The following is a 221,387-nucleotide window of genomic DNA, read 5'->3' as shown; positions in this document are numbered from 1 at the left end:
TCCGCAAGCATGGGGTGTCAGCCCGCCTCGGCAAGGCGATCAATTTGTGCCGTCGCCAGTCGCCCGCCATAAGCTGCCTCCAGAGCCTCTGTGGTAAAGGCCTCCGCTACCGGACCTTCCGCAATCTTCCGGACGTTCAGCATCAGAACCTCGTCGAAATACTCTCTGACCGTCGAAAGATCGTGATGAACGGCGACAACCGTGCGCCCCTCGGCCTTCAGAGCTTTCAGAACATCGATAATCGCGCGCTCGGTCGCCGCATCGACACCGGCAAAAGGCTCATCCAGCAAATAGAGGTCTGCATCCTGAGCCAAGGCGCGCGCGAGGAAGACCCTCTGCTGCTGGCCTCCGGATAGTTGCCCGATCTGTCGGTCGGCGAAATCTTCCATTCCGACACGGACCAGACAGTCATGAATGCGCGCCCGGTGTGTGCCGCGGAACCGGCCCAACAAGCCCAGTTGCCGGTACAGCCCCATTGCAACGACGTCCGACACACGGGTCGGAAAATCCCAGTCCACGCTGGCGCGCTGCGGAACATAGGCGATCCGGTGACGCATCTCGGAAAGCGGTGCGCCGAATACCGTCGTCAATCCCGACAGCGGTGCAACCAGACCAAGCGCCGCCTTCAGCAAGGTCGATTTGCCGGCTCCGTTCGGACCGATAATTGCAGTCATGGCGCCGGGACGGAACGTTGCATCCACCGAGAAGACGGCGGGTTTCTGGTCGTAGGACACGGTCAGCCCCCGGATCGCCAGAGGGCTCCGGCGCAGTTCGGCGACACGCGCCGCCTCGGCCTCGGGACCTGTGAGATGGAGTTCCGGAACCATGTCAGCTTCCCGCGCTCAGCTTGCCGGTCATCCCGCGCTCGGGCGCTTCGCCACCAAGCGCTGTGGCGATGACAGTCGCATTGTGATCGATCATGCCGACATAGGTGCCTTCGTAGGTTCCCGGACTACCCATGGCATCCGAATACAGTTCACCGCCGATACGAACTTCGTGTCCCTCGGCAGCGGCGCCTTCGATCAAAGCACGGATCGAGCGGTCGGATACCGAGCTTTCAACGAACACGGCCGCAATGCCGCGATCTACAAGCAGGTTCACCAATTCGGTGATCCGGTTAAGTCCGGCCTCACTTTCCGTCGAAATACCCTGAATACCGATCACTTCGTAACCATAGGCCCGACCGAAATAGTTGAAGGCATCGTGAGCGGTCAGAAGTACGCGGCGCTCTTCCGGGACAGAGCCAAGTACGTCGTTCGCATAGGATGCCAACACATCCAGCTCTGCTGTATAGGCCTCAGCATTGGCTGTGAAAGCCGCAGCGTCATGGGGTGCGGTCTCCGACATCGCGTCACGGATCGCAAATGCCACCTCTCGCCACAAAGCCGGGTCCATCCAGACATGGGGATCGAAACGGTCCGCATAGTCATCATGCGCGATGCGCTGCTCGGCAGGGATGGTCTCTGCCACGGCGCGAACCGGCACGAGACCCGAAAGGTCACCCAGAACCTCTTCCATCTGGGCTTCCAGGTACAATCCGTTCCAAAGGATCAGGTCCGCCCGGCGCATCGCAAGGATATCGGTCCGGGTCTGCCGGTATGCATGCGGGTCCACCCCCGGCCCCATCAGCGCCTTGACCTCCACCAGTTCGCCACCGATCGCGCGGGCAGTGTCCGCGATCATGCCGGTCGTTGCCACGATCGACAGTCTGCCTTCAGCGGCAATAGCGGCCCTTGGAGCGAAGGCCGCACCCAATGCGGCAGCTCCAATCGACCTGAGGACACTCCGTCGAGACGCGATCATTTTCTCCACCTTTAATGAGAATAATTCTCAATCTCACCTAAAGATGCGATTTATTCGCAGTAAGTCAAGAGATCGGCAACCTCCAAAGCAAACCACGAGACGAATCCGCCTGCGGCGCGCACCAGACACTTGCCATACGTTTTGCCGACGTTTGGCATACACCTTGCCGACCCGATTTCCATTGGCATTTCAGATGCCTGCGCTTTAGGGGCTCTGAGGACTCACAAAAGTCGGGCTTTGCAGCAACATCCCGTTAACTCTGGAGCGAACGCGCACGACACTTGACTCGGCACACGCCTGGTTCCATCACGGTTCTGCTTCGGTTCCGTTCCCCATGAACGGATAAAAGGGAACGCGGTCAGGGTCATTCCCAATTCCGCGACTGCCCCCGCAACTGTAGGCGGTGAGCAAGGCCGACTGACGCCACTGGGGCTCCAGAACCCCGGGAAGGCCGGCCAAGCCAGGACCCGCGAGTCAGGAGACCTGCCGAGGCGCTCACCCAGTCCGGGGCGCGGGGCGCGCGTACGGGCTACGGACATTCCGGTGTGGTGACTTGAAATTCACCGTTCGGAATCAGGACCTTCCGAACACACACGCGAGAGTGACCGGGATGGCGATGGCCGGCACCGAGAATAATCGGATTGCAACCGGGAGGCCCCCGGTCCTTTACCCCGTTCTGATCAGTCTTTGCTGTATCGGCTTTATTGCGTCGCTTATCACCGGACCTGCCGAGATTTCCCCTCTGGATGCGCTTTCGTCGCTATTCAGTGACACCGACGGGCCCGAGAGCGACATAATGCGCAACATCCGCCTGCCCCGCGCCGTTCTGGGCGCAATGGTCGGCGCCAGCCTCGGCCTCACGGGTGCCGCGATGCAGGGACTCCTTCGCAACCCTCTTGCCGAACCAGGACTGATCGGCGTCTCCTCCTTTGCGGCCCTTGGGGCGGTCATCTCCCTCCAAACCGGCCTCGCCGCCAGCTTCGCTCTCGCACTGCCGCTTGCCGCCTTGGCCGGAGCAGGCCTGTCCGTGGCGCTCCTGGTGCTGCTTGCTGGGCCGCGTGGCTCTTCGTTGACGCTCATCCTTGCCGGCATCGCAATCAGCGCGCTCGGCGGAGCACTGACGACACTGGTGCTGAACCTCTCTCCAAACCCATTCGCTGCCAGCGAGATCGTCTTCTGGATGATGGGATCACTGTCCGATCGGTCTTGGACCCATGTCTGGCTGGCACTGCCTCTTATGGCCGCCGGCTGGGTGGCACTCATGGCGAGCGGTAGGGGCCTCGATGCCCTGACCCTTGGCGAAGACGCTGCCACGGCACTCGGCATCCGTATGTCCCACCTGCGGACCCTGGTTGTCGCTGGGACAGCAGCGGCAATCGGAGCGGCAACGGCCGTGACTGGTGCTGTAGGTTTCGTTGGTTTGGTGGTGCCGCATGTTCTCAGACCATTCGTGGGCGGCGCACCGGGGCGACTTTTGCCTGCGTCAGCCCTTGGAGGTACGGCCATGGTCTTGCTGGCAGACGCCGCCGTCGAGACGATTCTTCCGGACCGGAACCTCAAGCTTGGCGTACTTACCGCCCTTGTGGGTGCACCCGTGTTCCTGCACCTCGTTTTCCGCACCCGGAGGGCAGGTCTGTGAACGGAATAAGGATCGAAAACCTGTCGGTGCGCCGCGGTCAGACTGCAGTTCTGGAGCAGATAACACTGGCTTTAGAACCGGGAGAACTGGTTGGCCTTATCGGACCAAACGGTGCCGGAAAGACAACTCTCATGCGTGCGGCGCTAGGCCTATTGCCTTTTGAAGGCCGCTCGTCACTCGCATTGCTTCCCGAGCGCGACAGGGCACGAATGGCGGCATGGCTTCCGCAGGAGCGTGATATCGCTTGGCCAGTTGATGTCGAAACGCTCGTTGCGCTGGGGCGGACACCTTATCTGGCAGCTGGACGAAAACTATCCGAAACAGACCGCTCGGCCATTGCACGGGCCATATCGAAAATGGGCCTCCAGGGTTTGGCCCGGAGACAGGCAAACGAGCTTTCGGGTGGTGAAAGAGCACGGGCTTTGATCGCCCGGGTTCTCGCGCAAGAAACACCCGTTGTGTTTGCCGACGAACCGATCGCAGGCCTCGACCCGGCCCATCAAATCGCCGCAATGAAGGTGTTCCAGTCTCTGGCCGCTGAATCTAAGACCGTGGCTGTCTCATTGCACGATCTGGGACTTGCATCGCGCTACTGTGACAGACTGGTTCTTTTGGACCGCGGGCGTGTCGTGGCGGATGGATCACCGGACAAAGTGCTGACCGACATGCGCATGCGTTCTGTTTTTTCCGTCGGGGGCCATTGGGCCGACACGCCGAACGGGCCGGTCTTTCACCCCGTGGAAGCGGTGGAACCATGAGCGGGCGAGGCGATCTCTTCTTTGCTTTTTGTGCCGCAGCCGCGGTTCACGCCGGTATCCTCGCGGTTGGCCCAGGTCAAAGCGGCGGTGGCGCTGGGGATGACGGGAGAAACAGGATAAGCGTCGCTGCCGCATCGCCATCCGTGGCCGCCGTTGTCCGGTCGTGGGACACTTCACCGTCGACCTACGAAGCGCAGGTGCTTTCCAGCCCGAACCCGGCCGTGGAAGACTATTCGGGTATTTCGCGCGAAATACCGCCCAAGCGGGTCACACAACCCGAAACAATGCCGCCCGCCCTCGATGCGCGTGACACCCCTGTCGTCGCTTGGACTGCTCCAACCGGCCTGCAAATCCCGGACCCAGCAACCTCTCTGCCAAATGAGCCGTCACTCGAAACCGATACTGCCAGCATACCAGCACCTCCTCTAGAGAGCGCGCCGGTCGCGGACGCCTTACCTGCAATCGGCAAGTCTCGGCCCGCGTCTGACGATGCGCCGAGAATTGCGGAGCGACCCTCCCCTAGACCCACCGCGTCCGACTCTGAAGCCGTAGCACGCAGGACCGCGGCAGGAACAGGTGGCGCGGGAAGCCGTGGCTCTTCGATACCGGCATCGCTTCCGAAGATGTCCGAGGCTGAGCGACAAGCGGCGACATCGGCTTGGGCCGCTGTAATCCAGAGAAGGATCGCGCATCATCACGTCTATCCCCGTGGAACACGAGACGAGGGCCGGGTTCGTGTGGCCATGGTCGTGCTTCCGAACGGCAAGCTCGCAGAAGTATCCGTCGCACGGTCGTCTGGAAGCCCTGCCCTCGACAAGGCGGCGGTCCTCGCTGTTCGGCGCGCCGCGCCCTTCCCACCGGCTCCGAAATCCCTTACCGATCAGTGGTACGACATCGGCCAATGGATCGCGTTCGAGAGGCGCTGAAGCTCTCGCGTTCTTGACCCGAAGGCTCTCCGGCACACATCCCTACCAGCTATCCAGGGAGTTCTCTATGAAAAGACGGTCTTTCCTGTCCGGCTCCGCGGCCCTGTCCCTTTTGCCAGCGCCTGTTTTGGCGTCACAACCCAGAAACATGTCTGCGCGTGCCTCGTCGGTGCGGATCGCGCCATCGGATTATCCTGAAACCAATGTCTGGTCTTTCGATGGCATCACACCGGGACCGGAATTGCGCATCTCTCAGGGTTCCCGACTGTACTTGAGATTGTTCAATGAACTGGACGTGGCAACGAGCGTGCACTGGCATGGGATACGGATTGATAATGCGATGGATGGGGTTCCTGGCGTAACCCAACCGCCGATCGGGCCGGGCGAAAGCTTTGACTATTCTTTTGTTTGCCCCGACGCTGGAACTTACTGGTACCATTCACACCTTCAATCCGTCGAGCAGGTCGAACGAGGACTTTATGGGCCGTTGATTGTCGAAGAACCGGAACCGATCGACGTAGATGCCGAGCACGTGCTGGTTCTGGACGACTGGCGGCTTGATCCGGAAGCGCAGGTCATGGGCGGTTTCGACAACGGGCATGACCTGAGCCACGGCGGACGACTGGGCAATGTCGTCACGACAAATGGCGCGATGGAACTCGTTCTGGCTGCCCGGAAAGGTGACCGACTGCGCCTGCGACTGATCAATGCAGCGAACGCGCGCATCTTCACTCTGGGACTGGCCGGCATGCGCGGCTGGATCATGGCAACCGACGGCATGCCAATTGCAGATCCGCGCGCCATAGAAGGCCCCTTCCTGTTGGCGCCGGCTCAGCGGTTGGATTTGATCGTCGACATCGAAGCCGGAGACTCCGAAGAAGCCGTATTGCTGGACATCGTCGGCGAGGAGCGGTTTGCGCAAGTATCATTCGAGGTGTCCGGCGCCGGCAAGACTAGAAATGCGCCTCCCAGCCCACTGCCTCTCAATCCGCACTCTGCAATCCCCGATGCATCTTCCGCCCAAGAAGTGACGGTACTCATTCAGGGCGGAGCCATGCGCTGGCTGGCAGAAGCTGAAAGCATGACGGGGAGGAAAACGGGACGCGAACTGGCAAGCGAGGGCTTGTTCTGGGCGTTAAATGGGTACGCAGGTCGGCCCGAAGAGCCTCTTGCGAAAATCGGTAAAAACGAGCCGGTTCGTATCAGGTTCGTGAATGAAACCATGTGGCCTCATGCCATGCACCTGCACGGGCACCATTTCTACGAAATCGATGACACCGGCCGGCCCGGGGATTTCCGGGACACAACATTAATCCAGCCAGGTCAATCGAAGGCGGTTCTCTTTGCGGCGCACAATCCAGGCGACTGGCTATTGCATTGCCACATGCTCGGCCACCATGCCGCCGGAATGGGAACCTGGTTAAAAGTTAGTTAGGGCCTTGACCTTCCAGTTACTGGAAGGACTATCTCTTGCCCATCAAGGCTGGAGATCGAAAATGACCGCTACATTCCGCGCTGAAATTGAGGGCATGAGTTGCGCGTCGTGCGTCAGGAGAGTCGAGACCGCGTTGCAGGCACTACCTGGTGTCGTGGCCGCTCGGGCAAACCTCGCGACGAATACGGTCGAGGCCGACTATGATGGAGAGGTCAAGCCTGCCCAGTTGATGGCAGCTCTGGATAGCGCAGGGTATCCCGCCATAACGGAGAAGCATAGGTTCTCGGTTGAGGGGCTATCGTGCGCTTCTTGTGTCCGCAGGCTCGAAACGGCACTGGCCGAAGTCCCCGGAGTGGCCGAAGTTAGCGTGAACCTAGCCGACCAGACGGCACGCATCACGACTGCAGGGCGCATCGACCTAGCGGCGCTGCGCTCTACAGCCGAAAAAGCAGGCTACCCGATCGCTCCTATGGACAGCGATGCACCCTCGCAATCGGACAGGCAGGCGGAAGAAGCCAATGACTTGCGCCGCGCGACCTGGATTGCCGGAGCGCTTGTTTTGCCTGTTTTCCTCGTCGAAATGGGTGGCCACGTCATCCCGGGAATGCATGCTCTTGTCGAACAGACAATAGGACATCACACAGCGCGTGTTCTTTCATTCTTCCTCGTCGGCGCGGCACTCGTGGGTCCAGGACGACGGTTTTACACAAAGGGCTTTCCATCACTGCTCAGAGGTGCGCCGGACATGAATGCTCTGGTCGCTCTGGGCACCTTCGCGGCATTCGCATATTCCACTATTGCAACCTTCGCACCAGGTATCCTCCCGGCGGGCACCCGCAACGTGTACTTTGAAGCTGCCGGAGTGATCGTGGTGCTGATCCTTCTTGGCCGTTTTCTCGAAGCAAGAGCAAAGGGACGAACCGGGGCCGCTATCCGCGCGCTTGTCGGCCTGCGCCCGGAAACAGCGTGGGTCGTAACGGACGGCCATGTTGAGGAACGCCCGATCGCTAGCCTTTCGGTAGGAGATCTTGTGCGGGTGAAGCCCGGCGAGCGCATCGCTACCGATGGCGTGGTTACCGAGGGCACGAGTTACGTCGACGAGGCGATGATAACTGGCGAACCGGTTCCTGTCGCGAAGGCCCCCGACGCGAAAGTTACCGGAGGGACCGTGAATGGAACAGGCACTTTCACCTTTCGTGTGACAGGGATAGGCGCGGATACCGTTCTGGCGCGTATCGTTCAAATGGTTGAGGACGCACAGGGCGCCAAACTGCCAATTCAAAGCCTCGTCGATCGCATCACGAGTGTCTTTGTCCCGGCAGTTCTCGCGGTTGCGGCGGTTACCGTTGGAACTTGGCTGGTTTTGGGGGGCATGGGTGTTTTGGGGTTGGCGCTGGTGGCCGCAGTATCGGTGCTGATCATCGCCTGCCCCTGTGCGATGGGATTGGCGACGCCCACCTCAATCATGGTTGGTGTCGGCAGGGCTGCTTCACTTGGAATTCTGTTCCGAAAAGGCGATGCACTGCAATCGCTGAGCGAAGTCCAAGTGGTCGCTTTCGACAAGACAGGCACGCTGACAGAAGGACGACCAGAAGTCACCGAAGTAATCACGGTACAAGGTTGGGAACGGACACCTCTGTTGAGACTGGCCGCAGGCGCCGAAGCGAATTCTGAGCATCCGATTGCGCGCGCGATCCTGAGGGCGTCCGAGACCGTACCTGCCGCGCAAGAATTCAACAGCGTGACCGGGGAGGGGATCAGTGCCACCGTCGAAGGCCGCAAGGTTTCGGTTGGAACTGCGCGACTGATGCGCCGGAACGGGATCGATACCGCTGAATTGACGACAGAGTCAGAACGTCTCGCGGCAGAAGGTAAGACGGCGTTCTATGTGGGTGTCGATGGCCAGGTGGCCGGAGTCATCGCAGTCTCGGATCCAATCAAGCCAGGAGCGATAGAAACAATTTCCGACCTTCACGCACTCGGGCTCCGCGTCGCCATGATCACGGGTGATGCAAGATCGACAGGCGAAGCGATCGCAAAAAGGCTCGGGATAGATACAGTCATCGCCGAGGCCTTACCTGAGACCAAGGTTCAAACGATCAAATCACTGACGTCTCAAGGTGCAGTCGCGTTTGTCGGAGATGGGATCAATGATGCGCCTGCCCTGGCGGCAGCTGACGTTGGAATTGCAATCGGAACAGGAACCGATGTGGCGATCGAAACTGCTGACGTCGTCCTGATGTCGGGCGACGCCGAAGGCGTTGTCCGCGCGATCAAGCTGTCGCGCGCCACAATGCGAAACATTCGCCAGAACCTTGGTTGGGCCTTCGGTTACAACGTCCTTCTTATTCCAGTAGCGGCCGGGATCCTGTTCCCGATGTGGGGCATTCTTCTGTCGCCGATGCTTGCAGCCGGAGCTATGGCATTTTCCAGCGTCGCCGTAGTGACCAATGCCTTGCGTTTGCGAAATTTCGGCAGCGAAAGGACTGCAGGGCAGAGACCACCAGAAGGCATGGGTCAACCAGCGCGGGCATGAACCGCTTGCGACTTTCCTTAGCGAAAGCCATGCTTCGAGAATGAACGCTGAACTGGCTTCCCTGGCTGAACAGTTGTTAAGCCTTTGGACACGCGCCTTGTCGGAGGCGCGTCTAATGCTGCTTCCGTCCCGCCTATACCAGATAGGTATCCTTTTCCTTTGCATCTTTCTGGCATGGGCCCTGAACCGGTGGATCAACCCGAGAATTCGCGAATGGATGCATGGGCTGGAAGGTAAGCCAAAATGGCAGCTTCGGACCCTGATCCTACTGCACCGGCGCCTGGGGCTCATGATATTCACTTTGTTGATCTGGATTGCCGCCTGGTTGATGGCAGAGATCACTCCCTTTATTTCGCGCAGGTTCTTGCTGGAGTTGGTCGGTACGATCGCGCTGGCAGTTTTGTTGGTCGGATTTGCCGCACGACTTGTCCGCAATCAGCTGCTACGGCGGATCGTGACATGGTCGCTTTGGATATACGTCACGCTCTACTACATCGGCCTCGCTGATGAACTCACACGATTCCTGGACGCGCTGGCCATCGACATCGGCGAATTCCATCTCTCGCTATTGCGCATTCTTCAGGCGCTAATCGTCATCGGAACTCTTTTTACGTTGGCGCGGCTGGTCACGCATTCGGCGGCAACCCGAATACAAAATAACGAGAATATCTCGCCGTCCATGCAGGTTCTGACCGTCAAGTTCCTGCAAGTCTTACTGTTCGGAGCGGCATTCTTCATTGGGCTGAAAGTGGTTGGAGTAGATCTGACTGGTCTCGCAGTCTTGTCCGGTGCGATCGGTGTCGGCCTAGGTTTTGGCCTGCAAAAGGTCGTGTCCAATCTGGTCTCGGGCGTGATCATACTTCTCGACAAATCTATCAAGCCGGGAGACGTGATCTCCATCGGAGACACTTTCGGGTGGATCAACTCACTCGGCGCCCGCTACGTCTCGATCACCACTCGTGACGGCAAGGAGTACCTTATTCCGAACGAGGACCTGATCACGGGGCAGGTGGTCAACTGGTCTCATTCCGACGACTTCGTCAGGCTCGACATCCATTTCGGCACATCTTACGGCGATGATCCGCATCTCGTCCGCAGGCTTGCGATCGAAGCCGCCACCCGCGTCGACCGTGTTCTTGCAACCCGTCCGCCAGTTTGTCACATCACAGGCTTCGGAGACAGCTCGGTGGACTACATCCTGCGCTTCTGGATCACCGACCCGTCCGGAGGACTGACCAACATCCGCGGTAACGTTTATCTGGCTCTTTGGGATGCGTTTCAGGAAAACGGAGTCTCGATCCCTTTCCCGCAGCGCGAGGTACGAATGCTTGGGCCACAGATCGCGGCACCGTAATTTACAGGCTGAACCCCTGTTGCCCATTTGCGAAGCACGCTATCATGACCATCATGTCCTTTGGGGAAGACATGTTTCGACGACTTCTAAGCTGTCTGATATTCGGTATCTGGGTTGCTGCCGGATCTTCCGCGCATTCACAGTCGGAGATTCGTATCCTGACGCCCGGAGCAACAGGCGATTTGCGCGACTCGCTGCTGGGTTCATCCCTGTTATTCCAGGCTGCCCAGAACAACACGACGGACACCGAAGAACTTCTGGCGGCGGCACAGGCGGACTACGCACGCTTGCTTGGGGTGCTCTACGCAAATGCTCATTACGGCGGAATAATCAACATCACCGTCGATGGGCGCGAAGCAGCGGCGATACCTCCTCTCTCTCCACCCGACCAGGTATCGACAATAGAAGTCAGGGTCGTGCCAGGACCGCGTTATATGTTCTCCGAAGCGACTGCTGCCCCTCTCGCCTCAGGCACCGAATTGCCAAGCGAATTTGCCCCCGGTCAGCCAGCAAGTGCGGATACAATCAGAGAAACCGCAACCGCGGTGGTCGATGGCTGGCGAAACGCGGGACATGCCAAAGCAAGCATCGCCGAACAGCAGTTGGTCGCGAACCACCTCGACAGGCAGTTCAGGGCGCGAATTGAAGTCGATCCAGGTCCGAAACTCTCCTTTGGAGAAGTCACAGTAAGCGGCAACGTGGACGTGCGCACGCGCCGCATTCTGACCATCTCGGGCTTGGAGGAAGGCCGCGACTATGATCCGAAGGAGATCGAACGTGCCGTGCGGCGATTGCGACGCACAGGCAGCTTTCGGGCAGTCACCGTGGAGGAAGCGGATCAGATTGGCCCGGGCGATACCCTCCCCCTGACAATTGATGTGGTTGAACAAACGCCAAGGCGTTTCGGTTTCGGCGCGGAGTACTCAACTGTTGAAGGTGTTCGGCTGTCAGGATTCTGGCTCCACCGAAATCTCCTTGGCGGCGCCGAGAGATTTCGGGTGGATGGGGAAATTGCGGGCCTCGGTGGCGAGACTGGCGGCACAGACTACACGTTCGGTGTCCGCTACGAACGACCCGCGACACCCAGGGCCGACGTTGACCTCTATTCGACGATCGAATTGGAGAAGCTGGACGAGCCAGATTTCGAATCCCAGTCATTCGAGTTTGCGCTGGGTTTCACGCGCTATGCCACTGATAATCTAGTCGTCGACTTCGGCCTTGGGTATCATTTCTCGGATGTCATCGACAATTTCGGGCGAGAAACCTACAGCTTGGTTACTTTGCCCTTGGGCGCGACCTACGAGCGGCGTGACAATCCGTTGAACCCGCAAGACGGCTATTTCGTGGACCTAGAGATCACGCCGTTTCACGGATTGTCTGGCACCACCGACGGCGCCCGGTTCGTGCTGGACGCCAGAGGTTATGAAAGTTTTGGAGCGGAGGACCGGACAACAGTTGCCGCCCGGGTGCAATGGGGATCGCTCTTTGGACCGGCTCTTCTGGAAAGCCCTCCAATATACAGATTCTTTTCAGGTGGCGGCGGAACTGTAAGAGGACAGGATTACCAGTCTCTTGCCGTTGAACTGGGCGGCGGCCAGCGAAGTGGCGGGCGCAGCTTTCTTGGCCTCTCTGCGGAACTGCGCCAGCACGTAACCGAGAGTATCGAAGTCGTCGGCTTTGCCGACTGGGGCTACATCGGTTCAGAGGAATTTCCCGATCTTTCAGGAGACAGCCATGCGGGCGCAGGTTTAGGCTTGCGATATGACACCGGGATCGGACCCATTCGTCTCGATGTGGCGACGCCGATCTCCGGCAGCACGCCAGCGTCAAGCTACTACATTTATCTTGGTATCGGGCAGGCGTTCTGATGCGTCGGTTTTTGCCGCTAACACTGGTTCTACTCACCGCCTTGCCTGCTGAAGCGCAGGAAACGCCAGGTTTCTTCGACAGGCTCTTCGGAACCGATGAGTCCTCCAGCGACGAGGAACAAGGCGGGCTTCTTGAAAGATTCATTGAAGACAATCTTTCCGGAGAAGGCCGAGAGGTATCGATCAGAGGCTTTGCGGGCGCACTTTCGGGACGCGCTACTCTCGACAACCTGACGGTCAAGGATGATCAGGGCGAGTGGCTGATCCTGAACGATGTCGTTCTGGACTGGAGCCGACTGGCATTGTTTCGCGGCCGACTTGAAGTCACCGAGCTTACTGCAGCCGAAATCATGATGCCGCGCCTTCCGGTGCCCAGCGAGACAGCGGAACCGCCTACTCCCGAGGCATCCGGCTTCAGCCTGCCCGAACTGCCAGTTTCTGTTGCCATCGACAGCGTTGCGGCCGAGCGGGTCGATATCGGCCAACCTGTTTTCGGCATCGAGACAGTGGTCTCGATTGGGGGAGCCCTAAACCTTGAAGGCGGGGAAGGTTCGGCCAGCCTGTCGCTGGATAAGCTGGACGGCTCTGGGACTATTGCGCTGGGTGCTGGCTTTTCAAACCAGAGCCGGGTTCTCAACGTTGATCTCATCGTCAAGGAAGACGAAGACGGTATCCTGGCGCAACTTCTTGATCTGCCAGGGCGCCCATCCGTCGAGTTCGAGATCAAGGGCGAAGCTCCTATCGACAACTATTCGGCGGACATTCGACTTTCGACCGATGGCGCGGAACGTTTGGCTGGTCAGGTAACGACAAGCATTCCCGAAGGCAGTGAACCGGGTACCTTGCAGACCATTGCGCATGTGTCCGGAGACATCGCTCCAATCTTCTATCCTGAATACCAACCTTTTTTCGGCCCTGATGTTCGTGTGGCGGCTTCCGTCCTATCTTTTCCCGACGGGCGACTTCACATCGAGGAACTTGATCTTTCGGCGGCGTCGCTGCGCCTCGGTGGGATCGTCCGCCTCGGGTCAGACGGGCTGCCATCGGAAATCGACCTGACAGGTGACATCGCACAGGACGGGACGCCAGTTCTGTTGCCTATTCCAGGTCCCGAAACGCGAGTGAACCGCGTCGACCTGAATGTACAGTTTGATGCTGCGGACAGTGACATGTGGCGCGGCGCATTCGTCATCGCCGAACTGGACCGCCCTGGATTTTCAACTGCTGAGCTTTCGCTTTCCGGCACGGGCCGGATTCGCTCGCAACCCGAGGCGTCAATCTCGGCATCCTTTGACTTCTCGGCGACGGAACTTGATCTGGGAAGCCCCGAAGCCGCAGAGGCGTTGGGTGAGGTAGTAACGGGACGAGCGGACCTTGACTGGACATCAGGCGGCCCACTGCGCCTTGAAGGCCTTTCAGTCAATGGCGAGACTTATGGGCTGGACGGAAATGCCGAGGTGGCCTTTGCCGGGAATGGCCCTGCGATTTCTGGGGAAGCCAACTTATTCGCCAATCAACTATCCGCGTTTTCCGGTATCGCTGGCCGCACCCTGGGCGGACGGGTCGCTCTGGAAACAGATTTTGACCTTCAGCCTCTAGCAGGCTTCTTTGATTTCTCCGCAAAGGGAACGAGTGGAGATCTCTTCGTCGACAACGAGCAGGCCGACCGGATTCTCGAAGGCGAGGCAAACCTGGATATTTCGGCGCGTCGCGACAAGACAGGAATTGCGGCAGAGATCCGGACGCTCGAGACCCCCAATGCCGAAATTACAGGCCGAATTTCGCTGAAATCCGGAGGCTCTGCGCTGGTTCTTTCAGGCTCATTGGATGATGCCTCTATTCTGCTACCGCAGGTTTCCGGCCCAGTTCGCTTGACGGGAGATGCACAGGAGGACGACGACAGGGTCTGGAGTTGGAATGTAGAGACCGCGCTCGAAGGTACGCGCCTCATCGGGCGAGGTAGCGCAGTAGACGTCTTTCATTTGCCTGTGATCTCCGGCAGCGGACGGTTCGAAGCCGATGACCTGAGCGATTTCGCGGCGCTGGCCGAGCGGCCAATCGCGGGCAGTATTTCCACCGATTTTGCTGGTGAACTGGCGACGGACCTCAGCCGCGTATCCCTCAAACTGACCGGATCGTCCAGCAACCTCAAAACCGGCATTGCCCAGGCAGACAGTCTGTTGGGCGGCGATGTCATCTTTGATTTGGATGGGGCAGTCGCAGGTAACGTCTATACCTTGCGGGACAGTTCCGCGGTGGGGCCCTGGATCGAGTTGCAAGGCAACGGAGAAATCGTTCCCGAGACCGGGCGGTTCGATATCACGGGAAGATTGCCCGACGCATCGAAGCTGCTGGTGGGTGCGCCAGCCGAATCCTTGGAGTTCTCCGCACGCGGACAGCAAGCCGGTCTCGACTGGCAAGTCGTAACTGAAGCCCGTGGTGCCGGGCTTTCGATCAAGCTGGATGGAACCGCCGCCGATCCCCTTGGCCAAGCCGCCGCATTCGACGGCAAGTTGCAAGCCAATGCGGACGATCTCTCAATTCTTGCCGACCTGTCAGGACTGCCCCTAGCAGGCAAGTTGGCGGGTGATGCATCGGGGCGTATCAGTGCTGATCTGGAGCATTTTGACCTGACCGGCTCGATCGCTGGCTCTAACCTCAGCATCGGACAAACGGAAGCGGATCGCCTGCTTACGGGCGATTTGTCCCTGGAATTCGCGGCCGTACGAGATGGCGCCGAGATCAGAATAGCGAGCATGGACCTGTCGACCGCGCTTCTGAGCGCGAACGCATCCGGCTCGCTTGCGGCTGACGGGAGTGAAATCGAGCTTCGCGCAAGACTGCAAGAAATCTCTTCGTTTGCGCCCGGGTTCGCAGGACCTGCCACGGTGACCGGCACGCTCGGTCAAAATCCCGATGGTCAATATGAACTGGATCTCGCAGCAAGCGGTCCAGGCGGATCGGAGGTCTCAGCATCTGGAACTGCAGAGGCCGATCTGAAGAACGTCGACATGGATATTCGTGGCAATGCCCCACTCGGATTTCTCAACAGTTTCATTGCTCCCAGGGCCGTATCCGGAACTGCCGGGTTTCGCTTGTCCATTCGGGGTGCTCCATCCCTGAACTCGCTCTCTGGCCAGATTACCAGCTCAGGTGCGCGCCTGATCGCACCTACGCTGAACGTGGTTCTGAATGACATATCAGCAACGGCGGCACTTTCGGGCGGGCGGGCTCAGATTTCCATGACAGCCGCCGTTGAAAGCGGCGGCGTCTTGTCGGCAAACGGTCCCGTCAGCCTAACAAGTCCGTTTCCGGCAGATCTGACAGTGGCGTTGAGACAGGTCGTACTTAAGGATCCACGAATTCTGGAAACCACTGTCGATGGTGACATCTCGATTTCGGGTCCGCTACTGGGAGGCGCACGCATCTCAGGAGATCTGGCTCTGGCGGAAACCAATATCCGTATCCCGTCTTCCGGGCTTGGCGGAGCGGGCGCCATACCCGAGATCACCCATCTCAACGAGCCGCCACCGGTTCGTGGCACCCGCCAGCGCGCCGGATTGCTGGGAGGTGGAACGTCGAATTCTCAGGCGACCGGTCCTGGGTATTCTCTCGACATTCGGGTTTCCGCGCCGAACCGACTTTTCATACGGGGTCGCGGCCTCGAGAGCGAATTCGGGGGCGATCTCCGAATTACGGGAACAACCAACAACACCATTCCTTTGGGAGCCTTCAACTTGATCCGGGGTCGTCTGGACATTCTTGGCCAGCGACTCGCTCTGGAGGAGGCAACGGTGACCATACAGGGGTCCTTCTTGCCAATCGTCCGAATTCGCGCGACGACACGGGCCGAGGAATACGCAATCAACGTCATCGTGGCGGGGCCGGTGATGGACCCTGAAATCTCGTTCACATCGGAACCTGAGTTGCCGCAAGAAGAGGTCTTGGCGCGGCTGATTTTCGGACGCGGGCTGGACACGCTTTCACCGATACAGGCCGCGCGACTTGCGCTGGCCGTACGCACACTTGCCGGGCGCGGAGGCGAGGGAATTGTTGGTAATATTCGTCAGGGCGCGGGTTTGGCAGACCTCGATATCACGGTGGACGAGGAGGGAAACACAGCCGTCACGGCTGGGGCCTATCTTGGGGAGAACCTCTACACGGATGTGACCATTGGTGCTGGTGGCGAAACCAAATTGAACCTCAACCTCGACGTTTCACCCTCGTTCACGCTCAAGGGATCGGTGACGAACGAAGGGGACAGCTCGATTGGCGTCTTCTTCGAACGTGACTATTGAGACACGTCCACTTGCGATGATCTTGGAATTGAACGTCTTCGATGCTACATTTTGTATATGGTGAGCGTGGATCGGGACGATCCGCGTGTGACGAAGGAGGTCAATGCCCTGTCTCAAGTCCATGACGCGGTCGCGAATTCGACCGCAAACGCATCCCGGTCAGCAATGACCGGAGACGCTGCGAAACTTACGAGCGATGAGTTGCTCGGACACATCCTGACATCGCTGGAAGACGACAAGGCCGAGGAGATCGTGAAGATCGATTTGCGCGGCAAGTCCGAAATGGCCGATTACATGGTGATCGCTTCCGGCCGGTCGTCGCGGCAGGTCGCGGCTATCGCCGAGCACCTGACGGACAAGCTGAAGCAGGAATTCGGACGGCTCTCGAAAGTCGAAGGCAAGGAAGCCGGCGACTGGGTTCTGATCGACACTGGCGATGTGATCGTCCATGTCTTCCGTCCCGAGGTTCGGGAATTCTATCAGCTTGAAAAGATGTGGCTTTCTCCCGCCGAGGCGGCTGCTGCGTCACGGAGCTAGACCAGCCCGATGAAGCTGAAGATCGCTGCAGTGGGCCGGCTGCGTTCCGGCCCGGAGGCCGATCTTGTCTCTGACTATCTCGACCGTTTCGACAAGACAGGGCGGGTCCTTGGGCTTGGGCCTGTGACCCTCCAGGAGGTCGAAGCGAAGAAGGGTGGAATCGCCTCAGAAGCCGCGCTTCTGGAGAAAGTGGTCAGCGGTTCAAATCCTGTTTGCATACTTGATGAGCGGGGAAAAACCCTGTCATCTCCGGCATTTGCCGACCTTCTGGCCAAGTGGCGCGACGAAGGACGCGCCGAGGCGGCCTTTGTCATCGGGGGCGCGGACGGGATAGATCCGTCATTGCGCGCCACTGCCGATTTTTCCCTGAGTTTCGGTCAGATGGTCTGGCCGCACATGCTGGTCCGCGTGATGCTGGCCGAGCAGTTGTACCGCGCGTCTTCGATCCTGGCCGGGGCGCCGTATCACCGCGTCTGAACTTTCCGAGCGTATTTTCCAACGCCTGGCACGCCCGACGTGAGTCGCGGCGCCATGGGCCTTTGCACACTGGGCAATTAACGGAAAATACCCGGTCGGCAAAGCGTCGGCATTGCGTATGCAAAGTGTATGGCACGGGCGCTCGACGCCCGAGCCATTAACGCAACGTGCGGTGACGGGATGCTAACTCTTTTCGCTGATCCCGATATGGTCACAGCTTGAGCGGCGCGTTCGTTACGTCTTCACGTCCGGCGCTTCGCGGCCGGTGCGTTCGCGGATACCCGCGATCTGGTCGGCCGTAGCGATGATGTCGGCAAGTGCGGTCTCGGCATCGGCGTCGAGTTTCGCCGGATCGTCTTCATAGGCTTCGAGATAGACCCGCAGCGTCGCGCCGACCGTTCCGGTGCCGGACAGGCGATAGACGATGCGGCTGCCGTTCTCGAAAACGACGCGGATCCCCTGCCCTTCGGACCGTGAGCCGTCCACTGGATCGTCGTAGGCGAATTCGTCGGCCATTGCGACGGTGCCTGCGGGGAAGGCCTGGCTGGGAAGATCGGCGAGTTGGCCGCGAAGCACGTCCATCATGGCGTTGGCGATGCCCGAGTCCACGGCTTCGTAGTCGTGGCGGGAATAGTAGTTCCGGCCATAGGTGCGCCAGTGGTCCGCCAGCATCTCTTTCACGGACTTGCCGCTTTCGGCGAGCATGTTCAGCCAGAGAAGCACGGCCCAAAGGCCGTCTTTCTCGCGGACGTGGTCGGAGCCGGTGCCTGCCGATTCCTCGCCGCAAAGCGTTGCCTTGCCCGCATCAAGGAGGTTTCCGAAGAACTTCCAGCCCGTGGGGGTCTCGTAGCAGCCGATCCCCTTGGCCTTGGCGACCAGATCGACCGCACCCGAAGTCGGCATTGAGCGCGCAACACCGGCGAGGCCCCTGGCATAGCCCGGTGCGAGATGTGCGTTGGCGGCCAGCACCGCAAGGCTGTCGGAGGGAGTGACGTAGACGCCGCGACCAAGGATCATGTTGCGGTCCCCGTCACCATCCGATGCGGCGGCGAAATCGGGTGCATCGGCCGACATCATGAGATCGACCAAGGGCTTGGCCCAGATCGGGTTCGGGTCCGGGTGGCCGCCGCCGAAATCGGGGCTGGGCGTTCCGTTGATCACCGTTCCCTTCGCTGCGCCAAGACTGTTTTCGAGGATCTCGGTGGCGTAGGGACCAGTCACGGCATGCATGGCATCGAAGCGCATGGTGAAGCCACCGGCAAAAAGCGAGCGGATCTTTCCGAAGTCGAAAAGCGACTCCATCAATTCCGCATAATCGGCGACGGAATCGACAACCTCGATCTCCATGCCCGCCAGTACGGTCGTACCCAGCGCCGAGAGGTCGATGTCCTGCGTCTCGATGATGTCGTAGGACGTGATCTCTTTCGTCGCCTCGAAGATGCGGTTCGTGACCTCTTCGGGGGCCGGACCGCCGTTGGGCGTGTTGAACTTGACGCCGAAGTCCTCGTCCGGTCCGCCGGGATTGTGGCTGGCCGACATGATGATGCCGCCATCGGTCTGGCGCTTGCGGATCAGGTTGGACGCCGCAGGCGTGGAGAGGAGCGCGTTCTTTCCGATGATGACCTTGCGGGCGCCGGAAGCGGCGGCCATGCGCAGGATGACCTGAGCGGCACGATCGTTGAAGTAGCGCCCGTCTCCCCCAAGAACGAAGGTCTTGCCCTCGGCGCCGCCGATGCCGTTCCAGATCGCCTGAATGAAGTTTTCGAGGTAGTGCGGCCCCATGAAGACATGGGTCTTCTTGCGCAGACCCGATGTGCCCGGCTTTTGCCCCTCGATCGGGGCCGTGTTTACCTTGATCCGTTCCATTGAGACCTCCCTCATTCAGTCTTCTGCACCAGCACCAGCGCCGACACGCTTTGCCCGGCGATCCCGATCGTCTTGTCCATGATTACACCAGCCGCGTGATCCGGCGTAGCGCTGTCGATTTCGTGGCACCAGAATTGACCCTCTGGCGCGGGCGGCAGGGTGAAGCGCAGGGCATCCCCCGCGTTGAAAATCAGCAGGATCGCGTATTCGAGCGCGGCATAGGCCGGTGTGCCTGCTGCCGTGCGCTTTTCGACGGCGACCAGCTTGCGCTCCGGATCGTGCCAGTCCCGCGCCTCCATGGGCTGGCCGTCTTCGCGCCACCAGAAAAGATCCTCCACGCCGTCGATCGCGCGTTCGCGCGAATGCAGGAACAGTTTCTGCCGCAGGATCGGGTGGTCGCGCCGAAAGGCGATAAGGCGGCGTGTGAAGGCCAGGAACTCTTCATCGACGTCCGACCAGTCGAGCCAGGACGTTTCATTGTCCTGGTTGTAGGCGTTGTTGTTGCCGCCCTGGGTGTGGCCGATCTCGTCACCGGCCAAAATCATCGGCGTGCCCTGGCTGAAGAGAAGCGTTGCCATCATCGCGCGTTTGCGCCGGGCCCGTGCGGCAGTGATGGCCGGGTCGCCGGTCGCGCCCTCGACCCCCATGTTGTCCGAATAGTCGTGGCTGTGGCCGTCCTTGCCGCCTTCGCCATTGGCCTCGTTGTGCTTGCGCGCATAGCTGACCGTGTCTTGCAGGGTCATGCCGTCATGGGCCGTGAGAAAGTTGACCGAGGAGGTGGCGGGACGGCCCGAGTGATCGAACTGCTCGGCCGAACCGGTCAGGCGATTGGCGAGATCAGGCGCCCGAAAGGCGTCGCCCCGCCAGAACTGGCGGACGCCGTCGCGGAACTTGTCGTTCCATTCCATGAAGGGCGGAGGAAAGGCGCCAAGCTGATAGCCGCCGGGCCCGATGTCCCACGGCTCGGCGATGAGCTTGACCTGGCTGAGCACCGGGTCCTGGCGGAGCGCGTCAAAGAAGGAGGCACCGCCGTCGAACCCGGCGGGCGTGCGGCCAAGCGCGGCGGCAAGATCGAAGCGGAACCCGTCTACGCCCATGACCTGAACCCAGTAGCGCAGCGAATCCATGACCATACGCAGGACCATCGGGTGGTCCATGTTCAGCGTGTTCCCGGTGCCGCTGTCGTTGACGTAATAGCGGCGGTTGGGTTCAAGCCGGTAATAGCTGGCATTGTCGAGACCCCGGAAGGCAAGGGTCGGACCCAGCTGGTCGCCTTCGCCGGTGTGGTTGTAGACCACGTCGAGGAGCACCTCGATCCCGGCCGAGTGGAACCCGTCGACCATGGTGCGGACCTCGGCGATCCGGCCTTGGGACAGGTAGCGGGGGTCCGGCGCGAAGAAGCCGATGGTCTGGTAGCCCCAGTAGTTGGTCAGCCCCTTGCGGACGAGGAAGTGGTCGTTGATGAAGGCCTGTACCGGCAGGAACTCCACCGCCGTGACACCGAGCTTTGTCAGGTGATCGAGAATAGGCGCACTGGCCGCCGCAAGGAAAGTGCCACCGTCGGGCACCGAGGGATGGCGGGCTGTCAGCCCTTTGACATGCGTCTCGTAGACAACCGTGTCGCCCAGTGGCCGGTCGGGATTGTTGGCGGGCGACGTCAGGATGTCCTCCACGATGCAGCGGGGCATCCAGCGCGCGCTGTCACGGGTGTCGAAGCTGAGGTCCTTGGCCTCGGCGGAGACGTCATAGCCATAGAGCGCGTCGTGCCAATGGGGATGGCCGGTGATGCGGCGGGCATACGGATCGAGCAGCAGCTTGTTCGCGTTGAATCGGTGGCCTTCGTCCGGACGGTAGGGACCCTGCGCGCGAAACCCATAGGCCTGCCCCGCACCGATGCCCCCAACACGGCCATGCCAGACGCCCCCGGTTCTCTCGGGAAGAGACAGACGCGTTTCTTCGCCCGTCTCGCTGTCGAAGAGACAGACAAACATGGCCGTCGCATGGTCCGAGAAAACCGCGAAATTTACCCCGTCACCATCAACGGTCGCCCCGAGGGGAGCGGACCTTCCGGCAGACATCGAATAATTCATCGGGACCGGGCAACCTCTTCGTAAAGTGCGGCATACTCCGCCGCAGAAGCCTCCCAACCGACCTCCTGCCGCATCGCGTTTCGCTGCAGCGCCTCCCAGGTCGGTTTGTCCTTAAAAAGTTCGACAGTCCGGATCAATGCCGAGGCCAGCGCATGAGCGGTAACCGGCTGAAACTGGACACCTGTCGCGACGCCGGAACGCAGAGCCATCGGACTGGCGTTGATCACGGTATCGGCAAGACCTCCGGTCATCGCCACGACGGGAATCGTGCCGTAACGCAACCCGTAGAGTTGGGTCAGGCCGCAGGGCTCGAAGCGCGATGGCACGAGAATGGCATCGGCACCGGCCATGATGCGGTGCGACATTCCCTCGTCGTAGCCGATGTGAACTGCCACGTTTGGATGCGAGGACGCATTCCGAAGCGCCGCCTCGAGCGCGGCATCACCGGACCCCAGGAGGACAAGCTGACCGCCGCGGTCCACGAGAGCCGGCAATGCTTCGAGCAGGACGTCCAGACCCTTCTGATGACTGAGACGCGAGATCACCGCACAGAGCGGACCATCCGTTGGTTGCAGTCCGAATTCCTTGAGAAGCTTCGTCTTTGCCCGCGCCTTTCCCTTCGCCGTCTTGTAGCTGGCGATCTCGGGGTCGGTCGCCGGGTTCCAGACATCGGTGTCGATCCCGTTCAGGATACCTTTCAGGTCAGCTTCCCGGCTGCGCAGGAGGCCTTCCATTCCCATGCCGAACTCAGGGGTCTGCAACTCGGCCGCATAGGTCGGGCTTACGGTCGTGATGCGATCGGACCAGATCAGTGCCGCTTTCATCGTGCTGACCTGGCCCCAGTACTCGAACCCACGCGCGGTGAAATCCGCACGGTCGAGTTTCAGTCTGCCAATGCGGTCGGCGGGCGCAACACCCTGGAAGGCGATGTTGTGGATCGTGAAAACGGTCGCCACTTCGCAACCGGCCTTGCGCGCGAAATAGGCTGCAAGCCCTGCCTGCCAGTCGTGACCGTGAAGTACTTTCGGAGTCCAGCCACCGATCCCTTCGCAGGCGATGCGGGCGGCAACCCAGGAGAGCGCCGCGAAACGCTCGGGGTTATCGGGGAAATCCCGCCCCTGCGGATCAAGGTACGGCGTGCCCTCCCGGTCGAAAAGATGCGGTGCGTCAAGCACATAGAGCTTCAGGCCATCGACTTTTGCCTGAAGCACCCGGACTGCCCCACCGAAGAGGTCGGGCAGGTCCATGACGCTTTTCGCCTTGCGGCATCGGGACATGACCTGCCGGTATCCGGGCAGAAGCGTCCGCATCTCCCACCCGAATGGCGAAAGCGCGCCGGGCAATGCCCCTGCCACGTCGGCGAGACCGCCCGTCTTTATGAGCGGCACGCATTCGGAGGTGACGGAGAGGACCGGTTTCATTTCGTTGCGGCGCGCTTATCCAACATTTTCTGGGTGATGAGCGTAATACCGTTATCGGTGACCCGGAACCACTTTGCGTCTTCTTCCGGATCTTCGCCCACGACGAGCCCCTCGGGAATGAAGACCCGGCGGTCCACGACGCAGTTCTTCAGACGGGCCGAGCGCGCGACTTCGACGTAGGGAAGTGCCACGACATGATCGAGGACGGCAAACGAGTTGGTGTGAACCTGTGTGAAGAGAAGCGAATTCCGGATCTCGGTACCGGAAACCACGCAGCCGCCCGAGACAAGCGAGGACACGGCAGATCCGCGACGGTCGGCCTGGTCGTGAATGAACTTGGCGGGAGGAGCGGCTTCGAAATAGGTCCAGATCGGCCAGTTCCGATCCCAGAGGTCCAGATCGGGATCGAAGTTCGTCAGGTCGATATTGGCTTTCCAGAAGGCATCGACGGTTCCCACGTCGCGCCAGTAGGATTCGGTTGCCGACTCGTGCCGGACGCAGCTGTGATCGAAACGGTGGGCCATTGCCTTGCCGTTCTTCACGATGTTGGGGATGATGTCGCCGCCGAAATCGTGGCTGGAATTCGCGTTGTCCGCGTCTTCGAGAAGAAGTTCGCGCAGGAAGCTCCACTTGAAGACATAGATACCCATGGACGCGAGCGCGTTGTCCTCGTCGCCGGGGATACCGGGAGGATCGGCAGGCTTTTCAAGGAATTGCGTGATGCGATCGGATGCATCGACATTCATGACGCCGAAAGCGGTGGCGTCCATGCGCGGCACGGTCAGGCAACCGACCGTCACGTCGGCATCCGCTTCGACATGCTGACGCAGCATGACCTCGTAATCCATCTTGTAGATGTGATCGCCCGCGAGGATCAGGATGTAATCGATGTCGTAGCTGTCCACGATGTCGATGTTCTGGCGCACGGCGTCGGCCGTTCCCTCGTACCACATCTTTTCGTCCACGCGCTGCGAGGCCGGCAGGATATCAAGGAATTCGTTGCGTTCGGCGCGGAAGAAGTTCCAGCCGCGCTGGCAATGCCGGATCAGGCTGTGCGCCTTGTACTGGGTTGCGACCGCCATTTTGCGGATGCCTGAGTTCATCGCATTCGACAAAGCGAAGTCGATGATCCTGGTCTTGCCGCCGAAATAGACGGCAGGTTTCACGCGGTTGTCGGTCAGTTCCTTCAGCCGCGAGCCCCGGCCACCGGCCAGAACGAAGGCCATTGAGCGCTGGGTCAATCTTGTGGTGTTGGTGGTCATCTTTACCTCCCCTTCGTTCCTTGCTGTGCTCAGCTTTCTTCCCAGGCCAGGAAGACCGCGCTGAGCGGTGGAATGGTCACATGTGCCGAGGCCGGCTGTCCGTGCCAACCCTCTTCGGTAGCCGGGACCTTGCCCATGTTTCCAGTGTTCGAGCCGCCGTAAACTCCGGCATCCGTATTCATGACCTCGCGCCATGTACCCGCGCGCGGCAGACCGCATCGCCAGCCCTCGCGCGTGACCGGCGTGAAGTTGCAGAGAACCACGACAGGCGCGTCACCCTCGTTGCCGTATCGAACCCAGGCATAGACGCTTTCATCCGCATCGCTGGCTTCGATCCATTGGAAGCCATCCGGGAAACAATCCTTGACATGCAGTGCCGGCATGTCGCGGTAAAGGGCGTTGAGATCGCGCACGAGGCGCTGCATGCCGGCGTGTTTCTCGTCGGCCAGCGCGGCCCAGTCGACTTCGGCGTTGTGGTTCCATTCGGAACGCTGGGCGATCTCCTGCCCCATGAACAGAAGCTTCTTGCCCGGATGGCCCCACATGAAACCGTAGTAGGCCCGCAGGTTCGCGAATTTCTGCCAGTCGTCGCCGGGCATCTTGGTCAGCATGCTGCCCTTGCCGTGAACGACCTCGTCGTGGCTGATCGGGAGGATGAAGTTCTCGCTGAACGCGTAGTGCATCCCGAATGTCATCTGGTGATGGTGGTGGCGACGATGGATCGGCTCTTTCTTCATGTACTCGAGCGTGTCGTTCATCCAGCCCATGTTCCACTTGTAGCCGAACCCCAGACCACCGGCGTCGACGGGGCGTGAGACACCCGGGAACGAGGTGGATTCCTCGGCAACGGTCATGATCCCGGGAACCTTGCCGTAGGTCGTGATGTTCATACGCTGCAGCATGGCAATCGCTTCGTAGTTCTCGCGCCCGCCGTCCTTATTGGGCACCCACTCACCTTCCTTGCGGCTGTAGTCACGGTACAGCATCGAGGCCACGGCATCCACGCGCAGGCCGTCGATGTGATATTCCTCCAGCCAGTAAAGGGCGTTCGATATCAGATAGTTGGCAACTTCGCGACGACCGTAGTTGAAGATGTAGGTATTCCAGTCCTGATGGAAACCTTCGCGCGGATCCGCGTGCTCGTAGAGGGCCGTACCGTCGAAACGGCCTAGGCCATGCGCATCCGTCGGAAAGTGACCCGGCACCCAGTCAAGGATGACGCCGAGCCCCTTCTGGTGCGCGGCATCCACGAGATCGCGGAACTCGTGCGGCGGACCGAAGCGGATCGTCGGAGCGAAAAGCCCGACCGGCTGGTAGCCCCAGGACCCGTCGAACGGGTACTCGCTGACCGGCAGCAACTCCAGATGGGTGAAGCCCATGTCGACGCAGTAGTCAACCAACTCGTCCGCCAGTTCCCGGTAGGAGAGCGACCGACCACCCTCGTTGTGCTTTCGCTTCCACGAACCGAGGTGAACCTCATAGACGCTGATCGCGGCCTCGCGCGCATTTCTCCCGGCGCGGCCCGACATCCAATCGGTGTCGTGCCAGCCATAGCCGCTTATATCGCGGACGACGCTGGCATTCTCGGGCGCATGCTGTGAGCCGAAGCCGACCGGGTCCGCTTTCAGTGGACAGGTCCGGCCGTCGACACCGAGAATCTCGTACTTGTAGACGGTACCCTCGCCCACGCCGGGCACGAAAACCTCCCAGACGCCGGTACTCCCACGGCGGCGCATCGCGTGACGACGGCCATCCCACGCGTTGAAATCTCCGACAACCGAAACCCTGCGCGCGTTTGGAGCCCAGACGGCGAAGTGAGTGCCTTCGGTACCTTCATGGGTGATCGCGTGCGCACCCAGTACCTGCCAGATCCGTTCGTGTGTCCCTTCGGCCAGAAGGTATTCGTCCATTTCCCCGATCACCGGACCAAAACGGTAGGCATCGTCATAATTCCATGACCCGCCAAATCCGTCTTCACCGTGGAGATGATAGGGCTTGGTTCCCGGAACCTTGCCGGAAAAAACACCCTGCGCGCCCTCGACGGGCGAAAGCGTATGCATCTTGCCGCCAACCACCGCGGACAGCTTGGCCGCTCCCGGATCAAAGGCAGTTACATAACGCGTACGACCGACATTGTGAGGCCCGAGAACGGCAAACGGATCATCATGCTGACCGACGGTGATTCTCCGGGCGTCTTCCAGCGAGATCGCGGCAGTCGGTTCATCTGACTTCGGCATATCTGTCCCCTCCCGTGCGTCCGATTGGACAGGAACCATTACTCGGCAGCAAGCGTATTCGCCGACATCTGAGACGCGGCATTCCAAATGTCCTTTGCGTAGCCCTGTATCGTCCGATCAGACGAGAACCACCCGGACCGCGCCGTGTTGAGCGCCGCCATGCGCCACCAGTGGCCCGAATCGCGGAAAGCCGAATCCACCTCGCGGCTGGCGCGCCAGTAGTCGGTGAAGTCGGAACAAACGAGGAAGTAGTCGGAAATCGCGAGATTGTCGGCGATACCACGAAACCGATCATGGTCCCCATCGGCGAACGTGCCGTTCCTGAGCGAGTCGATTGCGCGAGCCAGGCGCGGATCGGCCGCGATCGCCTCGGCCGCATGCCCCTCCACCGCACGGCGCTCCATGACTTCCTGCGCGGTCATCCCGAAGAGGAAGAAGTTCTCGGCCCCCACATGTTCGCGGATCTCGACATTTGCACCGTCCAGCGTGCCGATCGTGAGCGCGCCGTTCAGGGCGAATTTCATGTTGCCGGTCCCCGAGGCTTCCTTGCCAGCCGTGGAGATCTGTTCGGAGAGATCGGCCGCCGGGATAAGGCGTTCCGCGAGAGTCACGTTGTAGTTCGGCGGGTAAATTACCTTCAGCCATTTCGAGGTGACAGGGTCGTTGTTCACCACGCGCGCGACCGAATTGATCAGGTGAATGATTTGCTTGGCGAAATGGTAGCCGGGCGCAGCCTTGCCCCCGAAAACCTTGACGCGCGGGGTCCAGTCGGCATTCGGATGGTCCCGCATTTCCTGCCAGAGCGCGATGGTCTCAAGAATATTCAGGTGCTGGCGCTTGTATTCGTGGATACGCTTGATCTGGATGTCGAACATCGCGTCCGGGTCGAGTTTGACCCCGAGATTCCGGCCAACCCAGTTCGAAAGCTGCACCTTGTTGGTGTGCTTGGCAGCCGCAAAGCGGTCCAGGAATCCGGCATCACCGATATGAGGTTCGAGCTGCAGCAACTGCTCTGCATCGCGGACCCATCCTTCGCCGATCGTATCGGTGATCAGAGTGGACAGCGCCGGGTTACACGACCGAAGCCAGCGCCGCGGCGTGACCCCGTTTGTCTGGTTCACGATCCGCTCGGGGTGAAGGGTGTGCAGGTCCTTGAACACGGTTTCCTTCATCAGCTCCGTGTGAAGCGCCGAAACGCCGTTCACGCGGCTCGCCATGATGAAGCTGAGTTCTCCCATCTTCACTTCGCCGTGCTCGCGCGCGGTAACCGTGCGAGATGGGTACTGCCTCGCATGGAGCGCGTCGATCTGGTCGATGAGTTCCAAATGGCGCGGCAGCAGGTACCCCATGAGACCTTCCGACCAGCGCTCCAGGGCCTCGGGCAGAAGAGTATGGTTCGTGTAGTTCAGGCAACCGCGGGCGACGTCGACGGCGTCTTCGAACTCCATCCCGCGCTCGTCCGTCAGAAGCCGGACCAACTCGGGGCCCGCAATTGCTGGGTGAGTATCGTTCAGCTGAATGGCGACCTTCTTGGGCAGGTCGCGCCAGTCGGTATGGTCCTGTTCGAACCGGCGCAGGATGTCGCGCAGCGAGGCAGCGGTGAAGAAATACTCCTGCTTGAGCCGGAGCGCCTTGCCAGCGTCACTGGTGTCGTCGGGATACAGAACCCGGCTGATGGTGCGGGCCAGGGCCTCGACCTCGGCGGCACCGGAATAATCCCCGGCATTGAACCGACCGAGGTCCAATACCTTCTTGGGCAGCGCACCCCAGAGACGGAGCGTGTTGGCCCAGCGGCCCTGCCAGCCGATCACCGGTGTATCGAAAGCCTGCGCGATCACGGCTTCCTGCGGACGCCAGACGGCGCGCCCGCCGTTGTTGTGTACATTTCCGCCGAAGCCGATCTCGAACGAGGCCTCTGGGCGTTCGAACTCCCAGACATGCTCTTGCGTCAGCCAGTCCTCTGGCTCTTCGATCTGCCAGCCATTCTCGAAGCGCTGCCGGAACAGGCCGTGCTCGTAACGGATTCCATAGCCATAGGCCGGTATGCCAAGCGTCGAGAGACTTTCCAGGAAACACGCCGCCAGACGGCCGAGGCCACCGTTGCCAAGTGCGGCGTCAGGCTCGTTGTGAATCACGCGATCGAAAGGCAGTCCAAGTTCATCGAATACGGCCTTGGCCTCGTCCAGGACACCGGTGTTGACCATGGCGTCTTCCAAAAGCCGCCCGATCAGGAATTCCATCGAAAGATAGTAGACCCGCTTGGCGTCCGCGCGGTAAGCCGTCCGCGTCGCTTCGAACCAGGGATCAACGATCCGGTCCCTTACCGCCTGGCTGAGCGCAACACGCCAGTCATAAATCGTCGCGTGATCGGCGTCCTTACCCAACGTGTACTTGAGATGGGACAGGACAGCGCCCTTAAGGACTTCCTTGCTCATGACGACTCTCCGGGGCCGGTTGCCCGCTGAAGCAATATGTTAGCGTTAACGCAATTTCTCACGCCGCTTTATTTATCGATTTTTCCGTTCATGCAAGGATTCTGACGAGTTCAGACCGAGATTGTCGCCTCGACTGCCTTTTTCCAGAGAGAATACCGCTCATTGCGCTCTTTATCAGGCATCCGGGGTTCGAATCGTTTCTCCAGTCGCCAGTTCCTCGAAAACCCTTGCTGGTCTGGATAAATTCCAGCCTTCATACCTGCAAGCCAGGCCGCGCCAAGCGCGGTTGTTTCCTTGACTTCGGGACGGTCCACCTCGGCGCCGATGACGTCTGAAAGAAACTGCATCGTCCAGTCGCTGACCGACATTCCGCCGTCCACGCGCAGGATTCCGCCGGTCGAGTTGGGCGAATCCGCCGTCATCGCCTCCAGCAAGTCCCTTGTCTGGTACCCGACGCTCTCCAGCGCCGCGCGCGCGAATTCGGCTGGCCCGGAGTTGCGGGTCAGACCGTAGATCGCACCCCGGCAATCTGGCTTCCAGTAAGGAGCGCCCAAGCCGGTGAAGGCCGGAACGATGATCACCGACTGTTTTGGGTCGGACGCCTCGGCCAGCGGTTGGGTCTCGGACGCCTCGCGGATGATCTTCAGGCCGTCACGCAGCCACTGCACGACGGCGCCGGCGATGAAGATGGAGCCTTCCAGCGCGTAGGTCGGCTTGCCATCCAGTTGGTAGGCCACGGTCGTCAGAAGCCGGTTCTGCGAGCGCACCGGCGCATCGCCCGTGTTCATCAGCGCGAAGCAGCCGGTGCCGTAGGTCGATTTCATCATGCCGGGCTGAAAACAGGCCTGGCCCACCGTTGCGGCTTGCTGGTCGCCGGCGACGCCCAGGATCGGGATCTCGCGTCCGAAGAGATCGGAGCGTGTCACGCCGAAATCGGCCGCGCAATCCTTGACCTCGGGCAGCATCTCCATGGGAATGTCCAGCATCTTGCAGATGGTCGAGGACCATACGCCCTTGTGGATGTCGTACAGCATGGTGCGGCAGGCGTTCGTGGCATCGGTCGCATGCACCTTTCCACCCGTCAACCGCCAGATGATGTATGTGTCCACGGTTCCGAATAGGATTTCTCCGCGACGGGCCCGTTCACGTGATCCTTCGTTCTGATCTAGGATCCACTTGAGCTTGGTTGATGAGAAATACGGATCGAACAGAAGTCCGGTCTTGGCAGTGATCGTTTCCTCATGCCCCTCGGCCACCATGCGGGCGCAATAGTCGGCGGTGCGCCTGTCCTGCCAGACGATGGCGTTGTGAAGCGGTTTGCCAGTGTCCTTTTCCCAAACGACGGTCGTCTCGCGTTGGTTGGTGATACCGATGGCCGCGATGTCGGACGCCGAGGCGCCGGCCTTCTCGATTGCCGCGCGGCAGACGGCTGCCGTGGTGGACCAGAGATCGGATGGATCGTGTTCCACCCAACCGCTTGCAGGATAGTGCTGGGGGAATTCCTCTTGCGCGATGGTATGGATCTTCATCGCCTCGTCGAAAAGGATTGCCCTGCTCGACGTCGTGCCCTGATCGATGGCCATGACAAAGGTCATCTGCTTCCTCCCCTCCCTGTCGCTTTCGTTACGCTGCCGCTTGTCCAACCGGATTGGCCTGCATCCAGGCGTCCAGTGCCGCGATCTCTTCGGAGTTCATCCTAAGCCCCAACTTCGAACGCCGCCAGACCACGTCGTCGGCCCGGCGGGCGTATTCCCGTTCCATGAGCCAGCGCACTTCGGCTTCGGTCAGCGTTGCACCGAAGTCGACGCCCAGCGACCGGGCATCGGTCGCACCGGCCAGAAGATCGGAGGCCTCGGTGCCGTAGGCACGCACAAGGCGCCTTGCCCAGAAATCGGTCAGGAAGGGGTACGAGGCTTTCAGTTCTTCCACCAACCGGTCGACGTCGCCGACCGGAAAATCGCCGCCTGGCAAAGGGACGCCTGCAGTCCATTCCGACTTGAGGCCGGGAAAGAAGGGCTCAAGTTTCTTCATCGCCTGTTCGGCAAGCTTCCGGTAGGTCGTGATCTTGCCGCCGAACACCGAGAGGATCGGCGCACCCTTGTCGTCGAGCGAAAGCACGTAGTCGCGGGTTGCGGCCGTGGCGGACTTGGCGCCGTCGTCATACAGCGGGCGCACGCCGGAATACGTCCAGACGATATCTGCCCTTGAGATCGGGTTTTTCAGGTACTTGTTTATGAAGCCGACGAGGTATTCCGCCTCTTCATCCGAGCAGGCCGCCTCGGACGGATTGCCGTGATATTCGTGATCGGTGGTGCCAATCAGGGTAAAATCGGTTTCGTAAGGGATCGCGAATATGATCCGGCCGTCCTCGCCCTGGAAGAAATAGCACTTGTCGTGCTCGAAGAGTCTCCTGGTGACGATATGGCTGCCCTGAACCAGCCGGATACCTTCCGACGTGTTGAGCCGCGCGGTGTTGCGCACGACGTCTTCGACCCAGGGCCCGCCCGCGTTGACAATGACCCGGGCACGGTGAGTTTCCTCGGCCCCGGTATCCATGTTGCGCGTTACGATATGCCAGAACTCGCCATCGCGCTCGGCGCTGACCACCTTGGTCCGAACCATGATTTTCGCGCCCCTCTCTTCGGCGTCGCGCGCATTGAGCACGACAAGGCGCGCATCTTCGACCCAGCAATCCGAATATTCATAGGCCATCTCGAACTTGTCGTTCAGGGGGGCGCCTTCCGGTGCCTTTCGAAGATCAAGCCGCGTCGTCCCGGGCAGGATTTCACGGCCACCGAGATGGTCGTACATGAAGAGGCCCAACCGGATCATCCAGGCCGGGCGGCGACCTTTCATCCAGGGCATGAACAGGGAAAGAAGCCGGGATGCGGGAGTCGTGTTCTCGAACCGCATGTCAGGATGGTAAGGCAGAACGAAACGCATCGGCCAGGAAATGTGTGGCATGGCCCTGAGCAACGTCTCGCGTTCGATCAGGGCCTTCTTCACGAGGTCGATTTCGAAGTATTCCAGATAGCGCAGTCCCCCGTGAAACAGCTTCGTCGAGGCCGAGGAGGTGGCGGAGGCCAGATCGCCCATTTCGGCCAGCCGCACTTTCAGCCCCCTGCCCTGAGCGTCCCGCGCGATACCGGTGCCGTTGATTCCGCCGCCTATGACGAAGATGTCGCTGATCTGGTCTGACATTGTTCCATCCCCGAACGATGTTCGTTTCCGCTCGAAATGTTCTTTTCGTTTCGTTCCCGCAAGTTACGGCAATCGCCCTTTTGGATCACGTCCTAAGCGTTGATTTCCGAAAAATAAGCGAACACAAATAGGATGAAATTGCCGCTCATATGTTCGCTTTTTTCTCTGCGCGAACATTCCGAAGGAGACTGTGGGCATGTCCCAGAACATCCGGCTGAACGACATCCTCGATCTGGCGCGCCGGCAAGGCAAGGTGTCGACCGATTCTCTCTCGCGCGCCTTTGGCGTGACCGTTCAGACGGCGCGGCGCGATCTGAACACGCTTTGTGACGAGGGGCACCTGGTGCGGGTCTACGGAGGCGCCGTTCTGCCTTCCGGCACGCGAAACATCGGGCATGACGACCGCAAGGTTCTGCAATCGGAGGGCAAGGAGCGCATGGCCGCCGAGGTGGCCCGCCGCATTCCGAACGGCGCCTCGGTATTCCTGGATATCGGGACGACACTCGAGGCGGTGGCGCGGAGACTGACGGAACACCGCAACCTGATGGTTGTGACGAACAACCTGCACGCAGGGAACGCCTTGTCCGCTGCTCCCGGCGTGGACCTGATCCTGACCGGCGGCTTGCTGCGGAACTCGGACGGCGGCCTGGTGGGCGAAACGACCGCCGAGTTCGTGAGGCAATTTCGTCCCGACTATGCGCTTCTGGGCGCCTCCGCACTCTCGGAGGACGGCGATGCCCTGGATTATGATTTCCGTGAAGTCCGGGTGGCGCAGACTGTCATGGAACTGGCCCGCCGGTCATGGCTGATGGCGGATCACTCGAAGTTCGCGCGCTCGGCTCCGGTCAGGATCGGGCGGATCGCGAGCTTCGACGCTTTCGTCACGGATGAGCCTCCGCCGACGCCCGTGACCGAGGCCTGTCGGGAAGGCGGATGCGAGATCGTGATCACCGCCTGACTTGAGCGACACTTCAGGTGCGCTATCATCTGTGGAAACAGAGGTGCCCCATGCTGCGTCTTGTCACCGTTTTCCTTCTGGCCCTTGGAACTTCTGCGGCGTCCGCACAAGACCGTCGCCCATCGCATTGCTTTGCGATTGCCGATGCCTCGCCCGAGATGACCTATGTACGACAGGCGTCATGGCGGGACGCGGTCAAGGACGAGTTCAGCGTCAGGCTGAGCTACATCGATCATTCCATGTACATGATCCAGACCCATGGCGGCCTTACGGCCGTCACGGATTTCACGGGCTTCATCGGTGCGACCGGCATGATCCCCGATGTCGTCACCATGAACAACGCGCATGACAGTCACTGGACGGCCTTTCCGCACCCGGACATCAAGCATGTCCTGCCCGGCTGGCGTCAGGAAGGGGAACCAGCGGATTACTACCTTGACCTGGGAGAGATGCTGGTCCGGAACGTGACGACGGATATCCGCAGCCGCTTCGGCGAAGGGCGTGTAGAGGACAACAACTCGATCTTCGTGTTCGAGGTCGCCGGGCTTTGCATCGGGCATCTGGGCCATTTGCACCACGAGCCTTCGGATGAAACCTATGCGGCCATCGGCCGGCTGGACGTTGTCATGGCCGCGGTCGACGGCGGTCTGACCGTGGACACCCCGACGATGATCCGGATCGTGAACAGGCTGAGATCGTCGATCGTACTGCCGATGCACTGGTTTTCCCGCAATTCTCTGGATCGCTTCCTGGCCGGCATATCGAACGAATTCAACGTTCAGATGCCGGGGACATCGAGCCTTGAACTTTCGCTTCGCGATCTTCCGTCGAGGCCGACCGTGGTGGTTCTCGAGCCAAGATGGCTGAACGACAACGAATAATGCTTTCGAGCGTTTGACATCCCCGTAAGGCCTGCCCTAACTCGCGCCCATGCTCAACGACGCCGACTCCACTTTCGCCGAAAGGCTGTCTTCACTCCTGCCGGCCCTTTCGGTCCGGCCGGCCGCTCCGTCTTACCTTGAGGAACCGCGCGGGCTGTTCCATTCGCGGCCGAGTTTCGTTGCACGACCGTCGACGACCGAGGAAGTGGCTGCCGTCGTCAAGGCCTGCGCCGATGCCGGGGTCGGGATCGTGCCTTATGGTGGCGGAACCGGCCTTGTATCTGGCCAGATCAGCACCAGCGGCCCCGTTCCCTTGATCCTGTCGCTGGAAAGGATGGCAGCGATCCGCGAGGTCTTTCCCGCAGAGGACGTTCTGGTCGCCGAAGCGGGTGCGACAGTGGCGCAGGTTCAGGCCGCGGCCGAGAAGACAGGCCGCCTCTTTCCCCTGTCCTATGCCAGTCAGGACAGCGCCCGGATCGGCGGCGCTCTGGCGGTCAATTCCGGCGGGCTGAACGTGCTGCGCTATGGAATGGCACGGGATCTCTGTCTTGGGATCGAGGCCGTTCTGCCGGATGGGCAGATCTTCCGCGGGCTGAAGCGCCTGAAAAAGGACAACACCGGATACGACCTGCGCCATCTGCTGATCGGGTCCGAGGGCACGCTGGGGATCATCACGGCCGCCGCCCTGTCGCTGTCGCCCCGCCCGGCGCATCTTGCGACGGCGTTTCTGGCCGTCCCCGGACCTTCCGAAGCACTGGAGTTGCTGTCTCTGTTCCGGGACCATGCGGGAGAGTCCATTTCGGCATTCGAGATCATGTCCCGTGAAGGGTTCGAGTTCCTGGCCGAGGCGGGCATGAATGCGCGTCACCCGCTGGATGATGTGCCGGACTGGTCGGTTCTGGCCGAGATCGGAACCGGTCCCGGCGTCGATCCGGAGGCGATCCTTCTGACCATCTTCGAGACGGCGATGGATCGGGGCCTTGTGCTTGACGGCGCCATCGCCCAATCGGGTCAGCAGCGCAGCGACTTCTGGTCTCTGCGCGAGACGATACCGGTGGCGAACCGGCGGGTCGGAGCGATCGCAAGCCATGACATCTCGCTGCCCCTATCGGAATTGCCGGGGTTTCTGTCAGAGGCAGGCGAGGCCGTACGCGCCCTGGCCCCGGTGAGGATCAACACATTCGGTCACCTTGGCGATGGGAACCTACACTACAACATGTTCCCGCCGGCCGGAAAAAGCCGTGCGGACTACAACGACCGGGCATCCGGGATTTCGCGCCTTGTTCATGACATGGTCGTAGCTCGGGGCGGAAGTTTCAGCGCCGAGCACGGGCTTGGACGTCTGAAAGTCGCGGCCCTGGAGCGCTATGCCGATCCGGCCAAACTGTCGGCCATGCGCGCGATCAAGGCGGCGCTCGACCCCAAGGGCATCATGAACCCGGGCGCGGTTCTGGCGACGCACTAGGCGCGCGCCATGGCCCATTCGAGTTCCGTTGCGATCGCGGATGCGACGGACAGCATGTCCGCGTTGATATCGACGCAAACAATCCGCGCATCCTCGCCGAGCCTTTCGCCTGCCGTCCGTGCCACGATCCCTGTTCCGCGGGCGACGTCCGGAAAGGCCTCGCCACGGCGCAACACGGCGCGCTGCAGAAGATGCTTCGCCCACGGAACATAGATGAACGGCACAAGGGTCGCCTCGTCGCGTTGCGCTGCGCCGCCCGACACTTGCCATTCCTGATTTGCAGTCATGGCTTCCCTCCCTCCAAGGTTGCCCAGGAATTCGAGACTGCCACAGGATCGGCGTTCAAACCGTTGCAGCCCTGCCGCGCCTTCGGCATCGCGCGTTCAAGACACTTGAGCCAGACTGTGCTCCCTGCCACAGTGACACGAAACAACGGCCGCGCCTTCATGACGGCCAGGAAAACGAGGCAGAGATGAACGAGCAGGCAACCGCGATTGCCGAAGATGTGCGTATGCGCATCCTTCAGGATCCCGAAGTCATACTGGAAGACCCCGATGTCATGCGCGCGCTGGTCGCTGCCAACGAACGTGCGATGGGGCAGAATATCGTCGATCTTCGCGGCGTTGCTATGGAACGGCTCGAGTCACGGTTGAGCCGGCTGGAAGAGACCCACCGATCGGTGATCGCTGCGGCCTATGACAACCTGTCGGGAATGAACCAGGTGCATCGCGCCATTCTTGCCTTCCTTGAACCGCTGGAATTCGACGCCTTTCTCGCCTGCCTTGGCCGGGATGTCGCTGACATCCTGAATCTCGGCGCTGTCCGTCTTGTTCTGGAGAGCCATGAGGCGGGCCTGGTCGAGGGACCGGGCGCGGATGTGCTTGCGCTGGTCCGCCCGGGGTTCATCAACGACTATATCGGCCAGGGACGGCCCGTGCGGCATGTCACGCTGCGGCGCGCGACCGAGATGGCCGGGGCGGTCTTTTCGGACCCGGCTGACTGGGTCGGCTCGGAGGCCTGTATCCTTCTGAATTTCGGCGAGAACCGTCTGCCGGGGATGCTGGCGTTCGCTTCGGAGGATGCAGCGCATTTTGCGCCGCATCAGGGCACAGACCTTCTCAGTTTCATGGGCGGCGTCTTCGAACGTGCGATGCGCCGCTGGCTGGATTGATCTCTCCAGGCCTCAGCGACGCGCTCGCGCGCTGGCTGGCCGACCTGAAGGCCGTCGGCGGGCGCAGCCAGAAGACGATCGAAGCCTACAGGTCAGACCTGACGGGTTTCCTGTCGTTTCTTCAGATACACGAGGGCGACTCCCTGGGCGCGGCGCAACTTTCCCGTATCGATACCGGAACGATGCGGTCCTGGATGGCACACGAGAGGGCAAGAGGACTTGGTCCCCGGTCGCTGGCGCGTGCCCTTTCCGCGGTCAAGAACTTCATCGCCTGGCAGGCCGAGCGCGAAGGCTTCGATCCGACACCCGTGCTGATGACACGGAGTCCGCGCTTTCAGAAGAAGTTGCCGCGGCCCTTGGCCGAAAACGCCGCGCGCGCCATGATCGAAACAGTGGAAGTTCAGTCGGTCACCGATTGGATCTCTCGTCGAGACGCTGCGGTGGTCACGCTTCTCTACGGTTGCGGCCTTCGGATATCCGAGGCGCTTTCGCTGACCGGCCGTGACCTGCCGCTGGGTGAGACACTGCGGATCAGAGGCAAAGGCGGAAAGGAGCGGATCGTTCCCGTCATTCCGGTCGCGAGACGGGCGGTGAACAGCTATCTCGAGGCCTGTCCCCATGACCCGGAACCGGACGCCCCTCTGTTCCGGGGCGCGCGCGGCGGAGCGCTGAACGCACGCCTGATCCAGAAAGTGATGGAACAGGCCCGGGCCCAGCTTGGCCTGCCGGCAACCGCTACACCCCATGCCATGAGACACAGCTTCGCCACCCACCTGATGAACGCCGGAGGGGATCTGCGGACCATACAGGAACTGCTTGGGCATGCGTCCTTGTCGACGACACAGGCCTATACCGCCGTTGACACTGCTCGCCTCATGGAGGTCTACGAGGCCGCCCACCCGAGGGCGCGTTGATCCCCCCCGCCCTTCAGTGGTGCGTAAGACGAGTGGAAACTGTTTGCACATGAACATGCCCTGCTCCATGACGGTCCGATGACAGCAAAGACCAACGCCTATCTTGTCCACCTGCTGACCGCCTCGGGAGCGGTGTTCGCGATGCTTGCCATGCTGGAAGCGGCAAAGGGCGACTGGGCCGCGATGTTCTTCTGGCTCGTGGTGGCATTCGCCGTCGACGGGGTCGATGGACCCCTGGCGCGCAAGACGGACGTTCAGACCAATGCGCCACGCATCGATGGCGTTCTTCTGGACCTGATCATCGACTACCTGACCTATGTCTTCATCCCGGCCTTCGCGCTTTTCCACTCGGGTCTTTTGCCCGGTTGGACCGGATGGTTCGCGATCATAGTGATCACCTTCATGTCCGCGATCTATTTCGCCGATACGCGGATGAAGACCTCCGACTATTCCTTCAGCGGGTTCCCCGGATGCTGGAATATGGTGGTGCTCGTCCTTTTCGCGATCAAGCCACAGTTCGAGATCATTCTTGTCCTGGTCTCGGTCCTGGCCATCGCGATGCTTTTTCCGATTAAGTTCGTGCATCCCGTGCGCACCAAGCGCTGGCGTGCCGTCACTTTGCCGATGGCCTTCGCCTGGACGTTCTTCGCCGGCTGGGCGGCATGGGTGAACTTCCATCCCGAAAGCTGGGCGCACTGGGGGCTGATCATCTCGTCGCTCTGGCTGCTTGGAGCGGGCGCGGCGCAGCAACTCATCTACCGCGAAAAACTCTGATCGCCGAACGGTCGGCAAACCCGGTCCGCACTTTCCTCTTGGCCGAAATACTTCGGGGGTCCGGGGGCAGAGCCCCCGGTGGCGCACCGATTATCGCGCGTCCAGGGGCACCCAATCCCGGGGCTCCGGCCCATTGTAGACCGTCAGAGGGCGGATCAGGATATTGCCGCGTTTCTGCTCAAGGCACTGGATGACCCATCCGGGCATCCGGCCAATCGCGAAAATCGGTACGTAAAGGTCCATCGGAATGCCGTGCAACTGGTAGACGACGCCCGAGTAGAAATCGACGTTCACATTCAGACCGTGACGTGCGTAGGGCTTCATCGCCTCTACGACGCCCTGCAGAATCTCGTACCAGCGGGGCTCTCCCATCTCCTCGCCCAGCTTACGCACACCCTCGCGCATGTGACGGGCGCGCGGATCCTCGGCGCGGTAGACGCGGTGACCGAACCCGGTGACGGGTTCCCGGTTCTTGCGCTTTTCCTTCACATAGGCGGCAGCATTTTCAGGCGAGCCGATTTCCTCCACCATCTTCATCACATCTTCCGCAGCACCACCGTGAGCCGGGCCTGCCAGCGTCGCGATAGCGGTGGTGATCGCGCAATGCATATCGGCTTCGGTTCCGACGGTCACGCGCGCCGCGAAAGAGGACGCGTTGGAGCCGTGTTCGGCGTGCAGGATGAGATCGACATCGGCAAGCCGCGCGGCTTCTTCGGAGGGCTTCTCGCCTTTCAGCATCCAGAGCCAGTTGGCCGCGTGGCCCAGCGCGGGATCCGGCGCCACCGGGTCGCGCCCGTTTCGGATCGCCTCATGCGCGGCGATGATCATCGGCACCTGCGCCGTCAGGCGAATGCCGTTCTCCAGCATGCCGTGTTCGGACGAATCCGCAGAGCCGGGTTCGAGCGCAGCCAGGGCCGAAACAGCGGTCCGCAGCACGTTCATCGGATGGCCCGAGGCGGTTGCGCGGATGATGTCGTAGATCTCGCCGGGCAGGACCCGAGCGGCCTTGAGCCTCTGATCAAAGTCCGCCAGTTCGCTGGCGGTCGGCAGTTCCCCCATGATCAGCAGGTAGCAGACCTCCTCGAATGTCGCCCGGGTCGCGAGGTCATCAATCGAATAGCCTCGATAGAACAGGCGCCCACCGGCACCGTCGATATCGGACACGGCGGAACGGTCGAAGTAGACACCCATGAGTCCACGGTTGATCTTTGGGGCGTCGGTCATTTAGCTGCTCCTCAAAAAAACGGGGGAATAGATGGGTATCATCGAGACGGCAATCGAAGCGGCGCGCGCGCGAAAAGCCCGCGTTGTGCTGCCGGAGATGGAAGACGAACGCACCGCCGAGGCCGCCCGGCGGCTGGGCGCGCAGGGCTTGGCCGAACCAGTGCCGCTGGCCGAGCCGTCGGAAGCCTTGGCCCAGGTGCTGGTGGCGGCGCGCGGAGTGAAGCCCGCGATCGCCTCGCGGATGATCGCCAAGCCGCTGATCCGCGCCGCCGCCATGGTGGCCGCCGGCGAGGCTGACGCCATGGTGGCCGGGGCCGTCGCTCCGACGAGGCGCGTGATCGAGGCCGCATCGCTGGCCATCGGGCTGGCCGAAGGCGTTGACGCTCCCTCGTCCTTCTTCCTGATGGTGTTTCCCGACGGTCGCGAAATGATCTTCGCCGATTGCGCCGTGACCGTTGATCCGGATGCCGCCGGACTTGCCGCGATCGCCGTGGCATCGATGAGTTCCGGTGAGGCCCTGCTGGGCAGCGCGCGCATGGCGCTTCTGTCGTACTCCACCGGCACAAGCGGCACCGGTCCGTCGGTCGACAAGGTGGCCAGGGCAGCCGAGATGCTGCGCGAGCGCGGTTTCGGGCTGGAGGGCCCGGTACAGGCAGATGCGGCGTTGAACCCCGGCATTGCGTCGCGCAAGGGCGCGGGTTCCGGCGATGCGAACGTGCTGGTCTTCCCATCTCTGGACGCTGGCAACATCGCGTACAAGCTGGCGCAGGAATTGGCGGGCGCACAGGCTATCGGCCCATTTCTACAGGGGTTCCGCAAACCTGTCTGCGATCTCTCGCGCGGGGCCAGCGTTGACGACATCGTAGCGGCTACGGTCATCTCGCTGTCACTCGGCTGAGGCATCATGCTGCCTCCAGAAGGGTCAGGGCGTCGCGTGCGATCATCCATTCCTCGCGCGCCGGCACGATCCAGACACCGACCTTGCTGGTCTCGGCATGAAGCCGAGGCCCGTTGCGGTGGTTGGCGTCGGGGTCCATCCGCACGCCGATCCACTCAAGGCCGCGCAGGATCAGAGCGCGAACCGTCACCGCGTTCTCGCCGATGCCCCCGGTGAAGGCGATGGCGTCGAGGCCTTCCATCGCGGCGATCAGGCTGCCGGCATGGCGCAGCGTCCAATAGCAGAAATGCTCGACCGCAAAATTCGCGTCGGCCGAATGGTCGAGCATGAGGTTGCGCATGTCGGACTTGCCGCCCGAGAGGCCGAGTAGTCCGCTTTCGTGGTTGAGGATCGCCTTGGTCCGCTCCAGCCCGTGATCCTCGACCAGCCGCAACACCGCGTTGGCGTCGATCCCGCCCGAGCGCGTTCCCATCGTCAGACCGTCCAGCGGAGAGTAGCCCATGGTGGTGGCGATGGACTGGCCGTTCTTGATCGCGCAGAGCGATGCGCCATTGCCAAGGTGAAATCCCAAGAGGCGCGAGGGCAGTTTTTCGCCCGTTACATCGGGCCAGGTGGCGACCATCGAGGCATAGGACAGGCCGTGGAAGCCATAGCGCCGGATGCCCTTGGTTTCTTCCATCCGCGGAATGGCATAGCGGGTGGCCACGTCCGGGTTGGTTGTGTGAAATGCAGTATCGAAACTCGCAAATTGCGCCAATTCAGGAGCGATCTGCGCCAAAGTGTCGATTGCAGCCAGGTTATGAGGATTGTGGAGAGGTGCAAGCGGTGAACAGGCCGCGATCTCGGCCCGCACATCAGCGTTCAGCCGGACCGGCTGGGACAGGTTCCTGCCGCCGTGGACGACGCGGTGCGCCGCGGCGCGAAGCTTGTCCAGCCCGATGCCCTTGGACTTCAGCGCAGACAAGACCGCCTGCAGGGCTGCCTTGTGATCGATCAGTGGCTGGCGTTTGCGTTCGCCATCCACTTCCACGAAACCTCCGGCACCGATTTCTGCGGCGATGCCGGAGCATTTCGGGTTCAAGTCGCTGTCGAAGACCGCGAACTTGATCGAGGACGAGCCCGCGTTCAGGACGAGGATGTCGCCTGCGTCGCTCACTCGGCCGCCATGTCGGCGTCGCTGACACCCGCGACGGCGACCGGCTTTTTCATCGCGTCACGACGGAACGGCTCGCCCAGTTCCTGGTTGATCATCGCTTCGATCAAGGTCGTGGTTCCGTTTTCCATCTGGTCCTTGATGGCCTGCGCCAGCACGTCGGTCAGCTCGTCCATGGTACGCGCGACCACGCCCTTGAGACCGCAGGCCTCGGCGATCTTGGCATAGCTGACGCCTTCGTCCAGCTCGGTGCCTACGAAGTTGTCGTCGTACCACAAGGTAGAGTTCCGCTTTTCGGCGCCCCACTGGTAGTTGCGGAACACGATCTGGGTGATCGGCGGCCAGTCACCGCGGCCGATGGCAGTCAGTTCGTTCACCGCGATGCCAAAAGCGCCGTCACCGGCAAAGCCGACAACAGGAACATCAGGGCAGCCGATCTTGGCGCCGACAATCGACGGCAGACCATAGCCACAGGGTCCGAAGAGGCCCGGAGCAAGGTACTTGCGGCCTTCCTCGAACGAGGGATAGGCGTTTCCGATAGCGCAGTTGTTGCCGATGTCCGAGGAGATGATCGCCTCTTTCGGAAGACTGCGCTGAATGGCGCGCCATGCCATGCGGGGGCTCATCCAGTCGGGCTTGGCTGCACGGGCGCGCTGGTTCCATGTTGTGCCCGGATCGTCTTCTTCGTGATCCATCGACGACAGTTGCTGCGCCCAGGCGCTCTTGGCCTGTGCAATCCTGGCCTTTCGATCAGCGTTCGGATCCATTTCGGGAAGACGCGCCAGCAGGCCCTCGGCGACCTTCCTGGCATCCCCGACAATGCCTACCGTGACCTTCTTGGTCAGACCGATCCGGTCGGGGTTGATATCGACCTGGATGATCTTCGCATCGACCGGCCAGTAATCGATTCCGTAGCCCGGCAGGGTCGAGAACGGGTTCAGGCGCGTCCCAAGGCAAAGAACGACGTCGGCTTCCTTGATCAGTTCCATTCCTGCCTTTGACCCGTTGTAGCCCAACGGTCCTGCGAAAAGCGGATGGGAGCCGGGGAAAGCGTCGTTGTGCTGATAGCCAACGCAAACCGGCGCCGTCAGACGCTCGGCCAGTTCGATGGTCGACGGGATGGCCCCGCCCAGCACCACGCCAGCGCCGTTCAGGATCACCGGGTTCTTCGCATTTCTCAGAAGCGCAGCGGCGGCATCCAGGGCCTTTTCGCCACCGGCGGGTCGCTCGAATTCCACGATCTTCGGCAATTCGATATCGATTACCTGTGTCCAGTAATCGCGCGGCACGTTGATCTGTGCCGGTGCCGAGGCGCGATGCGCTTTCAGGATCACGCGGTTCAGTACCTCGGCGATACGGGTCGGATCACGCACCTCTTCCTGGTAGGCCACCATGTCCTCGAACAGTTTCATCTGCTCGACTTCCTGGAAGCCGCCCTGGCCGATCGTCTTGTTGGCCGCCTGCGGCGTGACCAGCAGCAGCGGCGTGTGGTTCCAGTAGGCGGTCTTCACGGGCGTGACGAAGTTTGTGATGCCCGGACCGTTCTGGGCGATCATCATGCTCATCTTGCCGGATGCGCGGGTATAGCCGTCGGCCATGAAACCACCGGAGCCTTCGTGCGCACAGTCCCAGAACTTGATGCCGGCCTTTGGGAATAGGTCGGAAATCGGCATGAAGGCCGAACCGATGATGCCGAAGGCATTGGTGATGCCATGCATCTGCAGGACTTTGACGAAGGCTTCTTCGGTTGTCATTTTCATTGGTGCTTCCTCCAAGAGTTGCGCGGAACTTATGCGCGCACCCGATTCCCGGTTAGGGCCAGTTACCAGCGCCGGCTAAGGCCAGACATTCTCGGCAGTCGATCAGAAGCCTGCGATCTCGTCAGCTATGATGGAAATGCCCTTGGCGATCCGATCTTCGGGGATCGAGCTGTATGCCAGGCGGAAATAGCAGCGGGGCGGGTCGGGTTGGGGAAAGAAGACTGCGCCCGGCTCGACCAACACGCTTTTTTCCCGAAGCCGTGCGGCCAGAATTTCCGTATCCACACCTGCCGGCGCCTTGATCCAGAAGCTGGAGCCGCCTTCGCCGCCGCCCACCATTTCCAGCCCGGCCTTCGCAATGGCAGCCGACATGATCTTCCGACGCTTCCCGAAGGCACGGGCCATGCGCTTGATCAGCGCGTCATAGTGGCCAAGCGACATGAAATAGGCTGCCGTGCGCTGCACATGGCCCGGCGGATGACGCAGCAAAAGCGCCCGGAGCGCGCGCGCCTCGCGGATGAACGCCGCCGGTCCGACAAGGTATCCCAGGCGCAGGCCCGGGAAGAGAGATTTGGAGAAAGACCCGACGTGAATCACACGCCCTTCCCGATCCAACGACTTGAGCGCCGGAGACGGCGGCGTCAGGAACGACATCTCGAACTCGTAATCATCCTCGACCACGATGAAATCGTCCCGGGACGCCCTGTCCAGAAGTCCCCGCCGGCGCTCCAGCGGCATTGTCACCGACGTGGGGCAATGATGGCTGGGTGTCGTAAAGACCACGTCGGCCTCGGCAGGCACACTGTCGGGCGGCAAACCGGAGTCGTCGATCGGAATGGCGACCATGGTGCACCCGGTTTCGGCGAGCACGCTGGACAGGCCCGGATAACAAGGGCTTTCGATGACCGCGGTACGACTGGAATTCAGCAGCACCTGGGCGGCGATCCAAAGCGCGTTCTGCGCGCCGAGTGTCACCAGGATTTCGTCCGGCCCCGCGACAATGCCCCGCCTAGGCAGCGAATGACGGGCGATGAACTCGACGAGTTTCGGGTCGTCCCGTTCGAAGTAGTCCGCCGTCATCGCGTTGAAATCGCGTTGCCCCAGCGCCTGCAGCGCGCAAAGCCGCCAGTTCGCATGGTCGAACAGGGTCGCGTCCGCCTGACCGTAGATGAACGGGTAACGGTAGCTTTGCCAGTTGTCGGGTTTACGCACCTGACGAAGCGCGGAGAACCGCGTGCCGACAACGCTGTTCCAGTCGACCGTATCTTCGCGAACAGAAACCGGTCCGGATAGCCTTGGTTGAGGCGCGGTATCGGACACGAAGTAGCCAGAACGGCCACGAGACACGATGTAGTCGTCGGCCTGAAGCTCGGTATAGGCCAGCGTCACGGTGATCCGGCTGATCCCAAGGTGGCGGGCAAGACCGCGGCTGGATGGCAGCTTCTCGCCCGGCCGGAAACGGCCGGACAGGATGCCCTCGGCAATCATCGACTGGATCTGTTTTTGCAGTGTTCCCTCGAACGCGGGATCGAGAAAGAACGTCTCTTCCGAGATTGCCATGAAATCTGGACCTATTTGGAAATCCAATCATAAGGCCAGACTCCCCGAGAGCAAGAGGCTCAAACGAAAACGGCCCCTTCGAAGAAGGAGCCGCTTTTCAAGAGATTCAGAGAGTTATTCGCCCGCGATGCGCCGATCGGGCTTGAAGCGCGAGGTGTCGGCTATCGTAAACTGGCCTCTCTCTAGCTTGCGGAACGTACCCTGGCGAAGAAGCTGGCCGAATGACCTTAACCCGTCTTCCCGGGAAAGCTTGAGCGCCGGATCGACGCGGGCCACACGCTTCATGATTTCTGGTCGGGTGAAAGATGATTGTCCTTCGACAAACGAGGCATAGGCAGCGGCGGCTTCAAGCAGCTCGGGCAGCTCTTTCGCGCCCATGTCCTTGGCGAAGCCGACGAAATCCTCACTCTCACCGGCAGTCTCCCTCGGCGCCGGACGAGCCGGCTGAGGCGAAGCCGAGCTGTCGATGCGCTGCGAGGACACCAGAACCAGAGGAGCGATCGACGGGCGGCGCTCCGGCTCTTTGCCCGGCAAGGGCCTCGACACATCGCGGACGACCTCGCTTAGGTCAACGCGGTAGCGCTCCTGTTCGGCCGCGATCTCTTCTTCGGGCGTGATCACCCGACGGGAAACAAGGCGATCGGCCTTGGTGGCAGCCACGGCGGCGCGCATCTGGGAAATCACCCGGCGGCGGCGAATGCCCTCGTCATCCTTCAGGTAGTTATCCGTTTCAGCCAGCAAACGTCCCACATCGCCATTCTCATCCGACAAGGGCGAGAGCGGCTTTGACGAACGGCGGGGGGCTGTCTCTGCCGTGCCGCCATCTTCATCCTTGGACGCCGCAGGACTCGGCACATCGCCAGAAGACGGTGCCTGATCCCGCTTCATGATATTCGAGATTATGTCCTTATCAGCAGCATCCCTCGCCGCAACGTCGTCCTCTTCGGCCGCGTCCTCGGCTGATGCCTCTGCCGGAGTCATTTCGTCTTCATCGAAATCCCAGCCATCTTCACTTTTGACTTCAGCGGCGGCGGTATCGTCCTCGAACAAATTCTGAGAACGATCTCCATCGTCTTCGGCCGAGAGATCAAAACCCGAGTCCTCTTCGGGCGAGTCGTCTTCCGCAAGATCTTCCGTGATCTGGCGAATTGTCTCCGTCAGGGCCCGACGCTTTGCGGGCGCCTCGCTTTGTTCTCCGGCTGGCAGAGCCTGTGAGTCGCTAAAAGACCGGTCGTCCTCGCGCACCTCCGGTTCAATCGAGCGTGATACAACGGCACGGATGCGCCGCAGCTTCTCCGCAACCGTCTCGGCAGGACCTTCCGCCGTCACCCGCGCATCCGGGTCGACCGCAAGCACATCTTCAGGCTCATCCGACAACAGGTATTCATCGTCATGGGCCAGAGGTCCGTGATCGAAGTCATCGTCAGCGTCAACGGAAGCCACCGGCTCCGCTTTTGGACGAGCCGTTTCACGTGGCGAGGTTGCTGCTTCCGGCTCATCAGTCTCGGCTTCCGGAACTGAATCTTCGGGAACCGCGGACACCTGAGTCAGCGCGACACCGCTGTCGCCCAGACGCGCCTCGACCCGTCGCTGGACTTCCTTTTCGGCAATGCGCTGCAACATCTCGACATCGGGTGTCGGAGGTTCGGCACCGAAATACCGGTCGTCGGCGGCGAGATCACGGAAATACTCCGCAATGCCACGCATCGTGCCGAACGGGTCGTCAAATCCCTCCAGCGTGCAGCTGAACGTGCCATAAGACACCGTCAGAATTTTCGTCGATCCGGTCATACCTCGATCGCTTTCTCCCCAAGCACAGCAACAATGTGTTTACCACCGGGGCGGTCGAAAATAGGAACAGACATGAGGAATTCACAAGAATTTTTCTGGTCATAAATATGGCGTCTGTTACGCCGGCGGGAGACAGTGGAGCATGCAGAGCGACAATGTTCAATCCTCTCAGGGGGTAACGCTGGTTGGCGCCGGTTTGCCTATGCGCGACGATATTGCCCAAGCTCTTAACATCGCACCAACGCTTGTCGCCGCCGATGGCGGCGCGAATTTCTGCCGGGATGCCGGATTTCTGCCCGCGGCCGTCATTGGCGATTTCGATTCGTTTGACGGCATCCACGCGGATGATTTTTCCGGGAGCCGTCTGATCCGGATCGCCGAGCAGGAAACCACCGACTTCGAAAAATGCCTTTCCCGCATAGTTGCGCCCTTCATCATAGCGACCGGGTTCACCGCGGGCCGCGTGGATCACACCATGGCGGTCTGGTCGGTCCTGGCTCGCCGGATCGGACCTCCGGTGCTGATCCTGGGGCAAAGCGACGTGGTGTTCGCCGCGCCAGAGAAACTTGAACTGAACCTTGAACCCGACACGCGCGTGTCGTTGTTCCCCATGGTCCCGATGACCGGGCGATCTTCCGGGCTTCACTGGCCGATCGACGGCCTGACCCTGTCTCCGATGGGTCGCGTCGGCATATCGAACCGGGTGACCGGGCCGGTCAGCATAGAATTCGATGCTCCCGGTTGCCTCGTGATCACGCCGCGGGAGGCGCTTGCCGCGGCGCTTGCCGCATTGATCGACTAACCGACTGTTCCCGATGGATAATGTATAGTCCGGCCGAGATGGTCACCGCAATTCCGGCCAGTGCGAGGCCATCGGGAAAATCACTGAAGATCAACCATCCGAGCAAAGTTGCCACGGGAATCTCAAGGTACTGCATCGGCGCCAGTGTCGTCGATGGCGCATAGCGCAACGACCATGTCATGAGAAGGTGACCGCCGGTTCCCAGCGCACCCATGATGAACAGAAGCAGCCATTCGCCTCCACTCGGCATGGCCAGTCCGAGACCCAGAATTGCCAGGGGCTCTGACAACAGAAGCACCGGAACAAGAATAGCCGACGCAATGACGCCGGAGACGACCTGCAATGCGATCGGATCGGTCCTCTTCGCGATCTGGCGCGTGACAAGCATGAAGAGAGAAAAGATCACTGCAACCCCAAGCGGCAGAACCGCAGGCCAGCCGACCTCGGCAAAGCTGGGCTGCATCACCATCAAAGTTCCGATGAAGCCGACGCAACAGGCCATGATCCGGCGATGCCCGACCTCCTCGCCCAGGACGAAGTACCCAAGAACCAGCATGATGAAGGGCATGACGAAGGCGATGGCGATGGCGTCGGCCAGCGGCAGATAGCGCAGCGACAGAAACATCATGCCGATGCCTGCCATGTGCAGTACGGCGCGGATCACGGTCAGGCGAAGAACCCTGTGCGGCATCCGCAGCGACAGTCGCATCCACCACACCAGCGGCAGGAGGAGGACAACCTGCAGCCCCATCCGAATCGCGACCAGTTGCGCGACGCCCATGTTGGCGCCAAGCAACTTGGCCAGCGCATCGGCCATCGGCGCGACAATGCAAAAACCGAGCATCAGCGCGATGCCAAGAACGGGACGGTCGGAAGACATGCCGACACACTAGAGCGAGAACCGCCCCCACGCGACGAAAAACGATCTGCCTTGCAAGCCTCAGCGTGGCCCGGCAAACTGGCGCTATATCATGCAATGCTCTGGCCCTACTGCCGGCATTGGCCTTTCGCCAGACTCTGCCAGTCACAAAGAGCAGCTTTCGCTGCCAATCGAGGTCCGATCATGAACGTCACCTATGCACCGAACGATCTCTCCGCCGTTGTCGAGGCCGACCGCGCCCACATCTGGCACCACCTGACTCAGCATAAGCCCTACGAGACCATCGATCCCCGCGTGATCGTGGAGGGCAAGGGAATGCGCGTCTGGGACGTGACCGGCAAGGAACACCTCGACGCCGTGTCGGGCGGCGTCTGGACGGTAAACGTCGGCTATGGCCGCGAGCGCATCGCCAATGCCATCCGGGACCAGCTGATCCAGCTCCCGTACTTTGCCGGCTCCGCCGGTTCGATCCCGGGCTCCCGTTTCGCCGAACGGCTTATCGAAAAGATGCCGGGAATGACCCGCGTGTATTACACGAACTCGGGAAGCGAAGCGAACGAGAAGGCCTTCAAGATGGTCCGCCAGATCGCGCACAAGCGTTATGGCGGAAAGAAGCACAAGATCCTGTTCCGCGAGCGCGACTATCACGGCACGACGATTGCCTGCCTGTCCGCGGGAGGTCAGCCGGAACGCAATGCCCAGTATGGCCCCTACACACCCGGTTTCGTCGAGGTGCCGCATTGCCTGGAGTACCGCGCGCAGGTCGAGACCGAGAACTATGGCGAATGGGCCGCGAACCAGATCGAAGAGGTCATCCTTCGTGAAGGCCCCGATACGGTTGGCGCACTTTGCCTTGAACCCGTGACCGCTGGCGGTGGCGTGATTACTCCGCCCAAGGGGTATTGGGACCGGGTTCAGGAAATCTGCAAGAAGTACGACATCCTGCTTCATATCGACGAAGTGGTCTGCGGTGTCGGCCGGACAGGCGCGTGGTTCGGATACCAGCAGTACGGGGTGAAGCCGGATTTCGTGACCATGGCGAAGGGCGTGGCCTCCGGCTATGCCGCGATCGCCTGCATGGTGACGACCGAGGAAGTCTTCCAGATGTTCAAGGACAACGCGGATGATCCGATGAACTACTTCCGGGACATCTCGACCTTCGGCGGATGCACCGCGGGACCTGCGGCCGCTATCGAGAACATGGCGATCATCGAGGAGGAAGGTCTGCTCGAGAACACCACCAACATGGGAGCGCGACTGATCGACAACCTGTTGGCGCTTCAGGAAAAGCACCGGGTGATCGGCGATGTGCGCGGCAAGGGTCTTTTCTGCGGCGCGGAACTGGTTGCCGACCGTGCGACCAAGGAACCCGCGAACGAGAAGAAAGTGCAGGCTGTCGTTGCCGACTGCATGGCGCAGGGTGTGATCATCGGGGCGACAAACCGGTCTCTCCCGGGAATGAACAACACACTGTGCTTCTCGCCGGCGCTGATTTCCAGCGCCGATGACATAGACGAGATCACAACCGCAGTGGATAAGGCCCTGACCAAGGTCTTTTCCTAGGATTGGGCCTGTTTCGCCGGAAAGGGTAATCCGCGAAACAAGTTAAAAGAGGGGCAAGGTGTTGGATAGGCGCCTTGCCCTTTCCATTTTGGAGGTCGTGCGGGCAGACTGCGCAAAGGCCATTTCACTTGCGCCGCTTTCCCGATCCGAAGTCCTGTATGGGCAGCCTATTCGCATTGACGTTTTGTGCCCGCCTTGCACTGACGACGGGAAAAGGTTTCCGCATTAGAACCAGAGTGTTGCAAGGAAATAAGGCGTCAATTCCTTGTAATGCGCCTGAATTCCACCCTATTTTGGTCACAATTGCTCTTGGGTGAGAGCGGTTTGGGTATTGGGTTTGGGGGTTTGCGATGAATGATTTCGTCGCGGTGTTCCTTGTATTGATCGCTTTGGCGGCCGCGGGAAATTTCGCGTCCGGCGGCGGCGCATTTCAACAAGGCTGCACTGGAAGCCAAGACAGTTGGGTAAGGGTCTGCCGTTAAGTCGGCTTTAGAGCCTGTTCAGCAACTCGGCGGTTGGCCACGCATCGGCGGGCAGGCCAAGTCTTTTCTGTTCCTTCTGAACGGCATCCCGGGTCTTGGAGCCAAGGATTCCGTCGACCCCTCCGACATCGTGACCCCGGTTGGCCAGCTTCTGTTGGAGCGCCTTCATCTGGGCCTCTCCCAGTGCGGGTGTAGGGTTGCCCGCATCGTAGACTTGCGCTCCCTCGAGACGCGTTGCGAAATAGGCGGCTGTGGTCACGTAAACGAAACTCTGGTTCCATTCGAAAAAGACATTGAAATTCGGATAGGCTAGGAAGGCGGGTCCGTTACGGCCTTGCGGCAACAGGATCGAAGCCTGCAGGCCCGCGCCTTGAAACTCGCCAGTCCGGGGCCTCACGCCCAAGCGAGACCAGTCCGAGACGGACCGCATGGTTGTTAGGCCTGTGAGTGACCAATCGAAATCGGAGGGCATCACAACCTCTTGCAGCCACGGCTCACCCTTGCGCCAGCCCAAAGACTGCAACATCTTGCCCCCGGACATCAGCGCGTCCGGCGGCGATGTCTTCAGGCTGACGTGTCCGTCTCCGTCACCGTCCACGCCATTGGTCAGTATGTCCTCGGGCAGCATCTGAACCATGCCGATTTCGCCGGCCCATGCTCCTGTCGTGCGCGCCGGATCAATATCGCCCCGTTCGAACAGTTCCAGCGCCGCAAAAACCTGGGGCCGAAACAGCTCCGGTCGGCGGCAGTCATGGGCCAGAGTGACCAGCGCGTTGACCGTGTTGAAGTCGCCCTGCACGGCGCCGTAGTCCGTCTCGAAAGCCCAGAATGCCAGCAGAACACCGCGGGACACGCCGTAGTCCCGCTCGATCCGGTCGAAAACGGCATCCCACTTCTGAGCGTTCCGCTGCCCGGCCTGAACACGGTTCTGGCTGATCAGGCGACGGGAGAAATCGATGAACGGCATCTGGAAGATGCCCTGGGCACGGTCGGCCCTGATCACCTTGGGATCCTGCTGTGCGGAAGCGAAGAACCGGTCGACGGTCGCCGCGGAATGCCCCTTCGCCCGCGCCTCGGATTTCATGTCCCCGATGAATTCGCCAAACGAACCGCCGCAGGGAGTCTGGGCCATGCCCATCGAGGCTGAAAAAAGGCATAATGAAACGGCAAGGTTAACAATGCGCATTTGGCACCTCGGCAAATGTATTTGCGCGACCCTAACAGGGCAGCACTTTCCGGCAAGTGTATCGGTAAGATTTTGCCGAATTGGTTTACCAAAAACACAGCTCCGTTAACCAAGCGTTAATACTTTGGACCGAATAGTGGTCGCACGGGGGCGGAGACGGTCAAACCTGACCGGAGGGTCTGAAAATGATACTGATAGTCGCCGGGAATCCGGACCTTGCCGGTATTTGGGCAAGGCATCTGCAACGGCAGAATCAAGCTGTGGCCGTGATGGATTCAGCCCAGGGTGCGGTCGATTTTCTGCGCAACAACGCAGTGGATGTCATCGTTCTGGACTTGATGCTCGAAAAGACTGGAGCGTTCTCCGTGGCCGACTACGCGAGCTATCGGCAGCCGTTTACCAAGATCGTTTTCGTCACTCGGCAAAGCTTCTTTTCAGACGGCTCACTCTTCCGACACATTCCAAACACTGCCGCCATCATCCAGGAAGACGCTCCGCCAAGCGATCTGGCGGAAATCGTCGCTTACCACGGGCGTGTTTGCTAGGCCGCCTTCAGCGCGTCCCTTCCATGCGGCTCGATCCAGTTCAGACTTGGATTGATCGGCAGAATTCTGAACGGATTTATGCTCTCGTGACTGTAGTGGTAGTGCCTGACGATATGATCAAAATGGGTTGTCTCTGCCACGCCCGGCCACTGGTAGAGTTCCCGCGCATAAGCCCATAGTGAGGGCATTTCACGCAGGAAGTTGCGATTGCACTTGAAATGCGTGTGATAGACGGGATCGAAACGGAACAAAGTCACGGCAAGCCGCCAATCCGCCTCGGTGATCCGGTCGCCCATCAGGAACCGCTTTCGCGAAAGCCTGTCTTCCAGCCAGTCCATCGTCTCGAAAAGCTCTCCCACGGCCTCGTCATAGGCCTGCTGGCTGCGGGCAAATCCGGTTCTGTAGACACCATTGTTCAGGGTATCGTAGATGCGTGAGTTCACTTTCTCGATCTCGTCGCGCATCTCTGTCGGCCAGAAGTCCAGCCTGTTGCCGGTCAGGCCGTCGAAGGCCGAGTTGAACATGCGGATGATCTCGGAAGATTCGTTGGAAACGATCGTCTCCCGCTTCTTGTCCCAGAGGATCGGCACGGTGACGCTGCCAGAGACTGTCGGTTCTGCCCTGAGATAGATTTCCCGAAGATGTCGGGAGCCATAGAGATCATCGCCGGTGGCACCGGGAAAATCCGTTTCAAAGGTCCAACCTTCGTCCAGCATATCCGGATGGACAGCAGACACCGATATCAGATTCTCAAGACCCTTGAGTTTCCTGAAGATCAGGGTCCGATGCGCCCAGGGACAGGCATACGAGACGTAAAGGTGATATCTTCCCGCTTCGGCCTGAAAACCGCCCTCGCCGGACGGACCCGGCGCGCCATCGGATGTGATCCAGTTCCTGAACGTCGTGGTGGTCCGCACGAAGCGACCCGACGAATCTCCTCCTCCGACAGGACGCTTCTGCCATACGCCATCAACCAGTTTTCCCACGACACTCTCCTTTGCTGCTTTCTGAAGATAGGGGGCCTGCCGGGAAAGTCATTGCGACCCGCCGCACAGGGTCTGTGCAAACGGTCGCCGCTTTCCTGATTGTTTTCTCACACCGGACAATTCCCTTACCGCGTGCAGCTTCGATGCAGCATTCGGAAAAATTCATGAACAATCTCAAAGGAATGCTTGACGAAACATCGATTCGGGAATTGCCTTGGCGCCGGGGGTATCGCGTTATGTCTGAATTTCTGCCTAAAGAAGTGCGCGAAGGGCTGGAAAATGCCCGTAAGCAATCACTGAAAAAACGAAGCCGCCTGCGCGTGAAAGTGGGCGGACACGATTTCACCATTCTCCGGTATTGGGACGAGGGTTTCTCGCTCGACATCGAAGATGCGCCGCATCTGCGCGGTCTGGTCGATGTCTACGATGGGGCGCGTCACGTATCGCAATGCCTGATCGTCGCGTCGGAAGAAGACGGCACGGAGATGGTGTACGAATTCAAGCGCGAAACGGCGGCACACGACCAGGTGCCGCTCGATTACGAGCGTGACGCGAATGCGCCGATCGCGCTGATCGAAAAGCGCTAGGATTGAGTTGGCGGCGAACAGATTTCGCCGCGACAACAACTCAATGAGGACGCGCTGACGCGATCTCATGTGCGAAAACGCGCGAAGCCTATGCGCAAACAGAGGTTTCTATACCCATATTGAACACTAACTTCCGGCCTATCGAGGATATCGGGAGATATGTGATGCTCAACCAGATCAAGGGCCTTCACCACGTCACGTCGCTGGCGTCGTCAGCCAAACGAAACAACGCTTTCTTCACGGAGGCGCTTGGACTGAGACGCGTGAAGAAGACGGTCAACTTCGACGCTCCCGACGTCTATCACCTGTATTACGGCGACGAGACCGGCTCGCCTGGATCGGTCATGACGTATTTTCCCTTTCCTAACGCAGGCCGGGGGCGTCCCGGAACGGGCGAGGTCGGCACGACATCGTTCTCGGTGCCGAAGGGTTCGCTCAAGGCATGGGCCGACCGGTTGAGCCAGCGAGGCACGCCGGATCTTCGTCAGGATACGCGTTTTGGACAAGACCGCCTGCTCTTCACCGGCCCTGATGGCGACGCCTTTGCTCTGGTCGAGAGCGAAGATGAACGCGAACCGTGGACCGGGAATGGCGTGTCCGAAGATATGGCCATACGGGGATTTCATTCCGCCGACATGCGCCTGCGCGATGCGGGCGCTTCAGCCGAGCTCCTGAAGTTCATGGGGTATGAAGAGATCGACCGGGAGGACAACGTGACGAGATTCGCAGTGCCCGAAGGCAATGATGCGAACATCATCGACATCGAGACCCTGCCCGGCGTCGGCTTCGCCGCACAAGGCGCCGGATCGGTGCATCATATCGCCTTCGCCGTCGAAAATAGGGCACGGCAGCTTGAGGTTCGGGAAGCACTTCTGGACACCGGCTATCAGGTTACGCCCGTCATCGACCGGGACTATTTCTGGGCGATCTACTTCCGCACGCCCGGCGGCGTCCTGTTCGAAGTAGCCACAAACGAACCCGGCTTCGACACCGACGAGGATACTGCGCATCTGGGTGAGAGCCTGAAGCTGCCATCGCAGCACGCGCATCTTCGCGACCGGCTGGAAAGATACCTGGAGCCCATCGAATGAGTTATGTTGCGGCGCGAACCGAGGGAACGGGCAACGGTACCCTGGTCTTCACCTTTCATGGCACGGGAGGGAACGAGCATCAGTTCCATGACCTCGCGAGCCAGTTGTTGCCCGGTGCGGCAGTGGTGTCACCGCGCGGGGATGTCCGCGAGGCCGGCATGAACCGGTACTTTCGCCGGACCGGCGAGGGTATCTACGACATGGATGATCTCTGGTCGCGAACGAACGCGCTGGCCGCGTTTCTGGCCGAAGAGCGATCCAAGGCTGATGCTTTGCGCGTTGTGGGTTTGGGATACTCCAACGGGGCCAACATTCTGGCCGCGATTGCAATGTCGCATCCCGAGATTGTCGACGAGATCGTGCTGATGCACCCGCTCATCCCGTGGACACCACAGCCCCAGCCGGGACTGGCGGACAAGAGGGTTCTGATCACCGCAGGTCGTCGTGACCCGATCTGCCCGGCCCCGATGACCGAGGCTCTGGCCGACTATCTCAGGCAACAGGACACTTCGTTGACGCTGCACTGGCACGAGGGCGGACACGAACTGCGCCCGGAGGAACTGGGCGCGATGCAGGCGTTTCTGGGGTAGTACTTCGGAGGCACACCTTGCAGGACGCCCGTTGAAACGCATTTCGGACGGTTCAGAACGGCACCTTGGCAGAAAAGGTCATCCCGATCCCACCGTCCGGATGCCGGAGGCGGATACCCTCTGAATGAAGCATCAGGCGGGGGTACTCCCGGGCGGGTCCCTCCGAGTAGAAGGGATCGCCCAGAATGGGGTGGCCGATTTCCTTCATGTGCACCCGGAGTTGGTGCGAGCGGCCTGTCTTGGGATAGAGACGCACGCGGGTCTCTTCCTCCGTGGCACGCATGACGCGCCAATCCGTGACGGCCGGTCGCCCGTTTTGCAGATCGACCATCTGACGCGGCCGGTTCGGCCAGTCGACGATCAACGGCAGATCGACGGTTCCCGTCTTTTCTTCGATGCGGCCCCAGACACGCGCCACGTAGGTCTTCTTGATCTGCCGCTTCTCGAACTGCAGCCCCAGATGCCGTTGCGCATGCGGCGTCAGCGCGAAGACCATGATGCCCGAAGTGTCACGGTCCAGGCGATGCACCAGAAGCGCCTCGGGGAACGCCGCCTGTATTCGCGACAAAAGACAGTCGGCCAGATGATCTCCCTTGCCTGGAACCGAGAGAAGCCCATGGGGCTTGTTTACCAGCAAAATTTCGTGGTCCGCGTGGATCACGTCGAGGGGAAGATCAGGGGGATTGTAGGCATCGCTCACGATTGGCCGCTCCCCTTTTCATGGCCTGCGGTCGTGCCGGCGCGATGCGCACTGCGGGGTTGGCACACCCGCATCAGACGCCCTCTCGTTCGAATACGCTTGCGAGGATTTCAGCGATGGCTGCCGCATCCGTCTCTGTGAACGCATCGGGCAGATCGCTGTCGATATCGAATACGGCGACGAGCCTGCCGCTGGCATCGTGCACCGGCAGGACAAGCTCGGACCGCGTTGAGCTTGAACAGGCGATATGGCCGGGGAATGCCTCGACATCGGGTACCAGTTGGACCTGTCCCGTGCGCGCCGCCGCGCCGCATACGCCCTTGTCGAAGGGAATTGTCAGACAGCCGTGGCCGCCCTGATAGGGGCCGATCTTCAACAGTTCGGGCGCAACCACCCTATAGAAACCCGTCCAGTCGAAGCGCTCGTCGGAGTGATGCACCTCGCAGGCAACGGTCGCCATGAGTGCGACCGGATCGGTTTCGCCTTCAGTAAGCGCCCTGATCCGCTGGCCGAGTTCTTGATAGGAAATGTTCATCGTCGCCTCTTGCTCCGCACAGGATACGTTTCCACCAGCCCGGAGGGAAAAGCGCAAGAGGCTCGGGATGTAGCCAATCCGAGATGTTCGGAAGCAAGACCGCTTACAGATTGGTAACACGTTGCCATTAGCGTTCCCGCGAAAGCTTTCGCTAGGAGAACGTGCATGCAAATGACCGCGTCAGAGGTTGGAAATACACTTGTCGTCGTCGTCGAAGACCGAAGAATCGACGCCGCGGTGGCCGTCAGGTTCAAGGACAAGATGCTGGAGTTGACCGAAACCCCCCAACGACGCGTCGTCCTCGATCTGAGCAGGGTCGAGTTTCTGGACTCAAGCGGTCTGGGCGCGGTCGTGGGTTCGATGAAGCAGCTTGGCCGGAACCGCCACCTCGATCTTGCCGGGTTGACACCGACAGTGGACAAGGTCTTCCGCATCACCCGAATGGACCGCGTGTTTCGCATTTATGCATCGGTCGAGGCGGCCATACAGGACTCGGCCGCAGATGCCCAATGAGACCGCAGTCGACAAAAGCACGGGCGAGACCCCGGGACGTTTGCCGCACGGCCTTGTGTCGCAAATGTCGTTCAAGGCCACTTTCCGATGGGTAAGACGCGCCATTCACGAGGCAATGGACGCGCTCGAGGCATATGATCTGACAGCCGAAGAGATGGGGTCGGTGGAAATCGTTCTGGCCGAAGCCCTGAACAACATCGTGGAACACGCTTATCCTCAGGATCAACCCGGCGAGATCACGATGTCGCTGCGCCTTCGCCAGACGGGCCTGTTGGTTGAGATCAGCGACCGCGGAAAGCCAATGCCCCACGGTCGCGCACCCCTTGGCAACCATCCCATGGCCGAGTTCGGCGAAGATCCGATGCCGGAAGGTGGATACGGGTGGTACCTGATACGGGAACTGGTGCAGGACCTCGTCTATGACCGGCGCGACGGCCAAAACATTCTGATCTTCCGACTGACCATCCGCGGCGGTGTGTGATCCCTCAGGAGCGGGTCATCTACCGGGGCGCAAGGCAGTTCGCACCGCCACGCCTATTGCCAAAACCAAGACAATGCTCTCGGTTCAGAGATGATTGCTTCAGTTCAGAAAACAGTGACGAAAAATGGCCGCAAATGGGCCGTGATGCGGCCTCGGACCGGTGTCATCCAAGAACGGTAGCTGTCAAGCTTCCCTCGGCATCGCGCTTATTATCAGCCCCCACCCAGCGCGCGATGCCGGGGCATAACTCCCCGGAAATCCACAACTGTGCGCATGACAATCTGACCGATTGCCTTCGCTGTATCCGGCGCTAGTCTCCAGCCCGATCTGGAGGACATACCAACATGCGCGATTTGCACTTTCCGGGGCGATCCCCGGTTCTGGCGTCCAACGGGATGGTCGCCACATCTCACCCGCTTGCCGCTTCCGAAGCATTGTCCGTCCTGCGGGATGGCGGCAACGCGGCTGACGCCGCTATCGCCGGTGCGGTGATCCTTGGCGTCTGCGAACCGCAGATGACGGGGCTTGGTGGCGACTGTTTCGCCTTGGTCAAACCCGCTGGAAGCGAAGAAGTCGTGGCCTTGAACGGATCGGGACGCGCACCCGCCGGGCTTTCGCCGGACGCCCTGCGCGCGGAAGGGCTCGAGAAGATCCTTCCCGGTCATCCTGCTTCGATCACTGTACCGGGTGCAGTGGATGCACTGTGCGCGCTGTCGGAGCGTTACGGCAAAGCGGGACTGGAGCGTTCGCTGGCGCCGGCGATCCGTCTTTTCGACGAGGGCGTGCCTATCGCGCCGCGGGTCGCCTTCGATATCGCCGACCATGGCCCGGCCATGAACGACGACGCCCGCCGCCATTACCTGAACAACGGGCAGCCATATCGAATTGGCGACCGGCTACGGCTTTCCGGCCAGGCAGAGGTTCTGCGCCGCGTCGCAAAGAACGGGCGGGATGCGTTCTATACCGGAGAAGTCGCGGAGGACATGCTGTCAGCTCTTGCCGCGATCGGCGGCACCCACAATGCCGATGATTTCGCCGGCACGAAGTCCAGCTGGCATACACCCATTGCTGGCCCCTATCGCGGACACGACCTGATCGAGCACCCGCCCAATGGACAGGGAGCCACCGCAATTCTGATTGCAGGAATTCTGTCGCAGTTCGATGTCGCCGCGATGGATCCGTTCGGTCCTGAGCGTCTGCACCTGCACTCGGAAGCGACGAAGCTGGCCTATGACGCGCGCAATCGTTTCCTGGCCGATGCGGACCACGTGACCCGACTCGAACACATGCTGGCGCCGGAGACCGCCCGACGCCTCGCGGCGCTCATCGATCCGTCCCGCGCCATGGCAGCCCCCGCCCCGCTGACCGAGGATGTCCACAAGGACACGATCCTGATCACCGTCGTCGATCGCCAAGGCATGGCGGTCAGCCTGATCTACTCGATCTTCGCGACGTTCGGCGCCGGCATCGCCAGCCCGAAATTCGGCATCCTGTTCCACAATCGGGGTTCAGGTTTCAACCTGACAGCCGGCCACGCGAACGAAGCCGGACCGCGCAAACGCCCCATGCATACGATCATCCCGGCCATGCGCGCCACGGACGGTCAGATCGACATGTCGTTTGGTGTCATGGGCGGCCAATACCAAGCGGCAGGACATGCCTATGTGCTGTCGAACCTTGCCGATTTCGGCATGGACCTGCAGGAGGCCCTCGATGCCCCGCGTGTCTTCGCTGATCCGATCAGCGGATTGCTTAAGGTGGAACGCGGTGTACCCGAGAGTACCCGCCAGGCACTTGCCGATATGGGACATTCCGTGGAGGTGCCCAAAGAGCCCATCGGCGGCGCACAGGCAATCCTGATCGACCGCGCGCGCGGCTTTCTTGTGGGTGCGTCCGATCCACGAAAGGACGGCCTCGCGATCGGTCTGTAAAACTGCCCGCCCTTTCGGGGCGGGCGCACTCAGTTCAGCTGAACCTGCAACGGATAATGGCCGTCGTCGAAATCGCCAAAGAACTCGGGCAGATCGGGATGATCCACCGGCTGCCCGGAATAATCCGCGACAAGATTCTGCTCCGAGACATAGGCCACGTAGTAGCTTTGATCGTTCTCTGCCAGCAGATGGTAGAATGGCTGATCCTTGTCCGGACGGCTTTCTTCCGGAATGGCCTGATACCACTCTTCCGTGTTTGAAAACATGGCGTCGACATCGAAAACAACACCGCGGAACGGATGCTTCCGGTGGCGCACAACCTGACCCAAGGCGTATTTCGCGCGCGTTTTGAACATAACAGTACCCCCAACCGTTTTTTAAGATGACGTGCCCGCCATGTCGACAACGGATGCAGGAAATCCGGGAAACAAACTGTGACGGACAGCCTGACAGTGGGTGCTTTGCCGAGACGACTTTTACACGGCTCCTAATTTTGATAAGCTAACACAAAATTCGAAAAGAGGCGACAGAGGTATGAGCAGACCCGTCCGCGCCCTGATTCTGATGTTGTTTGTCGCAGCTTGCGGCAGCAGCAACTATTCGGCGCCTCGAAATCTGGATAACGCCTGTTCCATCGTCGAGCAGCGTCCGCACTATTTACGTGCCATGAAGCGGGCTGAGCGCCGCTGGGGCGTTCCGGTAGCTGTCCAGATGGCCACGATCTATCAGGAGTCGAAATTCGTCGGCAACGCACGCACACCTGTGAAGTATACGCTGGGGATCATCCCAATGGGGCGCCAATCCTCGGCTTACGGGTACAGCCAGGCGTTGGATGGAACTTGGGATGACTACAAGAAGGACCACGGCGGCTGGGGCGCACGGCGCGACAGCATCGACGATGCCACGGATTTCATGGGATGGTACTTCAAGAAAACCGAGGAGGACCTCGGAATTTCACTGGCGGACGCGAAACACCAGTATCTTGCCTATCATGAAGGACGTACGGGCTATCGCCGGGGCAGCCATTTTCAGAAATCATGGCTGTTGCGCGTCTCGGATGAAGTTGCAGACCGCGCCATTCTTTACGACGCGCAACTGCGTTCTTGCGGGATGGTCTAGCCGCCCCGCTGGCCTTCTTCGTAGCTGATGTTGAAAAGGGTCGACGGCAAGTCACGACCCAAGGCGAGCTGTCCCAGGATCACGGTGGTTGTCGCCCCCTGACCGTCACGGATCACCCATTGCCGAAGTTCGATCGGATCGGCCGTGAACTTGAGCTGAATCGTACCATATTCCGGGTTCCTTGGGTCTTGTGCGGTGACTACGGTCGCCGTGCCGTCGAAGTCGTGGCCGACGACCATGTCTCTCTGCGCAAGGTTCACATTTCTCTCAAGAATAAGGTTCAGAGGTGTGCGCGAAAGGGGATAGCGCTCGGCCTTCTGGACGTTCGACTTCCCGTCGAAAATACCGACCTGCCCGGCGCCCGCCATGACGAGCAATTCCTCCGGTGGATTGTATTCGAACCGCATACGGCCTGGGCGCTTGATATAAAGCGTGCCGGTCGAAAGCGAGCCATCGTCATTCACCTGGGTAAACTCGGTCGTCGCGGTCTGGATGCCGTTCAAATAGTTGGAAATGGCGTTCAGAGACAACTTATCCGCAAGCGCTGGGGTCGCCGCAAGCGAGGCCGCGGCTGCGGCGATGAATGTTCTGCGATCCATGGGTATGGGCCCTTTTTATCTGCTCAGGTCCGATATAGGGGGAGCATGATCGGGACGCCAGCGTTAGGCGATATCATCGGCGTGTCATGGCCTGCCAAAAGGGTCAGATCGCCAGGTCCAGAACAGTGCAGAGCAGAACGATGGGCAAGCAGACAAGGCAGGCCAGCTTTGTCCATGCACGTGCGGTGATGCGCGCCGGCGGCGCATATACACCCATCACGATCTTCGAACGGCTAGACATACCGGGATTAACTTCGCCTTAGGTAAAGGGGGGGTTAATGAGGCCCGTGAAGCTCCGGATCGATGACACAACCCAAGCAAGATGGCAGGCTCTGACCGAGACCGCCAAACTTCCCCTGCAGCAAAGCTGGAACTACGGCGCCGCCGTCGACGCCGCCGGGGGGCAAGCGTTACGAATCGAAGTTCGCGAGAAGGACCGGACCATCGCCTTGGCTCAGGGCGTGTACCGGCGCCTTGGTTGGCCCGTTACGTTGATAACCCGGGGGCCAGTATGGATCGGCAATCCTGATGTCACCGAAAGAATGACTGCTCTCCGAACCCTGCGCAAAGGCCTCAAAGGTCTTGTGCTTATGACACCGGATGTCGCGGCATCCGATGCCTTGCGGCGCGCAGGCTTCGCGGATGTCATGACACCGTCTACGATGGCCTGTCTGACGCTGAATTCCGATTTGCGGAAAAACCTGAATGGCAAATGGCGAAACCGGCTGGTGCGAGCCGAGACCCAAAACCTCGTTTTGGAGCGCCTCGATATCAGCATCCGAGACCTGCGCTGGCTGCTCGAGGCCGATGCAAGACAGCCGCGCCTGAAAGGATACCGTGCGATGCCTGATACCTTTACCAAAGCCTGGCTCCGGCGCGACCCCCGGTCAGCCCTTGCCATCGCAGCTTCCCGGAACACAGAACGGCTGGCCGCCATGCTGTTCCTGCGCCACGGGACCACGGCGACCTATCACATCGGGTGGTCGAGTGAGGACGGCCGAAAAGTTTCGGCGCACAACCTGCTCCTTTGGAAGGCGGCTCAACAGTTGGCGGCAGAAGGTGTCGCCACCCTCGATCTGGGGCTGATCGACACCGTGAACGCACCTGGCCTTGCGCGGTTCAAGCTGGGCACTGGCGCCAGGCCCGTCCGAACCGGAGGAACCTGGCTAGGCTGGTAAGTTCGCTCTATGCCTGCTCCGGCACCAGAATCTCGCGCTTCCCGACATGGTTCGCAGGGCTGACAAGCCCGTTCTCCTCCATCTGTTCCACCAGACGCGCAGCCTTGTTGTAACCAATGGCCAGCTTGCGCTGAATGTAGGAAGTGGAGCACTTGCGATCCTTGATCACGATGGCGACGGCTTGATCGTAAAGCGCGTCTTCTCCATCCGTGTTGCCACCCGTCAGACCAAGCACTGCATCGATATCGCTGGCACTGTCGTCATCGGGGCCTTCGATCACACCCGAGACATATTCGGGCGATCCGAAACTCTTGAGGTGATTCACGACTTCCTCTACCTCTTCGTCGGAAACGAAAGGCCCGTGAACACGGGTAATCTTCGCTCCGCCAGCCATATAGAGCATGTCGCCCTGACCCAGAAGCTGTTCGGCGCCCATTTCGCCCAGGATCGTTCGGCTGTCGATCTTGGAGGTCACCTGGAACGAGATGCGGGTCGGGAAGTTGGCCTTGATGGTGCCGGTGATCACGTCGACCGAGGGCCGCTGCGTTGCCATGATCAGGTGAATACCCGACGCACGCGCCATCTGGGCGAGGCGTTGAATGCAGGCTTCGATCTCCTTGCCCGCGACCATCATGAGGTCCGCCATTTCGTCGACGATGACGACGATGAAGGGCAGGATTTCCGGCTCGAAGCTCTCGGTTTCGAAAACAGGTTCACCCGTCTCGTCGTCAAAGCCGGTCTGAACCGTGCGACTGAACAATTCGCCCTTCTTCAGTGCTTCGCGAACGCGGCCGTTGTAGCCCTCGATGTTGCGAACGCCCATCTTGGACATCTTGCGATACCGCTCTTCCATTTCGGCTACGACCCATTTCAGGGCCACGACCGCCTTCTTCGGATCCGTCACAACCGGCGAGAGCAGATGCGGGATGCCATCATAGACGGACAGTTCCAGCATCTTCGGGTCGATCATGATCAGCCGGCATTCCTCGGGTGTCAGCTTGTAAAGAAGCGACAGGATCATCGTGTTGATCGCCACCGACTTGCCCGAACCCGTCGTACCAGCGATGAGAAGGTGAGGCATCTTGGCAAGGTTTGCGACCACCGGATCACCACCGATGTTCTTGCCAAGCGCCAGCGGCAGGCGCTGATTGCCATCGCCGTAGTCGCGTGCCGAAAGAATTTCGCGCAGAACCACTTTCTCGCGGTTTTCGTTGGGCAGTTCGATACCGATCACAGAGCGCCCCGGGACGGTCGAAACACGTGCAGACAGTGCCGACATCGACCGCGCGATATCGTCGGCGAGGCCGATCACCCGGCTTGCCTTCAGGCCAGGGGCAGGCTCCAGTTCGTACATCGTGACGACCGGGCCGGGACGAACGCTGACGATCTCTCCCTTGACGCCATAGTCATCGAGAACGCTTTCCAGCATCCGGGCATTCTCTTCCAGCGCCTCGTCGGAGAGGTGATGACGTTCGATGCTACCAGGATCCGCCAAGAGAGAAAGAGCCGGGATTTCGAATTGCGATCTCTCGTCGAACAGCGAGGGCTGCGCTTCGGCGCGTGCGCGCTTCGACGGCGCGGCCTTGCGGGTGCTGTGCTGCACCACGGCTTTCGGCTCTGGTGTGGCAATCCGGCTGGAGTGAAAACCTTCGGCCTGCGGCTGCCTTGCGCGCACCAGCTCGGGCTCGGGCATCACGAACTGTTCGTCCAACGCACGCAGTTCAGCCAGTTCGTCTTCCTCGTCCAGAACTTCGATGGGAGAGATCACGCCGATTCCCGAGGTGACGGGAGGCTCCGCCCGAACATGTCCTTCGGGGCGCCGCACACGGCTCTTTACGGCGTCCGCGATCCGCGCGCTGATCCGATCGGTATCATTGTGGTGCTCCTCGACAACTTCCGGTGTCTTCCGCTTCAGAAGAGACGGCATCAGCTGAAGCAACCCGTTCTTCTGGCCGGTTGCCGACGCATCCCGCAAAGAACGAGTAGCCCTCAGCACGGCCTCGTTCACCCGACCCGGTTCCACTTCCGGCAGTCTTTCTTCCACTTCGCGCCGCTCGGCGGCGCGAGCGCGCGCATTGCGTGCCATTTGGACACTGCTCACTGCACCGCGCCCGGCAAGCGTGATCAGCGTGTGATAGATCAGGATAAGTCCGCCCAGCAGATAGCGGAGATAGGCCCAGATTTCATCGCGGTTGAAGCCGAGCACGAATGCACCCATGGCAACCGCACCCAATGCCAGGGCAAGTGAAAGAACCTTAAGCCCCAGGCCCGGCGCAACGGGAAGAATACCCAGAACGGCCCCAAGCACGGTATCGCCGAACAGACCGCCAAGACCGAATGAATGGCTCCAGTCCGGACCAGGGACATGCGTCGAGGCAAAAACCGACACCAGTGCAATGCCGATTGGCGCGAAAATCAGCCGACCAAGGGCGCGTTCTTCTCCGAAATGCGTCACGAACCGCAGACCCCACGCCGCCATGACCAGAGCAATGGCCCATGCGCCGTAACCGGCGATGACATACAGGGGAGAAGCGATCGCCGCTCCGAGGGGACCAAGGAGATTTTTTGCCGGAGTTTCGGTCGCCGACATCCAGTTCGGGTCATCCGGCGAGTAGGAGCCCAGCATCAGAGCCATCAGGACCGCCAGTCCAAGGAGGACAATTCCGAACAGCTCCTTGCCTCGGCGCTCGATGATCGCCTGGGTGTCACTATCGAAAAGTGGGTCGCGGTGTCTTGCCTGATACGCCATTGCCTGTCTCGTCCCTCACTCGAAGAGGCAGTCGCGAAGCCGTTCCAGCCCGCTCTGCATTTCTTGCTCTTCGGCCACCATCGCCACGCGAATGTAGCCGTTGCCGGGGTTTTCCCCGTTCACTTCCCGCGCCAGGTAACCTCCGGGCAGCACCCGGATACCCGTCTCGGTCCAAAGCTTCAGCGCCGCTTGTTCTCCGTCGGATACGGGCAGCCAAAGAAAGAATCCCGCCTGCGGCGCGCTGCATCCGTCGATGCCTTCGAACACCCGGTCTGCGATGTCGTATTTGGCGACGTATCGGGCTCGGCTTTCCTCGACATGCTTTTCGTCCGCCCACACGGCCTCGGCCGCCCGCATCAGCGGCAAGGGCAGCGGAGCACCGGCATAGGCGCGAAGCTGTTTGATTTGCCCGATGCTTGCTGGACCGCCTGCAACGAAGCCGGAACGCAGACCGGGAAGGTTCGACCGCTTGGAAAGGGAGTGGAAAACCAGAACGCGTTCCGGATGTGCCCCAAACTCCGAAGCTGCCTCAAGCGCGCCCACCGGAGGCGTATCCCGGTAAACTTCGGAATAGCACTCATCGGCGAAGATCAGGAAATCGTGTTTCTCTGCCAGTGCCATCAGGTCGCGCCAATAGTCCCGGCTGGCGATCGCGCCCTGCGGATTCGATGGTGAGCAGACATAGGCAATCGCGGTCCGCTCCAATGTCTCGGAGTCGAGGGCCGAAAAGTCCGGCAGGAAACCGGTTTCCCGGGTGGCGGGCATGTAGACCACATCGGCCCCTACCGACAGCGCGGCGACCGCATAGACCGGATAGAAGGGATTGGGCACCAGGACGATCGGCTTTCGCCCGTTCTTTGTCTCCGGGCACAGGGCCATGGCCGCGTTGTAAAGACCCTCGCGCGTGCCGTTCAGCGCCATGACCTGGCGATCGGCAGCCAGAGTGACGCGATAGCGGCGCTTGACCCAACCGGCGATAGCCTGCAGCAGTTCCGGCGTTCCCTCGTTCGGCGGATACTTCCCGAAAGCAGCATCGTTCGCCGCAACCAGATGGGAGACAAACGAAGGCCAGGCGTGACGGGGTTCGCCAATGGTGAGATTCAGCACGTCTCCGCCCCCGGGATGGGGGTCAAGAAGACCGCGCAGGCGCGGCCACACGTGTTCCGTTAGGCTCGAAAACCGCTCGGGAAATACCATCTCTGCCTCAATGTCGGGGTCATCACGCCCCGTTTCGACAAAAGATAGCCTGCAAATCCTGCCCGGGTCCATGCCCTGCGGCCAATTTTTTCAGCCCCACGAAGCAGATGTGGCTTTTAGGACAGCGCCTGTTCCGCCGCCTTGCCGATCCGCAAAAGCCGCTCTTCCTCGGGGCCCTGGAACAGGATGCCGCAAGAAGGAACACCCGTCGGTAGCGTCACGCCGGCAAGCCCCATGAGATTGCCAATCCGGGTGTTCTGCAAAGCCAGCAGATTCTCGGCGGCGAAGTAGGCGTGATCCGCCGTGACATCCGCGATCGTGGGCGGAGTGATCGGACAGGTCGGCAGGATGACGGCATCGAATCCGGCCGTCGCATCGGCGTATTCGGCACGATACCGGTCCAAAGCTTGCCACGCGGCAACGAAATCCGGACCCGAAACATTCGCGCCCGCCCTGAACCGCTCGCGGACAGGGCCGAACATGACATCGGGGTTCGCCTCGATCATGTGCATCCATGTGCCATAGGCTTCGGGTGGAAATACCTGCCCTGCCAGGGCCATTCCCCTGGAAACACATTTTATATCAATATCTTGAATGACCGCTCCCGCCGACTGAAGCCGTTCGACCGCGCTTTCGAAACCTGCCCTTGGCGCATCCCTCAAATTCTCAAATGCCGAAGTCCTGAGTACGGCCAGACGCAGACCCTTCAGCGAACTCCCCTGCAGATCGGCGGGTCGGCCATTCTCCATCGCGGCAAGAAGTAACGCCGCGTCTTCGACCGAACGGCACAGCGGGCCGACCGTATCGAACCGGGCGCAAAGCGGCACGACGCCCTCGAGGGACAGACGCCCCGACCTGGTCTTCAAGCCGACCAGATCGTTCCACACCGAAGGCACGCGCACCGATCCCCCGGTGTCCGAGCCGATCCCCGCCGCAGCAAGCCCGAAGGCAACCGACGTGGCTGCGCCGGACGACGAGCCCCCGGACACAGCTTGATGATCGTTGACGCAGGGCGGCGAGGCCGTCACCGGATTGAGACCAAGACCGGAGAAGGCGAGTTCGGTCATGTGCGTCTTGCCCAGACACACAAGGCCAGCACTGGTGGCGTTTGCCAACACCCGGGCATCGCGATCCGGAACACGCCCCTTCAGCAACGCGGTTCCGGCCTCGGTCGCAACGCCGGCCGTATCGAAGAGGTCCTTCCAAGAGATCGGCACCCCGTCGAGAGGCGACCGCCGCAGGCCCGCCCTAGCCCGTTCCGAAGCCGCCTTCGCTTCGGCGCGCGCCCTGTCCCCGGTCAGTCTTGCATAGATCCGGTCGCGGTATGGATGGTTCTCGATTGCCGCAAGGTATCTCTCGGTCAGATCGACCGGATCGATACGCCCCGCCTCTATCCCGCGACCCAGTTCCGCGGCGCTTTCCGTCAGCCAGTCTTCCATCCAAGTTCCCTCCGTTCCGGCGACGGTAGCGGCAGTGCGGCGCATGGACAATGGGCCGGGTGTGCCCATACTACGCCTCATGAATTTCGACACCGATATCGTGATCGCCGGCGGCGGACTGAACGGTACGACGCTGGGCATCGCCTTGGCCTCTGCCGGCCTCGATGTGACGCTCGTCGACCCGCTGCCGAAGGAGTCCCGCGGCTCCAGCGATTTCGACGGCCGCGGATACGCATTGTCGATCGGCTCCCAACGCGTCTTGAAGACGCTTGGCGTCTGGAGCAACGTCGCAGAACAGGCACAACCGATCCTCGATATCGTGGTAACAGATGGGCGCGCGGGGGAAGGACCCTCGCCGTTCCTGCTCCATTTCGACCATACCGAGATCGAAGAAGGCCCCATGGGTTTCATGATCGAGGACCGGCTGCTGCGGCCTGCGCTGCTGTCTGCGCTGGACAAGACCGGTGTCAAGCAGATCGAGACGACACGTCTCATCGATCAGACGCCCGATGCGAATGGTGTGACCGTCACGCTAAGCGACGGCCGGCTCCTACGAAGCCGCCTTCTGGTCGGATGCGATGGCAAGACAAGCTCTGTCGCCAGCCGCGCCGGTATCCGGCGCACGGGGTGGCGGTATGGACAGACGTCGCTGGTTTGCGCCATCGCGCACGAGAAGCCGCATGACGGGACGGCCCATCAATTCTTCATGCCTCCCGGTCCGCTTGCCATTCTGCCCTTGCCCGGCAATCGCTCCTCGATTGTCTGGACGGAAACCGATGCCGAAGCTGCGCGTATCCAAGCTCTGGATGATCTTGGCTATCTCGAAGAATTGCGGCCTCGGTTCGGAGACTTCCTGGGAGAAATTTCTCTGGCGGGAAAGCGGTTCACCTATCCGCTGGAATTGTCCATCGCTCAGCGCTTCGTCGGCGAGCGCGTCGCGCTGCTGGGAGATGCGGCGCATGCGGTGCATCCGATCGCCGGGCAAGGATTGAATGCGGGACTGAAAGACGTGGCCGCCCTCGCAGAGGTTCTGGTGGATGCCAGGCGCCGAGGCGAAGACTTTGGACGAATTGACGTACTGACCAGATACCAGCAATGGAGACGGTTCGACACCGCGACCCTTGCCTTGGCCACTGACACCTTCAACCGACTGTTCTCGAACGACAATTCAGTTCTTCGAATGGTGCGGGATCTTGGACTTGGCCTGACCAATGCCATGCCGGGACTGCGCCGAGGGTTCATACGGGAAGCTGCGGGTCTGACCGGCGACTTGCCAAGGCTCGCTCAGGGCAAGCAACTCTGACGGCCGTTTGCAAGCGGATCACTCCAGCTTGCGTGCTTCCTCGACAAGCATGATCGGGATGCCATTCCGGATCGGATAGGCGAGATGCGCCGCCTTGGAGACCAGTTCCTGACGCTCGGCGTCATATGTCAGCTGAGCCCGTGTCTCCGGACAGACAAGGGCCTCAAGCATACGCCTGTCGAAACTCTGCTCGCTCATTGCAATATCTCGTCCGGTCCGCCGCCGCGCATGGAAAACTCGATCAAGGTCACCAGGGTTTCGCGCCTTGTTTCCAAGGACGGGGCCTCGAGCAACGCCTGTTTGTCTTCCGGCTCGAACGGGCAGAGCATCGAAAGGGAGTTGATCAGCAACTCGTCTTCCGCCTCTTTCAGCGAGGCCCAATCTGTCTGCAGCTCCTCGGCATCGAAGTAGCGCCCCAAGAGATCGAAGAAGCGCTCTCTGTCGAAGCGCTTGTCGACTTCCGCCGGCCCGAGATCCCGGTCAAAACCGGCCCACGAGACTTCACAGCGCCGATACGGCGTGAACCCGTCGAGTTCCTTCAGAACCCGGAAACGGGATATCCCGCTCAGGGTAACCATATAGCGGCCATCTTCGGTTTCCGAGAAGGAGGTGATGCGGCCGGCGCAGCCTATCGCGTGCAGCGCCTTCGCGTCCATCTTGGCCCCTTGAGGCTGAACCATTCCGATCAGCCTAGCCTGGGTCTTCAGTGCATCGTCCAGCATCGCGAGATAGCGCGGCTCGAAAATATGGAGCGGAAGACGTGAGCGCGGCAAGAGGAGCGCTCCCGGAAGAGGGAAAACGGGCAAGGTATCGGGCAGATCGGACCGGGTCAGCATGCTAGATACCTAGTCCGATCCTGCCACTCAGGCAAATATCATGGAAGACAGCTTTCGCCGTCCATTGAGCGCCACTGGATCATTCGGTTTCAGGGCTTCGAAAATGGTGAAGAGTTGCGCCTTCGCAGCCCCGTCGTTCCATTCGCGGTCACGGCGGAAACTCTCCAGGAGCTCATTCACAGCGGAAGCGGCATCCCCGGAAGCGTATAGGGCCTGTGCCAGATCCAGTCGCGCCTGGTGGTCATCAGGGTTGGCTTCCACCTTGGCGCGCAGTTCCGCGACCGGACCGGCGTTCTGCGCCTGCCGTGCCAGTTCGATCTGCGCACGAACGGCTTCTATTTCGGGTGCGGACGCCACCTCTGCAGGCACCGTACCGAGAACTTGGACCGCTTTCTCGATATCGTCCAAAGCCAGATAACTCCGAGCCAGCCCGCCATAGGCTGCAGCGTTCTTCGGATCTTCCTGCAAAACGGCGGCAAATACCTGCGCCGCATCGGCAAACGACCCTTCGTCCAGCATGGACTCCGCCGCTTCGAGAGCCTCGGACAGTCCGCCGTCGGCTTCGCCTCCCGCCGCAGCGATCAACCTGTCGATGAAAGCCTTCAATTCCGATCCTGGGACTGCGCCCTGGAAGCCATCGACGGGCTGGCCCTGCCAGAAGGCATAGACCGTCGGGATCGACTGCACCCGCAGTTGCGCGGCTATTGCCTGGTTCTCGTCGACATTCACCTTGACCAGCTTGACCTTGCCGCGGGCATCGCGCACCGCGCTTTCCAGAGCCGGCGTCAACTGGCGGCACGGGCCGCACCAGGGCGCCCAGAAATCTACGATGATCGGAACGGTCTGGCTGGCCTCGACCACATGCGCCATGAAAGTGGCGTCGGAGACGTCCTTGATCAGGTCACCCGCAGGTGCTTCGACGGCTCCATTCGGATTGAGTTCAATCATTCTAGTCCCCAAGTGCGTGTTGTCCGGCCTTATATGCGAACGGATCTCGAAAGACCAAGGGGCGGCGCGCGGATCTATTGCATTTGCCGCCTTTGCGCCTCGGTGAGAGGCAGGCAGCCGGTCAGTCCGGCCGGAAGCACCAGCAAGGCACCGGCACGATACAAATCTTCTGCCAGTCCGGGACGGTTCGCCAGGGTCAGCGCAAAGCGGTTCATGTCGAGGATGGACGTGTCCTTCGGCAGAGCCTGCATCAGGGCCGCTGTCGGAAACGGCACCACCGCGCCCGGCGCGGCGTCGGAATTCCGCATGACAATCGCCATCACGGCAATCCAGCCGAGCAGGACCAGCGGCAGGGCGATCAGTCCGCGTTTAATAATCGTGGACATGCTCCAGCCTCAACTCACCAAGAAAACGCAGCCGATCTGCCAGCTCTGGCACCGGAGAAAGGATCAAATGCCTCCAGTCGCCGTAACCCTGCCGGGGAAAACTGTAGAGCGCCCCTGCGGCGGTGGGATTGTCCGAAACAGCCGTGAACAGGATCTCGTCATTGCCCGCGATCTCGACAAGCTCCGCGCCGGCCCCGACAAGACGTTCCAGTATCCGTGTAAAGGCCCGGTAGCGATCGGTCTCGATCTCGACACCCTCCTCACGTTCAGCGATGACACTCACGCCGTCCACAGCGGACAATTCCTCGATCGAAAGGCCCGAGACGATCGACCTTAGACGCAACTGGTCGGCTCCGATCCCTTCGACGGCAGACGCAATCACCTCGGCATAGGCGGCTTTCACGCCATATTCGATTCCGAGGGCCAGAGCGCGTTCACGGTCGCGCGGAACATCCGTGGCAGTGTCGCGAAGTGCCAGCGCGTCCCTTTGGAAATCCCATTTGTACCATGGCACCTGCTGCAGGAACTCTGCATAGGCGGCGGCCTGCCCGGCGCTCACATCATCCAATGGAGCACGGGCATCGCCCCGCATCCACGCCGTAAAGCGGCCCAGCGTCTCTTCGTAGGCGGCCTTCGCAAGAAGTTCTGCGGTAAAGCTGACGCCGATCGTGTAGATCGTCATCTTGCTGTCACCTGTCATGCCACCCATCGCGTCAGCTCTCTCCTTCAGCGGACATAGCGCCGTCCAGAACCCGGTGATCGCTCGAATGAAACCAAAATCGTGTGGATCGCCGTCCCGCAGAACACGCGCGTAGTCGTCATAGGCATGAACGATGTGCCACTCCGGATACGTGGTCAAAGTCCGGCTTTCGGCCCGTTGCCAATCAGGGTCGGTGATAATCGGGGAATACCGCGAGAATTCGGGCGAAGCGGTGCAGGCGATTTCGGTATAGATCACCGGTGAGATCAGCAAAGCGGCCAGTGTGCCAAATACCAGGATGCACCGCGCGATCCATCTCCACAGCCACCTCATGCCCGACGGCCAAACCAGAGACCGGATGCCAGCGCGATGCCGCCCAGCGCAATGTGGGGAAGATTGGCGAGGATCTTGAAGCCGAAACCGAAGTCCTGAACGCCATATGTGAAGATCCCGAAGTCGAGGTAACCCGAGCCGGTCGCAAGACCAAGGGCACCATCGCCCAGATAGAGCGCGCCGAACAGGACAAGGAAGGTCCGTGCCGCCTTCGAAGAGACCAATGCCGCGACCAGCGCCCATGCGGCTGACGCCGCGTGCAGCGCGTCATCAAAGATATCCAGCGCAAAGACACCGAAGGCAACGCCATCCGCGTCCGTTACGCCCGGAATGTAGTTCAGAGAGGCGGCCCCAAGAAGAACGACGAAATAGCCCAGCGCGATTTTCCGGAGTGTTGTCATGCAAGATCTCCAAGGTAAGTGTCCCAGAACTGATTGCGGAACACGAGACCGGGATCGAGGTCCTGTTTTGCGCGAACAAATGCTTCGGCGCTGGGATAGCCACGTCGGAGTTGAGTGATTGTTGGATGAGGCCGGTAGGGCAGATAGTAGGTTCCGCCGATTTCCAGCACCCTGTCGATCAGATCGCGTGTCATCCTCTTATGGTCGGCTTCGGCGCGCACCGTCATCTCCTGGCTGAAGAGCATGACGCAGGCGATCCGGGCACTTGGCGCATAGGAAAGCACGCTTTCAGCGTCGGCCCGGACATAGCGCAGCGTAATGTTCATCATCTCCTGGTAGCTGGACGGGATGACATCCTGACAGACGGTCATGAAGTCGGCAAAGCGGTCCGCCGGAACGAAGTATTCGTGCAGGATGTCGGTGCGCGCGGGATCGCCATCGTCCAGCGTCACCACGGGCTCGTTCAGCAGCGAATTGCGCGTAACCTCTCCGTCCCCGATCACCGGACCCAAAGACGACTCGAACCACCACCTCAGCTTCTTCCCGGTTTCGTTGGAAAGCTGCGCCCGGAACACGCGGGCGGCGGCATGGCTCATGAACCCCGAACCGGCAGCGGGCGGCAGATCGTCCTGATTCGCAGACTCCCGATAGGTGATCATAAGCGCGTTTTCGAAGAAACCTTCCCTGTCCACGTTCAACCGCCCATAGGCCATGTTGACTTCGCCGCTTTCGCAAGTCTGCACGAACGCAGGAGCGAAGTCCCGGGATGACATGCGCTCGAAGGTCGGATGCAATCGACGGTTCGGTGCCATCTCGACCACCATGTCGATGATCGCGCCGGTCAGACCGTAACCGCCCATGGTCGTCCGGAAGAGGTCGGCGTTCTCGGTCCGCGAGGCCGTCACGACCTCTCCATCCGCCAGCATGATCCTCAGGCTTTGCACCGTCGCGCCCATCGGGCCGTGCGGCACGGGCCAGCCGTGCGCATTCACGCAGAACGTGGCCGCAACGCCAAAATCGTTATTGGATTGCATAACCTTCGGCCCGAACCCGATTGGATCCAGCGCGGCGATGACCTGGCTCCACCGGGCCCCGGAATGCACGCGGAAAGTTCCGTTCCCCGTATCCGGCTGCAGATTCGCGTTATCGAACGTCACCGCGTGCCCCTCGCGCGGGATCGCGTGTCCGCCCATCGAATGACGCGCGGCGCCGACATTGAATGGCCGGCCCTCGGCACGGGCCGACGCCAGCTCTCCACGCAGCCGATCGATCAGGGCTTCGCCGGGATCTTCGGTCATGACCACGTGGCGGAATACGGGCGTTTCGTTCAGCAGGCTCGCGTCATTCAGAGTGCCCTGGCCACCCACGGGCGCAAGCGAGTTCGTTCCCACGAGACTGGGCGCGTTTCCAGCGATGGTGTGGCCGATCACGCCGCCAACAAGTGCGCCACCTCCAAGCAGCGCGGCCCGACGTGTCAGCGTGCCCATGACCCGATCATTCCAAGCCGCATCTCCAAATCTCCTCTACAAATCGAAAGTCGCAAAAACCGGTGCGTGATCGCTTGGCTGCTCCCAGCCGCGGGCCGCGCGCAGAATCCTGCTGGAATGCCCTGCATTGGCGATGTCAGGCGTTGCCCAGATATGATCCAGGCGACGTCCCTTGTCGGCTTCGTCCCAATCTCGCGCCCGGTAAGACCACCAGCTATAGAGCTGCCCCTCCGGAATGTCCTTTCGGGTAATGTCCACCCACCTGCCCGCGTCCTGCGTCTCGCCCAGATGCTCGACCTCGATCGGGGTGTGGCTGACCACCTTGAGTAGCTGTTTGTGATTCCAGACGTCATCCTCGCGGGGCGCGATGTTCAGATCGCCGACGAGGATCGACTTCTCGGGCTTCCCCGAATGGAAAGCGTCACGCATCTCGGTCAGGTAATCCAGCTTCTGGCCGAATTTCTCGTTCACTTCGCGATCCGGCACGTCGCCACCGGCGGGAACGTAGAAATTGTGGACCGTGACACCATTCTCCAGCCGCGCCGCGACATGGCGCGCGTGGCCAAGTGAAGCATAATCCACATCGCCCGCATCCACTATGGGCAGCTTCGACAGGATGGCCACGCCGTTATAGCCCTTTTGACCGCGCGCAACGATGTGCCGGTATCCAAGTGCGTTGAACCGGTCCAGCGGGATCTTTTCGACGGGTGACTTGCACTCCTGAAGGCAGAGTATGTCGGGGCTTTCCTGTTCAAGAAGCTTGCAGACCAGTCCCTCCCGCAGACGGACCGAGTTGATGTTCCAGGTTGCAAGTGTGAACGGCATTCATAAACTCCCAAGCCCAATATGGGCACGACTTCTCCGAAGTACAGTGCTGCGGGAAAACCGGCGGAGGTTCCAGTCCGAATTCAGGCCTCGGCCTCTGCATTGCGCACATGGGGAAAATCCCCCACATCGATATACGCCTGCTCAGCAGGGGTCGAAATTCGGCCGTATATGGGGTTTCGGTGGGGATGGCGCCCAAAACGAAGGATGATGTCCCGAACGCGCTGCGCCTGGGCGAGACCGGACTCGGCTGACATGCGGATCAATTCTGTCCGCGCAGACTTCAGCATGTCTTCGTTCAGCGAGACGCACAGGTCCATGCGCTCCAGATGGTCAGGACCCTCGCAGTGAGAAATGCAGATCACGTAGAACTGCTTTTCATGAAAATGGTCCAGCGCATCGTAGTGCCCGTTCTTCAGACCTTCCAACGCCAGGCGGCACGACTTGAAATCCTGCCCGAAAGCCGCGGGACTATCGCGCCAGAGAGAGCGCGGAAACTGATCCAGCAAGAGGATGAGAGCCAGGCGTCCACGCGCCGAACCGGCCCAGTGATCGAACCGGCCTTCGGCCGCGGCACGGGCGGTGTCGGCATAGTCGCGGATAATGGCCTCGTCCATTCCGCCCTGCATGCGGCTCGTCCAGAAGGCACGAACGGTCTGTTCGTCGGCCTCCGCCAAACCTTCGGGAAACCAGAAACCCAGAATTTCGTCAGGGATGACGTCCCGAAAATCGCGCATCGTGCCCATTCCTTTTGGACAGCCTAGCAGAACACGCCACCTTGAACAGTCTTGGAAGCACCGCGACCCGGAACGGGTTCCTTTACTCGGCCGCGATCCTGATCACCGGCTCCATCTCGGCAAGTGCCTCTTCCGGCAGATGGCATTTGATCTGATGGCCCTCACCCAATGTCCTCATCGGTGGCACCTCCCTGTCACAGAGACCGCCAGCCACTTTGGATTTCCAGTTGCATCGCGTCTGGAACGGGCACCCTGGCGGCGGGTTCATGGCCGATGGGATGTCGCCTTCCAGCACCACATGCTTCTTCTTCACACTCGTATCCGCGATGGGCACGGCCGAGAGAAGCGCCTCGGTATAGGGGTGATAGGGCGGCGAGAAGACCTGATTGGTGTCTCCGATCTCGACCACATGGCCAAGGTACATGACCATGACCCGGTCAGCGAGATAGCGAACGATCGACAGATCATGGGAAATGAAAAGAAGCGTCGTCTTCTCGTTCCGTTGAATTTCCATAAGGAGATCGGTCACTGCAGCCTGCACGGAAACGTCCAGAGCCGAAACGGGCTCATCGGCGATCACGATCCGCGCACCACCCGCAAAGGCCCGCGCGATGCCGACCCGCTGCTTCTGCCCGCCGGACAACTGCCGCGGCATGCGCTCGGCGAACTCGCGCGGCAGTTTCACCAGATCGAGAAGTTCAAGCATATGTTTGCGACGGCTCTCTTCGGTCTTGCCGACACCGAAGATCTCCAGCGCGCGTATGATCTGACGCCCGACGGTCATCGAGGGGTTCAGCGTGTCGAAGGGGTTCTGAAACACCATCTGGACGCTCGAGATCGTCTTGGTGTCGCGTTCCTCGATGGGGATATCCTGGATCTCGTTGTTATCGAGAAGAATGCGCCCCGATGTGGCCGTCTCCAGCCCCATAAGGACCTTGGCGAAGGTCGACTTGCCGCATCCGGACTCGCCAACAATGGCCAGAGTCTCACTTTCGCGGGCCTCGAAGGACAGCGTCTCGTTGGCTTTCACGACCTTGCGCTCCTTACCGCCGAACAAGGCATTGGCCGCGACCTCGTAGTATTTCTTCAGATTTTCCATCTTGAGAACGACCTGGCCCGGTTCGGCCTTCTCGTGCGTCGCACCCGCGGCAATCGGGGCATCCCAGTCGATCTCCCGGAATCTCAGGCAGCGGCTTTCATGACGATCGTCGCCTTCGATCGAATCCATCCTGATATCGCCCGCATCGCATCGCCCGGCTTCGAAATAATCGCAGCGGGGACCGAAGTTGCAGCCGTTCGGGCGTTCGTGGGGCAGCGGGAAGTTGCCCGGAATGGCGACGAGAGGACGGGCGTTCTTGTCGGCGCCTGGCAGCGGAATAGAGCGGAACAACGCCTGGGTATAGGGATGCCGCATCTTGTCGAACACGTCCTCGATCGAACCTGCCTCGACGGCTTCGCCGGAGTACATCACGCAGATCCGGTCGCAGGTCTCCAACACCAGCCCAAGGTTGTGGCTGATGAAAAGCATCGATGTGCCGTATTTCTTTCCGAGGTCCTTCACCAGTTCGACCACGGCGGCTTCAACGGTCACGTCGAGCGCCGTTGTGGGTTCGTCGAGGATCAGAAGGGATGGTTTCGACATCAGCGCCATGGCGATCACGATCCGCTGCTGCTGACCGCCCGAGAGCTGGTGCGGATAGCTGTTCAGCATCCGCTCCGGGTCAGGCAAACGCACATCGGTGACCACCTCAAGGGCCCGTTTATACGCCTCTTTTTCGTCCACGCCCTCGTGGATCATCGGCACTTCCATAAGCTGTTTGCCGATCTTCATCGCCGGGTTCAGAGAAGCCATGGGCTCCTGGTAGATCATCGCGATTTCACTGCCGCGAACCTTGCGCAGCTGGTCCTGGGTCATCTCGTTCAGGTCGCGGCCCTTGAACCTGATCGAGCCGCCGACGATCCGGCCGTTGACGCCAAGGTCCTGCATGACACCAAGGGCCACAGTACTTTTTCCACACCCCGACTCGCCCACAAGGCCCATCGCCTCGCCGGGTTGAACGACGCAGGAAAAGTCCATCACGGCAGGAATTTCGCGAAGCCGGGTAAAGAAGCTGATGGACAGGTTTTCGATCTCGAGGATCGGTCCGTCGTAATCCCACTTGGCCATCAGAGCACTCCTTCAACAGTGGGAATCAGGCGTCGGACAGGCGTCGGTAAAACGTCGGCAAAAGGTATGGCAACCTGCCAGACCGCCCGCGGGCGCTGCCCCCGACTTCCCGCAGCATTTTCGAAAGGAAGACGTCCGGTTTCCATGCTCAGTCCCTCAGGCTTTCTTCCCGCAGGCCATCGGCGAGGAGGTTGAGACCCAGCACCAGGCTCATCAGGCTGAGTGCCGGAACAAGCGCAGGGTGCGGGTAGATGGAGAGAAGCTTGCGTCCGTCGTTGATCGTGGAACCCCAGTCCGGGCTTTCCGGCGAGAGTCCCAGACCGAAGAAGCCGAGCGTGCCGAGAAGGATGGTCGTGTACCCGATCCTCAGGCAGAAATCGACGATCAGCGGTCCACGCGCATTGGGCAGGATCTCCCAAAGCATGATGTACCACGGCCCCTCGCCCCGCGTCTGACCGGCGGCCACGTAGTCCCGCGTCTTGATGTCCAGCGCGATGCCCCGGACGATCCGGAAGACAGTCGGCGAGTTCACGAAAACCACCGAGACGAAGACCACCAGAAGGTTGGGCGGGAATTCGATGATGCCAAGCGGATCGGCGTTCCACGCGATGCCTGCATAGAGCCACAGGCCGATGGCCAGAGTGATCGCGATATAGAGGTTCCGCTTCGCGGGTTGCACGTAGAACCGCGAATTGATCAGGATCACCAGGAAGATGATCGGGAACAGGAAGAGCACTGCCGCCATGTACACCGGGATACCGGTCAGCACGATTTCGGGCGTGACCAGAAGGTAGAACAGAAGGATCACCGGGAAGGCCAGGATCAGGTTCGCAAGGAAGGTCAGGAATGTGTCGAGCCTGCCGCCGTAATAGGCCGCCGGAAGACCCAGAGTGATACCGACCATGAAGGCGAACAGCGTCGCGAAGGGCGCGATGCGGATCACTTCCCACGAGCCCTTGACCGCCCGGCTGAAGACGTCGCGTGCAAGGTTGTCGCCGCCCAGGAGATAATAGGGATAGATGCCCTCACCCTCGGGGGTCGGCTCTCCGGGCAGCTTGTTCTTCATTCCCGAGACCTGCGACAGGGGATCGTGCGTGACGATCAGGTCCATCGCTCCGAAGATGGCTGTGAAAACCCAGAACATGACGATGCCGAAGCCGATCATGCCGATGGTCGAGTCGAACAGCTTTCCGTAAAGGCCGAGACGCCGCTTGAAGGTTATGGAGAGGGCAAAGGTCACCGCCAGCGCGATCCAGACCGGCAAAAGCCGGGTCGCAAGCGTTCCGATAATGCCCTTTGCCTCGATCGAAGGCATCAGGATGCCCCCCGCGAGGTATCCGAGCGTCACCAGCAGGATCAGGCCGAAAGTGAACTTCGTCGCCGTGGTGGCATAGTCGAAGGGCGTACGTTTTCCCGCGAGGGCGCCGCCCTGGTATTCGTGGGCGCCCGAAAAGAAGCTGAGCACGATCTGCGCCAGGACGCTTACCGCGAACAGGGCCCAGAGACCCACGAAGATGGGATTCAGGAAGGAGAGGCTTCCGGTCCAGGTCAGTTGTTCCATGTCTGGCTCCTCCTCACGCGATCCGGATACGGGGGTTCAGGAAGACATACCCGATGTCGGATATCAGCTGGGTGACCAGCACGACGAAGACAGCGACGACCGAACAGGCAAGCAGGAGCTCGATGTCGTTGTTGCCCGCCGCCTGCACCAGCGTCCAGCCGAAGCCCTTGTAGTTGAACAGCGTCTCGACGATCACGACGCCGTTCAGCAACCACGGGAACTGGAGCATGATCACCGTGAAGGGCGCGATCAGCGCGTTCCGAAGCGCGTGTTTCAGAACGATGTTCCGGAAGCTGACGCCCTTGAGCCGCGCGGTGCGGATGTATTGGGCGGTCATCACCTCGGTCATCGAGGCGCGCGTCATCCGCGCGATATATCCCATGCCGTAAAGCGCGATCGTCAGGACCGGCAGGAAGAAGTTTTCGAACGTGGCGCCGTCGGCGGCGCTTGTGGCCGTGCCCTTGAACCACTTCACACCGGCAGACGACGCAAGGAACGTGATAAAGATGACGCCCGACACGTATTCCGGCGTCGCCGTGGAAGCGATCGAGAAGGTCGACAGAGACCGATCAAGTCGTGACCCTTCGCGCATCCCTGCAAGGACGCCGATGATCAGGGCCGAGGGCACCATGAGCATCATGACCCAGAACATCAGCTTGCCGGTCAGGCCAAGCCGCGTCGAGACGATGGAGGAGACGTCATCCTTGAAGACGGTCGAGGTTCCCCAGTCGCCCTGAAGGACGCCGCAGAACCGCGGCGCGGTCTCGCTTGTATTGTCGCGATTGATGCAGCGGCCCCGAACCGTGCCGTCTTCGCCCGTGATGGTCCAGCCCGGCGCGACGCCCAGCCATTGGCCATAGCGGATCAGCAGCGGCTGACCGAAGCCGTTGTTGTCGATCCACTGGGCCACCTGCTCGTCCGTCATGCGGACGTTGCCCTGGGTTTTCGCCAGCTTTTCGAGGTTCGGGTAGAGGTTCGTGAGGAAGAAGATCACGAAAGTCAGGCAGATCGCGGTCAGGACCATCACCCCGAGGCGTCTGAGAATGAACATGCCCATTTGGCTGCCCTCCTGTCATGCCCGGGGGCCGCTGCAGCGCGGCCCCCGGCTTGTCGGATCAGGCGGCGAAGCCGAACTTGTAGAAGTGGAACTCGTGCGCCGGGTGTTTATCGGCGCCGACCACGTCCGGCCGGTGGTGGTTGTAGAGCGACCGCCAGTAGGGTTGGATGATGACGCCCTCGTCGCGCATGATCTGCTCGACCTTCGCCATCACTTCGCGACGCGCATCGGCATCGGCAATCGCCAGAGCCTCGTTGATCAGCGCATCGAACTCGGCGTTGGCGAACGCGCTTTCGTTCCACGCCTCGCCCGAGCGATAGGCAAGGGACAGAACCTGGACGTCCAGCGGACGGTGGTTCCAGGTGGTCGCCGAGAACGGGTACTTGGTCCAGTCGTTCCAGAACGTGGCGCCGGGAAGGACCGTGCGCTTGACCGGAATGCCGGCGTCCCGAAGCTGTGCCGCGACCGCGTCGCCCGTGTTCCGCTCGAAGTCGTCGTCAACCGTGATCAGTTCGTGCTCGAAGTCGCCCATGCCGGCCTCTTCCATGAGCGCCTTGGCGCCTGCAGGATCGTAGGTCGGCGCGCCGATATCGGCATAGGCCGGGTGGATCGGGCAAACGTGATGGTTTTCCGCGACGGTGCCGCGGTTCGAGTAGCCAAGTTCGAGGCAGACGGCGTTGTCGACCGCCATCGCCAGAGCGCGGCGGGTGCGGGCATCGCCGTAGACGACCTTCCCACCGACTTCCGCCACCTGGTTCGGGCGGAAGACGAGCGTCGCCGCAGTCACGGCTTCGGTCTTGGTCCAGCCGATGCTGTCCATGATGTCGATGAAATCACCGACCGTCTCATAGAACATGTCCACTTCTTCGGCGTCGGCGGCGGCCACCCACGAGGCGGGATCGTTGCCATAGTCGATCATCTCGATCCGGTCGAGATACGGGCCACCATAGACTTCGGTTCCCCACCATGGCTGGTCGGCCCGCTCCATGACGCACTGGATCCCGACTTCAAGCGTCACACCCTTGTACGGGCCGGTTCCGATCCAAGTCTCATAGGGCGCCTCGGAGTCGTGATCCTTGTGCGCGATGGCGGCCGGATAGTCCGACATGTTGGCGATGATCGCGATGTCCGGCTGGCTCAGGCTGAGGACAACCGTGTGGTCGTCACTTGACGTGATCGCGCCCGGGCGCGCCTTGCCATCCTGGCTGAGGGCGCCCATCCGCGAGGCCATCGAGTTCGTCTCGACGCTCGCATCGCACCATCCCTCGATGTTGCGTACCACATCGGCAGCCGTGAAATCCGAGCCGTCGTGCCATTTCACGCCCTTGCGGACATTCAGAACGTACTCGGTGGCGTCGTCGTTCACCGTCCAGCTTTCCAGCAGCATTCCGCGGAACGTGCCGTCTGCATTGTACTCCACGAGGTATTCCAGGATTCCCCGGCTTTGGTTGCCGACCTCGGACCAGTCATAGGAGCGCGGCTCCTTCATTGCCTTGACCAGGGTCTGGATGCGCAGCGTTCCACCCGTCTGGGCATGGCCGGCCGCTTCGGCGGGTGCCGTTGCGCCGATCAGTCCGTAGGCGGCGGTCGCCGTGACGCCGAGCGCAGTAGCGCGGGTCAGGAACTCGCGGCGGCTGATCTTGCCCTCGCGGTACTCGTCCGCGTGCATAAGGGCCGCACGATGGAAAGTCGCGCGGCGAGTCGTGTTCGGTTTCATTTTCGTCACTCCCTGATGGTCTGTTTTTGGGCAACGCACGAAAGTGTCAGGTCGCCAGACCGTTTTGTTTTTCGGCGGGGGGAATTTCATTCCCTCACCGGCGCATTTCCGCATGGGATCGAAAAGCGGTCAACAACCGGTTCCGGCATCAAGTGTAACATTTGCGACATTGATGTCACCGGAAAACGACACGGGCCACGGGGATCAATGCGCCGAGCGGAACTCCGAAGGAGATTGGCCTGTGCGCGCCCTGAAGGCCCGGGTGAAGTAGGCCGCCGAAGCGAACCCGCTTTGTCGGGCGATGTCGGAAATCGGAATCCGCGTATCCTTGAGCAACCGGCGCGCCTCGAAATGCCGGCGGTCGGTCAGGATTTCCAGCGCGGGCACGCCCGCAACCTTCCGGCACACACGCGAAAGATGCGTCGGCGTAACACCCAGCAGATGCGCGTAGTGCTGAACACCCTCGACCTTGCGGAAATCGCGCTCGACCAGCGCCGTGAAGGCCTCAGCCAGCCTGTGCGCCGGGGTGTCCAGGCGCGTTCCGGGCGACGGCGGTTGCGTGCCTGCCAGTTGATCGGCAGTGCGCGATACCCACACCGACAAGAGCCCTGCATGGTGATAGAGAGCCATGTTCGAACGGTCGCATCCGCTGTCGCGTTCGCGCGACATGGCATCGATCATGGCGGTCAGTTCGCGCTGCCTCTGCACGTCGTTCAGGCGCAGGTGCAAAGCCTCGACCGGCCAGTCGAACATGGGATCGTCGGGCAGGAAGACCAGAGATCCAAGAACCGGGCCCATGGTCGAAAAGCCATGCATCGTCCTTGGCGGCAGGAAGACAAGATTGTGCGGACCATAACCGCAGGTGCGGCCGGCGATCGTCAGTCGACCCTGGCCTCTTGTCACCCAAAGCAGGACCGGCCGGTCATAGCTGCGCATGGCCTCGGTGCGCCAACGGCCACCCTGCGCCATCCGGCTGACGGATGTCACGTCTACGGGCGGCAGTTCGGGATCAACCGCAAAAACCCGCGACACAGCAGGTTTGTCCGCATACGGCTGCGGCAAGATCGTCAAGCGCGAAGAAGACACCGTTTACCCACCCCCAGGGAACTTTATGGCGGAAATGTGGCAAGTTGCGCAGATTGCGTCAACAAGTGCGAACATCCCGCGTGGCCGTGTCGCATATCCGTGACGTCCCGACACGGGGCGGTATCATCAGCGACAAGCGTCGAAACTGTTCCCCAAAGAGGCCAGAAATGCAGGATAAAAAGGGGCTTCAGCCAATACGCCGGTTCCCAGCGGATCGATTTCCACGATCTTCATGGCCCCGCCGTTCGACAACACGCCAATCAACTGGCTGTTTTCCTGCGGCTCCGTCAGCAAACAAAATGTACCGGATCGTATCAATTGTTCCTGCAGTTTGGCGATTCGCGCCGGACCGGGGGCAGCAGCGTCTCCCAAGGTGACGGCCCCGACCGGTTCCAGCCCGAATCGGGCCTCGAAGTACTGATAGGCGTCATGAAACACGAGGTAGCGAATGCCGTCCGCTCCCTTCAGTTGCTCCTGAAGCTTCTGAAAGGCTTCGTCGATTTCGGCACGGCCGGCCTCGGCATTCGCCCGGTAGGTTCCGGCATTATCGGGATCGAGATCTGACAGGACGCCCGCGATCACCTCCAGCCAGTGCTGTGCATTGGCAGGATCGAGCCACGCGTGCGGGTCGATGTCGTCGTGACCGTGTCCGTGATCGTGGTCATGCCCGGAGTGATCAGCACCGAATTCCTCAGCTTCACGGAAAGGCAGCAGCGCCGTGCCCTCGGTATCGAGGAGTTCGACCACCGTCGCATCCGAAGCCAGTGTCTCGACGGGCCGCAAGAGCCATGGAGACAGCGCCTCGCCGACCCAGAAGACGGCGTCGGCCTGCTCCAGCGCGGCAGCTTCCGAAGGACGCAGATCGTGACTATGCGCAGACGCCGCAGGCGGCACCACCAAAGCAGGTGTCCCAAGACCCGACATGACCCGCGACACCAGACCGTGGACAGGCGGAATATCGGTCGCGACCTTCGGAACCTCGGCAAGTGCGGGACCGGACAGAGCGGAAAGGAGAAGAGCGAGAAAAAGGCGCATGGGAATCTCATCGGTGAGGCAACGGCGCGCTTGATAAACGTTATAGTATAACATATCAATATCCAAGCTTCACCCGGACAGAACTTTATGGACCCGATCGGCTTCGACACTCACGATCATGCGCACTGCATCGCAGACGGCATCGCCGCCGCCGAAGAGCATTGCCGGACGGCTGGGGTCCAGATGACGCCGGTGCGCCGGAGGGTGCTGGAAATCCTGCTGGAACGGCATCGCGCGATGGGCGCCTATGAGATCCTGGACATCCTGAGGGACGAAGGGCTTGGCTCGCAGCCGCCCGTCGCCTACCGGGCGCTTGATTTTCTTGCCAGACAGGGCTTCGTGCATCGGATCGAGCGACTGAACGCCTTCGTGGCCTGCGCGCATCCGGGCGAGGATCACGCGCCCGCCTTCCTTATCTGCCGCACCTGCGACCGCGTGGCCGAGGCCCCGTCGGACGCCCGGAAAGGCAGGCTGGGCGAAGCCGCGCGCCAGGCCGGGTTCAAGATCGAACGCGCAGTTGTCGAAGCGGTCGGGCTTTGCCCGGATTGCCAGAGAGAGGGCAGATCATGAGCTTGGTCGAGGTCAGGAACCTGTCCGTCGCCTACCTTGGAAAGACGGTGCTCTCCGGCGTGAATTTCAGCATCGATCCGGGCGAGATCGTCACGATCGTCGGCCCGAACGGGTCGGGAAAGTCCAGCCTGCTGAAGGCGATTCTCGGAGCGGTCGAGCCCGCGACGGGTCAGGTGATGCGGGCGCCGGGGCTGAAGATCGGCTATGTTCCCCAGAAGCTGCATATCGACCAGACCCTGCCGTTGACCGTGGACCGGTTCCTCAACCTGCCGAAACCGGTCAGCAAGGCAGAACGGGATGCCGCCCTTGACCGCGCCGGAGCCTCTGATCTGGGCGGCCGGCAGATGTCGGCGCTCTCCGGGGGGCAGTTCCAGCGGGCACTGCTGGCCCGGGCGCTTCTGGACAAACCGCAGCTTCTGATCCTCGACGAGGCGACACAGGGTCTCGACCAGCCCGGTTCCGCGGCCTTCTACGAAGAGATTGAAGCCGTCCGGCGCGACACCGGCGCGGCGATCCTGATGGTCAGCCACGAACTGCACGTCGTGATGGCCGCCAGCGACCGGGTGATCTGCCTGAACGGCCACATCTGCTGTGAAGGCGCGCCGGAACACGTCGCATCGGCCCCGGAGTATCGCGCGTTGTTCGGCACCGGCACGCGGGGCACGCTGGCGCTTTACCGGCACGAGCACGACCACGCGCATGACCATGCGCACCATCACGACCACGCCCACGACCACGAGCACCACTGATGGACCTTCTCGACTCGTTCCTCATCCGCGCGGCACTTGCAGGGCTGGGCGTTGCGCTGGCCGCCGCGCCACTGGGGTGTTTCGTGGTCTGGCGGCGCATGGCCTATTTCGGCGACGCCACGGCCCATGCCGCGATCCTTGGTGTCGCGATCGCGCTGGCCCTGTCGATGCCGGTCTTCGCCGGCGCGCTGGTTATGGCGCTGGTGATGGGCGTGGCAGTGACCGTTCTGTCCCATCGGGGCCTCGCGGTGGACACCGCGCTTGGAGTCCTTGCCCATTCCTCGCTTGCCTTCGGATTGGTGGCAGTCTCGTTCCTGACCAATGTGCGCGTGGATCTGATGGCGTTTCTCTTCGGCGACATCCTGGCGGTCAGCCAGACCGATCTTCTGGTGATCTGGACCGGCGCCGCCCTTGTGGTGGGTCTTCTGGTCTGGCGGTGGTCGGCGCTGCTTCTTTCGACGCTCAACGCCGAGTTGGCGCGCGCAGCGGGCGTCGACGCGCGCCGCGAGCAAATGATCCTGACCCTCGCTCTTGCGATCGTTGTTGCTGTGGCGATCAAGGTCGTCGGGGCACTGCTGATCGCAGCGCTGTTGATCATCCCAGCCGCCGCCGCGCGCCCGCTGGCCGAGACGCCCGAGCGGATGGCCTCCATCGCGGCGGGGATCGGCGCTCTCTCGGCATTGGGCGGACTGTGGCTGGCCTGGGAACTCGACACCCCGGCGGGACCCAGCATTGTCTGCGTGGCGGCTTTGCTGTTCACCGCAAGTTCGGTCTTCAGGGCCACAGGAAAGTCTGGCGGCTGACCCGCAGGAGACCCGGTCTAGGGCAATCGCGCCTTCAGCACGCGAACCATATTCTCCCCTGCGATCTTGCGGATTTGCCGCTCGCTCAACCCGGCGTCGAGCATGGCTTGCGTCAGACCTGCCAGCTCCGAGGTGTCGAAACTGGTCGTCACAGTGCCGTCGAAATCCGACCCGAGCGAGACGTGGTCCTCACCCACAAGTGCAATAGCGGCCTTGATCGCAGCGGCAATCCCGGCGGGACTGTCATCGCAGGTGACGCTAGCCCAGTAACCGATGCCGATCACCCCGCCCCTGCGGGCAATATCCTGCATCAGCGGATCGGCAAAGTTCCGCGGTGTCGGACAGTGCGAGTGGATACCGGTGTGGCTGACGACAAGAGGGATGTTGGTCAGGGCCAGAACGTCACGCACCACCTGCGGGCTCGAATGCGCAAGATCCAGCACCATGTTCCTCCGGACAACCTCCAGAACGACAAGCCGGCCAAAGTCCGTCAGCCCGGACTCGTCTTCGCCATGCAGCGAGCCGCCGAGATCGTTGTCGAAGAAATGCTGCAGTCCGACCAGTCGCAGACCCGCCGCCTCAAGCCGGTCCAGGTTCTCTATGTTGCCTTCCAGCGCATGCCCCCCCTCGATACCGAAGATCCCGCCGACAACCGTCCGGTCCGCAGCCCGGTCGGCCAGCAGCGTGTCGAGATCCGCACCGCTCCGGATCACGCGAAGACGGCCATCGCTTCCATCGGCGGCATCCTGGAGTTTTTGCGCCTGGTAGAGCGCGCGCTCGGCAAGGCTTGACCATGTACGAACCGGCCATAGCTGACCCATCGCCAGAAGCGTGATGTCGTCCGGTGCATCCGCCGCGTTCGTTTCGTAGTTCAGGCCGCGGGGCGATCTGGTCACGGCAGTGAAGACCTGAAGCGCGACGTTCCCTTCGATCAGGCGCGGCAGATCGACATGCCCACGGTCAGCCCGCTTCAGGATGCTGCGCTTCCAGAGAAGACTGTCAGCATGCCAGTCGCCGATCAGAAGGTCATCATGAAGCGCCCGGGCCTCAACGGAGACCTGCGCCGGTTCATGCGCCCTGACGACGTTCTGCGATCGCTCCGCAATACCCGGCGCCAGGGCGAAGAACGCCACAAGGCACAGGCTCAAAAGCAATAGCGCTGCCAACGCGAAGCGTCGCATCCATCCCCCCGTCGCGCGGCCTCCTCCGCGCGTGTTGCCGCGCCAAGCCTACTCCAGCGCCTCCAGTTCGTCGATGAAGCCCGAAATCATCGAAAGACCCTTGTCCCAGAACGCCGGGTCGCTTGCATCCAGACCGAAGGGTGCCAGAAGCTCCTTGTGGTGCTTCGAGCCACCCGCCTTCAGCATCTCGAAATACTTCGCCTGGAAATCCGCATCGCCCTCCTCGTAGGCGGCGTAAAGCGCGTTCACCAGCCCGTCGCCAAAGGCATAGGCATAGACGTAGAAGGGCGAATGCACGAAATGCGGGATATAGGCCCAGAAGGTTTCGTACCCCTCCATGAAGTCGAACGCCGGTCCCAGGCTCTCGCCCTGCACACTCATCCAGAGCGCGCCGATGTCGTCCGGCGTCAGCTCGCCCTCGCGCCGCGCATCGTGCAGCTTGCACTCGAAATCGTAGAACGCGATCTGCCGGACCACCGTGTTGATCATGTCCTCGACCTTGCCGGCCAGAAGCACCTTCTTCTCCTTCGCCGAGGGCGCGTTACGCAGCAGGCGCTTGAACGTCAGCATCTCGCCGAAGACGCTCGCGGTCTCGGCCAGCGTCAGGGGCGTCGAGGCCAGCAACTCGCCCTGCCCCGCCGCCAGACGCTGGTGCACGCCATGGCCCAGCTCATGGGCCAGCGTCATCACGTCCCGCGGTTTGCCAAGATAGTTCAGCATCACATAGGGATGCACGTCGGCCACCGTGGGATGCGCGAAGGCGCCCGGCGCCTTGCCGGGTTTCACGGGCGCATCGATCCAGCCCTTGTCGAAGAACGGCTCGGCCAGCTTCGCCATTTCCGGGTCGAACTCGCCATAGGCAGAAAGGACGGTTTCACGCGCCTCGTCCCATCCGATCCTGCGGTCCGATTCCATCGGCAGGGGCGCATTGCGATCCCAGACCTGCATCCGGTCCAGGCCCAGCCAGCCGCGCTTCAATTCGTAATACCGGTGCGACAGCTTAGGATAGGCATTCACCACCGCGTTCCGCAGCGCCTCGACCACCTCGGGTTCCACATGGTTCGAGAGGTGCCGGCCGGTCTGCGGCGTCGGCATCTTGCGCCAGCGGTCCTCGATCTCCTTTTCCTTCGCCAGAGTGTTGTGCACGCGGGCGAAGATCTTGACGTTCTCGCCGAAGACACGCGCCAGTTCCCGCGCCGCGCCTTCGCGCTTGGTACGGTCCTGCTCGGTCAGGTCGTTCAGCGTGGCTTCCAGCCCGCGCGTCTCGCCGTCGATCTCGAACTCGAGACCCGCGATTGTTTCGTCGAACAAACGGTTCCAGGCCGCGGCGCCGACCGTCGACTGGTCATGCAGGAACTTCTCCAGCTCGTCCGACAGCTGATAGGGCCGCATAGCGCGAAGCCTGTCGAAGATCGGCTTGTAGCGGGCCAGTTCGGCATTCGCGGCGAACCAGCCTTCCAGAACGCCATCCTCGATCCGGTTCACTTCAAGCGAGTAGAACACGAGCGGCGTGGTGAAGACCGTCACCTTGTCCTGCGCGTCGGACATCGCCTTGGCACGCGCCGCATCGGTGGTGTTCTGATAATAGCGAAGCCCGATGAACGACATGATCCGCCCGGCGATCATGTCGATCTTCTCATAGGCCAGCACACAGTCCAGCATGCCCTTAGCATCCAACCCGGCAAGCTTGCCCTCGTAAGTCGCCGCGAAGTCGGCGCAGGCCTTCTCCAGCCACTCCATGTCGCGCTTGAACTCGGGCGCATCGGGGCTGGTGTAGAGATCGGAAAGATCCCATTCGGGCAGATCGCCGAGATCCTTTCCGCCTGCGGCATTGGCGTCGAAATTGGGCTGGGGGTCGAAACGCATGAAATTGTCCTTCTCTGTCCTCCACCTGACCTAGCGGTCCGGGCGGAACGGTTCAAGAAAGCTCGATCGTCTTTCTTCCTGGCAAAAATACGGCGGGGGAGCGCGAGGGGGCGGCGCCCCCTCGCATGGCGCGACGCCAAAGGCGGCGCAAACCCTCAGCCATGGGCGGCCAGCATCGCCTTCAAATCGTCCAGCGTGTTCGCCTCCGCCACCGGCTTGTCCCTGCGCCAGCGGCTCATGCGCGGGAACCTGAGCGCCACGCCGGACTTGTGCCGTGTGCTCTCCTGGATGCCCTCGAAGGCGATCTCGAAAACATGTTCGGCCTTCACCGACCGCACCGGACCGAACCGCTGAAGCGTGTTCTTGCGGACCCAGGCGGTGATCTCGCGGAATTCGGCGTCGGTCAGGCCGGAATAGGCCTTGGTAAACGGCACCAGGTCATTTCCCGACCAGACGGCGAAGGTAAAATCGGTGAACAGGTTGGCGCGCCGTCCGTGGCCGGCCTGCGCATAGATCATCACCGCGTCGATCACCAGGGGATCGACCTTCCACTTCCACCAGTCACCCTTGCGCCGCCCGTCGCGATACGGGCTGTCCAGCCGCTTCAGCATCACGCCCTCGGCCCCCAGATCGCGGGAAGCCTCGCGCTGCCGGGCAAGGTCGTCCCAGTCCGCGAACGTCAGAAGCGGCGACAGACGCAACGGGGCGTCGGAGGGAACATCCCTTGCGATACCGTCCAGGCGCGCGCGCCGTTCGGCGAAGGGCGCGTTCCGGATGTCGGCGCCGCCATCTTCGAGAAGATCATAGCCTCTCAGAATGACCGGGGCTTCTTCCAGAAGCTTCTTCGGCACCATCTTCCGGCCGATCCGCTTCTGAAGCGCGTTGAAGCTCAGCGGCATCTCCGCAGAGGCGTCCCAGGCCAGAAGCTCGCCGTCGATCACCGTGCCATCGGGCAGGAAGTCGATCAGCCTCGCCAGTTCCGGAAAGCGGTCGGTCATCAGCTCCTCGCCGCGCGACCAGACGAAATGCTGCCCCGAGCGGACGACCACCTGCCCCCGGATCCCGTCCCACTTGTGCTCCGCCGCCCAATCCCGTGCGTCGCCAAGGCTCTCGACCGGATCGTCAAGCTGGTAGGACAAATAGAACGGATAGGGTTTCGAAAGATCCGCGCCGGGGTCGGGCGCGAGGATCAGACCGGAGTAGCTGACGGTTTCGGGTGTCCAGTCGCCCATCAGGCGATGGGCAAGGTCCGCTTCCGCGATGCCTGTCGCCCGGCTGAGAGCGCGGGTCATGAGCTTCTGGCTCACGCCCATGCGGAACCCGCCGGTGATAAGCTTGTTGAACACGAAGCGCTCCGTGGCCTCCAGCCCGTCCCATGCAGCCAGCACACGTGTCTTGCGCTCGGGCTCCTCCAAGGCTGACCACCCCTTGATCTCGGCGACCCACTCCGACAGCGAACGGTCCGTTTTCCGCACTGGCTCGGGCAGGACAAGCGCGATCGTCTCGGCCAGGTCGCCGACAATCGGATAGCTCTCCTCGAAGAGCCAAAGGGGAATGCCTGCCCGCTCCGCCGCCCATTCCCGCAAGCGCGTGACGGTCACGCTGCGCTTCGGACGGCGACCCGACAACAGCGCGATGGTCCACAGTCGGTCGGCCTCGGACGCTTCGGTGAAATAGGCCGCCAGCGCGTCGACCTTTGCATTGGTCCCGGTGGTCTGGTCCAGCGCGGTGAAGAGTGCGGCAAAGCGTTTCATGAGGCACGCGCCCGGCAGAGTGCCGTCCTGCTTGTGCCGGAGACGTGTCGGAGAGACGATGAGGATGCGCCGAGCATAAAAGCAAATCTATGGCGTCGCGCCACGGATAGCATCGAAATTCTGAGCCGGCCCGCCCTCGGGCCGGCACAAAGCGTCGGCCGCCAGCTAAATCCCGATGAACTTTTGGGCGATCCGGGGAATGATGCCCTTGAACCGCAACGGGGCGTCGGTAGCTGCAAGGCAGATGCACTCCACACCCTCTTCCGCGACCGGCGTGTGATGCAGATCCTCGTTCGCGACCTCGACATCCCCGCGACCGAACCGGTCTTCCTCATCCCGGAACGCGCCCTGCAGAACGAGGGTCAGTTCCATTCCGCGGTGACCATGGTCGGGCATCGCCGCCCCGCCAGGGATGGCAAGCAGACGAACGCTGGCTTCACCGCCGGTATCCAGAACGGCCTGACGCACACCGCCGCCGATGGGCCGCCAGCGGATCGCATCGGCATCGCCACCGACATACTGCTGCAAAGGCGCGGGCAGAATGGCGTCGGGACCGGAGATATTCGCCGGCTGCACGATCTGCGGAGCCGCATCGATCAGGGCCATCGTCGCCTCTAGCGCATCTTCGGAAACAGACACCTCGTCCGAATCTCCGAGAAGCGCCCCGCCGACGGCGTCGAAACTGTCCATCCGGGCGCGGCATTCGTCGCACAGCGACACGTGGGTCGCGACGACAAGGCTGAACGCCTCGGGCAAGGTACCTGCGGAATAGCTCATCAGCAGGCCGTCGGTTAGGTGGTGTCTGATCTCGTTCATCGCGTAACTCACTTCATCGCGTGGCGCAGTCTCTCCAGCGCCAGCCGTATCCTCGATTTGATCGTGCCAAGCGGCAGGCCCGTTTCCTCTGCGATCTCGCTATGGCTGAGATCGCCAAAGTACGCCCGTTCGATCAGTTCCCTTTGTTTCTCAGGCAATTCCGCGATTGCCTTCGCCAGTTTCTCGCTTTCCTGCTGAAGCGTCATGACGTCGGCCTGGTCCGGTTCCGCCTCGGGGCCCCAGGGAAGATCCTCGGGTTCCGGGCGCCTGATCCGGCGCAGCGCATCGATCTTGCGGTTACGGGCAATCGTGAAGACCCAGGTCGACACGCTGGCCCGCGAGGGATCGAACATATGCGCCTTGGTCCAAAGCGTCGCCATGACCTCCTGCGTGCATTCGTCGGCCAAGGCTTCCCCTGCGCCGGACTTCATCAGAAAAGCCTTCACGCGGGGCGCGAAATGGCGAAACAGCTCGGCAAAGGCCGCGCGGTCCTGATGCTCGCGCACCCTGTCGACCAATGCGATCCATTCTTCGTTGCCGGCTTCCGCCATGACAGTCACGCGCTCTCGCCTTTCGTCAGACACGTTTCCCACAGGCCCACAATAACCATGTGTACCGCGTGTGCCAGCCCGGCTTTCAAGTGCGATTTCCATCGACATTTGTTCCCAATACGCGGAAGGGGGCAGGATGGATTACTTTTTTCCCATCCCTGAATTTTTAATCTGCACACCTCTGTTTGCCGTAAAGGTAAGCAGGACAAACACAGGAGCACATTGAATGCCGTTTGAAGAGCGCGGTTCGGCCGCAAAACGTATTGCGGTCATCGGCGGCGGCATTTCGGGAATGGGCGCAGCCTATCATCTGGCCGAGAACGCCCATGTGGTCCTGTTCGAGGCCGAGCCGCGACTGGGCGGGCACGCGCGCACGATCATGGCAGGCAAGCGCGGCGACCAGCCGGTGGACACCGGGTTCATCGTCTTCAACTATCAGAACTATCCGCATCTGACCGCGCTTTTCGATACGCTGGGTGTTCCTGTCATCGAAAGCAACATGAGCTTCGGGGTGTCAGCGCGGGGCGGTCGACTGGAATATGCGCTGAGCAGCGTGGATTCGGTTTTTGCCCAGCGCCGCAACCTTGCGCGGCCGGCGTTCCTGCGGATGATCGGCGATATCCTTCGCTTCAACCGCGAGGCGCTTGCGACGGCCAGACCGGGCATGTCCATTGGCGACCTGACCGAACGTCTGGGGCTGGGCCCGTGGTTTCGCGAGTATTACCTGACACCGTTCTCGGGCGCGATCTGGTCGACTCCCAAGCGCAAGATCCTCGATTTCCCAGCCGATGCGATGGTCCAGTTCTTCAAGAACCACGGCATCCTCGACTGGAACGAGAACCATCAGTGGTACACCGTCAAGGGCGGCTCGATCGAGTATGTGACACGCCTTCAGGCCGCGATCGAATCCCGCGGCGTCGACCTGCGCCTCGGCGCGAAGACCCGTGGCGTCCGGCGTCGCGCGTTCGGAGTCGATGTGCGCTGCGAAGGCGGCGAGTGGGAACCCTTCGACGCGGTCGTCTTTGCCACCCATTCCGATGATACGCTCTCGCTCCTCTCGGACCCGACCGGTGTGGAGCGGACGGCACTGTCCGCCGTGCGGTACCAGCCGAACCGCGCCGTCCTTCATTGTGACACCTCGGTCATGCCGAAACGAAAGAAGACCTGGTCGTCATGGACCTATGTCGAGACAAGCACCGACCCCGATCACCCGATCGACCTGAGCTACTGGATGAACTCGTTGCAGCCCATCCCGCATGACGACCCGCATTTCGTGACGCTGAACCGCGAAGCGCCAATCGCCGAAGAGAAAATCTACGACGAATGCGTCTTTCACCACCCGGTCTATGACAGCGCGGCTCTGGCCGCGCAGGATACGATCCGGGCGATCAACGGACAGAACCGGACCTGGTTCTGCGGCGCGTGGATGCGGCACGGCTTTCACGAGGACGGGTTGGCCTCGGCGGTCGAGGTCGCCGGGCAGATCACGGCCGAGAACCAGATATCGCTGGCTGCCGAATGACCTCACGCGTCGATCATATCGACGGGCAGACCTTTCACGGTCGCAAGGGCGCGGTGGAAAACGCGTTCCGCTACACCGTGGACTACGTGCTGCTGAATGCCGAAGATCCCTCGCCCTCGGCGCCGGCACTGTTCTCGCGCAACCACGGACGCCTCTTTGCCCTCCATGACAGCGACCACGGCGGCGCTCCGAAAGAGGGCCGCGGCGCGCCCTGGGTGCGCGAGGCCCTGCGCGAGCATGGAGCGGATGGGTTCGAGATCGGTCGGATCGACCTTCTGGCACAACCGCGTGTTCTGGGTCACGTCTTCAACCCGGTCTCCTTCTGGCTGATCCACGACGTCGAAGGCGCGCTGCGGGTGGTGATCCCCGAGGTGACCAACACCTACGGAGACCGCCACTCCTACCTTTGCCATCATCCCGACCTTCGCCCCATCGAGGCGACCGACCGGTTGCAGGCAACGAAGATTTTCCATGTATCCCCCTTCCAGCCGGTCGAGGGTTCGTATGAGTTCCGGTTCGATATCCGGGACGACCGGATCGGGATCTGGATAGACTACACCACCGGAAATGGCGGGCTTCTGGCGACGCTGACAGGCACCCGGAAACCTCTGACCAGCGGCGCCATCCTGCGTGCCATGCTGCGCCGCCCGCTTGGCTCGCGCCGCGTTCTGGGCCTGATCCACTGGCAGGCGCTGAAGCTGTGGTGGAAGGGCGCGTCGTTCCGCGTGCGCCCCGAACCTCCGGCGGACGAGGTATCGCGATGAGCGCCTCCTCCCAGCGATTGCCGGCCTATGCCCTGTTCGCAGCCATGCTCGCCATGGCCGGCCTGCCCATCTATATCCACGCGCCGAAGTTCTACGTCGACCAGTACGGCGTAAGCCTTGCCGCTCTCGGCGGCGTACTGTTCCTGTTGCGCCTGATCGACGTCGTGCAGGACCCCGCGCTTGGATGGCTGTCGAGACGCTTGCGGAACCGGCGGGCCCTTGCGGTTGCGCTCGGTGGCCTCGTGATGGCCCTGTCCATGCTGGGATTGTTCGCGGTGACCCCGCCGTTCAGCCCTATCCTGTGGTTCGCGCTGACGCTTGCGGCGCTGTTTTCGGGCTTCAGCTTCCTGACGATCAGCTTCTATGCACAGGGTGTCTCGAAGGCAGGGTCGCTGGGCGATGACGGGCATGTGCGACTGGCCGGCTGGCGCGAAACAGGCGCGCTTCTCGGTGTCTCGCTGGCTGCCGTCGCGCCGGTGGCGCTGCTGGCGGTCTCGGACAAGCCCTTCGCCATCTTTGCGGCGCTGTTCGCCTGCCTTGCCGTCGCGGCCATTCTTGCGATGCGCTCCGAATGGCGGCCCGCGATGGTGGCCGCAGACACCGGCTTCCGCGAAATCCTGTCAGACCCAATGGCGCGCAGGTTGCTGCTGATCGCTCTCCTGAACGCCACGCCCGTCGCGGTCACCTCGACGCTGTTTCTCTTCTTCGTCGAAAGCCGGCTGGACGCACCGGGTTGGGAAGGTCCGCTTCTGCTCCTGTTCTTCCTCGCGGCGGCGGCAGCGGCACCACTATGGTCGCGCGTTGCAGTGCTTGTCGGCGCCAAGCAGGCGCTGATGGCCGGAATGGCCCTGTCCATCCTTGCCTTCGGCTGGGCCGCATTGCTGGGCGCCGGTGACATTCTGCCGTTCGTCGTGATCTGCATCGCCTCGGGCGCGGCCCTGGGCGCGGACATGACGCTTCTGCCCGCGATCTTTGCCGCCCGTGCGGCAGAGGTATCGCCCGAAGCGGCCGAAGGTTTCGGCCTTTGGTCCTTCGTTTCCAAATTCTCGCTGGCTTTCGCCGCGGTGGTTCTGCTGCCGCTTCTGGAAGCCAGCGGCTTTCAGGCCGGGTCGGATGGTCTTCCCGACACGGCAAAGACAACCCTGACGGCGATGTACGCGATACTGCCTTGCGTTCTGAAAGTCGCCGCCCTGGCTCTTCTGGCAGCGACGCCGCTTGACGGCCCCGACGCCAGACCTGCCATGAAGGAGGCATAGGTCATGGATTACTTTTTCGCATTTCTGATGGGGGCTGCGGTGATCGCGGCGTCGGTCTGGCTGCGCGCCCGGTATCTCGACTTCGCGGGTCAGACACCCGAGGACTATGCAGGCACCGAGAAGGCATTCGATCTGCGCAAGCATCTGAACGGGCCGATCCTGTGCGAAGGCGTGATCTTTGGACCCACGGGGCGCGTCACCTCGCGCTTCGTCGCGGATTTCTACGCTGAATGGGATGGCGACAAAGGCCGGATGACCGAACAGTTCCGCTATTGCTCCGGTGCAACGCAGAATCGGGAATGGCGCCTGACGCTCCTGCCCGACGGCCGCATCCGCGCCGAGGCGGAAGACCTGATAGGCGCGGGCGAGGGCAGGCAATCCGGTTCCGGCGTCAAGCTGTCCTACAGGATCAGGCTGCCCGAAAGCTCGGGCGGGCACGTTCTGGACGCCGTTGACTGGATGTACCTGGTCGAGAACGGCACCATCATGAACCGCAGCCAGTTCCGGAAATTCGGGATCAAGGTCGCCGAACTGGTGGCCACAATGCGCCCCGTAGAGGCGGCCGAACGGAAGAAGGAAGCGGCGTGAGAGACTGGAAGGGTAAAAGGTACTGGATTGTCGGGGCTTCCGCCGGGTTGGGACGCGCGGTCGCGCTGGAGATCTCGAAGACTGGCGCCGAGGTGATCCTGAGCGCGCGCGGCAAGGACGATCTCGAAACACTGGCGGCAGAATGCCCCGGACCGGCGCGGGTCGTCCCCGTCGACATCGCCGACGCCGAAAGCGTCGCCTCCGCGGCCCGCGAAGCGGGCGCGGTCGACGGCCTCGTCTTCCTGGCCGGGGTCTACTGGCCCATGACTTCGCAGGAGTTCGACGGCGAAAAGGCCGCGGCGATGCTGAACATCAACCTGACCGGCGCGGTGCGTGTTCTTGGTCACGTGGTGCCTCGTATGATTGAGCGGGGAACCGGGCATATCGTGCTGACCGGATCGTTGTCCGGGTTCCGGGGCCTGCCCGGCGCGGTTGGCTATGGCGCGTCCAAGGCCGGCATCATGTCGCTGGCCGAAACCATGTATGCCGACCTGAAAGGCTCCGGCATCGACGTGCAACTGATCAACCCCGGCTTCATCAGGACCCGGCTGACCGACAAGAACGACTTCAACATGCCGTTCATCATGGAACCCGGACCTGCGGCCCGCATCTTCGTGGAGCATATGCAGGGCGACGGCTTCGCACGGAACTTTCCGACGCTCTTCAGCCTGTTCTTCCGCGCCACCCAGTTCCTGCCCGACTGGCTGTATTACTGGCTGATGAAGCGCGGCTAGCCTTCGGACGTCCCTGCTTTCCGAAAGCCGATCTTGCCATGCGATCCGTCGCAGAAGGGCTTGTTGTCCGACGCGCCGCAACGGCAGAGCCACGCTTTCTGCGTTCGCGCAACGCGGGAGCCATCGGCACCGATCACCTCAACATTGCCGACGATCATCACCGATCCGTTCTCGCGCGCGCTGATCTCGACCGGGCCGTCGCCTGCGGGAAGCTCGGTGTCCTTCTCACCCTTGAAGGAAGGGAGACCCGTCGCCTCGAATCCGTCGCGATGGGAATTGTCGCAGAACGGCGGGTTCGTCGTGCGCCCGCAACGGCAGATCAGGGCACGGGTCCGAGGTGCCAGGCCTTCGATCCGGACATCGCCCCGGACCTCCAGCGGTCCGTTCTCCCAGACACGGACCGTGTTCGACTTCGGTGCGGCCTCGACCAGACCCGATTTGCGCTCATAGGTCAGCGCTCCAGACGGGCAGGCCTCGATGATCCTGACGATTTCCTCCGTCGGGGTGTCTCCCGGCTGGATCCAGGGTCGCGCGTCCGGGTCGAAAACGCCGGGCAGTCCCAGAACGCAGCGCCGCGCATGGATACAGGTCTTGCCATCGAAATGGATGGTCAGGTCGTCTGTCTCTATCGGTTTCATGGAACACCTCCGCTATCAGGAAGTACCTAGCAGCGGAGGGGATCACGGCAAATGCCTTTGGGTCAGATCCCCAGCCGGTCCCGCAGAGAATACCACGTCATCGCCAGAGTCAGCAGCGGAGCGCGCGCCGCCGCACCGCCCGGGAATCCCTGAAGCGGCAGTTTCGACATCAGGTCCAGCCGTCCCGCCTGCCCTGCCACCGTCTCAGCCAAGATCTTGCCGGCCAGCCCGGTGAGGGCAACGCCGTGGCCCGAGAAACCGGCGGCAACGATCGTCTTGTCGTCGATCCGGCGCACCATCGGCAAACGGTGCATGGTGATCCCCAGCGTGCCGCCCCAGTGATAATCTATGCGCACCCCGTCCAGTTGCGGGAACAGTCGCAGCATCCGTGCGCGCAGCGCGGTCAGGATATCGGTGGGAAAGCCCAGACCATAGTTTTCGCGACCGCCGAACAAGAGACGGCCATCCTGCGACAGCCGGAAGTAGTTCACCACGAAGCGGTCGTCGGCGACGGCGACATCCCGTGGCAGCACATCCTTCGCCCGATCCCCCAGCGGTTCGGTTGCGGCAATGAACGAGTTGATCGGCATCACACGGGCTGCAACGAAGCCGTTGATATTGGGAAGGTATCCGTTGCCCGCGATCACGACGTGATCCGCCCTGATCGTTCCCGTCGCGGTCTCGACAGCGCCATCCGACACCCGCAACGCCTCGGTCATCTCGAAGATCGTTGCACCGGCCGCCTCGGCGGCACGCGCCAGTCCCAGGCAGTAGCGGAGCGGGTGAATATGCCCGGCATCCATGTCCAGAACGCCGCCCATATAAACCTGCGCCCTGCAGACATCCTGAATGGCGTCACGGTCGAGGTACTCGGTCTCGTACCCATAGGTCTCGGAGAGCCAATGCGCATAAAGACGTGACTCGGCTGCGCCCTTCTCGGTCCACTCGCCCTGCAGGACACCGGGCTTGTAGCCGGCCTCGGGCGCATGGGCCGCCGCCAACTCCCGCGTCAGCGCCTTGGCCTCCACCGTCAGATCCCACAGCTTGCGGGCATCGTCCTTGCCGACCCGCCTCTCAAGCCAGTGCTGGTCCTTGTTCCAGCCCGTCCCGACCTGGCCGCCGTTGCGCCCCGACGCGCCGAAGCCAACGCGATGGGCATCAATCACGACGACTTTGAGCCCCTTCTTCGCGGCATGCAGCGCGGTTGAGAGTCCTGTGTAGCCGGCCCCGATCACTGCCACGTCCGCACGCATGTCTCCGTCCAGCGCCGGGCGCTGGGGCGGGATGTCGGCGGTTGCGACATAGTAGCTTTCGGGGAAAACCCCGGGCCGGTCGTTGTGGTACAGAGGATTCATACGTTCAGCAGCAGATGTTCGCGTTCCCAAGGGCTGATGACCTGAAGGAAATCGTCATACTCGGCCTTCTTGACGATCTCGTAGACCTCGCAGAACCGTTCGCCCAGAACCGCGCGGAATGAGTCTGCGGCCTCCAATTCGTCCAGCGCGGCATAGATGCCTCGTGGAATCTCCTCCTCGGTGTCATAGGCATCGCCGATGAACTCGTCCTTGGGCGTGATCTTCTCGATCATTCCGAGGTATCCGCAGGCCAGCGAGGCCGCGATCCCGAGGTAGGGGTTGCAGTCCATGCCCGGCAGGCGGTTCTCGACCCGCCGCGCCTCGGGCCCGGAGACGGGCACGCGGATCGCGGTGGTGCGGTTGTCACGGCCCCATTCAAGGTTGATCGGGGCGGCGTGATCCTTGACGTAGCGCCGGTAGGAATTGACGTAGGGCGCGAAAAGCGGCGTCGCCGCCGGAATATAGCGCTGCAGACCGCCGATGAAATGCATGAACTCCGGCGTCTCGTTGCCATCGGCGTCCGAGAAGATGTTGCGCCCGGTTTCGGTCGAGACGACCGAATGGTGGATATGCATCGCGCTGCCTGGCTCGCCTTCGATCGGCTTGGCCATGAATGTCGCATAGCACTTGTGGCGCAAAGCAGCCTCGCGGATCAGCCGCTTGAAGAAGAAGATCTCGTCTGCCAGCACCACGGGATCCCCATGACGCAGGTTGATCTCAAGCTGGCCGGCCCCGCCTTCCTGCGTGATGCCGTCGATCTCGAAGCCGTGGGCCTCGGCGAAATCGTAGATGTCGTCGATCACCGGACCGAACTCGTCGACCGCGCTGATCGAATAGGCCTGCCGTGCCGCCGCCGGACGGCCAGAGCGACCGACCATGGCCGCCACTTCCTGAGACGGATCCGTGTTCGGAGCGACGAGATAGAACTCCATCTCGGGCGCGACGATCGGGGTCCAGCCCTGCTTGTTATAGAGCTCGACCACCCGCTTCAGCACGTTGCGTGGCGCAAATGGCACCGGCTCGCCCGACTTGAGAAACGCGTCGTGAATGACCTGCAAGGTCATGTCCGCCGTCCAGGGCGCAGCCGTGGTGGTGGCATAATCGGGTTTCAGAACCATATCGGGTTCGGTGAAGCCCTCCTCGCCCGCCGCCTCGCCCCAAGCTCCGGTGATGGTCTGGAAGAAGATCGAGTTCGGCAGGTAGAAAAGCGACTGGGTCGCAAATTTCGAGGCAGGCATGGCCTTGCCGCGCGCAATTCCGGAGAGGTCGGAGATGATGCATTCCACCTCGTCCAGACGTTTGTCGCCCAGAAACTCGCGGGCGGCCTCGGGTATCTTATCAAGCCAATCAGACATGGCTGTTTTCCTTGAAAAATTTGACAATGTTTTCCGCAATCACGGCATTATCAACGGATTGATCCATCCGTTCCTTTGCCAATTCGATCCGGTCCGGCGCTACAACGCCGGGTGCCCTGACATTCAAAAGAAGGTCAATCGCGTTCCGGTCGAACTCCGGGTGCGGCTGAACCGAATAGGCGGGTCCCTTGTAGCGAAAACCCGCGTAGCGGCAGAAATCATTCGACGCGATAACCTCGGCTTCCTCCGGCTTTTCGACGACCTGATCCTGATGCCAGGCGTTCAGAGCCAGCGTCCTGCCTTCGAAATCGTACTCGGTCCTTCCGACGCCCCAGCCGGCCGGGTACTTCGCGACCTTCCCGCCAAGGGCCTGCGCGATGATCTGGTGGCCAAAGCAGATGCCCACCAAAGGGACTTCCTCCGCATAAGCGGCGCGGATGAACTCTTCGAGCGGCCGAATGAACGGCAGGTCCTCATAAGCCCCGTGGCGCGATCCGGAAACCAGCCAGCCATCCGCATCCCGCACGCTGTCGGGAAATTCCATGTCCACGACACTCCATGTCCGAAACTCCAGCCCATGGCCGGCAAGCAATTCGGAGTAGAGGTCGGAGTAGGTACGTGCAGGATAGCCCGCGGCCTCGGGAAAGTGGCCGCAATTAAGTATACCGATCAGCATGGATCACCGTGTGAATGAACGCGGCAAACCTAGCTTCGGCCCCGAAAACGGGCAAGGGGGAATTTGATCAAAAATTTCAGGCCAGTTTTTCACGCGGTCCGATCAGGAACCAGGCGACGAATCCGATACCGGGAAAAGCGAACAGAATCGCTGTCCAGATCAGGCGCGACATCAGGCCCGTGCCCGAGCGCATGACGGACAGCCACGCCCACATGTTGAATGCGAGAACGATCAGCAGCCAGAGACCAGCATACTGGAACATGGTTGGCTTCAGTCCAGCCGCACGGCATTGCCGGACTGGCGGTCTTCCGAGGAAAACCCGGCCTGTCCCAGCCCGTACCACGCCCCGACCATGATCAGAGCGGTCACCACGAATGCGGTAAGCATGACTTTCATCGGACCTTGTCCTTCTTCACGTGTTGTCTTTCAGGTATTCGATCAGATCGAGCCGGTCTTCAGGCTTCACGATGCGCTGCATAGGCATTTTTGAGCCGGGAATGAAGTGGTCGGGACCCAGATCGAAAAGCTTGTCGATCGTTTCTTCGTTCCACTCGAAGCCAAGGTTCGCAACGGTATTCGAGTAGAGATAGCCCGCGACGGTGCCCGCCTGCCGCCCGAACAGCCCGGCCAGTGTCGGACCCGCCCTGCGCACTCCGTCTTCTTCAAGGCTGTGGCAGATCGAGCACTTGCGCCGGAACTGCCGTTCGCCGTTCGACATGCTGGAAGGGTCGCCAAGGAAGCCGCGCTTCTGCGTGGCCATGATCGGCGCATCCAGCTCGTGCCGGACAGGCCAGATATAGGCCGCATCATCGATGCCCCCGGCCAGCAGGCTTTCGTTGTCAGACGTGAAAGCCAGCGCCCAGACGGGACCGTTCGCCGCCGCCCGGTAGTCGTCGACGATGCGCCAGCTCCCTGTACTGACGGTCATCACGAAACCCTCGCCGTCGCCCACGGCCATCAGGCTCCGGTCGGGCGACAGGGCCATCGAGAGGATCGGCCTGCGCTCCAGCGTAAGGTCGGCCAGCAGATCGTCGGTCGTGGTGTCGATCACCCGCGTTCCGCCGTCCACGGCGCCATAAGCCAGCCAGCCATCGCCCATCAGGAGCTTGTTCACGCCGAAGCCGTGCTTGATCAGCAACCGCTTCTCCTGACCCGTTGTCACGTCCCAGGTGCGGATCGTGCCATCCGCCGAGGCGGAATAGACAAGCGATCCGTCGGGCGAGAATACGACGTCGCTGACCGAACTGGAATGCCCGTCCATGACCGCCAGTGTGTCCCCTGTCCCGATGTCCCAAAGCCGGATCGATCCGTCCCAGGCCGCGCTCGCCAGACGCGCGCCATCGGGTGAAACGGCCAGTCCGTTCACCTGCCCCTCGTGCCCTTCCAGCCGGCGGATATGCTGCCCGGTCTCGGTGTCCCAGATCTCGATCGCGAAATCGTCACCACCCGAGGCCGCGCGGCCATCTCCGAGAAAGACCACCGACTTGACCGCGGCTTCATGGCCCTCCAGCCAGATCACCTCGTCGCTGCCCAGTGTCCAGACGCCGACGGAATTGTCGAAACTGCCCGTCAGCGCGAAGCGTCCGTCCGGCGACACGGCGGCATCCATCACGGGCCCGCCGTGCCCGACCAGGGTCCGGAAATCCGCTGCCTGGGCCGGAAGTCCGGCCAAGGCCAGGATCAGCGCCAGTCGCAGCATGCTACTCGGCCGGCGTCGCCTGCTCCGGTGCCTTGCCTTCCTTGGCCTGCTCTTCCTCGACCCAGAGGCTGTGGTGCTCTTTCGCCCAGTTCAGATCCACCTCGCCGGAACCCATGGCGTCATAGGCGCCCTCCATCCCGAGGCTGCCGATGTAGATATGCGCAAGAATGATGCCCATCAGGACGAAACTGACCATGGCGTGCCAGATCTGGGACAGCTGCATTTCGGCGTGCGGCGTGAGTGTCTCGGGCAGCGGGTCCATTCCGAACCAGCCCGGAGCGCCCAGCGCGTTCAGCTTGGCAAAGGTCGGAGCGAACATCTGCAATTCGAACGGGAACAGCAGCGACAGGCCCGAGGCCGAGATCGAACCGCCCAGCAGGATGACCGACCAGAAGATCAGTTTCTGGCCGGCGTTGAACTTCTTGGCCGGCGGATGCCCCTTGCCGATGATCCCGCCGCCCTTGGCGAACCAGACAAGGTCGGTACGGTTCGGAATGTTGTGTATGACCCACAGGACAAACACCATCACCAGCGCCAGCATGAAGGCCCAGGATACGTTGTTGTGCACCCATTTCGATGCAAGGGCGAGGGTTGCGTAATTCTCCTTGCCGATCCAGTCCATCAGACCGTTGCGGCCGAAGAGAACCAACAGTCCGGTGATCCCCAGAAGGATGAACGACCCGGCCAGCAGCCAGTGCGCGAACCGCTCGATCGCCTTGAAGCGCACGATCGTCACGCCGGCCTTGCCGTGCTGGATGCGGATGCGGCCGCGGATCAGGTAAAACAAGGCCAGGAGAACGATCGTCCCAAGCAGGAAATAGCCGCCATAAGTACGGAGAGGGCCCTCTCGGAACTGCAGCCATTTCATGCCGCTGTCCTGCACCAGAAGGGTCGCGCCCGGGTTGCGCGCCTGGCTGACGACATCCGCTTCGCCATAGCGCAGTGCGCGCCACAGCTCGGGATCGGATGCGCCACCGAGAGTGCCTAGCTGGTCCGTCGCCGGAGCGCCGCCATCCGGATCGCCGATGGCGTCGCGCCTGAAACTGTCGTCGATATCCTCCCCGCGCTGCCTGCGCAGGATGTCCTCGAGAGTCTGCGCGCCGCCGGTTGCGGCCCGCGGCGCCTCGGTGGCCGTTGCGTCGCCCGTCTCCTGCGCGATCGCGGGAACAGACAGGACGCCAAGGGCGATGACCAAACTCAAGAGAAGCCGGTGTATCACGGTTTTCACTCCCTCCCGGGCGGGCATCTTCCTTCCTGCCCGCTTTTTCAGTGCTCAATCTAGCGCGGATACCGAAAAGTCCCGATCCGCTGGCAAAAGGCGCCCCGACAGATGCCGGGGCGCCCTTTTCAGTTCCCTGCCATGGCAGAGCCTGGCGTTAGCCGCCCTTCTGATCGTAGGCGGTGCCCCAGCCCCAGGCGCCCGAGCCGAAACCACGGGCCACGACGCGCTCGCGATAGATGTCGCTGACGTCGTCGCCGTCACCGGCCAGAAGCGCCTTGGTCGCGCACATCTCCGCGCAGATCGGCAGCTTGCCTTCGGCCATGCGGTTACGGCCGTACTTCTGGAACTCGACCGTCGACATGTCCTCTTCCGGGCCACCGGCGCAGAAGGTGCACTTGTCCATCTTGCCGCGGGAACCGAAGTTGCCGGCCTGCGGGAACTGCGGCGCGCCGAAGGGGCACGCGTAGAAGCAGTAGCCGCAGCCGATGCAGAGGTCCTTCGAGTGCAGCACCACACCGTCATTGGTCTGGTAGAAGCAGTCGACCGGGCAGACCGCCATGCACGGCGCGTCCGAGCAGTGCATGCAGGCGACCGAGATCGAGCGTTCGCCCGGATCACCGTCGTTGATGGTGACAACCCGGCGCCGGTTGATCCCCCAGGGGATCTCGTGCTCGTTCTTGCAGGCCGTGACGCAGGCGTTGCACTCGATGCAGCGTTCGGCGTCGACGAGGAATTTTACTCGTGCCATTCTTCTATCCTCCCCTTAAGCCGCGGTGATCTTGCAGAGTGTGGCCTTGGTCTCCTGCATCTGCGTCACGGAGTCGTAGCCATATGTCTGCGCGGTGTTACAGCTTTCGCCAAGCACGTACGGGTCTGCACCCTTCGGATACTTATGTCTGCGATCCTCGCCCTGGAAATGCCCGCCGAAGTGGAAGGGCATGAAAGCGACGCCTTCCCCGACCCTGTTGGTCAGCATGGCCATGACTTTGACCTTGCCGCCTTCGGGGCCTTCGACCCAGACCTGCTCGCCGTCCCGGACACCGATGTTGTTCGCGGTGCGCGGGTTGATCTCGATGAACATGTCCTGCTGCAATTCGGCCAGCCAGGGGTTCGAGCGCGTCTCGTCGCCGCCACCCTCATACTCGACCAGACGGCCGGAGGTGAGGATGATCGGGTAATCTGACGAGAAGTCCTTTTCCTGGATCGACTTGTACAGCGTGGGAACCCGCCAGAACGTCTTGTCGTCATAGGTCGGGTAATCCGCCACGAGATCACGACGGTTCGAGTACAGCGGCTCGCGGTGAAGCGGTACCGGATCCGGGAAGGTCCAGACGACGGCACGGGCCTTCGCGTTCCCGAAGGGCGCGCACTCGTGCTTGATGGCCACCCGCTGGATGCCGCCCGAAAGGTCGGTCTTCCAGTTGATGCCACCGACCTTGTCCGGAGCGCCGGCGACCTGCTCGATCGAAGCGCGTTCTTCCGGCGTCAGGTCGCCGTCCCAGCCCAGGTCCATCAGCATCTGCATGGTGAACTCGGGATATCCGTCCTGGATTTCCGAACCCTGCGAGTAGACGCCTTCCGCCAGCAGGTTGTCGCCCTGGTATTCCACGCCAAAGCGCGCACGGAACGTCAGGCCGCCTTTCGAGACCGGCATCGACATGTCGTAGAGGTTGGCGGTTCCCGGATGGTTCATCTCGGGCGTACCCCAGCACGGCCAGGGCATTCCGTAGAAGTCCCCATCGGCGGGTCCGCCGATCGCGCGCAGCGTCGTCTTGTCGAACGTGTGCTGATTGGCCATGTGCAGCTTGAGCCGCTCGGGCGACTGGCCGGTATAGCCGATCGTCCACATGCCGCGGTTGATCTCGCGCAGGATGTCCTCGATGTTCGGTTCCCCCGTGTCGCTGACCGCGATGTTGCGGAAGATGCGATCGTGGAAGCCGAACTTCTCGGCGAACTTCGCCATGATCGTGTGATCCGGCAGACTTTCGAACAGCGGGTCCATGACCTTTTCACGCCACTGGAGCGAACGGTTCGACGCGGTGGCCGAGCCGTAGGTCTCGAACTGCGTGGTCGCCGGAAGCAGGTAGACGCCGTCGGTGCGGTCCTGCAGGATCGCCGAGACGGTCGGGAACGGATCGACCACGACCATGAGGTCCAGCTTCTCCATTGCCTCTTTCATCTCGACAAGGCGGGTCTGCGAGTTCGGCGCATGGCCCCAGAGAACCATCGCCCGGGTATTGTCGGGCTGTGTCAGGTTCTCCTTGTCTTCCAGAACGCCGTCGATCCAGCGCGACACCGGAATGCCCCGCTCGTACATCATTTCCAGATCGGCGCCGTCCTTGCCCTTGCCTGGCAGTTTGTCGAACCGGCTCTTCAGCCAGTCGAGATCCTCTTCCCAGACGCGGGCGAAGTGCGCCCAGCTTCCGGGAGCGAGACCGTAGTAACCCGGCAGGGTATCGGCCAGAACACCAAGGTCCGTCGCGCCCTGCACGTTGTCATGGCCACGGAAGATGTTCGTGCCGCCGCCCGCGGTGCCCATGTTGCCAAGCGCAAGTTGAAGCACGCAGTAGGCGCGGGTGTTGTTGTTGCCGTTGGTGTGCTGGGTGCCGCCCATGCACCAGATCACGGTGCCGGGACGGTTGTTCGCCATCGTGCGCGCGACGCGCTCAAGCTGGCTTCCCGGTACGCCGGTGACGCGCTCGGTCTCTTCCGGCGTCCACTTGGCGACCTCTGCCTTGATCTGGTCCATGCCCCAGGTCCGGGTGCGGATGAACTCCTTGTCCTCCCAGCCGTTCTCGAAGATGTGCCAGAGGATGCCCCAGATCAGGGCGACGTCCGAGCCCGGACGGAAACGCACGTATTCATCGGCATGGGCCGCGGTCCGCGTGAAGCGCGGGTCGCAGACGATCAGCGGGGCGTTGTTCTGCTCTTTCGCGCGCAGCACGTGGAGGAGAGACACGGGGTGCGCTTCGGCGGGGTTGCCGCCGATGATGAAGATCGCCCGGCTGTTGTGGATGTCGTTGTAGCTGTTGGTCATGGCGCCGTAGCCCCATGTGTTCGCCACACCCGCAACCGTGGTCGAGTGACAGATACGCGCCTGGTGGTCGATGTTGTTCGTGCCCCAGTAGGCCGCGAACTTGCGATACAGGTACGCCTGCTCGTTGTTGAACTTCGCCGAGCCCAGCCAGTAGACCGAGTCAGGTCCGCTTTCTTCGCGGATCTGAAGCATCTTGTCGCCGATCTCGTTGATCGCCTCGTCCCAGCTGACGCGGGTCCACTCGCCGCCGACCAGCTTCATCGGGTACTTCAGACGGCGTTCGCCGTGGGCGTGCTCGCGCACCGCCGCGCCCTTGGCGCAGTGGGCGCCCAGGTTGAACGGGCTGTCCCAGGCGGGTTCCTGACCCGTCCAGACACCGTTCTCGACTTCGGCCAGAACCGTACAGCCCACCGAGCAGTGCGTGCAGACGGACTTGATGACCTCGACCCGGCCATTGGCCGCCTGCGCAGCGGCGGGCGTGACACGACCGACACCGGCGGAAAAGGCCGCAAGGCCACCGACTGCAAGACCGGATCCCCGAAGGAACGTCCGGCGGTCAACCTTGGTGCCTGCCACGCGCGACAGGACCGGAGACGGACGAGTGCTGCGATTGGCAGCGCCTGTCTTCTTTCTCAGCATGATCTACCTCCCTCGAAGTTCAGAACCGGGCGGACGCCAGGTATTGCTTCACGTGCTCGGTCTTCTTCAGACCCGAGCCCTGAGCGACCTCTTCCGCAGCGGCTTCCGTCGTGCCGACGGCCATCGCGGCAACGGCGGCGGGCGCCGACGTTCCAGCGAGCTTCAGAAAGTCGCGACGGCTGCTGCCATCCTTCTTCTTTTTAGCGTCCATGGTTCTCCTCCCATTCAACGACACCGGGTCCGGATCCCGGCGTCAGGTCTCCATTCTGAAGGCTTCAATCTCGATCTCCATGAAGGCGCGCCCGATCTTGCCGACGGGTGCGTAGAAGACCGAGCCTTCGGCGGCCTCCAGATCCGTGAAGAAATGTCCTGCCCATGTCGCGACATGGGTGTTGAAGAACGCGTGCTGGTCCTCGACCGACAGCGGGTCGCCATAGGTGCCCCGGATCAGCCCGGCCATGATCTCGCACAGCGTCGCGATATGGTCCTCGGGTTCCTTGACGTCGTCGTTCCTCTGGATGCCCAGCTGGCTCATGTGCCCGCGCAGGCGCGCCAGAGGCTTCTCATTCAGGAAACCCGTCAGGTAGTAGCTGGCGTAAGGCAGCAGTTCGCCCCGACCCAGACCGATGAAAAGTGCGTTGTATTCACGCTCGACGGCCTTCGCCGTCGACTTCTTGGCCACGGCGGCGAGAGCGGTGATCCCCTGGCCAAGCTCGGACTCGTCGCCGGACAGTCTCGACGCCACGTCGATCATGTCCTGCGAAGGTTCGCGGGCCAGAAGATTCGCCAGCATGGAATAAAGATCGGCCCGCAGAAGATCCTCCTCCGCGACGCCCTCCCTTACATCGGCCATTTGGCTCTGTTCTCTCACTTCGGTTCCCTGAATACCGCTGTGTACTGACAGGCTAGAACAGCTGTCGTCAATTGGGCAAATGATATTTCCAATTTCAGGCGATCACTTTTTTCGGACGGCACTAGGTTTCGAACCTCATCCTCTTGGGGCTAAAGGAAAAATCTTCCTCTTCTGCGTCATCTCCGCCTCCGTGCACGACCTCCGGGATTGTCTCTTCGGCAACACGCCCGGTTTTGGACTGAACGACATCGGACTCTTCCGGACTCGCATCATCACCTGTGTCTTTTGCAGCAACATCCTGCAAAATTTCCGGATCAGCTTTCTCCTTCAGAAATCCACGCCCAATCTTGTAGCCGGTCGCAATGATTTTCTGTGTCAATTCTGGTGAATTGAAATCGTCGTCATAGTCGTTGAGACCGTCAATATTTGCGAGAACGGGATTCGATCTCCAAAGCACGCGCAGGGCGCGCTTGCGCAGAAACTCGGGAACACCTGCCTGCATGAAAACGCTGAAGTCGTCACCCTTCTTCAGACTCTCGGGCACCGGCAGATTCAAACGCTCCAGCAGCGCGGCTTCTTCTTCAAGTGTATCCGGTGGAGTCTCGGGTTCCGCCGTTTCCGGCTCCGGCACCCGCGCCACGGCCTCTTCTTCCGCCACCAGACGCTTTCGGCGCGACCAGCGCGAGAAGAGGTTGTCGTCGTCACTCATCGCGCTGACCTTTCCGTGCGCCCGGGCTCCGGTACACGTCAGAGACCTGCCGGATGCGCGGATCTCCTATGCCATCCTCGACCAGATCGACCCGCTTCTTGTCGCGCTTGCGCTTGACGAAGGGGACCTCTTCGAAATGAGCGTCGCAAAACTCCTTGATCTGCAACAAGAGTTGGTCAGGCATCGCCACCGGTTGAACGATAACCTCGTCACTGTCCTGCCATTCCTGCGCCCGGTCTGCCGACGCGGTCACCGCATGCACGCCGATCCCATGCTCGTTTCCGGCATCCTCGCCCTTGCTCAGGACCACGAACACCGACGGCGGCCTCATCATGAGCGAGATGCGATAGCTCTCGACCTCGGTATGGTGCAGATCAAGTGGAACGGTGGCCGCATGATAGTCGGTGACGTCTCCGTCTTCGCGCAAAATCCGAAACCCGCCCGGCCCGGCATTCGGAATCACTGCGGCAGCCTCCCAGGCCCACTTGGCCCAGCGGGTCACACCAGGCCTCCGGCGCAGCACGACACCCATCGGCACCGCCATGGATTTGGGAATTTCGCCCCTTGTCATTTGGCTCTCTCTCCTGTCGGACGAGGAGCAAACACCGACTGATTGCCATTGTCAAAACATCTGACCAAAATAGCCGAACGGCGCGAACCGGGAGGAAATCGGAAAACGGATGGCCAAGATCACGCGAATGCTGCTGTGCTCCTGCGAAGGCACTATGAACGTCGACCCGGACTCGGCCGCCGCCGCGCTGGATGGTGCGACGGTAAAGACCTCCGACAGGCTGTGCACCGTCGATCTGGACGTCGCCGCCAAGGCGCTGGAGCAGGATGGCACTACGCTGATCGCCTGCGGGCAGATGGCCACCCTGTTCGAGGAACTGGCCGAGGAGCTGGACGCCGGCAGACTGATGACAGTCGATATCCGTGATCGCGCCGGCTGGACAGCCGACAGGTCGGCCGCGCCCAAGCAGGCCGCACTTCTGGCCGAAGCTGTCCTGCCCCGGCCCGCCACTCCGTCGAAAGACGTGGTCAGCGAAGGCACGTGCCTTGTGCTTGGCACCTCCGGCATCGCCCTGCCCGCCGCACAGGCGCTCTCTGCTCAACTCGCCGTCACGTGCATCCTCGGCGATGCGCCCGACGACCTGATTCCGACCGCCGCCTATGACGTCGCGCTTGGACGCCTGAGATCCGCGACCGGCGCCCTGGGCGGGTTCGCGATCACAATCGACGGATACCGGCCGATGCAGCCCGGCGGGCGCGGCCCGGCGGAGTTCGGCGAGGCCGTCAACGGCGCGAAGTCCACCTGCGACATCATCGTCGATCTGCGCGGCGAAGGCCCGCTCTTCCCCGCCGATCACAAGCGTGAAGGCTATGTCCGCGCCGATCCAGGCGATCCTCTGGCTGTCCGTGCCGTCATTGCCGAAGCGATGCAGATGCAGGGTGTTTTCGAGAAACCGCTCTACATCCGCTTCGAAGAAAGCCTCTGCGCCCATTCCCGCGCGTCGCGCCCCGGCTGCGACCGGTGCCTGACGGTCTGCCCCACCGGCGCGATCACGCCCAACGGAGACACCGTCGCAATCGATCCCGACATTTGCGCGGGCTGCGGCGCTTGCGCCGCTGTCTGCCCGTCGGGGGCAGCCAGCTATGACGATCCGCCGGTCGGCTACCTCTACTCGCGCCTGCGCACCCTGGCTTCGGCTTATCGCAAGGCCGGCGGAAAGAGCCCCCGCGTTCTCTTCCACGATCCGGAGCATGGCGGCGAGATGATCCGCCTGTCCGCCCGGTTCGGCCGCGGCCTGCCCGCCGACGTGATCCCGGTCGAGGTTCCCAACGTCGAGGGCGTCGGTCATGCCGAGATGCTGGCCGCCCTTGGCGTCGGCTTCTCCACCGTCGCGATCCTGCCCGGTCCGCTGACGGATCTCTCGGTACCGGAACGCGAACTGGCCCTGGCCCGGGCCATCGCGGGCGACAGCACGCGGGCCACCATTCTGGATGTCGCCGATCCGGACGCCTTGGAGGAAGCGCTCTACGGCCCCGCACCCGCTCCAATGCTCAACGATCCGATCCTGCCGCTAGGCGGACGCCGCGAGGTCACCCGCATGGCTGCCACGGCGCTGACCGGCGCCGAGACGCCCATCGCGCTGTCCCAGGGCGCCCCCTACGGCGCGGTGGTCATCGATACCGACGCCTGCACGCTCTGCCTTGCCTGCGTCTCGCTCTGCCCGGTCGGCGCGCTTGGCGAGAACCAGGACAAGCCCCAAGTCAATTTCCAGGAGACCGCCTGCCTGCAATGCGGCATCTGCGCCTCGACCTGTCCCGAGACCGCGATCACGCTCGTCCCGCAGCTCGACCTCTCGAAAGAGGCGCTCTCCCGCCGCGTCCTGAACGAGGAGGAGCCCTTCGAATGCATCGAATGCGGCAAGCCCTTCGGCGTGAAATCGACGATCAACCGCATCGTCGAAAAGTTGCAGGGCCAGCACTGGATGTACACGAACTCTGACAATGTGAAGCTGATCCAGATGTGCGACGACTGCCGCATCAACGCGCAGTACCACCAGGAGAACTCACCCTTCCGCATGGGAGACCGGCCTCGCGTGCGCACCACGGATGACTATCTGAAGGACAAGAAACCGAACTGACGTTCCTGGCGAAATGCGCACGTCACCCCATATCATGGCGATGACCCTGACCCGCCGGACACTGATTGCCGCAACGGCGGCCGCTGTTGCGGCCCCGCATGTCGCAGGTGCCGACGCGCCGACCGCGATCCGGTCCCGGGCCGCGGGCTTCGATCAGCTCCACGCGCTGATCATCCTCCGGAACGGCGAAACCGTGCTCGAGGAGCGCTTCCGCGGCCCCGGCCTCGACAGTCCGGCAAATGTGAAATCCGTATCGAAGACGCTGGTCGCCACGCTCCTTGGCATCGCCATCGACAAGGGTGAGATCCGTTCGGTTGACGCATCTCTTGGCGAAGTTGCGCCACGCCTGATTCCAGACTCGGCCGACCTCCGCGCCCGCGACATAACCCTCGAAGACCTCGTCACGCTTCGCGCCGGGCTGGAGCGCACCTCGGGGCCGAACTACGGCCAATGGGTCTCCAGCCGGAACTGGGTCGCCGACGCGCTCTTGCGCCCGTTCGTCGCCGAACCCGGAGGGCAGATGCTCTACTCCACCGGCTCCACCCATATTCTCGGCGCCGCGCTGGCCGAGGCGTCGGGACGCTCGCTGCACGCGCTGGCCCGCGACTGGCTCGGACGCCCGCTCGGCATCGACATCCCGCCCTGGACCCGCGATCCGCAGGGTTACTTCATGGGCGGCAACGAAATGGCGCTCAGCCCCCGGGCGATGGCCCGCTTCGGCGAGATGATCCGGCAGGGCGGCACCTGGAACGGCGAACGGATCGTCGGCGAGGACTGGATCGCGCGGTCGTTCACTCCGGTCACGCGTTCCCCCTGGTCTGGCCTCGGCTATGGCTACGGCTGGTTCACCGGCGAAACGCCGGTCACACGCTACGCCCTCGCCCGCGGCTATGGCGGCCAGGTGATCGCGGTCGCGCCGGACGCGGGCATCACGATCGCCATCACCTCGGATCCGTCCCGCCCGGCACGCTCCGGCGGCTATTTCGGCGACCTGATGGACCTGATCGAACGCGACATCCTGGCGTCTCTCGCCTGATCCCGATGTCGGGATCGACCTGCACTTCTTCTTGGCTGAAATATGCCGGGGGAGTCCGAGCGAAGCGCGGACGGGGGCAGCGCCCCCTTACTGCGACTGAACCGGGCGCCCCAGTTCCTTGGGCTTTATGGTGTCGACGAAAGCCGCGATCGCCTCGATCTCGTCCAGCGTGATCTCGACCGGCGCGACATGGATCTGCCGGTTCGGATCGAAAGGCTCCGTCACGCCTTCGACCTGCGTGAAGGACGGGTGCGGATTATGCACGAAGAAGGCACGGAACAGGTCCGACCAGTTCTCCCGCCCCCGAAGCGCCGCGAAGGACGGCGTCGACCCGATCCCGCCCATCCGGTTCCGCTCGTCGACCACATGGCACCGGCCGCAATGAACAAGCGCAAGACGCGAACCCTCGGCCTTGTCTCCGTCGAAACTTTCCTCCTCACGGATGACGACGACCTTCACCTCGGTCGAGTAGAGGGGCGTGCCCTCCGGTGCGAAACTCTCGATCGCGGCCTTTCCGGGAACCGATTGCAGCCAGTCGAGGAAGGTTCCCGCCTTGGTCTTCGCCTCCCCGTCCTCGGTCAGGATCGACAGGAACCACACGGTGTCGTCGCTATCCACCATGATGCGGAAGCCGCCTGGCTCGCTGCTCAGCACCATGTCCGCCGCGCCGTCGGGAACCGAAGCAATGCGGATACGGTGCTTGAATCCGAAGCGCGGCAGGATCTGCTTGTCGAACCCGTTTTCCAGCATGGCGCCCGGCATCCGGATCGTCAGATCCTGTGCAGAAGCCGCGGCGGCAAACGCCACTGCGAGAATCCCCAGAACTATCGTCCTCACGAAAGCGATCTTGAACCTCCCTGATGATCCGATGATTATCCGCCACCGAAAACAAAGCAAGTTCTGCGGCTCGGAAGGGAGAAAGAGATGTCCGACGACGGTTTCAACATGTCACTGAGAAAGTTCCTGAAAACCGTGGGCGTCACGTCCCAGCAGGAAATCGAAGAGGCTGTCCACGCGGCGCGTGACGCGGGCAAGCTGCCTGGCGGCGCCGTGACGGCAAAGGTTGTCCTGACCATCGGCGATCTGGACCTGACCCACGAGGTCGTGGGCCAGATCGAGATGCCGGGAGGCAACTGACTTGGCCGACGAAGGCAAGATTCTCGAAACCCTGAAAAAGATCGTGGACCCTGCAAAGGGTACTGACATAGTGACCTCCGGTCAGGTCAAGTCTGTGAAGGTGACGGACGGAGCCGTCAGCTTCGTGCTCGAGGTCGATCCCTCCCGTGGCGGCGCCATGGAGCCCTTGCGCGCGGCGGCGGAGCAGGCCGTGAAAGCGCTGGACGGCGTGACCAGCGTCAGCGCGATCATGACCGCGCACTCCGGCGCCGGACAGGCCCCGAAAGCACCGCCCAAGGGCCCGGTACCCGACCTCGGCCTCAAGGATTTCACGCCGAAGCCCAAGGCGCCCGCCGGTCCCGCGAAACTGCCCGGCGTGAAGAAGGTCATCGCCATCGCTTCGGGCAAGGGTGGCGTGGGCAAGTCGACGGTCTCATCAAACCTGGCTGTTGCTCTTGCCGCGCGCGGCCTGAAAGTCGGGCTGCTGGACGCCGATGTCTACGGCCCCTCGCAGCCCCGGATGCTGGGCATCTCCGGCCGCCCCTCTGCCGCGGGCAGCACGATCCTGCCCCTGCGCAATCACGGCGTCACGGTGATGTCGCTGGGCCTGATGGTGCAGGAGGACGAGGCCATCGTCTGGCGTGGCCCCATGCTGATGGGCGCTTTGCAGCAGATGCTGGCCCAGGTGCAATGGGGGTCTCTCGATGTGCTGCTGGTCGATCTGCCGCCGGGCACCGGCGACGTGCAGATGACCCTCTGCCAGAAAACCGAGGTCGCGGGCGCAGTTGTAGTCTCGACGCCGCAGGACATCGCGCTGATCGATGCCAAGAAGGGCATCGACATGTTCCAGCGGATGGAAACGCCGATCCTCGGCATCATCGAGAACATGGCGGCCTTCGTCTGCGACGGATGCGGCAAGGTCCACCATCCCTTTGGCCATGGCGGCGCCCGGACCGAGGCGGAACGCCTTGGCGTGCCGTTCCTTGGCGAGATCCCCCTACACCTTGGAATCAGGGTTGCGGGCGATGGCGGCGCGCCGATCGTGGCAGCGAAACCCGAAGGCGAGGAATCGCAGGCCTTCTGGACCATCGCCGATCAGTTGATCGAAACGGTGCTGGCGGAATGAGTTTCGGCACACGCGCGCTCCAGTTCCCTCCGCTTCTGTCCGGCATCGCCACGGCCGGCGATCCGTTCGAAGCGGCGCTGGCTTCCGTAGAGACCGAGATCGAACCCGGCGCCGTCTTCTATGGTGCCGACCCGGCACGCCTTCAGGTCGCGATCGTTCTCGCGCCCGAGGAACCGCTGAACACGGCGCTGCAAGTCACCTTCGCGATCACTCTGGGAATGAACGATGCGCTGGGGGCGCTCGCGCCGCCAGAAGTCGGCGTGCATCTGGTCTGGCCAGACCGGATCAAGGTCAACGGCGCCTATTGCGGGGAACTCAAGGTCGCCGCCAGCACGACCGACCGAACGCAGGAACCCGACTGGCTGATCGTGGGCCTTGAGATGCCGATGGTCCTCCCCGGCGAATCCGAACCCGGTCACGATCCCGATCGCACAGCGCTGGCCGAAGAAGGCTGCGGCGACATCATGCTGCCCGACCTCGTGGAATCGTGGGGCCGGCACATGATGAACTGGCTGCACATCTACCTGACCGACGGGTTCGAGCCCCTGCACCGTGAATGGCGCGCCAAGGGCGACGGGCTGGGCGAGGCCGTGACCTACCCTGAGGAGGGCACGTTCATCGGGCTCGATGAGAATGGCGGGATGATCCTGAAAGCCGGAGAGACGACGCGCATCCTGTCGCTCGCCGATCACCTGGTTCGGTGAGCCTTCCCGAGACAGCCGCTGCCGCCTTCGCGATCCTGGCCGCCTTCCCGATCCTGGGCCAACTGGCGCTGGTCCTTGGCGCGCCCTGGGGCAGCATCACGCTGGGCGGGCGCTGGCCGGGCGTTCTGCCGCCGCGCCTGCGCCTGGCCGCGCTGGCGCAGGCCGCGATCCTCATTGCGCTGACCCTCATCGCGCTCGACCACGGCGGTCTCCTGCAGATCGGCCTGCCGCCCGCCGCGATCTGGGTCACCGTCGCGGTCACCTGCATTTCGGCCGTTCTGAACAACATCACGCCTTCGCGCATCGAACGCCGCCTCTGGGGGCCGGTGACGATCCTGATGGCCCTGGCCGCCCTGACGCTCGCCGTCACCTGAGCCTTGAACTTCCCGCCGCCTGCACGCAACCTGCAGGTACAACGACAAAGGTGCCCGGATGAATTTCGCCCGCGTGATACGAATGGATGAAAGCGACCTGAACGTCTTCCACGCCGCCGCCGAACCCGGCGAATGGGCGATCCCCGGCACCTTCGCCTTCTCGAACTGGACCGAGGACGACCTGACCGGCAAGTCGCGCCAGGAATTCGCCCATGGCTGGCTGGGGCTCGACAGCTTCGGCCGCGCCTCCGTGGTGGCCGTCACCTCGATCACCGAGGCCGAGCGCGCGGCGCTGGTCGATATCCTCGCCTTCCATTTCACCGAGGCCTGGGGCGCGCCCCATATCGACGCCGCCCGCCCCGTCGCCGAAGAGGAAATCGCCCACATGGCCCAGATGTGCAGCGATCAGGCCGAGAACACCCTGATGGTTCTGGAACGCGAACTGACACCCACCGGCGTCAAGGACCGCTTCCGCCTGATCCCGCCGCAAGGCGCATCGCTGGAGGCCTTCGCGGTTCACGGGGACTAAGGACCCGATTTTTGCCGTTTTTTACCGGCAGAACTGCCGCATGAGATTAATTGCATTTTCCTGCCTGATGCTGGCCATTTTCGCCCAGCCGACGTTCGCACAGGTCTCGGATGCCGAGATTGAGGCGTGCCATGCCGCGCCTGACACCCGTTGTTTGACCGACATCGGGACCGCGCTGGCTCTGGAACTCGATCCGCCGGACCCCAACCTGTCCGGCGCCTATCTCCTCGCGCAATTGGGCCGGCTGGATGAAGCCCGCTCGGCTGAAATCAGGTTTCAGCTTGCAAAAGGTCTCACCGAAGCGCAGGCGCGCCGATCAGCCGACTATCTTGTCGCGCCTTTTCGGTTGATTGACTTACTGCGCGCCGGCGCTGACCTTGAAACCGCGCAGGCCGAAAGCGGTATATCCGGCGTCGCTGTTTCAGCCGCGCTGATGAGACTGTCCGGCATGATGGCGACAAACACGTCCCTGCCATTACAGCCCGCGACCGACGAAACTACGCTGGCCGTCCTGCGGTGGGTCGCCACCGAAATCGGAGAAAGGCGCTACGAACGCCTGCTGTCAGCCGAAATCCTGGCATTTGTCGGCGAAGACGACGCGGCGCGCGCGATCATGGACACACTGCCGGCAGATGAGTCGACACGCACCAACATCTCGGACACGCTGGCCAGGATCGTCGGCATCGACCGCGTACTGGAGATTTACGCAAACATGCCGGACGTCCCTGCCTTCTATATCCTGCGTCTGGCGGAAATCTCGGAGAACAGGGACGAGGCAAAAGCCCTACTGGACACCGCAATGTCGCGCGTCGATGCCCGTGCTGTGGAACAAGACTTGGCACGGGATCTGCGAACGGTCGCAGGAACCGCCGCGAAACTGGGATTTGACGATGTGGCCATCGAGGCGACCGAAAGGCTCAGGATGATATTCCGGACGACATCCGAACCGGAGAAACTCGACCCGACATGGCTTGCCGCCGCTCTCCGCAACATAAACGCACCCGAAGACGAGCAACGCGCTGCCCTCGAACTGGCCGAGCAAGCAGTTGACCGCCTGCCAGAAAGGTTCGCCGGTACCGCCTCGGCCAATCTTGCGGGCGACTATCTGAGGTTCGGTGACGCGGAAACCGCGATCCGGCTCTTGGAACGCAACGATCCGGACCCCGACGACTGGACGCGGCTGATGAGTGTCGAGATGCCGGACGACGCACGTACTCTCATAATGGCCCACGTGGAGCGGACGCTGTCATCCGAAGATATGGCGCTGTATCGCGCCCCGCGTGCCGCCAGCCGCGCCTATCAGGCCGAGAGTGACAGTGAAAAAGCCGCGATTCGAGACGAGGTCACCGCACTTCTTGCCGCACCGGTGCCCGACAGAACTGGCATAGGACGCTTCTATTTCGATCATCTGCTGAAAGCCGCCGACCGCCTGGGCGACGAAGAACTGACCTCTCGAATCCTCATCCTGTCGGCCCGCGATGCGCTGGACCTCGGCTATGCCTGGCCGATTCTGCAGGCCGCCCATCAGCACCGGCATTTCGCAGAGGCCCGACGCGGCAACCGGTGATCAATACCCCGGGCTTGGCCAGAAGATGTTCAGAACCAGAAGAAGCACGAAGACCGCCGCGCCGGTGATCACCGCGCGCATCAGCTTCGAGTGCGACTTGAAATAGGCCCATTCCTCCAGAACCAGCACGATCACCGCGATCGCGATGGCCGGAACCAATGCGTGTGCCAGATCGAAACCCATGTTCGAACCTCCCCCGGATCTGTCTGCGTCCACCCGTCTCCGCCGCCGGGAAAAAAAGACCGGGCACAAGGCCCGGTCAGTCCAACAGGGAGGTACCATGCCATAACCCGGACATGGAAACGGGATCCGTACTTTCGTCTAACCCGATCCGAAACTGGTGAAATTGATCCGGATCAAGTCAAAACGGGTCAAGCGACCAGTCGATAGCCACCCGACTCGGTTACTAGTAAACGCGCATTCGAGGGGTCTGGCTCGATTTTTTGTCGCAGCCGGTAAATATGTGTCTCGAGTGTGTGAGTTGTGACACCCGCGTTGTAGCCCCAGACTTCGTGCAAAAGCACGTCGCGGGCCACCACGCCCTCGCTGGCGCGATAGAGGAACTTCAGGATATTCGTCTCCTTCTCGGTCAGACGAATCTTCTTTTCATCCTCTGTTATCAACATCTTCTGCGCAGGCTGGAAGGTGTAGGGCCCAAGCTGGAAGACGGCGTCTTCCGACTGTTCGTGCTGCCGCAACTGGGCGCGAATCCGAGCCAGTAGCACCGGGAACTTGAACGGCTTGGTCACATAGTCATTCGCGCCCGCATCGAGCCCCAGAATGGTGTCGGCGTCCGAATCATGTCCTGTCAGCATCAAAACAGGGCACTTCACGCCGTGTTTCCGAAGCACGCGGCACAGTTCCCGGCCATCGGTATCAGGCAGGCCGACGTCAAGGATCACCAGATCGTAGATGCCCTGACGGACCTTCTCCATCGCCTCCGCGCCGCTTCCGGCCTCGAAAACATCGAAATCCTCGGTCATGATCAACTGCTCGCCCAGCGCTTCGCGCAGATCGTCATCGTCATCGACCAGCAAAATCTTCTTCAGGTTCTGAGCCATGATATCCTCCATAACCCCGTTACGGGTCAGATGCGCCTGTGGATCGCGCTCTACAAGAATTGCTGCAACACTTCACGCGCTCGTGTCGGATGCGCGGCAAATGTTTCAAATCCTTGCAAAGCTGGCTACAGGGGAAGGGCGAAAAGGAACCATAACGCAATGTCCCTGATCCCGACACCGGCCGAAACGCTGGCCCGCGCGCGCACCGACCTCAGGCTTGGCCTGCCGGTCGTGCTGGAGAGCGCCGGGGAGAAGGTGCTGGTGACAGCCGCCGAAGGGCTGTCCGAGGATCGCCTTCGCGATATCATCGGCATCGGACCATCGGTTCTGGCGATCACCGCGCGGCGTGCGGAAACGCTGCGCGCGCGCGCTTACGACGGCGATGTGGCGCGACTGGTGCTGCCCCCCGCGGCAAAGGCCGACTGGATTCGCGCCGCCGCCGACCCCAAGGACGATCTGGCAACGCCCATGAAAGGCCCGTTCGAAAGCGCGCGCGAGGGGTCCGCCGACCTGCACCGCCTGGCCATCGGGCTGGCGAAATCCGCGCATCTGCTGCCGGCCGCCCTGGTGACCGAGGCGAAGGGAGGGATTCCCGAAGGCCTCACATGGTTGAAGGCCAAGGATGTCGCCCATCTTCTGCAGGCCCCGACCGCGCACAAGGCCGTCGTGACCGGGCGCGTTCCGCTGGGCGTGTCGGAGGCCGGGCGCGTGCATGTCTTCCGGCCCGAGGACGGAGGAGAGGAGCACTATGTCTGCGAGATCGGCCGGCCCCCCCGGGACAGGCCGGTTCTGGCACGGCTGCACTCGGCCTGTTTCACCGGCGACGTGCTGGGCTCGCTGAAATGCGACTGCGGCGCTCAGTTGCAGACCGCGCTCCGGCAGATGGGCGAGGAAGGCGCGGGGGTACTTCTGTACCTGAACCAGGAAGGCAGGGGCATCGGGCTGGCCAACAAGATGCGCGCCTATGCGCTGCAGGACCAGGGCTTCGACACGGTCGAGGCGAACCACCGGCTGGGCTTCGAGGATGACGAGCGCGATTTCCGCGTCGGAGCGGACATCCTGAAAAGGCTGGGCTTCAACGCGGTGCGTCTGTTGACGAACAACCCGGCCAAGGTACGCATGATGGAAGCGCAGGGCATCGCTGTGGCCGAGCGCGTGCCGCTGAAGGTCGGTCTCAACCCGCTGAACGAAAGATATCTCGATGTGAAGGCGAAGAAGTCGGGGCATATCCTTTGACGGTATCGGCGGCTGCGCCGCCGACCGGCCGGGGGCTCTGCCCCCGGACCCCCGCCGTATTTGCGCCAGGAAGAAATGACATGGTCCTGAACCCCGGTGGACTCCTGTTCCACGGCCGCCGGTTCCCCTGCACGATCGGGCGCGGCGGCGTCAGCGATGCCAAGCGCGAGGGCGATGGCGCCACGCCCGCCGGCATTCACCGGATCGTCGGCATGCTCTACCGTCCGGACCGGATGGCGCGCCCGACGGACTGGGCGGTGCCGATCCGCCTCGGAGATCTCTGGTGCGACGATCCCGCGCACGAGGACTATAACCTGATGGTCCGCGCGCCCTTTTCGGCCTCGCACGAACGGCTGAGACGCGCCGATCCCCTGTACGACCTCGTGATTCTGACCGACTGGAACTGGCCCTATGCGGAACGCGGACGCGGCTCGGCGATTTTCATGCATCGCTGGCGGCGCCCCGGAGCGCCGACCGAGGGATGCGTAGCGCTTCGCGCGGACCACCTGGCCTGGATCGCAACGCGGATCGGCTATGACACCCGGCTGATCGTCCGGCCTCAGCCGTAGTCGCGCGCGCCGAAAATGGCCGAACCCACCCGCACATGGGTCGCGCCCTGGGCGATGGCCTCCTCGAAATCGCCACTCATCCCCATCGACAGGCCCGTCAGCCCATTGCGCCCTGCGATCTTCGCCAGAAGCGCGAAATGGAGGCTCGGCGCCTCGTCTACCGGGGGGATGCACATCAGCCCCTTAAGGGGCAGGCCCAGCGCCCGGCACTCGGCCACCAGAGCATCCGCCTCGTCGATGGAACATCCCGCCTTCTGGCTCTCGTCGCCGGTATTCACCTGCACGAAGATATCGGGGCAGTGCCCGGTCTCTTCCGCGATCCGTGCGATGGTGTGAGCCAGCTTCACCCGGTCGACCGTGTGAATGACGTCGAACAGGTCCATCGCCGCGCGGGCCTTGTTGGTTTGCAGCGGGCCGATCAGGTGCAGTTCGATCCCGTCGAATCGTTCCCGGAAACCGGGCCACTTGCCCTGCGCCTCCTGCACCCGGTTCTCGCCAAAGATGCGGTGCCCCGCTTCCAGCGCAGCTTCGACGCGGTCCAGCGGCTGGACCTTCGAGACGGCGATCAGGGTGATGTCAGCCGGATCGCGCCCGTGGCGGGCGGCGGCGGCTTCGATGCGGGTCTTGATGTCAGAGAGGCTCATGGACGGGGTTCTAACCCGTCCGACAAAAAAGAAAAGAGCGGGCGCAAGGCCCGCTCTTCCCGTTCAACCAATCCCGTTGGGATTAGAAGGACATCGAGATACCGAAGTCGTACGAAGCGTCGGTCAGAGCGTCGCCGTCGACGATACCGCCCTTGAGCGATGCACCGCCGCCCAGGTCATAGGCAGCACCGATGCCGTAAGCGTCGCCGGACACGCCACCGAGCTCAGCTTTCGTGTAGAAAGCGGTCACGGTCGCAGCGCCGAAGACGTAGTCGAGCGAAGCGCCATACTGGTCGAAGTCGACGCCAGCCAGATCGGCGGTGCCGTAGATGACCTTGACGGTCGCGTCGCCGAAGCCGGCCGAAACGCCACCGATGATGTGGTCAGACGAACCCACGGATTCGTAGCCGAGGCCCATGGAGATGTCGCCCATGGCGTAGGTCACGGCAACGCCGTAAGCCTGATCGCCAGCCGGGCCGGGGTTGTCAGCCGACACGTGCAGACCAAGGTCGCCCATCGAATAGTCCCAGCGAGCCGCCGGACGGTCGCTGTTGGACAGGTAGACCATTTCGTTGAAGTCGCCCAGACCGGTCAGGCCAACGCCCGAAAGGTCGCCAACAGCGGCTTCCGGAGCACCGGAAACGTCGCCCATGGAGAGCTTGCCGAAAGCGCCTTCGACGAAGACGGAACCAGCGGTGCCAACGTCGCCGCCACCGTCAACGGTGCTTGCGTTGTCAGCGCGGATCGAGCCGCCGAATGCCAGGCCGCCGTCGGTTTCGCCCGAAGCGGAGAAGCTGATGCGGATACGGCTGGTGAAGCTAACGTCAGCGCCATTAAGGCTGACAATACCCATGCGGCCGTCGCCGCCTACAGAAACGTCAGCGGCAGCGACGCCAGCCGACAGGACCAGAGCGGTCGAAGCCAGAAGAACCTTTTTCATCGTTTTTCCCTCGTGTGTAAAAGGTGCGTCTCAGATCGGTCGCACCGAACTGATTGACATGTGTTTCACTCCAACACCTCTGGATTGCAAGTCGCCCCCCCGTCACGGCGGGAGACTCCATAACGGATGGTGCAGCTTTGCCACAGTGTGTTCCGGCAGCGCCGCGCCGTCCAGGCCGGAAAACCCTTGAGACACTCAGGCGCGTCGGATACTCATGCGCAAAAGCCAAGGAAGGACAGGCACATGGGGGCATCCGCCAGGGGAACAGTGACACGCGCCGTCATCATCTTGGCGCTTGGGCTCACATTGGCGTCTTGTAGCCGGATCGGAAACCTGGTTCGGACAGACGGTGAGAGATCCGCCGCGGCATCCGACGAAGCGCTCCGAGAAAGCCTCGAATCGGATACGTTGGGCGAGAAAAGGGAATCGACCATGTTCGACCTTTTCACCAATGTCGACGATCCGAACACCACTCTCGAGGTGAACAAGTACATCTGGAACGCCTCGCTCGACGTCCTGAACTTTTTGCCGATCCAGTCCGCCGATCCGTTCTCGGGCGTGATCGTGACCGGGTACGGCACGCCGCCGGGTGGCGGGCGCGCGTATCGCGCCACGATATATGTTCGTGACCCGGCCCTTGAAGCCCGCTCTCTGAACGTGGCGCTGGCCACCCGGTCCGGCCCCGCGTCCGCCGAAACCGTTCGCGCGGTGGAGGATGCGATCCTGACCCGTGCGCGCCAGCTGCGCATCCGCGACCTCGGACTCTAGATCTCCGGCCCAAGCCCGACTAAGACGCAGGCCGGGCCCACGCCCGGCCTTTTCGCATCCAGAGGACCCGACACATGTCCCGTTACGACACGAAAGAAATCGAACCGAAGTGGCAGGCCGCCTGGGACAAGGCGCTGACTTTTCGTGCGACGCGGGACGAGACGCGGCCCAAGTATTATGTGCTGGAGATGTTCCCCTATCCGTCGGGCCGCATCCATATCGGGCACGTGCGGAACTACACGATGGGCGACGTGGTTGCGCGTTACAAGCGGGCAACCGGGCACAATGTTCTGCACCCGATGGGATTCGACGCCTTCGGAATGCCGGCCGAGAACGCCGCGATGGCCAGCGGAGGCCATCCCAAGACTTGGACGTACGACAACATCGATACGATGGTGAACCAGATGAAGCCGCTCGGCTTCTCGCTGGACTGGTCGCGCATGTTCGCGACCTGCGATCCCGAGTACTACGGCCAGCAGCAGTCCATGTTCATCGACTTCATGGAAAAGGGCCTGGTCTATCGCCGGAACGCGGTGGTGAACTGGGACCCGGTCGACATGACCGTTCTGGCGAACGAACAGGTGATCGACGGCAAGGGCTGGCGGTCGGGCGCCGAGGTGGAACGGCGCGAGCTGACCCAGTGGTTCTTCAAGATCAGCGACTTCGCCGAGGAACTCCTGGACGCGATCGACGGTCTGGACGACTGGCCGGCGAAAGTGAAGCTGATGCAGCAGAACTGGATCGGCAAGTCGCGTGGCCTGCAATTCTCGTTCGAACGCACGGATGGCGGTGAGATCGAGGTTTACACCACGCGACCCGACACGCTGATGGGCGCGTCTTTCGTGGGCATCTCGCCGGATCATCCGCTGGCGAAACAACTCGCCGAGACAAACCCGGACGTCGCCGCCTTCCGCGCTGCCTGCCAGAAGGGCGGCACCACGGAGGAGGCGCTGGAGAAAGCCGAGAAACTGGGATTCGACACCGGCCTGACCGTGCGGCATCCCCTTGACCCGTCTTGGGAACTGCCCGTCTGGATCGCAAATTTCATCCTGATGGATTACGGCACGGGCGCCATCTTCGGCTGCCCTGCGCATGATCAACGCGACCTCGACTTCTGCCGGAAATACGGCCTGCCGGTCATCGACACGTTCCAGGCGCTCGACAACCCCGCCCCGGTCCAGACCGAAGCCTTCGTTCCTCCGAAGACGGAAAAGGTGAAATGGATCGATCATTTCGCCGATCTCGACGTGGCCACGGGGCAAGAGGCCATCGACGCCACCATCGACTTCGCCGAAAAGGGCGGATGGGGCACAGGCGTCACCAAGTTCCGCCTGCGCGACTGGGGCCTGTCCCGCCAGCGTTACTGGGGCTGCCCGATCCCGGTCGTCCATTGCGACACCTGTGGCGTGGTACCCGAGCGGAAGGAGAACCTGCCGGTTCGCCTGCCCGACGACGTCTCTTTCGATCAGCCCGGCAACCCGCTGGATCGCCATCCCACCTGGCGCGATGTGCCCTGCCCGTCCTGCGGCAAGCCGGCCCGCCGCGAAACCGATACGATGGACACCTTCGTCGATTCGTCCTGGTACTATGCGCGCTTCACCTGCCCGCAGGCCCAGACGCCCACCGATGCCGACGACGTCGCCTACTGGATGAACGTCGACCAGTATATCGGCGGGATCGAACACGCGATCCTGCACCTCCTGTATTCGCGCTTCTTCGCCCGCGCGATGCACATCTGCGGCCACCTGCCCGAAAGCGCCAAGGAGCCGTTCGACGCGCTCTTCACCCAGGGCATGGTCACCCACGCGATCTACCAGACCACCGACGAAAAGGGCCGCCCGGTCTATCACTACCCCGAGGATGTCGAACTGCGCGACGGCAAGGGCTTCCTGAAGGACGGGACCGAGGTTCAGATCATCCCCTCGGCCAAGATGTCGAAGTCCAAGAACAACGTCGTCGACCCCGTCGCCATCATCGACCGCTACGGCGCCGACACCGCGCGCTGGTTCGTGCTGAGCGATTCTCCGCCGGAGCGTGACGTCGAGTGGACCTCCGCCGGCGCCGAGGCCGCCTTCAAGCACCTCGCCCGCGTCCATCGCATTTCGGCCGAAATCGCCGAAGGCGGCGACACCGGTTCGGACGACGAGGCGCTCTTGAAGGAAATGCACCGGGCGATCCACGACGTGACGATGGGCATCGACAGTTTCGGCTTCAACGCGGCCATCGCCAAGCTCTATGCCTTCACCAACACGCTTGCAAAATCAAAGGCTTCGCATGCCGCGCGCCGCCAGGCGATCCTGACGCTTGCGCAGTTGATGTCGCCGATGACCCCGCACCTGGCCGAAGAAGTCTGGGCGATGCAGGGGGCCGAAGGGCTGATCGCGGACGCATCCTGGCCCAAGGCCGACGAGGCGATGCTGGTCGAGGATACAGTGACGCTCCCGATCCAGATCAACGGCAAGCGGCGATCCGAGATCACCGTGGCCAAGGACCTGGCGAAGGACGCGGTTGAAAAGCTGGTGCTGGCCGACGATGCTGTGGTCAAGGCGCTGGCCGGTGGTCAGCCCAAGAAGCTGATCGTCGTGCCGGGCCGCATCGTCAATGTCGTCGTATAGCCGCAGAACCCTGCTTCTCAGCCTCACCGCCCTCTCGGCGTGCGGGTTCGAACCGGTCTATGCGCCGGGCGGGCGGGCCGAAGGGCTGCGCGGGCGAATCGATCTTGCCGCCCCGGCCGACGAGGAAGGCTACGCCCTTGTCGAACGCCTTGAACAAAGGCTCGGCCAACCCGCCGGCGCAGATCTGGGCATGACGGCGGATATCTACGTTTCGGAAGAAGCGGTGGGCTTCCTGCCCGATGGCACGATCAGCCGCTACAACGTCTCGGGCCGGGTGGACTGGCGCCTGACGCGCCTGATCGACGGGACAGAATTGCTCACGGGCAGCGAACGCGGCTTCACCGGCTACTCCGCCACATCCACAACCGTTGCGACGATCTCGGCACGGCGAGACGCGCGGCGGCGCCTGATGGTGATTCTGGCGGACCGGGTCTTGCAGGACATCGTGCTTCGGGCCGACGCTCTATGAAGCTCTCCACCCGCGACGCGCCCGCCTATTTCCGCAAGCCCGATCCCGTGAAGACGGGCCTGCTGATCTACGGTTCGGACGCGATGCGCGTCGCGCTTCGGCGGCAGGAGGTGATCAAGGCCCTGATCGGTCCGGAAGGCGAAGAGGAAATGCGTCTTGCCCGCATCCCCGCCGCCGATCTCCGGAAAGACCCCGCGCTTCTGTCGGACGCCATCAAGGCGCAGGGCTTCTTCCCGGGCCCGCGCGTAGCCTTCGTCGAAGACGCTGGCGACGGGCTGGCCGACACCATCGCTGCCGCCCTCTCCGACTGGAAGGACGGCGATGCCCAGGTGATCGTCACCGCCGGTCAGCTGGCCGCCAAATCCAGGCTTCGCAAGCTGTTCGAAGATCATCCCAACGCCTATGCCACCGGCATCTACGACGACCCGCCCTCCCGCGAGGAGATCGAAGCCGCATTGTCCGCTGCAGGCCTGCGCAACATCCCCTCCGACGCGATGGGCGCTCTGACGGCACTGTCGCGCCAGATCGATCCGGGCGACTTCCGCCAGACACTGGAAAAGATCGCGCTCTACAAGCTGGGCGACGACACGCCGCTCACGCCCGACGAGATCGCCCTCTCGGCGCCCGCCTCGATCGAGGCCGGGATCGACGACGTCCTCAACATCGCCGCCGAGGGCAAGCCCCAGGAAATCGGTCCGGTCCTGCGGCGGCTGGAAGCGCAGGGTGTCGGCGCCGTGGCGCTCTGCATCGGCGCCAACCGGCACTTCAGGACACTTCACACCGTGGCCTCCGACCCCGGCGGTCCCGGCTCCGGCATCGGCAAGCTGCGTCCGCCGGTATTCGGTCCCCGGCGCGACCGGATCCAGCGGCAGGCCTCGCACTGGGGCATGTACAAGCTCGAACGCGCGCTCGGTCTTCTGCTGGATACCGACCTGACGCTGCGCTCGGCAGCGAACGTGCCGGACATGGCGGTGATGGAACGCACACTTCTCAAGATTGCAGGATTGGCAAGAAGATGACCCTGAAGATAATCGGCGCAACACGCTCGCGCACCTTTCGCGCGCTCTGGCTGGCCGAGGAACTCGGCCTCGACTACGAACACCTGCCGGAGATGCCCCGTTCCGAGGCCGTCACCAAGCTGAACCCACTCGGGCAAATCCCGGTGCTGACCGACGGAGACATCATCGTCCCGGATTCCCTGGCGATCCTGCACTATCTCGCCGACAAGGCCGGACGCTTCACCTATCCCGCAGGCACGCCCGCACGCGCCATGATGGATGCCCGCATCAACTTTGTCCTTTCCGAGATGGAAGCACCGCTCTGGATGGCCGCGCGGCACACGTTCGTCCTGCCGGAAGAACGCCGTCACCCCGAGATCAAGCCTTGGCTCCGCGACGATTTCGCCGACGCAGGGCGGAAATTCGAAATCCTGCTTGGCGATTCCGAATTCTTCGCCGGAGACTCCTTCACCATCGCCGACATCATTGCCGCCCACACGATCAACTGGGCGATCAACGCCAAGTTCGAACCGTCGGACGGTCTGAGAACCTACCTGGGCCGCATATCGGGGCGGCCGGCATGGGAAAGAGCCCAGGCGCGGTAATCGCTCAGGGAAACTGAACGATCACGCTCTCGAAGTCCTCGTCGGTATATAGACGCTTGCAGTTCATCCCGTTTCCCCGTTCTGGCGGGAAATTCGCCGGCGGCATCGATCGACAGTTCAGCACATCTCCTGTGCGTCGCAATTAATACTCTGCAGGCTATCTTGTCTCACGATGAATCGGAGACCTGCCATGGGCGTGATGATCGACGGCACCTACCACGCGGACGACCCCGGACCCGACACGACCGAGGGCGGCCATTTCAAACGCGCCGAGGCGAAGATCCGCGACTGGATCACGCCCGACGGTCCCTATACTCCCGACCCCGGACGCTATCACCTCTATGTCGCATGGAATTGCCCCTGGGCGCACCGTGCCCTGCTGGCCCGCACGATCCTCGGCCTCGACGACGCGATCTCCGTCTCCTACGCGCGCCCCCGCCGCACCGATCAGGGCTGGGTCTATGACACCGAAGGCGAATACGCCGATGCCGAACTGGGCGTGACAGCCGTCCACCAGGTCTATGCCCGCCAGCGGCCCGGTTACACCGGCCGGCTGACCGTTCCCGTTCTCTGGGACCGCAGGACCGAACAGATTGTCTCGAACGAATCCGCCGACATCATCCGCATGTTCGGCCTCTTCGGTCGCGGCCCCGATCTCTATCCCTCAGCACATCGTGCCGAAATCGACGCCTGGAACGACCGCATCTACGCAACCGTCAACAACGGCGTCTACCGCGCAGGGTTCGCGCGGAAACAAGAGGCCTATGACGAGGCCGTGGCCCAGGTCTTCGCCACGCTCGACGCCATCGAAGACCGCCTGAGCGGCCATGACTGGCTCGCGGGCGACAGCTTTACCGAGGCCGACCTGCGCCTCTTCCCCACGCTCGCCCGCTTCGACGTGGCCTATCACTATGCGTTCAAGTGCAACATCCGCCGGATCATGGATTACCCGGCGCTCTGGCGCTACGCCCGGCGCATCTACGCCATGCCGGGCGTCGCCGAAACCGTGCGCTTCTGGGTCTACAAGCAGGGTTATTTCTCGCCGTCCGAACTGCGAAACCCTTTGGGCATCGTACCAGCCGGCCCCTTGATCGACTGGTCTCCCGATCCCTGATCCTCTGCGAAGGCCGCGCTCAGGCCGGGGCAATTCCGCTCCAGCGTCTCCACGTCCAGCGCCCGACCCCGGAAATCCATTGCCGTCAGCGTCTCTCCGTCGTGGAACACGACCGCCACGGGCCGCTTGGTGCCGGTGCCGAAGATGCCGCCGCCAAGATGCCGTGCCCGGACAACCGCCTCGCAAAGCACCGCGAAGCGCCAGCCGCCATGGGTCTGAACGGCATCCAGCCTCAGACTCATTCCCCGCCCCCCCGGATCAGAAGCACCAGCCGCAACAGTGGCCAAGCCACCGCCAGCAGCGTCAGGTGAACCGCGACCTCCGCACTCCCCTCGAAACGTTTTCCGTCGAAATCCGGCCTGACCTGAACATCGCACCTTTCCCGCGGCACCCCGTAGATCCAGGGCGTCAACTGGCCAAAGACCTGCCCGGTATCCGCGGGATCGTCGAACCCGAACACGGCCCGCAGGCTGAGACGGTCGAGATGGATTCGCCGCAAGGCGATCAGAACCGCCTCGGGCAAGGCCGTCAGCAGCCGCGAAACCTCGGCGGCGGTGATCCTGTCGCCAACGTCAAGCTCTTCCTGCTGTTCATGCCGGCGCACCGGCTTCCGCTTTCGGGGTTTGCGAAGAACCTTGGCCACCCGGTGCCCGTGGCGCTCCGCCTTCAGCGACAAACGCGGCGCGAGCCCCCAAAGCACGCGAACCTCGGCTTCGACGTCAAACCGGTCTCCGGCTTCCGCCACCAACCGCAGGTGCATCGGTGTCGCCACGACGATGACGATGAGCAGGAACAGAAGCCCGACGACCCCCAGGATCGCCCAGACAACCAGCATGGGCCGTCAGGCGGTCTCGGACGGAGGTGGCCCCTTGCGCCCGGACACTTCAGCGGCCTTGTCGATCGCCTTCGACGCCGCCTTGCTCACCACCCCGATGATCTCGGAGGTTGCGCCATGGATGCCTTCCACCCGCGCGCCGTCCTCGTCGATGATGATCGCGCCGATCGGCTTGATCCCGCCCCCGGCGCCCGTGCCGCCGGTATTGCCCGACTTGCCACCCGTTCCGCCGCCGGCGCCGAAGCCGAAACCGAAACTCACGATCGGATAGACGGTCGCATTACCGCGCTCGATCGGATCACCCAGCACATTCCGCGCGTTCAAGAGCTTGTCGAGTTGCTCGACCGTGCCCTTCAGCAGTTTCTCCACATCATCCATGACAATCCCCTTTTTTCGAAAATCGCCCAACGTGCATGCCACGACCATGCAAGGAAGGCCTTGACCCCGGTCAATGCGAGCCCACGTCCAGCCAATCCACGGCAGCGTCGCCCGCCGCGCGCCCGGTGGCAAGGCATCCTGTCAGAAGATATCCTCCTGTCGGCGCCTCCCAGTCCAGCATCTCGCCCGCCACGAACGTACCCGGCAGCGCCTTCAGCATGAAGCCTTCCAATGCATCCCACGAAACGCCACCGCCCGTCGAGATCGCCTGGTCCAGCGGCATGGTCCCGGCCACGGGAACCCGCAGCGCCTTGATGCGCCGCGCCAAGGCTGGCCCCTCCGGCAAGGGCCGCCCCCATTCCATCAGCAAGGCCCTCTGCACCTCCGACATTCCCAGGGCCTTTCTCAAATGGTTCGAGATGCTTGCCTTGCCGCGCGGTTTCTCCAGCCTCGTCTCGACGTCAAGCAGGTCGAGATCAGGCATCAGGTCGATGAACAGCGGCGCGCCGTCGCGAACCGCCATCGACACCTCGTAGACCCCGCCGCCTTCCATGCCGCCCGCCGAAATCACCCATTCGCCCCGGCTCTCGATATTGCCCGCCATCAGGCGCACAGCCTTGACCGGGGCACCGATATGCACCGCCATGTGCTCCGACCAGCCAATGCGAAGCCCGACATTCGATGGCTTGAACGGAGCGACGGGAACGCCCAGCACCTCGGCCCAGGCCCCGTCCGATCCAAGCCTCCGCCAGCTTGCGCCGCCCATCGCCAGAACCGTCGCACGGGCGCGAACGCGCCGCTCTCCGCCGGGTGTATCGAACAGCCAGTCGGCACCATCCCGGCCGGTCCAGCGCATCCGTGTTTCGATCTTCACATCCGCCTCTGCCAATCGCCTCAGCCATGCCCGAAGCAGGGGCGAGGCCTTCATCGCCTCAGGAAAGACGCGGCCCGTCGAACCGGTGAACACGGGCTGACCCAGGCTCTCGGCCCAATGCTGCACCTCCTCGGGCCCGAATCCGCGAATGGCGTCCTTCAAGGCCTGCGAGCCGTCCGAGAACCGGGCGAGGAACGGCTCCATCGCTTCGGCCTTGGTAATGTTCAGCCCTGACTTGCCGGCCATCAGGAACTTGCGCCCAACCGACGGCATGGCTTCGGCCACCAGAACCCGCAGGCCCCGCGCGCCCAGCCTCTCGGCGGCCGCCAGTCCGGCGGGTCCAGCCCCGATCACAAGGGCATCGCACTTGTCAGTCACGGTTTTCACGCCAGACTCATCTCCATGAGCGATCCCGTCTGCCCTCTCTGCGACCGGCCCATCCCGCCCGAGGCCCGGCAAAGCCTGCACCATCTTGTCCCGAAACTTCGCGGAGGCAAAGGCGGGCCGACGGTGCTCTTGCACCAGATCTGCCACAACGAGATCCACGCGACGCTGACCGAGACCGAGCTTGCCCGCGAATACCACACGATCGAAGCTCTGCGCACCCACCCAAGGCTTGCGAAATTCATACTGTGGATTGCAAAACGCCCCCCCGCGTTTCACTCGAAAACGCCCGGAAAACGTCGCCAGCGCTGACGGCGCCTCCCGTCAGCTCAGCATCTCCTTGATCGCCTCCACATGTGAACGGTCCGCTCCCATGGCATCGGCGGCGAGCGCGCGCGCCTCGGCCACCGGGTCCTCCGCCAGCCGATCGACTAGCCCAATGGCCAGCGCCTCGGGCGCCTCGATCCTCGCGCCCCCCATCAGGATCAGCTTGGCCCGGGCCGGACCGACCAGCGCGGCAAGACGACCGGGATCGGAGGGTTGAGGCAAGAAGCCCAGTTTCATGACCGGGTAGAATATCTTTGCGCCAGGCACCGCGATCCTCAGGTCGCAGGCCAGCACCATGCCCAGCGCCCCGCCCGCCGCAGTGCCGTTCAGCGCCGCGATGGTCAGGATCGGCGAATCGGCAATCGCTCCCGACAGCCGCTCCCAAACCCCGTCCGTGGCCAGACCCGCGCGCGCCTCGTCGAGGTCCGCGCCCGCGGAAAAGACCTTTCCACGCCCGGTCAGAACAACCACCTTCACAGCGGGATCCGCCGCCGCGCGTTCCACCGTATCGGCCAGCGCGGCCAGCATCTCGCGGGTCAGAGCATTGGCCTTGTCGGGCCGGTCCAGCGTGATGATCCGCAGCGCCCCTTCGTCTTCGACATCGATCATGCGATCAGCCCCACTCTGCGGCGGATCGCTTCTTCGCGAAGCGAGATTTCCTCGCCCACGAACGCGTCCGCGTCGCCCGTACACATCCACAGCAGGGTCTTCGCCGGCCATTCGGGCGGAATGTGATCCGACCACTCCAGCTTGCTGATCGGATTGATCCCGCTGGCCTTGATCTCGCGCTGCATTTCCGTCGCCACCGTACCCGGCGACAGCCCGATGGCGCGGATTCCGTCCTCGCGGTTCTCCTTGTCCACCATGCGCGTCAGCATCGCCGCGCCTGCCTTCGAGGCGCAGTAATGCGACCAGGCCTCGACCGGATTATGCGCCGCGCCCGACGACACCGTCAGGATCGTACCGCCGCCGCGGGCGATCATCTCGGGCAGCACGGCCCGCATCCCGTAGTAGACGCCCTTGAGGTTGATATCGATCACCTGCCCCCACGCCTCGGGATCGGAGCCCGCCAGATGCGCAATCGGCTCCACCACCCCGGCGTTGTTGATCAGGATGTCGACCGGGCCAAATGCGTCGCGCGCGGCGGCGACGGCGGCCTCGACATCCGAGTATCGGCTGACATCGCAGGGAACCGCGATGGCGGCCTCCCCGATCTCGGCGGCGATCCTTTCGATTGCGTCCGTTCCGCGCGCCGTAAGGATCACGCGCGCTCCCGCCTTGGCAAATTCACGGGCGGCAGCCTCGCCGATCCCCCTGCTGGCGCCGGTGATCATCACGGTTTTGCCATCTACAGTCATTTCTGCCCCCATTTTGCCTTACTGCGTGCTATCACGGTCACGCTTAATGCGTCCGTCGCCAAAGGAACAGCCCGGCCTTGACCCTCCGCGAGGTCATATCGAATGTGGCGGCGACCACCCACAATTGCACCGGATAAATGACATGACCTTTAAAAGAGTTCTCACCACGACGTCCGCGATGGCGCTGATTGCAGCCCCGGCCCTCGCCGATGTGACCGCACAGGACGTCTGGACCGACTGGCAGGACCTGCTCGACAGCTATGGCGCAACGGTTTCCACAGGTAGTCAGAACCAGTCGGGTGGCACTCTGACGATCAACGATCTGTCCACGACCTTCAATGTCGAAGGCGGAACCATGGCTCTGAATATCGGGGATATTTCCTTCACCGAGCAGGGCGACGGCACGGTCCGCATCACCATGCCCGACACCATGCCCTTCGACATGGACATAACCGACCCCAACGGCAAAAAGGGTAAGGTCGGTTTCACGCTCAGCCAGCCTGGGGCGATGCTGATCGCCTCCGGCGATCCGGCGAACCTGCGCTACGACTTCGATTATCCCACCATGTCTTTGGGCGATTTCACTATTGAAGGCGACGAAGTGCCCGCCGACATGCCGCTCACCATCGACATGGTCGCCTCCGGCATCACAGGCTTCATGTCGCTGAAATCCGGCGACATTCGCGCCTACGAATCCGAATCGACGGTCGCGTCCATCGCCATGAACATGTCCTTTGACGATCCGGCCGAGGGCAGCGGAAACTTCCGCCTGTCGATGTCCGACCTGACCCAGGCCGTCCGCGGCACCTTTGCCGACATCGAGATGAATATGTCCGCCGCTGCAATGGCGCAGGCCGGTCTCTCGCAGTCCGGTACGGGAACCTACGGGCCTTCCACGTTCGAGTTCGCAGCCGATGGCCCGGAGGGCAGCATGGAGTTTGCCGCCGCTGCCGAAGGCGGCACCATCGACGTCAATTTCGGCATGGACGGTCTGAACTACGGCGGCATCACCAACGGTATCGCCATGACCGTCGGCGGCTCCGCCATCCCGTTCCCGATGCCACTTACCTTCGCCATGGCGAAATCCGAAGGCCGCATCATCATGCCGATGGTTCCGAACCCGGATGCCGAGCAGGACTTCGGTATCGTCATGACGCTGGAAGGGCTCCAGATCGACAACATCCTCTGGAGCATGTTCGACCCGGCGGGACAGCTGCCCCGCGACCCGGCCACGTTGGTCGTAGACCTTGGAGGTTCGGTGATCCTGACCGAGGATTTCACATCGCCGGAGTATGCGGAGAACATGAACGCCGCCCCTCCGGGCACCATCGAGTCGCTTGATATCAACTCGATCCAGCTCAAGCTCGCGGGCGCCGAACTGACCGGCGATGGTGACTTCGCATTCAACAACGCGATGGGCATGCCCGTCCCGTCCGGCACCGCCAACCTGATGCTGAAGGGTGGCAACACGCTGCTGGACACGCTGGTGGGCATGGGGCTGGTCCCAGAAGACCAGGCGATGGGCGCGCGCATGATGCTGGGCCTCTTCGCCCGGCCCGGCGAAGGCCCCGACACGCTGGTCTCGACCATCGAGGTCAACGAGGACGGTTCGATCCTGGCGAACGGCCAGCGCATCAAGTAAGGCCCTCGCCGCGATGTTCGGCGCAGAAAGGCTGCTGAAGAAAGCCCGAAAAGCGCAAGAGGACGGCCCCGAGGCCGTCCTCGCTGTTCTGCGGGGCCTGATCGGGAAACAGGCGAGCGACCGAAAGGCCGCCTCGGACCTTCTCTTTATCCTTGGCGAGGGGGTCCTGCCCCATGACGAGACCGCGCGTCTCTACGGCCGGATCTTCGACGCCCATGAAAGCGACGGCGCGCTGATCGCCTACATGGGGGGCCTCATGGAGGAAGCGCGCGACATCGACGACCTGAACGCGCCGCCACCCGAAGCCCCGGTCTTTGCCCGGATGATCGCGCGCCTGACCGAGCTACAGTTGAAGAACCGGAACACCGACAGAGAGAAACCGGTCGCCGAAGCACTGGCCCAGACCGCACGCCTGATGGCCCGCCAGCACGATCAGGTGGCCGAACGCGCCTACAGGCGGCTCATCGAACTCGCTCCGGACAGCAGCGACGCACATTACGGCTACGGTCTCTGGTGCAAGACCCGCGCCCGTTTCGCTGTGGGCATTGCCGCCAACCGCCGCGCCATCGAACTCCATCCGTCCGGCGGCTCCGAAGCCGCCCGCTGGAACCTTGGCATCTGCGCCACGGGCGCGGGCGACGGCCAGACCGCCATCGAGGTCTGGCGCGCCATGGGCAACAAACTAGAGTTGGCGAACAGCGGCCTGCCCGAGGGCGGCTATCCAGCCTGCAAGGTCCGCGTCGCCCAATATCCGCTCGCCGAACGCGGCCCCGAAAACGACGATCCCGGCCTTCAGGAAAACATCTGGGTCCAGCGTCTCAGCCCCTGCCACGGCATCGTGCGCAGCGTGATGTACGCGCCCGAGATCGGCACCGACTACGGCGATACCATCCTCTTTGACGGCGGCGATCACCTACCACCTCTATGGCGAGAACAAGATCGCTCTTTTCCCCCACCTCGCCACCATCCGGCGCGGCAACTTCCACTTCTACCACTTCTCCGCCACGCAGGGCGACGGCGACGCGGTCAGTGCCGTGAACGACCGGCTGGATGCGGGCCTCTGCGTGTATTCGCACACCTCCAGCGTCTATCACCTCTGTGCCAATTGCTGGCGCGACGAAAGCGTCCAGCACGAACGGCACGAGACCGAAGAACACAAGGTCGTCCACGGCCGAATCGCCGTCCACCCCGACATCCCGCCCGCCGAGGCACTGGCCCGGATCGACGCGGCCTACCAAGAGCTGGCAGGTGCCCGGCTCTTCTCCCCCGAGCTCTGCGACGCGGCGGGACAGCCTGAGCGTGCGACGCTGGAACGCCGCCGTTTCGACATGTTGAACAACGCCTGACGCTGCCTTGCCGACTTGCAGTTCCCGACCCGCGGGACTACCTCCGAAACAAACCCGCAGGAGCGCCATGCACGATCTGTCCTCTCTAACAGCCGCCCTTCTCGACGCAGCCGGCAAGGCTGGCGCCGAAAGCGCTGATGCAATCGCCACCTCGGGCGCGTCCCTGTCGATCGAGGTTCGGGCCGGAGCCCTTGAACATGCCGAACGGTCCGAAGGCGTCGACATCGGGCTTCGGGTCCTGATCGGAAAACGGCAGGCCTGCGTCTCCGCCTCCGACACGTCAGAACGAACCATCTCGGAAATGGCCGAGCGCGCCGTTGCCATGGCGCGGCTTGCGCCGGAAGATCCCTTCATCGGCCTCGCCGACCCGTCCCAACTGGCAACCGACGTGTCCGCCGACTGGCTGGACCTCGTCGAAACCGCGCCCGAACCGGATCCGGCGATGCTTCAGGAAGCGGCGCTTGCCGCCGAGGCTTCGGCTCTTAGCCATCACGGGATCAGCCAGGTTGAATCCGCCTCTGCCGGTTTCTCGAATACCGCCGTCCACCTTGCCGCTACCAACGGTTTCGCGGGCGGGTATGCCCGGTCGTCTCATTGGCTCTCGACGGTCGCGATCACCGGTGAAGGCACGGGGATGGAACGCGACTATTTCGGCGAGAGCCGCATCTACCGCGGCGACCTGCCCTCACCCGAAGAGGTGGGGCGCATCGCCGCCGAACGTACGCTGGCACGCGCAAAGCCGCGCAAGCCGAAAACCGGCGCCTACCCGGTGCTCTATGACGAACGCGTCGCATCAGGCCTGATCGGCCACCTGCTGCAGGCCTCGAACGGCAGCGCCGTCGCGCGCGGCAGTTCCTGGCTCAAGGACAAACTGGGAGAACAGATCTTGCCCGCAGGCCTGTCGATCACCGAAGACCCGCGCCGTGTCCGCGTAGGTGGCTCAAAACCCTTCGACGCCGAGGGCCTGCCCACCCGCGCCCGCCAGATCGTCGAAAACGGCGTGCTCACCGGCTGGACACTCGACCTTGCCACCGCCCGCAAGCTGGGCATGGACAGCACCGCCAACGCAGCGCGCGGCACCTCCGCGCCGCCCTCGCCCACAGTGTCGAACATCGCGCTGACAGAAGGCGACCAGTCCCGCGGCGACCTGATCCGCGACATGGGCACTGGCCTTCTGGTCACATCGCTGATCGGCTCTTCGATCAACGCGACCACGGGCGACTACTCCCGCGGCGCCTCCGGATTCTGGATCGAAAACGGCGAGATCGCCTATCCGGTCAACGAACTGACCATCGCCGGCAACCTGCTCGAGATGCTGGTTTCGATCCGCCCGGCCAACGACGCTCGCCACTGGACCTCCCGCGTTGTTCCCTCTCTTCTCGTCGAAGGGCTCACCGTTGCCGGCGACTGACCTCGACCTCCTGACCGAAGCCGCGATCGAAGCGGGCCGGATCGCGCGCCGCTATTGGCGCGAAGACCCGCAGGTCTGGGACAAGGGCGGCGACGATCCGGTCTCCGAGGCCGATCTCGCCGTCGACACCTACCTGAAAACCGAACTCCTGCGCGCCCGCCCAGACTATGGTTGGGTCAGCGAGGAGACCGAAGACGATCCGGCGCGCCTGGCCGCCTCCCGCGTCTTCATCGTCGACCCCATCGACGGCACCCGCGCCTTCGTGGCGGGCGAACCGACCTGGGCGCACTCGCTGGCCGTGGCCGAGAACGGGCGCGTCACGGCCGCCTGCGTCTACCTCCCGGTCCGCGACAAGCTCTACTGCGCCGCCGTGGATTCGGGTGCCACGCTCAACGGAACCCCGCTCAGGGCCAGCACTTCGGATGACCTTGACCGCGCCACGGTTCTCACCCCCCGCGTCACCATGCAGGACAGGTTCTGGAAACGCGGCGTCCCCACCTTCGAGCGCCACTTCCGCCCCTCGCTGGCCTACCGCCTGGCACTGGTCGGCGAAGGGCGGTTTGACGCGATGCTGACGCTCCGCCCGGCCTGGGAATGGGACATTGCCGCCGGCGCGCTCATCGCCACCGAGGCCGGAGCGAAAGTCACCGACCGCCACGGATCGGCGCTGACGTTCAACAGCGTGGCTCGGCAGACAGCAGGCGTCGTGACAGCGGCAAGCGCCCTGCACCCCCGGATCATCGACGCACTGGCATAACCCGCTCCGCTTCCGGCTCGGTCACTCCGCCTGGCGGGCCGAGGAAACAGCCGCCGCAATCATCGCCACCACCAGAACAGCCGCCCCCATCGCGGGCACCGCATCGCCCACCGACAGGTTGCGCACGACGATCCCGGCAAGCCCCCAGGCAACCGCCAGGCCGTAAAGCGGCGCACCGGCACGCCCAACCTGAAACCACGCCGCGCCCAGAATCGCGACCGGCAGGACAACCCAGGCCCACAGCGGCGCGCCGTACCCAGTCAGCAGAACGCCGAAAGAGACAGCCGTGGCAACGCTGAGCCAGCCGGCGTACAGCGCAACGGGCGCGCGCAGCATCCACTTGTCGGCCGGCGGCGTGACGCGCAGCGCAAGCAGGGCCGGGATCAGCATCGCGACAATGAGAACCGTCGCCCAGACCGGGCTGACACTGGCCACGGAGATCCAGGGCGTGCCGATGGCAAGACTCGCGGCCAGCCACCAGCGCATCCCATCCCAGCCGCTGTCTTCGGCGCGCGCGAAAAGACCGAATGCGGCCGAAACCAGAAGCCAGAGATAGATCAGCCCCCAGATCGCAAAGACATAGCCCGCGGGTTGAATCCCGGGGTTCTCAAGGCGCACCGGGAAATCGTCTGGGTTGAAGCCGCCGAACCCGCTTGACCAGATGGGCGCACTGATGAACGCGATCGTCGCGGCAAGGACAAGGATCGCCTTCATCCTGCGCGTGTCGGTCTGCTGGTTTCGCGGGGTATCGGACATTTTCGAACCTTTTCGCTTTTGTATGCCAAACCCGAACCCTGCCAGATCGGCGGATCGAGCAATCGGTCTCGGCATCTGGAAATCCAGTGCAAGACATGGTTCCACAGTACATACCAAAACACGCAGGAGGAGAACGATGGAAAAACGTCAGGTCGGACGCACCGGATTGATGATCGACACGCTCGGTCTTGGCGGGGCGCCGCTGGGCGGGAATTTCGTCGATCTGGACAACAGTCAGGCAGTCGAACTGATCGAGGCCGCGCGTCAGGCGGGGATCGGCTATTTCGACACCGCGCCCTGGTATGGGTTCGGGCGTTCGGAACGGGTGATGGGCGACGTGCTGCGCGGCACCGACTACATCCTGTCCGACAAGGTCGGACGGCTTCTGCGTCCCGGGGCCGTCGAGAACCCGATGGATTTCGGCATGATCGACCCGCTGCCGTTCCACGTTGTCTACGACTACGGATACGACGGGATCATGCGCGCCTATGAAGACAGCCTGCAGCGCCTCGGACTGGAACGCATCGACATCCTGTTGGCCCATGACATCGGGGCTTTCCAGCATGGTGCCGAGAACGAGCGCCATTTCCGCGATCTTGCCGAAGGCGGCTACCGGGCCATGGACGAGTTGCGTCGGGCCGGAAACGTCAAGGCAATCGGACTGGGCGTCAATGAAAACCAGGTTTGCGAAGACGCGCTTGGCGTCGGCGACTGGGACGTTTTTCTGCTGGCGGGCCGCTACACGCTTCTGGAACAGACGGCGCTCGACACGCTCTTCCCCGCCTGCAAGGCAGCGGGTACCACCATCATCTGTGGCGGCCCGTTCAATTCCGGTATCCTCGTTGGACGCGATACGTGGAACTACGCCAAAGCTCCTGCCGAGGTCGTCGAGAAGGCCCGTGCACTGGGTGCGCTGGCCGACGAATTCTCGATCCCCTTGGCCGCCGCCGCGCTTCAGTTTCCTCTGGCCAACCAGGTCGTCACTTCGGTCATCCCCGGTCCGCGCGACAAAGGCGAACTTCGGCAGGTCCTCCAATGGTTCGAAACACCGATCCCGTCGGCGTTCTGGTCCGCTCTGATAGCGAAGGGACTTCTGCACGAGGCCGCGCCCGTTCCCAGCTGACGTCACGCGGGCAGACGATCTTGGCGGACATGAACCTTAATGCCCCGTTTACCTTAGTTAACGGTTGCACAGCATGTGGTGGGACGGTGGCCGGGGCGACATACCATTGCCATACGCTTTGCCGACGCTTTGCATACGGTTTGCCGCCTTGCGGCCGCCTCTCACTCCCCAACAAAATATGGCCGTTAACATTCCAAAGCGTTTCGAAGTAACGCCACCGTACGCCCGTTGCCTGCGTGCGCTCAGCTTCCGAACACGCGATGCGCCCCAAGGTCGACGGACTGTCCTTTTGAGAGCACTTTGGCATAGTGCTGAAACAGCGTATCTTCTCCGAATTCCGGCGTTGCATCGGCGTCATAACGTCTCTTCCCAGCATCCCAGACCAGCATGGACTCGGTGGCATAGTATTTTCCGATCCGGGCCAGCTCTGCCTTAGTTTTAAATCCTTTCGAGACATGGCCGCCCAAACGCAGAACCGTTCCGATCGCGTCGAAAATCCCGACAGGCAAATGCCGGAACCGGGGCTGTTGTCCGGACAGCCGGAAAAGTTCCTCGCCCTGGTCCTTCAGGCTGATCGCAGGCCCCGGCCCGCCGATCGGCAGGACGCGGTTACCCTTGTCTGCATCCGTCAGGCACAGCGCCATGAACCGCCCCAGGTCCCGGTCACTGATCGGCTTGCAGCGCGTCAACTCCCCGTTTCCGAACAATAAAAATGGCTTACCGTTTCTCACCCTCTCGATCTGCCCGGACAGAGATTTGAAGAAAGCCGTGGGTCTTACGATGGAATAGTCGACACCGGATTTCACCAGTTCGTCCTCGAAGGCCAGCTTGGCGAACTGGAAGGCCAGCATCGGTTTCTGGACACAGATCGCGGACAGCGCCACAACCCGTGTCACCCCCGCTTCGCAGGCCTGCCGCAACGCCTCGGCATTCGCCCGGTGGTCGATCGCCCAAGCCTCTTCCGGCACCCCCGTTCGCGAAGCTAGCGTAGTGACAAGCGCGTCGAAGCGCTCGCCTCGAATGCCATCATGTTTCAGGGAGAGGGGGGCGGAAACGTCTGCTTTTCTGAAAGAAATGCGTTCGCTTTCCGGGATCGGGGGCTCATCGCCCCGGTAGAGCGCCACCACATCGTACCCGGCATCGGCAAGCGCTGTCAGGGTGGCGCGCCCCGCTGTTCCCGTCGCTCCCAGAAGCAGAACGCGCATTCGTTTCTCCCCTTGTCGTCAGCCGTGAATAACACGTTTTCCCACGCTTGACCCCAGAACGTGAAACGTTAGCCTCGCGCGCGGAACAGCAGGAGTAGCGAATGGCCCAGAGACTGCATCTTGTCTTCGGCGGCGAACTGGTCGATCCGTCGAAGAACGTGTTCAAGGATGTCGAGGACATTCACATCGTGGGAATGTATCCCGACTACCAAAGCGCTTACAACGCATGGAAATCCGAGGCTCAGCGCACGGTCGACAACGCCCACATGCGCTACTACATCGCGCACATCCACCGCCTCCGCGACGAAGAACTCGCGGCCTCCTCAACCGAGGAGCTGGGCAACTGACCAGCAGGACTCCAAGGCTGGTTTCCCGCCTTCTCTTCGCCGCCGGGCGTTTACGGGACATATCGCTTTCACGCGGCCGCGACCGCGAGGAGCCACAGGCAACCGAGCGTCTTGGACATCCCAGCCGAGCGCGTCCGGACGGATACCTCTTATGGCTGCATGCCGAGACACCGGAAGAGGCAGGAGCGGCTCCAGCCATCGCGCAAGAACTTGAGAAAACGCGGGGTGAAGCATTTCACGTGCTGGTCACAACAGTCCAGGCTGGTGCGCTGGTTCCACCAGTGGCAAGCCAATCAATTCATCAACTTGCACCCGGTGAAACCTCCGGATCGGTCGCCAGGTTCCTGGACTACTGGCATCCCGACGTTGGGATCATTCTTGGAACTCCGGACCGTCCCAACCTTGTCCACGCGGCCCGAAAACGCGGAATGCCGCTCTATCTTGCAGCATCCCGTCGCGGCGGCCTAGCCGCCCGACGACGGCTATCCTACCTGTCGTCACCGCTCCTTGCCGAGTTCGATGCATGCCTCGCCGCATCGGCGGCGGATGCCGAGGTTCTACACAGACATCTGCACAAAGGGATCCGGACCGAAGTGACCGGCCCCCTTAGCGATACGACCTTCGCCCTGCCGTGCAGTGAAACCGAACGCGACGAAACGGCAAAGCTACTGCGCGGTCGTCCCGTCTGGTTGGCTGCCGATGTGACTGAGGCGGAAATCGACAGCGTTGAAGCAGCACACCGGAGTGCTTTCCGCTTTGCGCATCGGTTGCTCCTGGTCATCATTCCATCGCCGACTGAGCAGGGCAACTCTATTGCCAGCAGGCTTTCGGACAAGGGCTGGGAAGTCGCGCAGAGCTCTGTAGGCGATTGCGTCGATGACACTATTCAGGTTCTGGTCGCAGACGGCAGGGAAGAGCACGGACTGTGGTATCGGCTCGCTCCGGTTACATTTGTCGGCGGAACCTTGGATTCGGAAGCCACGCCCTCGGATCCTTACGCACCCGCATCGCTAGGCTCCGCGGTTCTTCATGGCCCCCATACCGGAACCGCAGCCTCACGCTTTCAGAATCTCGCGACAGCGAACGCCTGCATTCGGATTGGCAACGCGACTGAACTCGGCGAGGCGGTCCAAAGGCTTCTCGCGCCGGACAAGGCCGCAGAACTCGCCCAGGCCGGATGGCGGGTCACCACGGAGAGTGCTCATGTGGTCGAGCGTCTCGCCGAACTGATCAACGTCGCTTTGGACGAACGCGAGGCCGGAACATGAGGCCTCCACGATTCTGGAGCAATCCACCGGGCGATCCCGGCTGGCAGGCGCGGCTGTTGTCGCCGCTTGGCGCCCTCTACGCCGCCGGCACACGTCGGCGAGTTACGCAGCCGCCGGCTTTTGCGCCCCACGTTCCGGTCATCTGCGTTGGCAACTTGAACGTCGGCGGAACAGGCAAGACACCAACTGTCATTGCCTTGATCGAGCGCCTGAAGGGGCATCAGGTCCATGTTGTGTCAAGGGGTTACGGCGGGAGTGCAGCCGGTCCGCTTCAGGTCGATGAACGAAGGCACACAGCCGAGGAAGTCGGCGACGAGCCTCTGCTGATCTCCGCTTTTGCGCCAACCTGGGTGGCAAAGGACCGTGCCGCGGGCGTCGCCGCGGCCGAGACAGCCGGTGCCGAAGTCATCCTGATGGACGACGGATTTCAGAACCCTTCGGTCGCAAAGACCCTCAGTATTGTCGTGGTCGACGCCGCAAGGGGTTTCGGGAACGGTCGGGTACTGCCGGCCGGACCACTGCGCGAACCCGTGCCGGAAGGATTGTCCCGCGCCGACCTTCTGATTTCGATCGGCGACCCCACGGCACAGGGCCATTTCTCCAAGACCTGGCACGGTGACCTGATGGTCCCACGGGCAACCGCCCAACTGAAGCCTCTACAAACCGGCATGGACTGGGCTGGCCTGCGTGTTCTGGCGTTTGCAGGAATAGGCCATCCCGAAAAGTTCTTCTGGACGTTGCGGGATCTAGGCGCGGAATTGATCCGCGCCGAAGCTCTCACCGACCATCAGCCGTTGACGGAGGCCCTGATGAAACGTCTGGAAATCGAAGCAGCGGCACTTTCCGCTCAACTTGTCACCACAGAAAAAGACGCGGTGCGTCTGCCCAAGACCTTCCGCCCAAAAGTGTTGACCCTGCCCGTTCGCCTTGAATTCACCAACGCCGAGGCACTGGATATTGCGCTTAAACGGGCAGGTCTCTAGCGCCTGCGTTAACCCTCGCCCAGCGCAGCTTCGATGACTGACTTCATCTCGTCATAGGGCATATTCGCATATTTCTTGCCGTTGATGATGAAGCTGGGGGTCGAAGTGATGTCGTCCTCTTCAGACTGCTGAAGCCACCTGGCGTACATCGCCTGAGCCGTATCGCCGTCGGTGAAGCATTGGTCGAGCTGCGCATCGGTTAGACCCGCCGTCTTGCCGATCTTGCGCAGGCTTTCGACGATGTCTGCAGGGTTTTCCTGGCGGGCCCATGTTCCCTGCTGCTCGTACACCATGTCGGCAATGCCGAAGAAACGGTTTTCGGCACCTTCTCCGCAACGCGCGACGATGGCGGCCCAAAGGCCGAAGCGGTCGAAATAAACCTCGCGATAAACGAAATTGATCTTTCCGGTATCGATGAAATCCGCCTTGAGTTGCTTGAAAACTTCCGTGTGGAAACGCGCGCAATGCGGACAAGTAAAGGACGCATACTCGATGACTGTCACAGCAGCATCGGGATTGCCCAGCGACATCTCCTGGATCATCGATGTATCGATTTCGGCAGCGGAAGCGTTGTCCTGCGCAAAAGCAGCTCCGATCGGGTCTGCCGGACGGCTCCCGAAGAAGAAAGCGCTTGCGGCCAGGATAACGGCGAAAGCCGCGAGGATGGAAAATCTACGGTTCATCAGCAGAAACCTTTTTTACTGTTTCTTTCGAGATAGGACGTTGGCCCCAAGACGTTCAAGCGCCATTCGAAGATTGTTATCTTCTACGCCACTTGCCGCCGACTGCACGGATAGGGGCACCTCACGCTCGATAGTCTCGTCATTTTCGAGCCTGTATCCGTCGAACTGCGCCTTACCCTCAGCAAAACCGGTGGCCGCAGTCTGCGTAAGGCGAACTCTTTGAATGGCGGCATAGCCATAGCACGCATTCACCTTTTCGCGGATCGTCTCCTTTTGCATCTCAAGCATTGGTGCCTGAGCACCCGTTGTCAAAAGGGTGAGCGTAGCGCCAAAGCCGCGTCCGTAGCTCACCTCGACAGGACGGGCTGCAGCAGCGATATCCGGGCCGACGATGTCGGGCCAATGCGTCAGAAGCCGGGTGACGGCGAATCCTCTCGCCTCTCCCGCAGACCTGACCCGTCCCGCGACGAGACTGGAGGCGCGTTCGAAACCCTTTTTCCTTCGTTTTGCCCCATGCTGGGACGCAATGTCCGACATTGCCTTGCCTTGTCGTAGCTCTCCCCCACATTTTAGGCATCGCTGACACTTTCGCCAGCAGAAAGCCCGATCTGGAGAGATAAACATTGCGTGACGCACCAAGCGCCCGGACGCTTCTGGACTGGTACGATGCGAATGCGCGCACGATGCCGTGGCGCATCAGTCCGCGAGATCGCAGTGGAGGAATGCGGCCCGATCCCTACCGCGTCTGGCTCTCCGAAGTCATGCTTCAACAGACAACGGTTGCAGCTGTCCGCGCCTACTTCATGAAGTTCACGGAGCTTTGGCCGACCGTCAACTCTTTGGCCGCCGCCGAAGATTCCACCGTAATGGCCGAATGGGCCGGGCTTGGTTATTACGCGCGGGCCCGCAACCTTCTCAAATGTGCACGCGTCGTCGCCCAGGAACATGGCGGCCGGTTTCCGGAAACACGTGACGAACTTATGAAACTTCCGGGAATCGGCCCCTACACCGCCTCTGCCATCGCGGCCATTGCCTTCGACGAGCCCGCCACGGTCGTCGACGGCAACGTTGAACGCGTCATGGCCCGCATCCACGCGGTAGAAACGCCATTGCCATCGGCGAAACCCGAACTCACACGACTTGCGGAGGCGCTGACCCCAGGCGACCGGCCGGGAGACTATGCTCAAGCGGTCATGGACCTTGGCGCAACGATCTGCACAACCCGATCTCCGGCTTGCGGGATTTGTCCATGGATGCGGTGTTGCGCTGCGCGAATGCTGGGCACCGCAAAGGAGTTGCCAAAGAAAACACCGAAGAAAGCCAAACCGGTTCGGCTGGGGCTGGTGTATGTCGCTCGAAGGGATGATGGCGCCTGGCTCCTCGAAACCCGACCGGAAACCGGCTTGCTTGGTGGCATGTTGGGCTGGCCGGGGACCGATTGGGAAGAGAAGCTTCCAGAGGAATCGCCCCCCATCAGCGCTGAGTGGACAGATCCGGGAGTTGAGGTTCGGCATACCTTCACCCATTTCCATCTGCGTCTTGCCCTGAGGTTGGCCTGCACACCGGTGGACACCGGGACTACTCGTGGCACTTTCGTTCCTTCTGCCGAATTCCGTCCGTCCGCGCTGCCAACCGTCATGCGAAAGGTATATGAAATGGTAGTCACTGACGGACGACTTGTTGAACGGTCATCAACACAACGGCTATAAAACCAGAAACGTCGGAATAGGGATCGGGGATGTCCGGGACTGACCGGAGCTATGGAGTGCCGAATGCGCTGCCCTTCTGGGTCTCGCTGGCCTTGGTTCCGTTTGCGTGGATCGCTGCGATCTATGGAAGCTTTGCGATTGCGCTGGTCCCTCTTGCAACCTGGGCGCTTTTTTCCATCCTCGATCGTTTGTACGGGCTGGATCTGAACAACGCTGACATCAACGCCGACGACGGCGCCCTGTTCTGGCACAGGATGGCCACGGTTGTCTGGGCTCCGGTACAATTTCTGACGGTCTTCGGCACCATCGGCTACATGGTCCGGTCCGATTACCTTTCGACATTTGAGATGTTCGGCGTCGCATTTGGCGTCGGCGTTCTCTCGGGCACAATCGGAATCGTCTACGCACATGAGTTGTTGCATCAGAAGAACCGGCTCGAGCGTTGGCTGGGCGATCTTCTGATGACAATGGCACTCTATGGTCATTTCCGTTCGGAACATCTTCTCGTGCATCACCGATATGTGGCAACGCCGCGCGATGCGGTTACAGCAAGGTACAACGAGTCGTTTTACTGGTTCTTCCCGCGCGTCTTGGCGCAAAGCCTTGTATCGTCATGGAATGCCGAAAAGGCCATGCTTGCCCGCAAGGGTCTTCCGGTGTGGGACCGATCCAATCCCTTCTGGCGGTATGTCTGGCTCGATCTGAGCTGGCTGCTCCTGGCGCTTGTCGTCGGCGGATGGATGGGTCTGCTTCTGTTTCTGTTCCAGGCTTTCGTGGCAGTCTGGCAGCTGGAACTGGTCAATTATGTCGAGCACTACGGGCTGACCAGAAAACATCTTGGCGACGGAAAGTACGAACCACAGAAGCCGCATCACAGCTGGAACGCTGCCCATATGGCGTCAAATCGGCTCCTCATCAATCTTCAGCGCCACTCCGATCACCACTACAATCCGAACCGGCGGTTTCCGCTTCTTCAGACTTATTCCGAGGACGACGCACCGCAATTGCCTCACGGCTATCCGGCAATGACCACACTTGCCATGATCCCTCCGCTTTGGCGGCGCAAGATGAATCCCAGGGTCCGCCAATGGCGAGCCCAGTTTTACCCCGAGATCGCGGACTGGAGGCCCTATACCCAGGCCACCAATCCGATGCCTCACTAATTTTTTTCACTTCTTGCGACGGAAACCCGGCGGTTCGCCGTTGAAAGGGTATTCATGATGGCAAGGAGACCTCAGAGATGGACAACTCAACCCTTAAAATTCTGGTGGCCACGCTGGCAATCACCGCAGGTGTCGGCGTTGCCGAGGCACAGGATCGCGGCATGCGCGGCGAAGGAATGACTTTTGAAGCACTCGACGCGGACGGTTCGGGAGAGATCACACTTGAAGACCTCGAGGCGCTGAAGGAACAGAGATTTGCGCAGTTCGATGCCGACGGTGACGGTTCGGTCACGGCCGAGGAGTTCAGGGCGCATGCGCAGGCTCGCGCTGCCGAACGCGCTGACGAAATGTTTGCGCGACTTGATGCTGACGGAGACGGCGTTCTGAGCCGCGACGTTCTGGAAAGCCGTATGGGGCGCCAGCCGGGTGAACGGATGCTGTCTCGCTTCGACACCGACAACTCGGGTGGCGTTAGCGCCGAAGAGTTCGAAGCGGCTAAGCAACAGATGGCCGAGCGTCGTGGCAAGTTCCGCGACGGAAAAGGCCGGGAAGAAGGTCGCGGATGGGGTCGAGGCAACAACTGAGTCCGACAAGCGCCGGATTGCCCCAGTGGCGGTCCGGCGCTAAGCCGGTAACGCAATGGACCAGCGAAACGTGGCGTCAGCATTTGAAGACGCGCCCGATGAGGCGCTGCTTGTGGCTTTCGCCAACGGCGATCGTGCTGCCGGACGAACATTGCTTGATCGGCTGGCGCCAAAGCTGTTCTCGCACGCGGCCAGAGTGCTTGCAGACCGAACAGAAGCCGAGGACGTCGTACAGGAAACAATGCTGCGTCTCTGGAAGATGGCTCCGGACTGGCGGCAAGGAGAAGCACAGGTTTCGACCTGGGCGTACAGGGTCGCGGTTAATCTCTGCACCGACAGGCTCCGGTCCCGGGTCCATCGACCGCAAGTTGGAATTGATGGAATTGCGGAGCCAGCCTCGACTATTGCAAGTGCAGTCGAGCAGATGACCGAGACCGAACGATCCGCTGCTCTGGATCGTGCCTTGGAAATATTGCCCGACCGCCAAAGGCAGGCGGTCGTGTTGAGACATCTCGAGGGCCTGTCCAACCCCGAGATTGCTGCGATCATGGACATCGGCGTCGAGGCTGTGGAGAGTCTGACGGCCCGGGGGAAACGCGCACTGACGGCTGCACTGGCCGGGCGCAAGGAAGAATTGGGATACGGCGATGGCTGAACATGAAATGAAGGCCGAGGAAAAAGCTCTCGACGCGCTGTTCGGAGCTGCAAAACTGGCCGCACCCGTTGCCGACCCGGTGTTCATGGAACGCTTGGCCGCGGACATGGAGGCCATGGTCCCTCAGGCCGCTTCGACACCGAGACGTACAGGGGCGGCAACTGGCCTGTTCGAAGGCTTCAAGATGTTTTTCGCGGCCTCCGGACTGACCGGAGCGGCGGCACTCGGCGTATGGATCGGGTTCGTTATGCCCGAAACCTTGAACACACTGGCCGCAGGCTATGACACCACGGAAGCAATAGGCATAGGGGCGTTCCTGCCATCCGCCGATCTGATGGCACTGGACTACTGAGGAAGCTCGATGGCAGAGAATGAAAAGAAACCGCGCCGCTGGCTTTACCCGCTGCTGTTCATATCCTTGGCGCTGAATCTTCTGATTGCCGGAATGGTTGTCGGGTGGCTCGCATCCCCCGGCGGACCAAAGCGTTCGGAATTCGCGTCGGCGCGAGGCCTCGTTGGAGAGCCGTTCCTGAGGGCGCTTCCCGATGAACAGCGTCGGGCAATGCTTAGGGAGATCGTACGCGACGCGCCGCAAATTCGGGAAAGCCGGGAAAGCCTGCGAGCCCGCTTCGAGGCATTTCTATCTGCGCTTCGTATGGAGCCCTACGATCCAAAGACCGTCGCCGAACTCCTGAAGGAACAACGAAACGTTGCGGTCAACCGGCAGGAAATAGGCGAACGACTGCTTCTGGAACGCCTTGAGGCCATGTCCGTGAGCGAGCGAAACGCCTACGCCGATGCGCTGGAACAATCGTTCAGGCGGCTGAAGCGGCCCTCCGACTGATCGATACACGGTTCCTGCCGCCATTTTTGGCGGCATAAAGCGCTGCGTCGGCGCAAGATATCAACTCATCCATAAGCGACCCTGCTTGGTGCTCCGCCGCTGCATAATCCACAGACGAACTTGCCTTCGAGCTTTCCGATTGAAGCCAAGATGCCTGTGAGACAGCCACACCAATGCTAATGGTTGCTGTCAACGGTGTGCCGTCCGGAAGCAAGATCGGCACACTGGAAATGCTATCGCGCAGTCGCTCTGCCGCCAGTTCCGACTCATGTCCTGCGATATCGGGAAGGATGACAAGGAATTCTTCTCCACCATGCCTCGACACAAGGTCCATGGCACGGAGATTGTCTCGGATACGAGATGCGACTGCGAGCAACACCGCGTCTCCCGACGCATGACCATAGGTGTCGTTGACAGACTTGAAGTGATCGATATCGACCATCATCACGGTCAGGGGGCGCCCTGTTTCTTTTGCTCGCAAGAGCGCATCAGAGAGATAGACTTCAGCATAACGCCTGTTGAACAAGCCTGTGAGAGGGTCGGTCGTCGCCAGCCGGAAACTCTCTTCCGTGCTACGCCGAAGGGAGTCCCGGACTCGCTTGCGGGACAGCATGGTCTCGATCCGATGCCCGAGCTCAAGGCCCGACGAACCCACCTCCGCGATCTCGGAAGCGCCCAGGTTAAGCGCCCGCACGGCAAGATCGTGAGCGCCCATGGGATGGATTACTATGACGGACGCGTCGCGAAGGTGGCTTCTTGCGCGAATCTCGGGGAGCACAGCATCCAACTGGTCGGCGGCCTCTGCGCCGACCTCAAGCAGTACGGCGTCAGGGGTCGACCGAATGCCCTCGTCGCGGAGCAACTCATCCCGGGTCAATCCTGTCATTGTGTGGGAAACGGACCGAAGATCCTCCTGTAGCGCCAGAGATGGGCTCCCGAGCGTCACGCAAACAATACGTCCTACAGTGCCGAACCGGGCCGCTTGCTCCCTGAAACCAAACGATGCAGCCGCAACCCTGCGGCGCTCCAGTTCTCCAATGGCTTCGGCATCACGCAGAATCCCTCGCAACCGTGCAAGCAGCAGGGTTTCCGGCACACGCGTCGCGACCATGTCGCAAGCGCCCGTCGCAAGCGCCTGCATCCGCCTGAGCGGACCCGCTTCGTCATCGCGGCAAAGAACGGGAACTCCTGACGGACCAGTGGCTTTGGTAAGGCGCGACATCGCCTGTGCCGGGTCCGTTCCCGAAGTGTTGAGCAAAATCAGATCAACAGGTGAAGCGGCTATCGCACCGCTTACACATGCGATGCGATCCACCGAAGTAATGTCGTACTGCGCTGCGCGCAGAACGGCCTTAAGGCGAATCCTGTGGGTCGGGATCGGATCCACGAGCAGCAATCGCTTTGGCATCAATTCACCCGGTTTAACTAAAATTACAGTTTCATCCCCGATTCATTTCCCATAAGCGTTAATAATCTCTTGCCATGAGGCCATCGATGACCCCGCTGTCGCTGGATTCTGCCGAGCTTCTGGCCATTGAAGCTTTGTCCTGGCTGGTCAGAAATGATGAGTTGCTCCCCGTATTTCTGGGCGCAACGGGCGCGTCAGCATCCGACCTTCGGCAAAGCGCGAAGGACCCGGAATTCCTGGCATCGGTCCTGGATTTTCTACTGATGGACGATGCGTGGATCGCTGAATTCTGCCAATCGGCCGATTACAGGTTCGATTTTCCGATGCGAGCAAGGGCCGCGCTGCCAGGCGGAACGCAGGTTAACTGGACCTGATCAAGAGGATCAGGCGCTTTTCTTGCGCTCGACGGTTGCAGGCGTGTTGGCGTCAATGAAATTGAGAACCAACGGGCGGATGTTGTTCCGCCAGGCTTTCCCGGCAAAAATCCCGTAATGTCCGGCACCAGGCTCAAGGTGCCATGCCTTCCGCTTATCAGGAAGGCCACTCAAGAGGTTCAACGCAGCGCGGCACTGACCCGGTGCGCTGATATCGTCCCGCTCGCCTTCGACAACCTTGACGGCAACATCGGTTATGGCCGCAATGTCGACCTTGCGTCCTGCAACGGTGAATTCATTGCGAGCGATTTCGCGGTTCTTGAAGACCCGTTCGACCGTGGAAAGGTAGAATTCCGCGGTCATGTCCATGACAGCCAGATATTCGTCATAGAATTTGTTGTGCTTGTCGTGATCGCCAGCATTGCCGTTGGCGACACGAATGATCTGGTCAGCGAACGCACCGCTGTGCGTTTCGGCATTCATCGACATGAAAGAAGCCAACTGCAACAGCCCCGGATAGACCATACGGCCGACACCGGCATACTTGAACCCAACCCTCTGTACGATGAACTGCTCAAGCTGCCCCATTGTTACGCGACGCCCGAAATCCGTGACATCGGTGCGCGCCGCATCAGGGTCGATCGGTCCGCCAATCAGTGTCAACGTCTGCGGCTGTGCCGAGGGCTCTTCTGCCGCCAGATACGCCGTCGCCGCCAAGGCCAGCGGCGCCGGCTGGCAAACGGCAATCACATTGATCGAAGGGCCAAGGTGACGAATGAAGTCGCTCAGGTAGAGAGTGTAGTCTTCGACGTCGAACTTGCCTTCGCTCACGGGGATGTCGCGCGCGTTGTGCCAATCGGTGATCCAGACGTCGGCATCCGGCAACAAACTCTGAACTGTCGAACGCAGCAGAGTGGCGTAGTGCCCGGACATCGGGGCAACCAGAAGAACACGGCGCGGTTTGTCTTTGCGACCCTGCACCCGGAAGCGGATCAGATCTCCAAAGGCACGCGACAGATCTGTTTCGACCGTCACAAGGTGATCACGTCCGTCGGAACCGACAACAGTGTCGATGCCCCAATCCGGCTTGGCAACCATCCTGGAAAAGGATCGCTCTGTAACCTCGCCCCAGGCAGCCATCATTCTGAAAGCGGGGTGCGGAACCATTCCCCAAATGGGATAGGAAGCCATTGCCTGAGCAGTTGCACCGGCCCACTGGTTTGTGTTCCGGATTGTCTCCATCAGGTCATATGTGATCATGTAGCGCATAAATGGCACCCTTGGTTCGGCACGAGCCAAAACGTCGCTTTGCTGCGAGAGCCCGGCGGCGCTACGATGGCAGGCAACAGCTGCAGCACGTTTGCTGCGCGTGCAAAGTATGACGGATCCCAATCCATGACAACAAAAGAAACTGAAAACTCTGAAAAACTTGAGAGATTGAACAAAAATGTCGCTAGGATCGAGGAACTGTCGCAGCGCCTGGTCACCGCGCTGTCGCAGAAAAAATCCGTCAATCCCGGCCTGCAAGGCCCTGGGCACGATCTCTATGTGAAGGCTGCGGCGGCCTACCTTGCCGAGCTGATGTCGAACCCTTCGAAGATTCTGGAACACCAGGTCAGCTACTGGAGCAAGGCGCTTGTCCATTATGTGGAGGCGCAACAAAACTTGGCGCAAGGCAAACTGGCTCCGCCGCAGGATCCGGGCCCGAAGGACAGGCGCTTTACCAGTCCGATATGGGATGAGCACCCATACTTCAATTTTTTGAAGCAGCAGTATCTGTTTTCGTCCAAGGCCATCGCCGAATCCGTCGGCGATCTCGAAGGCCTTGACGCCGTGGACAAGAAGCGGGTCCGCTACTTCACGCAGCAGATCGTAGATATGCTCAGCCCGACGAACTTCCTTGGTACTAACCCGGAGGCTCTTGCTCGCGCTGTCGAAACGGATGGGCAATCGCTGGTCGATGGGCTGGAAAACCTTGTTCACGACATCGAAGCGTCAGACGGCGAACTTCTGGTCACCTTGGCCGACAAAAATGCGTTCAAGGTCGGCAAAAATATCGGCACGACGGAAGGTTCGGTTGTCTTTCGCAACGAGATTTTCGAACTGATCCAATACGCGCCGACGACGGACAAGGTTCACAAGACGCCTCTGGTCATCTTTCCGCCCTGGATCAACAAGTTCTACATTCTCGACCTGAAACCGCAGAATAGCCTGATCAAATGGATCGTTGATCAGGGCTACACCCTGTTCGTTGTCAGCTGGAAAAACCCGGACGCCAGCTACCGCGACTTCGGTATGGGCGACTATGTTGAAAAGGGATATCTGACGGCAATTGACCAGGTGAAAACGATCACCGGGGAAAAGCAGGTCAATGCGGTTGGCTACTGCATTGCCGGAACGACATTGTCGCTGACGCTTTCGCTTATGCAGAAACGCGGCGACAAATCGATCAAATCCGCAACGTTCTTCACAACCTTGACCGACTTCGAGGACCAAGGCGAAGTCGGCGTGTTCCTTTCCAACGATTTCGTCGACTCGATCGAGGACGAGGTTGAGAAGGTCGGCATTCTTGAAAGCTTCATCATGAGCCGGACCTTCAGCTTCCTACGTTCAAATGATCTGATCTACGGACCGGCCATCAAAAGCTACATGATGGGAGAAGCCCCACCTGCATTCGATCTTCTTTTCTGGAACGGCGATGGCACGAACTTGCCGGCGTGCATGACAATGGAGTACCTGCGCGGACTTTGTCAGGAGAACAAGTTCGCTCGAGAAGGCTTTGACCTTCTTGGAGAGACGCTTCAGATCAGGGACGTCAAGGTTCCGCTTTGCGCGATAGCTTGCGAGACGGACCATATTGCGGCCTGGAAATCGAGCTTTGGAGGAATCCAGCAGATGGGCAGCCGCTCTAAGAAGTTCATTCTGTCGGAATCCGGACACATCGCGGGGATCGTAAACCCGCCCAGCAAAAAGAAATACGGTCACTATGTGAACGACGATATGACCGGCGATGCGGACACTTGGCTGCAAAACGCAGAATTCCGGGAGGGCTCTTGGTGGCCGGAATGGGATGGCTGGTTGACTGGCCATTCCGGCAAGCTTGTGCCCGCGAGAATTCCCGGTTCACTTCCGTCGCACCCGGTTCTTGCGCCGGCGCCTGGGACTTATGTCGTGGAAGTTCCAAAGGGATCAGGCGCTTAACTCAAGAGAAAATTTTTTTTGCTGCGCCGCAGCAATGCCACTTGCAATGCTGCGGCGCAGCATGTATATGTTTTGCACACGCAGAAAGCGGGTCTCCCCGCTAAAAATGTAAGCACCTGGAGTGAGACCAATGGCGAAAGCTACCAACGACTACACCAAGATGATGAAAGACATGATGGGCGCATTCCCCGTCGACACCTCGGCGATGCAGGAAGCCTTCAAGACCCAGGCTGCCTTTGCCGACAAGATGTCGAAAGTCGTCCTCGAAGCTGCCGAGAAATCGACCGAGATTTCCGCGTCGTGGACCAAAGCAACCATCGGCAAGCTGGGCGTTGTAACCAACGTCAAGGACGATCCGACCGATTACACCAAAGCCATGACCGACTTCGCTTCCGCTCAAGCTGAAATGAGCGCCGAGTCGATGGCTGCATTCGCGGAAATCGCGAAAAAAGTTCAGATGGAAACTGTCGAACTGATGCTGGCCGCCGGCAAAGACATGGGCGACGAAGCCACGAAAGCCGTGAAGAAGGCCACCGACGACATGACCGCCGCCGCCAAGAAGGCGACTGCGAAGTAAGAGTTCTGATTGCCAACGCCCTCCCTGTTGGCATCATTTTGACTGGCGGGCCCTTGGGCCCGCCATTTTTTATTCGGCAGCCAGACTTCCATGCTGATCGACTCGTGCATCCTCAAGAGCGATCGACAACTCGCCTGTGGAGAAGGGCTTTTTCAAGAAGGGAAAATCACCCAACCGATCTCCCAGTTCGTCCCGGTCGTACCCGGAGGTGAAAACGACATGGGTACCGGATTTGGCAAGAGCCATGGCGATATCGAGCGTCGTGGACATCCCAAGGTGTACGTCCAGAAAGGCCACATCTATGCTCATGTCCCGAACCAGTGCCTCGGCTTGGCACAGGTCGCTGGCAAACCGGATTTCTCCAAAACCCATTAGCCCGAGCCGCGCGAAAGTTTCATTCGACTGTACCGGGTCATCTTCTACGTAAAGCAATACTTTCCCGGCAAATACACTAGCCGCAGTCATTTTCGATGCTGCCCCAAAACATCATGGCAGCGCGCGGGCATAGGCCCACCTTTCCGACCTTGTGGCCGGACCTTACGGATGTGTTCCATATCTGGTTCCCTGTTCTTCCGGCAACTCTTTGGTCGGCTGCCGATCCAATCAGATAAACACAACTTAAAGTTGCATCAAAACACTTTCATCGTCATCGAGTCAGCGAACAAAGCTAATTCAGAGCTCAAATGGCACCTCACGAGTGACACCGACGGGCGCTTGGCCTTCCTGCCGCAAGGAACCAAAGCTTATCCGTGGCCCTCGACAACGACGATGGCGCTGTCGGCTGTGCGCCTCCGAATATCCGCGACGGCCTGGTAGTCAGGGTCGTTGTAGGCCGCCAGAGCGGCCTCGTAGGAAGGGAATTCGATCACCACGTGGCGATCGTGAAGCTCCCCTTCCACGACTTTGGATTGTCCGCCGCGAACGATGAACTTCCCGTCCAGCCCTTCAAGGATCGGCGTATCCTTGACGACATATTCCTTGTACGCTTCCGGGTCGCGAACGGTGATGTGCGCGATGATGTAACCTTTCGGCATGATACCTTCTCCCCTGTTCTTTTCCGGCCAGACTAACGGCCTGTCCCTTCGACCGCCAGCGCCCGCCGTGGGACCGTGACCAGTTCGATCGGTGCCACTCCAATCTCCGCCAAACGTCGGACAAGTCTGGCGAGGTCCGCGGCCTCCAGACTGGCGTCGGCCCGCAGTTGCAACGGCCCAGCCGAAAGCGCACCGAAAACATCTTCCCCACGTAGTGAACCGAATGCCAGTTCGCCCGTTCCGCTGACAACAAGAGTTTCGGATGCCGGCGGCTCGGTACCAGCTCCGGATTCCGGCGGCGTCGCGTCCAGTGGATCAGGCGGCGCAAACACGGCGACCATCAGAAAGAATACGAGAAGAAGGAAGGCGACATTGATCATGGGAACTATGCTGTCCCGGGGCGCGCGCCGTGTTCGGGGCAGGTTCATCATTCGACCAATGCCGGCGAACTGAAACCGCCATCCTTCAATTGCTGTATAACATCGACGAGGCGCTGGACATCAGCGCCTTCCCGCATGCGCAGAACAACGATGTCGTCGGAATCCTTGGTCAGCTCAGCCAGCGAAGTAATCAACTGGTCGACCGAGACTGGGACACCGTTCAATCTGACCGCTTCCGGGTATACCTCAACCAGGCGTGGCGGCCCGTCATACACCGTCCCCTGGCCACCGGCCGAGATTTCGATTGTGCCTTCCTGTCCGAACCTCGCGGCCAGCATGAAAAAGATCAGCAGCAAGAAGACCACGTCGATCATGGGCGTCAGCGCCATACGGCGCAAGCGCATGGGACGGGTCAGATTCATTCGGCCGCTCTTTCCGCCATGCGCGGCTTTGCAAGGAAAACCTGCGTAGCCAGGTCCTCCACGTCCGCGGAAACCCTGTCGACAAGGCTCTCGAACCACGCCAGTGCAAGTGCCGCCGGAATCGCAACGGCCATGCCGGCGGCGGTCGTCAGAAGGGCCTCCCAGATGCCTCCTGCAAGCGCCGACGGATCGGCCCGGGCACCCGACTCTTGCAAGGCCTGAAAAGCTTCGATCATTCCCAAAACGGTTCCCAGCAGTCCTAGAAGCGGTGCTACCGTCGCGACGACGTCAAGAGCCCGCAGTCCGGAACGGGCCTCGACAAGTAACTGACGCGCGAACCGTTCGGTTTCTTCACGCGCTTCTGGATCGCCGAACGCCGGGTTGGACACCGCCTGCATTCCATGGCGGGCGATGCGGTATCGCAAACCGCCACCAGCCTCACCCGGAATCTGGCCTGTCCGCCTGAACTCTTCAACTGCGCGCTCCGCCTTCCCACCGCCCCAGACACCCAAGCGGGCAAGGCGCAGCGCTTTCCAGAAGATCAGAGTCAGCGTGAAAAGGCTCAGAGCCGAAATGGCCCAGATGACGACCCCGCCACGGTCGAGAAAGGACAACAGGCTTGCGACATCCATGACAGGCTCCGAAACAGGACCGGCCCAAACTGCCGCCCTGACCGTTCAAGCGCAAGTGCGGCAAAGCGTCGGCGAAACGTATGGCAGACTTTCGGCCAAAGGCGCGACGTCTTGGGAAAGGGCGCTTTAACCGCTTGCGGCGACTCCGCTGCGCTGACTAAATCCGTTCCATGTCGAAATTCGATCTGATCCTTCGAGGCGGCCGCGTTCTGACTTCTGACTCAGACGGCAAGGCCGATATCGCCGTACGCGGCGGGCGCATAGCGGCTGTCGGTGATTTCGCCGGAGAGGCCACCCGCGAGATCGACTGCACCGGCAGAATCGTATCCCCGGGAGGCGTCGATGTGCATAGCCACATCGAACAGATGTCCGGCATGGGCCTGATGAACGCCGACACATTCGAGACCGCGACACGCTCGGCGGCCATGGGCGGAACGACCAGTGTCGTGAGCTTTGCCGCCCAGGCAAAGGGTCAGCGTCTGGCAGACGCGATGTCCGATTACATGGCACGCGCAGAACGCGGTGCGGGCATCGACCACGCCTTCCACATTATCGTCAGCGACTGGGCTGCACCTCACGCCGCGAACGATCTTCGGGCATTGATCCGGGCCGGGCATCGCTCGATCAAGGTCTTCACGACATACAACATCAAACTGGATGACCGGGCCATCTGCGAGGTGCTCTCGATCGCAAAGGAGGAAGGCGCACTTGTCTGCGTCCATGCCGAGAATGACGGGCTGATTGGCTGGACCAAGGACCGTCTGTTGGCTGGTGGCAAGACCCGCCCCGTTCACCACGCTCTTTCGCATCCGCGTCTTGCCGAGATCGAGGCGATAGGACGATTGATCGCGTTCGCCGAGTTCTTCGCCACCCCGGTGATGCTGTTCCACATCTCGACCGCCGAGGGCGTGGCCGCCGTGCGGGCTGCCAGGGCGCGTGGCGTGCCGGTCTGGGCCGAGACCTGCCCGCACTACCTATTCATGGATGACAGCATTCTCGATCGTTCCGGGACTGAAGGTGCCAAATGGATGTGCTCGCCGCCGCAGCGTACCGCAATCGATCAGGACGCGCTCTGGGACGGCCTTTCCGACGGGACACTGTCGCTGGTTTCTTCGGACCACGCACCATACCGCTACGACGAGACAGGAAAGCTCTCTGCCGGACCTGACGCAACCTTTGCTCAGATGGCGAACGGATTGCCGGGCCTGGAGGTGCGGCTGCCGCTGATGTTCGACGCGATGGTTTCCAACGAGAAGCTGGGCGGTTCGGCGTTCGTGCGGCTCTGCTGTTCGGAGCCTGCGCGGGTGCACGGACTGCGCGGCAAGGGCGACATCGCCGAGGGCCTCGATGCAGACCTCGTGATCTGGGACCAGGACAAACGGGTGACTTATGGCGCAAACGATCTGAACGACAACGTGGGCTATAACCCATGGGAAGGGCGAACCGTGACCGGATGGCCCGAAGCCGTGTTTCTGCGGGGAGACGCGGTGGTCGAAGACGGCGCTTTCGTGGGATCGTTTGGTGCCGGGCGCTGGCTTGAGCGGGAATCGGTAGGTGTCTCGAGCACAGCAGCGCCGGCGCGGGAATACCGGGAGGCGACGGAGTGACCCCGCCCGCCGCGCCCTTCATGGCGATCACGTTCCTTTACTACCGCGACCTGAACCGGGCCGAGACCTTCTACCGCGATGTTCTCGGCCTGCCACTGATGATCGACCAGGGATTTGCCAAGATCTTCCGCCTGGCGGACGACGCCCACGTCGGGCTGGTCGACGAGGCGAAGGGCATGAACAACTGGCAGGAAGACAAATGCGTGCAGCTTTGTCTGCGGGTGGAAGACGTCGACGCATGGCATGACTGGGCACGCCTAGAAGGTCTGAGCGACCTCTCGCGGCTCTTTGTCAATGACACCATCGGCATCCGCGCTTTCGTCTTCCGTGACCCCGAGGGCTATCAGATCGAAGTTCAATCGGCGACGAGGGCCGGCGCGTGACGCTCTATGTCATCAATCCGAACTCGTCGGTACATGTGACTGAGGGAATCGACCGGGCGGTCCATCCGTTACGCGCCTGGGGTCACACGATCCGGTGCCTGACATTGGCCGAAGGACCCGCCGGGATCGAGACGGACGCGCATGTGGCGGGCGTGATCGATCCGCAGATGCGTCTGGCGGCCTCCCTGAAGGACGCAAGCGGGATTGTCTCGGCCTGTTTCAGCGACCCCGGCGTTGCCCGGATGCGCGCAACGCTTCGACTTCCGGTCATCGGCATTCGCGAGGCAGCGGTGACACAGGCATTGACGCTGGGTCGCCGCTTTGGCGTGATCGCCATCGGCGAGGCTTCCGTGAGGCGGCATCTGGCAGCCTTCCGCGACATGGGACTGATGGAGCGGTTGGCCGGAGACCGGCCTCTGGGTCTTTCGGTCACTGAACTGTCGGATCGGGAGAAGACCGCGGGCCGGATGAAGGAAACCGGGCGCCTGCTTCGCGACGAGGATGGCGCGGACGTGCTGATCATGGGCTGCGCAGGCATGGCGGAGTACCGGAGCGAGATCGAGGAGGACACCGGCCTTCCAGTTATCGAACCCTGTCAGGCCGCAGTTGCCCTGGCGCTTGGGCGAATTACTCTTCGACTGATTCATGGGGAGATCAAAGATGCTTGATGAGACAGCGAAGGGTGTCTTTACCATCGCCGCCACGCCATTTCTGCCCGACGGAACGCTGGACGAGGCAAGCCTCGACCGGATGACGGGCTTCTACATGGAAAAGGGCGCAACAGGGTTGACGATCCTTGGCATGATGGGTGAGGCCGGAAAGCTGTCGGCGGACGAAAGCGAGCGGGTCATCGGGAAGATCTGCGCACGGGCAGACGTGCCCGTGATCGTCGGCGTTTCAGCCCCGGGGTTCGCTGCCATCGAAGCCTTGTCGAAAGTGGCAATGGACAAGGGAGCCGCGGGCGTGATGGTGGCGCCACCCTCGACCTTGAAGACCGACGGGCAGATCATCGGGTACTTCAAGACAGTCGCCGAACGTCTGGGCGAGATTCCCTGGGTGCTGCAGGATTTCCCGTTGGTGACCAATGTCTTGATCGATCCGGGAGTGATCCTGAAGATCGTCGAAGACTGCCCGACGATGGTGATGCTGAAGCACGAGGACTGGCCCGGGCTGGAAAAGATTTCGACCTTGCGCGCAGCTTCGGATGCTGGCGCGCGCCGCATATCCATCCTGTGTGGCAGTGGAGGCCAGTTCCTGCTGGAAGAGATGATCCGGGGAGCCGACGGGGCCATGACCGGCTTTGCCTACCCGGAAATGATGCGGGACGTGGTTCGGCTGGTGTCGCAAGGGGACGAGACCGCCGCACGGGACGTCTTCGACGCGTATCTGCCGCTGGTCCGCTACGAAAGCCAGCCGGGGCTGGGTCTGGCCGTCAGGAAATACATCCTCGCCAAGCGCGGAGCGATTGCGCATGACACGGTGCGGGCACCGGGACCCAAGCTCACAGCGGCGACGATAGCCGAGATCGAAACGCTGATCGCTCGGCAGAACGCAAGGTTGGCGGCACTCACCTGAATGGCAAGTGCCGCCTTCCAGGTCCAGGTCTCAATGCGCCGAAGATCCGTTTGCATTGAGGTTCACATTGATGGTCTGGGGCTGTGCGCCGAAGGCAGTGATCAACCCCCAGATCCATGCGCCGACCATCAATGGGATGCCGATGACCCCAAAGAATCCCAGCGTGAACACGGTGAGCATGAAACCGAGACCCCAGATGAGGATCTGGGCGATGCCCTGACCGACCTGACCGATGATGAATGACCCCACGCCGGGGATCAGAATGTTCGAGATGATTGCAAGCGCCTTCATTAGATGTTCCTTTCGCGGATCTTCGAGACACTCAAGGCATGGAACATTAGTGGAAATTTTGCCAATGACAGAATTTGTGAGCCTGTGGTGACCGGAATTGTGACCGGGGCGCATTTTCCCCTTGGTAAACGCAATCCCGCGCTTTTCTTGGAAGCCACCACAACATATAGTGCGGGCAACCGGCGGAGCAGGCCCGCCATAAACAGAGGCTCCAGCAGTGGCCCATATCATAGTTGTCGGTAACGAGAAGGGTGGCGCAGGGAAATCCACCGTCGCGATGCACATTGCGACCGCCCTTGTGCGCATGAACCATGTCGTGGGCGTTCTGGATCTGGACCTGCGCCAACGCAGCTTCGGGCGATATGTGGACAATCGCCGGGACTTCCTGGCGGCGGAAGGACTTGATCTTCCTTGCCCCATCTATCGGGAACTTCCGAATATCCCCAAGGAAAGCCTGGGACCAGGCGAGAACATCTATGACCAGCGCCTGAGTGCGGCAGTGACCGGGCTCGAACGGGAGGTCGAGTTCATACTCATCGACTGCCCCGGCTCGCACACGCGATTGAGCCAAGTGGCGCATTCACTGGCCGATACGCTGGTCACACCGCTGAATGACAGTTTCGTCGATTTCGATCTTCTGGCGCATATAGACCCGCGTACGGGGAAGATTCTCGGGCCGTCGGTCTATGCCGAGATGGTCTGGAACGCGCGGCAACTGCGCGCGCAGGCGGGCCTGGAACCGATCGACTGGGTTGTTGTTCGAAACCGGGTAGGCGCTCAGGCGATGCACAACAAGAAGAAGATGCACGACGCGGTACATGCGCTTGCCAAGCGTATAGGCTTCCGTGTTGCGCCCGGGTTTTCCGAAAGGGTCATCTTTCGCGAACTATTCCCACGCGGTCTGACCTTGTTGGACCTGCGCGACATCGGCGTTCAGAACCTGAACCTGTCGAACGTAGCCGCACGACAGGAGCTTCGGGAATTAATGAAGGAACTGAAACTGCCCGGTGTTACCGTGGACTTCTAGCGAAACGGAAAATCTGCAGAAGCGGCGATATGGCGGCGAAACAGGAGAAACCGCCGGAAGTTCCCGATGTACGACTTTCAGGTTCATCCAGGCTTAACTCGTGCTGGGTCGCGATCGGCTGAAAGATACTGACAGCAGGGAAAGCGCTGGTCGCAGGCACCTCATCATTTCGGGGACGACTGGCAGCCTTGCCACTGCGAGCCCGAGGGATCCGTGGTGCCATCATCGCGAACAGAGCGAACACGCCACCCATAATGGTCAGAACGCGCCGGAGCTTCCCCAATTGCTCCGAGGACGCCATCTCGGCCCAAATCGCAGTTACAGGCGCTATGAGCAGCGTCTCGGAACCCGATTCAATACCATGCTCGCGCATCGTTGCTGAAACCCGGTCTTGGAAAACTCGACCGGAAATTTCCGCGCCTTGCAGTCGGACAAGAAGACGACTGTCGCTTTCTTCAAGCACATCGACGTCTTTTCCAGTGCTTATCTCGGATCCGAAACCCTCTTTGGAGTCATTCACGAGGATGAAAGCGAAGGCGTACTGCTCGAGCATTTTGAGCGTTGCCAGATGGTGTCCCACGCGATCGGCGTTGCTGCGCGGCATCGGCCGAGGCCATGTTCGATTTTGTTCATTCATGAAACGGACGGCGAGCGGCATCATTTCGATACCCACCGGGAAGACCGGAGTCGCTGTTACCCAGTGGGGCCACTGGTCGCTGCCAAGATTCATCCTTACCGCGATGTCCTTGTCCAGTTCGCCAAGGATGCGCATCTGGCCGATCATGTTTTTGCCGCGATCGCCGATGAAGTCCTGGATAAGTACCTCCGGTGGGAGCCCCACCCTCTGGTGAAGCACGCGCTCGGCGGACCTTTGATCCTCATGGTATCCAATCACGAACGCCGCGCCGATACAAAATACACCTATGGCGAGCCACGTCCGAGGAGACAAAAAAATACTTCTTACCAACTGCGGCAAGCTAAAGTCCTCGTTAAAAAAAATCACTCGATACGCGTTCCTTATCCAATTTCAAATGGGCAGGAACGTGGCGCTTTCGGGGAAGATTGTCTTGAAAACGAGAACGTTCCGTTTTCTTTTAGCTTTGTTTAAAATTGGAAAAGGGCGGCCCGGAGAACCGGAGCCGCCCTTGTTTTCATGACGCTTTTCGGATTTTTGTCCGAATGGAACCTGCCCGGGTCAGACGTTTTCCAACATCGCCGCCAGGTCTTCGATCTCGGCACCGCCGGCCATCAGGCGGCGGATGTCGTCACCGGCGAGTTCCTCGCGCGTGCCCTTGCCGATCACTTCGCCCAGGCTGAGGAAGGTGAAACGATCGGCGATGAGCTTGGAGTGGATCTCGTTGTGGGTGATGAAGATGATGGCAATATCGCCACGGCTTTGCACCCGCTTGATCGTCCGCAGCACTTCCATCTGCTGTTTCTGTCCGAGGGCCGAGGTCGGTTCGTCCAGAATCAGCACCTTGGCACCGAAATAGATCGCGCGCGCGATGGCCAGTGTCTGGCGCTGACCGCCCGACATGGTGCCGACGGCCTGCTGCGGATCGGAGATGTCGATCCCGATCTTCAGCATTTCGTCGTGTGCGATCTTGTCCATCTCGTTCATCTTCAGAGTTCCGAGCGGGCCCTTGATCTCGCGGCCCATGAAGAAGTTGCGCGTGACGCTCATCAGCTGGTTCAGGGCAAGATCCTGGTACACGGTGCCGATGCCGGCCGCCGTCGCATCGCGCGGCGAGCGGAAGACGACCGGCTTGCCCTCGACGAAGATCTGGCCGCTGGTCGGCGCATGAACGCCGGCCAGGATCTTGATGAGTGTCGACTTGCCCGCCCCGTTGTCGCCGAGAAGCGCGTGGACTTCTCCGGGGTATACCTCGAGGCTGACACCGCGCAGCGCCGAGAAGGGTCCGAATTTCTTGACCAGGTTTTCAACCCGCATATACGGCTGTGCCATGGCTCAGATCCCTCCCGTAATGGCTTTGCGGATACGTTCGTTCGCGAAGACAGCGCCCAGGAGAACCGTGCCGAGGAAGACCCGGTACCAGGAGCCGTCGATCCAGGGGATGAAGAAAACCGCGTTCGAGACAAGGCCCACGGTGATCGCGCCGAAGACGACACCGATGACCGAGCCGAAGCCGCCGGTCATCAGCGTGCCGCCGACGACGGCTATCGCGATGGCTTCGAGTTCCTTGAGGTTGCCCTTGGCGGCGTCCGAGGTGTTGGTGTCGAAGACCTGGCAGGCCGCGAAGATCGTGGCGACGAAAGCGGTGAACATGAAGAGGCCGATCTTGACCTTGTTCACGGGCACGCCGTTCGCGCGCGCCGCTTCCTTGTTGTCGCCCGTGGCGTAGATCCAGTTTCCGAGCTGCGTGCGGCTGAGGACGAACCATGCCGCGCCCGCGATGACGATCCACCACAGGAAGCGGGCATCGAACCCGGTGACCCACTGGTCGCCGTTCCGGTTCAGGTTGCCACCCAGCGCGAACCAGAGATCGTAGAACCAGGAGAAGACCTCGCCGCCCATCAGTTCGGCGAAAAAGCTGGTTTCCTTGTAGTCAGGCAGACCGGAGATCTGCGTCGACTGGTTGATGAGGCGGAAGGTGACCTCGGTCGTCCCACGTAGGAAGAACAGGAAGCCGAGGGTGACGATAAAACTGGACAGACCAGATCGGACGACGATCATTCCGATGAGCCAGCCTATGGCAAGCGTCATCAAGAGCGTGATGAAAAAGGCTACGAAGGGCGAGGCCTCACCCATTCCGAAGGGCAATCCCCATTTGAGCATCATCGCCATGGACATGCCCGCGAAGCCGATCATCGACCCAATGGAAAGATCGAATTCGCCCGCGATCATGAGCAGCGCCGCGCCAGTCGCAATGATGCCGAACTGAGCGATGATGGCCACGTTGTTCTTGAGGCCCAGCGCGTTGAAGGCCTTGCCTTCGGACGCGATGGACAATGCGATGATGATGATTGCCATCACCGTGAAAGCGCCCATTTCGGGCTTCCGAAGCATGCGCTGAAACCACGTTTCCTTTTTCAGGCGATCAGATTCACTCTTCCCCACCATTTCCCCTCCCGCTTGTTGACGGTGCGTTAAAAAAAAGGACAGCCGGAGTGGTCCGCCTGTCCTCATATCGATATGGCGGCAGGCCTTAGCGGTTGATGCCGGCCTGTTCTTTCACCGAAGCGGCGTTCGACGCGTCAACGAAGCCAGGTCCCGACGGGATGTTGGCGCCCGGCAGCAGGCCAGCGTTGGTGTTGTAGAGGTGCAGAACGATGATCGGCATGTAGCCCTGCAGACGCTGCTGCTGGTCGATCGTGAAGGCGGCGTCGCCGGCTTCGATCATGTCCATGACGCCCGGGCTGAGGTCAAAGCAGGCCAGGTGCACGGTGGCGCCTACCGACTTGATCGCCTTGTTGGCCGCTTCACAGACGTGCGGGCCGACAGCCAGAACGCCGTCGATCGACGCATCAGCCTGAAGTGCCGCTGCGGTACGGGTTTCGATCTGAGTTACGTCGTTCGACACGTCGATCTGGTTCAGCTCGGCGCCCATGGCGTCGAAGTAACCGGTGCAACGGTCGACAAGCGCGGTGTTGAAGGCTTCCTGGTTGAGGCAGAGGCCTTTGGTCACGCCTTCGGCCTTGGCGCGGGTGCCGGCGGCAAAGCCTGCGTCACGCTCTGGCTGGCCGACATGCATCAGCGCGCCGACTTCTTTCGACGACTCGAGGCCCGAGTTCATCGTGATGACCGGAATGCCTGCATCAACAGCAGCCTTGATCGCCGGCCCAAGCGCCGCAGCGTCAGGCAGCGACACCACGATGCCGTCAGGCTGCGATGCAGCGGCGGCTTCGATCAGCTTCGCCATGCCGGCCATGTCGCCCGAAGCGTCGAAGTTGTACTCGAACTCGGCGCCGACAGCGGCAGCCGCGTCACGGCCGCCTTTTTCAACGACCGGCCAGAACGGGTCGGTACCTTGGGTGTGAGTGATCATGACATAGCGCTCGGCCATCGCGGCCGATCCGGCGAGCATGAGAGCCCCTGCGCAAAGGGTTGTTAGGCGGTTCATTGGTTTCCTCCCGTTTGAACAAAACTTGCAGATCACGTATGTCTGCAATTATTATTGCAAGTCACGCATGTCAACGTGCTCCAGCGACTACGATGTAAATCGCGGCTCCACTGTTAGCGCAAGACATTTTTGCGCCGATGGCACCGAATAATGCGTAGCAACCCCGTTCCTGGTTAGATTGTTGCGAGTCGCGCAGAGTCAGAGTGCAGCACTTGCGTGAAAGCCAAAACCGAATCCCCAAACCAACGTTGCGACAAACCGGGAAAGCCCGGCGGGTGTCCGCTCCTTCATCCGAGGTGACGAAGCAACAGGACCGCAAGCTGTTTGTAGTCCTCCGAACGCAGCACCCAGAAACGGAAGGTTTCCGATCGCCGAGCGCTTGACGGTATGGCTCACGCGGCGGATACCTCTGTCACGTAACAAAATGACAGGCATGGTTTTGACCGAAAGAGATTTGCATTCCTTGAGCGGAGACAGCGAATACGTGCTGCAAAAGGTAACCTGATGCGCGCTGCGTTGATCGGCCTCGGAATGGTGTCGTCCGTCTATGGCGAAGCATTCAGGAACTCGGAAAAGGTAAAGCTGTCAAAGGTGTTTGCCCGCCGCCCCGAGGGTAGGGCTGCATTTCTTCAAAAATTCGGAGACCTTGGCGCGACAGAGGCCGAGAGCGTCGCAGAAATCGCCGCGGACGCCGGGATTGACTTCGTGATCCTGACAACCCCGCCCAATGCGCGCATCGACCCGATCCACACGCTCGTCGAGGCGGGCAAGCCCGTCCTCATGGAAAAGCCAATCGAGCGCACGCTGAAGGCGGCGACGGTCGTTGTCGAGTATTGCGAGACAAAGGGAGTACCCCTTGGCATCGTCCTTCAGCACCGCGCCCGGCCCGCAGTGCACACGCTTCGCGAGAAGGCTGCCGAACTTGGCCGCCTCATCGCCGTCGAAGTGAATGTCCCCTGGTGGCGACCGCAATCCTATTATGACGAGCCGGGACGCGGCAGCTATCAGCGTGACGGCGGGGGCGTTCTGATCTCGCAAGCGATCCACACCATCGACCTGATGCTTTCATTGACCGGCCCGGTCGCCGAGGTCACCGCCATGTGCGCGAAAACGGGCTTTCACGACATGGAAGCCGAGGACTTCGTCGTGGCCGGAATGACCTTCGAGAATGGAGCGGTTGGCCAGATCTTTGCCACGACCGCAAGTTTCCCCGGAAGGGGAGAAACGATCACCCTGCACTTCCGCAAGGGGTCGGCGCGCCTGGAGGCGGGCGTTGTGACGCTCACCAGACAGGACGGCACCTCAGAAATCATTGGTCAGGCTGCGGGTTCCGGGGCCGGGGCCAACCCGATGGCCTTTACCAGCGACTGGCATCAGTCGGTGATCGAGGACTTCGCCGATGCCCTGTCGCAGCGGCGGCCGCCAATGGCTCCAGGACGGGCGGCTCTTGCCGTTCACCAGCTGATCGATGCCATCGAAAAGTCCGGCGCGCGTGGGGAACGGGTTTCACTCAAGGAGTTTCCCGACGGCCTTTAAGGTCGGCGTGATAGCGTCGCAACTGCATCGGCCCGGACTCCGGAACCAACGCGAGACCCTTCAGACGTGCGCGCTATGCGCCCAGAACCGCACCAGCCACGGGCGATACACCGATTTCGGCCTCTCCTTCCTCCAGCATCTGCTGCTTGTTCTTCATGATCTCGGCACCGCGGCGTTCCAGATAATAGGAGATCGTCTCGGTCCGAATTCGAACCGACCCCGAGGGCTTCGTCTGGTCGAGGTCCTGGAAGGAAAAGAACAGGGTCCCCCGTGCTTCGAGAATCCTTTGGACGGGCGTGTATGTCGGCTGATCCATTCCGCATTCGTAGCTGGAGAACCGGATCGCAGCGGCGATCGCAGGGTGACGCGCACCGAACCGGGCAGCCCAAAGCAGTTCGTTCGTGTTCGCGCTATAGGACGATTTCCAGACGTCCGAAATGTCGAACGCAGATGTAAGGCGTCCATCGCGCACGTCATCGCCGAATAACCTGTCCAGCAAGGCGGCATCGTGCGGCAGGTGCTGGCCCCAGATCACGGGATACCCACAAGCCTGAAGCTCGTTCTCGATCTCGTGCCCGATACCCGGGTCAATGTGGTAGGGACGGCCAAGCGCAAGGATTGCCGGGCGGCCTTCTCTCTCGCATCGTTCGAGTACCTCCTGGGCCACTTCGCGCGTCTCTGCATCGAAGTCGTCCTGGGCTTTCCAGCCGGCGTCGATCGCCTCTGTGGTTTCGGCAAGCGTCAGACCGGGGAACACCGGTTCCAGAGCCGCGGTCAATTGGCGCGCCATGAGTTGCGGTTCTGACATGTTGACCACAGGCGAGACGTACCTGACACCCGCCTCGGCAAACCCGTCAGCTTCCCGCATGAACCCGCCCTTGGCGGATTCGGGACCCGCCATGACACGGGGACAGCCAAGGCAATCCGAAACACTCGTTCCGAGAAATGAGCGCAGGCTCACGACCTTGGGCGAAAAGAGCACCTGGATAGGCTTCTTGAGCCCGGTCAGCAGTTCCCCGTAGTGACCCGACATGCACTTCACCGGATAGCAGCAGTCGACCGCACCTCTGCCCTGCGAGTAGAGTTTTTGCTGCTCGTCCGAAGTGACCGAGGAATAGACGACATTCCTGCGTTTGACGCCCAACGCTTCGAAGAACCCTGTCCAGAAGCGCGGCGTGGACCACTGGTTCAGGACCCGCGGAATTCCAATGCGGAGATCAGGATCGCGGTCCGCCTTGTTACCGGAACGCGTCTTCGCGGACACGCTCAGCCGTATTGGGATGCGCATTCTTTGCCTCCGTTATGTCTGCCAGACGCTCGCGGTACTCGGTCGCGTCCTCGATCAGCCCGCGCGTGCAGGAGTTTCCGGTGATAACGCGTTCCCAGCCCTCGCCGACCGGGATCTTGCTTTTCGGACGACCCTTGCCACCCGGAACCTTCACGTCGATGAAAGCCCTCTTGCAGTTCACGGCGCACCACCGGCATGTCGTCTGCTCGTTGGTGGTCGTCTCGTACTCCAGTGATGCCACCCGGTCGAAACCGATGAAGCGGGACGGCAGAGTGCCAAGCCGGTTCTGTGCAGCCAGCAAGGCCGCGCCAAAGGCTCCGGCTTCGCCCGACATCGGGTGCACCTGCACATCCGCGTCCGGCACCTTGTCGCGGATGAAATCCACTTGGGCCTTTACGACGGCAAGGTTCCTGTGCGTACCCCCCTGAAGCACGAACTTGCGGCCGACGCTGCGCAGGTTCTGGAACTGGCCTGCATAAATCCAGACGTTCAGCGGCAGGACCGAGGCCAGTGCGGCCATGATCTCTTCCGCCTTCCAGCCCTTGCGTTGCTGGTTGACGATGTCCGACTGCAGGAACACACCGCAACCCATCATCAGATCGGGCATGGATTTGGCGGCGAACGCTTTGTCGGCATAGTCGTTGAGATCGACACCATAGCGTTCGGCGACCCCCTGGAGAAAGGCTCCGTTGCCCGAGGAGCATTGCGAGTTCAGCCGGAAATCCGCGACCGTACCCTGTCGCAGCAGCATGATCTTCACATCCGCTCCGCCCACGTCGCAGATCGCGTCCGCATCGGGGAAGAAATGCAAGGCACTGGCGGCGTGCGCGACCGTCTCGACCACGGGTTCGTCCGCACCAAGAATGTCCTTCAGGAGATCCTTCCCGTAACCGGTGATACCCAGCCCCGCGACGGTCCGAACCCCTTGGTCGCTCAGTCCTGCGAAAAGGGCCTTGGCATCCTCGATCGGATTGCCGACGGACTGCCGGTAGACCGACGCCAGAACCTCGAGTTCCTCGGAAAGAACAACCGCCTTGACCGTGGTGCTGCCGAAATCGCAGCCGACGAAAACAGGGCCTTCGATCACCCGGGGCGACTCCTTCCCGCCGGGTGCGTATTCCTGGCGAAACGCGGCAAGCGCATCTTCCGAGGCGCTAAGCGATCCGCGCCCTTCGCGGGCCTTGCTTTCGTTCTGCCCCTCCGCGATCCACCAATCGAGTTTCTCCAAACCGGCGTAGCGGCTGTTCTCTCTGAGATCGCGGCCCGCGATCTCGGCGCATCCGAGGCAGGCATAGTACAAGGCGTCTTCGGGTGTCTGGATGCATTCTGCCGCGTCGAACCCTTCCGGCAGAACGGTCCCCCGGCTTTTCCAGAGCTCGGTCAGATGGTGCGCCCACGCTTCGCGCAGACCACGGAAGAACATGTTGGGCCCGCCCAGAAGAAGCACGTTCGGCAGAGGTGTGTTGCCCTTGGTCAGGGTCGCGAGGTTCTGACGAACGACGGCTTCGAACAGGCTCGCGATGATTTCGGCCTTCGGGACGCCCGCTTTCAGCAGGCTGTTCGCATCGGCCTCCGCGAAGATTCCGCATTTGGCGCTGATCTTGTGAAGGCTGATCCCCGCGTGTCCCATCCCGTTCAGTTCTTCGCCCGTGATGCCCAGCTTTCGCGCGGACTTTTCGATGAAGGTACCGGTGCCCCCGCTGCAGGCGGACTGCATGTAGACCTGCTTGGCCGTTCCCGCATGCGTTGGCGTGAAGAAGATGGTCTTCATGTCCTCGCCCCCGATTTCGGAGACGAAACGGACGTCGGGGTGCAGTTTCTCGACCGCAGCCGAAACGGCGACGACCTCCTGAACATGCGCACCGCCGATGAATGGCGCAATCGTGCCGGAGCCGGAACCTGTCAACGCAATGTAGTCTTTACCCGGTGTCAGCCCCGCCGCGTCCTCCATGGCCGCAAGGAGGTCGCGCGCTGTTTCGGCCTGCCGGGTATTGTGGCGCTCGTATCTTTTCCAGATAACTTCGCCGTCTTCGACCACCACCGCCTTGACCGTGGTCGAGCCGATATCCAGACCTGCGATCTTCATAGCCGCGCTCCTCCAAGCTGAAGAACGATGTTGGCCGCAGTTCCCGCCGCACCACGCTCTGGCAGGGCCTGCATGACTGAATCTTGCGATCGGGCCAGCTTGTCCCGGGCCTGCTCCAGAGTGAGGCCGCTGGCGTGCAGGGCCCGGTCCAACTCCTCGGCGGCCTGCACCTTTGCCTCGGTCAGGATCATCTGACACCGGGACAGCGCATGCACCTCGCTGTCGCCCTTCACCTCGAGCGCGGCGAAAAGCATGTCGGGATACTTGCCCTGAACCGCCGCCATGGCCCCAAGGCTCATGGTGTTCGGCATACAGCCATAAGGCGACAACTCGGCGATCATGTGGGCCTTGCGCTTGGTGTGCGCCCAGATCGCCTTGCCGATCAGCATATCGCCCTCACCACCCGAAAGCCTGCCGTCGTAGTAGGGCGCCGCAAGGGCCTTCAACTCGTCCTGTCGCGGCACGCGATGCGGCAATCCTCCGATGGCCCGCCGCATCTGGTCGTGGCGCCACAGCATTGCCTTCGACGCCAGCCTTAACCAATTCAGTCGCGCGCGGGCTCCCTTCTCATAGTGGCGCTCTTCGCTGTACTGAGCCTGGAATCGCAGCAGATAATCGAGCCAGATGACGATCGGAGCCGGATAGACCTCTGCGCCCTCACCTTCGAGCCAGGAGTGGATGTTGTAGTTCGGGTCGCCCTCGACGGTCTGAAGATAGAACTCGCCGGTAATCTTGACCTTGGGCTTCACACGCAACCGATCCACCTTCACTTCCGCGAAACGGGTCCCCGCCCGGCGCATTGACCTGATGATCTCCCGCGACAAGAGCGCCCATGCAGCAAGACCGAACGTCCCAGAAGGCGGGCGAAAGCCTTTGCAAACCTCGTACAGGTCCTCAACGGACGCACGCGCGGCGCGATCCGTGGCACCAGGTTCAAGTTCGTAGGGGCGCAACTGGTACTCGACGTCCTGGATCACATCAGCAGCAAGAACGCCCAAAACCGCCTTGGCGATGATCTGCGGCGAGATATCCAGCCCGCCTTCCCCATGCGACGCCGAAGGGTCCTGCTGCGCGACGAAGAAAAGGCGAAACGCGTCCATGCCAAGATTGTTCAACGCCAGTTCGTAGGACTGGTGATATTGACCGAACCGACAGCTTCCGCAGGAACCCGCAGAAAAATAGGCGTAGTCGTCCATGACTTTTTCCGCGCCATCGCGCTTCGATTCCTCGAGGAGAAAATTCGCCAGGTTTCCCGCGGTAAACGCCGTCGGGCAGCACTGACCGACGTCTGCCAGTTCCCGTCCTCGCAGCAGGTCAGCCCGCGTCGCGTTCGGAAGCGCCCGGGCGTGATAGCCCGATCCGTTGAAAACACCCTCCAAGGCACGCTCGGCCCGCCAGGTCAGCCCGCCAAACAGCAAAGTCGTGCTGTCTCGCTCCTCCCGAGTAAAGGGTCTGGGTGCGTAGGCGCGATAGTCCTTCTGGGAAATCTTGCTCATGACGCGGCGCTCCTCCCTTCCCCGGTTGGCGATTTTTCCGCCAGTTGAGACCGGATTATCGACAAACATCCCACTATCGGAATGTTACAGCCTTGATCCTTGTCAATCTATTGCGCGACTTGCTCGGCCCGTTTTTCCTCAATGTTCGACTTGGTCCAACTCGTTGGAATTCCTAGAGGATATAGGATCAAACCCACCAGAATCACGATCCGTGTCAAACCTGCTCCCTGCTTCGGAGCGCTGCGAGTTGAACTGACGGCTATTGGCCTGAGCAGAAAGAAAACCAGCAGCAGAAAACCAATAGCCGCCATCGCCAGATTGAAAATCTGACCGGTACCAATTCCAAGCCATGCGGATTCGTAGTCACGGAAAAGGTCAACGGCGAAACGAAGAGCCGCGTAAAGGAATACGAAAAGCCCCATGGTGACTCCCCGGCCAGGAGGCCAGAGACGCATGGCCCACGCCAACACCGGGATCAGTGCGAAATTCTTCGTGCTTTCGTACAACGCCACGGGATGCCGGGGGCCGGAGACATTTTCGTAAATGAAACCCCAAGGCATCGACGTCACCGAACCGATGACACCACCCTCGATGAAGTTTCCAAGGCGGCCGACTGCCAACAGGAACGCGCCCGGGACGACGATCTCGTCCAGCAGCCGGAGAAGCGGGAGGCGCCTTTGCCGGGAAAACAGCCATGCCGCGATCAAACCGCCCAGCAGCACCCCATGCGAGGCCATGCCGCCGTTCCACCAGTTCAGGGCGGCCAGAGGATGTTCGCGGTAATAGCCCTGTTCGTACACGACGATGTCGAAAGCCCTGCCGCCGATCAGAATGCCCGCGGCGAACATGATGCAGAAGGTAACGACATCGCGGTCCGACAGGCCGATTATCGCGCGCCGGAACCAGAACCACAGGAACACACCCATAAATCCGAAGGAATAGACGGAGCCGTACCAGTATATGGATCCGAACCCTGTGGTCAGTATCTCGGGCTCAAAGTCGTGAAGCATGCTGCGCTCTCGGAAGTGCCGGGTCATGAAGGCTGATCGATGCTAGTCCCTAATTCGATGGGCTTTCGTTGATGCGCATCAAGAGCAGGCCAACAGTGTTCTGGCCGTTCATGGGGAAGGCTTGAGGTCTCTCGTCATGTCGGACAAAGTCCGGACCAAAGGGAGGGCGTGTCACATGCAACTGAGTGAGAGCGAAGGCAAAGGACTTTGGCTTGGCCGGGTTTGGCAGCCTGATCTCGGACCCGTGATCGTCACGGTCCGCGACGGAATCCTGCATGACATCACGGCGAGGGCCGCACCCACCACCCGGGACATTCTGGAACTGGACGATCCGGCCGGATATGTCCGTTCAGCGAAAGGCAAGCCCATCGGTTCTCTGTCCGACATCCCGGGCCGCATGGCCGCAGGCGATGGCCCCTACTGGCTGGCGCCGTGCGATCTTCAGGCCGTGAAGGCTTGCGGCGTCACCTTCGCGCAATCCATGGTCGAGCGCGTGATCGAGGAGCAGGCGGCCGGCGATCCTCAAAAAGCCGAAAGCATCCGAACGCGCGTCAGCGAAATCATCGGGGACAGCCTCGATCAGATCGAAGCGGGATCCGCGAAGGCCGCGAAGGTCAAACAGGAACTGATTGGCCTTGGCCTTTGGTCGCAATACCTTGAAGTCGGGATCGGGCCGGACGCCGAGGTTTTCTCCAAGGCGCAGCCCTTGTCTGCGGTAGGAACCGGCGCCGAGGTCGGCCTGCATCCGATGTCGAAATGGAACAATCCCGAACCGGAGGTCGTTTTGGCCGTCAATTCGCGCGGCCAAATCCACGGCGTCTCGCTGGGCAATGACGTGAACCTGCGCGACGTCGAAGGCCGTTCTGCACTGCTGCTGTCCAAGGCCAAGGACAACAACGCCAGCTGCGCGATCGGTCCGATGATCCGGCTGTTCGATGAAACGTGGACGCTGGACGATGTCCGGCGCGCCGAGCTGGACCTGAAGGTGGAGGGCGAGGACGGCTTCATTCTGGAAGGCCATTCGCTGATGGAGAAGATCAGCCGCAATCCCGAAGACCTCGTCTCGCAGACGATAGGACGGCACCACCAGTACCCCGACGGGTTCATGCTGTTCCTCGGCACACTGTTCGCACCGACCAAGGACCGGGATGCGCCGGGCCAGGGTTTCACGCACCACCTCGGCGACAGGGTACGGATTTCCTCCGACGGGCTCGGAATTCTCGAAAATACCGTGCAGCTTTCTACCCAGTGTCCCGAATGGACATTCGGCACCGCCGCGCTGATGCGAAACCTCGCCGGGCGCGACCTGATTTAGGCTTCGGGAAATTCAAAGGCTGAAGGAAGGTGGCGCGCTGGGGAGGATTCGAACCCCCGACCCCTTGATTCGTAGTCAAGTACTCTATCCAACTGAGCTACCAGCGCGCGGGGTGTGGCGGATGTAGCCATAGCCGCGATGGTTTGCAAGACCGAATTCCCGGCGTTTCAGCTGCAACGTGCGAAGTCTATCGGAGCTTCGAACTGACGCCGCCCCGGAGACCGAATGGATTGGGCGCGCCGCAAAGGCGCATATGTTCGACTTTGGGGCATTTGTCCTGAACGACGTTGAGGCCGGCAGACCGGGCTTTTGCCGCTGCCTCCTCGTGCCGCACCCCGTATTGCATCCAGATGGTCTTGAGACCAGGCAGGAACAGGTCGAGCGCCTGGTCGACGATCGCGGGCACGAACTCCGGCCGTCGAAAGATGTCGATCATATCCACCACGGTGTCGGACGGTATATCCGAGAGATCGGCCAGAATGGTTTCGCCGTTCAGGCTTTCGCCGGCCTTGCTCGGATTGATCGGAATGATGCGCTTGCCGCGGCTGGTGAAATACGTCGCCACGAAAAGCGAAGGTTTCACCGGGTTGTTCGAAGCCCCGACGATCGCGATCGTCTTGGCCTCGTCGATGATCCGTATCAGGTCGGCGTCATTTGGGATAATTGACATGAACGGTCGTCCCCAGTCGGTTTGGGCACGGTTCACACAGCTGCCAGCAAGACGCAACCCCGTCTTCTGCCGGCCGGGACATCCGGTGAGAACAGCCTGTTCGTACTCAAGCAAAAAACCACCGACCAGTCCACGGCAGGCAGCTTGGATCTCGACAATGTGCAGGCTTAGGATGTACTTTAGGACTACGTGATATCGTCTTTCGTTAGTGAATTAACGCAAGATATGGGAAGAATGGACCAGACTGCTCTGCCACCACAATTCACCCGACTTTGAATTGCCAGGCAAAGCCTGCTTCGGGACCGACCCTGCCAGCAAGAAAGAAAATTGATGACCACTCTTGGAAAATACGCATTCCTAGCCGTCTTCGCCGCCCCATTGCCCAGCTTCGCGGGCGGATATGGAGAGGCCGGAGTCAAAGATGCGACCGTCGGACAATTGCCAGCGGAAACAGCCGCAATCTGGTGTCCGAAATTGCGCACTGAAGTCCCGATCGAGTTGCAAAGGCAATTGGACTGCGAGGATGGCGTTCCAATTGGCACCGCTCGACCCGCCGTTGCTCCGGCGCGTTTTGGCGGCGGTCTGTTCGGCCTGCCGCCTCACCAACCGATAGGCGGGAATTCTGCCCTGGTAGATGGAGGTTCTCGGCCGAACCGGCTGGTTTCAGCTCCCGACGACAACACCGACGATCCTGAAAATCCGAAAGATCCCAATAACGGCAACAATTCTGGCGCACCTACCGCAAAATGGGACCGGCTTGGCGAGCTTGGCGTTACCCCCGAAAACCTCGGCCAACAGAGCGAAGAGTTCCGCGAAGCAGTCCGCGATTACACGAAGAACAATGGTGGCGGAGGCGACTGGAGTAACTTCAACCCCTGATTTCCCAGGCAGGGACCTCCCTATCGTGCGACCCTGAAAAACCCCAAGAACGCTATGATGAAACGCCAGCCTGCTCTGAAAGAGTCGAAGCCATCGGCGGCTGGCTACTGCGCCGCTCGATGAGAGCCGAAAACAGTCTTTGGAAGAGTTACAGTGAAGACGGTGCCTTCGGGCCCCGTCTTCGTAAGCGAAAGAGTCCCTCCGTGACCGCGAACAAGTTCTGCGGCAATCGCGAGACCAAGACCTGAACCACCTTTGCGCGCGCCCCCCTGAAAGGGCGTGAAGAGATGTTCCTGCGCCTTTTGCGGCAGCCCCGGACCGCTATCGGAGACGCGTATCCACCAGCTATTGTCATCTTCGCCGGCCGCCGCCTGGATCTTGCCGGGTTTCTTCGACGCCTCGATCGCCTGACGCGCATTGCGGATCAGGTTGGACGTGATGCGATAAAGCTGTTCGGAATCGGCGCGTACCATGAGGGCCCGCGGGACTTCGTTTTCGAAAGCGACCAGATCGTCGGTCGTCGCCAGGCGTTCCGCCTCGATCACATCCTGCACGATATCCGCGAGGTTCACGATGCTCAGCGTCGGTGATGGCTCCTCCGCTTTGCCGAACGCCAGCGTCGACTCGCACAGATGGACGGCGCGGGTGATGGAATTCATCAGCTTCGGCGCCATTCGAGCCACCACCGGATCCTCAGAGTCCTCGATACGGTCGGCGAAAAGCTGGGCCGACGTCAGGATATTGCGAAGATCGTGAGAGATTTTCGCGACTGCGCTGCCCAGCGCTGCAAGACGCTCGCGTTGGCGCAGCATCGACGTCAGGTCCGACTGCATGGACCGCAGAGCATGCTCAGCCTCGTTCAGTTCGCGCACGCCCGCCGACGGCGTGATGATCCGGCGCGCATCTTCGGGGGCCGCGGCATAGGACTTCATGGCCGCGACAACCCCCTTGATCGGGGTCACAAGCAACCGCCGCACCGCGAAGAACAAGAGCGTCGCGGTGAATACGGAAATCACCGCCGAAAGCAGAAGGATGCGAAGTCCGTAATCGATCATCGCTTCCCGCAAGGGCGCCGTCGGCATGGTGACTTCGATCAGAAGACCCGCATCCTGAACGGGATTTCCAATCACCCTCACCACCTCCGGCTCCGGGTTCAAAAGCCGTGCCATCGCATCCATGATGAGTGCGCCTGCCGATGGATCGCGCAGATCATAGGTTGCCGCCACCGGAGAAGGCATGTCTGACGACAGCATCAGTTGCCTCACCTCGTCGCGGCGAAGTACGACGTTGAATACTCCCGCATTCTTCAGAAGCTCGTATTCGAGTTCGGGGTCGATCATGTCGTTGGCCAGCAGCGCCAGCGAGGCGATCTGTGCCCGCTCCAGCCGGTTGACCATGTAGTCCTGCCGAAACCGCGCGATGGACGGAACGAAGATGAAAACCTCCGCCAGCATCACGAAAATAATCGTGAGTGCCAGGAACCGTCCGGAAAGCGAGTTTGGAAACATACTGCCTCTGACTGGCGGAACCTACGGCAGGTAATTCTGCACGAAGCCGACCACCTTCTTTACCGTAGGATTATCAAAAAGCTTGGGTGAGAAATAGGCCCCCGCTGCCCGCTTGTTGATCTCCGACAGCGTTGGATAGGGAAGCACGGTATTCGCTATTGCCGACATCTTCAGCCCGTTGGCGATCGCCATCGCCCACATTCCGATCATCTCTCCGGCGTGTGCCCCGACAATGGTGGCGCCCACCGGCTTGCCCTTGACCACCATCACCTTGATGAAACCGGTCGTTTGACCAGTGGCAATGGCACGGTCGTTCTCATGGTAGTCGAAACGCGTGACCGTGATCGCATGGTTTCCGTACTGTTTCCGCGCCTCCGCCTCCGTCGCCCCCACCTGTGCGAGTTCCGGATCGGTGTAGGTCACCCACGGGATGTGGTCGGTTTTCGCCTTTGACGGCAACCCGAAGAGCATGGATCGGATGATGACACCCGCATGATAGCCGGCAACATGCGTGAACTGCAGCCCACCTGCCGCGTCTCCGATCGCGTAGACGCGCTTGTTCGTGACCGAGCGCAAGTCGGCACCGACTTTCACTGCTCGATCATAGGAGACGTTGCCTTTGTCGAGGTCCAGTTTGTCGATGTTCACCTTGCGTCCGACTGCCATCAGCAGATGCGATCCGGTGAAGTTGCCATTGCTGGTCTTCACGGTGATTTGCCCGCCGCTTTCGGCGATCTCCTGGGCCACCACATCCTCGACGATCTCGATACCCTCGGCGCGCATCTGTTCCAGCACGATCCCCGCCGCCTCGGGATCATCCTTGCCCAGCGCCTTCATGCCTTCGATCACGGTGACCTTGCTGCCCAGCCTGATATGGGCCTGCGCCATCTCCATTCCGATCGGACCGCCGCCGATGATCAACAGATGATCCGGACGCTCGCGCAGATCGAAGATGTTTTCGTTCGTGAAATACCTGACGGTCTCGATACCAGGGATCGGCGGCACGAAGGGTCCCGAACCCGTGGCGATGACGATGCGCCGCGCGGTGATCACCGTATCGCCCGCCTGCACCTCGGTGGGCGAGATGAACCGGCCGTATTCGCGGATGACATGGACGCCAAGACCCTCGAACCGTTCCTGGCTGTCGACGGGCGCGATCGTCTCGATCACCTTGTGGACGTGATCCTTGGCCGCGGAGTAATCGACACCGCCACCCATGGCATGGGCACGTTTCGCCTCGGAGAGCAGTGCCTTGGATGGCACGCAACCGAAGTTGAGACAATCGCCTCCCATCTTGTGACCTTCCAGCAGGACGACCCTGGCCCCCATCTGCACTGCACCGGCGGCCACCGAGAGCCCCCCGGATCCGGCGCCAATGACAAGGATATCCGTCTTGATCCGGTTCATCTCAGACATCCTTTCCGCGCACGGCCTTGATCAAGATCGGAAGCGCGGCGAGCAGGCAAAGCCCGATCACGGGCAAGAGAATATGCGGCTCGAAGATGATGCCCAGGTTCGGAGTCTCGCCCCTCGCGAAAACCTCTCCAAGCCCCGCGCCCACCGAGGTATAGACCACGGCGCCCGGAATGATGCCGAGGAACGTCGAGATCACGAAGCGGTGCAAAGGTACTTCCAGAAATGATGGCACGAGGTTCGCGACAAAGAACGGCACCGCCGGAACAAGACGGATCAGAAACAGCATCGACCACTGGTTCTCGTCGATCCCATCCTTGATCTTCTTGACCGCGCCATCCGAGTTTTCGAGCTTCCGTCCCAGCGTCTCTCCGAAGCCCCAACGCGCGGCCAGGAAGATGATCGTCGCTCCGATCGTCGCGGCGATGATGTTGAAGAGCGCGCCCGGAAATGTCGCGAACAGAAAGCCGCCCGTCAGCGTGGCCACGGTAGCGCCGGGCAACGAAAAACCGACGATCACGACATATGCGGCGATGAAGGCCAGAACCGTCATCATATAGTTCGCGTCACGAAACGCGATCAGCGCATCGCGGTTGTCTGCCAACGCCTGGAAGCTGAGGTAATCGCGCAGAGTGATGGCCCCGACGATCGCAACGGCGAGAATCACCATCAATGGCACCCGCTTCGCAAATCCTGCCGACACCTTCGGTGCTTCTGTCATTTCCGCCATTCCGGTTCATCCCGCGCAAGTCGTTTCTGTTGTGTCAGAAGATGAGACGCAATGCCGGCAATTGTCAGACCGATCACGCCCGGTTGATAACGGGTGAAGGATTTGAGGTCTTTTTGCACGCCGCACGCCGCCCGATGTAACATTTGGCGGGGTCGCGGCCGCGAAAATGTTGCAAAAACCGCTGGCAAGGGGCGTTGACTTGGGGGGACGATCCCCTTAGAGACCGGGCTTCGGAATGAATTGGGCCCGAATCCGACCGGAAAATCGGGCCAGAGATCGGAGACAGGCAATGTCGAAGCGCACATATCAACCCTCGAACCTGGTCCGCAAGCGGCGCCATGGGTTCCGCGCGCGCATGGCGACCAAAGCCGGCCGCAAGGTCCTGAACGCGCGCCGCGCACAGGGCCGGAAGAAGCTGAGCGCCTGACGCCCGGCCGATTCCCAGCGATAAACCGCCGCGGGTGACCGACGGCGGTTTTGTCGTTTAAAGTGGACCGCGGGCGCTGCCCCGTCGCGCAGTACTCGACTCCCTCGGACTACATCGAGAAACGAAGGGCAATGTGAACCTAAGTGTCGGGACCATGCGCATAGACGGGCTGACGATACTTTCAAAGCGCGCGGATTTCCTTCGCGCGGCCTCGGCAAGGCGGGTTTCGACCCCCGGTTTCACGTTGCAGTACCGTCAGCGCCGGGAAGGTGAGGCCGAGGGCAAGCGCATAGGCTTCACCTGCTCGAAGAAGGTCGGAAATGCCGTGGCACGGAACCGGGCCAAGAGACGCCTGCGGGAGATTGCGCGCCTCGTCCTGCCCGAGCATGGGCGCGATGGCTTCGACTATGTTCTCATCGGTCGCCGGGAGGTAACGGCCTCCCGCGATTTCGCCGAGATGCGTGCCGATCTTGAACGCGCACTCCAGAAGGCGCACGCATGAGTCCGCTTGCCCATATCGTCGCCCTGCCCGTTCGGGCCTATCGGCTTCTTCTTTCGCCCTGGGTCGGGCACAGCTGCCGGTATCATCCGACCTGCTCGGCCTACGCGCTGGAAGCGCTGGAAAAACATGGCGCCATAAAGGGCAGCTGGCTTGCGGCGCGGCGCATAGCACGATGCCATCCGTGGGGTGGTTCGGGCGTCGACAACGTGCCGGACTAGGGCTTTTCGAACCAGATGATCACTTCGCCGATGTCGACGCCGAAGCGTTTCACATAGGCCCTGTTCAGCAGCCTCTCGTCCGACATCAGCCACATCCAGTCGTCGAAAGTGACGCGCATCGTTTCGGTTGCGCCCTCAGCCGAAGGGATCGGCAGGTCTATGGTGTACGCCCAGTTGAAACTGTCGCCTTTTTCCGTGCCAGAAGCAGTGCCGATCACGCCGGGTGCGCTGCCCCGCCAAGTATCGGGGCCCGTCTTTACCAGGGACCAGACCCGCTGCTCGGTCGATCCGTCCTCGTAGACGAAATCCTCGGTCAGGGTCAGCGTGCTGCCGTCCCAATCCCCGTCGATGGTAACGTCGAACCTCCGGCGCACCGTGCCGAAGATGTCCTGGAACTGTCCCTTGGCGACTGTTTCGCCCAGAAAGAACTCTTCGAGGTTCAGTTCGCGGTCGCTCAGCGCCGGGTCATCCAGAGACGGTTTGCCGGTGCAGGCGGCAAGAGCGAAGAACGTGACAAGGGCGAGGCGTCGCATGATATCTCCTTTTTAACAGATACGTGCGAAAGCGCGGGACGGATGGCACGCATGCGCTTCCCTCGCGTTCGGGGATCTGGCATATGCGCGGCCATGCTTGACGAGACCGACGAGATCCACCCCCTTTTCCAAGGCGCTCCGCAAACCACGGAGTTCCGGAAGCTGCGCAAGCGGATCATCCGCAATGTGCGTGAAGCCATCGAACAATACGGCATGGTCGAGCGGAATGCAAAATGGCTGGTGTGCCTTTCCGGCGGCAAGGACAGCTACACATTGCTGGCGGCGCTCTACGAACTCAAGTGGCGCGGACTGCTGCCCGTCGAAATCCTTGCGTGCAATCTCGATCAGGGCCAGCCGGGTTTCCCTGCAACCGTTCTGCCGGAGTTTCTGCAGAAGATGGGTGTGCCGCACCGGATCGAGTACCAGGACACCTATTCGATCGTCGTGGACAAAGTCCCCCAGGGCCGGACCTACTGCGCCTTGTGTTCGCGGCTGCGGAGGGGAAACCTCTATCGCATCGCCCGCGAGGAAGGATGTTCCGCAGTCGTGCTGGGGCACCACCGGGACGACATCCTCGAAACGTTCTTCATGAACCTCTTCCACGGCGGACGGCTGGCCACAATGCCGCCAAAGCTCCTGAACGAAGAAGGCGACCTCTTCGTCTACCGCCCGCTTGCCCATGTGGCGGAAGACGATTGCGAGCGATTTGCGCGGGCCATGAATTATCCTATCATTCCGTGCGATCTCTGCGGTTCGCAGGACGGGCTTCAGCGCCAGCAAGTAAAGCAGATCCTGGACGGCTGGGAAAAGAACAGCCCCGGACGCCGACAGGTGATGTTCCGGGCGCTGATGAACGCGAGGCCTTCCCATTTGCTTGACCCCAAATTGTTCGACTTCTTGGGGCTGGCCCGCACGAAATGCGACGACTGAGCGGCCATTAACGCAAAATAAGCCGGTAGCTGCCAGAAACTGTCCAACGCGAGGCAAGGCGGTGCGGCATGCTGACGGCATTCAAGATCAGGATAGGTGGATCGGCGAGCGGGGTCGTCGCCGGACTCACCGCGCGCCGTCTTGTCGCTATTCTTCCGATGGGCCTTCTGTGCGGTTTCTGGTTCTTTGGCGAGAGCAGCCTCGTCGTGGCGGCTCTTGCGACCCCCATTGCCGCGACATGGCTGGGAAGGTCATCCCTCGATGTCGAAGCCGACCCGAAAACCGGTGATACATCGCGCCTCTTGTCTCGGAGCGAGCTGATATCCTGGCTGAACAAGGCGATGCTGGCCCGTGGAACGCACGCTGGTCAATTCGCGGTACTGGTTCTGCTGATCGACGATATCCGCGATTTGGAAACCCGCTTCGGACGGGAATCACGCAAGGCAATCGAACGGGAAATCGTCCGGCGTCTTCAGGATGTTCTGCGCCAAGAAGATGCAGTCGCAACGCTGGACGAAAGCATCATTGCCTTTGGATTGCGAAACGTCCGCGCGCCAGAGACCGAGAACCTGCTTCGGTTGGCCCGGCGCCTTCAGGGCATCTGCGATGAGCCATTCAGTGAAAATACCGCTCGGATTTATTGCACCATGTCGATCGGCATAGCCGCGGAACTGCATGTAACCAGCCCGACCGCCGAAACGCTTGTATTGGCCGCCGAGCGTGCAGGCGAGTTCGCAACGACTTCGGGGGCCGGGTCTGTCCGGATCTTCACAGAAGGTCTGGTGAGCGAAAAGGATGACGAGCGGCGGCGTGCTCGGGAGCTTTCAAACGCCTTGGAGACCGGTGAAATCTTCGCCTGGTTTCAGCCGCAGATGTCCTCCGACCGGCGGCACGTCATCGGTTTCGAAGCCCTGGCGCGTTGGGATCGTCCCGAACACGGCCTTGTCCAGCCGGGCGCCTTTCTTCCGGACATCCACAAGGCCGGCTTGTCGCAGCGCCTAGCCGAAGTCGTGCTGAAACAGGCATTGACAGCCCTGAACGCGTGGGATGCGGCCGGCTTCAAGGTGCCAAGCGTATCCGTGAATTTCTCCGGCGAAGACCTGCGCAACCCGCGTCTGGCGGATTACGTGATGTGGGAACTCGACCGATACAACCTGGAGCCGGATCGGCTGGTCGTCGAAGTCCTTGAAAGCGTGATTGCCGAGAAACACGAGGACTCGATCACGCGAACACTGAAGACATTGTCAAAAGCCGGCTGCCGAATTGACCTGGATGATTTCGGAACCGGCTTCACCAGCATTATCAATATCCGGCGTTTCAACGTCTCGCGCATCAAGATCGACCGATGCCTTGTCTCGAAGCTGGACAAGGATATCGAACAGAAACGCATGGTTTCCGCTCTCCTCTCCTTCAGCAACAAGCTTGGGATCGAAGCCCTTGCGGAAGGTGTCGAAACGGACCGCGAAAGAGACGTGCTCCGGAAACTCGGCTGCCCTCACATACAAGGATATGTCGTGGCCAGGCCCATGCCATTGGGCGAAACTCTGCTTTGGCTGGAAGAGCGCGAAAACTCGGGACATCTGGGCTCCTCGACCGGAACCGCAGAATCAGCCTGAAGTCCTTCGTGAACCGCTGACTGGCCGATCCTAAAAGCCCAAGACCAATGACGAGAAGGCCTCGGAGTGTGGAGCGGGAATTACCCATGCACCGAAATTTCCGGCGACTTGGCTCTCTGTTCCGCCGGGAAGCCCCGAAACGTGACCATTCGCCTGGGAAAACACCTTGACCTTTTGGCCCATGGACGATTGAACCTCGGCAATCCGAGCGCGATGGGTGGTGAAAACCAATGGACGACCAGAACAAGAACCTTTTGCTGGCAATGGTGCTGAGCTCTCTGGTGCTCATCATCTGGTTCGTGCTGTTCCCGCCGCCTGAGGAACCCGCCGCCGTCGAGGGTTCGTCGACCGTCGCAAGCGGTGTGGATCCGGCCACGGCCGTACCCGCCGCAGATGCCGACGTCACCACCGCCACCGCACCCACGACCCAGCCAGCCGCGGCTGAAAACGTGGCACGCGTCGAAATCGACACCCCCAGCCTTCTGGGTTCCCTCTCTCTGGCTGGTGGCCGGATCGATACGATCTCGCTCAAGAACTATCGCACTACTCAGCAAAGAGGGGCTGACGAAGTCGAGGTTCTTGCACCGATCGGCTCTGCGCAGCCCTATTACTCCGTCTTTGGCTGGGCGCCGGGTGGCACGCTCGACGTCAGTGACGTGCCTTCGCCCGACACCGTCTGGAGCGTGGAAAGCGGCGAGACCCTTGGCCCCGACACCCCGGTTGTCATCCGTTGGGACAGCCCTTCGGGACTGGTCTTCCGGCGCACGATCGAAGTGGACGACAAGTTCATGTTCACCGTGACGCAAAGCGTCGAGAACGCGACGTCGGAACCCGTGCGCCTGGCACCCTATGGACTAGTGGCGCGGCACGGCGAACCTCAGAATCTGGCTGGTTTCTTCATCATCCACGAAGGCGCGATCCGTCGTACCGACGGCGAACTTGAAGAGATCGATTACGCCGATATCCCGGACCTTCGCGATGACGCTGTCTGGGGTGCGTCGGCAGACGTGAAGGAAGCATCCGAGAATGGCTGGATCGGATTCACCGATCACTACTGGATGACGATCCTCGTGCCTGAACAAGGCAGCGCCTTCACCTCCGTTGTCCAGTACGTCCCTGGTGCGGATGTCTATCGCACCACCGCCCGGATGCCTGCGATCGACGTCGCTCCCGGACAAACCGCGTCCTCCACGACCAAGGTCTTCACCGGCGCGAAGGAATGGGAAACCATCCGCAACTACGAAGCTGGCCGCGATATCGAGGGGTTCGGGCCGTCCGTAAGCTATTTCTTCGGTTTTGCCGGCGCTCCGGTGATCGACGGCTTTATCGACGCGATCGATTGGGGATGGTTCTATTTCCTGACAAAACCGATCTTCTTCGCCCTCCACGAACTGAACGCGCTGATCGGCAACATGGGCATAGCGATCATCGCCCTGACGCTGCTGATCAAGGCGCTGCTCTTCCCACTGGCCCGGAAGTCCTACATCTCGATGGCGAAGATGAAGGAACTGCAGCCCGAGATGGAGAAGATCAAGGAGCGCGCAGGCGACGACCGGCAGAAACTGCAGGTCGAGATGATGAATCTCTACAAGAAGGAAAAGGTGAACCCGGCCTCCGGATGTTTGCCGATCCTTCTCCAGATCCCGATCTTCTTCAGCCTCTACAAGGTTATCTTCGTCACGATCGAATTGCGCCACGCACCGTTCTTCGGACCGTTCCAGGACCTCAGCGCACCCGACCCGACATCGATCATGAACCTGTTTGGGCTGCTGCCGTTCGACGCCCCGGAACCGACCAGCCTGCTGGCACTGATCTTCATTGGTATTCTGCCCATCCTGCTGGGCATCTCGATGTGGCTTCAGCAGAAACTGAACCCGGCACCGACCGACCCGACTCAGGCGATGATCTTCGCCTGGATGCCCTGGGTCTTCATGTTCATGCTGGGCGGTTTCGCCAGCGGTCTCGTGATCTACTGGATCGCGAACAACACGATCACTTTCGTTCAGCAGTACACGATCATGCGAAGCCACGGCTATCACCCGGACATCTGGGGTAACATTCGCGGAGCGAACAAGGCACAGCCCGCGGCGGCGAACAAAGACGACAAGCCCAAGTCGAAGTCGAAAAAATGACCGGCACGCTTACCCGGATCGAAAGGCACCCGATCAAGTCACATGGCCGCGAGACACTCGCGGCCATTGACGTGACTGCGGGCGGGATGCTGCCTTGGGACAGGCACTGGGCTGTGCTTCACGAGGCCGCCAGGGCAGACGGCAGTCAATGGGCACCCTGCGTGAACTTTTCACGCGGTTCAAAGGCACCGGGCCTGATGGCCATCGACGCGCAACTGAACGAAGCCGAACGATGTGTCACGCTCTCCCACCCCGAACAGCCGTCCCTGACTTTCCACCCCGACAGCGCGAGCGATCTACCGGCGTTCCTTGAATGGGTTCGCCCGCTGATGCCAGCGGACCGTGCCGCGTCCAGCCGGATCGTCAGCGTAGACGCCCGCGGCATGTCAGATACCGACTACCCGTCGATCAGCCTTTTGAACCTTGCAAGCATCCGGGCCCTGTCGGATCGGTTGGGCCAGAAACTTGATCCTCGCAGGTTCCGCGGGAATTTCTGGGTCGATGGACTTGCCCCTTGGGAAGAGTTCGGCTGGGTCGGTGAAACCATTGCGATCGGCGACATCCGTTTCCGCATCGAAGAGCGGATCGAGCGCTGCCTTGCGACGACGGCGAACCCCGACACCGGACGGCGCGACGCAGATACGCTTGGAAGTCTCGAAGCCGGATGGGGACACAGGGATATGGGGGTCTACCTGGTCGCGCTCGAAGACGGTCGCGCCGAAACGGGCCAGTCCGTGGTGCTCGCATGATCTTGCCGTTTCCTGTGGCCGCACCTTCGGTAGAGGCGATCGAAACGGGCCGAAAGCTGTTCGCCGGGCAAACCGAGTTTTTGAAGGGCGTTGTGGCGATGGACGGCCTGCCACCGGCGGACCGGCTGGAGGTTTGCTTCGCGGGGCGCTCCAACGTGGGCAAATCGACGCTGATCAACGCGGTGACGGGCCGCAAGGCGCTGGCGCGGGCATCGAACACACCGGGACGGACGCAAGAGATCAACTACTTCACACTGGGCGACAGCCATTACCTTGTAGACCTGCCGGGATACGGGTTCGCAAATGCGCCAGTGGCCGTCGTCGCGAAGTGGCAGAAATTGTTGAAGGCCTACCTTGCAGGACGGCAGACGCTTCGGCGGGCCTTCGTACTGATCGACTCCCGTCACGGCATCAAGAAAGTGGATGAGGAGATCCTCTCGCTTCTGGACACGTCCGCCGTGACGTTTCAGGTCGTCATGACCAAGGCTGACAAGGTCAAGGCAGCCGAACGCGAAAAGACCCTGTCGCAGGTCCGCGCCGTGCTGGCCAAACACCCCGCGGCATTCCCCGAAATCGTTGTAACCTCGTCCGAGAAGGGCGATGGAATCGACGTACTGCGCGCAATCATAGCAACACTGGCTTGAGCGTCCGAAGCCAAGGTCTTAACAAGGATCAGGGTCAGGGACACATCGCATGAGACGGCAGGATTTCATGGAACGCGACTTTGCAGCCACGGCGGCCACGCTGAACTACGCTTTGCCGATGCTTCAGCGCTATGACGGTGCAACCGTTGTCGTGAAGTTCGGCGGCAACGCCATGGGCGACGACGAGGCAATGGCCTCGTTCGCCCGCGACATCGTGCTGATGCGCCTCGTTGGCGTGAACCCCGTGGTCGTGCACGGCGGAGGTCCGATGATCAACGAGATGCTGGGAAAGCTGGGCATCAAGAGCGAGTTCGTGCGGGGCAAGCGGGTCACCGACAAGGCCACGGTCGAGGTTGTCGAGGCCGTGCTTTCCGGCCTCGTGAACAAGCGGATCGTTCAGGCAATCAACGCGCAAGGCGGCAAGGCAGTGGGCATCTCCGGCAAGGATGCGAACCTGATGATCTGCGACTATGCCGATCCCGAGTTGGGCTTCGTCGGCGAGCCGGCCGAGATGAACCCGGCCGTCATCACCACGCTCATGGCCGCAGAAATGATCCCGGTGATCGCACCCCTTGGCATTGGCCGGGATGGCGCGACGATGAACGTCAACGGCGACACGGCGGCAGGCGCCATCGCTGCCAGCCTCAGGGCGGATCGGCTTCTTCTTCTGACCGACGTGGCCGGGGTGAAGAATGCCGACGGCGATGTAGTCACCGAATTGACGCCCGAGGCGGTACGCGAGATGACCGAGACCGGTGTGATCGCGGGTGGCATGATCCCCAAGACCGAAACCGCGCTTGCGGCAATCGAGGGCGGCGTTCGCGCTGTCGTAATCCTTGATGGACGTGTCGAAAACGCCTGTCTGCTGGAACTGTACACCGAACAAGGCGCCGGCAGCATGATCCGTCCAAAAAAAAGATGAGCCTTGCGGCTCTGACAAAGCACGCATCCCAGCACTTCCTAGCCGATTTCGGAACACTTCCTGCCCGCCCAGCCGACGGCGTCGGCGAAGGAACACTGGTGCTTCTGGGGCCGGCAGAGCCGGGCTTCTGGACCCATGTGACGGCCGAACCGGAATTCCGCGACGGCGAACCGGATCCGCTCGACAGATGGTCTTTGCGGATCATCAGCGACCTTGCCGCGACAGTGGACGGCGTCCCGCTGTTCCCATTCGGCGAGCCCTTGAGACCTTTCTTCACCTGGGCCATTCGATCGGGCCGCGCATGGCAGTCGCCGGTCATGCTCCTGGTTCACGATATTGCCGGGCTGATGGTCTCTTACCGGGGTGCCATTCTGCTGCCAGGGCACGAAAAGCAGCAGTCACCGGGCAGGAACCCATGCACCACTTGCATTGAAAAGCCCTGCTTGTCGGCATGCCCCCCTCGGGCCCTCACGGGCGACGGATACGACGTAGATGCCTGCCACGCCTACCTTGACACAGAGGCCGGCAGTACCAACCTTTTGGCAGGTTGCGCGGTTCGACGTGCCTGCCCACTATCCAAGAGTTACGGAAGATCCAAAGCTCAGTCCGCCTTTCACATGCAGTATTTTCACAAATGACGCTGACCCTCATTCTGACAAGACATGCAAAATCTGCCTGGGGCGATCCCGCCCTGGATGATTTCGAACGACCTTTGAACGGGCGTGGACGGTCGTCGGCAGCGAAGCTGGGCCGGTGGCTGATCGCTCAAGGGTACCTGCCGGACACTGTTCTGGTCTCCGGCGCCCGCAGGACCGTGGAAACCTGGAGCCGCATGGCGGACATGATGCCATCGACCTCAACGATGGAAAGCGTGCCTGCACTGTATCATGCCGGCGCCGAGACCATCCTGAACGTCCTGCGCGCCCGCAGATCGCCCGTCATCATGCTCATTGCGCATAATCCCGGCATCGGCGAATTCGCCGAACGGATTCTGGACTCTACCCCGGACCACGAAAAGTTCATGATGTACCCGACTGGCGCGACGACCATCATTCAATTCGAGACGTCCAGATGGAACGAGATCGGTTGGGGTACCGGACACCTTGTCGATTTCGTCGTGCCGCGGGAACTCTGACCCGAAAAGAAAAACGCCCGCCCCTACCGGGACGGGCGCTCTGTAGAACTTTTCACCGAGCTCAGTGACCGAGAATCTGGCTGAGGAACAGCTTTGTGCGGTCGGATTTCGGATTCTTGAAGAATTCCTCCGGCTCGTTCTGTTCAACGATCTGACCGGCATCCATGAAGATCACGCGGTTTGCGACCTGGCGGGCAAAGCCCATCTCGTGGGTCACGCACAACATGGTCATGCCCTCTTCGGCCAGTTCGATCATGGTATCCAGCACTTCCTTGATCATCTCCGGGTCAAGCGCAGAAGTCGGCTCGTCGAACAGCATGATCCTCGGACGCATGCAAAGCGACCGGGCAATCGCCACCCGCTGCTGCTGACCACCCGACAACTGGCCCGGATACTTGTTGGCCTGATCAGGGATCTTCACCTTCTCGAGGAAGTGCATCGCCGTCGCTTCAGCTTCACGCTTCGGAATCTTCCGAACCCAGATCGGCGCCAGAGTGCAGTTCTCGAGAATGGTCAGGTGCGGGAAAAGGTTGAAGTGCTGGAAGCACATCCCGACCTCGGAGCGGATCTTGTCGATGTTCTTCAGGTCCGACGACAGCAGGGTACCGTCCACCTCGATCGAACCCGCCTGGTGTTCCTCCAGCGCGTTGATGCAGCGGATCAGAGTGGATTTACCCGAACCGGACGGACCGCAGATCACGATCCGCTCGCCCCGGTACACTGTCAGGTCGATGTCACGAAGAACATGGAACTGTCCGTACCATTTGTTCATCTTCTGAATGACGATAGCGACTTCGTCAGAGACTTTCATTTGCGCAGTTTCAGACATGTGTCGCGCTCCCTATCTGTGGTCCGTGCGCAGTTGGCGTTCCAGCCACTGCGAATATTGCGAAATGCCGTAGCAGACGATGAAGAAGCACAGGGCCGCAAAGCCGTAGACTTCCCAGTAGATGCTGATCCAGTCGGTGGACTGCTGGATCGGGCCGCGGATCATGCCCACGACGTCGAACATCGAGATCACCGAGACCAGTGTGGTGTCCTTGAACAGGCCAACGGCCACGTTCACGATACCCGGGATCGAGATTTTCAGCGCCTGAGGCAGAATGATCAGCCGTGTCGCCTGCGTGTAGTTAAGTCCAAGGCTGTCCGCCGCTTCGTACTGACCCTTCGGCAGGGCAGCGAGACCGCCCCGGATCACTTCGGCGATATAGGCCGAAGAGAACATGGTGATCATGATGATCACGCGAAGGATAAGGTCGAAGTTGGTCTGCGGGGGCATGAAATACGCCAGCATCACGTTCGCCACGAAGAGAAGCGTGATCAACGGCACGCCCCGGACGAACTCGATGAACACAACGCAGATACCTTTGATCAGCGGCATCTTCGATTGACGTCCCAGTGCCAGCACGATCCCCAGCGGAATCGACAGCGAAACACAGACCGTGCCGAGGATAAGGCAAAGCATGAAGCCGCCCATATCGCGCGATGGCACCGCCGGAAGCTCCAGCGGGATGATGCCATTCAACGCACCCGATACGGGACCAAGCGCATAGAACAGCATCAGGTAGATCGCCAGAAGCGCCGTCACCAACGTGACCAGATCACCATCCTCGGCGCTTTGATAAATCGTGTAGGCGACGAAGATGCCCATCGGGATGAAGAAGACATAGGTGAAGATACCCGCCGCCCAGAACAAGGCGTAGGCGACGATATTCAGACCTGAGGTCCCGATGGATTGCGCGATGAAGACAAGCTCGCCGGCCCCCTTGAACAGCAGATAGGCCAGCCCAAGTCCCGCCGCGATACCGACCAACGCGGACAGGATGCGCCTCAGGCTGATGTCCATGCTCTCGACGAAGCGGAAGATCAGACCCGTCGCAACGATCGACAAGGCCACGCAGATCGGCACCCAAAGCGACCCGCCCCAAATCAGCCAATAGGCGACAAACGGGTAAAGTGCCGTCAGGATAAGCATCCGGCGCGGGATATACATGTAGAACAGCGCCGGCGCGGCCGAGATCAGGAGCAAAACGAAGGCAACCACCGGCCGCCAGTAAGCGTCCGCCGGATACTTGAAGCCGAACAAAAGGTGATCCCAGCGATCAACCAGAACGGCGAAACACGCCCCGGTGGACTTGCCGGCTTCGGTCAGGATGTCGCGACATTCCTTGATCGAACCCGCATCCCAGACGCCGTTCAGAAACCAGGGCGCACCACCCCAGATCAGGCGAACGATGATATACAGGGCCACGACGGTGAGTATGGAGTTGAACCAGTTGGAAAACAGGTTCTCACGCATCCACTTTATGGCGCCTCTCTCCCGCGCCGGGGGGGGCGAGGGCGGAATCGATTCATGACGAACGAAGGAGACATTTGCGTCAGCCATCTCAGCGCTCCTTCAGTTTCATGCGGTTGTTGAAGATGTTCATGAAGAACGAGATCAGCAGCGATACCGTCAGATAGAACAGCATCAACAACAGGATCGTCTCGATGGCACGGCCAGTCTGCAGAAGCGTGATGCCCCCAAGCGTACCGGTCACGTCCATATAGCCCACGGCGATCGCAAGCGACGAGTTCTTCGTGATGTTCAGGTATTGCGAGATCAGCGGCGGGATGATGACCCGAAGCGCCTGGGGCAGGATCACAAGGCTCATGATCCGGTTGGGCCGCAGGCCCAGCGCTGCCGCAGCCTCGGTCTGACCCTTGCTGATGGCCTGAATGCCCGCACGCACGTTCTCGGCGATGAAGGCGCCGGTATAGATCGCCAGCGCGAACCAAAGAGCAATCAGCGAACCGAGGATCGTGATGCCACCCCGGAAGTTGAAACCTTGCAGCGTCGGGTAATCGAGAGTGATCGGGTTACCCAGCAAAAGCTGCACGATAATCGCGGGAACGAAGAAAAGGCCAATGGACGGCCAGAAGGTCGGGATCATCCTGCCGTGGTCGTAAAGTTGCTTCCTGGCATAGGACCGGAACGCGAAGATGCCCACAATCGACAGGAAGAACACAGCCAGCACGATCATCGAACCGTCCCCGAAAACGGGCTTTGGCAGATAGACCCCCCGGTTCGTGACGGCAATGGAATCGAACAGCAACATCGATGCGGTGGCATCATCGCCCCGGAAGTCCCGCGGCGCGGGAGCCGCGTTGATCATGATCGAGAAGATGATCAGGATCCAGATCAGTACGGGAACATTGCGGAAGATCTCGACGTAAATCGCCATGATCTTCGAGACCAGCCAGTTGTTGGACAACCTCAGGACGCCGGCGATAACACCGAAAATCGTTGCCGTAACACAGGCCAGAAACGCCACGATCAGCGTGTTCAGCAATCCGACAACCGCCGCCCGGCCGTGGCTGGCCTGCGAGTCATACTCGATGGGCCTTTGGTTGATATCGTACCCGGCGGGCTCTCCGAGGAACTCAAAAGAAATGTTCAAACCGGCCGCCGCAAGGTTGCGGACAAGGTTGCCGCCTACAAAGGCCATGAAGGCAATGATCGCGACAAGCGCGATGAACTGGAACGTCAGTGATCGGTACCGCGTGTCGTTCAGCAGCATGGAGAGCTTGAATGACCCGCTCTGAGCCGTGATCGGCTGGTCGGCAAGTGTCGTCATGTCAGACGTTTCCCCGTCGATTTGGCGCTTATGGATGCACTCTGGCGGTGCGCGCCTGTTTCTGGAGCCGCTTGTCTCGAGCGGCTAGAAGAAGGGCGCGGGATGTCCGCGCCCTCCTCTGTCGTTCTTACCGGAACGGCGGCGAGTAAAGCAGGCCGCCATCGGTCCACTGAGCGTTCAGGCCACGGGCCAGACCGATCGGAGTGGCTTCACCGATGTTCTTCTCGAAGACTTCGCCATAGTTGCCGGCAACGCCGATCGCGCGCTTGGCCCAGTCCTTGTCGAGACCCAGCATTGCGCCCAGATCACCTTCAGTGCCCAGCAGACGGTTGATTTCCGGGTTGTCGGTACCAGCCGCCATCTCGTCGAGGTTCACCGAGGTCACGCCGAGCTCTTCAGCGGTGATCAGCGCGTTCAGCGTCCAGCGGACGATGTCGCCCCACTCGTTGTCGCCGTGGCGAACAAGCGGGCCAAGCGGCTCTTTCGAGATGATCTCGGGCATGATGATATGCGCAGTCGGATCTTCGAGGTTCGCACGCTGAGCGGCCAAAGCCGATGCGTCGGTGGTGTAGGCGTCGCAGGCGCCAGCGGTGTACTGCTGGATGGCCTCGGCGCCGGTTTCGATCGGAACCGGCTCATAGCTGATGCCGTTGTTGCGGAAGAAGTCCGCAAGGTTCAGCTCGGTCGTGGTGCCGGTCTGGATACAGATGGTCGCACCATCAAGATCCTTTGCCGACGACACGCCCAGCTCTTTCGGAGCCATGAAGCCCTGACCGTCATAGTAGTTCACGCCCGTGAATTCGAACTTCAGGTCGACGTCACGGCTGAAGGTCCAGGTCGTGTTCCGTGCCAGCATGTCGATCTCGCCGGAGGCAAGAGCGGTAAAGCGGGTCTTACCGGTCGTAGGTACGAACTCGACCGCGGTCGGATCGCCCAACACGGCTGCGGCAACGGCACGGCAGACCGCGACATCGAAGCCTTGCCAGACGCCGTTCGCGTCGGGCTCGGCAAAACCGGGTACACCGGTGGTCACACCACAATTCAGCTTGCCGCGCGCCTTGACGTCGTCAAGCGTCGCAGCGCCTGCCACGCCGCCGACAAGGGCGGCCGCGGTCATTGCGCCAAGAAATACGGATTTTTTCATTTTTACCTCTTCCTGAGTGTCCATCATCGCTGATGGGTCTCTGGGTCCTGTATGACCCATTTCTCTGCTGGCGAGTTTTCGCCGAACGACGGGATTTTGGTCGTATTCGAGGGTACAGGTCAAGGGCAACAGCCCAAAAACCGTTCAATTGCGGAATCTTAGGAAAACACCGCAAAACAGCAAAAAACCCGACCCTCTGCCTTATTGCTGGGCAGTTTGAAAGAATTTGAATGCATGTAGAAACGCATCGCGTTTCAGGTTGGAAGCCTCTTCTGCCTCTTCGTCGACGCCCCACTGCTCCGACTGCCAGGTCTCGTCGATGCGGGAAATTTTCCAGAGGACATCAGCAGGTTGCACGCCTTCCACTGACGCGAGCGCGATCGTGAACGAGCCTGAAAGGGTGACCAGTTCGTAGAACCCAGTCAATTCAAAGTCCGACATCGGCCGCATGGTGCCGTGCAGCCTTTCCAGTGTCTCGACACGCTGAACCACGGGGATCACGCCTGAGGTCACATTGAGCTTCACGTTGTAACGTTGCGTCACCCAATCGAGCAGAGGGTCCCAATCCTGCGATTGACGCGCCACCAACTCTGCCGGTCCGTGAGCACGATAACATAGAAGATCCGTTCCGGCGTAGCTTGTGAGATGCTCAATGATCTCGTCACGCTGACTTGCAACCTTGTCGATCGCGCTGTTCACGGATCGCGTCCACGGCATGGTCCGCGGGTCGATCAGGTCCTCCTGCGCCCGCCATTCCTCGGCAATATTCCAAGCCATGGCCTCATGCGGCATCGCCAGAAGGCGCTTCCCCGGGGTACGCACCGGGCGGCCGTCAAGCCGAACCGAGAATTGATCGCCTTCTCTCTCGACAGTGACGTCCTTGTAAAAGCGTTTCGGGGCCCATTCGCTCATTCAATGTCCTCGAAAGGGTCGGCCAGCACGTCAGCCAGGTTCCAGTCCAGCATCTTCCAGGTCCGTTCCATATGCTCCGGCAAAGGTGCCGTCAGTGTCAGGCGTTTGCCGGTCACGGGATGCGTCAGGGTCAGGCTGCGGGCGTGAAGATGCAGCTTGCGGCTGATCTCTCCCCCAAGCTGAGCGCCCCAGCCGTCACCAAGGTTTTCCTGCCCGGAGCCGCCATACTTGCCGTCGCCCACGATCGGATGCCCGATCTCGGCCATGTGGACGCGCAATTGGTGGGTTCGGCCCGTCACCGGAACAAGGGCGACCCACGCGGCGCGCGTTCCCAGCGACGAAAGCACGGCATAGTCCGTTATTGCCCGCTTTGCTCCCTCCGTCGCGTCGATATCACGCGGATGAACGGCCAGCATCTTTTCGCCCTCGCCCTTCGCGCCATGCCCGGGAGCTTTGACCAACCCATACCGGATTGTTCCCATCCGCGGCGACGGTGTGCCTGCCACGGCCGCCCAGTAGATCTTGCGAGTGTCCCGATCACGGAAGGCCGCTGTCAGCGCATTGGCGATACTGCGAGTTCGCGCCAGAAGCAGGATGCCCGAGGTATCCTTGTCCAGCCGGTGCACAAGCCTCGGCTTCTCGTCCAGGCCGAATTTCAGCGCTTCGGCCAGACCGTCGACGTGGCGCGTCTGCTTAGACCCACCTTGTGTGGGAAGACCCGCCGGCTTGTTGAGGGCGATGATATAGTCATCCCGGTAGATCACCGAATTCTGGATCATCGCGGCGTCCGATTCGCTGACGCTGGTCTTCGCCTTGGGCGGCGGTGCATCGTCAGGCAAAGGCGGGATCCGTACGCTTTGCCCCGCCTCGACCCGGCTGGCAGCCTTAACGCGCGCACCGTCCACGCGGATTTCGCCCTTCCGGCACATCTTCTCGATCCGGCCTTGGGAGACATGCGGGAAGTGCCGGCGGAACCAGCGATCCAGCCGCTGGTCGCCCTCGTCGGCCCCAACGGTAAGTGTCTGCACGCCCGTCATGCCAGAACCGACCTCGCCACCCATAGCCCTGCCATGAGCCCGCCAATCGACAGGACGACGGACAATCCGACGTAAAGTACCGCCTGCCCGACTTCGCCGCGCTCGTAGAGGGTAACAGCCTCAAGTGAAAATGCCGAAAATGTCGTGAAGCCACCCAGAAGACCGGTCATCACAAGTGGCGACAGATGAGTAAGCCCCCGATGCGCTGCGGCAACCACGAAAACGCCCATGAGGAAAGAACCCAGAACGTTCACCAGGATGATCGCAACCGGAAAGGGGGAATGACCCAGCAGCCGAACCACGCCGATCCCCGTCAGATAACGGAGCGAGGCGCCGACGGCACCCCCTACAGCGACTGAGATCAGGTTTCCAAGCATTGCGCGGGTCTGTCTTGATGGGAGAAGGATGTCAACTCTGCCGCCTGCCGCGCAGCTTGACGAAGTAATCCAACCGTCTTTTCAGTTCACGCTCGAATCCGCGCTCCACCGGCTGGTAGTAGATGCCTCGTTTCATACCTTCCGGGAAATAGTTCTGCCCTGAAAACCCGTCTTCGGCGTCGTGATCGTAAGCATAACCTTCCCCATAGCCCTGCTCTTTCATCATCTTCGTCGGCGCATTCAGGATATGCTTCGGCGGCGGCTCCGAGCCGGTCTCGCGTGCGGCCTTCATCGCAGCCTTATACGCCGTATAGGCGGCATTCGACTTGGGGGCGAGCGCGAGATAGGTGACGGCCTGCGCCAACGCCAGCTCGCCCTCGGGCGACCCAAGGCGCTCATAGGTGTTCCAGGCATCCAGGCAGACCGCGTTTGCCTGCGGATCGGCCAGCCCGATATCCTCGACCGCCATCCGCGTGATGCGCCGCGCGAGGTAACGCGGATCCTCACCGCCAGCCAGCATCCTCGCGAACCAGTAGAGCGCCGCGTCGGGATCGGAACCACGGACGGATTTGTGCAACGCGGAGATCAGGTTGTAGTGCTCGTCTCCGGACTTGTCGTATTTCGCGGCGCGGCGCGTCAGTCTCTTGGTCAAAGCCTCGACGTCGAGTTTGCCGTCGACCTTCCAGCCCGAAACCTGCTCAACGAGGTTCAGAAGCGCCCGGCCGTCGCCGTCGGCCATCTCCAGCAGAGCCTCGCGCGCCGGACCATCAAGCGGCATCGCCCTGCCAAGCTCGTGTTCGGCGCGTTGTGCCAGACGCTCCAGGTCCGCAAGCGACAGTCGCTCGAGCACCAGAACCTGCGCCCGGCTGAGAAGAGCCGCATTCAACTCGAACGACGGATTCTCGGTTGTCGCCCCCACCAGCAAGATGGTTCCATCTTCCATGTGAGGCAGAAAGCCATCTTGCTGGGCTTTGTTGAAGCGATGGATCTCATCGACGAACAGCAACGTGCCCTTGCCGCCCTGCCGCCGCATCCGGGCCGCTTCGAAGACCTTCTTCAGATCCGCCACACCGGTGAATATCGCGCTGATCTGCACGAAGCTGAGATCGGTGGCATCGGCAAGCAATCGGGCAATCGTTGTCTTGCCCACGCCGGGCGGTCCCCAAAGCACAAGCGACGACAGGTTGCCGGACGCCAGCATCGAACCAAGGGGGGCCTCGGGACCCAGAATATGGTCCTGCCCGATCACCTCATCCAATGTCTTGGGCCGCAACCGGTCTGCCAGTGGCCTTGGGGCACTGCCTGTCTCCGGGAGCACGCCCGGCTGGTTGTCAAAAAGATCCGCCATACGCGGCAAAGGCTATACGCCTCTGCCGCGATGACGGAAAGGTCTGGTGTTTCTAGTGCAGCTTGCTGGCCAGCGCGATGTTGATGCAGACGCTGCGATCCCCGTCGTCGGTTTCGATCACCGGCCCGGCAGGCACACAGTCAATCCCGGTCCGCCTGGCAAGCCGCGGCGAATGTTCGGGAACGATGCCGATCAGGGATGTCGCACCGAGTTCCCGGGCGGAGCGGACCATTTCGTCGATCAGGGAACACTGGACACGAAGCCTTAACTTCGCCGGGACAGTGTCAGCAACGAAAACCCGGCTTGATTCCCAGATATGGGGCGCCACCGGAGCCTCTTCGAAGAGAAGATCGCTGGGAATGCTTTCAAGCAGTCCAAGCTGGGCGTCACGGATCATGTAGGAATAGATGCCGCAGCGGGCAGTCGTCGGCGTCAGACGGACCCCGGCAAGCACCTGCCCGAATTCGTGCACGGCGACCCACCGGCTGGCCGGCGTGTCATACTGATCGAATTCCATGCCGTTGGCTTCCGGCAATTCCCAATTATTTTTGACGATAAACGTTCTGTGCCGCGCACGCAGCATATTGGCAAACAGCTCACCATAGTTGTGCATATTTTCAAAAGAAAGTGTTGTGACTTGCATTTTACAGCCTCCAGTCTGGGTTGAAAAACCGTTCCTGGGGAGGCCGCATCGCCTACAGTAGCTGATACTCCCGTGCTCTCTTCAGCGCCTGAGCTGTCGTACGTGCACCAAGCCGAACACGGGCTGATTGCAGTCGAGCCTTGAAAGCGCTTTCCGATATGCCGAGTTTTGCAGCCGCGGCAGCGTGCCGGTCCCCATCAGCCAGCAGACGCAACGCCTCGATCTGTGCGGGCGTCAACTCGGTGGGAGGCTCCGCCGCGGCGTGAAGACTGTGCACGATCTTCACGGCGCGTTGAATTTCCTCATCAGTAAACTCACGCTCACTATGCGCAACACCCACGATTGTCCGTGATGTAATTGGCCCGCAGGAAATCACCGCCCCATAAACAAGCCCATGGCTACGGGCCTGCCCGAGTATGTTGAACGGATCCGGAAGCTTTATTGCACTCCAACGCGTATGGCCTTTGACACCCAAACCCCAAAAAACCAGGGGATCCCTCAAAGCAAAGGCATTATCGTCATAAATTTTCGTCCAGGCTTCGTTATATGTCCGAACGTAAATCAATGGAGATGCAAAGCGGATGTGAAGACCGGCGGAGTAGCCGGCAGGAGCAAGTGATCCAAGGGCCTCGAACTCCTTGGCGAGAGAGGAAATGCCTCCTTGCCCTGAAAAGCTCGCAGCTTCAGATTTCCCAATAAGTTCTAAGGTTTCGTTGTCTCGCCACATGGATTGGCAACCCCAATAACTGGTCTTTCCGTTACCGGAAGGACCGGCCTAATCAGCTTTGCAATGTGTTCCGTTATCAATTCACCTGTCCATTTAGACAGGTTGTTTAATGGCTGGTCAACTTTAAAGTGTGAGAATGATTTAAGTTCTTTATATTCGAGAAGTCTAAAATTGGCTCAGACTCTGAAAAACCTCACCGATGCCATGTCCGTACCTGATGACAAGGTGCTCGAGGATTTTTTGTCTTTTAGCACGAAAAAGGTCGAATCTCCTCGCGAAGCCATGCGCGAACTTGAACTTTCGATGGCTATGGCTCTTAGGAAGATTCGACGACAGGCATGAAAAAGCCGCCCTAACGGGCGGCCTTAACGAAACTCATCAGTAGATGAAGCCGGAGAATCAATCCTCAGCGGCTTCCTCTGCTTCAAGGCGAGCACGGTCAGCGGCGCCCTTGGCATCAACATCGCGGTCCACGAACTCGATGATGGCCATAGGCGCCATGTCTCCATAACGGAAGCCAGCCTTCAGAACGCGGGTGTATCCACCGGCGCGGTCCTTGTAGCGCGGGCCCAGAACATCGAAAAGTTTCGCGACGAGTGCATCCTGCTTCAACTGCGCGGCTGCCTGGCGGCGCGCATGCAGATCACCGCGTTTGCCAAGCGTAATAAGCTTGTCGGCGATGCGCTTCAGTTCCTTGGCCTTGGGAAGGGTGGTCTTGATCTGCTCATGTTCGATGAGCGAACCAGCCATGTTTGCAAAGAGCGCCTTGCGGTGCTCATGGGTACGGTTAAGGCGGCGATAGCCTCGTGCGTGACGCATATCTCTAACTCCATTTGCCCTCTACGGGCGGTTTTGCTTTGTCAGGCGGGGGATGCGTGCCCCCCGCTCTCCTTGGGGCGATTGCCCATCATTTCCCCGGACCAGCCGGGCATTGAGTCTTTTAGAACTGGTCTTCGAATTTCTTCGCCAAGTCCTCGATGTTCTCCGGCGGCCATTCCTCGACATCCATGCCAAGGTGTAGACCCATGCCGGAAAGCACTTCCTTGATCTCGTTCAGCGACTTGCGGCCGAAGTTCGGGGTGCGCAGCATCTCGGCTTCGGTCTTCTGGATCAGGTCCCCGATGTAGACGATGTTGTCGTTCTTCAGGCAGTTGGCCGAACGCACGGAAAGCTCCAGTTCGTCCACCTTCTTCAGAAGCAGCGGGTTGAATTCCAGACCGTCGTCGTCGCTATCGGCACGTGCCGCTTCCGGCTCGTCGAAGTTCACAAAGATCGACAGCTGATCCTGCAGGATCCGCGCAGCATAGGCAACGGCGTCGTCCGGGGTGACCGAGCCATCTGTTTCCAGCTTCAGGGTCAGCTTGTCATAGTCCAGAACCTGGCCCTCACGGGTCGGCTGCACGTCATAGCTGACTTTCTTGACCGGCGAATAGATCGCGTCGACCGGGATCAGCCCGATCGGTGCATCTTCCGGGCGGTTCTTGTCAGCGGCAACATAACCCTTGCCGGTGTTGACCGTCAGCTCGATGAACAGGTCGGCACCTTCATCAAGATGGCAGATCACATGGTCCTTGTTCAGGATCTCGATCCCGGCAGTCTCCGAGATGTCGCCTGCAGTGACGACCTGCGGCCCCTTCACGGAGATCGACAGACGCTTCGGTCCCTCGACATCCATGCGGATCGCGACGCCCTTGAGGTTAAGAACGATGTCGGTCACGTCTTCGCGAACACCGGCCACGCTCGAGAACTCGTGAAGCACGTTGTCGATCTGCACGCTGGTGATTGCGGCGCCCTGAAGCGACGACATCAGCACGCGGCGCAGGGCGTTGCCAAGCGTCAAGCCGAAGCCACGCTCCAACGGTTCTGCGACAACGGTGGCCTGACGTGCGGGATCATTGCCAGGCTTCACTTCAAGCTGCATCGGCTTGATCAGTTCCTGCCAGTTCTTGTGGATCATGTTGGTCTCCTCAATTCCTGCGTTCGGCCCATGTCCTTGACCGGACGCTCCCGAGGTTCAAAACGGCATCAACGGGCCAAGCGCAAAGCATGGCCCGCCTAGAATCGGTATCGCTCAGACGCGGCGGCGCTTCGGCGGGCGGCAGCCGTTGTGGGCGATCGGGGTCACGTCACGGATCGACGTGATGTTGAAGCCCACGGCAGCCAGAGCGCGCAGAGCCGATTCACGGCCCGAACCCGGACCCTGAACTTCGACTTCCAGCGTGCGCACGCCGTGTTCCTGAGCCTTGCGGCCGGCGTCCTCGGCTGCCATCTGAGCTGCGTAAGGGGTCGACTTGCGCGAACCCTTGAAGCCCATGGTCCCTGCCGACGACCAGGCAATCGCGTTGCCCTGCACGTCCGAGATCAGGATCTTTGTGTTGTTGAACGAAGAGTTCACATGAGCAACGCCGGCGGCGATGTTCTTGGAGACCTTCTTCTTGACGCGACGATCACGTGCCATTGGTCAGACCCTCCCTTATTTCTTCTTGCCGGCGATCGGTTTCGCCGGACCTTTGCGCGTGCGCGCATTGGTGTGGGTGCGCTGACCGCGCACGGGAAGGTTGCGACGATGACGCAGACCGCGGTAGCAGCCAAGGTCCATCAGGCGCTTGATGTTCATCTGCACTTCGCGGCGCAGGTCGCCTTCGACAGTGTAGTTCGCATCGATGTGTTCGCGGATTGCCAGAACCTCGGCGTCGCTGAGTTCATTGACCCGGCGGCTTTCCTCGATGTTGACGGCTTCGCAGATGGCTTTGGCCGAAGTAGGGCCGATACCGGTGATGTAGGTGAGGGCGATCGGAACCCGCTTTGCAGTCGGGATGTTCACGCCGGCGATACGTGCCACGTTATTTGTCCTTTCGTTGCGGTTCCGTAGTTCCGGAACCTTTTTTCACAACGTAAGCCCGGAGCGTTGCGGCCACCGGGCTTAACTATGATTCTCATCCGAGATGGCGGTAACTATGACCTAAAGACCGAGGGGTCAAGAGGTTTGGCCGGACATGTCAAGCATTTTTTCAAAACCGGCCCGACCCTGTCGGCTGGGGGCGAACTAGCCGCCCAGAGCCTCGGAAATCTCTGCGGCGACCTCTTCGATCTCGCCCAGTCCGTTGACCGGCTTCAGGGCGCCCGCATGATAATAGTACCCGATCAGCGGAGAGGTTTTCTTGTAGTACTCCATCAGCCGGGTCTTGAGACTTTCCTCGTTATCGTCGGCGCGGCGTTTGAACTCGTTTCCGCCACAGCTCTCGCACTTGCCGTCAGCGGGGATCGGCTTGGTGATGTCGTTGTAAACCTCGCCGCAGTTGCCGCAGGTCGAACGTGCCGTGATCCGCTGAACCAGCGCGTTGTCATCGACGCGCATCTCGACGACAGCATCCAGCTTGGCGTCATGCTTCTTCAGAAGCGCGCCAAGCGCATCCGCCTGGGCCAGAGTGCGTGGGAAGCCATCGAAGATGAACCCGCCGCCGTGATCGCCCTCGAGCTTCTCTTCGATCAGCCCGATCACGATCTCGTCCGTCACCAACTCACCCGCGTCCATGATGGCCGCAACCTTGTTGCCCATCTCGGTGCCCGAAGTACGGGCTTCGCGCAACATGTCACCGGTCGAAAGCTGGATCATGCCGCGGCCTTCGACAAGGATACGCGCTTGGGTACCCTTCCCGGCGCCCGGCGGTCCGAGCAGAATGATGTTCATCGTCTAGCCGTCCCTCTGGTCTTCCCGCCGCGCTTCTTCCCGCGCAACTGGGATTTCTCGATCAACCCCTCGTACTGATGCGCAAGGAGATGGGATTGGACCTGCTGAACGAAGTCCATTCCGACCGACACAATAATCAGAATCGACGTGCCGCCAAAGTAGGCAGTGATGGCCAAATTGCCGCGGACGACCTCGGGGATCAAGCAGACCAGCGCCAGGTATGCGCCGCCCAGAACCAGCAACCGGTTGACCACGTACTCCAGGTATTCCTCGGTCTTCTTGCCCGGGCGGATGCCCGGAATGAAGCCGTTCTGGTTCTTCAGGTTCTCGGCCACGTCATCCGGCTTGAACGCCACGTTCAGCGTATAGAAATACGTGAAGAAGATGATCATGCCCGCGAAGAACAAAAGGTACAGCGGCTGTCCGGGGCCGAAATAGGCCAGAACCCAGGACATGATCGGCCCGGCATTCTGCCCCGAGAAGGTCGAGAGCGTCGTCGGCAGCAGCAGAAGCGACGAAGCGAAGATCGCCGGGATCACGCCCGCAGGGTTTACCTTGATCGGCAGATGCGACGAGCCGCCGTCATAGACCTTCATACCAACTTGCCTACGCGGATACTGGATATGAACCTTGCGCAGGCTTCGCTCCATGAACACGACGAAGATCAGCGTCGCGATCAGCATCAGGACGATACCAAGGATCACGGCAGTCGACAAAGCGCCACTACGGCCCTGCGCAAAGAACTGCGCCAGCGCGCCCGGAAGTTCGGCCACGATACCGACGTAGATGATCAGCGAGATACCGTTCCCAACGCCGCGGGCGGTGATCTGCTCGCCCAGCCACATCAGGAACATCGTGCCGCCGACAAGAGTGATGACGGTAGAAATGCGGAAGAACCAGCCCGGATCGGTGACGAGGTCGCCAGCTTCCATCGAAACGGCAAGGCCATAAGCCTGGAATGTCGCCAGGAACACCGTGCCGTAGCGTGTGTATTGGGTGATCTTGCGGCGGCCCGCCTCGCCCTCTTTCTTGAGGTTCTTCAGCGGCTCCCACATCGAGGCAAGAAGCTGAATGATGATCGAGGCCGAGATATACGGCATGATGCCCAGAGCGAAGATTCCCATCCTGCTCAGCGCGCCGCCCGTGAACATGCCCAGAACGCCGGCGATCCCGCCAGCCGCCTGATCCATGAACTCACGCAGCGCTTCGCCATCGATACCCGGCACCGGGATATAAGTCCCGACGCGGTAGACAATCAGAAGTCCGATGGTGAAGAGAAGGCGCTGACGCAGCTCGGTTGCTTTGCCCAGCATACCCCAGCTGACGTTCGCTGCCATTTGCTCTGCTGCAGATGCCATTCCCGGTCTCTCTTATGCAAAGCGCCGCCGGACCTGTTCCCCGGTCGGCGGCGCTGGAAAACTTGACTAGGTATGTAAGCGGCGAAAGCGCCGCCCACAAGCCGTTACTCGGCAGCCGACGCGGATGTGACCGTAAGAGAGCCACCCGCCTTCTCGACAGCCTCGATGGCGGATTTCGACGCGCCGGTTACGGAGATCGAAGCCTTGGCGGAAAATTCGCCTTTTGCCAGGACGCGAATACCGTCCTTCTTGCGACGAACCAGACCCGATTCGATCAGGACGTCCTCGGTGATGTCCTTCTTGGCGTCGATCTTCTTGTCGTCGATGAATTTCTGGATCAGGCCCAGGTTGACGACAGCATATGCCTTGCGGTTCGGCTTGTTGAAGCCGCGCTTGGGCAGACGCTGATAGAGCGGCATCTGGCCGCCCTCATAGCCGTTGATGGCTACGCCCGAACGGGATTTCTGGCCTTTGATACCACGGCCAGCGGTCTTGCCCTTGCCCGAACCCGGGCCACGGCCGATGCGCTTGGCTTTCTTGGCTGCGCCTTCGTTGTCACGAAGTTCATTCAGTTTCATATCGCTTCTCCTTGGCCGGACGCGCCCCCGAAGCGAGATGGGACGGCCACGGCGTTTCTTGATTTTGAGTCGGGTGCTCGAATGAGCACCGGGGGCGTATAGGGGATTGCCTCCTAGCTGGCAAGAGGAACCCGAACCAAGCCCGGATTCGCTCTACATTCCCCACGTCAGCGCGACCAGGCCGAAACACAGCCCGGGGACGATCAGCTTCATCGGCCAGACAAGTGCCGGAACACCGAATGCCAGGATGGCGATCCCCCAAAAGGCCAGAACAGCCAGAATGGCAAGGATGATCTTGGTCTCTCGGCTGGAGTCGAGAAGAGGACGCAAGGGCATCAGCAGTTCCTGCATCGGAGTGCGGTGATCCGGCGCGGACGAGTGGTGGTCGGTAACGGTCATGAAAATCTCCTGTTCGCTGGAACTCAGGTAGGAGAGACGACAAGGCCGATCATATGTCCAAACGCCGCAGGCCACCGGCGGGGACATTCGGAAAAGAAAACGCCCCGTCTCCGGGGCGTTCAAATCCGTTAATTTCCGATAGGGGTGCTTGCACCACTCAAATCGGAACTTACCCGCGTTCTTCGATGATTTTGACCAGATGCGGGATCGAGTTCACCATGCCACGGACCGAAGGAGTGTCCTCGAGTTCGCGGGTCCGGTGCATCTTGTTCAAGCCCAGGCCTTTCAGCGTCGCACGCTGGATGGCGGGGCGGCGGATCGGCGAGCCGATCTGCTTGACGACGATGGTTTTTGCCATGTGACTCAGGCCTCCTCGGACTCGGCAGCCGCCGGCGCTTCGTCACGCTTGGGCAGGATGTCGGCGACCTTCTTGCCACGACGCTGGGCCACCGAGCGCGGCGATGCCTGCTTGCTCAGAGCGTCCATGGTGGCGCGGATCATGTTGTAAGGGTTCTGTGAACCCAGCGACTTGGCGACGACGTCATGCATGCCCACCATCTCGAAGACGGCGCGCATCGGTCCACCCGCGATGATTCCGGTACCGTGCGGCGCGGTGCGCATCACGACCTTACCGGCGCCATGACGTCCTTCGATGTCGTGGTGCAGCGTGCGGCCTTCGCGCAGCGGAACGCGGATCATCTGACGCTTGGCCTGCTCGGTTGCCTTGCGGATCGCCTCGGGCACTTCCTTGGCCTTACCCTTGCCAAAGCCGACGCGGCCTTTCTGGTCGCCTACGACGACAAGTGCGGCGAAACCAAAACGCTTGCCGCCCTTAACGGTCTTGGACACACGGTTGATCGCGACCAGGCGGTCAGCGAATTCCGGGGCTTCCTCACGCTCGCGGCGCTGGCCCCTCTGTTGCGGTTCTCTGGCCATCTGGCCTCCTTCAATCGTTCGTGGCGTCATGCGCCGTTGGACCGACCCTTGGTGAGCGAAGCTCCCGGGTCATCGGAGGGGCCGATGGCCCCCCGCGCTTAAAGTTTCAGGCCGGCTTCCCGTGCGGCATCGGCCAGAGCCTTGACCTTGCCGTGATACAGGAAACCGCCGCGGTCGAAATAAGCCTCTTCGACGCCCGCCTTCTTGGCGCGCTCGGCGATGGCCTGGCCGACCTTGGCCGCAGCTTCGATGTTGTTTTTGCCGACCACGCCCAGATCCTTCTCCAGCGAGGAGGCCGAGGCGAGCGTGACGCCCTGAACATCGTCGATCAGCTGCACGCTGATGTTCTTCGACGAACGGTGAACGGAAAGCCGGGGCTTGCCCGTGTTCACCGAGCGAAGTTTGTTCCGGACGCGCAGGCGGCGCTTCTGGAACAGCTCTCTTTTGGAAAGTGCCATTTGTCCGGTCCTTACTTCTTCTTGCCTTCCTTGCGGAAGATGTACTCATCCTTGTAGCGGATGCCCTTGCCCTTATAGGGCTCCGGCGCACGCCATTCACGGATGTTCGCTGCCACCTGGCCGACCAGCTGCTGGTCGATGCCTTCGACAATGATTTCGGTCTGCTTCGGGGTCGTGACAGTCACGCCCTGCGGCACTTCGAAGTTGACATCATGCGACAGGCCCAGGTTCAGCACCAGCTTGTTGCCCTGCATCTGGGCACGATAGCCCACACCCTGGATTTCAAGCTCGCGCTTGAAGCCGTCGGTCACACCGGTGACGAGGTTTGCAACCATCGTGCGGCTCATGCCCCACTGCTGGCGCGCCCGCTTCGACTTGCCGCGCGGCTGAACCGAAACGACATTGCCATCGATGGCGATCGAAACGTCATCGGTCGCCGTAAACTGGCGCTGGCCCTTGGGCCCCTTGACGGTGACGGTCTGGCCGGAGACGGAGGCTTCAACCCCCGACGGCAGCTCGACCGGTTTTTTCCCAATACGAGACATTTCCGTTTCTCCTTAGAAGACCGTGCAGAGGACTTCGCCGCCGATGCCCTGGGCACGAGCGTTCGCATCGGACATCACGCCTTTCGACGTGGTGACGATGGAAACACCCAGACCCTGACGGACCTGCGGAATGTCGTCCTTGCCAAGATAAACCCGGCGTCCCGGCTTCGAGACGCGCTTCAGTTCGCGGATAACCGGCGTACCTTCATAGTACTTGAGGCTGATCTCGATTGCGGGATGGCCATTCTTGTCGGTCGTTTCCTCGAAACCGCGGATGTAACCTTCATCCGCAAGCACTTCGAGAACCCAACGACGCAGCTTGGAGGCCGGTGTGGTCGTGGTGGACTTGCCACGCATCTGCGCGTTGCGGATGCGGGTCAGCATATCACCGAGAGGATCGTTCATATCATACCCTCCTTACCAGCTTGACTTCACGAGGCCGGGGATCTGGCCCATCGAGCCCAGTTCCCGCAGCGCGATCCGGCTGACTTTCAGCTTGCGGTAGTAGGCGTGCGGACGCCCCGTCAGCTGGCAGCGGTTGTGAAGGCGGGTCGCCGAGCTGTTGCGCGGCAGTTTCGCCAGCTTCAGGCGAGCTTTGAAACGCTCTTCCATCGGCTTCGATTCATCATTCGCGATTTCTTTCAGCGCAGCGCGCTTGGCGGCGTACTGATCCACCAGCTTCTGACGCTTCTTCTCGCGTTCGATCATTGCTTTTTTAGCCATGTCGTAACTCTCCCGAGGCTCAGCTGTTGAACGGCATGTTGAAATGCTTCAACAGCGCCTTGGCTTCTGCATCCGTGTTGGCGTTGGTGCAGATGATGATGTCCATGCCCCAGACCTCGTCGACCTTGTCGAAGTTGATCTCGGGGAAGACGATGTGCTCTTTCAGACCCATGCCGTAGTTGCCGCGGCCGTCGAAAGCTGTGCCCTTGACGCCGCGGAAGTCGCGGACGCGAGGCAGCGCGATGGTGATCAGACGATCCAGGAAGTCGTACATCCGGTCGCCGCGCAGCGTCACCTTGGCGCCCAGGGGCATGTCTTCACGAACGCGGAAGCCGGCGATCGACTTCTTTGCCTTGGTGATGACGGCCTGCTGGCCAGCGATGGCGGTCAGGTCTTCCTGAGCCGACTTCGCCTTCTTCGAGTCCTTCACGGCCTCTGCGCCTGCGCCGATGTTCAGGACGATCTTGTCCAGGCGCGGGATCTGCATGTCGTTCTTGTAGCCGAATTCCTCTTTCAGGGCAGCGCGGATGCTGTCCTTGTAGAGCGTCTTCAGCCGCGGGGTATAATTGGCTGCATCAAGCATCAGATCACGTCCCCCGTGGTCTTGGCGAAGCGCACCTTGGAACCGTCTTCAACCTTGAAGCCGACGCGGGTGGGTTTGCCGTTCTTGTCGAGAAGAGCCAGGTTCGAAATGGCGATCGGCATTGCCTTGGGCTGTCGGCCGCCTTGGTTCGACTGGGACTGCTTCTGGTGACGGATAGCGATGTTCACGCCGTCCACGATGGCCTTGTTGTCCTTGGGCATGACAGCGGTGATCTCACCCTGCTTGCCCTTGTCCTTGCCAGCCAGCACGACGACCTTGTCGCCCTTTTTCAGTTTAGCGGCCATCTTACAGCACCTCCGGGGCGAGCGAGATGATCTTCATGAAGTTCTTCGCCCGCAACTCGCGAACCACCGGCCCGAAGATACGGGTGCCGACAGGCTCGTTGTTGTTGTTGAGGATCACGGCGGCGTTCCGGTCGAAGCGGATCGCTGTGCCGTCTTCGCGACGGACTTCCTTGGCGGTGCGCACGACGACGGCCTTGCGGACGTCACCTTTCTTCACACGGCCGCGCGGGATGGCTTCCTTGACCGAGACGACGATGATGTCGCCAACGGACGCGTATTTGCGCTTGGAACCACCCAGGACCTTGATGCACTGAACTTTCCGGGCACCGGAATTGTCAGCTACATCCAGATTGGTCTGCATCTGGATCATTTGGTTTCTCCCGACTTCCGGAACCGCCCGCTCGGGACATTGGCTCCGGGGTTTCGTTCAAACCGGGTGTGATGGCCTTAGACGGCGATCACCTCCCAGCGTTTCGTTTTCGACTTCGGCGCGCATTCCTGAATGCGAACCACATCGCCCACCTTGAACGTGTTGTTCTCGTCGTGGGCGCGGTACTTCTTCGACTTCCGGATCGTCTTCTTCAGAACCGGATGACGGAAACGGCGCTCGACCGAGACCGTGACGGTCTGGGCGTTTGCGTCAGAGGTGACGGTGCCTTGCAGGATTCTCTTGGGCATGTCTTACGCCTCCGCAGCCGCAGCAGCGGCCTTCTCGTTCAGAATGGTCTTCACACGGGCCACGTCACGGCGCACCTGGCGCATACGGGCGGTATTTTCCAGCTGGTTCGTGGCCTGCTGGAAGCGGAGGTTGAAGGCCTCCTTCTTGAGATTTGTCAGCTCGTCACGAAGCTGATCGGGAGTTTTTTCCCGCAGTTCCTTGGCGTCCATCGCCTGTCTTCCTTTCAACATCACCGGAGGGCCCCGAAAGGGTCACCCTGAGTCCGATGGAGTTCCGTAGGTGAAGGCTGCCGTTTAAGGGGGATTCGAATATATGGCAAGGGCTTTTTCAGATGGCCTGATCCCGAACCCGACGCACCTGCATCGATTTCCGCATATTTCCCCTGCCGCTCGCAGGGCGAACGGTTTAATCTTCGCAAATAGTTCATTTCCGAAAGCAAGGGGACATTCAGCAATGTCGATTTTGAAACGCGGCCTCAAGGGCGCACCGGTCAAGCGCCTTCAGGAAAAGCTCGGCATCACGGCAGATGGCGATTTTGGCCCGGGGACCGAGCGGGCGGTACGGGCATTCCAGGAGAAGAATGGCCTGACCGTCGACGGAATAGCCGGTCCCGATACCTTCACCGCGATGGGCCTCCCTGAACTGGTGCTTCTGCGTAGAGGCTCACGCGGAGCGACCGTCAAGAAGCTTCAGGAAGCGCTGGGCATCGGCGCCGACGGAATCTTCGGTAAGGGCACCGAGGCCGCCGTGACGAAATTCCAAAGCGCCAACGGGCTCGACGCCGATGGCCTTGCAGGCCCCGAAACCCTTGCCAAGCTGGACGCTTTCGAAGAGATGACACCGGAAGTCGCCAAAAAGGCCGAGGTTCAGCCGGACGAGGAGGCCTTCGAAAGCGAACCTCTCCCCGAACTCAATGGCGGAGATGTCGTGGCCGGAGGCGAGACGATCGAGGTTCCCGAGAAGAAATCGGTTTGGGGTAAGGTCAAGGGCTGGTTCAGCTAGGCTGTCTTACCGCCTCTCGACAACAGGCGACCGGGGGAGTTTGGCTCCCCCGGTCGAAACAAGGCCGTCTCAAGCCGGTGAAAAGCCAGGGGTCAGTCGACCCACTTGTAGTTGAAACTGACGCTGATCCGCTCGTCCTCGGCCATGTTCATCGGCACTTCGTGGCGCAGCCAGCTTTCCCAAAGCAGCACGTCACCGACCTCGGGCTTTACATAGACGAACTGACGGTTCTCTTCCCGCGCATCCTTCTTTTTCGGCGGCGCGGCCATCATCATCTGTAACCGCGGATCCTCGTACTTGATCGCGGATGTGCCTTCGGGAAGCTTTACATAGGTCGTCCCGCTGATCACCGAGTGCGGGTGGATATGTGCGGTATGTATCCCGCCTTCCGGCAGGATGTTGATCCAGAGATCTTCGAGGACAAGCTTGCCACCCCCCAGATCGAACTCGAGGTCATCGGCAAAGGCCGCGACGTGTTTGTCCAACTGCTTCACGATGTCCGCGAAAATCGGAAACCGCCACGGAAGGTCCGTCAGGCTGGCATAGCTGGTATAGCCGGGATAACCCTCCGCCTCGCACCACTCCTGACCAGCCTCGTCATCCTCGGCGATGGAATAGCAGGAAGCTTCCAATTCATCGGCATCGATGCCGGTAAGACGGCCTTGGTAAAGCCTGGTGGCGAAAAGCGACTTGATCATGCGGTTCGTTTATCTGGTTAAGACCACGCTGAGAAGCCCGTCGCGACCCTGACCTTGGAAAAGACCATCAACACACAGCAGACCGCGTTCGGGTCAGAAACGCCAAATACACGGAAGGTCGTGCCTCGGCGGCTCCCAAACAATTCCGCAACAATTCTCCCATAGGGTGTGTGTATAGCTATCGAGTTCGACTTTCAAAGGTAATGCCGAAAGCGGACCATCAGAGCGTCCGCCTCTCTCAAATCAACAGGAAAGTGGACCACGGCGATGATGAGCTCACCTCCAACCGAGCAATTCGGGATTCACATCATGATCGACGGCTACAACGCCAGTCCCCAAAGGCTGGCGGATACCGATCGTCTGGTTTCTTTGCTGAACTCGGTTCCAATACGGCTGGGCATGACATGCATTTCCGTCCCGCTGGTGGTCGAGGTCGGCCCACAAAACCGCAAGGATCCTGGTGGCCTGAGCGGATTTGTCATGATCGCCGAAAGCCATATCAGCTTTCATACCTTTCCCAGCCGCGGCTTCGTGACCATCGACCTTTATACTTGCCAGCCCCAGCTGGACCATCACGAGGTTGTCAGGCTCATGGAGGACGAGTTCGGGTTCTCTGAATCCGACGTCTTCGTGCAGGAACGGGGACTCAGATACCCGACGGTTGATCTCGCGGTCGCGAACTGATGGCCCGGATGGCGGCCGTCGCGAACTCCTCCTGGTCTGGCCCTTGTCTCGAGGAGCCGGCATGACTTTGCGAAGCCTGAGAGAGCGGATCATCCAGACAGTCTCCTTTGAACTGGGCGGCTTGCTGGTGGTCGCACCGGCCTACGCCGTACTCAGCGGCTCAAGTCCAACAGAGTCGCTGGGACTGCTGATCGCGTTGTCAATCGCGTTCATGATCTGGTCTCCGATCCACAATACACTGTTCGACGTTTTGGAATTCCGATTTTCCCACCGTGTGGCCAGCGATCGGCCTCACGGCCTGCGGATAGTCCACGCGATCTCGCACGAGACGACGTCAATCGTCGTCACCCTACCCCTGATCATGTATCTTGGCGGCTACGGCTTTTGGGTAGCCATCGCCGTGGATCTGGGTCTCACCATTGCCTATACGGCCTATGCCTATCTCTTCCATGTCGTCTTCGACCGCCTCCGCCCCGTCACAGGTGACGGTCGGCCCGCAGGGGGGTTATGACACATGCGCGGAATTCGCTGACGAAAGCACCAGTCTTCCAGGCGTGACCTGAAAACGAAAAGGGCGGAGCCTTGGCTCCGCCCTCGCATTTTTCGACGTAGGGGGGGGCGTCAGCCCGCCGCTACCTTACCAGTCCTCGCGAACCACGGTCCGGGTCTTGACCGGCAGCTTCATCGCGGCAAGGCGCAGGGCCTCACGGGCGATGGCGTCGTTTACGCCGTCGATCTCGAACATGATGCGGCCCGGCTTGACCTTGCAGGCCCAGCGGTCGACCGAACCCTTACCTTTACCCATCCGAACCTCGATCGGCTTTGCCGAGATCGGGGTATCCGGGAAGATACGGATCCAGACGCGGCCCTGACGCTTCATGTGACGCGTCATGGCACGACGTGCGGCTTCGATCTGACGCGCGGTGATGCGCTCAGGCTCAACCGCCTTCAGGCCATAGGTGCCGAAGTTCAGATCAGAGCCACCCTTGGCCTGACCGTGGATCCGGCCCTTGTGCATCTTGCGGAATTTTGTGCGCTTTGGTTGCAGCATCTCTCAAACTCCTCAGTTCCGGCCGCGGCGGTCGCCGCCGCCTGCGCCACGCGGTGCAGGTCCGTCCTGAAGCTCCTGCTGGCGACGGTCACGGGCCGACGGATCGTGCTCCATGATTTCGCCTTTGAAGATCCAGACCTTGATGCCGATGATACCATAGGGTGTCATTGCTTCGGCCAGTGCATAGTCGATATCGGCGCGAAGCGTGTGCAGCGGCACCCGGCCCTCACGATACCATTCCGTCCGCGCGATTTCCGCGCCGCCCAGGCGGCCGGCAACGTTGACGCGGATACCGAGGGCACCCATGCGCATGGCGTTCTGCACGGCGCGCTTCATGGCGCGGCGGAACGACACACGACGCTCCAGCTGCTGCGCGATCGACTCGGCCACAAGCTGAGCGTCCAGCTCCGGCTTGCGAACCTCGACGATGTTCAGGTGCAGCTCGCTGTCCGTCATCGCGGCCAGCTTCTTGCGCAGACCTTCGATGTCAGCGCCTTTCTTGCCGATGATGACGCCCGGACGCGCGGTGTGGATCGTGACGCGGCACTTGCGGTGCGGACGCTCGATGATCACACGGCTGACGCCGGCCTGCTTGCACTCTTCCTTGATGAAGTCGCGCATCTTGAGATCCTCAAGAAGCAGATCACCATATTCCTTCGTGTCGGCATACCAACGGCTGTCCCAGGTACGGTTGACCTGGAGGCGCATGCCCACGGGATTGACCTTATGACCCATTACGCTTGCTCCTCGACTTGGCGGACCTTGATCGTCAGCTCGGAAAACGGCTTGATGATACGGCCGAAACGGCCCCGTGCCCGCGGACGGCCACGCTTCATCGTCAGGTTCTTGCCAACATAGGCTTCCGCCACGACCAGCTCGTCCACATCAAGGTTGTGGTTGTTCTCGGCATTTGCGATGGCCGACTGAAGGCACTTCTTCACGTCCACCGCGATCCGCTTCTTCGAGAAGGTCAGGTCGCTGAGCGCCTTGTCGACCTTCTTGCCGCGGATCATCGCAGCCACGAGGTTCAGTTTCTGCGGCGAGGTGCGCAGCATGCGCGTCTTGGCCATCGCCTCGTTGTCCGCCACGCGGCGCGGATTCTTGTCCTTGCCCATGACTTATTTCCTCTTCGCTTTCTTGTCGGCGGCATGACCGTAGTAGGTCCGCGTCGGCGAGTATTCACCGAACTTCTGGCCGATCATGTCCTCGGTGACGCTCACCGGGATATGCTTCTGGCCATTGTAGACGCCGAAGGTCAGACCCACGAACTGGGGCAGGATGGTGGAGCGGCGCGACCAGATCTTGATGACCTCGTTGCGGCCCGACTCACGCGATTTCTCGGCCTTCTTCAGGACATAGCTGTCGACGAAGGGACCCTTCCAAACTGAGCGACCCATATTAGCGGCCCTTCTTCTTGGCGTGGCGCGAGCGGATGATCAGGCTCTGCGACGCTTTGTTCTTGTTCCGGGTGCGCTTGCCCTTGGTGTCCTTACCCCAGGGCGTAACCGGAGTACGACCACCCGAGGTACGGCCTTCACCACCACCATGCGGGTGATCGATCGGGTTCATCGCAACACCGCGAACGGCAGGACGCTTGCCCAGGTGTCGGTTACGGCCCGCTTTGCCGATGTTCTGGTTCGAGTTGTCGGGGTTCGACACGGCACCGACGGTGGCCATGCATTCCTGACGGACCATGCGCAGTTCGCCCGAGGACAGGCGGATCTGAGCGTAACCGCCGTCACGGCCGACGAACTGGGCATAGGTGCCCGCGGCGCGCGCGATCTGGCCGCCCTTGCCGGGCTTCATCTCGATGTTATGGACGATGGTGCCGATCGGCATGCCCGAGAACGGCATCGCGTTGCCCGGCTTGACGTCGACCTTGGCGCCCGAGACCACCTTGTCGCCGACAGCCAGACGCTGCGGCGCAAGAATATAGGCCTGCTCGCCGTCGTGGTACTGGACCAGCGCGATAAAGGCGGTGCGGTTCGGGTCGTATTCGATCCGGATCACCGTTGCATCGACGTCATGCTTCTGACGCTTGAAATCAACGATACGATAGAGACGCTTTGCCCCACCACCACGGCGGCGCATCGTGATCCGTCCGGTATTGTTCCGGCCCGCCTTTTTGGTCAAACCCTCGGTGAGGGCTTTGACCGGACGGCCTTTCCAAAGCTCCGAACGGTCGATCAGCACCAGCCCGCGCTGGCCCGGCGTCGTCGGCTTGTACGACTTGAGTGCCATGCTTTCTGTCTTCCGTTTGCTTTGCGGGCGTTAAGCCCAGCTATGTTTGTCTGGGGTGCGACCCCCAAAAGAACACCACCCCGGACGAATCCGGGGCGGAGCGATGCGGTCGTATAGCGGGAGCGGAAGAGCATGGCAAGGGCACGAATGTAACACTCGGACCAATCGTTGAAGAGACCGGTTCCGGACGTTTTGTTCATCGAAGGCTTCGACTTATAAGCCACGCATGAGAAATGTATTGATCGTATTTCTACTCGGTGCGTTGTGCCTGGCGATCGCAGTTGCCGCTTCGGACGGTTTGCCCGCAGGGCCGGAAATGTCGACAACGGAAGAAAAGGTTACCGTGTGGGTCGGCGGATCAAGGCATGAGCTCGAAACTCTCATCGTAAGACCTGATGACGCTGAACCCCGTCCGCTTGCCGTTATCTCCCATGGCAATCCCCGAAATCTTCGGGAATTGCGGACGACTCGCTTGAGAGATTTTCAGGCGCTCGCCGAGGACTTCGCAAAACGGGGCTACGTGGCCGCCGTTTTCGCAAGACGCGGTTTTGCGGGATCTACGGGCGAGTACGGCGAGGGTTTCGGCTCTTGCGAAAGGCCAAACTATTTCGGAGCGATCGCTAAAACAGCAGCGGAATACAAGGCTTTCATCACGGCTATGGTACAAAGACCCGACGTCGATCCGTCGGTCATCGTCGCCGTCGGGCATTCCGGGGGAGGAGCAGGTGTCCTCGCCCTTGCGTACAATCGCGTGCCCAACCTGAGGGCAGTAATCAATTTTTCCGGCGGCCGGGGCTCGCCGAACGACGGGAAGAATTGCGGAGAGAACCAGCTCGTATCCGCCATGGGCGCGTTCGGGGCGGCTGAGAATCCACCGTCCCTATGGCTCTATTCAAGCGCCGACAGGTTTTTCTGGCCCGATCTCGTCGCCCGGATGAGTGAAGCCTATCAGGCATCCGGTGGACGCCTGAAAATGCCCGACATTGGCCCGCTGCCGCGTGGCGGTGATGGACATATGCTCATCTATTCCGGCTCCAGCTCGCTCTGGAGACCCGAAATCGAAACCTTTCTGAATGAAAACGGTCTGCCAAACGGGATACCTGCCGGAAACTGACAAATGCACCGGTCCCGACGCCCGAATGGCATCACTTGCGCAAAACCGATCCAAATGCAGTTTTTCAAGCACCATGAGCAACAAGGTATAGAGAAGGAATTTCAATGAAGGTTGGTTTATCGGGACTGCTCCTCGGAACCATGGCGGTTCTTCAGGGCTGCGCAGCAGGCGAAATGCAGAAAGCACTGCAGGACGGAATTCCCCTGGCAAACGTCATTCGGCAGCCCGATGGAACCGAGACGGTCTTTATCGGGAAAATTCAGCCCCGCATGGATTTCTCAAGTTCGTTCGAAACCAAAAGCGCCAATGGCATTGCCTGCAGCGGCGAGTTCGATAACCGTGGGGTCGGTTCCATTTCCTGCACCAATGGCTGGGTGCTGAATTTGGAAATTCCGCAAGACAAGTACGGTACGCTGAACGGACGTTTCGTCGAAGCGACCAATGGGATCGGGTCTGCCGTCGGCTGGGGCATAGACGCAGATCCAGTACTCCTGCGGTCGTTGTTCTGACTCGTAAAGGGCGGCGGACACGGTCTTGCGCGCGTCGCTCTTTCCCCGAGAAGCAGGTGAGATGTGCGTGCGCGCGCGTCATCCTTCTTCGCGGGCATCCCAGCAATGCTCGCCCGGCTCACCAAATCTCAACGCGCGCATGCGACTGTCCCCTCGTTCGAACGACAGCAACAGACCCATCCGTCCGGGGGCCTCGGCCTCCCCGACCGACAGGTTCGTGCAAGGCCTCACTCAGTGAATAAGTCCTTGGTGACAGGACAAACGGGCGCTCGGCGGACCCCCTGCTTCTGAACTAAGTCACACACCCAACAAACGGTTCGGGCGCAGGCTGGTCTTCGGCCTCGGCATTGCTCCACCCAAAAAAGAAAAGGCGGAGGCCCAGCCCCCGCCCTGTGAAGGTGCGCAGTGAATGCACACCCTGCGGTTTGATCGGTATGTAGGGTGCGCCTTCACGGCGCACCGCTCACAATCCCGTCGTCACGTCGATCGTGTTGCCCTCTTCGAGCGTGACATAGGCCTTCTTCACGTCCTTCCGCTTGCCCAACTGGCCGCGGAAGCGCTTGACCTTGCCCTTGGTGATGGTCGTGTTGACGGCCTTCACCTTCACGCCGAACAAGCCCTCGACGGCCTCCTTGATCTGAGGCTTCGTCGAGTCGATCGCCACTTCGAACACCACGGCGCCGGCCTCGGAGGCCATCGTGGTCTTCTCGGTGATGATCGGCTTGCGGATCACGTCGTAATGTTCTGCCTTCGCGCTCATTTCAGACGAGCCTCCAGTGCTTCGACACCCGCCTTCGTGATCACCAGGGTGTCACTCTTGAGGATGTCATAGACATTTGCGCCCACCGACGGCAGCACATCGATGCCGGCCAGATTGCGGGCGGCCTGGGCAAAGCCCTCGTCGATCGACACACCGTCGATGACCAGCGCCTTCTTCCAGCCCAGATCCTTGACCTGCTTGGCCAGCGCCGAGGTCTTGCCGTCCGACTTGGCCTCGTCAAGGATGACGAGGTTGCCGGCTGCGGCTTTCGACGACAGGGCGTGCTTCAGACCCAGCTTGCGGAACTTCTTGGTCAGCTCGTGACCGTGGCTCCTCGGCGTCGGGCCCTTGTAGATGCCGCCCTTGCGGAAGATCGGCGCGTTCCGGTCACCATGGCGTGCGCCGCCGGTGCCCTTCTGGCGATAGATCTTCTTGGTCGAGTAGCTCGTCTCCGAGCGCGTCTTGACCTTGTGAGTGCCAGCCTGTGCATTGTTGCGCTGCCAGCGGACGACACGGTAAAGGATGTCGGCGCGAGGCTCGAGACCGAAGATCTCGTCGCCAAGATCGACCGAACCGGCCTTCTTGCCGTCCAGTTTGATCACGTCGAGTTTCATTCCTCACCGTCCTTCTTCTCGTCGGTTGCGGCATCGCCAGCATCCGACTTTTCGGCTTCGATTTCTGCTTCGGCTGCGGCCAGCGCTGCAGCTTCGGCTGCGGCCTGCTCCTCGGCCAGACGCTTGGCTTCGGCTTCAGCCTCGGCTGCGGCGGCTGCCGCGGCTTCCTCTGCTGCCTTGGCCGCGGCCTCGGCATCCGACTTCAGCGCCGCGGGCAGAATCACGTTTTCCGGAACCGGCTTCTTCACCGCGTCCTTGATCGTGACCCAGCCACCCTTGGAGCCCGGAACGGCGCCCTTGACCATGATCAGGCCACGGTCGGCATCCGTACGAACGACCTGCAGGTTCTGCGTGGTCACGCGGGCGGCGCCCATGTGACCGGCCATCTTCTTGCCCTTGAACACGCGGCCCGGGTCTTGACACTGACCGGTCGAGCCGTGCGAACGGTGGCTGATCGACACGCCGTGCGAGGCGCGCAGACCACCGAAGTTATGACGCTTCATAGCACCCGCGAAGCCCTTACCGATGCTCGTACCCGAGACATCGACGAACTGGCCTTCGAAGTAGTGGTTCGCGGTGATCTCCTCGCCCACCTCGATCAGGTTTTCCGGATCGACCCGGAATTCCGCGATCTTGCGCTTGGGCTCGACCTTGGCGGCGGCAAAGTGTCCGCGCATGGCCTGAGAGGTCCGCTTGGCCTTCGCCGAGCCGGCACCCAGCTGAACGGCCGAATAGCCGTCCTTCTCGGGCGTCCGCTTTGCGACGACCTGAAGCTTGTCAAGCTGAAGGACGGTCACGGGAATCTGCTTCCCGTCCTCCATGAACAGGCGGGTCATGCCCACCTTCTTTGCGATAACGCCGGAGCGCAACATGTCGGTGCCCTCCTTAGACCGAGATCTGGACGTCCACGCCGGCGGCGAGGTCGAGCTTCATAAGCGCGTCCACGGTCTGCGGCGTCGGGTCCACGATATCGAGAAGACGCTTGTGCGTCCGGATTTCGAACTGGTCGCGCGACTTCTTGTCGATGTGCGGACCGCGAAGAACCGTGAACTTCTCGATCTTGTTCGGCATCGGAATCGGGCCGCGCACGGTGGCGCCGGTGCGCTTCGCGGTGTTCACGATCTCCTGGGTGGAGGCATCGAGAACCCGGTAATCGAAGGCTTTCAGCCGGATCCGGATATTCTGACTGGCGATGGCCATTGTCGTTTTCCTTCTGTTGAGAGGTGGAGGCGGGACACCGCCCCCACATCGAACCTGTTGTTACGAGTCTTACTCGATGATTTTCGAGACGACGCCTGCGCCGACGGTGCGTCCGCCTTCACGGATGGCGAAGCGGAGCTTCTCTTCCATCGCAATCGGGGCGATCAGTTCCACCGTGAACGACACGTTGTCGCCCGGCATCACCATCTC

The 221,387-nt window shown here is 61.3% G+C and carries 237 protein-coding genes, 1 tRNA gene and 1 riboswitch (1 of these 239 running past the window's edge); of the genes, 95 read left to right on the top strand and 143 right to left on the bottom strand.

The window, feature by feature from the left end; all coding sequences use genetic code 11:
• The 3 genes in view from ACKLNI_RS19560 to ACKLNI_RS19550 are tightly spaced (at most 6 nt apart) and all read right to left on the bottom strand, a layout consistent with a single transcriptional unit that may run on beyond the window.
• A protein-coding gene (locus tag ACKLNI_RS19560; RefSeq protein ID WP_413720781.1) for a metal ABC transporter permease crosses the window boundary here: on the bottom strand, positions 1-11 show its 5' end (the start). It extends 1,195 nt beyond the left edge of the window; only the first 11 of its 1,206 coding nucleotides appear in the window; its start codon is at positions 9-11; the stop codon falls past the left edge of the window.
• 6 nt (positions 12-17) lie between these two features.
• Positions 18-827 (bottom strand): metal ABC transporter ATP-binding protein, encoded by an 810-nt coding sequence (locus ACKLNI_RS19555; RefSeq protein WP_413720780.1) that lies wholly within the window; start codon positions 825-827, stop codon positions 18-20.
• A gap of 1 nt (position 828) precedes the next feature.
• Positions 829-1,803 (bottom strand): metal ABC transporter solute-binding protein, Zn/Mn family, encoded by a 975-nt coding sequence (locus tag ACKLNI_RS19550; protein WP_413720779.1) that lies wholly within the window; start codon positions 1,801-1,803, stop codon positions 829-831.
• 303 nt (positions 1,804-2,106) lie between these two features.
• Positions 2,107-2,308: riboswitch (cobalamin riboswitch) on the top strand.
• A 105-nt stretch (positions 2,309-2,413) separates the two neighbouring features.
• On the opposite strand from ACKLNI_RS19550, the gene ACKLNI_RS19545 reads away from it, so the two are divergent.
• From ACKLNI_RS19545 to rlmH, 10 genes are all read left to right on the top strand, one after another.
• Positions 2,414-3,442: a FecCD family ABC transporter permease gene (locus tag ACKLNI_RS19545; protein ID WP_413720807.1), complete on the top strand. Its 1,029-nt coding sequence runs from the start codon at positions 2,414-2,416 to the stop codon at positions 3,440-3,442.
• Complete coding sequence (locus ACKLNI_RS19540) at positions 3,439-4,200, top strand: ABC transporter ATP-binding protein (RefSeq protein ID WP_413720778.1); 762 nt, start codon at positions 3,439-3,441, stop codon at positions 4,198-4,200. The genes ACKLNI_RS19545 and ACKLNI_RS19540 overlap by 4 nt, the downstream gene beginning before the upstream one ends.
• 623 nt (positions 4,201-4,823) lie before the next feature.
• The gene (locus ACKLNI_RS19535; RefSeq protein ID WP_413720777.1) at positions 4,824-5,126 is read left to right on the top strand and encodes an energy transducer TonB family protein; all 303 of its coding nucleotides are present in this window, start codon (positions 4,824-4,826) and stop codon (positions 5,124-5,126) included.
• A gap of 148 nt (positions 5,127-5,274) precedes the next feature.
• On the top strand, positions 5,275-6,561 hold the full coding sequence (locus ACKLNI_RS19530) for a multicopper oxidase family protein (RefSeq protein WP_413720776.1): 1,287 nt from the start codon (positions 5,275-5,277) through the stop codon (positions 6,559-6,561).
• A gap of 61 nt (positions 6,562-6,622) precedes the next feature.
• Complete coding sequence (locus ACKLNI_RS19525) at positions 6,623-9,097, top strand: heavy metal translocating P-type ATPase (RefSeq protein ID WP_413720775.1); 2,475 nt, start codon at positions 6,623-6,625, stop codon at positions 9,095-9,097.
• Between the two features lie 40 nt (positions 9,098-9,137).
• A complete protein-coding gene (locus ACKLNI_RS19520; protein ID WP_413720774.1) occupies positions 9,138-10,451 on the top strand; it encodes a mechanosensitive ion channel family protein in 1,314 nt (437 codons plus the stop codon).
• A gap of 44 nt (positions 10,452-10,495) precedes the next feature.
• Entirely contained in the window at positions 10,496-12,319 is a 1,824-nt protein-coding gene (locus tag ACKLNI_RS19515; RefSeq protein ID WP_413720773.1) for an autotransporter assembly complex protein TamA, read from the top strand.
• Positions 12,319-16,617, top strand: a complete 4,299-nt coding sequence (locus tag ACKLNI_RS19510) for a translocation/assembly module TamB domain-containing protein (RefSeq protein ID WP_413720772.1) — start codon at positions 12,319-12,321, stop codon at positions 16,615-16,617. The genes ACKLNI_RS19515 and ACKLNI_RS19510 overlap by 1 nt, the downstream gene beginning before the upstream one ends.
• 57 nt (positions 16,618-16,674) lie before the next feature.
• Positions 16,675-17,154 (top strand): ribosome silencing factor, encoded by a 480-nt coding sequence (rsfS, locus tag ACKLNI_RS19505; protein ID WP_413720771.1) that lies wholly within the window; start codon positions 16,675-16,677, stop codon positions 17,152-17,154.
• A gap of 9 nt (positions 17,155-17,163) precedes the next feature.
• Positions 17,164-17,631, top strand: coding sequence for a 23S rRNA (pseudouridine(1915)-N(3))-methyltransferase RlmH (rlmH, locus tag ACKLNI_RS19500; protein WP_413720770.1), 468 nt, complete (start codon positions 17,164-17,166; stop codon positions 17,629-17,631).
• Between the two features lie 234 nt (positions 17,632-17,865).
• On the opposite strand, the gene ACKLNI_RS19495 is transcribed toward rlmH, so the two are convergent.
• The 8 genes from ACKLNI_RS19495 to glpD all read right to left on the bottom strand — a co-directional run bounded on the left by ACKLNI_RS19495 (position 17,866) and on the right by glpD (position 32,143).
• Positions 17,866-19,497: an alpha-D-glucose phosphate-specific phosphoglucomutase gene (locus tag ACKLNI_RS19495; RefSeq protein ID WP_413720769.1), complete on the bottom strand. Its 1,632-nt coding sequence runs from the start codon at positions 19,495-19,497 to the stop codon at positions 17,866-17,868.
• A gap of 11 nt (positions 19,498-19,508) precedes the next feature.
• Positions 19,509-21,575 (bottom strand): glycogen debranching protein GlgX, encoded by a 2,067-nt coding sequence (gene glgX / locus ACKLNI_RS19490; protein WP_413720768.1) that lies wholly within the window; start codon positions 21,573-21,575, stop codon positions 19,509-19,511.
• A gap of 8 nt (positions 21,576-21,583) precedes the next feature.
• Entirely contained in the window at positions 21,584-23,008 is a 1,425-nt protein-coding gene (glgA, locus tag ACKLNI_RS19485) for a glycogen synthase GlgA (protein ID WP_413720767.1), read from the bottom strand.
• On the bottom strand, positions 23,005-24,270 hold the full coding sequence (glgC, locus tag ACKLNI_RS19480; RefSeq protein ID WP_413720766.1) for a glucose-1-phosphate adenylyltransferase: 1,266 nt from the start codon (positions 24,268-24,270) through the stop codon (positions 23,005-23,007). The genes glgA and glgC overlap by 4 nt, the downstream gene beginning before the upstream one ends.
• A gap of 29 nt (positions 24,271-24,299) precedes the next feature.
• Positions 24,300-26,507, bottom strand: a complete 2,208-nt coding sequence (gene glgB, locus ACKLNI_RS19475) for a 1,4-alpha-glucan branching protein GlgB (RefSeq protein ID WP_413720765.1) — start codon at positions 26,505-26,507, stop codon at positions 24,300-24,302.
• A 38-nt stretch (positions 26,508-26,545) separates the two neighbouring features.
• A complete protein-coding gene (locus ACKLNI_RS19470; RefSeq protein ID WP_413720764.1) occupies positions 26,546-28,942 on the bottom strand; it encodes a glycogen/starch/alpha-glucan phosphorylase in 2,397 nt (798 codons plus the stop codon).
• Between the two features lie 110 nt (positions 28,943-29,052).
• Complete coding sequence (gene glpK, locus ACKLNI_RS19465) at positions 29,053-30,537, bottom strand: glycerol kinase GlpK (RefSeq protein WP_413720763.1); 1,485 nt, start codon at positions 30,535-30,537, stop codon at positions 29,053-29,055.
• Positions 30,538-30,565: 28 nt separating this feature from the next.
• The gene (glpD, locus tag ACKLNI_RS19460) at positions 30,566-32,143 is read right to left on the bottom strand and encodes a glycerol-3-phosphate dehydrogenase (protein ID WP_413720762.1); all 1,578 of its coding nucleotides are present in this window, start codon (positions 32,141-32,143) and stop codon (positions 30,566-30,568) included.
• A gap of 196 nt (positions 32,144-32,339) precedes the next feature.
• Between glpD and ACKLNI_RS19455 the strand changes: the two genes are divergently transcribed.
• The 3 genes from ACKLNI_RS19455 to ACKLNI_RS19445 are packed head-to-tail and all read left to right on the top strand — an operon-like array spanning position 32,340 to position 35,447.
• Positions 32,340-33,101 (top strand): DeoR/GlpR family DNA-binding transcription regulator, encoded by a 762-nt coding sequence (locus tag ACKLNI_RS19455; RefSeq protein ID WP_413720761.1) that lies wholly within the window; start codon positions 32,340-32,342, stop codon positions 33,099-33,101.
• A 50-nt stretch (positions 33,102-33,151) separates the two neighbouring features.
• Positions 33,152-33,982: an MBL fold metallo-hydrolase gene (locus tag ACKLNI_RS19450; RefSeq protein WP_413720760.1), complete on the top strand. Its 831-nt coding sequence runs from the start codon at positions 33,152-33,154 to the stop codon at positions 33,980-33,982.
• Between the two features lie 49 nt (positions 33,983-34,031).
• Positions 34,032-35,447, top strand: coding sequence for an FAD-binding oxidoreductase (locus ACKLNI_RS19445; RefSeq protein ID WP_413720759.1), 1,416 nt, complete (start codon positions 34,032-34,034; stop codon positions 35,445-35,447).
• Here the strand turns inward: ACKLNI_RS19445 and ACKLNI_RS19440 are convergent.
• Positions 35,444-35,734, bottom strand: a complete 291-nt coding sequence (locus ACKLNI_RS19440) for a class I SAM-dependent methyltransferase (RefSeq protein WP_413720758.1) — start codon at positions 35,732-35,734, stop codon at positions 35,444-35,446. The two genes, ACKLNI_RS19445 and ACKLNI_RS19440, sit on opposite strands and share 4 nt — an antisense overlap.
• A 185-nt stretch (positions 35,735-35,919) precedes the next feature.
• On the opposite strand from ACKLNI_RS19440, the gene ACKLNI_RS19435 reads away from it, so the two are divergent.
• The 3 genes from ACKLNI_RS19435 (at position 35,920) to ACKLNI_RS19425 (ending at position 38,306) form a co-directional block, all read left to right on the top strand.
• Complete coding sequence (locus ACKLNI_RS19435) at positions 35,920-36,618, top strand: DUF484 family protein (protein WP_413720757.1); 699 nt, start codon at positions 35,920-35,922, stop codon at positions 36,616-36,618.
• Positions 36,615-37,532 carry a tyrosine recombinase XerC gene (locus tag ACKLNI_RS19430; protein ID WP_413720756.1) on the top strand — a complete coding sequence of 306 codons (918 nt, stop codon included), beginning with the start codon at positions 36,615-36,617 and terminating at the stop codon, positions 37,530-37,532. The genes ACKLNI_RS19435 and ACKLNI_RS19430 overlap by 4 nt, the downstream gene beginning before the upstream one ends.
• Positions 37,533-37,610: 78 nt before the next feature.
• Positions 37,611-38,306, top strand: coding sequence for a CDP-alcohol phosphatidyltransferase family protein (locus tag ACKLNI_RS19425; RefSeq protein ID WP_413720755.1), 696 nt, complete (start codon positions 37,611-37,613; stop codon positions 38,304-38,306).
• 90 nt (positions 38,307-38,396) lie between these two features.
• Here the strand turns inward: ACKLNI_RS19425 and ACKLNI_RS19420 are convergent, their stop codons facing one another.
• A complete protein-coding gene (locus ACKLNI_RS19420; RefSeq protein ID WP_413720754.1) occupies positions 38,397-39,530 on the bottom strand; it encodes a citrate/2-methylcitrate synthase in 1,134 nt (377 codons plus the stop codon).
• Positions 39,531-39,561: 31 nt separating this feature from the next.
• On the opposite strand from ACKLNI_RS19420, the gene ACKLNI_RS19415 reads away from it, so the two are divergent.
• Positions 39,562-40,428: a phosphate acyltransferase gene (locus tag ACKLNI_RS19415; RefSeq protein ID WP_413720753.1), complete on the top strand. Its 867-nt coding sequence runs from the start codon at positions 39,562-39,564 to the stop codon at positions 40,426-40,428.
• 4 nt (positions 40,429-40,432) lie between these two features.
• Here ACKLNI_RS19415 and ACKLNI_RS19410 read toward each other — a convergent pair whose 3' ends face one another.
• From ACKLNI_RS19410 to ACKLNI_RS19395, 4 genes are all read right to left on the bottom strand, one after another.
• A complete protein-coding gene (locus ACKLNI_RS19410) occupies positions 40,433-41,584 on the bottom strand; it encodes an acetate/propionate family kinase (RefSeq protein ID WP_413720752.1) in 1,152 nt (383 codons plus the stop codon).
• Positions 41,581-43,341, bottom strand: a complete 1,761-nt coding sequence (xsc, locus tag ACKLNI_RS19405) for a sulfoacetaldehyde acetyltransferase (RefSeq protein WP_413720751.1) — start codon at positions 43,339-43,341, stop codon at positions 41,581-41,583. The genes ACKLNI_RS19410 and xsc overlap by 4 nt, the downstream gene beginning before the upstream one ends.
• 102 nt (positions 43,342-43,443) lie before the next feature.
• Complete coding sequence (gene pdxR / locus ACKLNI_RS19400) at positions 43,444-44,901, bottom strand: MocR-like pyridoxine biosynthesis transcription factor PdxR (RefSeq protein WP_413720750.1); 1,458 nt, start codon at positions 44,899-44,901, stop codon at positions 43,444-43,446.
• A 114-nt stretch (positions 44,902-45,015) separates the two neighbouring features.
• Positions 45,016-46,692 carry a hypothetical protein gene (locus ACKLNI_RS19395; protein ID WP_413720749.1) on the bottom strand — a complete coding sequence of 559 codons (1,677 nt, stop codon included), beginning with the start codon at positions 46,690-46,692 and terminating at the stop codon, positions 45,016-45,018.
• A gap of 142 nt (positions 46,693-46,834) precedes the next feature.
• On the opposite strand from ACKLNI_RS19395, the gene ACKLNI_RS19390 reads away from it, so the two are divergent.
• Positions 46,835-47,494 carry a thiamine diphosphokinase gene (locus ACKLNI_RS19390; RefSeq protein ID WP_413720748.1) on the top strand — a complete coding sequence of 220 codons (660 nt, stop codon included), beginning with the start codon at positions 46,835-46,837 and terminating at the stop codon, positions 47,492-47,494.
• Here the strand turns inward: ACKLNI_RS19390 and ACKLNI_RS19385 are convergent.
• Entirely contained in the window at positions 47,445-48,374 is a 930-nt protein-coding gene (locus ACKLNI_RS19385) for a DMT family transporter (RefSeq protein ID WP_413720747.1), read from the bottom strand. The genes ACKLNI_RS19390 and ACKLNI_RS19385 overlap by 50 nt on opposite strands.
• 183 nt (positions 48,375-48,557) lie before the next feature.
• Here ACKLNI_RS19385 and ACKLNI_RS19380 point away from each other — a divergent pair, with 183 nt between their 5' ends.
• Complete coding sequence (locus tag ACKLNI_RS19380; RefSeq protein WP_413720746.1) at positions 48,558-49,937, top strand: aminotransferase family protein; 1,380 nt, start codon at positions 48,558-48,560, stop codon at positions 49,935-49,937.
• A gap of 489 nt (positions 49,938-50,426) precedes the next feature.
• Here ACKLNI_RS19380 and ACKLNI_RS19375 read toward each other — a convergent pair whose 3' ends face one another.
• Entirely contained in the window at positions 50,427-51,605 is a 1,179-nt protein-coding gene (locus ACKLNI_RS19375; protein WP_413720745.1) for a lytic murein transglycosylase, read from the bottom strand.
• A 185-nt stretch (positions 51,606-51,790) separates the two neighbouring features.
• Here ACKLNI_RS19375 and ACKLNI_RS19370 point away from each other — a divergent pair, with 185 nt between their 5' ends.
• Positions 51,791-52,150: a response regulator gene (locus ACKLNI_RS19370; RefSeq protein WP_413720744.1), complete on the top strand. Its 360-nt coding sequence runs from the start codon at positions 51,791-51,793 to the stop codon at positions 52,148-52,150.
• Here ACKLNI_RS19370 and ACKLNI_RS19365 read toward each other — a convergent pair.
• Entirely contained in the window at positions 52,147-53,136 is a 990-nt protein-coding gene (locus ACKLNI_RS19365) for a glutathione S-transferase family protein (protein ID WP_413720743.1), read from the bottom strand. The genes ACKLNI_RS19370 and ACKLNI_RS19365 overlap by 4 nt on opposite strands.
• A 164-nt stretch (positions 53,137-53,300) precedes the next feature.
• Here ACKLNI_RS19365 and ACKLNI_RS19360 point away from each other — a divergent pair, with 164 nt between their 5' ends.
• The 3 genes from ACKLNI_RS19360 to ACKLNI_RS19350 all read left to right on the top strand — a co-directional run bounded on the left by ACKLNI_RS19360 (position 53,301) and on the right by ACKLNI_RS19350 (position 55,404).
• On the top strand, positions 53,301-53,723 hold the full coding sequence (locus ACKLNI_RS19360) for a hypothetical protein (protein WP_413720742.1): 423 nt from the start codon (positions 53,301-53,303) through the stop codon (positions 53,721-53,723).
• A 164-nt stretch (positions 53,724-53,887) separates the two neighbouring features.
• Positions 53,888-54,814: a VOC family protein gene (locus ACKLNI_RS19355; RefSeq protein WP_413720741.1), complete on the top strand. Its 927-nt coding sequence runs from the start codon at positions 53,888-53,890 to the stop codon at positions 54,812-54,814.
• Positions 54,811-55,404, top strand: coding sequence for an alpha/beta hydrolase (locus ACKLNI_RS19350; protein WP_413720740.1), 594 nt, complete (start codon positions 54,811-54,813; stop codon positions 55,402-55,404). The genes ACKLNI_RS19355 and ACKLNI_RS19350 overlap by 4 nt, the downstream gene beginning before the upstream one ends.
• Before the next feature lie 52 nt (positions 55,405-55,456).
• Here the strand turns inward: ACKLNI_RS19350 and ACKLNI_RS19345 are convergent, their stop codons facing one another.
• Together ACKLNI_RS19345 and ACKLNI_RS19340 are read right to left on the bottom strand one after the other, a co-directional pair.
• Entirely contained in the window at positions 55,457-56,104 is a 648-nt protein-coding gene (locus ACKLNI_RS19345; protein WP_413720739.1) for an RluA family pseudouridine synthase, read from the bottom strand.
• A 73-nt stretch (positions 56,105-56,177) separates the two neighbouring features.
• The gene (locus tag ACKLNI_RS19340) at positions 56,178-56,639 is read right to left on the bottom strand and encodes a GAF domain-containing protein (protein WP_413720738.1); all 462 of its coding nucleotides are present in this window, start codon (positions 56,637-56,639) and stop codon (positions 56,178-56,180) included.
• Between the two features lie 165 nt (positions 56,640-56,804).
• On the opposite strand from ACKLNI_RS19340, the gene ACKLNI_RS19335 reads away from it, so the two are divergent.
• The 3 genes from ACKLNI_RS19335 to ACKLNI_RS19325 all read left to right on the top strand — a co-directional run bounded on the left by ACKLNI_RS19335 (position 56,805) and on the right by ACKLNI_RS19325 (position 59,564).
• Positions 56,805-57,152 (top strand): STAS domain-containing protein, encoded by a 348-nt coding sequence (locus ACKLNI_RS19335; protein WP_413720737.1) that lies wholly within the window; start codon positions 56,805-56,807, stop codon positions 57,150-57,152.
• Entirely contained in the window at positions 57,142-57,633 is a 492-nt protein-coding gene (locus ACKLNI_RS19330) for an ATP-binding protein (protein WP_413720736.1), read from the top strand. The genes ACKLNI_RS19335 and ACKLNI_RS19330 overlap by 11 nt, the downstream gene beginning before the upstream one ends.
• Before the next feature lie 344 nt (positions 57,634-57,977).
• Positions 57,978-59,564: a gamma-glutamyltransferase family protein gene (locus ACKLNI_RS19325; protein ID WP_413720735.1), complete on the top strand. Its 1,587-nt coding sequence runs from the start codon at positions 57,978-57,980 to the stop codon at positions 59,562-59,564.
• A gap of 29 nt (positions 59,565-59,593) precedes the next feature.
• Here ACKLNI_RS19325 and hspQ read toward each other — a convergent pair whose 3' ends face one another.
• A complete protein-coding gene (hspQ, locus tag ACKLNI_RS19320; RefSeq protein ID WP_413720734.1) occupies positions 59,594-59,920 on the bottom strand; it encodes a heat shock protein HspQ in 327 nt (108 codons plus the stop codon).
• Between the two features lie 178 nt (positions 59,921-60,098).
• Here hspQ and ACKLNI_RS19315 point away from each other — a divergent pair, with 178 nt between their 5' ends.
• Positions 60,099-60,683, top strand: a complete 585-nt coding sequence (locus ACKLNI_RS19315) for a transglycosylase SLT domain-containing protein (RefSeq protein ID WP_413720733.1) — start codon at positions 60,099-60,101, stop codon at positions 60,681-60,683.
• On the opposite strand, the gene ACKLNI_RS19310 is transcribed toward ACKLNI_RS19315, so the two are convergent.
• On the bottom strand, positions 60,680-61,282 hold the full coding sequence (locus ACKLNI_RS19310) for a LolA family protein (RefSeq protein WP_413720732.1): 603 nt from the start codon (positions 61,280-61,282) through the stop codon (positions 60,680-60,682). The genes ACKLNI_RS19315 and ACKLNI_RS19310 overlap by 4 nt on opposite strands.
• A 103-nt stretch (positions 61,283-61,385) precedes the next feature.
• Positions 61,386-61,523: a hypothetical protein gene (locus ACKLNI_RS19305; protein WP_413720731.1), complete on the bottom strand. Its 138-nt coding sequence runs from the start codon at positions 61,521-61,523 to the stop codon at positions 61,386-61,388.
• 37 nt (positions 61,524-61,560) lie between these two features.
• On the opposite strand from ACKLNI_RS19305, the gene ACKLNI_RS19300 reads away from it, so the two are divergent.
• Positions 61,561-62,460 (top strand): GNAT family N-acetyltransferase, encoded by a 900-nt coding sequence (locus tag ACKLNI_RS19300; RefSeq protein WP_413720730.1) that lies wholly within the window; start codon positions 61,561-61,563, stop codon positions 62,458-62,460.
• Positions 62,461-62,467: 7 nt separating this feature from the next.
• Here ACKLNI_RS19300 and ACKLNI_RS19295 read toward each other — a convergent pair whose 3' ends face one another.
• The 3 genes from ACKLNI_RS19295 to ACKLNI_RS19285 form a co-directional block, all read right to left on the bottom strand.
• Positions 62,468-65,209: a DNA translocase FtsK gene (locus tag ACKLNI_RS19295; RefSeq protein ID WP_413720729.1), complete on the bottom strand. Its 2,742-nt coding sequence runs from the start codon at positions 65,207-65,209 to the stop codon at positions 62,468-62,470.
• A 15-nt stretch (positions 65,210-65,224) separates the two neighbouring features.
• Complete coding sequence (locus ACKLNI_RS19290) at positions 65,225-66,406, bottom strand: aminotransferase class I/II-fold pyridoxal phosphate-dependent enzyme (protein WP_413720728.1); 1,182 nt, start codon at positions 66,404-66,406, stop codon at positions 65,225-65,227.
• Between the two features lie 116 nt (positions 66,407-66,522).
• Entirely contained in the window at positions 66,523-67,845 is a 1,323-nt protein-coding gene (locus tag ACKLNI_RS19285) for an amidase (protein WP_413720806.1), read from the bottom strand.
• Positions 67,846-67,924: 79 nt separating this feature from the next.
• Between ACKLNI_RS19285 and ACKLNI_RS19280 the strand changes: the two genes are divergently transcribed.
• Positions 67,925-69,148 (top strand): FAD-dependent monooxygenase, encoded by a 1,224-nt coding sequence (locus tag ACKLNI_RS19280; RefSeq protein ID WP_413720727.1) that lies wholly within the window; start codon positions 67,925-67,927, stop codon positions 69,146-69,148.
• Positions 69,149-69,166: 18 nt separating this feature from the next.
• Here ACKLNI_RS19280 and ACKLNI_RS19275 read toward each other — a convergent pair whose 3' ends face one another.
• From ACKLNI_RS19275 to ACKLNI_RS19205, 15 genes are all read right to left on the bottom strand, one after another.
• A complete protein-coding gene (locus ACKLNI_RS19275) occupies positions 69,167-69,346 on the bottom strand; it encodes a Trm112 family protein (RefSeq protein WP_413720726.1) in 180 nt (59 codons plus the stop codon).
• The gene (locus tag ACKLNI_RS19270; RefSeq protein WP_413720725.1) at positions 69,343-69,984 is read right to left on the bottom strand and encodes an LON peptidase substrate-binding domain-containing protein; all 642 of its coding nucleotides are present in this window, start codon (positions 69,982-69,984) and stop codon (positions 69,343-69,345) included. Before ACKLNI_RS19270 ends, ACKLNI_RS19275 begins: the two co-directional genes overlap by 4 nt.
• Before the next feature lie 27 nt (positions 69,985-70,011).
• On the bottom strand, positions 70,012-70,932 hold the full coding sequence (trxA, locus tag ACKLNI_RS19265) for a thioredoxin (RefSeq protein WP_413720724.1): 921 nt from the start codon (positions 70,930-70,932) through the stop codon (positions 70,012-70,014).
• A 74-nt stretch (positions 70,933-71,006) separates the two neighbouring features.
• Entirely contained in the window at positions 71,007-71,318 is a 312-nt protein-coding gene (locus ACKLNI_RS19260) for a hypothetical protein (protein ID WP_413720723.1), read from the bottom strand.
• Complete coding sequence (locus ACKLNI_RS19255) at positions 71,302-72,351, bottom strand: hypothetical protein (protein WP_413720722.1); 1,050 nt, start codon at positions 72,349-72,351, stop codon at positions 71,302-71,304. The genes ACKLNI_RS19260 and ACKLNI_RS19255 overlap by 17 nt, the downstream gene beginning before the upstream one ends.
• Positions 72,348-72,752: a hypothetical protein gene (locus ACKLNI_RS19250; protein WP_413720721.1), complete on the bottom strand. Its 405-nt coding sequence runs from the start codon at positions 72,750-72,752 to the stop codon at positions 72,348-72,350. The genes ACKLNI_RS19255 and ACKLNI_RS19250 overlap by 4 nt, the downstream gene beginning before the upstream one ends.
• Complete coding sequence (locus ACKLNI_RS19245) at positions 72,749-74,239, bottom strand: FAD-binding protein (RefSeq protein ID WP_413720720.1); 1,491 nt, start codon at positions 74,237-74,239, stop codon at positions 72,749-72,751. The genes ACKLNI_RS19250 and ACKLNI_RS19245 overlap by 4 nt, the downstream gene beginning before the upstream one ends.
• A gap of 36 nt (positions 74,240-74,275) precedes the next feature.
• The gene (locus tag ACKLNI_RS19240; protein WP_413720719.1) at positions 74,276-75,064 is read right to left on the bottom strand and encodes an exodeoxyribonuclease III; all 789 of its coding nucleotides are present in this window, start codon (positions 75,062-75,064) and stop codon (positions 74,276-74,278) included.
• An 83-nt stretch (positions 75,065-75,147) separates the two neighbouring features.
• Positions 75,148-75,801: a DUF924 family protein gene (locus ACKLNI_RS19235; RefSeq protein WP_413720718.1), complete on the bottom strand. Its 654-nt coding sequence runs from the start codon at positions 75,799-75,801 to the stop codon at positions 75,148-75,150.
• An 82-nt stretch (positions 75,802-75,883) separates the two neighbouring features.
• The gene (locus ACKLNI_RS19230) at positions 75,884-77,968 is read right to left on the bottom strand and encodes a dipeptide ABC transporter ATP-binding protein (protein ID WP_413720717.1); all 2,085 of its coding nucleotides are present in this window, start codon (positions 77,966-77,968) and stop codon (positions 75,884-75,886) included.
• A 148-nt stretch (positions 77,969-78,116) separates the two neighbouring features.
• Positions 78,117-79,529 carry an ABC transporter permease gene (locus tag ACKLNI_RS19225; RefSeq protein ID WP_413720716.1) on the bottom strand — a complete coding sequence of 471 codons (1,413 nt, stop codon included), beginning with the start codon at positions 79,527-79,529 and terminating at the stop codon, positions 78,117-78,119.
• Positions 79,530-79,542: 13 nt separating this feature from the next.
• Positions 79,543-80,586 (bottom strand): ABC transporter permease, encoded by a 1,044-nt coding sequence (locus ACKLNI_RS19220; protein ID WP_413720715.1) that lies wholly within the window; start codon positions 80,584-80,586, stop codon positions 79,543-79,545.
• Between the two features lie 58 nt (positions 80,587-80,644).
• Positions 80,645-82,303: an ABC transporter substrate-binding protein gene (locus tag ACKLNI_RS19215; RefSeq protein WP_413720714.1), complete on the bottom strand. Its 1,659-nt coding sequence runs from the start codon at positions 82,301-82,303 to the stop codon at positions 80,645-80,647.
• A gap of 204 nt (positions 82,304-82,507) precedes the next feature.
• Positions 82,508-83,335 (bottom strand): helix-turn-helix transcriptional regulator, encoded by an 828-nt coding sequence (locus tag ACKLNI_RS19210; protein WP_413720713.1) that lies wholly within the window; start codon positions 83,333-83,335, stop codon positions 82,508-82,510.
• A gap of 180 nt (positions 83,336-83,515) precedes the next feature.
• The gene (locus ACKLNI_RS19205; RefSeq protein WP_413720712.1) at positions 83,516-84,424 is read right to left on the bottom strand and encodes a zinc ABC transporter substrate-binding protein; all 909 of its coding nucleotides are present in this window, start codon (positions 84,422-84,424) and stop codon (positions 83,516-83,518) included.
• Between the two features lie 87 nt (positions 84,425-84,511).
• On the opposite strand from ACKLNI_RS19205, the gene ACKLNI_RS19200 reads away from it, so the two are divergent.
• The 3 genes from ACKLNI_RS19200 to ACKLNI_RS19190 are packed head-to-tail and all read left to right on the top strand — an operon-like array spanning position 84,512 to position 86,546.
• On the top strand, positions 84,512-84,994 hold the full coding sequence (locus ACKLNI_RS19200) for a Fur family transcriptional regulator (protein WP_413720711.1): 483 nt from the start codon (positions 84,512-84,514) through the stop codon (positions 84,992-84,994).
• Positions 84,991-85,743: a metal ABC transporter ATP-binding protein gene (locus ACKLNI_RS19195; RefSeq protein ID WP_413720710.1), complete on the top strand. Its 753-nt coding sequence runs from the start codon at positions 84,991-84,993 to the stop codon at positions 85,741-85,743. Before ACKLNI_RS19200 ends, ACKLNI_RS19195 begins: the two co-directional genes overlap by 4 nt.
• Positions 85,743-86,546, top strand: a complete 804-nt coding sequence (locus ACKLNI_RS19190) for a metal ABC transporter permease (protein ID WP_413720709.1) — start codon at positions 85,743-85,745, stop codon at positions 86,544-86,546. The genes ACKLNI_RS19195 and ACKLNI_RS19190 overlap by 1 nt, the downstream gene beginning before the upstream one ends.
• 17 nt (positions 86,547-86,563) lie before the next feature.
• On the opposite strand, the gene ACKLNI_RS19185 is transcribed toward ACKLNI_RS19190, so the two are convergent.
• The 5 genes from ACKLNI_RS19185 to ACKLNI_RS19165 form a co-directional block, all read right to left on the bottom strand.
• Positions 86,564-87,727: a dipeptidase gene (locus ACKLNI_RS19185; RefSeq protein ID WP_413720708.1), complete on the bottom strand. Its 1,164-nt coding sequence runs from the start codon at positions 87,725-87,727 to the stop codon at positions 86,564-86,566.
• Between the two features lie 48 nt (positions 87,728-87,775).
• Positions 87,776-89,593, bottom strand: a complete 1,818-nt coding sequence (locus tag ACKLNI_RS19180; RefSeq protein WP_413720707.1) for a M3 family oligoendopeptidase — start codon at positions 89,591-89,593, stop codon at positions 87,776-87,778.
• A 155-nt stretch (positions 89,594-89,748) separates the two neighbouring features.
• A complete protein-coding gene (locus tag ACKLNI_RS19175) occupies positions 89,749-91,347 on the bottom strand; it encodes an ATP-dependent DNA ligase (protein ID WP_413720706.1) in 1,599 nt (532 codons plus the stop codon).
• A gap of 165 nt (positions 91,348-91,512) precedes the next feature.
• Positions 91,513-92,163 (bottom strand): ChrR family anti-sigma-E factor, encoded by a 651-nt coding sequence (locus ACKLNI_RS19170; protein WP_413720705.1) that lies wholly within the window; start codon positions 92,161-92,163, stop codon positions 91,513-91,515.
• A gap of 8 nt (positions 92,164-92,171) precedes the next feature.
• Positions 92,172-92,714 carry a sigma-70 family RNA polymerase sigma factor gene (locus tag ACKLNI_RS19165; RefSeq protein WP_413720805.1) on the bottom strand — a complete coding sequence of 181 codons (543 nt, stop codon included), beginning with the start codon at positions 92,712-92,714 and terminating at the stop codon, positions 92,172-92,174.
• Positions 92,715-92,940: 226 nt separating this feature from the next.
• Here ACKLNI_RS19165 and ACKLNI_RS19160 point away from each other — a divergent pair, with 226 nt between their 5' ends.
• The 5 genes from ACKLNI_RS19160 to ACKLNI_RS19140 are packed head-to-tail and all read left to right on the top strand — an operon-like array spanning position 92,941 to position 97,578.
• Positions 92,941-94,236: an NAD(P)/FAD-dependent oxidoreductase gene (locus tag ACKLNI_RS19160; protein ID WP_413720704.1), complete on the top strand. Its 1,296-nt coding sequence runs from the start codon at positions 92,941-92,943 to the stop codon at positions 94,234-94,236.
• Entirely contained in the window at positions 94,233-95,000 is a 768-nt protein-coding gene (locus tag ACKLNI_RS19155) for a DUF1365 domain-containing protein (protein ID WP_413720703.1), read from the top strand. Before ACKLNI_RS19160 ends, ACKLNI_RS19155 begins: the two co-directional genes overlap by 4 nt.
• Positions 94,997-96,256, top strand: coding sequence for an MFS transporter (locus ACKLNI_RS19150; RefSeq protein WP_413720702.1), 1,260 nt, complete (start codon positions 94,997-94,999; stop codon positions 96,254-96,256). Before ACKLNI_RS19155 ends, ACKLNI_RS19150 begins: the two co-directional genes overlap by 4 nt.
• 3 nt (positions 96,257-96,259) lie before the next feature.
• The gene (locus ACKLNI_RS19145) at positions 96,260-96,844 is read left to right on the top strand and encodes a DUF3833 family protein (RefSeq protein WP_413720701.1); all 585 of its coding nucleotides are present in this window, start codon (positions 96,260-96,262) and stop codon (positions 96,842-96,844) included.
• A complete protein-coding gene (locus tag ACKLNI_RS19140; protein ID WP_413720700.1) occupies positions 96,841-97,578 on the top strand; it encodes an SDR family NAD(P)-dependent oxidoreductase in 738 nt (245 codons plus the stop codon). Before ACKLNI_RS19145 ends, ACKLNI_RS19140 begins: the two co-directional genes overlap by 4 nt.
• Here ACKLNI_RS19140 and ACKLNI_RS19135 read toward each other — a convergent pair.
• The 14 genes from ACKLNI_RS19135 to ACKLNI_RS19070 all read right to left on the bottom strand — a co-directional run bounded on the left by ACKLNI_RS19135 (position 97,575) and on the right by ACKLNI_RS19070 (position 110,332).
• Positions 97,575-98,216: a CDGSH iron-sulfur domain-containing protein gene (locus ACKLNI_RS19135; RefSeq protein ID WP_413720699.1), complete on the bottom strand. Its 642-nt coding sequence runs from the start codon at positions 98,214-98,216 to the stop codon at positions 97,575-97,577. The genes ACKLNI_RS19140 and ACKLNI_RS19135 overlap by 4 nt on opposite strands.
• 62 nt (positions 98,217-98,278) lie before the next feature.
• Positions 98,279-99,571: an NAD(P)/FAD-dependent oxidoreductase gene (locus tag ACKLNI_RS19130; protein ID WP_413720698.1), complete on the bottom strand. Its 1,293-nt coding sequence runs from the start codon at positions 99,569-99,571 to the stop codon at positions 98,279-98,281.
• Positions 99,568-100,926, bottom strand: coding sequence for a glutamine synthetase family protein (locus ACKLNI_RS19125; protein ID WP_413720697.1), 1,359 nt, complete (start codon positions 100,924-100,926; stop codon positions 99,568-99,570). Before ACKLNI_RS19125 ends, ACKLNI_RS19130 begins: the two co-directional genes overlap by 4 nt.
• Positions 100,919-101,602 carry a type 1 glutamine amidotransferase gene (locus tag ACKLNI_RS19120; RefSeq protein WP_413720696.1) on the bottom strand — a complete coding sequence of 228 codons (684 nt, stop codon included), beginning with the start codon at positions 101,600-101,602 and terminating at the stop codon, positions 100,919-100,921. Before ACKLNI_RS19120 ends, ACKLNI_RS19125 begins: the two co-directional genes overlap by 8 nt.
• Positions 101,603-101,678: 76 nt before the next feature.
• Positions 101,679-101,864 (bottom strand): PLDc N-terminal domain-containing protein, encoded by a 186-nt coding sequence (locus tag ACKLNI_RS19115; RefSeq protein WP_413720695.1) that lies wholly within the window; start codon positions 101,862-101,864, stop codon positions 101,679-101,681.
• An 8-nt stretch (positions 101,865-101,872) separates the two neighbouring features.
• Positions 101,873-101,998, bottom strand: coding sequence for a hypothetical protein (locus ACKLNI_RS19110; protein WP_413720694.1), 126 nt, complete (start codon positions 101,996-101,998; stop codon positions 101,873-101,875).
• Between the two features lie 16 nt (positions 101,999-102,014).
• A complete protein-coding gene (locus ACKLNI_RS19105; protein WP_413720693.1) occupies positions 102,015-103,301 on the bottom strand; it encodes a c-type cytochrome in 1,287 nt (428 codons plus the stop codon).
• A 1-nt stretch (position 103,302) separates the two neighbouring features.
• Positions 103,303-104,547: a formate dehydrogenase subunit gamma gene (locus tag ACKLNI_RS19100; RefSeq protein ID WP_413720692.1), complete on the bottom strand. Its 1,245-nt coding sequence runs from the start codon at positions 104,545-104,547 to the stop codon at positions 103,303-103,305.
• Positions 104,548-104,677: 130 nt separating this feature from the next.
• Positions 104,678-105,271: a formate dehydrogenase FDH3 subunit beta gene (gene fdh3B, locus ACKLNI_RS19095; protein ID WP_413720691.1), complete on the bottom strand. Its 594-nt coding sequence runs from the start codon at positions 105,269-105,271 to the stop codon at positions 104,678-104,680.
• Positions 105,272-105,286: 15 nt separating this feature from the next.
• Positions 105,287-108,199: a formate dehydrogenase subunit alpha gene (locus ACKLNI_RS19090; RefSeq protein WP_413720690.1), complete on the bottom strand. Its 2,913-nt coding sequence runs from the start codon at positions 108,197-108,199 to the stop codon at positions 105,287-105,289.
• Positions 108,200-108,218: 19 nt separating this feature from the next.
• Entirely contained in the window at positions 108,219-108,410 is a 192-nt protein-coding gene (locus ACKLNI_RS19085) for a twin-arginine translocation pathway signal protein (RefSeq protein WP_413720689.1), read from the bottom strand.
• Between the two features lie 42 nt (positions 108,411-108,452).
• Entirely contained in the window at positions 108,453-109,052 is a 600-nt protein-coding gene (locus ACKLNI_RS19080; RefSeq protein ID WP_413720688.1) for a TorD/DmsD family molecular chaperone, read from the bottom strand.
• 121 nt (positions 109,053-109,173) lie between these two features.
• Complete coding sequence (locus ACKLNI_RS19075; protein ID WP_413720687.1) at positions 109,174-109,761, bottom strand: DUF3306 domain-containing protein; 588 nt, start codon at positions 109,759-109,761, stop codon at positions 109,174-109,176.
• The gene (locus ACKLNI_RS19070) at positions 109,754-110,332 is read right to left on the bottom strand and encodes a DUF3305 domain-containing protein (protein ID WP_413720686.1); all 579 of its coding nucleotides are present in this window, start codon (positions 110,330-110,332) and stop codon (positions 109,754-109,756) included. Before ACKLNI_RS19070 ends, ACKLNI_RS19075 begins: the two co-directional genes overlap by 8 nt.
• A gap of 109 nt (positions 110,333-110,441) precedes the next feature.
• Here ACKLNI_RS19070 and ACKLNI_RS19065 point away from each other — a divergent pair, with 109 nt between their 5' ends.
• Positions 110,442-112,409 (top strand): 4Fe-4S dicluster domain-containing protein, encoded by a 1,968-nt coding sequence (locus ACKLNI_RS19065; protein WP_413720685.1) that lies wholly within the window; start codon positions 110,442-110,444, stop codon positions 112,407-112,409.
• A gap of 40 nt (positions 112,410-112,449) precedes the next feature.
• Complete coding sequence (locus tag ACKLNI_RS19060) at positions 112,450-113,445, top strand: serine hydrolase domain-containing protein (protein ID WP_413720684.1); 996 nt, start codon at positions 112,450-112,452, stop codon at positions 113,443-113,445.
• Positions 113,446-113,532: 87 nt separating this feature from the next.
• Here ACKLNI_RS19060 and ACKLNI_RS19055 read toward each other — a convergent pair whose 3' ends face one another.
• Positions 113,533-114,282, bottom strand: coding sequence for a hypothetical protein (locus ACKLNI_RS19055; protein ID WP_413720683.1), 750 nt, complete (start codon positions 114,280-114,282; stop codon positions 113,533-113,535).
• 87 nt (positions 114,283-114,369) lie between these two features.
• Here ACKLNI_RS19055 and ACKLNI_RS19050 point away from each other — a divergent pair, with 87 nt between their 5' ends.
• Genes ACKLNI_RS19050 through ACKLNI_RS19025 form a run of 6 tightly spaced genes read left to right on the top strand, consistent with a single transcriptional unit; the run spans position 114,370 to position 118,861 of the window.
• Positions 114,370-114,582, top strand: a complete 213-nt coding sequence (locus tag ACKLNI_RS19050; RefSeq protein WP_413720682.1) for a DUF6494 family protein — start codon at positions 114,370-114,372, stop codon at positions 114,580-114,582.
• Between the two features lies 1 nt (position 114,583).
• Positions 114,584-115,687 (top strand): Mrp/NBP35 family ATP-binding protein, encoded by a 1,104-nt coding sequence (locus tag ACKLNI_RS19045; protein ID WP_413720681.1) that lies wholly within the window; start codon positions 114,584-114,586, stop codon positions 115,685-115,687.
• Positions 115,684-116,391, top strand: coding sequence for a biotin/lipoate--protein ligase family protein (locus ACKLNI_RS19040; protein WP_413720680.1), 708 nt, complete (start codon positions 115,684-115,686; stop codon positions 116,389-116,391). Before ACKLNI_RS19045 ends, ACKLNI_RS19040 begins: the two co-directional genes overlap by 4 nt.
• Positions 116,388-116,765, top strand: a complete 378-nt coding sequence (locus ACKLNI_RS19035) for a hypothetical protein (RefSeq protein WP_413720679.1) — start codon at positions 116,388-116,390, stop codon at positions 116,763-116,765. Before ACKLNI_RS19040 ends, ACKLNI_RS19035 begins: the two co-directional genes overlap by 4 nt.
• A gap of 58 nt (positions 116,766-116,823) precedes the next feature.
• Positions 116,824-117,294, top strand: coding sequence for a DUF6505 family protein (locus ACKLNI_RS19030; protein WP_413720678.1), 471 nt, complete (start codon positions 116,824-116,826; stop codon positions 117,292-117,294).
• A gap of 40 nt (positions 117,295-117,334) precedes the next feature.
• Positions 117,335-118,861, top strand: a complete 1,527-nt coding sequence (locus ACKLNI_RS19025; RefSeq protein WP_413720677.1) for a hypothetical protein — start codon at positions 117,335-117,337, stop codon at positions 118,859-118,861.
• On the opposite strand, the gene ACKLNI_RS19020 is transcribed toward ACKLNI_RS19025, so the two are convergent.
• Positions 118,862-119,044 (bottom strand): hypothetical protein, encoded by a 183-nt coding sequence (locus ACKLNI_RS19020; RefSeq protein WP_413720676.1) that lies wholly within the window; start codon positions 119,042-119,044, stop codon positions 118,862-118,864.
• Positions 119,045-119,232: 188 nt separating this feature from the next.
• Positions 119,233-119,922, bottom strand: coding sequence for a response regulator transcription factor (locus ACKLNI_RS19015; protein ID WP_413720675.1), 690 nt, complete (start codon positions 119,920-119,922; stop codon positions 119,233-119,235).
• A gap of 159 nt (positions 119,923-120,081) precedes the next feature.
• Here ACKLNI_RS19015 and ribA point away from each other — a divergent pair, with 159 nt between their 5' ends.
• Both ribA and ACKLNI_RS19005 read left to right on the top strand, forming a co-directional pair.
• A complete protein-coding gene (gene ribA / locus ACKLNI_RS19010; protein WP_413720674.1) occupies positions 120,082-121,158 on the top strand; it encodes a GTP cyclohydrolase II in 1,077 nt (358 codons plus the stop codon).
• A gap of 80 nt (positions 121,159-121,238) precedes the next feature.
• Positions 121,239-121,727: a L,D-transpeptidase family protein gene (locus ACKLNI_RS19005; protein ID WP_413720673.1), complete on the top strand. Its 489-nt coding sequence runs from the start codon at positions 121,239-121,241 to the stop codon at positions 121,725-121,727.
• On the opposite strand, the gene ACKLNI_RS19000 is transcribed toward ACKLNI_RS19005, so the two are convergent.
• Together ACKLNI_RS19000 and ACKLNI_RS18995 are read right to left on the bottom strand one after the other, a co-directional pair.
• Positions 121,718-122,371: a YggS family pyridoxal phosphate-dependent enzyme gene (locus ACKLNI_RS19000; protein WP_413720672.1), complete on the bottom strand. Its 654-nt coding sequence runs from the start codon at positions 122,369-122,371 to the stop codon at positions 121,718-121,720. The genes ACKLNI_RS19005 and ACKLNI_RS19000 overlap by 10 nt on opposite strands.
• 82 nt (positions 122,372-122,453) lie before the next feature.
• Positions 122,454-123,311: a porin gene (locus ACKLNI_RS18995; protein ID WP_413720671.1), complete on the bottom strand. Its 858-nt coding sequence runs from the start codon at positions 123,309-123,311 to the stop codon at positions 122,454-122,456.
• A gap of 243 nt (positions 123,312-123,554) precedes the next feature.
• On the opposite strand from ACKLNI_RS18995, the gene ACKLNI_RS18990 reads away from it, so the two are divergent.
• The 6 genes from ACKLNI_RS18990 (at position 123,555) to ACKLNI_RS18965 (ending at position 129,880) form a co-directional block, all read left to right on the top strand.
• Positions 123,555-124,079 (top strand): DUF3576 domain-containing protein, encoded by a 525-nt coding sequence (locus ACKLNI_RS18990; RefSeq protein WP_413720670.1) that lies wholly within the window; start codon positions 123,555-123,557, stop codon positions 124,077-124,079.
• Positions 124,080-124,153: 74 nt separating this feature from the next.
• Positions 124,154-126,694 (top strand): leucine--tRNA ligase, encoded by a 2,541-nt coding sequence (gene leuS / locus ACKLNI_RS18985; RefSeq protein ID WP_413720669.1) that lies wholly within the window; start codon positions 124,154-124,156, stop codon positions 126,692-126,694.
• Entirely contained in the window at positions 126,681-127,163 is a 483-nt protein-coding gene (gene lptE / locus ACKLNI_RS18980; protein ID WP_413720668.1) for an LPS assembly lipoprotein LptE, read from the top strand. Before leuS ends, lptE begins: the two co-directional genes overlap by 14 nt.
• Positions 127,160-128,182 (top strand): DNA polymerase III subunit delta, encoded by a 1,023-nt coding sequence (gene holA, locus ACKLNI_RS18975; protein WP_413720667.1) that lies wholly within the window; start codon positions 127,160-127,162, stop codon positions 128,180-128,182. Before lptE ends, holA begins: the two co-directional genes overlap by 4 nt.
• The gene (locus ACKLNI_RS18970; RefSeq protein WP_413720666.1) at positions 128,179-128,766 is read left to right on the top strand and encodes a glutathione S-transferase family protein; all 588 of its coding nucleotides are present in this window, start codon (positions 128,179-128,181) and stop codon (positions 128,764-128,766) included. Before holA ends, ACKLNI_RS18970 begins: the two co-directional genes overlap by 4 nt.
• Positions 128,767-128,938: 172 nt before the next feature.
• Positions 128,939-129,880 carry a glutathione S-transferase family protein gene (locus tag ACKLNI_RS18965; protein WP_413720665.1) on the top strand — a complete coding sequence of 314 codons (942 nt, stop codon included), beginning with the start codon at positions 128,939-128,941 and terminating at the stop codon, positions 129,878-129,880.
• Here the strand turns inward: ACKLNI_RS18965 and ACKLNI_RS18960 are convergent.
• The 4 genes from ACKLNI_RS18960 to ACKLNI_RS18945 form a co-directional block, all read right to left on the bottom strand.
• Positions 129,799-130,122, bottom strand: a complete 324-nt coding sequence (locus ACKLNI_RS18960; RefSeq protein WP_413720664.1) for a hypothetical protein — start codon at positions 130,120-130,122, stop codon at positions 129,799-129,801. The two genes, ACKLNI_RS18965 and ACKLNI_RS18960, sit on opposite strands and share 82 nt — an antisense overlap.
• Complete coding sequence (locus ACKLNI_RS18955; protein ID WP_413720663.1) at positions 130,119-130,715, bottom strand: DUF2953 domain-containing protein; 597 nt, start codon at positions 130,713-130,715, stop codon at positions 130,119-130,121. The genes ACKLNI_RS18960 and ACKLNI_RS18955 overlap by 4 nt, the downstream gene beginning before the upstream one ends.
• A gap of 6 nt (positions 130,716-130,721) precedes the next feature.
• Positions 130,722-131,093 carry a spore germination protein GerW family protein gene (locus tag ACKLNI_RS18950; protein WP_413720662.1) on the bottom strand — a complete coding sequence of 124 codons (372 nt, stop codon included), beginning with the start codon at positions 131,091-131,093 and terminating at the stop codon, positions 130,722-130,724.
• Positions 131,094-131,163: 70 nt separating this feature from the next.
• On the bottom strand, positions 131,164-132,345 hold the full coding sequence (locus ACKLNI_RS18945; protein WP_413720804.1) for a TIGR03862 family flavoprotein: 1,182 nt from the start codon (positions 132,343-132,345) through the stop codon (positions 131,164-131,166).
• A 24-nt stretch (positions 132,346-132,369) separates the two neighbouring features.
• On the opposite strand from ACKLNI_RS18945, the gene ACKLNI_RS18940 reads away from it, so the two are divergent.
• Positions 132,370-132,663, top strand: a complete 294-nt coding sequence (locus ACKLNI_RS18940; RefSeq protein ID WP_413720661.1) for an HNH endonuclease family protein — start codon at positions 132,370-132,372, stop codon at positions 132,661-132,663.
• Between the two features lie 12 nt (positions 132,664-132,675).
• Here the strand turns inward: ACKLNI_RS18940 and ACKLNI_RS18935 are convergent, their stop codons facing one another.
• The gene (locus tag ACKLNI_RS18935; RefSeq protein WP_413720660.1) at positions 132,676-133,287 is read right to left on the bottom strand and encodes an enoyl-CoA hydratase/isomerase family protein; all 612 of its coding nucleotides are present in this window, start codon (positions 133,285-133,287) and stop codon (positions 132,676-132,678) included.
• The gene (locus tag ACKLNI_RS18930; RefSeq protein ID WP_413720659.1) at positions 133,284-134,036 is read right to left on the bottom strand and encodes an SDR family oxidoreductase; all 753 of its coding nucleotides are present in this window, start codon (positions 134,034-134,036) and stop codon (positions 133,284-133,286) included. Before ACKLNI_RS18930 ends, ACKLNI_RS18935 begins: the two co-directional genes overlap by 4 nt.
• 142 nt (positions 134,037-134,178) lie before the next feature.
• Between ACKLNI_RS18930 and ACKLNI_RS18925 the strand changes: the two genes are divergently transcribed.
• A complete protein-coding gene (locus ACKLNI_RS18925; RefSeq protein WP_413720658.1) occupies positions 134,179-135,678 on the top strand; it encodes a DUF2125 domain-containing protein in 1,500 nt (499 codons plus the stop codon).
• Here the strand turns inward: ACKLNI_RS18925 and ACKLNI_RS18920 are convergent.
• From ACKLNI_RS18920 to ACKLNI_RS18910, 3 genes are all read right to left on the bottom strand, one after another.
• Positions 135,671-135,895, bottom strand: a complete 225-nt coding sequence (locus ACKLNI_RS18920; protein WP_413720657.1) for a hypothetical protein — start codon at positions 135,893-135,895, stop codon at positions 135,671-135,673. The two genes, ACKLNI_RS18925 and ACKLNI_RS18920, sit on opposite strands and share 8 nt — an antisense overlap.
• A gap of 126 nt (positions 135,896-136,021) precedes the next feature.
• The gene (locus ACKLNI_RS18915) at positions 136,022-136,255 is read right to left on the bottom strand and encodes a hypothetical protein (protein WP_413720656.1); all 234 of its coding nucleotides are present in this window, start codon (positions 136,253-136,255) and stop codon (positions 136,022-136,024) included.
• 105 nt (positions 136,256-136,360) lie between these two features.
• Positions 136,361-136,591 (bottom strand): hypothetical protein, encoded by a 231-nt coding sequence (locus tag ACKLNI_RS18910; protein WP_413720655.1) that lies wholly within the window; start codon positions 136,589-136,591, stop codon positions 136,361-136,363.
• Here ACKLNI_RS18910 and ACKLNI_RS18905 point away from each other — a divergent pair.
• From ACKLNI_RS18905 to ACKLNI_RS18895, 3 genes are all read left to right on the top strand, one after another.
• Complete coding sequence (locus ACKLNI_RS18905) at positions 136,575-137,024, top strand: hypothetical protein (protein ID WP_413720654.1); 450 nt, start codon at positions 136,575-136,577, stop codon at positions 137,022-137,024. The genes ACKLNI_RS18910 and ACKLNI_RS18905 overlap by 17 nt on opposite strands.
• 67 nt (positions 137,025-137,091) lie before the next feature.
• Positions 137,092-138,435, top strand: coding sequence for a TldD/PmbA family protein (locus tag ACKLNI_RS18900; protein WP_413720653.1), 1,344 nt, complete (start codon positions 137,092-137,094; stop codon positions 138,433-138,435).
• Positions 138,422-139,192, top strand: coding sequence for a 3'(2'),5'-bisphosphate nucleotidase CysQ (locus ACKLNI_RS18895; protein WP_413720652.1), 771 nt, complete (start codon positions 138,422-138,424; stop codon positions 139,190-139,192). The genes ACKLNI_RS18900 and ACKLNI_RS18895 overlap by 14 nt, the downstream gene beginning before the upstream one ends.
• A gap of 21 nt (positions 139,193-139,213) precedes the next feature.
• Here ACKLNI_RS18895 and ACKLNI_RS18890 read toward each other — a convergent pair whose 3' ends face one another.
• Positions 139,214-139,948 (bottom strand): hypothetical protein, encoded by a 735-nt coding sequence (locus ACKLNI_RS18890; protein WP_413720651.1) that lies wholly within the window; start codon positions 139,946-139,948, stop codon positions 139,214-139,216.
• A gap of 136 nt (positions 139,949-140,084) precedes the next feature.
• Here ACKLNI_RS18890 and ACKLNI_RS18885 point away from each other — a divergent pair, with 136 nt between their 5' ends.
• Complete coding sequence (locus ACKLNI_RS18885) at positions 140,085-141,071, top strand: aldo/keto reductase (protein ID WP_413720650.1); 987 nt, start codon at positions 140,085-140,087, stop codon at positions 141,069-141,071.
• A gap of 242 nt (positions 141,072-141,313) precedes the next feature.
• Here the strand turns inward: ACKLNI_RS18885 and ACKLNI_RS18880 are convergent, their stop codons facing one another.
• Positions 141,314-142,276 (bottom strand): NAD(P)H-binding protein, encoded by a 963-nt coding sequence (locus tag ACKLNI_RS18880; protein WP_413720649.1) that lies wholly within the window; start codon positions 142,274-142,276, stop codon positions 141,314-141,316.
• 101 nt (positions 142,277-142,377) lie between these two features.
• On the opposite strand from ACKLNI_RS18880, the gene ACKLNI_RS18875 reads away from it, so the two are divergent.
• The 3 genes from ACKLNI_RS18875 to lpxK are packed head-to-tail and all read left to right on the top strand — an operon-like array spanning position 142,378 to position 144,874.
• The gene (locus ACKLNI_RS18875; protein WP_413720648.1) at positions 142,378-142,623 is read left to right on the top strand and encodes a DUF4170 domain-containing protein; all 246 of its coding nucleotides are present in this window, start codon (positions 142,378-142,380) and stop codon (positions 142,621-142,623) included.
• Positions 142,509-143,891, top strand: coding sequence for a 3-deoxy-D-manno-octulosonic acid transferase (locus ACKLNI_RS18870; RefSeq protein ID WP_413720803.1), 1,383 nt, complete (start codon positions 142,509-142,511; stop codon positions 143,889-143,891). Before ACKLNI_RS18875 ends, ACKLNI_RS18870 begins: the two co-directional genes overlap by 115 nt.
• Complete coding sequence (lpxK, locus tag ACKLNI_RS18865; RefSeq protein WP_413720647.1) at positions 143,888-144,874, top strand: tetraacyldisaccharide 4'-kinase; 987 nt, start codon at positions 143,888-143,890, stop codon at positions 144,872-144,874. Before ACKLNI_RS18870 ends, lpxK begins: the two co-directional genes overlap by 4 nt.
• A gap of 8 nt (positions 144,875-144,882) precedes the next feature.
• Here lpxK and ACKLNI_RS18860 read toward each other — a convergent pair whose 3' ends face one another.
• Positions 144,883-145,557 (bottom strand): DsbA family protein, encoded by a 675-nt coding sequence (locus ACKLNI_RS18860; RefSeq protein ID WP_413720646.1) that lies wholly within the window; start codon positions 145,555-145,557, stop codon positions 144,883-144,885.
• 15 nt (positions 145,558-145,572) lie between these two features.
• Positions 145,573-146,094 (bottom strand): DUF721 domain-containing protein, encoded by a 522-nt coding sequence (locus ACKLNI_RS18855; protein WP_413720645.1) that lies wholly within the window; start codon positions 146,092-146,094, stop codon positions 145,573-145,575.
• A gap of 86 nt (positions 146,095-146,180) precedes the next feature.
• Here ACKLNI_RS18855 and mutY point away from each other — a divergent pair, with 86 nt between their 5' ends.
• The 6 genes from mutY (at position 146,181) to ACKLNI_RS18825 (ending at position 150,512) form a co-directional block, all read left to right on the top strand.
• Entirely contained in the window at positions 146,181-147,266 is a 1,086-nt protein-coding gene (gene mutY, locus ACKLNI_RS18850) for an A/G-specific adenine glycosylase (protein ID WP_413720644.1), read from the top strand.
• Positions 147,267-147,295: 29 nt separating this feature from the next.
• On the top strand, positions 147,296-148,429 hold the full coding sequence (locus ACKLNI_RS18845; protein WP_413720643.1) for an alkane 1-monooxygenase: 1,134 nt from the start codon (positions 147,296-147,298) through the stop codon (positions 148,427-148,429).
• Between the two features lie 77 nt (positions 148,430-148,506).
• Positions 148,507-149,013, top strand: coding sequence for an EF-hand domain-containing protein (locus ACKLNI_RS18840; protein ID WP_413720642.1), 507 nt, complete (start codon positions 148,507-148,509; stop codon positions 149,011-149,013).
• A gap of 55 nt (positions 149,014-149,068) precedes the next feature.
• Complete coding sequence (locus tag ACKLNI_RS18835) at positions 149,069-149,668, top strand: RNA polymerase sigma factor (protein ID WP_413720641.1); 600 nt, start codon at positions 149,069-149,071, stop codon at positions 149,666-149,668.
• Positions 149,661-150,020, top strand: coding sequence for a hypothetical protein (locus ACKLNI_RS18830; protein WP_413720640.1), 360 nt, complete (start codon positions 149,661-149,663; stop codon positions 150,018-150,020). Before ACKLNI_RS18835 ends, ACKLNI_RS18830 begins: the two co-directional genes overlap by 8 nt.
• Before the next feature lie 9 nt (positions 150,021-150,029).
• Complete coding sequence (locus ACKLNI_RS18825; protein ID WP_413720639.1) at positions 150,030-150,512, top strand: periplasmic heavy metal sensor; 483 nt, start codon at positions 150,030-150,032, stop codon at positions 150,510-150,512.
• On the opposite strand, the gene ACKLNI_RS18820 is transcribed toward ACKLNI_RS18825, so the two are convergent.
• Positions 150,484-151,920, bottom strand: coding sequence for a diguanylate cyclase (locus ACKLNI_RS18820; protein WP_413720638.1), 1,437 nt, complete (start codon positions 151,918-151,920; stop codon positions 150,484-150,486). The two genes, ACKLNI_RS18825 and ACKLNI_RS18820, sit on opposite strands and share 29 nt — an antisense overlap.
• Before the next feature lie 86 nt (positions 151,921-152,006).
• On the opposite strand from ACKLNI_RS18820, the gene ACKLNI_RS18815 reads away from it, so the two are divergent.
• Positions 152,007-152,294: a DUF3572 domain-containing protein gene (locus tag ACKLNI_RS18815; protein ID WP_413720637.1), complete on the top strand. Its 288-nt coding sequence runs from the start codon at positions 152,007-152,009 to the stop codon at positions 152,292-152,294.
• 9 nt (positions 152,295-152,303) lie between these two features.
• On the opposite strand, the gene phaZ is transcribed toward ACKLNI_RS18815, so the two are convergent.
• A complete protein-coding gene (gene phaZ / locus ACKLNI_RS18810; RefSeq protein WP_413720636.1) occupies positions 152,304-153,563 on the bottom strand; it encodes a polyhydroxyalkanoate depolymerase in 1,260 nt (419 codons plus the stop codon).
• Positions 153,564-153,689: 126 nt separating this feature from the next.
• Between phaZ and phaC the strand changes: the two genes are divergently transcribed.
• On the top strand, positions 153,690-155,495 hold the full coding sequence (phaC, locus tag ACKLNI_RS18805) for a class I poly(R)-hydroxyalkanoic acid synthase (RefSeq protein WP_413720802.1): 1,806 nt from the start codon (positions 153,690-153,692) through the stop codon (positions 155,493-155,495).
• 130 nt (positions 155,496-155,625) lie between these two features.
• Positions 155,626-156,072 carry a Phasin gene (locus ACKLNI_RS18800; RefSeq protein ID WP_413720635.1) on the top strand — a complete coding sequence of 149 codons (447 nt, stop codon included), beginning with the start codon at positions 155,626-155,628 and terminating at the stop codon, positions 156,070-156,072.
• A gap of 69 nt (positions 156,073-156,141) precedes the next feature.
• On the opposite strand, the gene ACKLNI_RS18795 is transcribed toward ACKLNI_RS18800, so the two are convergent.
• The 5 genes from ACKLNI_RS18795 to ACKLNI_RS18775 all read right to left on the bottom strand — a co-directional run bounded on the left by ACKLNI_RS18795 (position 156,142) and on the right by ACKLNI_RS18775 (position 158,540).
• A complete protein-coding gene (locus ACKLNI_RS18795; RefSeq protein WP_413720634.1) occupies positions 156,142-156,444 on the bottom strand; it encodes a response regulator in 303 nt (100 codons plus the stop codon).
• A gap of 371 nt (positions 156,445-156,815) precedes the next feature.
• Positions 156,816-157,106 carry a DUF1330 domain-containing protein gene (locus tag ACKLNI_RS18790; RefSeq protein ID WP_413720633.1) on the bottom strand — a complete coding sequence of 97 codons (291 nt, stop codon included), beginning with the start codon at positions 157,104-157,106 and terminating at the stop codon, positions 156,816-156,818.
• A 32-nt stretch (positions 157,107-157,138) separates the two neighbouring features.
• On the bottom strand, positions 157,139-157,486 hold the full coding sequence (locus tag ACKLNI_RS18785; RefSeq protein ID WP_413720632.1) for an ExbD/TolR family protein: 348 nt from the start codon (positions 157,484-157,486) through the stop codon (positions 157,139-157,141).
• 47 nt (positions 157,487-157,533) lie between these two features.
• Positions 157,534-157,908 (bottom strand): ExbD/TolR family protein, encoded by a 375-nt coding sequence (locus ACKLNI_RS18780; protein WP_413720631.1) that lies wholly within the window; start codon positions 157,906-157,908, stop codon positions 157,534-157,536.
• Positions 157,905-158,540 (bottom strand): MotA/TolQ/ExbB proton channel family protein, encoded by a 636-nt coding sequence (locus ACKLNI_RS18775; RefSeq protein ID WP_413720630.1) that lies wholly within the window; start codon positions 158,538-158,540, stop codon positions 157,905-157,907. Before ACKLNI_RS18775 ends, ACKLNI_RS18780 begins: the two co-directional genes overlap by 4 nt.
• Before the next feature lie 170 nt (positions 158,541-158,710).
• Between ACKLNI_RS18775 and hydA the strand changes: the two genes are divergently transcribed.
• Genes hydA through ACKLNI_RS18755 form a run of 4 tightly spaced genes read left to right on the top strand, consistent with a single transcriptional unit; the run spans position 158,711 to position 162,105 of the window.
• Positions 158,711-160,147 carry a dihydropyrimidinase gene (hydA, locus tag ACKLNI_RS18770; protein WP_413720629.1) on the top strand — a complete coding sequence of 479 codons (1,437 nt, stop codon included), beginning with the start codon at positions 158,711-158,713 and terminating at the stop codon, positions 160,145-160,147.
• Positions 160,144-160,530, top strand: a complete 387-nt coding sequence (locus ACKLNI_RS18765) for a VOC family protein (protein WP_413720628.1) — start codon at positions 160,144-160,146, stop codon at positions 160,528-160,530. The genes hydA and ACKLNI_RS18765 overlap by 4 nt, the downstream gene beginning before the upstream one ends.
• Positions 160,527-161,198 carry an aspartate/glutamate racemase family protein gene (locus tag ACKLNI_RS18760; protein ID WP_413720627.1) on the top strand — a complete coding sequence of 224 codons (672 nt, stop codon included), beginning with the start codon at positions 160,527-160,529 and terminating at the stop codon, positions 161,196-161,198. The genes ACKLNI_RS18765 and ACKLNI_RS18760 overlap by 4 nt, the downstream gene beginning before the upstream one ends.
• Positions 161,191-162,105, top strand: coding sequence for a dihydrodipicolinate synthase family protein (locus tag ACKLNI_RS18755; protein WP_413720626.1), 915 nt, complete (start codon positions 161,191-161,193; stop codon positions 162,103-162,105). Before ACKLNI_RS18760 ends, ACKLNI_RS18755 begins: the two co-directional genes overlap by 8 nt.
• A gap of 30 nt (positions 162,106-162,135) precedes the next feature.
• On the opposite strand, the gene ACKLNI_RS18750 is transcribed toward ACKLNI_RS18755, so the two are convergent.
• Positions 162,136-162,396 (bottom strand): hypothetical protein, encoded by a 261-nt coding sequence (locus ACKLNI_RS18750; protein ID WP_413720625.1) that lies wholly within the window; start codon positions 162,394-162,396, stop codon positions 162,136-162,138.
• A gap of 217 nt (positions 162,397-162,613) precedes the next feature.
• Between ACKLNI_RS18750 and ACKLNI_RS18745 the strand changes: the two genes are divergently transcribed.
• Complete coding sequence (locus ACKLNI_RS18745) at positions 162,614-163,423, top strand: division plane positioning ATPase MipZ (RefSeq protein WP_413720624.1); 810 nt, start codon at positions 162,614-162,616, stop codon at positions 163,421-163,423.
• On the opposite strand, the gene ACKLNI_RS18740 is transcribed toward ACKLNI_RS18745, so the two are convergent.
• The 4 genes from ACKLNI_RS18740 to ACKLNI_RS18725 form a co-directional block, all read right to left on the bottom strand.
• Positions 163,407-164,426, bottom strand: coding sequence for a hypothetical protein (locus tag ACKLNI_RS18740; protein WP_413720623.1), 1,020 nt, complete (start codon positions 164,424-164,426; stop codon positions 163,407-163,409). The genes ACKLNI_RS18745 and ACKLNI_RS18740 overlap by 17 nt on opposite strands.
• Before the next feature lie 192 nt (positions 164,427-164,618).
• A complete protein-coding gene (locus ACKLNI_RS18735) occupies positions 164,619-165,389 on the bottom strand; it encodes an ATP-binding cassette domain-containing protein (RefSeq protein WP_413720622.1) in 771 nt (256 codons plus the stop codon).
• A gap of 3 nt (positions 165,390-165,392) precedes the next feature.
• Entirely contained in the window at positions 165,393-166,451 is a 1,059-nt protein-coding gene (locus ACKLNI_RS18730) for an ABC transporter permease (protein ID WP_413720621.1), read from the bottom strand.
• Between the two features lie 139 nt (positions 166,452-166,590).
• Positions 166,591-167,505 (bottom strand): sugar ABC transporter substrate-binding protein, encoded by a 915-nt coding sequence (locus ACKLNI_RS18725; protein ID WP_413720620.1) that lies wholly within the window; start codon positions 167,503-167,505, stop codon positions 166,591-166,593.
• 504 nt (positions 167,506-168,009) lie between these two features.
• Between ACKLNI_RS18725 and ACKLNI_RS18720 the strand changes: the two genes are divergently transcribed.
• Positions 168,010-169,041 (top strand): Gfo/Idh/MocA family protein, encoded by a 1,032-nt coding sequence (locus tag ACKLNI_RS18720; RefSeq protein ID WP_413720619.1) that lies wholly within the window; start codon positions 168,010-168,012, stop codon positions 169,039-169,041.
• A 73-nt stretch (positions 169,042-169,114) separates the two neighbouring features.
• On the opposite strand, the gene ACKLNI_RS18715 is transcribed toward ACKLNI_RS18720, so the two are convergent.
• From ACKLNI_RS18715 to lgt, 4 genes are all read right to left on the bottom strand, one after another.
• The gene (locus ACKLNI_RS18715; RefSeq protein ID WP_413720618.1) at positions 169,115-170,329 is read right to left on the bottom strand and encodes an acyl-CoA dehydratase activase-related protein; all 1,215 of its coding nucleotides are present in this window, start codon (positions 170,327-170,329) and stop codon (positions 169,115-169,117) included.
• A complete protein-coding gene (locus ACKLNI_RS18710; protein ID WP_413720617.1) occupies positions 170,280-172,415 on the bottom strand; it encodes a BadF/BadG/BcrA/BcrD ATPase family protein in 2,136 nt (711 codons plus the stop codon). The genes ACKLNI_RS18715 and ACKLNI_RS18710 overlap by 50 nt, the downstream gene beginning before the upstream one ends.
• On the bottom strand, positions 172,412-173,911 hold the full coding sequence (locus tag ACKLNI_RS18705) for a hypothetical protein (protein WP_413720616.1): 1,500 nt from the start codon (positions 173,909-173,911) through the stop codon (positions 172,412-172,414). Before ACKLNI_RS18705 ends, ACKLNI_RS18710 begins: the two co-directional genes overlap by 4 nt.
• A gap of 107 nt (positions 173,912-174,018) precedes the next feature.
• Complete coding sequence (lgt, locus tag ACKLNI_RS18700; protein ID WP_413720615.1) at positions 174,019-174,921, bottom strand: prolipoprotein diacylglyceryl transferase; 903 nt, start codon at positions 174,919-174,921, stop codon at positions 174,019-174,021.
• A gap of 175 nt (positions 174,922-175,096) precedes the next feature.
• Here lgt and ACKLNI_RS18695 point away from each other — a divergent pair, with 175 nt between their 5' ends.
• Positions 175,097-176,236 (top strand): fumarylacetoacetate hydrolase family protein, encoded by a 1,140-nt coding sequence (locus ACKLNI_RS18695; protein ID WP_413720614.1) that lies wholly within the window; start codon positions 175,097-175,099, stop codon positions 176,234-176,236.
• 30 nt (positions 176,237-176,266) lie between these two features.
• Here ACKLNI_RS18695 and ACKLNI_RS18690 read toward each other — a convergent pair.
• Positions 176,267-176,343: transfer RNA gene (locus ACKLNI_RS18690), tRNA-Arg, on the bottom strand.
• Between the two features lie 80 nt (positions 176,344-176,423).
• A complete protein-coding gene (locus ACKLNI_RS18685; protein WP_413720613.1) occupies positions 176,424-176,906 on the bottom strand; it encodes a CoA-binding protein in 483 nt (160 codons plus the stop codon).
• Positions 176,907-177,284: 378 nt separating this feature from the next.
• On the opposite strand from ACKLNI_RS18685, the gene ACKLNI_RS18680 reads away from it, so the two are divergent.
• Entirely contained in the window at positions 177,285-177,785 is a 501-nt protein-coding gene (locus ACKLNI_RS18680) for a hypothetical protein (RefSeq protein WP_413720612.1), read from the top strand.
• A gap of 104 nt (positions 177,786-177,889) precedes the next feature.
• Here ACKLNI_RS18680 and ACKLNI_RS18675 read toward each other — a convergent pair whose 3' ends face one another.
• The 3 genes from ACKLNI_RS18675 to ACKLNI_RS18665 are packed head-to-tail and all read right to left on the bottom strand — an operon-like array spanning position 177,890 to position 181,436.
• On the bottom strand, positions 177,890-179,293 hold the full coding sequence (locus tag ACKLNI_RS18675; RefSeq protein WP_413720611.1) for a sensor histidine kinase: 1,404 nt from the start codon (positions 179,291-179,293) through the stop codon (positions 177,890-177,892).
• 21 nt (positions 179,294-179,314) lie between these two features.
• Entirely contained in the window at positions 179,315-180,700 is a 1,386-nt protein-coding gene (locus ACKLNI_RS18670; protein ID WP_413720610.1) for a dihydrolipoyl dehydrogenase family protein, read from the bottom strand.
• A 1-nt stretch (position 180,701) separates the two neighbouring features.
• Positions 180,702-181,436, bottom strand: a complete 735-nt coding sequence (locus ACKLNI_RS18665; protein ID WP_413720609.1) for a TVP38/TMEM64 family protein — start codon at positions 181,434-181,436, stop codon at positions 180,702-180,704.
• Positions 181,437-181,725: 289 nt separating this feature from the next.
• Here ACKLNI_RS18665 and rpmH point away from each other — a divergent pair, with 289 nt between their 5' ends.
• From rpmH to yidD, 3 genes are all read left to right on the top strand, one after another.
• A complete protein-coding gene (gene rpmH / locus ACKLNI_RS18660; RefSeq protein WP_413720608.1) occupies positions 181,726-181,863 on the top strand; it encodes a 50S ribosomal protein L34 in 138 nt (45 codons plus the stop codon).
• Positions 181,864-182,017: 154 nt separating this feature from the next.
• Positions 182,018-182,365, top strand: a complete 348-nt coding sequence (rnpA, locus tag ACKLNI_RS18655) for a ribonuclease P protein component (protein WP_413720801.1) — start codon at positions 182,018-182,020, stop codon at positions 182,363-182,365.
• Positions 182,362-182,583 (top strand): membrane protein insertion efficiency factor YidD, encoded by a 222-nt coding sequence (gene yidD, locus ACKLNI_RS18650; protein WP_413720607.1) that lies wholly within the window; start codon positions 182,362-182,364, stop codon positions 182,581-182,583. The genes rnpA and yidD overlap by 4 nt, the downstream gene beginning before the upstream one ends.
• Here the strand turns inward: yidD and ACKLNI_RS18645 are convergent.
• Positions 182,580-183,116, bottom strand: coding sequence for a DUF3833 domain-containing protein (locus ACKLNI_RS18645; RefSeq protein WP_413720606.1), 537 nt, complete (start codon positions 183,114-183,116; stop codon positions 182,580-182,582). The genes yidD and ACKLNI_RS18645 overlap by 4 nt on opposite strands.
• 93 nt (positions 183,117-183,209) lie before the next feature.
• Here ACKLNI_RS18645 and ttcA point away from each other — a divergent pair, with 93 nt between their 5' ends.
• The 8 genes from ttcA (at position 183,210) to ACKLNI_RS18605 (ending at position 191,244) form a co-directional block, all read left to right on the top strand.
• Entirely contained in the window at positions 183,210-184,046 is an 837-nt protein-coding gene (ttcA, locus tag ACKLNI_RS18640) for a tRNA 2-thiocytidine(32) synthetase TtcA (protein ID WP_413720605.1), read from the top strand.
• A 68-nt stretch (positions 184,047-184,114) separates the two neighbouring features.
• Positions 184,115-185,662, top strand: coding sequence for an EAL domain-containing protein (locus ACKLNI_RS18635; protein WP_413720604.1), 1,548 nt, complete (start codon positions 184,115-184,117; stop codon positions 185,660-185,662).
• A 230-nt stretch (positions 185,663-185,892) separates the two neighbouring features.
• Positions 185,893-187,794 (top strand): membrane protein insertase YidC, encoded by a 1,902-nt coding sequence (yidC, locus tag ACKLNI_RS18630; protein ID WP_413720603.1) that lies wholly within the window; start codon positions 185,893-185,895, stop codon positions 187,792-187,794.
• Positions 187,791-188,543, top strand: a complete 753-nt coding sequence (locus ACKLNI_RS18625; RefSeq protein WP_413720602.1) for an MOSC domain-containing protein — start codon at positions 187,791-187,793, stop codon at positions 188,541-188,543. The genes yidC and ACKLNI_RS18625 overlap by 4 nt, the downstream gene beginning before the upstream one ends.
• Entirely contained in the window at positions 188,540-189,187 is a 648-nt protein-coding gene (gene yihA, locus ACKLNI_RS18620) for a ribosome biogenesis GTP-binding protein YihA/YsxC (protein WP_413720601.1), read from the top strand. The genes ACKLNI_RS18625 and yihA overlap by 4 nt, the downstream gene beginning before the upstream one ends.
• Before the next feature lie 49 nt (positions 189,188-189,236).
• A complete protein-coding gene (gene argB / locus ACKLNI_RS18615; RefSeq protein WP_413720600.1) occupies positions 189,237-190,109 on the top strand; it encodes an acetylglutamate kinase in 873 nt (290 codons plus the stop codon).
• A complete protein-coding gene (locus ACKLNI_RS18610) occupies positions 190,106-190,747 on the top strand; it encodes a ferredoxin (protein ID WP_413720599.1) in 642 nt (213 codons plus the stop codon). Before argB ends, ACKLNI_RS18610 begins: the two co-directional genes overlap by 4 nt.
• The gene (locus tag ACKLNI_RS18605; RefSeq protein ID WP_413720598.1) at positions 190,744-191,244 is read left to right on the top strand and encodes a SixA phosphatase family protein; all 501 of its coding nucleotides are present in this window, start codon (positions 190,744-190,746) and stop codon (positions 191,242-191,244) included. The genes ACKLNI_RS18610 and ACKLNI_RS18605 overlap by 4 nt, the downstream gene beginning before the upstream one ends.
• Positions 191,245-191,305: 61 nt before the next feature.
• Here ACKLNI_RS18605 and ACKLNI_RS18600 read toward each other — a convergent pair whose 3' ends face one another.
• The 10 genes from ACKLNI_RS18600 to ACKLNI_RS18555 form a co-directional block, all read right to left on the bottom strand.
• Positions 191,306-192,073 (bottom strand): amino acid ABC transporter ATP-binding protein, encoded by a 768-nt coding sequence (locus ACKLNI_RS18600; RefSeq protein ID WP_413720597.1) that lies wholly within the window; start codon positions 192,071-192,073, stop codon positions 191,306-191,308.
• Between the two features lie 12 nt (positions 192,074-192,085).
• On the bottom strand, positions 192,086-193,630 hold the full coding sequence (locus tag ACKLNI_RS18595; RefSeq protein ID WP_413720596.1) for an amino acid ABC transporter permease: 1,545 nt from the start codon (positions 193,628-193,630) through the stop codon (positions 192,086-192,088).
• Between the two features lies 1 nt (position 193,631).
• Complete coding sequence (locus ACKLNI_RS18590) at positions 193,632-194,861, bottom strand: amino acid ABC transporter permease (protein WP_413720595.1); 1,230 nt, start codon at positions 194,859-194,861, stop codon at positions 193,632-193,634.
• Between the two features lie 127 nt (positions 194,862-194,988).
• Positions 194,989-196,005 (bottom strand): amino acid ABC transporter substrate-binding protein, encoded by a 1,017-nt coding sequence (locus tag ACKLNI_RS18585; protein ID WP_413720594.1) that lies wholly within the window; start codon positions 196,003-196,005, stop codon positions 194,989-194,991.
• A 201-nt stretch (positions 196,006-196,206) separates the two neighbouring features.
• Positions 196,207-196,917: an ATP12 family chaperone protein gene (locus tag ACKLNI_RS18580; RefSeq protein WP_413720593.1), complete on the bottom strand. Its 711-nt coding sequence runs from the start codon at positions 196,915-196,917 to the stop codon at positions 196,207-196,209.
• Positions 196,914-197,954, bottom strand: coding sequence for an RluA family pseudouridine synthase (locus ACKLNI_RS18575; protein ID WP_413720800.1), 1,041 nt, complete (start codon positions 197,952-197,954; stop codon positions 196,914-196,916). The genes ACKLNI_RS18580 and ACKLNI_RS18575 overlap by 4 nt, the downstream gene beginning before the upstream one ends.
• Positions 197,951-198,331, bottom strand: a complete 381-nt coding sequence (crcB, locus tag ACKLNI_RS18570; RefSeq protein WP_413720592.1) for a fluoride efflux transporter CrcB — start codon at positions 198,329-198,331, stop codon at positions 197,951-197,953. Before crcB ends, ACKLNI_RS18575 begins: the two co-directional genes overlap by 4 nt.
• Before the next feature lie 31 nt (positions 198,332-198,362).
• Positions 198,363-199,679, bottom strand: coding sequence for a replication-associated recombination protein A (locus ACKLNI_RS18565; RefSeq protein WP_413720591.1), 1,317 nt, complete (start codon positions 199,677-199,679; stop codon positions 198,363-198,365).
• Between the two features lie 52 nt (positions 199,680-199,731).
• Entirely contained in the window at positions 199,732-200,262 is a 531-nt protein-coding gene (locus ACKLNI_RS18560; protein WP_413720799.1) for an acyl-homoserine-lactone synthase, read from the bottom strand.
• Positions 200,263-200,374: 112 nt separating this feature from the next.
• Positions 200,375-200,977 (bottom strand): helix-turn-helix transcriptional regulator, encoded by a 603-nt coding sequence (locus ACKLNI_RS18555; protein WP_413720798.1) that lies wholly within the window; start codon positions 200,975-200,977, stop codon positions 200,375-200,377.
• 243 nt (positions 200,978-201,220) lie between these two features.
• Here ACKLNI_RS18555 and ACKLNI_RS18550 point away from each other — a divergent pair, with 243 nt between their 5' ends.
• Positions 201,221-201,391, top strand: a complete 171-nt coding sequence (locus ACKLNI_RS18550) for a hypothetical protein (RefSeq protein ID WP_413720590.1) — start codon at positions 201,221-201,223, stop codon at positions 201,389-201,391.
• A 57-nt stretch (positions 201,392-201,448) separates the two neighbouring features.
• Here the strand turns inward: ACKLNI_RS18550 and rplQ are convergent, their stop codons facing one another.
• The 19 genes from rplQ to rpmC form a co-directional block, all read right to left on the bottom strand.
• Positions 201,449-201,868 carry a 50S ribosomal protein L17 gene (gene rplQ / locus ACKLNI_RS18545; RefSeq protein ID WP_413720589.1) on the bottom strand — a complete coding sequence of 140 codons (420 nt, stop codon included), beginning with the start codon at positions 201,866-201,868 and terminating at the stop codon, positions 201,449-201,451.
• Positions 201,869-201,989: 121 nt separating this feature from the next.
• On the bottom strand, positions 201,990-203,006 hold the full coding sequence (locus ACKLNI_RS18540) for a DNA-directed RNA polymerase subunit alpha (RefSeq protein ID WP_413720588.1): 1,017 nt from the start codon (positions 203,004-203,006) through the stop codon (positions 201,990-201,992).
• A gap of 114 nt (positions 203,007-203,120) precedes the next feature.
• On the bottom strand, positions 203,121-203,507 hold the full coding sequence (gene rpsK, locus ACKLNI_RS18535; RefSeq protein ID WP_413720587.1) for a 30S ribosomal protein S11: 387 nt from the start codon (positions 203,505-203,507) through the stop codon (positions 203,121-203,123).
• Between the two features lie 15 nt (positions 203,508-203,522).
• Positions 203,523-203,891, bottom strand: coding sequence for a 30S ribosomal protein S13 (rpsM, locus tag ACKLNI_RS18530; protein WP_413720586.1), 369 nt, complete (start codon positions 203,889-203,891; stop codon positions 203,523-203,525).
• Positions 203,892-204,095: 204 nt separating this feature from the next.
• Positions 204,096-204,740 (bottom strand): adenylate kinase, encoded by a 645-nt coding sequence (locus tag ACKLNI_RS18525; RefSeq protein WP_413720585.1) that lies wholly within the window; start codon positions 204,738-204,740, stop codon positions 204,096-204,098.
• The gene (secY, locus tag ACKLNI_RS18520) at positions 204,737-206,098 is read right to left on the bottom strand and encodes a preprotein translocase subunit SecY (protein ID WP_413720584.1); all 1,362 of its coding nucleotides are present in this window, start codon (positions 206,096-206,098) and stop codon (positions 204,737-204,739) included. Before secY ends, ACKLNI_RS18525 begins: the two co-directional genes overlap by 4 nt.
• A 104-nt stretch (positions 206,099-206,202) precedes the next feature.
• Positions 206,203-206,676 carry a 50S ribosomal protein L15 gene (gene rplO / locus ACKLNI_RS18515; protein ID WP_413720583.1) on the bottom strand — a complete coding sequence of 158 codons (474 nt, stop codon included), beginning with the start codon at positions 206,674-206,676 and terminating at the stop codon, positions 206,203-206,205.
• Positions 206,677-206,829: 153 nt separating this feature from the next.
• Positions 206,830-207,075 (bottom strand): hypothetical protein, encoded by a 246-nt coding sequence (locus ACKLNI_RS18510; protein WP_413720582.1) that lies wholly within the window; start codon positions 207,073-207,075, stop codon positions 206,830-206,832.
• Positions 207,076-207,244: 169 nt separating this feature from the next.
• Positions 207,245-207,433 (bottom strand): 50S ribosomal protein L30, encoded by a 189-nt coding sequence (gene rpmD / locus ACKLNI_RS18505; protein ID WP_413720581.1) that lies wholly within the window; start codon positions 207,431-207,433, stop codon positions 207,245-207,247.
• Between the two features lie 5 nt (positions 207,434-207,438).
• Positions 207,439-208,011, bottom strand: coding sequence for a 30S ribosomal protein S5 (gene rpsE / locus ACKLNI_RS18500; protein ID WP_413720580.1), 573 nt, complete (start codon positions 208,009-208,011; stop codon positions 207,439-207,441).
• Between the two features lie 98 nt (positions 208,012-208,109).
• Entirely contained in the window at positions 208,110-208,469 is a 360-nt protein-coding gene (gene rplR, locus ACKLNI_RS18495) for a 50S ribosomal protein L18 (protein WP_413720579.1), read from the bottom strand.
• An 11-nt stretch (positions 208,470-208,480) separates the two neighbouring features.
• On the bottom strand, positions 208,481-209,014 hold the full coding sequence (rplF, locus tag ACKLNI_RS18490; RefSeq protein WP_413720578.1) for a 50S ribosomal protein L6: 534 nt from the start codon (positions 209,012-209,014) through the stop codon (positions 208,481-208,483).
• Positions 209,015-209,026: 12 nt separating this feature from the next.
• Entirely contained in the window at positions 209,027-209,419 is a 393-nt protein-coding gene (gene rpsH / locus ACKLNI_RS18485; RefSeq protein WP_413720577.1) for a 30S ribosomal protein S8, read from the bottom strand.
• A gap of 12 nt (positions 209,420-209,431) precedes the next feature.
• Positions 209,432-209,737 (bottom strand): 30S ribosomal protein S14, encoded by a 306-nt coding sequence (gene rpsN / locus ACKLNI_RS18480; RefSeq protein ID WP_413720576.1) that lies wholly within the window; start codon positions 209,735-209,737, stop codon positions 209,432-209,434.
• A gap of 19 nt (positions 209,738-209,756) precedes the next feature.
• Entirely contained in the window at positions 209,757-210,320 is a 564-nt protein-coding gene (gene rplE / locus ACKLNI_RS18475; protein ID WP_413720575.1) for a 50S ribosomal protein L5, read from the bottom strand.
• Positions 210,320-210,625, bottom strand: a complete 306-nt coding sequence (rplX, locus tag ACKLNI_RS18470; RefSeq protein WP_413720574.1) for a 50S ribosomal protein L24 — start codon at positions 210,623-210,625, stop codon at positions 210,320-210,322. Before rplX ends, rplE begins: the two co-directional genes overlap by 1 nt.
• Before the next feature lies 1 nt (position 210,626).
• Entirely contained in the window at positions 210,627-210,995 is a 369-nt protein-coding gene (rplN, locus tag ACKLNI_RS18465) for a 50S ribosomal protein L14 (RefSeq protein ID WP_088650278.1), read from the bottom strand.
• 77 nt (positions 210,996-211,072) lie between these two features.
• Positions 211,073-211,303 (bottom strand): 30S ribosomal protein S17, encoded by a 231-nt coding sequence (rpsQ, locus tag ACKLNI_RS18460; protein WP_413720573.1) that lies wholly within the window; start codon positions 211,301-211,303, stop codon positions 211,073-211,075.
• 3 nt (positions 211,304-211,306) lie between these two features.
• Positions 211,307-211,513: a 50S ribosomal protein L29 gene (rpmC, locus tag ACKLNI_RS18455; RefSeq protein WP_413720797.1), complete on the bottom strand. Its 207-nt coding sequence runs from the start codon at positions 211,511-211,513 to the stop codon at positions 211,307-211,309.
• 244 nt (positions 211,514-211,757) lie between these two features.
• On the opposite strand from rpmC, the gene ACKLNI_RS18450 reads away from it, so the two are divergent.
• A complete protein-coding gene (locus ACKLNI_RS18450) occupies positions 211,758-212,306 on the top strand; it encodes a peptidoglycan-binding domain-containing protein (RefSeq protein WP_413720572.1) in 549 nt (182 codons plus the stop codon).
• A 92-nt stretch (positions 212,307-212,398) separates the two neighbouring features.
• Here the strand turns inward: ACKLNI_RS18450 and ACKLNI_RS18445 are convergent, their stop codons facing one another.
• Positions 212,399-213,004, bottom strand: a complete 606-nt coding sequence (locus ACKLNI_RS18445; protein ID WP_413720571.1) for a 2OG-Fe(II) oxygenase family protein — start codon at positions 213,002-213,004, stop codon at positions 212,399-212,401.
• Between the two features lie 270 nt (positions 213,005-213,274).
• On the opposite strand from ACKLNI_RS18445, the gene speD reads away from it, so the two are divergent.
• The gene (gene speD / locus ACKLNI_RS18440) at positions 213,275-213,688 is read left to right on the top strand and encodes an S-adenosylmethionine decarboxylase (RefSeq protein WP_413720570.1); all 414 of its coding nucleotides are present in this window, start codon (positions 213,275-213,277) and stop codon (positions 213,686-213,688) included.
• A gap of 61 nt (positions 213,689-213,749) precedes the next feature.
• Positions 213,750-214,199 (top strand): PACE efflux transporter, encoded by a 450-nt coding sequence (locus ACKLNI_RS18435; RefSeq protein ID WP_413720569.1) that lies wholly within the window; start codon positions 213,750-213,752, stop codon positions 214,197-214,199.
• Positions 214,200-214,325: 126 nt separating this feature from the next.
• Here the strand turns inward: ACKLNI_RS18435 and rplP are convergent, their stop codons facing one another.
• From rplP to rplB, 5 genes are read right to left on the bottom strand one after another with little or no spacing between them, the layout of a single operon-like run.
• Positions 214,326-214,739, bottom strand: a complete 414-nt coding sequence (rplP, locus tag ACKLNI_RS18430; protein WP_413720568.1) for a 50S ribosomal protein L16 — start codon at positions 214,737-214,739, stop codon at positions 214,326-214,328.
• Positions 214,740-214,751: 12 nt separating this feature from the next.
• A complete protein-coding gene (gene rpsC, locus ACKLNI_RS18425) occupies positions 214,752-215,474 on the bottom strand; it encodes a 30S ribosomal protein S3 (RefSeq protein WP_413720567.1) in 723 nt (240 codons plus the stop codon).
• The gene (rplV, locus tag ACKLNI_RS18420; RefSeq protein WP_413720566.1) at positions 215,474-215,854 is read right to left on the bottom strand and encodes a 50S ribosomal protein L22; all 381 of its coding nucleotides are present in this window, start codon (positions 215,852-215,854) and stop codon (positions 215,474-215,476) included. The genes rpsC and rplV overlap by 1 nt, the downstream gene beginning before the upstream one ends.
• 3 nt (positions 215,855-215,857) lie before the next feature.
• A complete protein-coding gene (rpsS, locus tag ACKLNI_RS18415; RefSeq protein ID WP_413720565.1) occupies positions 215,858-216,136 on the bottom strand; it encodes a 30S ribosomal protein S19 in 279 nt (92 codons plus the stop codon).
• A 1-nt stretch (position 216,137) separates the two neighbouring features.
• On the bottom strand, positions 216,138-216,980 hold the full coding sequence (gene rplB / locus ACKLNI_RS18410) for a 50S ribosomal protein L2 (RefSeq protein ID WP_413720564.1): 843 nt from the start codon (positions 216,978-216,980) through the stop codon (positions 216,138-216,140).
• A gap of 226 nt (positions 216,981-217,206) precedes the next feature.
• On the opposite strand from rplB, the gene ACKLNI_RS18405 reads away from it, so the two are divergent.
• Complete coding sequence (locus tag ACKLNI_RS18405) at positions 217,207-218,094, top strand: alpha/beta hydrolase family protein (protein ID WP_413720563.1); 888 nt, start codon at positions 217,207-217,209, stop codon at positions 218,092-218,094.
• A 246-nt stretch (positions 218,095-218,340) separates the two neighbouring features.
• Here the strand turns inward: ACKLNI_RS18405 and ACKLNI_RS18400 are convergent, their stop codons facing one another.
• The 6 genes from ACKLNI_RS18400 to ACKLNI_RS18375 form a co-directional block, all read right to left on the bottom strand.
• Complete coding sequence (locus ACKLNI_RS18400) at positions 218,341-218,685, bottom strand: TrbM/KikA/MpfK family conjugal transfer protein (protein ID WP_413720562.1); 345 nt, start codon at positions 218,683-218,685, stop codon at positions 218,341-218,343.
• Positions 218,686-219,066: 381 nt separating this feature from the next.
• Complete coding sequence (locus ACKLNI_RS18395) at positions 219,067-219,363, bottom strand: 50S ribosomal protein L23 (protein ID WP_413720561.1); 297 nt, start codon at positions 219,361-219,363, stop codon at positions 219,067-219,069.
• On the bottom strand, positions 219,360-219,977 hold the full coding sequence (gene rplD / locus ACKLNI_RS18390) for a 50S ribosomal protein L4 (protein ID WP_413720560.1): 618 nt from the start codon (positions 219,975-219,977) through the stop codon (positions 219,360-219,362). Before rplD ends, ACKLNI_RS18395 begins: the two co-directional genes overlap by 4 nt.
• Entirely contained in the window at positions 219,974-220,849 is an 876-nt protein-coding gene (rplC, locus tag ACKLNI_RS18385; RefSeq protein WP_413720559.1) for a 50S ribosomal protein L3, read from the bottom strand. Before rplC ends, rplD begins: the two co-directional genes overlap by 4 nt.
• A 13-nt stretch (positions 220,850-220,862) precedes the next feature.
• Positions 220,863-221,171: a 30S ribosomal protein S10 gene (rpsJ, locus tag ACKLNI_RS18380; RefSeq protein ID WP_413720796.1), complete on the bottom strand. Its 309-nt coding sequence runs from the start codon at positions 221,169-221,171 to the stop codon at positions 220,863-220,865.
• Between the two features lie 75 nt (positions 221,172-221,246).
• Positions 221,247-221,387: EF-Tu C-terminal domain-related protein (locus tag ACKLNI_RS18375; RefSeq protein ID WP_488199641.1), on the bottom strand; the 141-nt coding region annotated here is incomplete at its 5' end.

Origin of the sequence: Silicimonas lutimaris (genome assembly GCF_047314965.1) — a bacterium.
In the GTDB taxonomy this organism is placed as follows: domain Bacteria; phylum Pseudomonadota; class Alphaproteobacteria; order Rhodobacterales; family Rhodobacteraceae; genus JAVJUV01.
The sequence above is the reverse complement of the archived record's forward strand: the minus strand, read 5'-3'. Positions and strand labels throughout refer to the sequence as shown.

Bases quoted from the DNA above. Each gene is read 5' to 3' on its own strand.
- ACKLNI_RS19545 (WP_413720807.1), top strand. From the start codon at position 2,414: ATGGCGATGGCCGGCACCGAGAATAATCGGATTGCAACCGGGAGGCCC.
- leuS (WP_413720669.1), top strand. From the start codon at position 124,154: ATGTCCCGTTACGACACGAAAGAAATCGAACCGAAGTGGCAGGCCGCC.
- xsc (WP_413720751.1), bottom strand. From the start codon at position 43,341: ATGAAAATGACAACCGAAGAAGCCTTCGTCAAAGTCCTGCAGATGCAT.
- rsfS (WP_413720771.1), top strand. From the start codon at position 16,675: ATGGTGAGCGTGGATCGGGACGATCCGCGTGTGACGAAGGAGGTCAAT.
- rplQ (WP_413720589.1), bottom strand. From the start codon at position 201,868: ATGCGTCACGCACGAGGCTATCGCCGCCTTAACCGTACCCATGAGCAC.
- ACKLNI_RS18675 (WP_413720611.1), bottom strand. From the start codon at position 179,293: ATGTTTCCAAACTCGCTTTCCGGACGGTTCCTGGCACTCACGATTATT.
- ACKLNI_RS18595 (WP_413720596.1), bottom strand. From the start codon at position 193,630: ATGGCTGACGCAAATGTCTCCTTCGTTCGTCATGAATCGATTCCGCCC.
- ACKLNI_RS18880 (WP_413720649.1), bottom strand. From the start codon at position 142,276: ATGCGCGTTCTGCTTCTGGGAGCGACGGGAACAGCGGGGCGCGCCACC.
- ACKLNI_RS18405 (WP_413720563.1), top strand. From the start codon at position 217,207: ATGAGAAATGTATTGATCGTATTTCTACTCGGTGCGTTGTGCCTGGCG.
- ACKLNI_RS19090 (WP_413720690.1), bottom strand. From the start codon at position 108,199: ATGCTGAGAAAGAAGACAGGCGCTGCCAATCGCAGCACTCGTCCGTCT.
- hydA (WP_413720629.1), top strand. From the start codon at position 158,711: ATGTCGAAATTCGATCTGATCCTTCGAGGCGGCCGCGTTCTGACTTCT.
- ACKLNI_RS19470 (WP_413720764.1), bottom strand. From the start codon at position 28,942: ATGAGCAAGGAAGTCCTTAAGGGCGCTGTCCTGTCCCATCTCAAGTAC.
- ACKLNI_RS19170 (WP_413720705.1), bottom strand. From the start codon at position 92,163: ATGAACGAGATCAGACACCACCTAACCGACGGCCTGCTGATGAGCTAT.
- ACKLNI_RS19105 (WP_413720693.1), bottom strand. From the start codon at position 103,301: ATGCTGCGACTGGCGCTGATCCTGGCCTTGGCCGGACTTCCGGCCCAG.
- ACKLNI_RS18750 (WP_413720625.1), bottom strand. From the start codon at position 162,396: ATGAAGGCGCTTGCAATCATCTCGAACATTCTGATCCCCGGCGTGGGG.
- ACKLNI_RS18925 (WP_413720658.1), top strand. From the start codon at position 134,179: ATGACCTTTAAAAGAGTTCTCACCACGACGTCCGCGATGGCGCTGATT.
- glgB (WP_413720765.1), bottom strand. From the start codon at position 26,507: ATGCCGAAGTCAGATGAACCGACTGCCGCGATCTCGCTGGAAGACGCC.
- argB (WP_413720600.1), top strand. From the start codon at position 189,237: ATGAGACGGCAGGATTTCATGGAACGCGACTTTGCAGCCACGGCGGCC.
- ACKLNI_RS19230 (WP_413720717.1), bottom strand. From the start codon at position 77,968: ATGGCCAAGTGGGATTACGACGGACCGATCCTCGAGATCGAAAACCTG.
- ACKLNI_RS19270 (WP_413720725.1), bottom strand. From the start codon at position 69,984: ATGCTGACCCGGTCCGATCTGCCCGATACCTTGCCCGTTTTCCCTCTT.
- rlmH (WP_413720770.1), top strand. From the start codon at position 17,164: ATGAAGCTGAAGATCGCTGCAGTGGGCCGGCTGCGTTCCGGCCCGGAG.
- ACKLNI_RS19300 (WP_413720730.1), top strand. From the start codon at position 61,561: ATGAGGCCCGTGAAGCTCCGGATCGATGACACAACCCAAGCAAGATGG.
- ACKLNI_RS18820 (WP_413720638.1), bottom strand. From the start codon at position 151,920: ATGCCAAAGCGATTGCTGCTCGTGGATCCGATCCCGACCCACAGGATT.
- ACKLNI_RS18785 (WP_413720632.1), bottom strand. From the start codon at position 157,486: ATGATCAATGTCGCCTTCCTTCTTCTCGTATTCTTTCTGATGGTCGCC.
- ACKLNI_RS18780 (WP_413720631.1), bottom strand. From the start codon at position 157,908: ATGAATCTGACCCGTCCCATGCGCTTGCGCCGTATGGCGCTGACGCCC.
- ACKLNI_RS19315 (WP_413720733.1), top strand. From the start codon at position 60,099: ATGAGCAGACCCGTCCGCGCCCTGATTCTGATGTTGTTTGTCGCAGCT.
- yidD (WP_413720607.1), top strand. From the start codon at position 182,362: ATGAGTCCGCTTGCCCATATCGTCGCCCTGCCCGTTCGGGCCTATCGG.
- ACKLNI_RS19255 (WP_413720722.1), bottom strand. From the start codon at position 72,351: ATGAGGTGGCTGTGGAGATGGATCGCGCGGTGCATCCTGGTATTTGGC.
- ACKLNI_RS18565 (WP_413720591.1), bottom strand. From the start codon at position 199,679: ATGGCGGATCTTTTTGACAACCAGCCGGGCGTGCTCCCGGAGACAGGC.
- ACKLNI_RS19330 (WP_413720736.1), top strand. From the start codon at position 57,142: ATGCCCAATGAGACCGCAGTCGACAAAAGCACGGGCGAGACCCCGGGA.
- rplD (WP_413720560.1), bottom strand. From the start codon at position 219,977: ATGAAACTCGACGTGATCAAACTGGACGGCAAGAAGGCCGGTTCGGTC.
- ACKLNI_RS19155 (WP_413720703.1), top strand. From the start codon at position 94,233: ATGACCTCACGCGTCGATCATATCGACGGGCAGACCTTTCACGGTCGC.
- ACKLNI_RS19275 (WP_413720726.1), bottom strand. From the start codon at position 69,346: ATGAGCGAGCAGAGTTTCGACAGGCGTATGCTTGAGGCCCTTGTCTGT.
- ACKLNI_RS19145 (WP_413720701.1), top strand. From the start codon at position 96,260: ATGGATTACTTTTTCGCATTTCTGATGGGGGCTGCGGTGATCGCGGCG.
- ACKLNI_RS18790 (WP_413720633.1), bottom strand. From the start codon at position 157,106: ATGCCGAAAGGTTACATCATCGCGCACATCACCGTTCGCGACCCGGAA.
- ACKLNI_RS19445 (WP_413720759.1), top strand. From the start codon at position 34,032: ATGCTCAACGACGCCGACTCCACTTTCGCCGAAAGGCTGTCTTCACTC.
- ACKLNI_RS19225 (WP_413720716.1), bottom strand. From the start codon at position 79,529: ATGGAACAACTGACCTGGACCGGAAGCCTCTCCTTCCTGAATCCCATC.
- rpsK (WP_413720587.1), bottom strand. From the start codon at position 203,507: ATGGCACGTGATCGTCGCGTCAAGAAGAAGGTCTCCAAGAACATCGCC.
- ACKLNI_RS19080 (WP_413720688.1), bottom strand. From the start codon at position 109,052: ATGGCCGATGTAAGGGAGGGCGTCGCGGAGGAGGATCTTCTGCGGGCC.
- ACKLNI_RS19290 (WP_413720728.1), bottom strand. From the start codon at position 66,406: ATGGTATTTCCCGAGCGGTTTTCGAGCCTAACGGAACACGTGTGGCCG.
- ACKLNI_RS19075 (WP_413720687.1), bottom strand. From the start codon at position 109,761: ATGAGTGACGACGACAACCTCTTCTCGCGCTGGTCGCGCCGAAAGCGT.
- ACKLNI_RS19355 (WP_413720741.1), top strand. From the start codon at position 53,888: ATGCTCAACCAGATCAAGGGCCTTCACCACGTCACGTCGCTGGCGTCG.
- ACKLNI_RS18940 (WP_413720661.1), top strand. From the start codon at position 132,370: ATGAGCGATCCCGTCTGCCCTCTCTGCGACCGGCCCATCCCGCCCGAG.
- rplN (WP_088650278.1), bottom strand. From the start codon at position 210,995: ATGATCCAGATGCAGACCAATCTGGATGTAGCTGACAATTCCGGTGCC.
- ACKLNI_RS18830 (WP_413720640.1), top strand. From the start codon at position 149,661: ATGGCTGAACATGAAATGAAGGCCGAGGAAAAAGCTCTCGACGCGCTG.
- ACKLNI_RS18930 (WP_413720659.1), bottom strand. From the start codon at position 134,036: ATGACTGTAGATGGCAAAACCGTGATGATCACCGGCGCCAGCAGGGGG.
- ACKLNI_RS18670 (WP_413720610.1), bottom strand. From the start codon at position 180,700: ATGAACCGGATCAAGACGGATATCCTTGTCATTGGCGCCGGATCCGGG.
- yihA (WP_413720601.1), top strand. From the start codon at position 188,540: ATGATCTTGCCGTTTCCTGTGGCCGCACCTTCGGTAGAGGCGATCGAA.
- ACKLNI_RS19165 (WP_413720805.1), bottom strand. From the start codon at position 92,714: ATGGCGGAAGCCGGCAACGAAGAATGGATCGCATTGGTCGACAGGGTG.
- lpxK (WP_413720647.1), top strand. From the start codon at position 143,888: ATGAGGCCTCCACGATTCTGGAGCAATCCACCGGGCGATCCCGGCTGG.
- ACKLNI_RS19390 (WP_413720748.1), top strand. From the start codon at position 46,835: ATGCAGAGCGACAATGTTCAATCCTCTCAGGGGGTAACGCTGGTTGGC.
- ACKLNI_RS18395 (WP_413720561.1), bottom strand. From the start codon at position 219,363: ATGAGCGCGAAGGCAGAACATTACGACGTGATCCGCAAGCCGATCATC.
- ACKLNI_RS19050 (WP_413720682.1), top strand. From the start codon at position 114,370: ATGTCCGACGACGGTTTCAACATGTCACTGAGAAAGTTCCTGAAAACC.
- ACKLNI_RS18965 (WP_413720665.1), top strand. From the start codon at position 128,939: ATGAATCGGAGACCTGCCATGGGCGTGATGATCGACGGCACCTACCAC.
- ACKLNI_RS19060 (WP_413720684.1), top strand. From the start codon at position 112,450: ATGACCCTGACCCGCCGGACACTGATTGCCGCAACGGCGGCCGCTGTT.
- ACKLNI_RS18840 (WP_413720642.1), top strand. From the start codon at position 148,507: ATGGACAACTCAACCCTTAAAATTCTGGTGGCCACGCTGGCAATCACC.
- ACKLNI_RS18855 (WP_413720645.1), bottom strand. From the start codon at position 146,094: ATGTCGGACATTGCGTCCCAGCATGGGGCAAAACGAAGGAAAAAGGGT.
- rplC (WP_413720559.1), bottom strand. From the start codon at position 220,849: ATGTTGCGCTCCGGCGTTATCGCAAAGAAGGTGGGCATGACCCGCCTG.
- ACKLNI_RS19020 (WP_413720676.1), bottom strand. From the start codon at position 119,044: ATGGGTTTCGATCTGGCACACGCATTGGTTCCGGCCATCGCGATCGCG.
- ACKLNI_RS19380 (WP_413720746.1), top strand. From the start codon at position 48,558: ATGAACGTCACCTATGCACCGAACGATCTCTCCGCCGTTGTCGAGGCC.
- rpsN (WP_413720576.1), bottom strand. From the start codon at position 209,737: ATGGCTAAAAAAGCAATGATCGAACGCGAGAAGAAGCGTCAGAAGCTG.
- ACKLNI_RS18575 (WP_413720800.1), bottom strand. From the start codon at position 197,954: ATGACGGGCGTGCAGACACTTACCGTTGGGGCCGACGAGGGCGACCAG.
- lgt (WP_413720615.1), bottom strand. From the start codon at position 174,921: ATGCTTCACGACTTTGAGCCCGAGATACTGACCACAGGGTTCGGATCC.
- rplV (WP_413720566.1), bottom strand. From the start codon at position 215,854: ATGGGCAAGGACAAGAATCCGCGCCGCGTGGCGGACAACGAGGCGATG.
- ACKLNI_RS19190 (WP_413720709.1), top strand. From the start codon at position 85,743: ATGGACCTTCTCGACTCGTTCCTCATCCGCGCGGCACTTGCAGGGCTG.
- ACKLNI_RS18825 (WP_413720639.1), top strand. From the start codon at position 150,030: ATGGCAGAGAATGAAAAGAAACCGCGCCGCTGGCTTTACCCGCTGCTG.
- ACKLNI_RS19200 (WP_413720711.1), top strand. From the start codon at position 84,512: ATGGACCCGATCGGCTTCGACACTCACGATCATGCGCACTGCATCGCA.
- rplE (WP_413720575.1), bottom strand. From the start codon at position 210,320: ATGCTTGATGCAGCCAATTATACCCCGCGGCTGAAGACGCTCTACAAG.
- ttcA (WP_413720605.1), top strand. From the start codon at position 183,210: ATGCTTGACGAGACCGACGAGATCCACCCCCTTTTCCAAGGCGCTCCG.
- trxA (WP_413720724.1), bottom strand. From the start codon at position 70,932: ATGATTGAACTCAATCCGAATGGAGCCGTCGAAGCACCTGCGGGTGAC.
- ribA (WP_413720674.1), top strand. From the start codon at position 120,082: ATGTCCCTGATCCCGACACCGGCCGAAACGCTGGCCCGCGCGCGCACC.
- ACKLNI_RS19340 (WP_413720738.1), bottom strand. From the start codon at position 56,639: ATGAACATTTCCTATCAAGAACTCGGCCAGCGGATCAGGGCGCTTACT.
- ACKLNI_RS18400 (WP_413720562.1), bottom strand. From the start codon at position 218,685: ATGACGCGCGCGCACGCACATCTCACCTGCTTCTCGGGGAAAGAGCGA.
- glgX (WP_413720768.1), bottom strand. From the start codon at position 21,575: ATGTCTGCCGGAAGGTCCGCTCCCCTCGGGGCGACCGTTGATGGTGAC.
- ACKLNI_RS19455 (WP_413720761.1), top strand. From the start codon at position 32,340: ATGTCCCAGAACATCCGGCTGAACGACATCCTCGATCTGGCGCGCCGG.
- secY (WP_413720584.1), bottom strand. From the start codon at position 206,098: ATGGCATCTGCAGCAGAGCAAATGGCAGCGAACGTCAGCTGGGGTATG.
- phaZ (WP_413720636.1), bottom strand. From the start codon at position 153,563: ATGCGCTACATGATCACATATGACCTGATGGAGACAATCCGGAACACA.
- ACKLNI_RS19415 (WP_413720753.1), top strand. From the start codon at position 39,562: ATGGGTATCATCGAGACGGCAATCGAAGCGGCGCGCGCGCGAAAAGCC.
- ACKLNI_RS19550 (WP_413720779.1), bottom strand. From the start codon at position 1,803: ATGATCGCGTCTCGACGGAGTGTCCTCAGGTCGATTGGAGCTGCCGCA.
- ACKLNI_RS19005 (WP_413720673.1), top strand. From the start codon at position 121,239: ATGGTCCTGAACCCCGGTGGACTCCTGTTCCACGGCCGCCGGTTCCCC.
- rpsS (WP_413720565.1), bottom strand. From the start codon at position 216,136: ATGGGTCGCTCAGTTTGGAAGGGTCCCTTCGTCGACAGCTATGTCCTG.
- ACKLNI_RS19215 (WP_413720714.1), bottom strand. From the start codon at position 82,303: ATGAAACCGAACACGACTCGCCGCGCGACTTTCCATCGTGCGGCCCTT.
- fdh3B (WP_413720691.1), bottom strand. From the start codon at position 105,271: ATGGCACGAGTAAAATTCCTCGTCGACGCCGAACGCTGCATCGAGTGC.
- ACKLNI_RS19385 (WP_413720747.1), bottom strand. From the start codon at position 48,374: ATGTCTTCCGACCGTCCCGTTCTTGGCATCGCGCTGATGCTCGGTTTT.
- speD (WP_413720570.1), top strand. From the start codon at position 213,275: ATGAGCTCACCTCCAACCGAGCAATTCGGGATTCACATCATGATCGAC.
- ACKLNI_RS18605 (WP_413720598.1), top strand. From the start codon at position 190,744: ATGACGCTGACCCTCATTCTGACAAGACATGCAAAATCTGCCTGGGGC.
- ACKLNI_RS19425 (WP_413720755.1), top strand. From the start codon at position 37,611: ATGACAGCAAAGACCAACGCCTATCTTGTCCACCTGCTGACCGCCTCG.
- pdxR (WP_413720750.1), bottom strand. From the start codon at position 44,901: ATGGCAATCTCGGAAGAGACGTTCTTTCTCGATCCCGCGTTCGAGGGA.
- ACKLNI_RS19310 (WP_413720732.1), bottom strand. From the start codon at position 61,282: ATGGATCGCAGAACATTCATCGCCGCAGCCGCGGCCTCGCTTGCGGCG.
- ACKLNI_RS18580 (WP_413720593.1), bottom strand. From the start codon at position 196,917: ATGAGCGAATGGGCCCCGAAACGCTTTTACAAGGACGTCACTGTCGAG.
- ACKLNI_RS19525 (WP_413720775.1), top strand. From the start codon at position 6,623: ATGACCGCTACATTCCGCGCTGAAATTGAGGGCATGAGTTGCGCGTCG.
- ACKLNI_RS19185 (WP_413720708.1), bottom strand. From the start codon at position 87,727: ATGCGACGCTTCGCGTTGGCAGCGCTATTGCTTTTGAGCCTGTGCCTT.
- ACKLNI_RS19150 (WP_413720702.1), top strand. From the start codon at position 94,997: ATGAGCGCCTCCTCCCAGCGATTGCCGGCCTATGCCCTGTTCGCAGCC.
- ACKLNI_RS19305 (WP_413720731.1), bottom strand. From the start codon at position 61,523: ATGTCTAGCCGTTCGAAGATCGTGATGGGTGTATATGCGCCGCCGGCG.
- ACKLNI_RS18775 (WP_413720630.1), bottom strand. From the start codon at position 158,540: ATGGATGTCGCAAGCCTGTTGTCCTTTCTCGACCGTGGCGGGGTCGTC.
- ACKLNI_RS18875 (WP_413720648.1), top strand. From the start codon at position 142,378: ATGGCCCAGAGACTGCATCTTGTCTTCGGCGGCGAACTGGTCGATCCG.
- ACKLNI_RS18720 (WP_413720619.1), top strand. From the start codon at position 168,010: ATGCGCGCTGCGTTGATCGGCCTCGGAATGGTGTCGTCCGTCTATGGC.
- ACKLNI_RS19220 (WP_413720715.1), bottom strand. From the start codon at position 80,586: ATGGGCATGTTCATTCTCAGACGCCTCGGGGTGATGGTCCTGACCGCG.
- ACKLNI_RS18755 (WP_413720626.1), top strand. From the start codon at position 161,191: ATGCTTGATGAGACAGCGAAGGGTGTCTTTACCATCGCCGCCACGCCA.
- glpD (WP_413720762.1), bottom strand. From the start codon at position 32,143: ATGTCAGACCAGATCAGCGACATCTTCGTCATAGGCGGCGGAATCAAC.
- ACKLNI_RS19205 (WP_413720712.1), bottom strand. From the start codon at position 84,424: ATGCGCCTTTTTCTCGCTCTTCTCCTTTCCGCTCTGTCCGGTCCCGCA.
- ACKLNI_RS19335 (WP_413720737.1), top strand. From the start codon at position 56,805: ATGCAAATGACCGCGTCAGAGGTTGGAAATACACTTGTCGTCGTCGTC.
- ACKLNI_RS19535 (WP_413720777.1), top strand. From the start codon at position 4,824: ATGTCCGAGGCTGAGCGACAAGCGGCGACATCGGCTTGGGCCGCTGTA.
- ACKLNI_RS18735 (WP_413720622.1), bottom strand. From the start codon at position 165,389: ATGGCACAGCCGTATATGCGGGTTGAAAACCTGGTCAAGAAATTCGGA.
- ACKLNI_RS18990 (WP_413720670.1), top strand. From the start codon at position 123,555: ATGGGGGCATCCGCCAGGGGAACAGTGACACGCGCCGTCATCATCTTG.
- ACKLNI_RS18445 (WP_413720571.1), bottom strand. From the start codon at position 213,004: ATGATCAAGTCGCTTTTCGCCACCAGGCTTTACCAAGGCCGTCTTACC.
- ACKLNI_RS19515 (WP_413720773.1), top strand. From the start codon at position 10,496: ATGACCATCATGTCCTTTGGGGAAGACATGTTTCGACGACTTCTAAGC.
- rpmC (WP_413720797.1), bottom strand. From the start codon at position 211,513: ATGGACGCCAAGGAACTGCGGGAAAAAACTCCCGATCAGCTTCGTGAC.
- ACKLNI_RS19510 (WP_413720772.1), top strand. From the start codon at position 12,319: ATGCGTCGGTTTTTGCCGCTAACACTGGTTCTACTCACCGCCTTGCCT.
- ACKLNI_RS19285 (WP_413720806.1), bottom strand. From the start codon at position 67,845: ATGGAAGACTGGCTGACGGAAAGCGCCGCGGAACTGGGTCGCGGGATA.
- ACKLNI_RS18645 (WP_413720606.1), bottom strand. From the start codon at position 183,116: ATGCGACGCCTCGCCCTTGTCACGTTCTTCGCTCTTGCCGCCTGCACC.
- ACKLNI_RS19495 (WP_413720769.1), bottom strand. From the start codon at position 19,497: ATGGAACGGATCAAGGTAAACACGGCCCCGATCGAGGGGCAAAAGCCG.
- ACKLNI_RS19420 (WP_413720754.1), bottom strand. From the start codon at position 39,530: ATGACCGACGCCCCAAAGATCAACCGTGGACTCATGGGTGTCTACTTC.
- ACKLNI_RS18715 (WP_413720618.1), bottom strand. From the start codon at position 170,329: ATGCGCATCCCAATACGGCTGAGCGTGTCCGCGAAGACGCGTTCCGGT.
- ACKLNI_RS19085 (WP_413720689.1), bottom strand. From the start codon at position 108,410: ATGGACGCTAAAAAGAAGAAGGATGGCAGCAGCCGTCGCGACTTTCTG.
- phaC (WP_413720802.1), top strand. From the start codon at position 153,690: ATGACAACAAAAGAAACTGAAAACTCTGAAAAACTTGAGAGATTGAAC.
- ACKLNI_RS18710 (WP_413720617.1), bottom strand. From the start codon at position 172,415: ATGAAGATCGCAGGTCTGGATATCGGCTCGACCACGGTCAAGGCGGTG.
- ACKLNI_RS19440 (WP_413720758.1), bottom strand. From the start codon at position 35,734: ATGACTGCAAATCAGGAATGGCAAGTGTCGGGCGGCGCAGCGCAACGC.
- ACKLNI_RS18725 (WP_413720620.1), bottom strand. From the start codon at position 167,505: ATGAACCGCCTAACAACCCTTTGCGCAGGGGCTCTCATGCTCGCCGGA.
- ACKLNI_RS18685 (WP_413720613.1), bottom strand. From the start codon at position 176,906: ATGTCAATTATCCCAAATGACGCCGACCTGATACGGATCATCGACGAG.
- ACKLNI_RS19175 (WP_413720706.1), bottom strand. From the start codon at position 91,347: ATGAAACGCTTTGCCGCACTCTTCACCGCGCTGGACCAGACCACCGGG.
- ACKLNI_RS18600 (WP_413720597.1), bottom strand. From the start codon at position 192,073: ATGTCTGAAACTGCGCAAATGAAAGTCTCTGACGAAGTCGCTATCGTC.
- ACKLNI_RS19100 (WP_413720692.1), bottom strand. From the start codon at position 104,547: ATGCCCGCCCGGGAGGGAGTGAAAACCGTGATACACCGGCTTCTCTTG.
- ACKLNI_RS19015 (WP_413720675.1), bottom strand. From the start codon at position 119,922: ATGGCTCAGAACCTGAAGAAGATTTTGCTGGTCGATGACGATGACGAT.
- rplR (WP_413720579.1), bottom strand. From the start codon at position 208,469: ATGGCACTTTCCAAAAGAGAGCTGTTCCAGAAGCGCCGCCTGCGCGTC.
- ACKLNI_RS19195 (WP_413720710.1), top strand. From the start codon at position 84,991: ATGAGCTTGGTCGAGGTCAGGAACCTGTCCGTCGCCTACCTTGGAAAG.
- ACKLNI_RS18635 (WP_413720604.1), top strand. From the start codon at position 184,115: ATGCTGACGGCATTCAAGATCAGGATAGGTGGATCGGCGAGCGGGGTC.
- hspQ (WP_413720734.1), bottom strand. From the start codon at position 59,920: ATGTTCAAAACGCGCGCGAAATACGCCTTGGGTCAGGTTGTGCGCCAC.
- ACKLNI_RS18860 (WP_413720646.1), bottom strand. From the start codon at position 145,557: ATGAACCGTAGATTTTCCATCCTCGCGGCTTTCGCCGTTATCCTGGCC.
- ACKLNI_RS19070 (WP_413720686.1), bottom strand. From the start codon at position 110,332: ATGACAAGGGGCGAAATTCCCAAATCCATGGCGGTGCCGATGGGTGTC.
- ACKLNI_RS19280 (WP_413720727.1), top strand. From the start codon at position 67,925: ATGAATTTCGACACCGATATCGTGATCGCCGGCGGCGGACTGAACGGT.
- ACKLNI_RS18935 (WP_413720660.1), bottom strand. From the start codon at position 133,287: ATGATCGATGTCGAAGACGAAGGGGCGCTGCGGATCATCACGCTGGAC.
- rplB (WP_413720564.1), bottom strand. From the start codon at position 216,980: ATGGCACTCAAGTCGTACAAGCCGACGACGCCGGGCCAGCGCGGGCTG.
- ACKLNI_RS18800 (WP_413720635.1), top strand. From the start codon at position 155,626: ATGGCGAAAGCTACCAACGACTACACCAAGATGATGAAAGACATGATG.
- ACKLNI_RS19370 (WP_413720744.1), top strand. From the start codon at position 51,791: ATGATACTGATAGTCGCCGGGAATCCGGACCTTGCCGGTATTTGGGCA.
- glgC (WP_413720766.1), bottom strand. From the start codon at position 24,270: ATGACCACCAACACCACAAGATTGACCCAGCGCTCAATGGCCTTCGTT.
- ACKLNI_RS18510 (WP_413720582.1), bottom strand. From the start codon at position 207,075: ATGACCGTTACCGACCACCACTCGTCCGCGCCGGATCACCGCACTCCG.
- ACKLNI_RS19245 (WP_413720720.1), bottom strand. From the start codon at position 74,239: ATGGGCACGCTGACACGTCGGGCCGCGCTGCTTGGAGGTGGCGCACTT.
- ACKLNI_RS19040 (WP_413720680.1), top strand. From the start codon at position 115,684: ATGAGTTTCGGCACACGCGCGCTCCAGTTCCCTCCGCTTCTGTCCGGC.
- ACKLNI_RS18955 (WP_413720663.1), bottom strand. From the start codon at position 130,715: ATGCTGGTTGTCTGGGCGATCCTGGGGGTCGTCGGGCTTCTGTTCCTG.
- lptE (WP_413720668.1), top strand. From the start codon at position 126,681: ATGTCGTCGTATAGCCGCAGAACCCTGCTTCTCAGCCTCACCGCCCTC.
- ACKLNI_RS18885 (WP_413720650.1), top strand. From the start codon at position 140,085: ATGGAAAAACGTCAGGTCGGACGCACCGGATTGATGATCGACACGCTC.
- ACKLNI_RS18795 (WP_413720634.1), bottom strand. From the start codon at position 156,444: ATGGGTTTTGGAGAAATCCGGTTTGCCAGCGACCTGTGCCAAGCCGAG.
- rpsQ (WP_413720573.1), bottom strand. From the start codon at position 211,303: ATGCCCAAGAGAATCCTGCAAGGCACCGTCACCTCTGACGCAAACGCC.
- ACKLNI_RS19520 (WP_413720774.1), top strand. From the start codon at position 9,138: ATGAACGCTGAACTGGCTTCCCTGGCTGAACAGTTGTTAAGCCTTTGG.
- ACKLNI_RS19120 (WP_413720696.1), bottom strand. From the start codon at position 101,602: ATGCTGATCGGTATACTTAATTGCGGCCACTTTCCCGAGGCCGCGGGC.
- ACKLNI_RS18590 (WP_413720595.1), bottom strand. From the start codon at position 194,861: ATGACGACACTTGCCGACCAGCCGATCACGGCTCAGAGCGGGTCATTC.
- ACKLNI_RS19130 (WP_413720698.1), bottom strand. From the start codon at position 99,571: ATGAATCCTCTGTACCACAACGACCGGCCCGGGGTTTTCCCCGAAAGC.
- rpmD (WP_413720581.1), bottom strand. From the start codon at position 207,433: ATGGCAAAAACCATCGTCGTCAAGCAGATCGGCTCGCCGATCCGCCGC.
- ACKLNI_RS19000 (WP_413720672.1), bottom strand. From the start codon at position 122,371: ATGAGCCTCTCTGACATCAAGACCCGCATCGAAGCCGCCGCCGCCCGC.
- ACKLNI_RS18915 (WP_413720656.1), bottom strand. From the start codon at position 136,255: ATGGAGTTCGATGGCGCGGCGGTTGGCGGCAATGCCCACAGCGAAACG.
- rpsH (WP_413720577.1), bottom strand. From the start codon at position 209,419: ATGAACGATCCTCTCGGTGATATGCTGACCCGCATCCGCAACGCGCAG.
- ACKLNI_RS19395 (WP_413720749.1), bottom strand. From the start codon at position 46,692: ATGACCGGATCGACGAAAATTCTGACGGTGTCTTATGGCACGTTCAGC.
- ACKLNI_RS18970 (WP_413720666.1), top strand. From the start codon at position 128,179: ATGACCCTGAAGATAATCGGCGCAACACGCTCGCGCACCTTTCGCGCG.
- ACKLNI_RS18610 (WP_413720599.1), top strand. From the start codon at position 190,106: ATGAGCCTTGCGGCTCTGACAAAGCACGCATCCCAGCACTTCCTAGCC.
- ACKLNI_RS19125 (WP_413720697.1), bottom strand. From the start codon at position 100,926: ATGTCTGATTGGCTTGATAAGATACCCGAGGCCGCCCGCGAGTTTCTG.
- rplP (WP_413720568.1), bottom strand. From the start codon at position 214,739: ATGCTGCAACCAAAGCGCACAAAATTCCGCAAGATGCACAAGGGCCGG.
- ACKLNI_RS18835 (WP_413720641.1), top strand. From the start codon at position 149,069: ATGGACCAGCGAAACGTGGCGTCAGCATTTGAAGACGCGCCCGATGAG.
- ACKLNI_RS19325 (WP_413720735.1), top strand. From the start codon at position 57,978: ATGCGCGATTTGCACTTTCCGGGGCGATCCCCGGTTCTGGCGTCCAAC.
- ACKLNI_RS18815 (WP_413720637.1), top strand. From the start codon at position 152,007: ATGACCCCGCTGTCGCTGGATTCTGCCGAGCTTCTGGCCATTGAAGCT.
- glpK (WP_413720763.1), bottom strand. From the start codon at position 30,537: ATGACCTTTGTCATGGCCATCGATCAGGGCACGACGTCGAGCAGGGCA.
- ACKLNI_RS18995 (WP_413720671.1), bottom strand. From the start codon at position 123,311: ATGAAAAAGGTTCTTCTGGCTTCGACCGCTCTGGTCCTGTCGGCTGGC.
- ACKLNI_RS18560 (WP_413720799.1), bottom strand. From the start codon at position 200,262: ATGCTGCGTGCGCGGCACAGAACGTTTATCGTCAAAAATAATTGGGAA.
- ACKLNI_RS19180 (WP_413720707.1), bottom strand. From the start codon at position 89,593: ATGCGTTTCGACCCCCAGCCCAATTTCGACGCCAATGCCGCAGGCGGA.
- yidC (WP_413720603.1), top strand. From the start codon at position 185,893: ATGGACGACCAGAACAAGAACCTTTTGCTGGCAATGGTGCTGAGCTCT.
- ACKLNI_RS18730 (WP_413720621.1), bottom strand. From the start codon at position 166,451: ATGCTTCGGAAGCCCGAAATGGGCGCTTTCACGGTGATGGCAATCATC.
- ACKLNI_RS19350 (WP_413720740.1), top strand. From the start codon at position 54,811: ATGAGTTATGTTGCGGCGCGAACCGAGGGAACGGGCAACGGTACCCTG.
- ACKLNI_RS18695 (WP_413720614.1), top strand. From the start codon at position 175,097: ATGCAACTGAGTGAGAGCGAAGGCAAAGGACTTTGGCTTGGCCGGGTT.
- holA (WP_413720667.1), top strand. From the start codon at position 127,160: ATGAAGCTCTCCACCCGCGACGCGCCCGCCTATTTCCGCAAGCCCGAT.
- ACKLNI_RS19160 (WP_413720704.1), top strand. From the start codon at position 92,941: ATGCCGTTTGAAGAGCGCGGTTCGGCCGCAAAACGTATTGCGGTCATC.
- glgA (WP_413720767.1), bottom strand. From the start codon at position 23,008: ATGAAACCGGTCCTCTCCGTCACCTCCGAATGCGTGCCGCTCATAAAG.
- rpsC (WP_413720567.1), bottom strand. From the start codon at position 215,474: ATGGGTCATAAGGTCAATCCCGTGGGCATGCGCCTCCAGGTCAACCGT.
- ACKLNI_RS18435 (WP_413720569.1), top strand. From the start codon at position 213,750: ATGACTTTGCGAAGCCTGAGAGAGCGGATCATCCAGACAGTCTCCTTT.
- ACKLNI_RS19360 (WP_413720742.1), top strand. From the start codon at position 53,301: ATGAACAATCTCAAAGGAATGCTTGACGAAACATCGATTCGGGAATTG.
- ACKLNI_RS18960 (WP_413720664.1), bottom strand. From the start codon at position 130,122: ATGAGTCTGAGGCTGGATGCCGTTCAGACCCATGGCGGCTGGCGCTTC.
- ACKLNI_RS19375 (WP_413720745.1), bottom strand. From the start codon at position 51,605: ATGCGCATTGTTAACCTTGCCGTTTCATTATGCCTTTTTTCAGCCTCG.
- ACKLNI_RS18585 (WP_413720594.1), bottom strand. From the start codon at position 196,005: ATGAAAAAATCCGTATTTCTTGGCGCAATGACCGCGGCCGCCCTTGTC.
- ACKLNI_RS19135 (WP_413720699.1), bottom strand. From the start codon at position 98,216: ATGAAACCGATAGAGACAGACGACCTGACCATCCATTTCGATGGCAAG.
- ACKLNI_RS19250 (WP_413720721.1), bottom strand. From the start codon at position 72,752: ATGACAACACTCCGGAAAATCGCGCTGGGCTATTTCGTCGTTCTTCTT.
- ACKLNI_RS19435 (WP_413720757.1), top strand. From the start codon at position 35,920: ATGAACGAGCAGGCAACCGCGATTGCCGAAGATGTGCGTATGCGCATC.
- ACKLNI_RS19530 (WP_413720776.1), top strand. From the start codon at position 5,275: ATGTCTGCGCGTGCCTCGTCGGTGCGGATCGCGCCATCGGATTATCCT.
- ACKLNI_RS18890 (WP_413720651.1), bottom strand. From the start codon at position 139,948: ATGTCCGATACCCCGCGAAACCAGCAGACCGACACGCGCAGGATGAAG.
- ACKLNI_RS19295 (WP_413720729.1), bottom strand. From the start codon at position 65,209: ATGGCGTATCAGGCAAGACACCGCGACCCACTTTTCGATAGTGACACC.
- ACKLNI_RS19065 (WP_413720685.1), top strand. From the start codon at position 110,442: ATGGCCAAGATCACGCGAATGCTGCTGTGCTCCTGCGAAGGCACTATG.
- ACKLNI_RS19110 (WP_413720694.1), bottom strand. From the start codon at position 101,998: ATGAAAGTCATGCTTACCGCATTCGTGGTGACCGCTCTGATCATGGTC.
- ACKLNI_RS19450 (WP_413720760.1), top strand. From the start codon at position 33,152: ATGCTGCGTCTTGTCACCGTTTTCCTTCTGGCCCTTGGAACTTCTGCG.
- ACKLNI_RS18450 (WP_413720572.1), top strand. From the start codon at position 211,758: ATGTCGATTTTGAAACGCGGCCTCAAGGGCGCACCGGTCAAGCGCCTT.
- ACKLNI_RS19240 (WP_413720719.1), bottom strand. From the start codon at position 75,064: ATGCCGTTCACACTTGCAACCTGGAACATCAACTCGGTCCGTCTGCGG.
- ACKLNI_RS19555 (WP_413720780.1), bottom strand. From the start codon at position 827: ATGGTTCCGGAACTCCATCTCACAGGTCCCGAGGCCGAGGCGGCGCGT.
- ACKLNI_RS18625 (WP_413720602.1), top strand. From the start codon at position 187,791: ATGACCGGCACGCTTACCCGGATCGAAAGGCACCCGATCAAGTCACAT.
- ACKLNI_RS19025 (WP_413720677.1), top strand. From the start codon at position 117,335: ATGAGATTAATTGCATTTTCCTGCCTGATGCTGGCCATTTTCGCCCAG.
- rplO (WP_413720583.1), bottom strand. From the start codon at position 206,676: ATGAAACTGAATGAACTTCGTGACAACGAAGGCGCAGCCAAGAAAGCC.
- ACKLNI_RS19260 (WP_413720723.1), bottom strand. From the start codon at position 71,318: ATGTCCACGATTATTAAACGCGGACTGATCGCCCTGCCGCTGGTCCTG.
- ACKLNI_RS18845 (WP_413720643.1), top strand. From the start codon at position 147,296: ATGTCCGGGACTGACCGGAGCTATGGAGTGCCGAATGCGCTGCCCTTC.
- rplF (WP_413720578.1), bottom strand. From the start codon at position 209,014: ATGTCTCGTATTGGGAAAAAACCGGTCGAGCTGCCGTCGGGGGTTGAA.
- ACKLNI_RS18665 (WP_413720609.1), bottom strand. From the start codon at position 181,436: ATGGCGGAAATGACAGAAGCACCGAAGGTGTCGGCAGGATTTGCGAAG.
- rpsE (WP_413720580.1), bottom strand. From the start codon at position 208,011: ATGGCCAGAGAACCGCAACAGAGGGGCCAGCGCCGCGAGCGTGAGGAA.
- rpmH (WP_413720608.1), top strand. From the start codon at position 181,726: ATGTCGAAGCGCACATATCAACCCTCGAACCTGGTCCGCAAGCGGCGC.
- ACKLNI_RS18900 (WP_413720653.1), top strand. From the start codon at position 137,092: ATGCACGATCTGTCCTCTCTAACAGCCGCCCTTCTCGACGCAGCCGGC.
- ACKLNI_RS19030 (WP_413720678.1), top strand. From the start codon at position 116,824: ATGAATTTCGCCCGCGTGATACGAATGGATGAAAGCGACCTGAACGTC.
- ACKLNI_RS18950 (WP_413720662.1), bottom strand. From the start codon at position 131,093: ATGGATGATGTGGAGAAACTGCTGAAGGGCACGGTCGAGCAACTCGAC.
- ACKLNI_RS18525 (WP_413720585.1), bottom strand. From the start codon at position 204,740: ATGAACATCATTCTGCTCGGACCGCCGGGCGCCGGGAAGGGTACCCAA.
- ACKLNI_RS18920 (WP_413720657.1), bottom strand. From the start codon at position 135,895: ATGGGCGTCGAAGATCCGGCCGTAGAGACGCGCGGTCTCGTCATGGGG.
- ACKLNI_RS19115 (WP_413720695.1), bottom strand. From the start codon at position 101,864: ATGTTCCAGTATGCTGGTCTCTGGCTGCTGATCGTTCTCGCATTCAAC.
- ACKLNI_RS19235 (WP_413720718.1), bottom strand. From the start codon at position 75,801: ATGCGCGATTTTCGGGACGTCATCCCTGACGAAATTCTGGGTTTCTGG.
- crcB (WP_413720592.1), bottom strand. From the start codon at position 198,331: ATGCTTGGAAACCTGATCTCAGTCGCTGTAGGGGGTGCCGTCGGCGCC.
- ACKLNI_RS18705 (WP_413720616.1), bottom strand. From the start codon at position 173,911: ATGAGCAAGATTTCCCAGAAGGACTATCGCGCCTACGCACCCAGACCC.
- ACKLNI_RS18540 (WP_413720588.1), bottom strand. From the start codon at position 203,006: ATGATCCACAAGAACTGGCAGGAACTGATCAAGCCGATGCAGCTTGAA.
- rnpA (WP_413720801.1), top strand. From the start codon at position 182,018: ATGCGCATAGACGGGCTGACGATACTTTCAAAGCGCGCGGATTTCCTT.
- rplX (WP_413720574.1), bottom strand. From the start codon at position 210,625: ATGGCCGCTAAACTGAAAAAGGGCGACAAGGTCGTCGTGCTGGCTGGC.